The 185,162-nt window shown below is 55.7% G+C and carries 167 protein-coding genes, 3 tRNA genes, 1 pseudogene, 1 riboswitch and 1 other annotated feature; of the genes and pseudogenes, 92 read left to right on the plus strand and 79 right to left on the minus strand.

Annotated elements, in window-relative coordinates; genetic code table 11:
• Window positions 1-167: 167 nt before the first annotated feature.
• From ACOT0L_RS04595 to ACOT0L_RS04605, 3 genes are read left to right on the plus strand one after another with little or no spacing between them, the layout of a single operon-like run.
• The gene (locus tag ACOT0L_RS04595) at window positions 168-638 is read left to right on the plus strand and encodes a MarR family winged helix-turn-helix transcriptional regulator (RefSeq protein WP_022646938.1); all 471 of its coding nucleotides are present in this window, start codon (window positions 168-170) and stop codon (window positions 636-638) included.
• Window positions 635-1,702: an HlyD family secretion protein gene (locus ACOT0L_RS04600; RefSeq protein WP_088581776.1), complete on the plus strand. Its 1,068-nt coding sequence runs from the start codon at window positions 635-637 to the stop codon at window positions 1,700-1,702. Before ACOT0L_RS04595 ends, ACOT0L_RS04600 begins: the two co-directional genes overlap by 4 nt.
• Window positions 1,692-2,768, plus strand: a complete 1,077-nt coding sequence (locus tag ACOT0L_RS04605) for a DUF2955 domain-containing protein (RefSeq protein WP_126502853.1) — start codon at window positions 1,692-1,694, stop codon at window positions 2,766-2,768. The genes ACOT0L_RS04600 and ACOT0L_RS04605 overlap by 11 nt, the downstream gene beginning before the upstream one ends.
• On the opposite strand, the gene ACOT0L_RS04610 is transcribed toward ACOT0L_RS04605, so the two are convergent.
• The 3 genes from ACOT0L_RS04610 to ACOT0L_RS04620 are packed head-to-tail and all read right to left on the minus strand — an operon-like array spanning window position 2,765 to window position 5,485.
• On the minus strand, window positions 2,765-4,036 hold the full coding sequence (locus ACOT0L_RS04610) for a DUF445 domain-containing protein (protein ID WP_022646941.1): 1,272 nt from the start codon (window positions 4,034-4,036) through the stop codon (window positions 2,765-2,767). The genes ACOT0L_RS04605 and ACOT0L_RS04610 overlap by 4 nt on opposite strands.
• A 3-nt stretch (window positions 4,037-4,039) precedes the next feature.
• A complete protein-coding gene (locus tag ACOT0L_RS04615; protein WP_058645753.1) occupies window positions 4,040-4,693 on the minus strand; it encodes a LysE family translocator in 654 nt (217 codons plus the stop codon).
• A gap of 48 nt (window positions 4,694-4,741) precedes the next feature.
• A complete protein-coding gene (locus ACOT0L_RS04620) occupies window positions 4,742-5,485 on the minus strand; it encodes a helix-turn-helix domain-containing protein (RefSeq protein WP_126502852.1) in 744 nt (247 codons plus the stop codon).
• A 150-nt stretch (window positions 5,486-5,635) separates the two neighbouring features.
• Between ACOT0L_RS04620 and ACOT0L_RS04625 the strand changes: the two genes are divergently transcribed.
• On the plus strand, window positions 5,636-7,006 hold the full coding sequence (locus tag ACOT0L_RS04625; protein ID WP_023305391.1) for an NAD-dependent succinate-semialdehyde dehydrogenase: 1,371 nt from the start codon (window positions 5,636-5,638) through the stop codon (window positions 7,004-7,006).
• A 178-nt stretch (window positions 7,007-7,184) separates the two neighbouring features.
• Here ACOT0L_RS04625 and ACOT0L_RS04630 read toward each other — a convergent pair whose 3' ends face one another.
• Window positions 7,185-7,730 (minus strand): YfaZ family outer membrane protein, encoded by a 546-nt coding sequence (locus ACOT0L_RS04630; protein WP_063849722.1) that lies wholly within the window; start codon window positions 7,728-7,730, stop codon window positions 7,185-7,187.
• 409 nt (window positions 7,731-8,139) lie between these two features.
• Between ACOT0L_RS04630 and ACOT0L_RS04635 the strand changes: the two genes are divergently transcribed.
• On the plus strand, window positions 8,140-9,498 hold the full coding sequence (locus tag ACOT0L_RS04635; protein WP_126502851.1) for an esterase-like activity of phytase family protein: 1,359 nt from the start codon (window positions 8,140-8,142) through the stop codon (window positions 9,496-9,498).
• A 60-nt stretch (window positions 9,499-9,558) separates the two neighbouring features.
• Here ACOT0L_RS04635 and yjiA read toward each other — a convergent pair whose 3' ends face one another.
• The 14 genes from yjiA to hpaG all read right to left on the minus strand — a co-directional run bounded on the left by yjiA (window position 9,559) and on the right by hpaG (window position 23,784).
• On the minus strand, window positions 9,559-10,512 hold the full coding sequence (gene yjiA, locus ACOT0L_RS04640) for a GTPase (RefSeq protein ID WP_045621219.1): 954 nt from the start codon (window positions 10,510-10,512) through the stop codon (window positions 9,559-9,561).
• 10 nt (window positions 10,513-10,522) lie between these two features.
• The gene (locus ACOT0L_RS04645) at window positions 10,523-10,726 is read right to left on the minus strand and encodes a YbdD/YjiX family protein (RefSeq protein ID WP_003856610.1); all 204 of its coding nucleotides are present in this window, start codon (window positions 10,724-10,726) and stop codon (window positions 10,523-10,525) included.
• Between the two features lie 96 nt (window positions 10,727-10,822).
• Window positions 10,823-12,976: a carbon starvation CstA family protein gene (locus ACOT0L_RS04650; RefSeq protein WP_126502850.1), complete on the minus strand. Its 2,154-nt coding sequence runs from the start codon at window positions 12,974-12,976 to the stop codon at window positions 10,823-10,825.
• Window positions 12,977-13,195: 219 nt separating this feature from the next.
• A complete protein-coding gene (locus ACOT0L_RS04655; RefSeq protein WP_126502849.1) occupies window positions 13,196-13,453 on the minus strand; it encodes an HTH domain-containing protein in 258 nt (85 codons plus the stop codon).
• A 120-nt stretch (window positions 13,454-13,573) separates the two neighbouring features.
• On the minus strand, window positions 13,574-14,083 hold the full coding sequence (locus ACOT0L_RS04660; RefSeq protein WP_003856606.1) for a 4-hydroxyphenylacetate 3-monooxygenase reductase subunit: 510 nt from the start codon (window positions 14,081-14,083) through the stop codon (window positions 13,574-13,576).
• A 17-nt stretch (window positions 14,084-14,100) separates the two neighbouring features.
• Window positions 14,101-15,663: a 4-hydroxyphenylacetate 3-monooxygenase, oxygenase component gene (gene hpaB, locus ACOT0L_RS04665; RefSeq protein WP_063146387.1), complete on the minus strand. Its 1,563-nt coding sequence runs from the start codon at window positions 15,661-15,663 to the stop codon at window positions 14,101-14,103.
• 195 nt (window positions 15,664-15,858) lie between these two features.
• Window positions 15,859-16,749 (minus strand): 4-hydroxyphenylacetate catabolism regulatory protein HpaA, encoded by an 891-nt coding sequence (gene hpaA / locus ACOT0L_RS04670; protein WP_022646953.1) that lies wholly within the window; start codon window positions 16,747-16,749, stop codon window positions 15,859-15,861.
• Window positions 16,721-18,067, minus strand: a complete 1,347-nt coding sequence (gene hpaX / locus ACOT0L_RS04675; protein ID WP_032625355.1) for a 4-hydroxyphenylacetate permease — start codon at window positions 18,065-18,067, stop codon at window positions 16,721-16,723. Before hpaX ends, hpaA begins: the two co-directional genes overlap by 29 nt.
• A 21-nt stretch (window positions 18,068-18,088) precedes the next feature.
• Window positions 18,089-18,886: a 4-hydroxy-2-oxoheptanedioate aldolase gene (gene hpaI, locus ACOT0L_RS04680; RefSeq protein ID WP_126502848.1), complete on the minus strand. Its 798-nt coding sequence runs from the start codon at window positions 18,884-18,886 to the stop codon at window positions 18,089-18,091.
• A gap of 10 nt (window positions 18,887-18,896) precedes the next feature.
• Complete coding sequence (hpaH, locus tag ACOT0L_RS04685; protein ID WP_126502847.1) at window positions 18,897-19,700, minus strand: 2-oxo-hept-4-ene-1,7-dioate hydratase; 804 nt, start codon at window positions 19,698-19,700, stop codon at window positions 18,897-18,899.
• A 99-nt stretch (window positions 19,701-19,799) separates the two neighbouring features.
• Window positions 19,800-20,180 carry a 5-carboxymethyl-2-hydroxymuconate Delta-isomerase gene (locus ACOT0L_RS04690; RefSeq protein WP_126502846.1) on the minus strand — a complete coding sequence of 127 codons (381 nt, stop codon included), beginning with the start codon at window positions 20,178-20,180 and terminating at the stop codon, window positions 19,800-19,802.
• Between the two features lie 9 nt (window positions 20,181-20,189).
• Window positions 20,190-21,041: a 3,4-dihydroxyphenylacetate 2,3-dioxygenase gene (gene hpaD / locus ACOT0L_RS04695; protein WP_022646958.1), complete on the minus strand. Its 852-nt coding sequence runs from the start codon at window positions 21,039-21,041 to the stop codon at window positions 20,190-20,192.
• Window positions 21,042-21,043: 2 nt separating this feature from the next.
• A complete protein-coding gene (gene hpaE, locus ACOT0L_RS04700) occupies window positions 21,044-22,510 on the minus strand; it encodes a 5-carboxymethyl-2-hydroxymuconate semialdehyde dehydrogenase (RefSeq protein ID WP_022646959.1) in 1,467 nt (488 codons plus the stop codon).
• Entirely contained in the window at window positions 22,507-23,784 is a 1,278-nt protein-coding gene (gene hpaG, locus ACOT0L_RS04705; protein WP_126502845.1) for a 4-hydroxyphenylacetate degradation bifunctional isomerase/decarboxylase, read from the minus strand. Before hpaG ends, hpaE begins: the two co-directional genes overlap by 4 nt.
• 268 nt (window positions 23,785-24,052) lie before the next feature.
• Here hpaG and hpaR point away from each other — a divergent pair, with 268 nt between their 5' ends.
• Together hpaR and tsr are read left to right on the plus strand one after the other, a co-directional pair.
• Window positions 24,053-24,493 (plus strand): homoprotocatechuate degradation operon regulator HpaR, encoded by a 441-nt coding sequence (gene hpaR / locus ACOT0L_RS04710; protein WP_006810239.1) that lies wholly within the window; start codon window positions 24,053-24,055, stop codon window positions 24,491-24,493.
• 83 nt (window positions 24,494-24,576) lie between these two features.
• The gene (tsr, locus tag ACOT0L_RS04715; RefSeq protein WP_023305399.1) at window positions 24,577-26,241 is read left to right on the plus strand and encodes a methyl-accepting chemotaxis protein; all 1,665 of its coding nucleotides are present in this window, start codon (window positions 24,577-24,579) and stop codon (window positions 26,239-26,241) included.
• A 135-nt stretch (window positions 26,242-26,376) separates the two neighbouring features.
• Here the strand turns inward: tsr and ACOT0L_RS04720 are convergent, their stop codons facing one another.
• The 9 genes from ACOT0L_RS04720 to ACOT0L_RS04760 all read right to left on the minus strand — a co-directional run bounded on the left by ACOT0L_RS04720 (window position 26,377) and on the right by ACOT0L_RS04760 (window position 33,670).
• A complete protein-coding gene (locus ACOT0L_RS04720; protein ID WP_126502844.1) occupies window positions 26,377-26,886 on the minus strand; it encodes a GNAT family N-acetyltransferase in 510 nt (169 codons plus the stop codon).
• Window positions 26,886-29,177, minus strand: a complete 2,292-nt coding sequence (gene opgB, locus ACOT0L_RS04725) for a phosphatidylglycerol--membrane-oligosaccharide glycerophosphotransferase (RefSeq protein WP_126502843.1) — start codon at window positions 29,175-29,177, stop codon at window positions 26,886-26,888. Before opgB ends, ACOT0L_RS04720 begins: the two co-directional genes overlap by 1 nt.
• A gap of 271 nt (window positions 29,178-29,448) precedes the next feature.
• Complete coding sequence (locus ACOT0L_RS04730) at window positions 29,449-29,931, minus strand: DUF2501 domain-containing protein (RefSeq protein WP_022646964.1); 483 nt, start codon at window positions 29,929-29,931, stop codon at window positions 29,449-29,451.
• A gap of 84 nt (window positions 29,932-30,015) precedes the next feature.
• The gene (gene dnaC / locus ACOT0L_RS04735) at window positions 30,016-30,753 is read right to left on the minus strand and encodes a DNA replication protein DnaC (protein ID WP_003856580.1); all 738 of its coding nucleotides are present in this window, start codon (window positions 30,751-30,753) and stop codon (window positions 30,016-30,018) included.
• Window positions 30,750-31,295: a primosomal protein DnaT gene (gene dnaT / locus ACOT0L_RS04740; RefSeq protein ID WP_023299265.1), complete on the minus strand. Its 546-nt coding sequence runs from the start codon at window positions 31,293-31,295 to the stop codon at window positions 30,750-30,752. The genes dnaC and dnaT overlap by 4 nt, the downstream gene beginning before the upstream one ends.
• A 124-nt stretch (window positions 31,296-31,419) precedes the next feature.
• Complete coding sequence (locus ACOT0L_RS04745; protein WP_003856578.1) at window positions 31,420-31,848, minus strand: organic hydroperoxide resistance protein; 429 nt, start codon at window positions 31,846-31,848, stop codon at window positions 31,420-31,422.
• Window positions 31,849-31,932: 84 nt separating this feature from the next.
• Window positions 31,933-32,385 carry a MarR family winged helix-turn-helix transcriptional regulator gene (locus tag ACOT0L_RS04750; protein WP_022646966.1) on the minus strand — a complete coding sequence of 151 codons (453 nt, stop codon included), beginning with the start codon at window positions 32,383-32,385 and terminating at the stop codon, window positions 31,933-31,935.
• Window positions 32,386-32,429: 44 nt separating this feature from the next.
• On the minus strand, window positions 32,430-32,903 hold the full coding sequence (locus ACOT0L_RS04755; protein ID WP_032621429.1) for a threonine/serine exporter: 474 nt from the start codon (window positions 32,901-32,903) through the stop codon (window positions 32,430-32,432).
• A complete protein-coding gene (locus ACOT0L_RS04760; RefSeq protein WP_017383842.1) occupies window positions 32,894-33,670 on the minus strand; it encodes a threonine/serine ThrE exporter family protein in 777 nt (258 codons plus the stop codon). Before ACOT0L_RS04760 ends, ACOT0L_RS04755 begins: the two co-directional genes overlap by 10 nt.
• Window positions 33,671-34,059: 389 nt before the next feature.
• Between ACOT0L_RS04760 and ACOT0L_RS04765 the strand changes: the two genes are divergently transcribed.
• Together ACOT0L_RS04765 and bglJ are read left to right on the plus strand one after the other, a co-directional pair.
• On the plus strand, window positions 34,060-34,797 hold the full coding sequence (locus ACOT0L_RS04765; RefSeq protein WP_022646969.1) for a helix-turn-helix transcriptional regulator: 738 nt from the start codon (window positions 34,060-34,062) through the stop codon (window positions 34,795-34,797).
• Window positions 34,794-35,429 carry a DNA-binding transcriptional activator BglJ gene (gene bglJ / locus ACOT0L_RS04770; protein ID WP_126502857.1) on the plus strand — a complete coding sequence of 212 codons (636 nt, stop codon included), beginning with the start codon at window positions 34,794-34,796 and terminating at the stop codon, window positions 35,427-35,429. The genes ACOT0L_RS04765 and bglJ overlap by 4 nt, the downstream gene beginning before the upstream one ends.
• A 37-nt stretch (window positions 35,430-35,466) precedes the next feature.
• Here the strand turns inward: bglJ and ACOT0L_RS04775 are convergent, their stop codons facing one another.
• On the minus strand, window positions 35,467-35,925 hold the full coding sequence (locus tag ACOT0L_RS04775; RefSeq protein WP_022646971.1) for a YbaK/EbsC family protein: 459 nt from the start codon (window positions 35,923-35,925) through the stop codon (window positions 35,467-35,469).
• Between the two features lie 328 nt (window positions 35,926-36,253).
• Between ACOT0L_RS04775 and ACOT0L_RS04780 the strand changes: the two genes are divergently transcribed.
• Entirely contained in the window at window positions 36,254-37,600 is a 1,347-nt protein-coding gene (locus ACOT0L_RS04780; protein WP_006810218.1) for a PTS cellobiose transporter subunit IIC, read from the plus strand.
• 77 nt (window positions 37,601-37,677) lie between these two features.
• Here ACOT0L_RS04780 and fhuF read toward each other — a convergent pair whose 3' ends face one another.
• Both fhuF and ACOT0L_RS04790 read right to left on the minus strand, forming a co-directional pair.
• A complete protein-coding gene (gene fhuF / locus ACOT0L_RS04785) occupies window positions 37,678-38,466 on the minus strand; it encodes a siderophore-iron reductase FhuF (RefSeq protein WP_126502842.1) in 789 nt (262 codons plus the stop codon).
• Between the two features lie 95 nt (window positions 38,467-38,561).
• On the minus strand, window positions 38,562-39,626 hold the full coding sequence (locus ACOT0L_RS04790; RefSeq protein ID WP_126502841.1) for a GGDEF domain-containing protein: 1,065 nt from the start codon (window positions 39,624-39,626) through the stop codon (window positions 38,562-38,564).
• Between the two features lie 216 nt (window positions 39,627-39,842).
• On the opposite strand from ACOT0L_RS04790, the gene ACOT0L_RS04795 reads away from it, so the two are divergent.
• Window positions 39,843-40,112 (plus strand): DUF1435 domain-containing protein, encoded by a 270-nt coding sequence (locus tag ACOT0L_RS04795; RefSeq protein WP_026080652.1) that lies wholly within the window; start codon window positions 39,843-39,845, stop codon window positions 40,110-40,112.
• A gap of 42 nt (window positions 40,113-40,154) precedes the next feature.
• Here ACOT0L_RS04795 and ACOT0L_RS04800 read toward each other — a convergent pair.
• The 4 genes from ACOT0L_RS04800 to rsmC form a co-directional block, all read right to left on the minus strand.
• Window positions 40,155-40,241: transfer RNA gene (locus ACOT0L_RS04800), tRNA-Leu, on the minus strand.
• Window positions 40,242-40,273: 32 nt separating this feature from the next.
• Window positions 40,274-40,359 (minus strand) — tRNA-Leu (locus ACOT0L_RS04805).
• Window positions 40,360-40,387: 28 nt separating this feature from the next.
• Window positions 40,388-40,474 (minus strand) — tRNA-Leu (locus ACOT0L_RS04810).
• A gap of 144 nt (window positions 40,475-40,618) precedes the next feature.
• The gene (gene rsmC, locus ACOT0L_RS04815; RefSeq protein ID WP_058677755.1) at window positions 40,619-41,647 is read right to left on the minus strand and encodes a 16S rRNA (guanine(1207)-N(2))-methyltransferase RsmC; all 1,029 of its coding nucleotides are present in this window, start codon (window positions 41,645-41,647) and stop codon (window positions 40,619-40,621) included.
• A gap of 102 nt (window positions 41,648-41,749) precedes the next feature.
• Here rsmC and ACOT0L_RS04820 point away from each other — a divergent pair, with 102 nt between their 5' ends.
• The 8 genes from ACOT0L_RS04820 to ACOT0L_RS04855 all read left to right on the plus strand — a co-directional run bounded on the left by ACOT0L_RS04820 (window position 41,750) and on the right by ACOT0L_RS04855 (window position 48,117).
• A complete protein-coding gene (locus ACOT0L_RS04820) occupies window positions 41,750-42,163 on the plus strand; it encodes a DNA polymerase III subunit psi (protein WP_022646978.1) in 414 nt (137 codons plus the stop codon).
• Window positions 42,132-42,575 carry a ribosomal protein S18-alanine N-acetyltransferase gene (rimI, locus tag ACOT0L_RS04825; RefSeq protein WP_022646979.1) on the plus strand — a complete coding sequence of 148 codons (444 nt, stop codon included), beginning with the start codon at window positions 42,132-42,134 and terminating at the stop codon, window positions 42,573-42,575. The genes ACOT0L_RS04820 and rimI overlap by 32 nt, the downstream gene beginning before the upstream one ends.
• 19 nt (window positions 42,576-42,594) lie before the next feature.
• Window positions 42,595-43,272 (plus strand): pyrimidine 5'-nucleotidase, encoded by a 678-nt coding sequence (gene yjjG / locus ACOT0L_RS04830; protein WP_022646980.1) that lies wholly within the window; start codon window positions 42,595-42,597, stop codon window positions 43,270-43,272.
• Between the two features lie 92 nt (window positions 43,273-43,364).
• Window positions 43,365-44,954 carry a peptide chain release factor 3 gene (gene prfC, locus ACOT0L_RS04835; RefSeq protein ID WP_046619833.1) on the plus strand — a complete coding sequence of 530 codons (1,590 nt, stop codon included), beginning with the start codon at window positions 43,365-43,367 and terminating at the stop codon, window positions 44,952-44,954.
• A gap of 304 nt (window positions 44,955-45,258) precedes the next feature.
• On the plus strand, window positions 45,259-45,876 hold the full coding sequence (osmY, locus tag ACOT0L_RS04840) for a molecular chaperone OsmY (RefSeq protein WP_022646982.1): 618 nt from the start codon (window positions 45,259-45,261) through the stop codon (window positions 45,874-45,876).
• 125 nt (window positions 45,877-46,001) lie between these two features.
• Window positions 46,002-46,163, plus strand: a complete 162-nt coding sequence (locus ACOT0L_RS04845) for a DUF1328 domain-containing protein (protein ID WP_003856556.1) — start codon at window positions 46,002-46,004, stop codon at window positions 46,161-46,163.
• A gap of 122 nt (window positions 46,164-46,285) precedes the next feature.
• Window positions 46,286-47,338, plus strand: a complete 1,053-nt coding sequence (locus ACOT0L_RS04850; protein WP_023299272.1) for a patatin-like phospholipase family protein — start codon at window positions 46,286-46,288, stop codon at window positions 47,336-47,338.
• Window positions 47,335-48,117, plus strand: a complete 783-nt coding sequence (locus tag ACOT0L_RS04855) for a TatD family hydrolase (RefSeq protein ID WP_126502840.1) — start codon at window positions 47,335-47,337, stop codon at window positions 48,115-48,117. Before ACOT0L_RS04850 ends, ACOT0L_RS04855 begins: the two co-directional genes overlap by 4 nt.
• Here the strand turns inward: ACOT0L_RS04855 and ACOT0L_RS04860 are convergent.
• Both ACOT0L_RS04860 and ACOT0L_RS04865 read right to left on the minus strand, forming a co-directional pair.
• Entirely contained in the window at window positions 48,112-48,972 is an 861-nt protein-coding gene (locus ACOT0L_RS04860; RefSeq protein ID WP_063137953.1) for a YjjW family glycine radical enzyme activase, read from the minus strand. The genes ACOT0L_RS04855 and ACOT0L_RS04860 overlap by 6 nt on opposite strands.
• Window positions 48,947-50,482 carry a YjjI family glycine radical enzyme gene (locus ACOT0L_RS04865; protein WP_126502839.1) on the minus strand — a complete coding sequence of 512 codons (1,536 nt, stop codon included), beginning with the start codon at window positions 50,480-50,482 and terminating at the stop codon, window positions 48,947-48,949. The genes ACOT0L_RS04860 and ACOT0L_RS04865 overlap by 26 nt, the downstream gene beginning before the upstream one ends.
• A gap of 263 nt (window positions 50,483-50,745) precedes the next feature.
• Between ACOT0L_RS04865 and deoC the strand changes: the two genes are divergently transcribed.
• The 4 genes from deoC to deoD all read left to right on the plus strand — a co-directional run bounded on the left by deoC (window position 50,746) and on the right by deoD (window position 55,070).
• On the plus strand, window positions 50,746-51,525 hold the full coding sequence (deoC, locus tag ACOT0L_RS04870) for a deoxyribose-phosphate aldolase (protein WP_022646987.1): 780 nt from the start codon (window positions 50,746-50,748) through the stop codon (window positions 51,523-51,525).
• A gap of 100 nt (window positions 51,526-51,625) precedes the next feature.
• Window positions 51,626-52,948 (plus strand): thymidine phosphorylase, encoded by a 1,323-nt coding sequence (deoA, locus tag ACOT0L_RS04875; protein WP_022646988.1) that lies wholly within the window; start codon window positions 51,626-51,628, stop codon window positions 52,946-52,948.
• Between the two features lie 53 nt (window positions 52,949-53,001).
• Entirely contained in the window at window positions 53,002-54,225 is a 1,224-nt protein-coding gene (gene deoB, locus ACOT0L_RS04880; protein WP_126502838.1) for a phosphopentomutase, read from the plus strand.
• Window positions 54,226-54,350: 125 nt separating this feature from the next.
• The gene (gene deoD, locus ACOT0L_RS04885) at window positions 54,351-55,070 is read left to right on the plus strand and encodes a purine-nucleoside phosphorylase (RefSeq protein WP_003856538.1); all 720 of its coding nucleotides are present in this window, start codon (window positions 54,351-54,353) and stop codon (window positions 55,068-55,070) included.
• An 85-nt stretch (window positions 55,071-55,155) separates the two neighbouring features.
• Here deoD and lplA read toward each other — a convergent pair whose 3' ends face one another.
• Window positions 55,156-56,172 (minus strand): lipoate--protein ligase LplA, encoded by a 1,017-nt coding sequence (gene lplA, locus ACOT0L_RS04890; RefSeq protein WP_126502837.1) that lies wholly within the window; start codon window positions 56,170-56,172, stop codon window positions 55,156-55,158.
• 39 nt (window positions 56,173-56,211) lie between these two features.
• A complete protein-coding gene (locus ACOT0L_RS04895) occupies window positions 56,212-56,856 on the minus strand; it encodes a YtjB family periplasmic protein (RefSeq protein WP_015572615.1) in 645 nt (214 codons plus the stop codon).
• 117 nt (window positions 56,857-56,973) lie between these two features.
• Here ACOT0L_RS04895 and serB point away from each other — a divergent pair, with 117 nt between their 5' ends.
• The 3 genes from serB to nadR all read left to right on the plus strand — a co-directional run bounded on the left by serB (window position 56,974) and on the right by nadR (window position 60,671).
• Entirely contained in the window at window positions 56,974-57,942 is a 969-nt protein-coding gene (serB, locus tag ACOT0L_RS04900) for a phosphoserine phosphatase (RefSeq protein ID WP_003856524.1), read from the plus strand.
• A 75-nt stretch (window positions 57,943-58,017) separates the two neighbouring features.
• The gene (radA, locus tag ACOT0L_RS04905; RefSeq protein ID WP_003856523.1) at window positions 58,018-59,403 is read left to right on the plus strand and encodes a DNA repair protein RadA; all 1,386 of its coding nucleotides are present in this window, start codon (window positions 58,018-58,020) and stop codon (window positions 59,401-59,403) included.
• Window positions 59,404-59,438: 35 nt separating this feature from the next.
• Window positions 59,439-60,671: a multifunctional transcriptional regulator/nicotinamide-nucleotide adenylyltransferase/ribosylnicotinamide kinase NadR gene (nadR, locus tag ACOT0L_RS04910; RefSeq protein ID WP_003856522.1), complete on the plus strand. Its 1,233-nt coding sequence runs from the start codon at window positions 59,439-59,441 to the stop codon at window positions 60,669-60,671.
• 110 nt (window positions 60,672-60,781) lie between these two features.
• On the opposite strand, the gene ACOT0L_RS04915 is transcribed toward nadR, so the two are convergent.
• Window positions 60,782-61,783, minus strand: a complete 1,002-nt coding sequence (locus ACOT0L_RS04915) for a zinc-binding alcohol dehydrogenase family protein (RefSeq protein ID WP_126502836.1) — start codon at window positions 61,781-61,783, stop codon at window positions 60,782-60,784.
• Window positions 61,784-61,890: 107 nt separating this feature from the next.
• On the opposite strand from ACOT0L_RS04915, the gene ACOT0L_RS04920 reads away from it, so the two are divergent.
• Window positions 61,891-62,790 (plus strand): LysR family transcriptional regulator, encoded by a 900-nt coding sequence (locus ACOT0L_RS04920; protein WP_022646992.1) that lies wholly within the window; start codon window positions 61,891-61,893, stop codon window positions 62,788-62,790.
• A 128-nt stretch (window positions 62,791-62,918) separates the two neighbouring features.
• On the opposite strand, the gene ettA is transcribed toward ACOT0L_RS04920, so the two are convergent.
• Complete coding sequence (ettA, locus tag ACOT0L_RS04925) at window positions 62,919-64,586, minus strand: energy-dependent translational throttle protein EttA (RefSeq protein ID WP_014882470.1); 1,668 nt, start codon at window positions 64,584-64,586, stop codon at window positions 62,919-62,921.
• 226 nt (window positions 64,587-64,812) lie between these two features.
• On the opposite strand from ettA, the gene sltY reads away from it, so the two are divergent.
• Together sltY and trpR are read left to right on the plus strand one after the other, a co-directional pair.
• On the plus strand, window positions 64,813-66,750 hold the full coding sequence (gene sltY, locus ACOT0L_RS04930; protein ID WP_126502835.1) for a murein transglycosylase: 1,938 nt from the start codon (window positions 64,813-64,815) through the stop codon (window positions 66,748-66,750).
• A gap of 55 nt (window positions 66,751-66,805) precedes the next feature.
• Window positions 66,806-67,135, plus strand: a complete 330-nt coding sequence (trpR, locus tag ACOT0L_RS04935) for a trp operon repressor (RefSeq protein ID WP_003856511.1) — start codon at window positions 66,806-66,808, stop codon at window positions 67,133-67,135.
• Between the two features lie 27 nt (window positions 67,136-67,162).
• Here trpR and yjjX read toward each other — a convergent pair whose 3' ends face one another.
• A complete protein-coding gene (yjjX, locus tag ACOT0L_RS04940) occupies window positions 67,163-67,678 on the minus strand; it encodes an inosine/xanthosine triphosphatase (RefSeq protein WP_022646994.1) in 516 nt (171 codons plus the stop codon).
• Window positions 67,679-67,726: 48 nt separating this feature from the next.
• Between yjjX and gpmB the strand changes: the two genes are divergently transcribed.
• Window positions 67,727-68,374 carry a 2,3-diphosphoglycerate-dependent phosphoglycerate mutase GpmB gene (gene gpmB / locus ACOT0L_RS04945; RefSeq protein WP_006810187.1) on the plus strand — a complete coding sequence of 216 codons (648 nt, stop codon included), beginning with the start codon at window positions 67,727-67,729 and terminating at the stop codon, window positions 68,372-68,374.
• On the opposite strand, the gene robA is transcribed toward gpmB, so the two are convergent.
• Window positions 68,371-69,240, minus strand: coding sequence for an MDR efflux pump AcrAB transcriptional activator RobA (gene robA / locus ACOT0L_RS04950; RefSeq protein WP_003856504.1), 870 nt, complete (start codon window positions 69,238-69,240; stop codon window positions 68,371-68,373). The two genes, gpmB and robA, sit on opposite strands and share 4 nt — an antisense overlap.
• Before the next feature lie 214 nt (window positions 69,241-69,454).
• Here robA and creA point away from each other — a divergent pair, with 214 nt between their 5' ends.
• Window positions 69,455-69,925 carry a protein CreA gene (gene creA, locus ACOT0L_RS04955; RefSeq protein ID WP_003856503.1) on the plus strand — a complete coding sequence of 157 codons (471 nt, stop codon included), beginning with the start codon at window positions 69,455-69,457 and terminating at the stop codon, window positions 69,923-69,925.
• Window positions 69,926-69,973: 48 nt separating this feature from the next.
• Here the strand turns inward: creA and arcA are convergent, their stop codons facing one another.
• A complete protein-coding gene (gene arcA / locus ACOT0L_RS04960; RefSeq protein ID WP_003856501.1) occupies window positions 69,974-70,690 on the minus strand; it encodes a two-component system response regulator ArcA in 717 nt (238 codons plus the stop codon).
• 95 nt (window positions 70,691-70,785) lie between these two features.
• Between arcA and yjjY the strand changes: the two genes are divergently transcribed.
• The 7 genes from yjjY to ACOT0L_RS04995 all read left to right on the plus strand — a co-directional run bounded on the left by yjjY (window position 70,786) and on the right by ACOT0L_RS04995 (window position 77,592).
• Window positions 70,786-70,926: a protein YjjY gene (gene yjjY, locus ACOT0L_RS04965; protein WP_001541509.1), complete on the plus strand. Its 141-nt coding sequence runs from the start codon at window positions 70,786-70,788 to the stop codon at window positions 70,924-70,926.
• 399 nt (window positions 70,927-71,325) lie between these two features.
• The gene (locus ACOT0L_RS04970; protein ID WP_126502834.1) at window positions 71,326-72,012 is read left to right on the plus strand and encodes a tRNA/rRNA methyltransferase; all 687 of its coding nucleotides are present in this window, start codon (window positions 71,326-71,328) and stop codon (window positions 72,010-72,012) included.
• Window positions 72,013-72,223: 211 nt separating this feature from the next.
• Window positions 72,224-72,292 (plus strand): thr operon leader peptide, encoded by a 69-nt coding sequence (gene thrL, locus ACOT0L_RS04975; protein WP_015572623.1) that lies wholly within the window; start codon window positions 72,224-72,226, stop codon window positions 72,290-72,292.
• Window positions 72,231-72,348, plus strand: a sequence feature (Thr leader region). (Overlaps the previous gene by 62 nt.)
• Before the next feature lie 24 nt (window positions 72,349-72,372).
• Window positions 72,373-74,835, plus strand: coding sequence for a bifunctional aspartate kinase/homoserine dehydrogenase I (thrA, locus tag ACOT0L_RS04980; RefSeq protein ID WP_022646997.1), 2,463 nt, complete (start codon window positions 72,373-72,375; stop codon window positions 74,833-74,835).
• Window position 74,836: 1 nt separating this feature from the next.
• Complete coding sequence (thrB, locus tag ACOT0L_RS04985; RefSeq protein WP_023299286.1) at window positions 74,837-75,766, plus strand: homoserine kinase; 930 nt, start codon at window positions 74,837-74,839, stop codon at window positions 75,764-75,766.
• 3 nt (window positions 75,767-75,769) lie between these two features.
• A complete protein-coding gene (thrC, locus tag ACOT0L_RS04990) occupies window positions 75,770-77,056 on the plus strand; it encodes a threonine synthase (RefSeq protein WP_003856490.1) in 1,287 nt (428 codons plus the stop codon).
• A gap of 248 nt (window positions 77,057-77,304) precedes the next feature.
• A complete protein-coding gene (locus tag ACOT0L_RS04995; RefSeq protein WP_022646999.1) occupies window positions 77,305-77,592 on the plus strand; it encodes a DUF2502 domain-containing protein in 288 nt (95 codons plus the stop codon).
• Between the two features lie 31 nt (window positions 77,593-77,623).
• On the opposite strand, the gene yaaA is transcribed toward ACOT0L_RS04995, so the two are convergent.
• Together yaaA and ACOT0L_RS05005 are read right to left on the minus strand one after the other, a co-directional pair.
• Window positions 77,624-78,397 (minus strand): peroxide stress protein YaaA, encoded by a 774-nt coding sequence (gene yaaA / locus ACOT0L_RS05000; RefSeq protein WP_126502833.1) that lies wholly within the window; start codon window positions 78,395-78,397, stop codon window positions 77,624-77,626.
• A gap of 66 nt (window positions 78,398-78,463) precedes the next feature.
• Window positions 78,464-79,897, minus strand: coding sequence for an alanine/glycine:cation symporter family protein (locus ACOT0L_RS05005; protein ID WP_126502832.1), 1,434 nt, complete (start codon window positions 79,895-79,897; stop codon window positions 78,464-78,466).
• 262 nt (window positions 79,898-80,159) lie between these two features.
• Between ACOT0L_RS05005 and tal the strand changes: the two genes are divergently transcribed.
• The 3 genes from tal to ACOT0L_RS05020 all read left to right on the plus strand — a co-directional run bounded on the left by tal (window position 80,160) and on the right by ACOT0L_RS05020 (window position 83,256).
• Entirely contained in the window at window positions 80,160-81,113 is a 954-nt protein-coding gene (gene tal / locus ACOT0L_RS05010; RefSeq protein ID WP_003856481.1) for a transaldolase, read from the plus strand.
• Window positions 81,114-81,223: 110 nt separating this feature from the next.
• Window positions 81,224-81,811 (plus strand): molybdopterin adenylyltransferase, encoded by a 588-nt coding sequence (gene mog / locus ACOT0L_RS05015; protein ID WP_003856479.1) that lies wholly within the window; start codon window positions 81,224-81,226, stop codon window positions 81,809-81,811.
• Between the two features lie 122 nt (window positions 81,812-81,933).
• Window positions 81,934-83,256: an MFS transporter gene (locus tag ACOT0L_RS05020; RefSeq protein ID WP_048966496.1), complete on the plus strand. Its 1,323-nt coding sequence runs from the start codon at window positions 81,934-81,936 to the stop codon at window positions 83,254-83,256.
• On the opposite strand, the gene satP is transcribed toward ACOT0L_RS05020, so the two are convergent.
• Window positions 83,233-83,799, minus strand: coding sequence for an acetate uptake transporter (satP, locus tag ACOT0L_RS05025; RefSeq protein WP_022647004.1), 567 nt, complete (start codon window positions 83,797-83,799; stop codon window positions 83,233-83,235). The two genes, ACOT0L_RS05020 and satP, sit on opposite strands and share 24 nt — an antisense overlap.
• 296 nt (window positions 83,800-84,095) lie before the next feature.
• Between satP and dnaK the strand changes: the two genes are divergently transcribed.
• From dnaK to nhaR, 4 genes are all read left to right on the plus strand, one after another.
• On the plus strand, window positions 84,096-86,009 hold the full coding sequence (dnaK, locus tag ACOT0L_RS05030) for a molecular chaperone DnaK (RefSeq protein ID WP_126502831.1): 1,914 nt from the start codon (window positions 84,096-84,098) through the stop codon (window positions 86,007-86,009).
• Between the two features lie 87 nt (window positions 86,010-86,096).
• Complete coding sequence (gene dnaJ, locus ACOT0L_RS05035) at window positions 86,097-87,242, plus strand: molecular chaperone DnaJ (protein ID WP_008502040.1); 1,146 nt, start codon at window positions 86,097-86,099, stop codon at window positions 87,240-87,242.
• 173 nt (window positions 87,243-87,415) lie between these two features.
• The gene (nhaA, locus tag ACOT0L_RS05040) at window positions 87,416-88,591 is read left to right on the plus strand and encodes a Na+/H+ antiporter NhaA (protein WP_032625424.1); all 1,176 of its coding nucleotides are present in this window, start codon (window positions 87,416-87,418) and stop codon (window positions 88,589-88,591) included.
• Between the two features lie 58 nt (window positions 88,592-88,649).
• A complete protein-coding gene (gene nhaR / locus ACOT0L_RS05045; protein WP_003856462.1) occupies window positions 88,650-89,549 on the plus strand; it encodes a transcriptional activator NhaR in 900 nt (299 codons plus the stop codon).
• Between the two features lie 58 nt (window positions 89,550-89,607).
• Here nhaR and rpsT read toward each other — a convergent pair whose 3' ends face one another.
• Window positions 89,608-89,871, minus strand: a complete 264-nt coding sequence (gene rpsT, locus ACOT0L_RS05050) for a 30S ribosomal protein S20 (RefSeq protein ID WP_126502830.1) — start codon at window positions 89,869-89,871, stop codon at window positions 89,608-89,610.
• A gap of 101 nt (window positions 89,872-89,972) precedes the next feature.
• On the opposite strand from rpsT, the pseudogene ACOT0L_RS05055 reads away from it, so the two are divergent.
• From ACOT0L_RS05055 to ACOT0L_RS05100, 10 genes and pseudogenes are all read left to right on the plus strand, one after another.
• Window positions 89,973-90,190, plus strand: a pseudogene (locus ACOT0L_RS05055) (DUF2575 domain-containing protein).
• 7 nt (window positions 90,191-90,197) lie between these two features.
• Window positions 90,198-91,124 (plus strand): bifunctional riboflavin kinase/FAD synthetase, encoded by a 927-nt coding sequence (ribF, locus tag ACOT0L_RS05060; RefSeq protein ID WP_126502829.1) that lies wholly within the window; start codon window positions 90,198-90,200, stop codon window positions 91,122-91,124.
• A 45-nt stretch (window positions 91,125-91,169) separates the two neighbouring features.
• The gene (gene ileS / locus ACOT0L_RS05065) at window positions 91,170-93,986 is read left to right on the plus strand and encodes an isoleucine--tRNA ligase (RefSeq protein ID WP_038415308.1); all 2,817 of its coding nucleotides are present in this window, start codon (window positions 91,170-91,172) and stop codon (window positions 93,984-93,986) included.
• Window positions 93,986-94,486 (plus strand): signal peptidase II, encoded by a 501-nt coding sequence (gene lspA / locus ACOT0L_RS05070; RefSeq protein WP_022647008.1) that lies wholly within the window; start codon window positions 93,986-93,988, stop codon window positions 94,484-94,486. The genes ileS and lspA overlap by 1 nt, the downstream gene beginning before the upstream one ends.
• A 116-nt stretch (window positions 94,487-94,602) precedes the next feature.
• Window positions 94,603-95,052, plus strand: coding sequence for an FKBP-type peptidyl-prolyl cis-trans isomerase (fkpB, locus tag ACOT0L_RS05075; protein WP_022647009.1), 450 nt, complete (start codon window positions 94,603-94,605; stop codon window positions 95,050-95,052).
• A 1-nt stretch (window position 95,053) separates the two neighbouring features.
• On the plus strand, window positions 95,054-96,004 hold the full coding sequence (gene ispH, locus ACOT0L_RS05080; RefSeq protein ID WP_022647010.1) for a 4-hydroxy-3-methylbut-2-enyl diphosphate reductase: 951 nt from the start codon (window positions 95,054-95,056) through the stop codon (window positions 96,002-96,004).
• Window positions 96,005-96,209: 205 nt separating this feature from the next.
• A complete protein-coding gene (dapB, locus tag ACOT0L_RS05085; protein WP_022647011.1) occupies window positions 96,210-97,031 on the plus strand; it encodes a 4-hydroxy-tetrahydrodipicolinate reductase in 822 nt (273 codons plus the stop codon).
• Between the two features lie 454 nt (window positions 97,032-97,485).
• The gene (gene carA / locus ACOT0L_RS05090) at window positions 97,486-98,634 is read left to right on the plus strand and encodes a glutamine-hydrolyzing carbamoyl-phosphate synthase small subunit (RefSeq protein WP_023299297.1); all 1,149 of its coding nucleotides are present in this window, start codon (window positions 97,486-97,488) and stop codon (window positions 98,632-98,634) included.
• A gap of 18 nt (window positions 98,635-98,652) precedes the next feature.
• The gene (gene carB, locus ACOT0L_RS05095) at window positions 98,653-101,877 is read left to right on the plus strand and encodes a carbamoyl-phosphate synthase large subunit (protein ID WP_032625437.1); all 3,225 of its coding nucleotides are present in this window, start codon (window positions 98,653-98,655) and stop codon (window positions 101,875-101,877) included.
• Window positions 101,878-102,059: 182 nt separating this feature from the next.
• Window positions 102,060-102,293, plus strand: a complete 234-nt coding sequence (locus ACOT0L_RS05100) for a YgdI/YgdR family lipoprotein (RefSeq protein WP_126502828.1) — start codon at window positions 102,060-102,062, stop codon at window positions 102,291-102,293.
• 49 nt (window positions 102,294-102,342) lie between these two features.
• Here ACOT0L_RS05100 and ACOT0L_RS05105 read toward each other — a convergent pair whose 3' ends face one another.
• Window positions 102,343-105,384, minus strand: a complete 3,042-nt coding sequence (locus ACOT0L_RS05105) for an autotransporter outer membrane beta-barrel domain-containing protein (protein WP_400211714.1) — start codon at window positions 105,382-105,384, stop codon at window positions 102,343-102,345.
• Window positions 105,385-105,746: 362 nt separating this feature from the next.
• Between ACOT0L_RS05105 and kefF the strand changes: the two genes are divergently transcribed.
• The 3 genes from kefF to folA all read left to right on the plus strand — a co-directional run bounded on the left by kefF (window position 105,747) and on the right by folA (window position 108,729).
• On the plus strand, window positions 105,747-106,277 hold the full coding sequence (gene kefF, locus ACOT0L_RS05110; protein WP_022647015.1) for a glutathione-regulated potassium-efflux system oxidoreductase KefF: 531 nt from the start codon (window positions 105,747-105,749) through the stop codon (window positions 106,275-106,277).
• Window positions 106,270-108,135 carry a glutathione-regulated potassium-efflux system protein KefC gene (kefC, locus tag ACOT0L_RS05115; RefSeq protein ID WP_126502826.1) on the plus strand — a complete coding sequence of 622 codons (1,866 nt, stop codon included), beginning with the start codon at window positions 106,270-106,272 and terminating at the stop codon, window positions 108,133-108,135. Before kefF ends, kefC begins: the two co-directional genes overlap by 8 nt.
• 114 nt (window positions 108,136-108,249) lie before the next feature.
• On the plus strand, window positions 108,250-108,729 hold the full coding sequence (folA, locus tag ACOT0L_RS05120; protein ID WP_003856431.1) for a type 3 dihydrofolate reductase: 480 nt from the start codon (window positions 108,250-108,252) through the stop codon (window positions 108,727-108,729).
• Between the two features lie 39 nt (window positions 108,730-108,768).
• Here folA and apaH read toward each other — a convergent pair whose 3' ends face one another.
• The 6 genes from apaH to lptD are packed head-to-tail and all read right to left on the minus strand — an operon-like array spanning window position 108,769 to window position 115,498.
• On the minus strand, window positions 108,769-109,617 hold the full coding sequence (gene apaH, locus ACOT0L_RS05125) for a bis(5'-nucleosyl)-tetraphosphatase (symmetrical) ApaH (protein ID WP_126502825.1): 849 nt from the start codon (window positions 109,615-109,617) through the stop codon (window positions 108,769-108,771).
• A 4-nt stretch (window positions 109,618-109,621) separates the two neighbouring features.
• On the minus strand, window positions 109,622-109,999 hold the full coding sequence (gene apaG, locus ACOT0L_RS05130) for a Co2+/Mg2+ efflux protein ApaG (RefSeq protein WP_003856425.1): 378 nt from the start codon (window positions 109,997-109,999) through the stop codon (window positions 109,622-109,624).
• A 3-nt stretch (window positions 110,000-110,002) separates the two neighbouring features.
• On the minus strand, window positions 110,003-110,824 hold the full coding sequence (rsmA, locus tag ACOT0L_RS05135; RefSeq protein WP_022647018.1) for a 16S rRNA (adenine(1518)-N(6)/adenine(1519)-N(6))-dimethyltransferase RsmA: 822 nt from the start codon (window positions 110,822-110,824) through the stop codon (window positions 110,003-110,005).
• A complete protein-coding gene (pdxA, locus tag ACOT0L_RS05140; RefSeq protein ID WP_022647019.1) occupies window positions 110,821-111,807 on the minus strand; it encodes a 4-hydroxythreonine-4-phosphate dehydrogenase PdxA in 987 nt (328 codons plus the stop codon). The genes rsmA and pdxA overlap by 4 nt, the downstream gene beginning before the upstream one ends.
• Window positions 111,807-113,093 (minus strand): peptidylprolyl isomerase SurA, encoded by a 1,287-nt coding sequence (surA, locus tag ACOT0L_RS05145; protein WP_003856417.1) that lies wholly within the window; start codon window positions 113,091-113,093, stop codon window positions 111,807-111,809. The genes pdxA and surA overlap by 1 nt, the downstream gene beginning before the upstream one ends.
• 53 nt (window positions 113,094-113,146) lie before the next feature.
• Window positions 113,147-115,498 carry an LPS assembly protein LptD gene (gene lptD, locus ACOT0L_RS05150; RefSeq protein ID WP_126502824.1) on the minus strand — a complete coding sequence of 784 codons (2,352 nt, stop codon included), beginning with the start codon at window positions 115,496-115,498 and terminating at the stop codon, window positions 113,147-113,149.
• A gap of 239 nt (window positions 115,499-115,737) precedes the next feature.
• On the opposite strand from lptD, the gene djlA reads away from it, so the two are divergent.
• Window positions 115,738-116,553, plus strand: coding sequence for a co-chaperone DjlA (djlA, locus tag ACOT0L_RS05155; RefSeq protein ID WP_023299305.1), 816 nt, complete (start codon window positions 115,738-115,740; stop codon window positions 116,551-116,553).
• A 31-nt stretch (window positions 116,554-116,584) separates the two neighbouring features.
• On the opposite strand, the gene rluA is transcribed toward djlA, so the two are convergent.
• The 6 genes from rluA to araB form a co-directional block, all read right to left on the minus strand.
• A complete protein-coding gene (rluA, locus tag ACOT0L_RS05160; RefSeq protein ID WP_058677767.1) occupies window positions 116,585-117,244 on the minus strand; it encodes a bifunctional tRNA pseudouridine(32) synthase/23S rRNA pseudouridine(746) synthase RluA in 660 nt (219 codons plus the stop codon).
• 12 nt (window positions 117,245-117,256) lie between these two features.
• A complete protein-coding gene (rapA, locus tag ACOT0L_RS05165) occupies window positions 117,257-120,163 on the minus strand; it encodes an RNA polymerase-associated protein RapA (RefSeq protein ID WP_023299306.1) in 2,907 nt (968 codons plus the stop codon).
• Window positions 120,164-120,290: 127 nt separating this feature from the next.
• The gene (polB, locus tag ACOT0L_RS05170; RefSeq protein ID WP_126502823.1) at window positions 120,291-122,648 is read right to left on the minus strand and encodes a DNA polymerase II; all 2,358 of its coding nucleotides are present in this window, start codon (window positions 122,646-122,648) and stop codon (window positions 120,291-120,293) included.
• A gap of 156 nt (window positions 122,649-122,804) precedes the next feature.
• A complete protein-coding gene (araD, locus tag ACOT0L_RS05175) occupies window positions 122,805-123,500 on the minus strand; it encodes an L-ribulose-5-phosphate 4-epimerase (protein WP_023295910.1) in 696 nt (231 codons plus the stop codon).
• 86 nt (window positions 123,501-123,586) lie between these two features.
• Window positions 123,587-125,089, minus strand: a complete 1,503-nt coding sequence (araA, locus tag ACOT0L_RS05180; RefSeq protein ID WP_015572656.1) for an L-arabinose isomerase — start codon at window positions 125,087-125,089, stop codon at window positions 123,587-123,589.
• A 10-nt stretch (window positions 125,090-125,099) separates the two neighbouring features.
• The gene (gene araB, locus ACOT0L_RS05185; RefSeq protein WP_126502822.1) at window positions 125,100-126,818 is read right to left on the minus strand and encodes a ribulokinase; all 1,719 of its coding nucleotides are present in this window, start codon (window positions 126,816-126,818) and stop codon (window positions 125,100-125,102) included.
• A 335-nt stretch (window positions 126,819-127,153) separates the two neighbouring features.
• On the opposite strand from araB, the gene araC reads away from it, so the two are divergent.
• Window positions 127,154-127,999, plus strand: a complete 846-nt coding sequence (gene araC / locus ACOT0L_RS05190) for an arabinose operon transcriptional regulator AraC (protein ID WP_126502821.1) — start codon at window positions 127,154-127,156, stop codon at window positions 127,997-127,999.
• Window positions 128,000-128,117: 118 nt separating this feature from the next.
• Window positions 128,118-128,885 carry a DedA family protein gene (locus tag ACOT0L_RS05195; protein WP_017383796.1) on the plus strand — a complete coding sequence of 256 codons (768 nt, stop codon included), beginning with the start codon at window positions 128,118-128,120 and terminating at the stop codon, window positions 128,883-128,885.
• 43 nt (window positions 128,886-128,928) lie between these two features.
• On the opposite strand, the gene thiQ is transcribed toward ACOT0L_RS05195, so the two are convergent.
• From thiQ to sgrR, 4 genes are all read right to left on the minus strand, one after another.
• Complete coding sequence (thiQ, locus tag ACOT0L_RS05200) at window positions 128,929-129,630, minus strand: thiamine ABC transporter ATP-binding protein ThiQ (RefSeq protein WP_126502820.1); 702 nt, start codon at window positions 129,628-129,630, stop codon at window positions 128,929-128,931.
• Window positions 129,614-131,224: a thiamine/thiamine pyrophosphate ABC transporter permease ThiP gene (thiP, locus tag ACOT0L_RS05205; protein WP_022647028.1), complete on the minus strand. Its 1,611-nt coding sequence runs from the start codon at window positions 131,222-131,224 to the stop codon at window positions 129,614-129,616. The genes thiQ and thiP overlap by 17 nt, the downstream gene beginning before the upstream one ends.
• Window positions 131,200-132,183 carry a thiamine ABC transporter substrate binding subunit gene (thiB, locus tag ACOT0L_RS05210; RefSeq protein ID WP_022647029.1) on the minus strand — a complete coding sequence of 328 codons (984 nt, stop codon included), beginning with the start codon at window positions 132,181-132,183 and terminating at the stop codon, window positions 131,200-131,202. The genes thiP and thiB overlap by 25 nt, the downstream gene beginning before the upstream one ends.
• Window positions 132,184-132,214: 31 nt before the next feature.
• Window positions 132,215-132,315: riboswitch (TPP riboswitch) on the minus strand.
• 36 nt (window positions 132,316-132,351) lie between these two features.
• Window positions 132,352-134,007 (minus strand): HTH-type transcriptional regulator SgrR, encoded by a 1,656-nt coding sequence (gene sgrR / locus ACOT0L_RS05215; protein WP_023299314.1) that lies wholly within the window; start codon window positions 134,005-134,007, stop codon window positions 132,352-132,354.
• A gap of 88 nt (window positions 134,008-134,095) precedes the next feature.
• On the opposite strand from sgrR, the gene sgrT reads away from it, so the two are divergent.
• The 3 genes from sgrT to ACOT0L_RS05230 all read left to right on the plus strand — a co-directional run bounded on the left by sgrT (window position 134,096) and on the right by ACOT0L_RS05230 (window position 135,916).
• On the plus strand, window positions 134,096-134,248 hold the full coding sequence (gene sgrT, locus ACOT0L_RS05220; protein ID WP_003856388.1) for a glucose uptake inhibitor SgrT: 153 nt from the start codon (window positions 134,096-134,098) through the stop codon (window positions 134,246-134,248).
• 120 nt (window positions 134,249-134,368) lie between these two features.
• On the plus strand, window positions 134,369-135,547 hold the full coding sequence (locus ACOT0L_RS05225; RefSeq protein WP_126502819.1) for a sugar efflux transporter: 1,179 nt from the start codon (window positions 134,369-134,371) through the stop codon (window positions 135,545-135,547).
• A 216-nt stretch (window positions 135,548-135,763) separates the two neighbouring features.
• Window positions 135,764-135,916, plus strand: a complete 153-nt coding sequence (locus ACOT0L_RS05230) for a Hok/Gef family protein (RefSeq protein WP_010427008.1) — start codon at window positions 135,764-135,766, stop codon at window positions 135,914-135,916.
• A 92-nt stretch (window positions 135,917-136,008) separates the two neighbouring features.
• On the opposite strand, the gene leuD is transcribed toward ACOT0L_RS05230, so the two are convergent.
• The 5 genes from leuD to leuL form a co-directional block, all read right to left on the minus strand.
• The gene (gene leuD, locus ACOT0L_RS05235) at window positions 136,009-136,614 is read right to left on the minus strand and encodes a 3-isopropylmalate dehydratase small subunit (RefSeq protein WP_045622483.1); all 606 of its coding nucleotides are present in this window, start codon (window positions 136,612-136,614) and stop codon (window positions 136,009-136,011) included.
• Window positions 136,615-136,624: 10 nt separating this feature from the next.
• Window positions 136,625-138,025 carry a 3-isopropylmalate dehydratase large subunit gene (gene leuC / locus ACOT0L_RS05240; protein WP_038415324.1) on the minus strand — a complete coding sequence of 467 codons (1,401 nt, stop codon included), beginning with the start codon at window positions 138,023-138,025 and terminating at the stop codon, window positions 136,625-136,627.
• Window positions 138,026-138,027: 2 nt separating this feature from the next.
• Window positions 138,028-139,119, minus strand: coding sequence for a 3-isopropylmalate dehydrogenase (leuB, locus tag ACOT0L_RS05245; protein WP_022647034.1), 1,092 nt, complete (start codon window positions 139,117-139,119; stop codon window positions 138,028-138,030).
• On the minus strand, window positions 139,119-140,690 hold the full coding sequence (gene leuA / locus ACOT0L_RS05250; RefSeq protein ID WP_022647035.1) for a 2-isopropylmalate synthase: 1,572 nt from the start codon (window positions 140,688-140,690) through the stop codon (window positions 139,119-139,121). Before leuA ends, leuB begins: the two co-directional genes overlap by 1 nt.
• Window positions 140,691-140,781: 91 nt before the next feature.
• Window positions 140,782-140,868: a leu operon leader peptide gene (gene leuL, locus ACOT0L_RS05255; protein WP_057979999.1), complete on the minus strand. Its 87-nt coding sequence runs from the start codon at window positions 140,866-140,868 to the stop codon at window positions 140,782-140,784.
• A 627-nt stretch (window positions 140,869-141,495) separates the two neighbouring features.
• On the opposite strand from leuL, the gene leuO reads away from it, so the two are divergent.
• The 23 genes from leuO (at window position 141,496) to mutT (ending at window position 168,663) form a co-directional block, all read left to right on the plus strand.
• The gene (gene leuO / locus ACOT0L_RS05260) at window positions 141,496-142,440 is read left to right on the plus strand and encodes a transcriptional regulator LeuO (RefSeq protein ID WP_022647036.1); all 945 of its coding nucleotides are present in this window, start codon (window positions 141,496-141,498) and stop codon (window positions 142,438-142,440) included.
• 376 nt (window positions 142,441-142,816) lie between these two features.
• Window positions 142,817-144,541: an acetolactate synthase 3 large subunit gene (gene ilvI, locus ACOT0L_RS05265; RefSeq protein ID WP_045308063.1), complete on the plus strand. Its 1,725-nt coding sequence runs from the start codon at window positions 142,817-142,819 to the stop codon at window positions 144,539-144,541.
• Window position 144,542: 1 nt separating this feature from the next.
• On the plus strand, window positions 144,543-145,037 hold the full coding sequence (gene ilvN, locus ACOT0L_RS05270; RefSeq protein ID WP_001252742.1) for an acetolactate synthase small subunit: 495 nt from the start codon (window positions 144,543-144,545) through the stop codon (window positions 145,035-145,037).
• 176 nt (window positions 145,038-145,213) lie between these two features.
• Window positions 145,214-146,218, plus strand: a complete 1,005-nt coding sequence (gene cra / locus ACOT0L_RS05275; RefSeq protein ID WP_003856369.1) for a catabolite repressor/activator — start codon at window positions 145,214-145,216, stop codon at window positions 146,216-146,218.
• 592 nt (window positions 146,219-146,810) lie between these two features.
• Window positions 146,811-147,269, plus strand: a complete 459-nt coding sequence (mraZ, locus tag ACOT0L_RS05280) for a division/cell wall cluster transcriptional repressor MraZ (protein WP_014830641.1) — start codon at window positions 146,811-146,813, stop codon at window positions 147,267-147,269.
• A gap of 2 nt (window positions 147,270-147,271) precedes the next feature.
• Window positions 147,272-148,213, plus strand: coding sequence for a 16S rRNA (cytosine(1402)-N(4))-methyltransferase RsmH (gene rsmH / locus ACOT0L_RS05285; protein WP_003856366.1), 942 nt, complete (start codon window positions 147,272-147,274; stop codon window positions 148,211-148,213).
• Window positions 148,210-148,575, plus strand: a complete 366-nt coding sequence (gene ftsL / locus ACOT0L_RS05290) for a cell division protein FtsL (RefSeq protein WP_003856363.1) — start codon at window positions 148,210-148,212, stop codon at window positions 148,573-148,575. Before rsmH ends, ftsL begins: the two co-directional genes overlap by 4 nt.
• Window positions 148,576-148,590: 15 nt before the next feature.
• The gene (ftsI, locus tag ACOT0L_RS05295; protein WP_022647040.1) at window positions 148,591-150,357 is read left to right on the plus strand and encodes a peptidoglycan glycosyltransferase FtsI; all 1,767 of its coding nucleotides are present in this window, start codon (window positions 148,591-148,593) and stop codon (window positions 150,355-150,357) included.
• Window positions 150,344-151,831 (plus strand): UDP-N-acetylmuramoyl-L-alanyl-D-glutamate--2,6-diaminopimelate ligase, encoded by a 1,488-nt coding sequence (murE, locus tag ACOT0L_RS05300; protein ID WP_126502818.1) that lies wholly within the window; start codon window positions 150,344-150,346, stop codon window positions 151,829-151,831. Before ftsI ends, murE begins: the two co-directional genes overlap by 14 nt.
• Complete coding sequence (murF, locus tag ACOT0L_RS05305) at window positions 151,828-153,186, plus strand: UDP-N-acetylmuramoyl-tripeptide--D-alanyl-D-alanine ligase (protein WP_046619895.1); 1,359 nt, start codon at window positions 151,828-151,830, stop codon at window positions 153,184-153,186. Before murE ends, murF begins: the two co-directional genes overlap by 4 nt.
• Window positions 153,180-154,262 (plus strand): phospho-N-acetylmuramoyl-pentapeptide-transferase, encoded by a 1,083-nt coding sequence (gene mraY / locus ACOT0L_RS05310; RefSeq protein ID WP_003856353.1) that lies wholly within the window; start codon window positions 153,180-153,182, stop codon window positions 154,260-154,262. The genes murF and mraY overlap by 7 nt, the downstream gene beginning before the upstream one ends.
• A gap of 2 nt (window positions 154,263-154,264) precedes the next feature.
• Window positions 154,265-155,581, plus strand: coding sequence for a UDP-N-acetylmuramoyl-L-alanine--D-glutamate ligase (gene murD, locus ACOT0L_RS05315; protein WP_023299321.1), 1,317 nt, complete (start codon window positions 154,265-154,267; stop codon window positions 155,579-155,581).
• A complete protein-coding gene (gene ftsW / locus ACOT0L_RS05320) occupies window positions 155,581-156,825 on the plus strand; it encodes a cell division protein FtsW (RefSeq protein WP_022647044.1) in 1,245 nt (414 codons plus the stop codon). The genes murD and ftsW overlap by 1 nt, the downstream gene beginning before the upstream one ends.
• Window positions 156,822-157,886: an undecaprenyldiphospho-muramoylpentapeptide beta-N-acetylglucosaminyltransferase gene (gene murG / locus ACOT0L_RS05325; protein WP_063200352.1), complete on the plus strand. Its 1,065-nt coding sequence runs from the start codon at window positions 156,822-156,824 to the stop codon at window positions 157,884-157,886. Before ftsW ends, murG begins: the two co-directional genes overlap by 4 nt.
• Window positions 157,887-157,945: 59 nt before the next feature.
• Window positions 157,946-159,421 (plus strand): UDP-N-acetylmuramate--L-alanine ligase, encoded by a 1,476-nt coding sequence (murC, locus tag ACOT0L_RS05330; protein WP_126502817.1) that lies wholly within the window; start codon window positions 157,946-157,948, stop codon window positions 159,419-159,421.
• Window positions 159,414-160,334 (plus strand): D-alanine--D-alanine ligase, encoded by a 921-nt coding sequence (locus ACOT0L_RS05335; RefSeq protein ID WP_126502816.1) that lies wholly within the window; start codon window positions 159,414-159,416, stop codon window positions 160,332-160,334. The genes murC and ACOT0L_RS05335 overlap by 8 nt, the downstream gene beginning before the upstream one ends.
• Window position 160,335: 1 nt before the next feature.
• Window positions 160,336-161,178 (plus strand): cell division protein FtsQ, encoded by an 843-nt coding sequence (gene ftsQ, locus ACOT0L_RS05340; protein ID WP_003856342.1) that lies wholly within the window; start codon window positions 160,336-160,338, stop codon window positions 161,176-161,178.
• A complete protein-coding gene (gene ftsA, locus ACOT0L_RS05345) occupies window positions 161,175-162,431 on the plus strand; it encodes a cell division protein FtsA (RefSeq protein ID WP_003856340.1) in 1,257 nt (418 codons plus the stop codon). The genes ftsQ and ftsA overlap by 4 nt, the downstream gene beginning before the upstream one ends.
• A gap of 62 nt (window positions 162,432-162,493) precedes the next feature.
• Window positions 162,494-163,645 (plus strand): cell division protein FtsZ, encoded by a 1,152-nt coding sequence (ftsZ, locus tag ACOT0L_RS05350; RefSeq protein WP_022647048.1) that lies wholly within the window; start codon window positions 162,494-162,496, stop codon window positions 163,643-163,645.
• 101 nt (window positions 163,646-163,746) lie between these two features.
• Window positions 163,747-164,664 (plus strand): UDP-3-O-acyl-N-acetylglucosamine deacetylase, encoded by a 918-nt coding sequence (gene lpxC, locus ACOT0L_RS05355; RefSeq protein ID WP_003856337.1) that lies wholly within the window; start codon window positions 163,747-163,749, stop codon window positions 164,662-164,664.
• 280 nt (window positions 164,665-164,944) lie between these two features.
• Window positions 164,945-165,448 (plus strand): secA translation cis-regulator SecM, encoded by a 504-nt coding sequence (gene secM / locus ACOT0L_RS05360; protein WP_032621757.1) that lies wholly within the window; start codon window positions 164,945-164,947, stop codon window positions 165,446-165,448.
• A gap of 59 nt (window positions 165,449-165,507) precedes the next feature.
• The gene (gene secA, locus ACOT0L_RS05365; RefSeq protein ID WP_022647050.1) at window positions 165,508-168,213 is read left to right on the plus strand and encodes a preprotein translocase subunit SecA; all 2,706 of its coding nucleotides are present in this window, start codon (window positions 165,508-165,510) and stop codon (window positions 168,211-168,213) included.
• A 57-nt stretch (window positions 168,214-168,270) separates the two neighbouring features.
• Complete coding sequence (mutT, locus tag ACOT0L_RS05370) at window positions 168,271-168,663, plus strand: 8-oxo-dGTP diphosphatase MutT (protein WP_032621758.1); 393 nt, start codon at window positions 168,271-168,273, stop codon at window positions 168,661-168,663.
• A 34-nt stretch (window positions 168,664-168,697) separates the two neighbouring features.
• On the opposite strand, the gene yacG is transcribed toward mutT, so the two are convergent.
• The 3 genes from yacG to coaE are packed head-to-tail and all read right to left on the minus strand — an operon-like array spanning window position 168,698 to window position 170,265.
• Window positions 168,698-168,892 carry a DNA gyrase inhibitor YacG gene (gene yacG, locus ACOT0L_RS05375; protein ID WP_003856332.1) on the minus strand — a complete coding sequence of 65 codons (195 nt, stop codon included), beginning with the start codon at window positions 168,890-168,892 and terminating at the stop codon, window positions 168,698-168,700.
• Window positions 168,893-168,901: 9 nt separating this feature from the next.
• The gene (gene zapD, locus ACOT0L_RS05380; protein ID WP_126502815.1) at window positions 168,902-169,645 is read right to left on the minus strand and encodes a cell division protein ZapD; all 744 of its coding nucleotides are present in this window, start codon (window positions 169,643-169,645) and stop codon (window positions 168,902-168,904) included.
• Window positions 169,645-170,265 carry a dephospho-CoA kinase gene (gene coaE / locus ACOT0L_RS05385; RefSeq protein ID WP_038415344.1) on the minus strand — a complete coding sequence of 207 codons (621 nt, stop codon included), beginning with the start codon at window positions 170,263-170,265 and terminating at the stop codon, window positions 169,645-169,647. The genes zapD and coaE overlap by 1 nt, the downstream gene beginning before the upstream one ends.
• A 228-nt stretch (window positions 170,266-170,493) precedes the next feature.
• On the opposite strand from coaE, the gene ACOT0L_RS05390 reads away from it, so the two are divergent.
• Entirely contained in the window at window positions 170,494-171,537 is a 1,044-nt protein-coding gene (locus ACOT0L_RS05390) for a GMP reductase (protein ID WP_022647054.1), read from the plus strand.
• Between the two features lie 33 nt (window positions 171,538-171,570).
• Here ACOT0L_RS05390 and hofC read toward each other — a convergent pair whose 3' ends face one another.
• The 4 genes from hofC to nadC all read right to left on the minus strand — a co-directional run bounded on the left by hofC (window position 171,571) and on the right by nadC (window position 175,642).
• Complete coding sequence (gene hofC, locus ACOT0L_RS05395; RefSeq protein WP_126502814.1) at window positions 171,571-172,755, minus strand: protein transport protein HofC; 1,185 nt, start codon at window positions 172,753-172,755, stop codon at window positions 171,571-171,573.
• Window positions 172,745-174,124 (minus strand): type II secretion system protein GspE, encoded by a 1,380-nt coding sequence (gene gspE, locus ACOT0L_RS05400; RefSeq protein WP_126502813.1) that lies wholly within the window; start codon window positions 174,122-174,124, stop codon window positions 172,745-172,747. The genes hofC and gspE overlap by 11 nt, the downstream gene beginning before the upstream one ends.
• Before the next feature lie 12 nt (window positions 174,125-174,136).
• Complete coding sequence (gene ppdD, locus ACOT0L_RS05405; protein ID WP_023299332.1) at window positions 174,137-174,574, minus strand: prepilin peptidase-dependent pilin; 438 nt, start codon at window positions 174,572-174,574, stop codon at window positions 174,137-174,139.
• A 174-nt stretch (window positions 174,575-174,748) separates the two neighbouring features.
• Complete coding sequence (gene nadC / locus ACOT0L_RS05410) at window positions 174,749-175,642, minus strand: carboxylating nicotinate-nucleotide diphosphorylase (RefSeq protein ID WP_126502812.1); 894 nt, start codon at window positions 175,640-175,642, stop codon at window positions 174,749-174,751.
• Between the two features lie 87 nt (window positions 175,643-175,729).
• Between nadC and ampD the strand changes: the two genes are divergently transcribed.
• The gene (gene ampD, locus ACOT0L_RS05415) at window positions 175,730-176,293 is read left to right on the plus strand and encodes a 1,6-anhydro-N-acetylmuramyl-L-alanine amidase AmpD (protein WP_022647059.1); all 564 of its coding nucleotides are present in this window, start codon (window positions 175,730-175,732) and stop codon (window positions 176,291-176,293) included.
• On the plus strand, window positions 176,290-177,144 hold the full coding sequence (ampE, locus tag ACOT0L_RS05420; protein WP_023299333.1) for a beta-lactamase regulator AmpE: 855 nt from the start codon (window positions 176,290-176,292) through the stop codon (window positions 177,142-177,144). The genes ampD and ampE overlap by 4 nt, the downstream gene beginning before the upstream one ends.
• An 18-nt stretch (window positions 177,145-177,162) precedes the next feature.
• Here ampE and ACOT0L_RS05425 read toward each other — a convergent pair whose 3' ends face one another.
• From ACOT0L_RS05425 to aroP, 3 genes are all read right to left on the minus strand, one after another.
• Entirely contained in the window at window positions 177,163-178,113 is a 951-nt protein-coding gene (locus tag ACOT0L_RS05425) for a family 43 glycosylhydrolase (protein ID WP_038415349.1), read from the minus strand.
• Between the two features lie 10 nt (window positions 178,114-178,123).
• Window positions 178,124-179,521 (minus strand): glycoside-pentoside-hexuronide (GPH):cation symporter, encoded by a 1,398-nt coding sequence (locus tag ACOT0L_RS05430; RefSeq protein WP_022647062.1) that lies wholly within the window; start codon window positions 179,519-179,521, stop codon window positions 178,124-178,126.
• Window positions 179,522-179,685: 164 nt separating this feature from the next.
• Window positions 179,686-181,056 carry an aromatic amino acid transporter AroP gene (gene aroP, locus ACOT0L_RS05435; protein WP_023299335.1) on the minus strand — a complete coding sequence of 457 codons (1,371 nt, stop codon included), beginning with the start codon at window positions 181,054-181,056 and terminating at the stop codon, window positions 179,686-179,688.
• Between the two features lie 537 nt (window positions 181,057-181,593).
• Here aroP and pdhR point away from each other — a divergent pair.
• Window positions 181,594-182,358 (plus strand): pyruvate dehydrogenase complex transcriptional repressor PdhR, encoded by a 765-nt coding sequence (gene pdhR / locus ACOT0L_RS05440; protein ID WP_006173806.1) that lies wholly within the window; start codon window positions 181,594-181,596, stop codon window positions 182,356-182,358.
• A gap of 123 nt (window positions 182,359-182,481) precedes the next feature.
• The gene (aceE, locus tag ACOT0L_RS05445) at window positions 182,482-185,145 is read left to right on the plus strand and encodes a pyruvate dehydrogenase (acetyl-transferring), homodimeric type (protein ID WP_022647064.1); all 2,664 of its coding nucleotides are present in this window, start codon (window positions 182,482-182,484) and stop codon (window positions 185,143-185,145) included.
• The last annotated feature ends 17 nt before the right edge of the window (window positions 185,146-185,162 follow it).

A 185,162-nucleotide genomic window follows, 5' to 3' on the forward strand; every position in this document is an offset into this window, starting at 1 on the left:
CCGGAGGGGCGAGGGGATTGCTCAGTGCTCGCATTAATTTGTGGGGATCCCTCAGCCCACAGGGAGAGGGAGAATCTCATTTCGCAATTCCTGCGCTTTAACTTCTCGTTTCTTGATACTTACCCTGATAACTATTATTGTGACCGCGTGTGACGAGAGGTTTCCCCATGAGTGAAGAAGAACTGTTTAGCCGCAGGCCGATGGGCATGCGGATGGCGATGATCGTGCGCCAGTGGCGTGCCGTCATTGACGACGCCATTCTCGATACCGGGTTAACCCAGTCGAGCTGGACGGTGATGATGCAGCTGCATCAGCTCGGGGATAACGTCTCGGTGAGTGAGCTGGCGGAGGTGCAGGGCATTGAACTGCCGCCGCTAATGCGCACCCTGACACAGCTGGAAAAACAGGGTTACCTGCTGCGCACCGTCTCGCCGTATGACAAGCGCATCCGGCTTCTGACGCTGACGCCTGAGGGAAAAGCTGTACTTAACAGGCTCACCCAGGTAATTGAGACGCTTCAGACGCGCGTATCGCAAAACATCGCGCCTGAACATCTCGACATTTTCAGCGCCACCCTGAATCAAATCGCCTGCAATTTGCGGACAATCCGCGAAGAAGATAACAAGACCGAAAAATAATGACTCCTGAACAAAAGTTTGCCCGCTGGGTAAGGGTAAGTATTGCCTCTTTCCTGCTGATGTTTGTCTACTTTATCGTCGCGGATATCTGGATCCCGTTGACGCCGGATTCCACCGTGATGCGCGTGGTGACGCCGGTGTCTGCCCGTGTCTCCGGCTATGTGGCGGCGGTCCATGTCCACAACAATAGCCAGGTGAAGAAAGGCGATCTGCTGTTTGAGCTCGACGACACCCCGTTTCGCAATAAAGTGGAAGCGGCGCAGATCGCGCTTGAGCAGGCTCGCCTTTCCAACGAACAACTGGACGCGCAGATCGCCGCCGCGCAGGCCAGCCTGAAGACCGCCGTGCTGACCGCGCGTAACGACAAAGTGACTTTCGACCGCTACCAGAAACTGAGCACCCTGCAGAACGTGTCGCAGGCGGATCTGGATAAGGTCCGCACTACCTGGCAGAGCAGCGAGCAGTCCGTCAGCTCGATTCAGGCGAATATTCATAACCTGCGCATTCAGCGCGGCGAGCGGAATGAACACCGTAACGTGACGCTGCAAAAATACCGTAACGCGCTGGATGAAGCGGAGCTGAATCTTGGCTGGACGAAGGTCTACGCCGAGGCGGACGGCACGGTGAGTAATCTGCAATTAAGCCCCGGTTTTTACGCCTCGTCCGGTTCGGCAGCGCTGGCGCTGGTGAATACGCAGACGGATATTGTGGCGGATTTCCGCGAGAAGAGCCTGCGTCATACCCACCAGGGGACCGACGCCGCCGTGGTGTTTGACGCCTTTCCGGGACGGGTTTTCCGCGCCCACGTGACCAGCAGTGACGCGGGGATCCTCGCCGGTCAGGAAGCCGTTAACGGTCAACTTTCTGAACCGGAAACCTCTAACCGCTGGGTGCGCGATGCCCAGCGAATGCGCATTCACGTGGCGCTGGACGAAGCCTTACCGAAGTCGCTGCCGACCGGCGCGCGCGCCACCGTGCAGCTCTACAACAGCGAAGGGCCCTTTGCGCGCTTCTTCTCCGGGATGCAAATCCATCTGGTGAGCCTGCTTCACTATGTCTATTAGCACCCTGGCGCGGGTATTTACCCCGCACGGCAACATCGTCTACACGGCAAACGACTTCCGCCAGACCCTGCGCATTGTCTTTGCCGGGATGATTGCGCTCAGTATTTCGAGCTTCTACAACACCAGCTACGGCGTGTTTTTTGTGGTCTACCCGATCATGCTGCTGTCGCTGGTGCCGGTGTTTAACCGCCACGTGGCGAAGCAGTTTGTCTTCAGCGCATCGCTCAACTGCGTCGAAATGGTGATCATCATCGGCTTTCTGTCGCAATGGCCGGTCATTATGACGCTGGTGGTCTTTGCCCTGTACGTGATGCGCTTTCGTTTTATGAGCAAGGGGCCGCTGTTTCTGTTCGGTTCGATGGGCGTGGTGTGCCAGAGCGTAATGCTCAACTTTATGAGCTACCCCACCACCAACTGGCACACGCTTTTGTTCTCCAACATTGAAGCGAGCGTGATGGCGGTGTGTCTGAGCGCGCTGATGAATTACCTGCTGCCGGACGTGGAGCCACGTAAGCCGCCGCCGCTGATAGAGAAAGACGATGCCCGCGTGCGCCACGAGTCGCTGCTCTCCGGCACCGTGGCGACGCTGATTTTCGTGGTATTTCAGATGAGCGACTTAAGCGATTCGCTCTCGGCACTGATGGCGGGCATTCTGATCCTGTTCCCGATGCACTACCGCGGCGCGGTCATGAGCTCCATCTGGCGCGTGGTCGGCGTGGTGCTGGGCTGTCTCTATATCCTCGTCGTTCAGCTTATTCTGTACGATCACAGCAGCCATATGCTGCTGATGATGCCGCTGATCGGCCTCGGGCTGGCATTTGGCGCGCGCCTGCACGTGATGGAGAAGGTCGGGGCCGGGGTGGGATTTTCCAGCATTACCACCATCGGCATTATGTTCGGGCAAAACATGCATCCGGACAGCGATCTGGTGTTCAGCGATCTGTACCGCATCACCTCCGTTACCTTCGCGCTGGTGGTCACGCTGACGATGGTCTTTCTGGTGCACCTGATCCTGAACCGCTTCGAGGCGACGCGCTACGTTATCGCGCCCCCAAAAGCGGATTAATGCCCCAGCACGGCGGGCAACTGAGAAAGTAAAAACAGGATCAGGCCAATCGTTCCGCCTACCAGGGTACCGTTTACGCGAATGAACTGAAGATCTTTACCGATATTGAGTTCTATCTGGCGTGACATATCTTTGGCGTCCCAGCTTTTCACTGTGTCGCTGATATGGCGCGTCAGGAATGCCGCAAAATCCGGCGCGACGCGGTGCGCGGCCTGCTCCAGATGCTCGTTCAACGACGCACGCAGGCTGGCATCATTCGACAGCGTCTCACCAAACCACAGCCCGGCGTTGGCGATACGTTGCTTCACGCGGGAATCGTCGCTCTGCATGTCATTTTTCAGCCACTGGCGCAGGTCAGCCCACATTTCACCCAGGTAGCGGTTAAATGCTTCATCATTCTTCAGATAGTGCTTGATATTGTCGGCTTTGGCCGTCATCTCCGGGTCGTTTTTCAGGTTGTCGATAAACTTCAGCGTGGCGCGGTCAAATGCCCGACGGATCTGGTGCGTGCGGTCGTGGCTGATATCATCCAGCAGCGTGTTCACCGCGTTCGACACCATCTCTGCGCTCTGATCGCCCAGCCACTCGGTGGGCAGCACCATCGCCTTGCGCGGATGCTCGGTCTTCAGCCAGTGGACGATCTGGTCAGAGATAAATTCCCGCGTGCTCTCGCGCTGAATCAGGGTTATCAGACGGTTGATGATGGCGTCCAGCAGCACCTGGTGACGGTTGTTTTTGGTCATGCTTTCCAGCATGACGGCGCTGGTCTCGGTTAAATCGACCTTGTCGATAGCCTTATGCACCGCGCGTTTGAGCAGGCGCTGAATGCGCCCGTCGTCAGTTAGCTCAAGAAAACCGCTCATCACCTGCATCAGATGCAGCCCGACGCGCTGGGCGTTGTCGGGCTTGCTGAACCAGGCACCAATCATCTGGGCTGGCTCGTAGCGGCGAATTAATGCGACCAGCGACTGGGTATCCAAAAACTTTTCCTGCACGAACTGGCCAAGATTGTCGCCGATGCGGTCCTTATTGCGCGGGATAATCGCCGTATGGCGCGAGATAAAGGGAATTGGCACCCGGCGGAACAGCGCGACAACGGCAAACCAGTCCGCCAGCGCGCCGACCATCGCCGCTTCGGCAATAGCTTTTGCGCCGCGTACCCAGAAGGTTTGCGGCAGGAACAGGGTAGTGATAAAGGCCGCAGCGGCAATCAGCAGCAGCGACAGCGCGAGAAGCTTGGCGCGTTTGAGTTCGGTATGTTTTTCCATGGGTTAAGGATAGAGGGATACGGGGGAAAAGTGCAAAAACCGCCACAGCACCCACCCACCAAACCCCATCAATACCACCCCCGCCGTGCGCTCTATCAGCCAGAGCGAACGGCTGAGCTTTCGCTGAACCGCCGGTAACCCCATCAGCGACACCAGCGCAAAATCCCATACCAGTACTACCATCACCATCCAGACGCCGCAGGTCGCCTGCTGAAGCAGCGTGACGTCCGGCCCGAGTAACGCCGTCATCAGCGCCAGGTAGAACAACGCGTTTTTGGGATTCAACAGCGCCGAACCCAGCCCCAGCAGGATCTGCTTACGCAGCGAGGGGCAGCGCTCATGTGTTTCATTTAGCGTCAGCGTCTGCGGTCGGCTGCGTACAAGATGCGAGCCGATCCAGAGCAAATACAGTGCGCCGGATAATTCAATCAACGTGAACAGCCACGCGAACTGACGCAGCGCGCTCCATCCCATAATGACCAGCAAAATGTAAAGCCCGTTTCCTGCCGCTATCCCGATGCACAATCCGGCGCTGCCGCGCAGTCGGTAGCGGGCGGCGTAGCCCATCAGCAGGAAAAAATCCGGGCCCGGGCTTAACAGGGCAACAAAATGCGCCAGCGCCAGGGCGAGAAAAGCGGAAGGGAAGAACAGTTCCATAGCGACCTCAGAATGCAAAACTGGGGCCAGACTACGAAAACACAGAACCTATTTATTGTCTGATATTGATCGGCCCGTAGCGTACTGGCGCGGTGTGGCGGCGGTGTAGCGCACAAAGGTCTTATGAAAATGGCTCTGGTCGGCAAACCCGCTCTGGTAGCCGACATCGGCGATATCATCCCCGGCACGCAGCCGCGCTTTGGCGTACTCTACGCGGAAGATATTGAGGAAGCTGCCAGGCGTCAGGCCCGTGTCCTTCTTGAAGGTACGGATCAGCGTCTCCTTTCGCAGCGAGAATCGTTGCGCAAGTGCGTCGAGGGAAGGCGGGCTGGAAAGACTGGAAAGAAATGCCTGCTGAACCTGCTGGCTGGTTGATCCAGGCTTTTCTGCCTCATCCATGCAATGGGGAAGGGCAGCAAGCAGCCTGTTCACGGACGCAGGGGACATCCTCTCAACAACTTCCCGGTAATACATAAACAGCGTAGCGTTGCGAATCACCTGAACCGCAAGGGGAAGGTCCGTATCGATATAAAGCATATGATAACTACGCGGCTGCCCGGCAACAGGGTTGCAGCTGTGTGGGACATAAGCCGGGATCACAATCAGGTCCCCGGGCTGGAGGATGTATTCTCTGCCATTACACACGCAGCATGTCTGGCCTTCCACAATTGCGCCGATGGAGAGCTGAGGGTGGCAATGGCGTTTGTACGCCTGCATGCTCTGCCACGTGCTGCGTAGTTCAAGGCCCGAGGCGCGGTGAAAGGTCTGACGGATGTGGCGGGTATCGGTCATAGCAACTCCTTATGAAGGTTTTTTATACCACGCCAGCCACGGTATGGCATCGCTTTACTCAGAACCTTCCGTATATACCCAACTTTACGTCCATAGCCAGTCATGTTGACTACCCTTAATACCCTAAGCGGTAAAACATGGAGATTCGATATGGCTTATCAGACAGTAAATCCTGCCACTAACCAGCTCATCAAAGAATATCCCTCCCACACTGACGCAGATGTTGAAGCGGCGCTGAAGGCAGCCGATGCGCTCTATCACTCCGACTGGGCGAAAGGCGACATAAGCCAGCGCCTGCCGGTACTGCATAAGCTGGCGGACCTGATCGACGAACGCGTGGAGGAGCTGGCTAAAATCGCCAGCCAGGAGATGGGTAAGCTCATCGAACAGAGCCGCGGCGAGGTGAAGCTGTGCGCGCAAATCGCCCGCTACTATGCGGACAACGCGAAGCAGTTCCTGGCCCCGGTGAAGTATGACTCTGAACTCGGGGAAGCATGGGTTGAACATCACCCCATCGGCGTGCTGATGGCCGTCGAACCATGGAACTTCCCATACTATCAGCTGATGCGCGTTCTTGCGCCAAACCTGGCGGCGGGTAACCCTGTCATCGCTAAACACGCCAGCATTGTGCCGCACTGTGCGGAAACCTTCGCCCATCTGGTGCGTGAGGCGGGCGCGCCGGAAGGGGCGTGGACCAACCTGTTTATCTCGTCCGATCAGGTGGCGAACATCATCGCTGACGATCGCGTACAGGGCGCGGCGCTAACCGGTTCAGAAAAAGCGGGCAGCGTGGTAGCGGCCCAGGCGGCGAAGCACATTAAGAAATCCACGCTGGAGCTTGGCGGTAACGACGTATTCGTGGTGCTCGACGATGCGGACCTGGATAAAGCGGTGAAGATCGGCGTTAACGCGCGGCTCAACAACGCCGGGCAGGTCTGTACCGCGGCGAAGCGCTTTATCCTGCATGAAAAGATTGCCGATGCCTTCCTGAGCAAATTCACCGAGGCATTTAAGCAGGTGAAGATTGGCGATCCGCTGGACGAAAGCACCACGCTGGGGCCGCTGTCCTCTAAAGACGCGCTCGACACGTTGACCAAACAGGTTAACGAGGCGGTGAAAAACGGCGCTACGCTGCACTATGGCGGCAAACCTGTGCAGCGAGACGGGAGCTTCTTTGAGCCGACCATCCTGACCAACATCTCACGCGACAACCCGGCGTACTTCGAAGAGTTCTTTGGCCCGGTAGCGCAGATTTACGTGGTGAAAAACGACGACGAGGCGGTCGCGCTGGCGAACGACTCCCACTACGGCCTGGGCGGAGCGGTGTTCAGCCAGGATATTGAGCGCGCGAAGAAGATGGCATCGCGTATTGAGACCGGGATGGTGTACATCAACTGGCTCACCGATACGGCGGCAGAACTGCCGTTCGGCGGCGTAAAACGTTCGGGTTACGGACGCGAGCTGTCGGACCTGGGGATCAAAGAGTTTGTGAACCAGAAGCTGGTGGTCGTTCGCAAGTAATGTCGGACATAAAAAAACCTGCCATCCGGCAGGTTTTTTTTATTAACAGTCTCATCGCCTTTTTTGCCGGGTGGCGCTGCGCTTACCCGGCCTACAAGGTGCAATAATATTCATAAATTGCACCCTTCATTGTAGGCCCGTGCAAGCGTAGCGCCGCCGGGCGAAACGGGCAACAGGCTTAGAAGGACACGCCACCGCCAACATATGCGCCGTCAATCAGCGTGTGGTTAGGACGACCGTCTTTACCATCAACGCTCACGTGACGATAACCCACCTTCAGCGTCACCGGCTTCACTGGCGTCCAGCTTACGCCACCGTTCGCTTCAACGTAGTTTTTCACGCTGTTGTTCAGGCCGTCTGGCGCGACGTAGCCTTCACCGAATACCCTGATGCTGTCGGTCAGGGCAACGTTCACACCGCCGCCGACCGGGAACGCCACGCCGTTATCGCCTTTTTTCGGGCCAACGTAGAGGGCCTTAGCGCCTGCGTTCAGCATCACCGGGCCGATTTCAAAGTTGTAGCCTGCACCTACGCCACCGGTTGTGGTGCCGTCATCGGTGTTTTTCAGCCAGCTACCTTCGGTGTACAGACCGGAGGTTGATTTCCCCATTTCCACATTCAGGTTGGTAAAGTTTTTACCCTGCTCAATGCTGCCGCCCATGGCCAGTGCGGAGCCCGATACGGCAGTCAGAGCGGAAAGAAGGAGAACGTTGAGCTTTTTCATGAGTTTTTCCTCGTCATCAAATTAATCTGAGGGCACCTTAACAAGAGCTGTTTATCTCTGCAAATGCGATGCTTGTCACGTTTTTATGCTGATTTTGTTTGGTTTTTGAATTTTAAATGTTGTTCGAATGTTGACCCGGCAAGGAGTCAATACGTAATGCATTCGCGTTTAGGAAGGGTTCAGGATTCTCATTAAACGTACGCTGAACGGGTCGGAAAAATTAGTTCAGGATGAATTAATTGAGTTTCTAATAATTTCCAAAAATGTTTCAGTTGTCACAGATAAAGACACAGGTTTACATTTCTGGAGGTGGCTATACGCCCCGTCGTGCCGAACCGCTTTCACCATGTCATTTTTCTGACACGTTTCTTCATTACGTTGTTGGCTTCACTTACTGGGTGCTAACACTATGAAAAGAAAAATCATTCCTGTGCTAATTGGTTGTGCGCTCTCTTTCTCTGGCCTGGCGGCACAGCCAACCGCGGAGCGTTACGTCGTCAGTTTTCCCGAAGGCGCGCATGTCAAATACAGCGGTGCGTTTGCCAGCGCGTTTCCGAACGGGCTGCCTGTGGGGATTGGCTCTGGCCTGCTGTTTATGGGCAAGCAGGGCGATGCCTTGACGTTTACGACCGTGACCGATCGCGGTCCTAACGCGGATTCGCCAAAAATGGGGAAAAATGACGCTAAAATTTTTGTTACCCCGGATTTCGCCCCGCTGCTAATGACGATCCGCGTGCAAAACGGTAAAGCGGAGGCCGTGGACGCGCGTCCTTTGCATGACGATAAAGGCGAAATCAACGGTCTGCCGCTGCAAAGTGGCGTGATTGGTTCCACCAATGAAATCGCGCTAAGCGACACCTTAAAAGTGCTGAAAGGCGATAACCGCGGGCTGGATACGGAAGGCATCACGCCGGACGGGAAGGGCGGCTACTGGCTGTGCGATGAGTATGGCCCGTTCCTGATTAATATTGACAGTAAAGGGAAAATCCTCGCGATCCACGGCCCACAGGCGGCGGAAGGGGAGAAATCCATCGCGGGCGGTCTGCCAAATGTTATCAAATGGCGCCAGGCAAACCGGGGATTTGAAGGCCTGACCCGCATGCCGGACGGACGTATTATCGCCGCTGTCCAGAGTACGTTGGATATCGACGGGAAGAGCAAAAAGCAGGCGCTGTTTACGCGACTGGTCAGCTTCGATCCGGCGACCGGAAAAACCGCGATGTACGGCTACCCTGTCGACAGCGCGGCCTACAGCAAAAACAGCGACGCCAAAATCGGCGATATCGTGGCGCTGGATAACCACACTATCCTGCTGATTGAACAGGGCGAAGATAAAAACGACGTAATGCGTAACCTCATCTACAGGGTGGATCTGAGCAAGGCGAGCGATCTGGCCGCCTTCGACAAGCCGGGCGAATACCCGGAATTTGACGATGAGAAAACGCTGGCGCAGCGCGGCATTACACTTGCGGAAAAAACGCAGGTGGTCGATCTGCGTGCGCTGGGCTGGCAGCAGGAAAAGGCCGAAGGGCTGGCGCTGATTGACGACAAAACGCTGGCGGTGGCGAACGATAATGACTTTGGCGTGAAGGTGGCGATGCACAACCCGGCCGAGGGCAAGAAGCTCAAGGATTATCGGGTGAACGCGGAAGGCAAGCTGACGCTGGATGACAAAGCGGTTGAAACTACCCTCAGCGTCAAGCCACTGAAGAAGCCGGATTCCGACAGCGAGCTGTGGATTGTGACGTTGCCGGAGGCGTTGAAATAATATTGGACTTTACCCCTCACCCTGGCCCTCTCCCCACAGGGGAGAGGGGAAGCAAGGCGGTTATTTCTGTAGCCCCGCAAACGCTGCCCGAATTTCCTCTTCCGGCAGCTGTATTCCAATAAACACCATCACGCTGTGCGGCGGTTCATCGCCCCACGGACGATCCCAGTCGGCGCTGTACAGGCGCTGCACGCCCTGGAACAGCAGGCGGTTCGGCTCGCCGTCGATCCACAGCATTCCTTTATAGCGCAGCAGCTTGTCGGCAAACGACAGCAGCAGGTTCTCCATCACACGCGAGACCTCGCTGATGTCCACCGGGTAGTCCAGCTCCACCACAATCGACGCTACGTCGTTTTGCTTGTCTGCCATAAAGTGGAAGCGCGGTTTCGCGGTGACGTTCTCCTCCAGCATAAAGCCGTTGGTGTTGAACAGCTGAGACAGGTCGATATCGCCGTGCGTCACGGTATAAATGGGTGCGCGCGAGTTGATGCGCGTCAGGCGCTCACGCAGTTTTTCGCTTTCACCCGCCACGTCGGTTTTGGTCAGCAGAATGCGGTCGGCGTAGCCAATCTGAGACTGGGCGATGGTGAACTGGTTCATCTGCTCGTCGGCGTGTACCGCATCCACCAGCGCGACGACGCCGTCCAGCAGGTAGCGCTGGCACAGAATATCGTGGGAGAAAAAGGTCTGAATAATCGGGCCGGGATCGGCCATGCCGGTACACTCGATCACCAGACGGTCGAAGACGATGTCACCGCGATCGCGGCTGTCGAGCAGGTCCAGCAGGGCGTCTTCTAATTCACTGGAGCGGGTGCAGCAGATGCAGCCGTTGGTCAGGGTTTTGATCTGCGTGGCGCGGTCGCCAATCAGCTGATCGTCAACGGAGACTTCGCCAAATTCGTTTTCAATGACGGCGATTTTGAAGCCGTGCTGTTCATTCAGGATGTGGCGCAGCAGGGTGGTTTTACCGGCGCCGAGAAAACCGGTCAGCAGTGTAACGGCAATCGGGGTCATGGTTTCTCCTTTAGCAGCAGCGGACGCCGCCTTCTCCACTTCCGCCGTAGCGCGCTTCCTGACGCTCGCGGAAGAATTCAGTGTAGGTCATGTACGGCTTATCCGGATGGTTGGTCTTCATATGCTCAACGTAGTTGTCATAGTCCGGAATGCCAATCAGCATTTTCGCCGCCTGACCGAGGTATTTTTTTGCTTCGCCTAAGTTACCAAACATAACGTGTCCTGATAAGAAAAAGCCCGGTGGCGCTACGCTTACCGGGCCTACAGTAACGTTGTAGGGCGGGTCAGCGCAGCGCCACCCGCCATTTTATTAATGGTGTGAAGACGTCTTCACGCCGCCTTCCGGCACCGGCACGTACGGGGTTTCTTTGTCCGTACGGCCATCGGCATTACGCACTTTTATCCAGGTTTTAATGCCGTAGAAGATAATGCTGTACACCACCACCAGGAACAGAATGCTCAGACCCGCGTTGGTGTAGTTGTTCACCACGATATGGTTCATGTTGGCAATCTGCTGCGCGGTCAGATCCGCGCCGCCTGCGGCAATCTTCTCTTTGTACTGGTTAGCCATGAAGAAGAAGCCTTCCAGCTGCGGGTTGGTGCTGAACAGTTTCAGACCCAGCGCCCAGGTAGTGCAGAGCAGCAGCCACAGCGCAGGCACCACGGTTACCCAGATGTATTTGGTGCGTTTCATCTTCACCAGGACAACGGTGCCCAGCACCAGGGCCACAGCCGCCAGCATCTGGTTAGAGATGCCGAACAGCGGCCACAGGCTCTTCACGCCGCCCAGCGGGTCTACAACGCCCTGATACAGCAGGTAACCCCACAGACCTACGCAGCCCGCAGTACCCAGAACACCTGCTACCAGAGAGTCGGTTTTCTTCAGGAACGGCACGAAGTTACCCAGTAGATCCTGCAACATGAAGCGGCCTGCACGCGTACCGGCATCCAGCGCGGTGAGGATGAACAGCGCTTCAAACAGAATACCGAAGTGGTACCAGAAGCCCATGTCCGCCCACGGCAGCACTTTGTGGAACACGTGTGCGATACCCACCGCCAGCGTCGGTGCGCCACCTGCGCGGTTCAGCACGGATGGTTCGCCGATGTCTTTCGCGGTCTGCATAATCTGCTCAGGCGAAATCACGAAGCCCCAGGAGCTGACGGTCGCCGCCGCGTGTGCGCTGGCGTCTTTCAGCTGCGCCATAATCAGCGCGGTATTTTCGCCGCCCATCTCATGCAGGTTTGGCATGGTGATGCCGAGACCCGCTGGTGGGGTGTTCATCGCGAAGTACAGCCCAGGCTCGATAATCGACGCCGCAACCAGCGCCATGATCGCCACGAAGGATTCCATCAGCATTGCGCCGTAACCGATGAAGCGCGCGTCGGTTTCGTTGGCCATCAGCTTCGGCGTGGTGCCGGAGGCGATCAGTGCGTGGAAGCCAGACACGGCACCGCAGGCAATGGTGATAAACAGGAACGGGAACAGGGCACCTTTCCACAGCGGACCGGTACCGTCAATGTACTGCGTCACCGCCGGCATTTTCAGCTCCGGGTTGATGATCACAATCCCGATTGCCAGCCCGACGATCACGCCGATTTTCAGGAAGGTCGCCAGGTAGTCACGCGGAGCCAGAATCAGCCACACCGGCAGCAGCGCTGAGATGAACGCGTAACCGATCAGCGCGAAGGTGATGGTGGTGTCTTTAAAGGTCAGCGCCGGGCCCCAGTACGGGTCGTGGGCAATCACACCGCCGAAGTAGATAGAGGCGACCAGCAGCACGATACCGATGACCGACACCTCGCCAACGCGGCCAGGGCGCAGGAAGCGCATGTAGATGCCCATGAACAGCGCAATCGGCACGGTAGAGCAGACGGTGAAGACGCCCCACGGACTTTCGGCCAGCGCTTTCACCACGATCAGGGCCAGCACTGCCAGGATGATGATCATGATCAGGAAGCAGCCGAAGAGGGCGATCGTGCCCGGCACGCGGCCCATCTCCTCTTTGATCATCTCGCCCAGCGACGAACCATTACGGCGCGAGGAGATAAACAGCACCATAAAGTCCTGCACCGCTCCCGCCAGCACTACGCCCGCGAGCAGCCAGAGCGTACCCGGCAGGTAGCCCATCTGCGCAGCCAGCACCGGACCGACCAGCGGACCCGCGCCTGCAATGGCGGCGAAGTGGTGACCAAACAGCACGTAACGGTTGGTTGGCACATAGTTCAGGCCGTCATTGTTAATGACCGCCGGGGTGGCGCGCGTCGGGTCGAGCTTCATGACCTTCTGCGCGATGTACAAGCTGTAGTAGCGATAAGCCACAAGATAGACGGAAACCGACGCGACCACGATCCACAGGGCGCTGACGTGCTCGCCCCGGCGTAATGCGACAACCGCCAGACAGAAAGCGCCGATGATCCCGAGGATGGCCCAGGGCACGTGCTTAAGTAGTTTTTTAGTATCCATAGTAAGACCTGGTTTTTTATGTAAAGAAAAAAGGGTCAGGGTTCGTTGTGAGGAGGTATTGATTAATGCTGGAGCGATCGTGCCAGATCCTCGCGCGTGTAAAGCACGGTAAATGGGTGAGTGGTTGAAAGCGATGCGTGAGCGGTCAAAAGCGAGGGTGAGTGGTTAAGGCTCACCCCCGGCGGGAGAAAATATGTGATTGAGATCACTGAGAATAATCTAGCCCTGCGGGGTTTCGTCGTTCGCATCAGGGCATTGCGTGCAGCGGCAGGGCTGATATGCGGGCAGCAGCTGATAGCGTCCTTTGCCGTCGTGTTCGATAATCGGGGAAAGGGCCTTTAGATCGCGGTACACCGTACGTTCGGTAATGCTAAATTTTTGCATCAGATCGCGGCGATTAACGCTTCCGTTGCGGTGCAGAGCAATAATGATGTCAACCAGACGTTCAGCCGAGCGGCTTCGGGGTGAAGAGGCCATAAGACTTTCCAGCGTTAAGGGGGCGGCTGACGACGTCGTCAGCCGCCCCGGAAAATTTATCTTATGGATAGTTAACGGCGCACCTTTGCGGAAACCTTAGCGTTTTTTTGTGCAACGGGATCAAACCGCGGCTTCCATCTCCATCATCACCGGGTGGAAACGGCGTTTGAAGTAGATCAGGCCGTGCCCCTCGCTGCTGAGGATGATGTTCTTAATCTCCACCAGGTAGACCAGATGGGTGCCGATGGTTTGCACCTGGGTTATCTCACCTTCCAGGCTTGCCAGGGCGCCTTTCAGCACCGGCTGCGCCAGCGGTCCTTTCTGCCAGCAGGAGAGAGCAAAGCGCTCCTCCATGGCCATGCCGGTCATCCCGGCAAAGTGGCGGGCCATGATCTCCTGCTCGTGGTTCAGCACGTTGACGCACAGTTTGCCGTTGCCCTGGAAGACCGGGTTCATGGCGCTGTTGGCGTTGATGCAGACCATGACCGAGGGCGGGGTATCCGTGACCGAACAGACGGCGGTAGCAGTAATGCCGCAGCGGCCCGCATCGCCCTCGGTGGTGACCACATTCACCGCCGCCGACAGGCTGGCCATCGCGTCGCGAAAACGCAGGCGTTCTTCAGATTGCATTGAAACCTCCCGCTGCGTTATTTCAGCAGCTTATCCAGCATGTTGATATCAGTGTTGTTGTGCAGGTGCGGTACAGTCCAGCCGTGCTGGTCGTACTCGGACATGCAGCGGTCAACCATCGCCATCATCTTGTCCATGTTGCCGGAGCTTTGCGCCTGACGCAGGCATTGCAGGCGGATCTCATCCTGGCTACCGGAGTAGTTGATTTCGTACAGCTCGTGACGTCCGCCAAACTCGCTACCGATGGCATCCCACATCAGTTTCAGAATCTTGATGCGTTCGACGTGATCCATCCCGTTGGAGCCGCGCACATACTTCGCCAGATACTGGTCGATCTGCGGGTTGTTCAGGTCCCGCGCGCTGGACGGCAGGTAGATCAGCCCGGAGGTCACGTTGCGTTCGATAATGTTCTTGATTTTCGCGTAGGCCATTGGCGCCATCACGCGGTAGGTCTGTAACGCCGCGTGGTCAGGCAGGTACGCGCCGTTTACCCAAGGCGTGGCTTCGGAGCACATGGAGTCGCTCAGCGCCCAGAACATGTTGCGCCACGCCACCACTTCGCCGAGATCCGCCTGCACGCCGCGGAACTCGAGGGTGCCGGTACACTCCAGTGACTTCTTCAGCAGAGCGGTGATGAAGTCGAGCTTCACTGCCAGACGCACGCAGGCCTGAAGCGGGTACATGCGGGCGAAGCCACCTTCCATCGTCCAGCGACGGCAGCGGTCGAAATCGCGGTAGATCAGCACGTTTTCCCACGGGATCAGCACATGATCCATCACCAGAATGGCGTCGTTCTCGTCAAAGCGGCTGGAGAGCGGGTAGTCGTACGGGGAGCCGGTCGCCCCTGCCACCATCTCGTAAGAGGCGCGGGAGATCAGCTTCACCCCTTCGGCATCCATCGGCGCGACGAACATTAGCGCGAAGTCCGGGTTTTCGCCCATCACCTGCGCAGAGCCAAAACCAATCATGTTGTAGTGGGTCAGCGCAGAGTTGGTGGCCACCACTTTCGCGCCGCTGACGATGATCCCGGCGTCGGTCTCTTTCTCCAGCTTGATGTAAACGTCTTTCACCTCGTCCGCCGGTTTATGGCGGTCGATAGGCGGGTTGACGATGGCGTGGTTAAAGTACAGGCCGGTTTCCTGAATACGGGTGTACCAGTTGCGTGCGTTCTGCTCGAACTGACCGTAGAAGGCAGGGTTAGCCCCCAGCGCGCAGCCGAACGCGGCTTTGTAGTCTGGCGTGCGGCCCATCCAGCCGTAGCTCAGGCGCGACCACTCGGCGATGGCGTCGCGCTGCTGGCGCAGATCGTCGGCGCTTTTCGCCACGCGGAAGAATTTATGGGTGTAGCCGCCGCTGCCGGTGTCGGTGCCCCAGCAGAGTGTATCCTGCATGTCTGGCTTGTGCAGGGCATCGTACATCTGGGCGATGGACGCCGCCGCATTGCGAAATGCCGGGTGGGTAGTAACGTCCTTAACGCGCTCGCCGTAGATATAAATCTCACGGCCATCTTGCAGGCTTTTTAAATACTCTTCACCGGTTAACGGACGTTTGGCATTAGCGCGGAAATCTTCAGGCTTCATAGGGACCTCGTATCGGAAGATGGTTGTTAAATTTATGTTTTGTTTTTGTTGTTTAATTGAAGCGTGAGAGGGGCGGAACGTGAAGGGACGATTGGGACAACGGCAGGTACTTTTCGGGTGGGATGTTGTTTTGTGATCTGTGCGGCTTTTCGGCGGGTGGCGCTGCGCTTACCCGCCCTACGAACCGTGATGCGTTCAGGAAACCGGTACTTTCTGCGCCCGGTATGCGCTGGGTGAGCACCCCGTCAGTCGGTTGAAAAAACGGGCGAAATAGGCCGGATCTTTAAACCCCAGTTGCCAGGCAATTTCGCTCACTGTGCTGTCGGAAAACAGCAGCAAGCGCCTGGCTTCCCGCAGCTGGCGGTCGAAGATCAGCCGTTTCGGCGAGCGGTTGGCAAAGCGGCGGCAGATATCGGTCAGGCGGGATTCGGTAAGATGCAGTTCGCTGGCGTATTCCGGCACCGTCCAGTGCTCGTGGTAATGCGCATCTGTCAGCTGGTTAAAGCGCTGAAACAGCTTCAGCTCGCCGCGCATGCCGCCTGAAGCGTGGTCGTCGAGCTTCGCGTTGCGCAGCAGCAGGGTAAATACGGCCTGCGCCAGCAGGACCAGCGTATGCTCACGGCCCGGCAGCTGTTCCGTGGATTCCCGGGCAATGAGCTGCCAGTAATGCTTCAGCGCCGCCAGCTCGTCAGGCCTGTCGGCAAGCGACAGGCAGATCCCCGGCAGGCCGAACGCCTCCCGCGTGCCGGGGTAGAGCACTTCTAGCAACGGCCAGATAAGATCCTCGCGCACCGTCAGCACGTGGCCGTCGCTGTCGGATTCAGTGATAAACGCGTGCGGCACCGACGGCGGTGTCAGAACGAACAGCGGCGCCTGCACCGAGTAGCGGTGGTCGTCGAGCTGCAGCTCAATCTGCCCGGTGTCGAGAAAATGCATCTGAAAATACTGGTCGTGGCGGTGCGCCTGCATGTCGCGGCCAAAAAAGGCCGCCATGCGGGCGAACGACTGGTAGTGCACATCGTCGGTGCCCAGACTTTCGTCGTACTCCTTGCTGATATCAATGTTGGCGATAGGGCTCTGGCACATGATCGTTCCTCTTTTGAACCCGCTGCGTCATCGGAATGCGCGTCAGCACCAGTGCGCCCACCACCAGCAGACCTGCCACGAACCACAGTCCTGAGCTGAAGCTGCCGGTCGCGTCGCGCAGAATACCAATCAGCAATGGGCTGACGGCAGACCCGACGTTGCCGATGGCGTTGATCACCGCCAGCGCCACCGCGCGGGATTGCAGGCTAATCACCTGGTCCGGCGTGGTCCAGAATATCGCCATGGCGGTAAACGATCCGGTTGAGGCCATGATGATGCCAAGCAGCTGGATCAGGCTGTGATCGGTCGCCGAGGCCAGCATCCATCCCGCCGCGGCAAACAGATACGGCAGGATGGTGTGCTTTTTTCGCTCTTTCAGCCTGTCGGAGCGGCGGCTCCACCAGATCATCCCGAGGATGGTGCAAAACTGCGGGATCGCCGCCAGCAGGCCAATCACGATATTGCTGCTGCCGGTGTTGAAGCTTTGCAGGATCTGCGGCGTCCAGATGTTGATCGCGCTCAGCGTATTCGTCAGGCAGAAGTAGGCCAGCGTGTAGAGCAGTACGGCGGGCGTCAGCACCTCGCGCAGCGTCGATCGCGGCGTGGCGACGTGCGCAATGGCCAGTTCCTGCTCGCGGGCGATCATCGTTTTGAGTGCCTGCTTTTCATCATCATCCAGCCAGGTGGCCTGATCCGGGGTGTCGTTAAGGTAGAACCAGGTCACCACGCCGAGCACCACCGACGGCAGCCCCTCCAGCAGGAACAGCCACTGCCAGCCCTTCAGGTTCCACAGCCCGTCCATCGCCAGAATGTACCCGGAGAGGATCGAGCCGAGCATCATGGTCACCGGCATGGCGATCATAAACAACGCGTTGGCGCGGGCGCGGTGATACGCCGGGAACCACCAGGTGAGATAGACCAGGATCCCCGGCAGGAAACCGGCTTCGGCAATGCCCACCAGCATGCGCAGGACGTAGAGCGTTTCCGGGCTGGTGGCGAACATGGTGCAGGTAGAGGCGATGCCCCACACCACCATGATCCCGGCGATCCAGCGCCGCGCGCCGATTTTCGCCAGCATGATGTTGCTGGGGATCCCGCACAGCACGTAGGTGACGTAAAACAGGGTCGCGGCCAGGCCAAACATGGTCGACGTGAGGCCCAGATCTTTGCCCATCGTTAGCCCGGCAAAGCCGATGTTGATGCGATCGAGAAACGAAAAGACAAACAGGATAAAGAGAAACACGATCAAACGACGGAACAGCTTGTTGATAACGCGATGTTCTATAGCTTTCTTATCTTGCAGGGTAGAGGTCGTCATGCTGCGCTCCAGATCTTACGTTTAGTAGACGGATTTAATGTTATTAACTGACGTAACCGGTTGTTCGATAAAACGTGCCGCCAGCGCTTCCGCGCCGCGGGCGAGCAGGGTGGTGTCGACGCCGACGGCGACAAACAGCGCGCCGAGTGCAAGGTAACGTTTCGCCAGTTGCTCGTTCGCCATCAGGATGCCGGGCGCTTTACCGGCGGCGCGTATCTGCGCGATCGCCTGCTCAATGGCGGCCTGCACCTCCGGGTGCTGCGGATTACCGGCAAAGCCCATGTCGGCACTCAGATCCGCCGGGCCGATAAACACGCCGTCGACGCCGTCCACGTCCAGGATCTGCGGCAGGTTTTTTAACGCTCTTAGGGTTTCGATTTGCACCAGCACGCACATGGCGTCGTTAGCCTGATGCAGGTAGTCCGGGATACGGTTCCAGCGCGACGCCCGCGCCAGCGCGCTGCCGACGCCGCGAATGCCGACAGGCGGATAGCGGGTGGCGCTGACCGCCAGCCGCGCTTCGTCGGCGTTTTGCACCATCGGCACCAGCAGGGTTTGCACCCCCACGTCCAGCAGCTGCTTGATCTGCACCGGATCGTTCCACGACGGGCGCACCACCGGCTGGCTGGGATAAGGGGCGATGGCCTGTAGCTGAGTCAGAATGGTCTGCACGCTGTTCGGCGCGTGCTCCCCGTCGATCAGCAGCCAGTCAAAACCGGCCCCGGCCAATAGCTCAGCGCTGTAGCTGCTGGTTAGCCCCAGCCATAACCCGATTTGCGGTCGGCCCGCTTTCAGCGCCGCTTTGAATGCGTTTTGCATGATCATCTCCTTACACAAAGCGGCAGCTGATGGAGCCCATGTTGCCGTAGTCGACGTGGAAGGTGTCGCCTCTGCAGGCGGCAACCGGGCGGGTAAACGAGCCGCCGAGGATGATCTGGCCTGGCTCAAGCTGCACGTCGTATGGCGCGAGTTTGTTCGCCAGCCACGCCACGCCGTTCGCCGGATGATTAAGGACGCCTGCGGCCACGCCGGTCTCTTCGATCACGCCGTTGCGGTAGAGCAGGGCGGAGATCCAGCGCAGATCCAGCTCGTCGGGTTTAATCGGGCGGCCGCCGAGGATCACGCCCGCGTTGGCGGCGTTATCGGAGATAGTGTCGAATACCTTGCGCGGGCGCAGGGTTTCCGGGTCAACGTTATGGCAGCGGGCGTCGATCAGCTCCAGGGCAGGGATGACGTAATCCGTGGCGTTGTAGACGTCGAAGATCGTGCAGTTCGGGCCGCGCAGCGGTTTTGCCAGCACGAAGGCTAGCTCCACTTCGATGCGCGGGACGATAAAGCGATCCACGGGAATGTCGCTGCCGTCGTGGAAGAACATATCGTCCAGCAGCGCGCCGTGGTCTGGCTCGCTGATCTGCGAGCTGGCCTGCATCGCTTTGGAGGTGAGGCCGATCTTGTGGCCTTTCAGCACGCGGCCTTCGGCAATTTTCAGGCTCACCCATTCGCGCTGGACGGCGTAGGCGTCTTCAATGGTGATCTCCGGATACTCAAGCGAGATCGCGCGGATCTGCTCCCGGGATTGTTCCGCCTGATGCAGGCGGTGGGCGATCAGGGTATGGGTGTGTTTGTCGAGCATGGCGATATCCTGTTGTTGCCGGGTGGCGCGTAGCGATCCCGGCCTACGTTCGAGCCGTTGTAGGCCCGGTAAGCGAAGCGCCACCGGGCGAGCAGACGGCTACTTAAACAACGCGTGCACGTTGTTCTGCTTGTGATTGAGCGTCGGGTGCAGCTCGTCGAGCTCGAAAGACAGCGCCAGATAGCGGGCGGTCATCAGCGCTGCAAAATGCGTTTTGATCAGCGCAAACAGCATTTCACCGACCTCTTCCCGGCTCTCCAGACTGCGCCCGGCGCCGATTTTGAGCGTCATATGCACAAAGGCGTAATCGTGCTTGCCGTCGGCCATCTGCCAGGTGTCCAGCCAGTGGGCGCGGCTGCGGATACCGCCGAGCGGGAAAATACCCGTGGCGGCGAGCGCCTCGTTCACTTTGGCAAACAGCCCCGGCAGGTCGGCCTGCTCGCGGATGTTGTCGGTACATTCAGCAATAAAATGCGGCATGGTGGCTCCTTACGCGGGCAGCGGGAAAACGGCGTTTACCTGGCCGGTGCCGGAGCTGGCGAACAGCTCGGTGAGAAACTCCACCTTACCGTCGTAGTTGTCCCAGCCGAGCATCCCCAGCAGCATCACCGTGTCGTGCATGTTGCCTTCGCCGTAGCAGTAGTCGGCGTACTCCGGCAGCATGCTGCAAAACTCTTTGAACTGCCCCTCGCGCCACAGCTTCACTACTCGCTCATCCATCTGGCGGTCAAACTCGCGGGTGTAGCTGTTCATCCCTTCCTCCGCGCGCTGGTCGTCGATAAAGCGGTGCGACAGCGAGCCGCTGGCGAGCACCGCCACGGTGCCGTCGTATTTTTCGATGGCGCTGACGATGGCCTCGCCCAGCCTGCGGCTGTCGGCGAAGTCGTGTACCGTGCAGAACGCCGAGATGGAGACCACTTTGAAGTGCTTATCTGCGTTCATGTAGCGCATCGGCACCAGCGTGCCGTACTCCAGCTTCAGGCTTGGGATGTTGTGCGCCTTGGCGCGCACGCCAAGCTTCACCGCTTCGTCGGCGATCAGCTGGCCGAGTTCCGGGTTGCCGTCGTAGTCGTAGGTCATGTCGCGAATAAAATGCGGCAGCTCGTTGCTGGTGTAGACGCCTGAAAAATGGTCCGCACAGTTGATGTGATACGCGCTGTTCACCAGCCAGTGGGTGTCGAAGACGATAATGGTATCGACGCCCAGCTCGCGGCAGCGCTTGCTGATCTCTTTATGCCCGTCGATGGCTGACTGGCGGCAGCCGTGGTTTTTGCCCGGCAGTTCAGAGAGATACATTGACGGCACGTGGGTGATTTTTGCCGCTAACGCTAATTTTCCCATGATCAAATCCCCCACTTTGGAATCGGATGGTCGCCCATGGAGATACAGACGTTTTTCATCTCCGCGAAGACCTCAAAGCTGTACTCGCCGCCCTCACGCCCGGTGCCGGAGGCCTTCACGCCGCCAAACGGCTGGCGCAGGTCGCGCACGTTCTGGGTGTTAACGAACACCATGCCCGCTTCAATGTTGCGCGCCAGACGCAGCACTTTGCTGACGTCCTGCGTCCAGATGTACGACGCCAGGCCATACTCCACGTCGTTTGCCAGGCGCAGGCCTTCCGCTTCATCCTTAAACGGCAGCAGGCAGGCCACCGGCCCGAAGATCTCTTCCTGCGCCACGCGCATGCGGTTATCGACATCCGCCAGCACGGTCGGGCGCAGGAAATTGCCGCCTTTCAGGTGCGCAGGCAGATCGGTCGGTTTGTCCGGGCCGCCCGCCAGCAGGGTTGCCCCCTCTTCAATGCCGAGGCGGATGTAGCCGGAGACCTTCTCCCAGTGCTGCTTGCTAATCAGCGCGCCAATCTGGGTGTTCGGATCGGTCGGGTCGCCCACGCGCAGGCGGCTGGCGCGCTCGGCAAAGCGTTTGACGAACTCCGGATAGATGCTCTGCTGGATGAAGATGCGCGAGCCGGCGGTGCAGCGTTCGCCGTTGATGGAGAAGATGGTGAACAGGGCGGCGTCCAGCGCGCGCTCGATGTCGGCGTCTTCAAAAATCAGCACCGGAGATTTGCCGCCCAGCTCCATGGAATACTTCTTCAGCCCGGCGTTTTTCATGATGTTACGCCCGGTGGCGGTGCCGCCGGTGAAGGAGACGGCGCGCACGTCATGATGACGCACCAGCGCGTCGCCCGCCGTGGCGCCATAGCCCTGCACTACGTTCAGCACGCCCGCCGGAATGCCCGCCTCCAGCGCCAGCTCGCCCAGACGGTCGGCGGTCAGCGGGGAGAGCTCGGACATCTTCAGCACCGCGGTGTTACCCAGCGCCAGGCACGGCGCGACCTTCCAGGTGGCGGTCATAAACGGCACATTCCACGGCGACACCAGCGCACAAACGCCTACCGGCTGCACGAGGGTGTAGTTGAGCATCTTGTCATCGACCGGGTAGGTTTTGCCGTTCATCTGCTGGCACACCTCGGCGAAGAACTCAAAGTTGTGCGAGGCGCGTGGAATGAGCACGTTTTTGGTCTGGTGGATCGGCAGGCCGGTGTCGGCGGTCTCCATCGCGGCAATGTCCGGCACGTTCTGGTCAATCAGATCCCCCAGGCGACGCATCAGGCGCGCACGCTCCTTCATCGGCAGGTTGGCCCATTTCGGGAACGCCTCTTTGGCGGCGGCAACGGCCTGATGGATTTCGGCTTCGCCGCCGGAGGCCACTTCTGCCAGCACCTCGCCGGAGGCCGGGTTAGTGGTTTGGAAGTACTCACTTCCGGCGACGTTTTTCCCGTTGATCCAGTGGTTAATCTTTTTCATTTTGCAGTCTCCTCACTGACAATTCGGTTTACCAGGCGGCCTACGCCTTCCACTTCCACTACCACCTCATCGCCCGGCACCACGTCGGACAGCCCCTTCGGCGTGCCGGTGGCAATCATGTCGCCCGGTTGCAGGGTCATGAAATCGCTCAGATACGCAATCAGGAATGGGATGCTGAAAATGAGATCGGCGGTGGTGCCTTCCTGACGCAGTTCACCGTTGACGTAGGTGCGAAGACGAAGGTTGTGCGGGTCAGGGATGGCTTCTTTTGGCACTACGTTCGGGCTGATGGGGGTCAGCCCGTCGCGGCTTTTCACCCGCAGGTTCGGGCGATAGTAGTTTTCGAGATAATCGCGGATGGCGTAGTCGTTGCACACCCTGTAGCCCGCAACATAGTCCATCGCCTCGGCTTCGCTGACCTTACGCGCGGTTTTACCGATGACCACCACCAGCTCGGCTTCGTAATGCATGTATTCAATGTTGTTTGGGCGCACCGAGGTCTGGTTGTCGCCGTTAAAGGTGTTCGGCGCTTTGATAAACACCAGCGGCTCGGTGGGCGGTTTGAAGTCCAGCTCGCTGGCGTGATCGGCGTAGTTCAGGCCGAGGGCGAACAGCGTGGCGTGCGGCGGCGTGCGCGAAGCGATGGTAACGTCGCGTTCCTCCACCACCGGGTTTTCCAGCGGCGGAAATCCCTCTGCCAGAATGCGTACCCGATCGCCCGGGCGAATTTCGACGCGGCTTTGCGGTGTACCGAGCAATATCGCATCGCCGGGGTTCAGGGTGGCAAATTCGCTCAGGGCGCTCAGCAGTTCGGCGGCGTTGCGGTGCAGATCGGCCGTGTTCCAGTGGTCCGCTTCGCGACCGTTGATCTCGGTGATGATGGTCAGGTTGTCCACGTTATCAACGGCGACAGGTTCGCCGAGCGGGCAAAATCCATCCCGGCATTTGGCTTTAATAGCCGGGCGGTAGAAGCTCTCTTCCGGCAGGCTGATTTCGTTGGCCAGCGCGTAGCCAGCGATGTACGCCGCCGCCTCTTCAACGCGTACTTTGCTGGCGGTTTTGCCCACCACCAGCGCCACCGTTGCGCCGCTTAACACGGTTTCTCCCTGCGGGAAGGGAATCGGCTCGCCTGCGCGAATAACGGTGTTACGTGGCTTGATAAACCACACCGCCGTTTTTGGCGGCGCGTTATAGGGGGCTTTTTTAAACGCCTCAGCCCAGGCCGCACGCTGGCTTTGGTGGTTTAGCGCTACGGCAAAAACAGTACCTTTCATTCCCATACTCCTCAAACCGGCTGTCCGGTTTTGATTTCATTAATATATTAATGATCTGGTTTTATGCTTTTGCTGTTCGTTTCGCAATCAGAAGTGAATAATTTGTGATATGAATAACAATAAATTTACACCAATGGGTTAATTATCATTTAAATCAATGCATTAAAAAAATGACGTTGTTTCTGTTAGACTTTTTGGGTTACAACGTGTTGTCTATAAAAGCATCTGTTTTAAATTGTTTACTTGTTAATGATGTAAGGGGAAGGTGATGCATGACTCATTAACCATCGCGCTGTTGCAGGCGCGTGAAGCGGCGATGGGCTACTTCCGCCCGATAGTGAAACGGCATAATCTGACCGAACAGCAGTGGCGTATCGTCCGCGTGCTGGCCGAGCATCCCTCCATGGATTTTCATGATCTGGCGTTCCGCACCTGCATTTTGCGCCCAAGCCTGACCGGCATTCTGACGCGGATGGAGCGCGACGGTCTGGTGCTGCGCTTAAAGCCGGTGAATGACCAGCGCAAGCTGTACGTATCGCTGACGAAAGAAGGCAACGCGCTGTACCAGCGTGCTCAGGCTCAGGTGGAAGAGGCGTACCAGCAGATTGAGGCGGAATATACCCCGGAAAAGATGAAGCAGCTCACGGCGCTGCTGGAAGAGTTTATTGAACTCGGAAACCGACATATTGCCGCGCGGGACGAAGAGTAAAAACCCTAAAATCCAGGATGATTTTCGTAAAGTTTTCCCTTTCCAGGCCGAAAATTCTGTATCTGTCTGAGGAAAGAGAAAACATGTTAAATCGTATCAAGATTGTCACCAGCTTACTGCTGGTTTTAGCGATATTTGGCCTTTTACAACTCACATCCGGTGGTCTTTTCTTCAATGCCCTGAAGCATGACAAAGAGAATTTCACCATTCTGCAAACCATTCGCCAGCAACAATCCACCCTGAACGGTAGCTGGGTGGCGCTGCTGCAAACCCGTAACACCCTGAACCGCGCGGGTATCCGCTACATGATGGATCAGAACAATATCGGCAGCGGCTCAACCGTCGCCGAGCTGATGCAGATTGCCTCTGCGTCTCTGAAACAGGCGGAAAAAAACTGGGCGGATTACGAAGCACTTCCGCGTGACCCGCGTCAGAGCGACGCTGCGGCACTGGAAATCAAACGTAATTACGATATCTACCACGGCGCGCTGGCCGAGCTGATCCAGCTGCTGGGGGCGGGCAAGATCAACGAGTTCTTCGACCAGCCGACCCAGAGCTATCAGGATGGCTTTGAGAAGCAGTACGTCAGCTACCTGCAACAAAACGACGCGCTCTATCAGACCGCGGTTGAAGACAGCAACAGCTCTTACCGCCAGGCTATCTGGGTGCTGATTAGCGTGCTGGCTGCGGTGCTGGTGGTGATTGTTGCCGTCTGGCTGGGTATTCGTCAGGCACTGATTTCGCCGCTGAACCGTCTGATTGACAGCATTCGTCATATCGCCAGCGGCGACCTGGTGAAGCGCATCGACGTGGAAGGCTCCAACGAGATGGGTGAACTGGCTGACTCCCTGCGCCATATGCAGGGCGAGCTGGTGCGTACCGTGGGTGACGTGCGTAACGGCGCAAACGCCATTTACAGCGGTGCGAGCGAAATCTCGATGGGCAATAACGATCTCTCATCCCGTACCGAGCAGCAGGCTGCCTCTCTGGAAGAGACCGCCGCCAGCATGGAACAGCTGACCGCCACAGTGAAGCAGAACGCCGAGAATGCCCGTCAGGCGAGCAACCTGGCCCTGAGCGCATCCGAAACCGCGCAGAAAGGCGGGAAAGTGGTGGATAACGTGGTGCAGACCATGCGCGACATCGCCGGCAGTTCGCAGAAAATCGCCGATATTATCAGCGTGATCGACGGGATTGCTTTCCAGACTAATATTCTGGCGCTGAACGCGGCGGTAGAAGCGGCACGTGCGGGCGAGCAGGGCCGCGGCTTTGCGGTGGTTGCAGGTGAAGTACGAAACCTGGCGCAGCGCAGCGCCCAGGCGGCTCGCGAGATCAAGAGCCTGATTGAAGACTCCGTGGGGCGCGTGGAGTTGGGTTCAACGCTGGTAGAAAGCGCCGGTGAAACCATGGGTGAGATCGTGAATGCGGTAACGCGCGTGACGGACATCATGGGCGAAATCGCGTCTGCGTCTGATGAGCAGAGCCGCGGTATCGACCAGGTGGGGCTGGCGGTGGCTGAGATGGATCGAGTGACCCAACAGAACGCCTCGCTGGTGGAAGAGTCTGCGGCGGCCGCGGCGGCACTGGAAGAGCAGGCGAGCCGTCTGACGCAGGCCGTTGCGGTGTTCCGTATTCAGCAGGAACAGATGAAGGCGCGCGAGTTCGCCTCCGCGAAAAGCGTTGCCGCACCGGTAGTGGCGCGTAAACCGGCGACCGCAGATGCGGGCGATAACTGGGAAACGTTCTGACGGTGTGGGTTTTGCCGGGTGGCGGCTACGCCTTACCCGGCCTGCGTATTGTGCAATTTGCCGGGTGGCTTCGCTTTACCCGGCCTGCGGAATTGGGTTTTGTAGGCCCGGTAAGCGCAGCGCCACCGGGCGATTTTACAGAGGCAGGCGCATGGCGCAGCGGGAACCATACGCTAAATCGTGCGCCGTCTCTTCTTCACGTTTCTGGCGCATTTCCGGCGTCAGCGTCGTCATCATTTCAAACCCTAATCGCCTGTAGTAGGGCGCGTTCCACGGGACATCACGAAACGTCGTTAACGTCAGCGAGGTTAGCCCCAGCGTGCGGGCATGCTCTGCGACACGGTTAATCAACCGGCGTCCGAGACCTCGTCCCTGCCAGTCCAGATGAACCGAAAGTTCCACAATAAACAGCGAAGATGGCTGGGCTTCGGCGAGAATAAAGCCCACGGGCCTGCCGTCAGCCAGCGCCAGCCAGCTTAATCCGCGTCCGGCGTAACCGAGGTGATCTTCAACGGAAATAACCTCGCTGTCTGCCAGCCAGGCCAGCTCAGGAACGTCGCGAAATCGCTGCCCCGCCGCGCGTTCAATGGCGGGCAGGGCAGCGACGTCGTCGATGCGCGTCGGGCGAAGGGTGAACGCCGTCATCAGCCAGCGCTGCTCACAATTTTAATCTCCACCATGCCGATCCCCAGCTTGCGCGGAGCGTGACCGAGAATATTCCCTTCGTTAGTGGACTGCGGCTCGGGCGGCACAATGACCAGCGTATTGCTGCGCGTGGGGTTAACGAAATGCAGCGTGCTGGTGGTGACATCATTGCTCAGCGTCAGCATCTGTTCTTTATCGCCGACGCGCACCGGCACAGGACGGTTTGCGTTGGGACCAAATGCCCTGGCGGTGATCACCAGATCGAATTTCTCCGGCAGCGGATGGGTATACTCAATTTTCACCTCATCACCTAACTGCGCGTTAGACCAGCGCCCCCACGATTCGGGACGTGAAATACCGCTGAACTGCTTCACCTCTTCAGGCGCGCCGGCAACGTTAAAGATAAAGCTGTCAGCTTTATAACGAATGTCGTTGTCGACGATTTTCAGCAGGTCTACGTTGCGCTGATAGCGTGCGGTATCAATAACCGTATCTTTAAACGCGGTTTTCCCCTGCCACTGCGTTTTATCAACGTGTTGCACGGTCTGCTCGCCACCGAGTTGCCCCTGAGAGACGCACCAGTCGGTGGACAGTGACAGCTCTTGTGACCAGAGCTGGCCCATTTTGTAGCATTTATCGACCCAGACGAAATTATCGCGCGGGGCGAATTCCGCCAGCTGGAAGCGCAGTGGCGCGGAGTATTCGCTTTCCGGTAGCGGCTCGACGCGGTTATCCGATACGCGCAGCAGCAGAGGCAGGCGGAAATGGCTGCCGGAGAACGCGATCATTTTTTTATCCTGATCGATGGTGAAGTCGTTTATCTCTTTCGGGAAGTTCCACAGGCGAATGATATCCGGCTTCCAGGCGAGGATTTTTTCCTTAATGTTGAGGAAGATTTCCGACAGGGACTGGCCCGACAACGTACTGCGGCCCAGGCCAATGAAGTTATCGCCACCCAGAATATCCAGCACGGTGGCGCCGTTATCCATCGAGTTACGTTTAGCGGCAATGATCTCCTGCTGCGGTTTATCGCCGCGCAGCACAAAGAACAGGTTGCTGCGATCCAGCTTATTCAGCTCATCCCAGGCGCTGTTTTTCATCGCCAGATGGTCAGATGAGACGACGATGACCGTATTTTTGAAATACGGCGACGCTTTGATTTTCTCGATTAACGCCGCGATATGTTCCTGGCTACAGGTCACAGCGCTGAACGACTTGTTGTTTTTACCGTCAATGTCGTAGCCCTGACGTTTACAGGTGCGTGAGACGAAACCATCCGGATGATGCGTGTCGACGGTCAACGCAAACAGCGAGAAGCGTTTACCGGCGCGGGAAAGCTCCTCGAATTTCTTCCAGGTTTCATCCAGAACGGTATCGTCGTAAAAGCCCCAGTCGTTGCGGTAGGCCGGATCGGCGACCGTGGTTTTCAGCTCTTCGGAACCATATAAGTGATCGAAACCGTGGGATCTCAGGAACACATCTTTCCCGGCAAAGCGCAGGTTAGCGCCCTGCATAAAGTAGTTTTCATAGCCTGAGTTTTTCAGGATATCGCCGAGGCAAATGTTCTGCGGGAAGAAGCTCGACATCGAGGCAGAGGCGTTGCCTTCAAACGGGGCGAACAGGGGAATGCCGCACTGGGATGCCACCATCCCGGCGATGGTGTAATCCGTGCCAGGCAGTTGCATGGTGTGGCTGAAGTCGAGGCCCTGGTTTTTCAGCGCGCCGAGCTCTGGCGTCAGGTTCGGGAAAGCATCGTTGTCAAACCAGGTGCGTTCCAGACTTTCGCCGTAGATATAGACCAGGTTGAGTTTGGGGTTATCGATTTTCTTCGAGGGTTCTTTGTAATAGGCCACAAAGTCCGGATCGCCATCGCGCGACTGGGATTTTACCAGCTCGGTAATTTGATGGAAGGCCGGGCTGGCATCCACGGAGGCCAGCGCCAGGCACAGCGCCAGCAGGCTGTAGCCATGATGATGCGGACGGTGACGGCGACGGCGCAGAACCCAGGCCAGCGCGGCGAAGATGCCCACCAGGGCGACCACCAGCCCCAGACCCGGAAGGATGTACTTACCCACACCTGCGCCGGTCAGACTGTTGGTCAATGTGTAGAGCACCGCGTCGTTAATACCGTCGCCGGTAAAGTAATCGCTGGCATATAACGTAATGTTTAAAACAATAAAAATACCGAGCACCACCAGGGTGGCCACAAACCACCAGGTGTGACGACCGGCTTTCCAGGCATAAACGCCGATGGAAGCCAGGAAAAGGACAAGGGACATTAACTCTGACAACAGCAGATCCTCATCATGCCGGACGCTTAGCCGGCTAATTGCTTATTTTTTGGGTAATACAATGTAATTGCGATGTCGCTTAGCTGCAATTTTAGTGTCACGAAAGTGTGCTGTTGTTAGGATTTGGTTTATAAAATCGGATTTTTGAATAAAGTCGCATCGTGGCATACGGAGGCTGAGGTGGTGGCAGGGGGTAAAAAAACGCACTTCACGCCGCGGTATAAGACTAATGTAATAAACGCGGCGTGTTGTGGCAGAAAAAGGGGGACAATCAGGAGAGGAAATTAACGCCTTGTTTCAGCACCAGATCGCAGGCTTTCGTTTTCACCTGTTTCGCCAGAGATGAATTTCCAAGGGTGCTGAGGTTCAGCTGCTGACCATTTTGCGCGTTCAGCAGGCCCTGAATACCGTCCATATAGTTGGTGTCCGCTTTCTGCTCCTGGGTGTCCAGTCCCAGTTTACCCAACACTTGGTTTTTGATGTTTTCGGTATCGGTGACGGAAGCCAGTTTCTGCTTCGCGCAGTATTCCAGAATACCCGCGGCGTTGTTCATCGTTCCGGCACTCAGGCTTTGGGAGCTGTTGCCCAGCAGGCCGGTGAGGGACGAGGCTGACAGCCCGCCCTGGGACGTGCCGCTCTCTTTGGTTAACTCACTTGCTGCGCTGGAGAGCGACTCCTGCCATGATGCGGCCTGCGCTGCGCCAGTCACCAGCAGGGCGCCAGTAAGGATGCTGATAAGAAATTGTTTTTTCATAATGATTTACTCAACAAGGTCCGTTTTGGGCCAGAAGTGGGTTCAGTATATACCTCTGCTCTTCCGGCGCTCCCTGGAAATATCTTAATACTCTTTGCCGGTGACGCGGCTGCGGTAGCTGTCCCAGTCGAAGATGACGTACAGGCTGTTACCCAGCTTCATGCGATCCATCACCCGCTCGCCAAGAAGTCGGGTCATCTCGTCGATATTGTGGTTCGTCAACATACCGGTTGGGCGTTTTGACGACGAACGGCGATCGACAATCTGGTTGATGATCACTTTTTCGTAGCGGGACTCCGTCTGGACACCGATCTCGTCGATGACCAGCAAATCCACGTTACTTAAATCATTTAGCAACTGTTCTTCGCTGGTTTCGCGATTACTGAAGGTGTCTTTCATGGCGGACATAATATCGGCCACGGTGATAATCAGCACTGACTTCCCGCGCAGCAGCAGCTCGTTGCAGATAGCGGCGGCGAGGTGATTTTTCCCGGTGCCGGGTTTTCCGCTAAAGATGAAGCTGGCGATGTTGCCGTCAAATTCATCCACGTACTGGCGCGCCTGGTTAAGGGCGTTCATCTGCCCCTGAGACTCGACCTTATAATTCTCGAAGGAGCAGTTCTGGTGCAGAGGGCGAATGCCCGAGCGGTTAAAGGTGCGCTGCATTTTCATCGCGCGGTTTTCGCGGGCGAGGGCAGCCGCGCGAATTTTACCCTGCTCTTTTTGCCATGCCAGCAGCTCTTCACCGGTGGTGAAGGCGGGCTTCACGTTGGCAGGCATCATCTTCTGCAAACGTTTCATCAGGTCGCCGACGTTTTTCATTTCGCACCTCGGAATCCATCAGGGATTTTTTTGTCCGGTTCTGAAAAAGCATTGATATCACGTTTTGGCTGGCCGTTGTTGCTGGCGCGGTTGATTTGCAGACTGCGCGCGAATTTTTGCTGCCACTGAACATGGTGGAAGACTTTTCCTTCAGCTTGCCAGTATGCGGTAAAGGCTGCCAGCTCTTCCGGTGTTGCGGGCTGCGAGAGGGCTATTCCCCATAAGGCCGCCTGCCGCTGAAAATCGGCGTCCGGCTGCCAACCGGCGTACATGGGAAATTTCCCCATTGGAACGGCCACCGGGGCGCTGGCGGGTTCGTCAAAAAACTGATTATCCAGCATGACATCGCTTGCCGGGCGCGACAGCTTCTCTTCAATTTCCAGAAGCTGCGCCAGACGTTCCGGCGTGACCGCATAAAACGCCGGGGCGTTGTCGGCAAATACCGCGAGCGTGCCGCCTTCGGCGTGCGTCAACACACCGCGAGGATCGCGCATAAAGGCATCAATGCCAGCAATGCTGGTGGTCAGAATTCTGGAGGACATAACACTTTCTCAACTGATTACTACGGGCGTGATTGAGGGTTATGGTAGCACAGAGAGAGGGGAGGAAAGGAGAGGATTTCCCCGGTGGCGTTACGCTTACCGGGGCTAAAATCACAGGGGCTGGTTACGCGATGATGTTCAGCGTCACGTCGATATTGCCGCGCGTCGCGTTAGAGTACGGACAGACGATGTGGGCCGCATCCACCAGTTTTTTGGCTTCCGCTGCGTCCATCCCTTCAACGTGGATGTTAAGCTTCGCTTCGATACCAAAACCGGTTGGCAGCGGGCCAATCCCTACTTCGCCTTCAATAAAGGCGTCTTTTGGCAGAGCGAATTTATCGCGTGCCGCAACGAACTTCATTGCGCCCAGGAAGCAGGCGGAGTAGCCCGCAGCGAACAGCTGTTCAGGGTTGGTTACTTCACCCCCCATGCCGCCCATCTCTTTTGGCACACCCAGTTTGACATCCAGAACGCCATCGGAAGACGTGGCGCGGCCATCACGGCCTCCGGTTGCTTTGGCTTTGGCAGTGTAGACAACTTTTTCTAAAGACATGGCAGGTTCCTCATCTTACGTTTATATGCGCTATTAAATAGCGCGCGATGTTTTAAGTTAAAATTAGACGCGTAAAGTACAGCCTTACGCGCGATGCAGCTGTTGGCGCAAACTTTCGAGCTGTTGCTTGAGCGCCAGCATGGTGTCGGTATCACACTGCGCTGCACAGCCCACGGCGTGGGGTATCGTCACGGCCTGCTGTTGCAGCGCCCGACCCGCGTCGCTCAGGGTGACGGCGACCTGACGCTCATCCTGACGGGAACGCTGGCGGAGGATCAATCCTGCGCTTTCCAGGCGTTTCAGCAGGGGAGTCAGCGTGGCGGAATCCAGGAACAGCCGCTCGCCAATGTCTGACACCGTAATATCATCCTGTTCCCAGAGCACCAGCATCACCAGGTATTGCGGGTAGGTCAGATTAAGCGGCGCCAGCAGTTGCCGGTACAGCTTGTTAAGCGCCAGATTTGCCGAATAGAGGGCAAAACAGAGCTGGTTATCCAGCAGAAGCGCGTTGGTGGTGTCGTTCGTTTTTGCGTCCATGAAATGAATATAGATAGTGCGCGATACAATTGCAAGCGATTTTATTATACGCGTGGACGTTTGCGGTAAAGCCATAAGCCGGGGATCGACAGGCCGATGGAGAGCGCACCCACGATCGACGAGGCTTTAAGGAAGTTGCTCAGGAGCAGGATCATCTGGGGTTCGCTGTAGCCAAAATGGCTGATTTTGACGGCGGAGATCATCGCCGTATAGGCTGAAATGCCCGGGAACATAGGAATCACTGCCGCCACGGTGAATACCTTCGGGTGCGCCAGATACCAGCGGGACCACTGAATACCGATGCTGCCAACCAGCATGGAGGCGATAAACGTCGACCATTCAATATTAAAGCCCGCTGTCATCATGATCATACGAGAGCCGTGGCCAATGGCACCCAGCAGCGCACACCAGGGTAATGCACGCTGTGGGACGTTAAACACCATCGCAAAACCAACGGCGGGAAGGGCAGACAAGAGCATGTCCTGTGCCAGTGCGAGCATAAAATCCATCACGCCCATCCGCGTAACCCCCAGAGTGTCATGGCCATTACCACCCCGATACAGGTCGCCAGCGTCAGCAGGCTGGCTATCGCCCAGCGTGCCAGACCGGTGTTGATATGGCCTTTGAACATATCAGCGACGGCATTAATTAAGGGAAAACCTGGCACCAGCAGCAATACGCTGGCGGCCATCGCAACAGTAGGCGTGCTGGCGAAGTAGGGCTGGCGCAAAAGCAGGCCGGATACGGTTGTCGCCACAAATGCCGTGATGCAGAAGTTAATTTGCGGATGTAGCTGTCTGTGCGTCAACAGCTGGCGGACATACATTGCGATGCTGCTGGCAAAGAAGGTCACGACAGCGCCGTCCCAGCCGCCCGCGTTGAGCTTGCAGAAGCAGGCGCAGGACAGTCCCACCATTAGCACAACCAGCCAGCGCGGATACCGGAGGGGTTTGATTTGATTGAAACGTTTTTCTATCTCCCGGAGATCGAGCAGCTTGTGTTCAGCAAGGATCACGATGTGCTGCACTTCCGTCACGACGTGCATGTTAATGCCGCGGTCATGATTTTTACGGGTGGAGGTCAGGCACTGTCCGTCTTTAATGGTGGTCAGCACAATGGCATTTGACGAGATGGAACTCTCAACGCTGTCCATCCCCAGCGCCAGCCCAAGGCGTGTGGAGAGCTCTTCGACGAGGGCGCTTTCTGCGCCGTGCTGTAAGAGAAAAAGCCCGCACTGAATACATAGCCGCGTGGTGGCACGTTGCGTAGACCGATCTGCCTGCATGAAACGCCCTGAAGAGAAGAGAGATTGCTTACTTTTAACACAAAGTGCAGGGCCCTTTGCGCTGGGCCAGATCAACATTTGTGCGATCAGTGGCGCGATGGGGGCGGAGGAAAGACAGCATTGTTATTTATTTAATGAATGTGAAATTAGGATTTATAAAAACAATATATTAAGTATTTCTAATTTCATATTTTCGATCTTTTCACGCAATTTGAATTAAATTTAAATGGTCTTTATGCGATATTAGGCCTGTATTGGGCGTTTCTTAACCCATGTGATATTTGTTCTATTTTGCGAGTATTAACCCGTTTGTACTTCGGAATGCAAACGTGTTTAACCTTGCAGGGTTAGTTCGTTCTTAAATAAAGAATTCATGACAGGGAGGGTCTATGTTGCCATTGAATGGTAAACACGGAGTGGTGATCAGCAGAGTACCGGTTATGCAAAATGGGTTAGGTGGCGTCATGTCGCGTCATTTTCCCGATTTTGAGATAACGTACTGCCGTTCGATGCAGGAGTTGACGTTATTACAATTGCGTCGCGCTGGGGTCGTTATTGCCGATATTTCGGGTGAGTATCGTAATCCACGCGGCACGCTTGAGCAATATTATGGGTTAATGAATCAGTACCGGGATATTCACTGGATATTCCTCGTTTCGCGCCCCCTTTATCCACTTGCAGTAGAGCTTCTTATGCGTCCGGAAAGCACGCTGCTTTCGGATATGGAACCCATCGAAGGCGTAATTAACGCTATTCGCGCGGGGAGTGAACGTGCCGAGCGAATAAGCCAGACGTTATTGATACCGGAAAATCCTGATATTGAAGAGGAGAGTGAGCAAATGATTGCGCTTACCCACTCTGAACGCAAGGTGTTGCGTTTGTTAGGTAAAGGTTGGGGAATCAACCAAATAGCCACGCTACTTAATAAAAGTAATAAAACGATCAGTGCACAGAAAAACAGTGCAATGCGTCGCTTATCACTTCGCAGTAATGCCGATATGTACGCGTGGATAAGCAGTACCCAGGGAATGCGAGAACTCAGTTTAATGTCGGCTTATGGAGAGTTTGAGGAATGGAAAAGACCACTGCAACAAAACATATCGCCGTCATCGAAAGCTGCTCAATGAGCGCTATGGGGCTGAAGCATCTTTTTGCGATGCCCGCCCTGAGCCATTACCAGGTGCACCTGTTTGCCAGATTTGACAACTTCAAAACGGCGCTCTCGGAAATATCATTCTTTGCCGTAATTTATTCATTGTCCGATGAGCGTGAGGAGCGGCGAAACTGTCTGGCCTGTTTGCGGGATCTCACCTTCACCCACAGCGACGTCAAGCGTATCGTGCTGGCCTCTGATGAAATGGAGGCGAGACTGGTCAGCCATCTTTCGCCTTCTCGCTTACATGGAATTATCAGTAAATCGGTTCCGCTGAAGCAGTTAATGGAGGGGCTGGAGACATTACTCAGCGAAACGCATCACGTGAACGACAACGTGTACAATCACTGGTGTGTGAGCCAGCATCGTATGCTAAGCCCAACTGAAAGGGCGATTCTGCGATATATGTCATCGGGTTTTTCGATCCCTGAAATTGCGGCACAGCTTGAACGCAATATCAAAACCATCCGTGCGCATAAGTTTAACGCAATGGTAAAGCTGGGCGTCAATTCTGATGTGGGATTACTGGATGCGGCAGATATCCTGGCGCATCTCCCGGTCAGGGAAATTCGCCGTTCCGCTCTCACCGTTCCTTCTTTCTCGTAGTGTTAAGTGATGCGCCAGAATTTTTCTGGCGCAACGTTCAAATACAGACATCAACCCATTTTGCTGCGGTCAGTTCCGCCATTCTGTCGGGCGATATACGCACCGCACTGTGGATGGCGCCCGCTGCGGGTAACACTTCGGCGTACTGTTTTAAAGTGATGTCACAGTAAACAGAGAGCGGATTTTCCAGTCCAAAAGGGCAGACGCCGCCAACAGGATGACCCGTCAGGGTTACTACCTCATCGCAGCTGAGCATGCGGGCTTTTGCGCCGAATGTCTCTTTGAGCTTTTTGTTATCCAGACGCGCATCGCCTTTTGCAACCACCAGAATCACATCATTTTTAATTTTCAGTGACAGCGTTTTGGCAATTTGGCCGGGTTCAACGTTGTGCGCGGCAGCAGCAAGGGCAACAGTCGCTGTGCTTTGGTTAAGCTCGATGATTTCTATATCCGGAGCGTGTTCGGCGAAAAACTGCTGTACAGACTGCAAACTCATTGATTCCTCCTGACAAATATCTTCCGTAATCTGTCATAAGAATTTAGTCGCTGTAAATATCCCTTAAGTAACAAATATCCGTCAGGGGCGATTTCTGGATCGCCTTCACATTCACAGAAACCGGTTACAGTAACCGGTTGCAGAGCGTGATGCAGAGATTAATACTGAGTGTGTAACTTCCCCTGTATCTAATAATAAGAGCTAATTATGAAACCATTCCGTTTGAGCAGTACCGCAGGTACACGATCCGGCAAGGTTGTGACGCTGATGTATGGAACAACGTGTGACGTGAGAACGTCCGAAACGAACGTCTGACAGGAGATCTGCTATGTCTGCCAACCATGCTGCATTTAATCTGATTTTCCGCTTCGTTGAAAATTATGTCAGCCCTATTGCCGGGCGCATCTCTTCCCAGCGTCACGTTATGGCGATTCGTGACGGGTTCATCTCGGCAATGCCGTTTATGATTGTCGGGTCGTTTTTATTAGTGTTCGCTTACCCACCTTTTTCGCCAGATACCACCTGGGGCTTTGCCCGCGCCTGGCTGGATATGGCGAAGCAGTTTGAAGGTCAAATTCTGACGCCGTTTGATATGACGATGGGGGTGATGTCCCTCTATATCTGTGCGGCTATCGCCTACAACCTGGGCAAACATTACGTTAAAACCCATCAGCTGGATCCGTTCATGTGCGCGATGCTGTCGCTGATGGCGTTCCTGCTGGTCGCCGCGCCTAAAACCAAAGGCGCCTTACCGGTTGATAGCCTTGGAGGGACCGGGATTTTCACCGCGATCCTGGTGGCGATTTACTGCGTTGAGATGATGCGTTTCCTGAAAGCACACAATATCGGGATCCGCCTGCCAGACCAGGTTCCGCCGATGATCAAAAACTCATTTGACCTGCTGATCCCGGTGCTGGTGGTGGTGCTGACGCTCTATCCGCTGAGTCTGTTGATCCAGTCGCAGTTCGGTATGCTGATCCCACAGGCCATCATGTCGATATTCAAACCGCTGGTCTCTGCGGCGGACTCGCTACCAGCGATCCTGCTGGCGGTGCTGATTGGCCACCTGCTGTGGTTTGCCGGGATCCACGGTGCAGCGATTGTCTCGGGTATGCTGCAAATGTTCTGGCTGACGAACCTGGGGGCGAACCAGACCGCGCTGGCGGCGAGCCTGCCTTTACCACACATCTTTATGGAAGCCTTCTGGACGTTCTTTATTGTGATCGGTGGGTCAGGAGCGACGATGGGGCTGGTGTTCTGTTACCTGCGTAGCCGCTCCGCGCACCTGCGCTCCATTGGACGTCTGAGCGTGGTGCCAAGCATTTTCAATATCAATGAACCGGTGATTTTTGGTACGCCGATTGTGATGAACCCGGTGTTCTTTATTCCTTTCCTGCTGGCGCCGATGGTCAATGCCGTGCTGGCATGGGCAGCGATGAAGTTTGATCTGATTGGCCGCGTGATTTCCGTTGTGCCGTGGACGGCACCGGCTCCGGTTGGTGCCGCCTGGGCGCTGGGCTGGGATTTCCGTGCAGCCATTCTGGTGCTGGTTTTGGCCTGCGTTTCCGCCATTATCTATTTCCCGTTCTTCAAGGTGTACGAGAAACAGTTGCTTCAGCAGGAAGCGGAAGAAGCACAGCGTAATGGGGAAGAGGAAAATCAGCAGGTCGCTTAGGTAAAAGCAAAACGGCAACGCAGGTTGCCGTTTTTAGTGTTTGTTCCCTTTCTCTGCGGGTTTCAGGCAGGGCCAGACTACTTAAGCGTGCAATCGCCGCACTGCTGGACATCCGGCAGACGGTAGCGCTGACAGCAGGTACGACGCACCAGAAGTCCCTCACGCGGAACCACGGTGCGGTAAAGAGGGTTATCCCGCCCATCCGACAGCTGTCTGGCAAAGAAACAGCTCTGACGCAGCGCATCCACTTTCTCGTCGCCGAGCAGCGGCTTCATCTCCGTTAAATACCAGTGGATAAGATACCCGGTATTACTCCAGATCAGTTTGCCGTTGATCTCCCCCGTCGCTTCCAGCGCATCAATGACCGGAACCAGCGCTCTTGTAATCAGTCGTTCCATACGCGCCTGCGCTGACAGGTGACTCGCGCTCGGATCTTCGTGTACATCAATCCAGAAACAGGCGGCGCGTCCGGTCTCATGGAATTCGACGTGGAAATGTTCCGACGAGAGATCGAGCATCGTTTCCTGGGTCAACAGGGCCAGCATGACAGGCGGCACCATCAGCCCGATATACCATTGTGCCCAGAGGGAAAGCAGCGGTTTATTTTCCCGCGCCAGCGTCGGTTGGTTACGATAAATATGGTCGGAATAGGTTGCCAGCAGTGACCGCAGCTCGGCAGGTCGTTGCCACTGAGTCAGCGTCAGAGCATGATGCGGCGGTGCTTCATCCAGTTTGATGAAATCCAGCAGATGGGCGCGTGTTACGGCGATTTTTTCCCGAATGGCATCCGCAAGCGTCGTTTCTCCGGCGGAGAGTGGTGCTCCCCAGAGCTGTGGCTCAACGATGTGTGCGGTACGAGTCGCCATAGTGTGGATTACAAATCTAAATGATAATGATTGCCAATCCTAACTATAGATAAAACCGAGCGCAAGCGTTTTATCCTGGCGCTGTGAAGGCGGTTTCAGGCGATATGAAGCTCGTCGCTCAGCAGAATGCTGTTGCGTCCCATATGCTTGGCTTCATAGAGGGCTTTATCGGCTTTCGCCAGTGCGCCATCAACGTCTTCACCTTCGAACATGGCGATGCCAATGCTGATGGTCACGTTAGTGGCGACGCTTTCGTTAAACATGTGGGGGATTTTGAGATCGTAAACCTTCTGACGTATGCGTTCAGCTGTCTGGCGCGCTTGCTCCAGTGGGATGTTACTTAACAGCACCATAAATTCTTCCCCGCCAAACCGGGCGACAACATCGCGTGAGCGCACGGCGTCGCGGATCGCAGCCGAGACCCTGATCAAGGCCTGATCGCCCATCATATGGCCGTAATGATCGTTGTAGGCTTTGAAATGGTCGATATCCATCAGCAGCACAAAGTGCTCGCCAGCGTCAGGCCTGGGGAGGTTCTCAAGCCGGCTTTGCAGCCCGCGACGGTTATATAGGCCGGTGAGCGGGTCCATCATGCTGAGATCGGTCAGGGTTTCACGCTCTTCGAGCAGTTCGGAAAGCAGCTCCTGGGCGAAACGGTCATTACGCCGCTGAAGAACATGATGGATACCAATGGCGACCACCGGCAGCGCGAAAAAATAGGCCATTCTCAGCCAGTTTTCGGACGGGCTAAGCCACAGGCAGGATATAAAAGCGGGAAATGAATGTAACGTAAAGGCTTTAATATTACTGGCGAAAGCCAGAGACCCTATAAAAAGCACTGTTAATAGCGCCATCATTAAATAGGTTGCGTGATCGTGCGTTATTAACAGAAATTTTGAGACGATCTGCCATGCCCATAAAAACCCAAAAATAGCTGAAACAACAGGGATATTTATTTTTCGCGTGCTGTTTTTCCAGTGCCAGATAAGTAAGCCAGTGCTGACAGTCAGTACGGCAAACAGGGGGACTGATAACACACGAATGGAATAGAGAGGGTTTGTTACCGAGAACAATGCTGATGCAGCGTTCAGAAATAAAAATAAACGTAAAGAAAGCTGATATTTCTTGTTGACTAAGGACAGCCAGGATTGTGATGTCATATGCGTGCGTTTTTATTAAAACTCAATTAAAACAATGAGCAAGATGTTGTTATGCAATATTGGTCGCTACAAAATTGAATTTTTATTATCAGAAAAACGTTATCGGAAGTTAACAGGTGGGCAATTTATCACCTTACACATTCTCTGTCATTATGGGAAAGCAATTGCTGGCGCAATTTCTTACGTCGCATGCTGACAAGTGATAATTACTATCATATGATACTGGTTATCATTATCAGTGCGAGAGGTGAAACCATGTTGAGCAAAGCGCTGGGAAGTGGGTGGGGAATATTGCTGCCTGGTTCCATTATCGGTGGGCTGATGTTTGCCGATCTTCCCATTGATGTCTGGAAAGCAATGATTGTTTCGGGCTTGCTGGTGACATCCGCGATGATCTGGCACAAACAGTTACGGCATTACGTGCTGTTGCCATCATGCGTTGCGCTAATCAGTGGACTGCTGGTGATTCTGATGAGTTTGAAATAAAAGGGAAAAACAAGAGGTACTGCTGAAGGGATGTAAGATAATTGGTGCGAGGGGGGGGACTTGAACCCCCACGTCCGTAAGGACACTAACACCTGAAGCTAGCGCGTCTACCAATTCCGCCACCTTCGCACAGTCATCTTACTGGTTTGATATCGCCTCGTTGGTGCGAGGGGGGGGACTCGAACCCCCACATCCTAAGGACACTAACACCTGAAGCTAGCGCGTCTACCAATTCCGCCACCTTCGCCCAGTGCGAGCAATATCAACGTGATTTATGGTGCGAGGGGGGGGACTTGAACCCCCACGTCCGTAAGGACACTAACACCTGAAGCTAGCGCGTCTACCAATTCCGCCACCTTCGCATACCATCGACACTGTAAAAGTATCGTAACCACGGAGGCGCATTCTAGATGTTTTCAGCTTTACGTCAACAGAAAATTGCGCACGTTGTTTTGATTGCTGCAAAAATGGGCGATGGCAGCGTCAGCCATCGCCGGGCAGGGGAATTACTTTTTCGCCTGGCGCGTCATCACGGTGCGATACACCTTAAAGCGGCCTGTCTGGGCGATCACTTCGTGGAAGCCGAAGGTTTCATCCAGCACTTTCGGATACGCCAGGAAGGCATTCGCCACAATACGTAGCTCACCGCCGCTGTTAAGGTGACGGGTTGCGCCACGGATCAGCGTTTGCGCCGCTTCAAGGCTGGTCTCCATCCCGTCGTGGAACGGCGGGTTAGAGATGATCATGTCAAAGCGACCGGTCACGTCGGAGAAGACGTTGCTGGCGATCACTTCGCCTTCAATGCCGTTCGCAGCAAGCGTGGCGCGGCTGGCTTCTACGGCCGGGGCGCTCACGTCACACAGGGTTAAACGCACTTTTGGTGAGTGGCTGGCGAGAACCGTTGACAGCACGCCCGCGCCACAGCCGACATCCAGCACCTTGCCCTTGGTGTGCGGCGTCAGGGTGGACAGCAGCAGCTTGCTGCCCGTATCAAGCGCGTCACGGCTAAACACACCCGGCAGGGTTTTAATGGTCAGGCCGTCAAGCTGGTACTCGTCCCAGAAGGTGTTGGCATCAAAAATGGTCTGTTTTTCCAGACGGCCATGATACAGGCCGCAGCGTCGGGCGCTGTCGATTTTCGTCAACGGCGCGTAGCCTTCGAGCATCTGCTCTGCGCTTCGCACCCCGCTGCGGTTCTCACCGACGACAAAAATATCGCAGCCGACCGGCAGCAGAGAAAGCAGGTTCATCAGCTGGAACTGGGCTTCCGGTTTGTTCTTCGGCCAGTAGTAAATGAGCGTATCGCAGTCAGCAATATCGCTCTGCTCCGCCACAAGGCTAAAGCGTGCGCGCTCGCCCATCTGGCGGCTCAGCACCTGCCAGTGGTGGTAGTATTGGGTGTGGGCACGGCTTTCAGCACAGTCGAAACGTGCGGGCAGGTCATCCTGCATATCTCCGGCAAACAGAATACGGCTTTCTTCGAAATCATCACTGTGACGCAGCAAGACTTCACTTGCCGGGGTAAATGCAGACATGAATTGTTCCTCAATAAACTCAGGCGGGGATTATAGTAGGTAGATGGCGCAGTTTCGACACATTTGCTATATTTGCGCGCCTGAGAGACAGGAGTTTTCGCTATGACATCCCGACGAGACTGGCAGTTGCAGCAGCTGGGCATCACCCAGTGGGCTTTGCGTCGCCCGACGGCGTTGCGGGGCGAAATAGCCATCTCCATCCCTGCGCATGTCCGCCTGGTGATGGTGGCAGAAGCGCCGCCTGCCCTGAACGAACCCCTGATTGAGGATGTCCTTCGCACCCTGAAGGTGACAAACGATCAGGTATTACAGCTGGCGCCCGAAAGCGTCGCGATGCTTCCCCCTGACAGCCGCTGTAACAGCTGGCGAATCGGGGCGGTGGATGAGCTACCTCTTGAAGGAAGCCAGATCAGCTCGCCAGCGCTGGACGAACTGAAAGCCAACCCAAAAGCGCGTAGCGCGCTATGGCAACAAATTTGCGAATATGAACACGATTTCTTCCCTCACGACGGCTGACCTGGCCACCGCGTTCGCGATTGAAACACGCGCCCATGCCTTTCCGTGGAGCGAAAAGACGTTTGCCAGCAATCAGGGCGAACGCTATTTAAATCTCCGCCTGGACGTTGACGGTGCGATGGCCGCGTTCGCCATCACGCAGGTCGTTCTGGACGAGGCGACGCTGTTTAATATCGCGGTCGATCCCGCTTACCAGCGCCGCGGGCTGGGCAGGGATCTGCTTGAGCACCTCATTCGTGAGCTGGAAACCCGTGACGTTTTCACCCTGTGGCTGGAGGTGCGCGCGTCCAATGTCGCCGCCATCGCGCTCTATGAAAGCTTAGGCTTCAACGAGGCGACTATCCGCCGTAACTACTACCCCACCGCAGAGGGACGTGAAGACGCCATTATCATGGCTCTGCCGATTGGATAACGAAAATAAGGTTGTAACGATGAAATGGGACTGGATTTTCTTTGATGCCGACGAAACGCTGTTTACGTTTGACTCGTTCGGCGGCCTACAGCGGATGTTTCTCGACTATAGCGTGACGTTCACCGCGGAAGATTTTCAGGACTATCAGGCGGTGAACAAGCCGCTGTGGGTGGATTACCAGAACGGTGCCATCACCGCGTTACAGCTTCAGCATCAGCGTTTTGACGTCTGGGCTGAACGGTTAAACATCAGTCCTGGGGTGCTGAACGAGGCCTTCCTGAATGCGATGGCGGATATCTGCGCGCCGCTGCCCGGCGCCGTTTCTCTGCTGGATTCGCTGAAAGGGAAGGTGAAGCTTGGGATCATTACCAACGGCTTTACCGCGCTTCAGCAGATCCGCCTTGAACGCACTGGCTTGCGCGATCATTTCGACGCGCTGGTGATCTCCGAAGAGGTAGGCGTGCCGAAGCCGGATCCGCGTATTTTCGATTATGCGCTGGCGCAAGCGGGCAATCCTGACCGCGATCGCGTGCTGATGGTGGGGGATACGGCAGAATCTGATATTCTGGGAGGTATGAGATCGGGCCTGTCGACCGTCTGGCTGAATGCGCATGGCCGCACGCTGCCGGAAGGCATCGAGCCGACCTGGACCGTAACGTCATTGAACGAACTGGAGCAGCTCCTGTGTAAACAATGATTGCCTGCCCCCTGTTGATGGGTAAAATAGCCGCATTTTTCGTATTCCATGATGCGCGGCCTGCTGCCGCGCTTACCTAAGAAGAATTGATTATGACGTTGTCTCCTTATCTGCAAGAGGTGGCCAAACGCCGCACTTTTGCCATTATCTCGCACCCGGATGCCGGTAAAACGACCATCACCGAGAAGGTGTTGCTGTTCGGACAGGCGATCCAGACCGCGGGTACCGTTAAAGGCCGTGGCTCCAGCCAGCATGCTAAATCCGACTGGATGGAGATGGAAAAGCAGCGTGGTATTTCGATTACCACCTCCGTGATGCAGTTCCCGTATCATGACTGCCTGGTGAACCTGCTGGACACCCCGGGGCACGAAGACTTCTCCGAAGATACCTACCGTACCCTGACGGCGGTGGACTGCTGCCTGATGGTGATCGACGCCGCGAAAGGTGTTGAAGATCGTACCCGCAAGCTGATGGAAGTCACTCGTCTGCGCGATACGCCGATCCTTACCTTTATGAACAAACTCGACCGTGACATCCGTGATCCGATGGAGCTGATGGATGAAGTGGAAAACGAGCTGAAAATCGCCTGCGCGCCAATCACCTGGCCGATTGGCTGCGGCAAGCTGTTCAAAGGGGTTTACCACCTCTATAAAGACGAAACCTACCTGTATCAGACCGGTAAGGGCCACACTATTCAGGAAGTCCGCATCGTGAAAGGGCTGGACAACCCGGAGCTGGACGCCGCTGTCGGTGAAGAGCTGGCCGCGCAACTGCGCGATGAGCTTGAGCTGGTCAAAGGCGCCTCTCACGAGTTCGACAGAGAGCTGTTCCTGAGCGGTGACATTACCCCGGTCTTCTTCGGTACTGCACTCGGCAACTTCGGCGTTGACCATATGCTCGACGGTCTGGTTGAGTGGGCCCCGCAGCCGATGCCGCGTAAAACCGACACCCGCGTAGTAGAAGCGAAGGAAGAGAAGTTCTCCGGCTTCGTCTTTAAAATTCAGGCCAACATGGACCCGAAACACCGCGACCGCGTCGCCTTTATGCGCGTGGTTTCCGGTAAGTACGAAAAGGGCATGAAGCTGCGTCAGGTGCGTATTGGTAAAGACGTAGTGATCTCCGACGCGCTGACCTTCATGGCGGGCGACCGTTCGCACGTGGAAGAAGCCTATCCGGGTGACATCATTGGTTTACACAACCACGGTACCATTCAGATCGGCGATACCTTCACGCAGGGCGAGATGATGAAGTTCACCGGTATCCCGAACTTCGCGCCGGAACTGTTCCGTCGCATTCGCCTGCGCGATCCGCTTAAGCAGAAGCAGCTGCTGAAAGGCCTGGTCCAGCTTTCGGAAGAGGGGGCTGTACAGGTGTTCCGCCCTATCGCCAACAACGATCTGATCGTGGGCGCGGTGGGTGTGCTCCAGTTTGACGTGGTAGTTGCCCGTCTTAAGAGCGAGTACAACGTGGAAGCGATTTACGAATCGGTGAACGTGGCGACCGCGCGCTGGGTTGAATGTTCAGACGTGAAGAAATTCGAAGAGTTTAAGCGTAAGAACGAAGTTCAGCTGGCGCTGGACGGTGGCGATAATCTGACCTATATCGCCCCGACTATGGTTAACCTGAACCTGACGCAGGAACGTTATCCCGACGTTCAGTTCCGCAAAACGCGCGAGCATTAATTCCCTCACAGAGCACGGCAGCCGCCGTGCTCTTCTTTAATTCCAGTGTTATTAAACCCTTGCGGAATGTTCTTAATTCAACGTAATTTTTCGCTATTCGTTCGTTTTTTCCCCAATTCTGAATGCACCCCTCTGATTGTGATCTATATTTAACTCAGTGTTTAGCACCGGGCGTGGATGAATTAACTGTTCAATGCATGTCCACTGGTTCTCCATTTCGCCCGTGTGTTAATTCGCAATATATAAAACCAAGATTTAGGGAAGTATGTCGCCCAAATAACGGGCAAAACACAGGAATAAATCGATGAATATGACAAGACTGAAGATTTCTAAAACTCTGCTGGCTGTAACGTTGGGTAGTGTCCTGGTAAGCGGTTCTGCTCTGGCGGAATCCAGCACCATGGATAAAGCGCAAAATACCGCTAATACCGCAGGGGAAAAAATCGATAGCTCTATGAATAAAGTCGGTAATTTCATGGATGACAGCTCTATCACAGCAAAAGTGAAAGCCGCACTGGTGGATCATGAATCCATTAAGAGCACCGATATTTCTGTTAAAACCGACAACAAGGTTGTCACTCTGAGCGGTTTCGTTGAAAGCCAGACTCAGGCTGAAGAGGCCGTTAAAGTAGCGAAAGGCGTTGAGGGCGTAAGCTCTGTAAGCGACAAACTGCACGTACGTGACAGCAAAGAATCGTCGGTGAAGGGCTATGCCGGAGATGCAGCAACTACCAGCGAAATCAAAGCTAAACTGTTAGCTGACGACATCGTGCCATCCCGTATGGTGAAAGTTGAAACCACCGATGGCGTGGTCCAGCTGTCCGGTACGGTTGAGAACCAGGCACAAAGCGATCGTGCCGAGTCAATTGCGAAAGCTATTGATGGTGTGAAAAGCGTCAAAAACGATCTGAAAACGAAGTAAAGCAGTACCACTCGCCCGTCTGGCTGAAAACCGCGGGCGAAATAAAAACGACTCTGGAAAAGCCGGTGAGTGACCTGAGCGCTCACGTTTAGCGGCCGACATTAACTATGGTAAAGGAGAGGCTTATGTTTCGTTGGGGCATTATATTTCTGGTTATCGCGTTAATTGCCGCCGCATTGGGCTTTGGTGGACTGGCGGGTACCGCGGCATGGGCAGCGAAAATTGTTTTCGTCGTCGGTATTATTCTGTTCCTGGTCAGCCTGTTTACGGGTCGACGTCGCCCGTAGCAAACGCAATAGTTATTAAACAAACTCAAGCCAGTCCTCGTGACTGGCTTTTTCTCGTTTGAGAACCATCGGGAATGTGCGTTACTGTGTCTCATCAAAATAATGAAAACAGGAAGGCAGAGGTGGGGCAACGAATTCCCGTGACGCTCGGCAATATTGCGCCGCTGACGTTAAAACCGTTTCATGCAGGCCAGCTTGCGCTGGTCTGTGAAGGAGGCGGGCAGCGCGGTATTTTCACCGCCGGCGTACTCGACGAATTTATGCGCGCGCAATTCAACCCGTTCGATCTCTATTTCGGTACCTCTGCCGGGGCGCAGAACCTCTCCGCCTATGTCTGCAACCAGCCCGGCTATGCGCGCAAAGTGATTATGCGCTACACCACCTCCAAAGAATTCTTCAATCCGGTACGCTTCGTGCGCGGCGGGAACCTGATCGATCTCGACTGGTTACTGGATGCCACCTCCAGCCAGATGCCGCTGGCCATGGATACCGCGTCACGACTGTTCGATACCGGCAAAGCGTTCTGGATGTGCGCCAGCCGTGGCGATGACTATTCACCGGGTTACTTTTCGCCGCAGAAAGAGAACTGGCTGGATATCATTCGCGCTTCCAGCGCGATCCCGGGTTTCTACCGTACCGGCGCGCTGCTGGAGGGGATAAACTATCTTGACGGCGGTATCAGCGACGCGGTGCCGGTACAGGAGGCCGCGCGGCGCGGGGCGAAAACCATTGTGGTGATCCGCACGGTGCCTTCGCAGATGTATTACACCCCACAGTGGTTTAAGCGGATGGAACGCTGGCTGGGCGACAGCAGCCTGCAACCGCTGGTGAATATCGCGAAGCAGCATGAAACCACCTACGGCGCGATGCAGCGTTTTATTGAAAAACCACCGGGCAAGCTGCGCATCTTTGAAATTTATCCGCCGAAGCCGCTGCTGAGCATGGCGCTGGGCAGTCGGCTGCCTGCGTTGCGTATGGATTACAAAACGGGGCGGCTATGCGGGCGATACTTCCTGGCGACCGTCGGGAAAATGCTGGCCGAGCAACCGCCTCTTCATCGGCATAAAAGCATCATATTGCCACCCGCTAGTGTGGCCAATGACGCGGTGGCGATGCCGCTGGTGGACGCGCCGCAGGCCAACGACGGCATACTCGATAACGAGGACCTGGCGTGACGCACTCTTTTATCGATACCCATTGCCATTTTGATTTCCCGCCGTTTAGCGGGGAGGAAACATCAAGTATTGCGCGTGCGGCTGAGGCCGGTGTGAGAGCCATTATTGTGCCCACTATTGAAGCGGCGAGATTCGAGAAAGTCCTGGCGCTTGCCCAGGGTCACGATGCGCTGTATGCCGCGCTGGGTCTGCATCCGATCGTGATTGAGCACCATCTTGATGACCATCTCGACAGGCTGGATGCCACGCTGCAAAACGCGGATACGAAGCTGGTTGCCATCGGTGAGATCGGCCTCGATCTCTATCGTGAAGATCCGCAGTTTGAACGCCAGCAGACGATCCTGGATGCGCAGCTCCGGCTGGCAAAGCGCCACGATCTGCCGGTGATCCTCCACTCCAGGCGCACCCATGACAAACTGGCGATGCACCTGAAGCGCATCGACGTGCCGCGCAGGGGCGTGGTCCATGGTTTCGCTGGAAGCCTTCAGCAGGCGCAGCGTTTTATCGAGCTGGGCTATAAAATTGGTGTCGGTGGCACTATTACCTATCCGCGAGCCAGCAAAACCCGGGATGTGATGGCGCAACTCCCCCTGTCTTCGCTCCTGCTGGAAACGGATGCCCCTGACATGCCGCTGAATGGTTTTCAGGGCCAGCCCAACCGCCCGGAGCAGGCGGCGCGCGTTTTTGATGTGCTGTGTGAGCTGCGTCAGGAGCCTGAAGATGTGATTGCCAGCGCGCTGCTGGAAAATACTCGCGCAGTCTTCGGCATCACGCTATAGATAAAGGGCCGGGCGGATCACCGTGATCTGCTGTCGTTCCAGGGCCTGCGCCAGCGGCTCGATGTCCTCCGGCGTGGCGCTCCGCCATCGCGCCGCCTCCCCGTAAACCCCATGGGCATGAAACGCGTTGATCCGCACCGGAACGTTCCCCAACGCGTGGATAAAAGCGGTCAGCGATGACAGATGTTGCAGATAATCACACCGATCGGGGATCACCAGCAGGCGCAGCTCCGTCAGGCGATGACGATCGGCCAGCCAGCGGATGCTCTGCTTGATCAGCGTGTTTTCGCGCCCGGTCAGAAAACGGTGATGTTCATTGCCCCAGGCTTTCAGATCCACCATCGCGCCGTCAAACACCGGTAACAGCTTTTGCCAGCCGGTTTCGCTTAACAGGCCGTTGCTGTCCACCAGGCACGTCAGATGGCGCAGGGACGGATCGGCTTTGATCGCGGTGAACAGCGCAACCACAAACGGCAGCTGCGTGGTGGCCTCACCCCCGCTGACGGTCACGCCCTCAATAAACGGCGCGGACGTGCGGATCCGTGAGAGGATCTCCTCGACGCTGTATCGCTGCGCCATCGGCGTCGCCTGCTGCTGACACAGGTGCAGGCAGGTATCGCACTGCTGACAATGATTCTCCTGCCACCAGACGCGCCCGGCCTGAATCGTCAGCGCATCATGAGGACAGTGGGGAACACAGTCGCCGCAGTCGTTGCAGCGCCCGATGGTCCACGGGTTGTGGCAGGTTTTGCAGCGCAGGTTACAGCCCTGGAGGAACAGCGCCAGGCGGCTGCCCGGCCCGTCCACGCAGGAGAAGGGAATAACCTGACTAACTAAAGCGCATCTGCTGTTCATGGCTTATCACGCGTGGCTGACGTTCCAGAATACGGGTATTGCGCGCGGCCTCCTCGCCGAGCCAGGTGGTGTTGGTGCGCGAGCCGGCCTCCCGATATTTCTCCAGGTCGGAGAGCCGCACCATATACCCGGTGACGCGCACCAGGTCGTTTCCGGCCACATTCGCGGTGAACTCACGCATACCGGCGTTGAACGCTCCCAGGCACAGCTGCACCACCGCCTGAGGATTGCGTTTAACCGTCTCATCCAGGGTGAGAATATCGCTGATCCCCGAATGATAGTGTTTATGATGCGGGGCTATGGCCAGCAGGTGGCTGATGGGATCTGGCTCGTCACCGTACGGCAGACGCGCCCCCGGCGTGGTGCCTGAATCAGAACTGATCCCTGACTGCGCGTGCAGCATCGCGCGGTGCTGCCAGCCGTGTTTCACCGGCGTGTTTTCAACGAACGCCGCCAGCTGTTCACTGATGCGGTAACCCAGCGCATTGGCCTGCTCGTTTTTACCGTACCGTCCCGTAATGCCTGCTTTCTCGCACAGCACGTTTACCGCTTCGGCCAGACCGTACATGCCAAACATCGGTACAAAACGATCGGCATCAATCAGCCCCTCTTTCACCAGGAAGCTATTCTCAAAGAAGCCGGATTGTTCATATAAAAAATCGCAGCGCGCATTGATGATCGCGATTTGTTGCTGGCAGTAGTGGGGAAGGGTACGGGTGAAAAAGTCTTCCGGTGAGCGGCTGTGCTCCGCAATCGCTTTCAGGTTAAGGCGCACCAGCGTGCTGCCGCCGCCCGCCAGCGGCAGGGAGTTGTAACAGCTCACCACGCCATAACGACCTTTTGTGAAAATTTTATCATTCACCGGGCCATTGGAAATATGCGGCTTACTGCACCCGCAAATGTTTTTCGCCACGCTCAGCAGCAGATCGTCAGGGGTGACGTCCGGGTCGTAAATAAAGGTCAGGTTCGGCGCGACCTGCTTCAGCTCTGCGTCCGCTCGCAAAATGGCACGCGTGACGGGCGTATCCGCCGGGCCGATATTGGCATGCATAAAGGCATCGGGCAGGGTTCTGTCCAGGTAACGCCAGAAACGTTTTATTCGGCTATCGATTTCATCCTGTGTTAGAATTTTAACATATGGGTTGAGTATCTCATCGAGCTGACCCAGATAGACTGGCATTGATGTGACGGACGGAACATGGTGATAAAGGATAGTGAGCAGTGAGAGGGCATCATCCAGATCTTTCGCCCCTTCCAGCTCCAGCCATTCTGAGCCGTTAGCCAGAAATTTAGCGTAGTCCGGCAGCACGTAGCGCGGTTTGTAAGGCGCATGGCCTTCGAACATGTCGCAGATGTATCCCTCGTCCAGCGCGGCGCGGGCCGCCTCTGGCAGAGCGGGATAGAGCAGATTGTTCTCCGCTTCCAGCGCCAGAAAATGACGTTTTTGTTCTGGGGTTAACACCGGGCTGGTCACAATGTGCTGGCATCGTTGTTGCAGGGCGTCGGGCATGTTCAACTTCCTTGAGGGTTCTGCGGATGGTGAACGAATTGTAAGAAGCCAGCCTGCCGGGGCTTTTGATCCGACAGGGGGTATCGCTGCTTTTGTCGGCGGTTGACGCATGAAAGTTTGAAGAAGATCTCATTACAGTAATGCAAATTTGCACACAGTTTTCATTAACTGTGATGAATGTCGAAGTGTGGATGCGGGTGAATGTTAGAATACTCACAGACCCGCAAGGTAAAATTTATACGGCACTGCCGTTGGAGAATGTTATGACCGATTTAACTGCAAGCAGCCTGCGCGCGTTGAAACTGATGGACCTGACCACCCTGAATGATGACGACACCAATGAAAAAGTCATCGCCCTGTGCCATCAGGCAAAAACGCCAGTGGGTAATACCGCCGCCGTCTGTATCTACCCGCGTTTTATCCCGATTGCCCGCAAAACGCTGAAAGAACAGGGCACGCCGGACGTGCGCATTGCGACCGTGACTAACTTCCCGCACGGTAATGACGACATCGAGATCGCGCTGGCGGAAACCCGCGCGGCGATTGCGTACGGCGCAGACGAAGTTGACGTGGTATTCCCGTACCGCGCGCTGATCGCCGGCAACGAGCAGGTCGGTTTTGACCTGGTGAAAGCCTGTAAAGACGCCTGTGCGGCGGCAAACGTGCTGCTTAAAGTGATCATCGAAACCGGCGAGCTGAAAGAAGAGGCGCTGATTCGTAAAGCGTCTGAAATCGCTATCAAAGCGGGCGCGGATTTCATTAAAACCTCTACCGGTAAAGTGCCGGTCAACGCGACTCCGGAAAGCGCGCGCATCATGATGGAAGTTATCCGTGATATGGGCGTGTCCAAAACCGTTGGCTTCAAACCGGCAGGCGGCGTGCGTACCGCAGAAGACGCGCAGCAGTTCCTGGCGATTGCCGACGAGCTGTTCGGCGCCGACTGGGCGGACTCCCGCCACTACCGCTTTGGCGCGTCCAGCCTGCTGGCCAGCCTGCTGAAAGCGCTGGGTCACGGTGACGGTAAGAGCGCAAGCAGCTACTAAGTTTGAATTGCCGGGTGGCGCTACGCTAACCCGGCCTACAGGATCGTAGGGCGGGTCAACATACCCGCCGCCATTCACCCGATTCCGCATGGAGGTTACCGTGTTTCTCGCACAAGAAATTATTCGTAAAAAACGTGATGGTCATGCATTAAGCGACGAAGAGATCCGCTTCTTTATCAACGGCATTCGTGATAACACCATCTCTGAAGGGCAGATTGCGGCTCTGGCGATGACCATTTTCTTCCACGATATGTCGATGCCTGAGCGCGTGTCCCTGACCATGGCGATGCGAGATTCAGGAACCGTTCTGGACTGGAAAAGCCTCAACCTCAACGGCCCGATTGTGGACAAACACTCCACCGGCGGCGTGGGCGACGTGACCTCCCTGATGCTTGGCCCGATGGTGGCAGCCTGCGGCGGTTACATCCCGATGATTTCCGGGCGCGGCCTGGGTCATACCGGCGGTACGCTCGACAAACTGGAAGCCATTCCGGGCTTCGATATCTTTCCGGATGACAACCGCTTCCGCGACATTATTAAAGACGTTGGCGTGGCGATTATCGGCCAGACCAGCTCTCTTGCGCCAGCAGACAAGCGTTTCTACGCGACGCGTGACATTACCGCGACCGTAGACTCCATCCCGCTGATCACCGCCTCTATCCTCGCCAAAAAGCTGGCGGAAGGGCTGGACGCACTGGTGATGGATGTGAAAGTGGGCAGCGGCGCGTTTATGCCGACCTATGAACTCTCTGAGGCGCTGGCTGAAGCGATCGTTGGCGTTTCCAACGGCGCGGGCGTGCGCACCACCGCACTGCTGACGGACATGAACCAGGTGCTGGCGTCCAGCGCCGGTAACGCCGTTGAAGTCCGCGAGGCCGTGCAGTTCCTCACAGGCGAATACCGTAACCCGCGCCTGTTCGATGTCACCATGGCGCTGTGCGTTGAGATGCTCATCTCCGGCAAGCTGGCCAAAGACGACGCGGAAGCCCGCGCGAAGCTTCAGGCGGTGCTGGACAACGGCAAAGCGGCGGAGATCTTTGGTCGGATGGTGGCGGCGCAGAAAGGCCCGACCGACTTCGTGGAAAACTACGCGAAATACCTGCCCACCGCGATGCTCAGCAAAGCGGTCTATGCGGACAGTGAAGGCTTTGTCTCGGCTATGGATACCCGCGCGCTCGGCATGGCGGTCGTGTCTATGGGCGGCGGTCGTCGTCAGGCATCGGACACCATTGATTACAGCGTCGGCTTTACCGATATGGCCCGTCTGGGCGACAGCGTTGACGGCCAACGTCCGCTGGCGGTGATCCACGCGAAAGACGAAGCCAGCTGGCAGGACGCGGCGAAAGCGGTGAAGGCGGCAATAACTCTTGACGATAAAGCACCGGAAACCACACCGACGGTCTATCGTCGTATCACTGAATAGCGGTATACTGATCTGATCGCATTTTTATGAAGCACTAAGTACGGAGAACAATTATGAAACGTGCATTTATTATGGTGCTGGACTCATTCGGCATCGGCGCAACCGAAGATGCAGAACGTTTTGGTGACGTGGGTTCCGATACCCTGGGTCACATCGCGGAAGCCTGTGCAAAAGGCGAAGCGGACAACGGTCGTAAAGGCCCTCTGAACCTGCCAAACCTGACCCGCCTCGGGCTGGTAAAAGCGCATGAAGGTTCTACCGGTAAAATCGCAGCCGGTATGGACGGAAACGCGGAAGTTGTGGGCGCCTACGCGTGGGCGCACGAGCTCTCTTCCGGCAAAGATACGCCGTCCGGTCACTGGGAAATCGCTGGCGTGCCGGTGCTGTTTGACTGGGGTTACTTCTCCGATCACGAGAACAGCTTCCCGCAGGAGCTGCTCGATAAGCTGGTGAAGCGCGCCAACCTGCCGGGCTACCTCGGCAACTGCCACTCTTCCGGTACCGTGATTCTGGATCAGCTCGGCGAAGAGCACATGAAAACCGGCAAACCGATTTTCTATACCTCTGCTGACTCTGTGTTCCAGATCGCCTGCCACGAAGAGACGTTTGGCCTGGATAAACTGTACGAGCTGTGCGAGATCGCCCGTGAAGAGTTGACCGAAGGCGGCTACAACATTGGCCGTGTTATCGCGCGTCCGTTTATCGGCGACAAAGCGGGTAACTTCCAGCGTACCGGCAACCGTCACGATCTGGCCGTGGAGCCACCGGCGCCGACCGTGCTGCAAAAACTCGTCGACGAGAAAGACGGCCAGGTCGTTTCCGTAGGTAAAATCGCGGACATCTACGCTAACTGCGGCATCACCAAAAAGGTCAAAGCGACCGGTCTGGATGCGCTGTTCGACGCCACCATCAAAGAGATGAAAGAAGCGGGCGACAAGACCATTGTCTTCACCAACTTCGTGGACTTCGACTCCTCCTGGGGTCACCGTCGCGACGTTGCCGGTTATGCCGCGGGTCTGGAGCTGTTTGACCGCCGTCTGCCAGAGCTGATGGAGCTGGTGGGAGAAGATGACATTCTGATCCTGACCGCTGACCATGGCTGTGACCCGACCTGGACCGGTACCGACCACACCCGTGAGCACATTCCGGTGCTGGTGTACGGCCCGAAAGTCAAACCGGGCTCGCTGGGTCATCGTGAAACCTTCGCGGACATCGGCCAGACGATTGCGAAACACTTTGGTACGTCTGACATGGAATATGGCAAGGCTATGTTCTAAACGGATTGGGTGAGGCCTGATGCCCTCACCCCGACCCTCTCCCACAGGGAGAGGGAGAAGAGAATTTAGGCCGGGTAAGGCGCAGCCGCCACCCGGCAAAAACAACAATGTAAAAGGAACTGAAGATGGCAACTCCTCACATTAATGCAGAAATGGGTGATTTCGCTGACGTCGTATTGATGCCGGGCGACCCGCTGCGCGCGAAACACATTGCAGAAACCTTCCTCGAAGACGTGCGTGAAGTGAACAACGTGCGTGGCATGCTGGGCTTCACCGGTACCTATAAAGGCCGCAAAATCTCCGTGATGGGTCACGGCATGGGTATCCCATCCTGCTCTATCTACACCAAAGAGCTGATCACCGATTTCGGTGTGAAGAAAATCATCCGTGTCGGCTCCTGCGGCGCGGTGCGCATGGACGTTAAGCTGCGTGACGTGGTGATCGGCATGGGCGCGTGCACCGACTCTAAAGTCAACCGCATTCGCTTTAAAGATCATGACTTTGCGGCCATCGCTGATTTTGACATGGTGCGTAACGCGGTTGACGCAGCAAAAGCGCTGGGCGTTGACGCGCGCGTGGGCAACCTGTTCTCTGCCGATCTGTTCTACTCGCCAGAAGGCGACATGTTCGACGTGATGGAAAAATACGGCATTCTGGGCGTGGAAATGGAAGCGGCCGGTATCTACGGCGTGGCGGCTGAATTCGGTGCGAAAGCGCTGACCATCTGCACCGTGTCTGACCATATCCGTACTCACGAGCAGACCACCGCTGCCGAGCGTCAGACCACCTTCAACGACATGATCAAAATCGCGCTGGAATCCGTTCTGCTGGGCGATAAAGAGTAAGAGCTGTTGTGCCGGGTGGCGGCCTCGCCTGACCCGGCCTACGGTTTTGTAGGCCCGCTAAGCGCAGCGCCAGCGGGCTTTTTTACTAGCGCACGGCCTGAGCAATCCACGCCGATACATCCCGCAGCTCTTTTTCCTGCTCCGGAAAATCCCCAATTAATGCATCACACTCCTGCTGCAGCATATCCGCCCGATACAGACAGCCCTGTAAACGTGCGGCCAGCGCCTCCAGCGGTGCAGGATTGAGACTATCCGTAAAGACCTGCGTGCGGGTAATATGGCCCTTCTCCACGTCAAAGTGCAGCTCAACGCCGCCCCATGTAAATCGCTCGTCCAGCAGGTGTGAAAACGCCGGTGCCTGACCGAAGTTCCACTCCCAGTTGCTCTGGCGCGCAAAGGTTTCCGCGAAGTTGGGCAGGTCCGGTGTTTTGTCAGGGGAGATCACTTCAGCTTCTACCCGCTCACCGTAATGTTCGAAGAAGGCTTCACGGATCGCATCGCAAATGCGTTCATGAGTAATCCCCGGCAGCAGATCCACCAGATTCGCCACGCGACCGCGCACGGAGGTAATGCCTTTCGCCTGGAGCTTTTTCTTGTCCGGGTTCAGATAGTTTGCCAGACGGCTCAGATCGGCATTCAGCAATAATGTGCCGTGGTGGAATCCGCGATCCATCGTTTCGCGGTAGGCTGAGCCTGACACTTTCCGGTCGCCTTCAGGTGTTTTCACCACCAGATCGTTACGACCCGAGGCTTCAGCCGTCACGCCGAGCGAATTGAGCGCGTTGAGCACAATGGAGGTCGAGATGGTTTTGTCGTATTCCGGCTTGCCCGCCATAAAGGTAAAGCAGGTGTTGCCGAGATCGTGGAACACCGCACCGCCGCCGCTGCTGCGGCGCGCCAGGCGGACGTTGTCCTCTTCCATACGGCGGGTGTTACACTCTTTCCACGGATTTTGCGCGCGGCCAATAACGACCGTATCAGCGTTGCGCCAGAGAAACAGGACGCGCTGGGTGGCGGGCATCTGGCGGAAGATGCACTCTTCCACCGCGAGATTAAACCAGGGATCGTAAGAGTCAGAGATAAGCAGGCGTAACGTCGACATGGCAGAGTTCCTTTTCCGAATCATCCGCCTACTTTATCACTATTCTTTCTTCTCGCTCTCTTCCTCTTCGGGAACCGATTTGCTGGCGGTTAACAGGAACGGCGACTGCTGCCAGCGGGTGCGCTTGCCTTGCAGCAGCGTGCGCGCCAGTACCACGCCAATCGCCAGCGAGAGCAGCAGCATCAGGCGCAAAATATTGGTGGTGTTATCCACCTGTTTGGCTTCGGTTGGCAGGGTGTGGGTGTCGAGTGTCAGACGTAAATAGCCGAGTGGGCCATTCTTGCCCTGAATGGGTTCAACGATTTGTTGATTGAAATAACCGCCAGCTTTTTTGCCGTCCAGCGCCAGCCTGTCGCGCACGTCGACATGCTCACCCGCGCGGGCAATCAGGTCGCCCTGTTCATCGTACACGCCCGCATCCAGAATGCGGCTGTTTTCCGTAAGCTGGCGCAATACCTGCGCTATCCGCTTGTCATCCGGCGTTTCGGTGCGCATAGACGGCGCAACGTTGAGCGTCACCTGGCGCGCCAGCGTACGGGCCAGTTCTTCAAACTGTGGGTTACGCTGTCGTTGGTGATTCTGGCTAAACCAGGATGCCCCCTGCATAAGCGCCACTAATAGTGCGAGACAGATCAGGACAATCACGGCGCGATGAAGCCGGAATTTCAGTTTTGCGCGAGCCATATTCCACCTGCTTAAAATTTACGGCTTAATGTTGCCAGAAGTGATGGTTACAGGGTAGCCTCATGCGTTATTTTCCCTCTGGAACCTTCCGGCGCGAACGAAATTACAGGAGCTTCAATGCCGAACATTACCTGGTGCGACCTGCCAACGGATGTCTCTTTATGGCCAGGATTGCCGCTCTCTTTAAGTGGCGATGAGGTGATGCCTCTCGATTACCACGCTGGCCGTAGCGGCTGGCTGCTGTACGGACGCGGCCTGGATAAGCAACGCCTCACCCAGTATCAAACTAAACTGGGCGCAGCGATGGTCATCGTTGCGGCCTGGTGCGTGGAAGATTATCAGGTTATTCGCCTGGCGGGTTCCCTGACGCAGCGTGCCACGCGTCTGGCGCACGACGCCGGGCTGGACGTTGCTCCGCTCGGCAAAATTCCGCACCTGAAAACGCCTGGCCTGCTGGTGATGGACATGGACTCCACCGCCATTCAGATCGAGTGTATTGACGAGATTGCTAAACTGGCGGGCAGCGGCGAGCTGGTGGCGGAAGTCACCGAGCGCGCGATGCGCGGCGAGCTGGATTTCACCGCCAGCCTGAGACAGCGCGTGGCGACCCTGAAGGGGGCCGATGCTAACATTTTGCGTCAGGTGCGCGATGAACTGCCCCTGATGCCAGGGCTGACGCAGCTGGTGCTCAAGCTGGAGACGCTCGGCTGGAAAGTGGCGATTGCCTCCGGTGGGTTCACCTTCTTTGCCGATTACCTGCGTGACAAGCTGCGTCTGACCACCGTGGTGGCAAACGAGCTGGAGATCATGGACGGCAAACTCACAGGACAAGTGATTGGCGACATCGTGGATGCGCAGTACAAAGCCAATACGCTGACGCGTCTGGCGGAGAAATATGCCATTCCGGTCGAGCAGACCGTCGCCATCGGCGATGGCGCGAACGATCTGCCGATGATCAAAGTTGCCGGACTGGGTATCGCCTACCATGCCAAGCCGAAAGTGAATGAAAAGACGGAAGTCACTATCCGTCATGCTGACCTGATGGGCGTGTTCTGCATTCTCTCCGGCAGCATTAATCAAAAATAGCGGCCTGCTTTTGTAGGCCGGGTAAGCGTCAGCGCTATCCGGCGCGCAGACCGCACAGAAATAACGAGGTAAACCGTGGCGAAAGCTCCAAAACGCGCATTTGTCTGTAATGAATGTGGTGCGGATTATCCGCGCTGGCAGGGGCAATGCAGCGCCTGTCATGCCTGGAACACCATCACCGAAGTGCGTGGTGTGGCGGCTTCGCCGAGCGTGGCCCGCAATGAACGCCTGAGCGGCTATGCGGGCAATGCAGGCGTGTCGAAGGTACAAAAACTTTCGGATATCAGCCTTGAGGCGCTGCCGCGCTTCTCAACCGGATTCAAAGAATTTGACCGCGTGCTCGGCGGTGGCGTAGTGCCGGGCAGCGCTATTCTGATCGGCGGTAACCCGGGCGCGGGTAAATCGACCCTGCTGCTGCAAACGCTCTGCAAGCTCGCCGAACAGATGAAAACCCTGTACGTCACAGGCGAAGAGTCACTCCAGCAGGTGGCGATGCGCGCGCACCGCCTCGGTCTGCCGACCGGCAATCTGAATATGCTCTCGGAAACCAGCATCGAGCAGATCTGCATGATCGCCGAAGAAGAGCAGCCGAAGCTCATGGTGATCGACTCCATCCAGGTGATGCACATGGCGGACATTCAGTCGTCACCGGGGAGCGTGGCGCAGGTGCGTGAAACGGCTGCGTACTTAACGCGCTTTGCCAAAACGCGCGGCGTAGCGATAGTGATGGTGGGCCACGTCACCAAAGACGGCTCGCTGGCCGGCCCGAAAGTGCTTGAGCACTGTATCGACTGCTCGGTGATGCTCGACGGCGATGCGGATTCCCGTTTTCGTACCCTGCGCAGCCATAAAAACCGCTTCGGCGCGGTGAATGAACTGGGCGTGTTTGCCATGACCGAGCAGGGGCTGCGCGAAGTCAGCAACCCGTCGGCCATCTTCCTGAGCCGTGGCGACGAGATTACGTCAGGTAGTTCGGTGATGGTGCTGTGGGAGGGGACGCGTCCGCTGCTGGTTGAAATTCAGGCGCTGGTGGATCACTCGATGATGGGTAATCCGCGGCGCGTGGCGGTCGGTCTGGAACAGAACCGCCTGGCGATCCTGCTGGCGGTGTTGCACCGTCACGGCGGCCTGCAAATGGCGGATCAGGACGTGTTCGTCAACGTGGTTGGTGGGGTGAAGGTTACGGAAACCAGCGCGGATCTGGCGCTGTTGCTGGCGATGGTCTCCAGCCTGCGCGACAGACCGTTGCCGCAGGATCTGGTGGTATTTGGCGAAGTAGGGCTGGCGGGCGAAATTCGCCCGGTGCCGAGCGGTCAGGAGCGTATCTCCGAAGCGGCAAAACATGGCTTCCGCCGCGCAATTGTTCCGGCCGCCAACGTGCCGAAAAAAATCCCGGAAGGGATGCAGGTTTTTGGCGTTAAAAAACTCGCAGATGCGTTAAATGTCTTTGACGACTTATAATTACGTATTCGATTTTGCAGGAGGCACCGTAATTTATGTCATCATTTGACTACATCAAGACCGCTATCCGCCAGAAGGGTTGCACGTTACAGCAGGTAGCGGACGCCAGCGGCATGACCAAGGGCTACCTGAGCCAACTGCTGAACGCCAAAATCAAAAGCCCCAGCGCGCAGAAGCTGGAAGCGCTGCACCGTTTTCTGGGGCTTGAATTTCCGCGGATGCAAAAGAACATTGGCGTGGTGTTCGGTAAGTTCTACCCGCTGCATACCGGGCATATCTATCTGATCCAGCGCGCCTGTAGCCAGGTCGACGAGCTGCATATCATCATGGGTTATGATGAAACCCGCGATCGCCAGCTGTTTGAAGACAGCGCCATGTCGCAGCAGCCCACCGTGCCGGATCGCCTGCGCTGGCTGCTTCAGACCTTTAAGTATCAGAAAAATATTCGTATTCATGCCTTTAACGAAGAGGGCATGGAGCCGTACCCGCACGGCTGGGACGTGTGGAGTAACGGCATCAAAGCGTTTATGGAAGAGAAGGGCATTGCGCCTAACTGGATCTACACCTCTGAAGAGTCCGACGCGCCGCAGTTCCGCGAGCATCTGGGTATCGAAACCGTGCTGATCGATCCTAAACGCACCTTTATGAACATCAGCGGGGCGCAGATCCGCGAGAACCCGTTCCGCTACTGGGACTACATTCCGACCGAGGTGAAGCCGTTCTTCGTGCGTACGGTGGCGATCCTCGGCGGCGAGTCGAGCGGGAAATCGACGCTGGTGAATAAGCTGGCGAATATCTTCAATACCACCAGTGCGTGGGAGTATGGCCGCGATTACGTCTTCTCACACCTCGGTGGTGACGAGATGGCATTACAGTATTCCGACTACGATAAAATCGCGCTTGGTCATGCCCAATACATTGATTTCGCGGTGAAATACGCCAATAAAGTCGCCTTTATTGATACCGATTTCGTCACCACGCAGGCGTTCTGTAAAAAGTACGAAGGACGTGAGCACCCGTTTGTGCAGGCGCTGATTGATGAATACCGCTTTGATCTGGTTATCCTGCTGGAAAACAACACCCCATGGGTAGCCGACGGCATGCGCAGCCTGGGCAGCTCGGTGGACAGGCGTGAGTTCCAGACCATGCTGGTGGAGATGCTTAACGAGAACAACGTTGAGTTTGTGCATGTGGAAGAGTCGGATTACGACACCCGTTTCCTGCGCTGCGTCGAGCTGGTGAAAGAGATGATGGGTGAGCAGGGGTAAAAAACTTACCCCTCACCCTAACCCTCTCCCCAAAGGGGAGAGGGGATCGCACGGAGCTGACTTTACCCTCTCCCCCGTGGGGAGAGGGCAGGGTGAGGGAATCAGTCCACTCAATACTCAACCACCACTTTCCCACGCATATGCCCCTCCAGCACCATGCGGTGCGCTTCGGTAATGCTTTCCACGCTCAGCCCGTGCAGCGTTTCGCTGAGCGAGCTTTCCACCACGCCGTTATCCACCAGCTTCGCCACCTCATTTAAAATCTCGCCCTGGCGCGCCATATCCGCGGTCTGGTACATGCTGCGGGTGTACATAAATTCCCAGTGCAGGGCGGCAGATTTGGACTTCAGCTTGTCCTGGTTTAGCGGATGCGCATTTTCAACGATGGAACAAATGTGTCCCTGAGGGGCAATCAGATCGCTGACCGCATCCCAGTGCCCGTCGGTGTCGTTGAGGATAAAAATGTAATCCACAAAGGTGAGCCCCTGTTTCGCCAGTTCACCCTTCAGGTCGCGGTAATCTACGACAACGTCAGCCCCGCGATCACGACACCATCGGGCGGAATCTTCTCGTGAGGCGGTTGCGACGATCTTCACCTTGCTGTTGTGCTTCGCAAACGGGATCGCCAGCGATCCGACTCCACCCGCGCCGCCAATTATCAGCAGCGTTTTATCTGCGTCGGCATCCTGAATCTTCAGCCGTTCAAACAGGCCTTCCCACGCGGTGAGCGCCGTCAGCGGCAGTGCTGCCGCAGAGGCCCAGCCAAGGTTTGCAGGCTTGTGCCCGACAATGCGCGCATCGATAAGCTGGTGCGTGGTATTGCTGCCCGGTCGGGTGATATCCCCCGCGTACCATATTTCGTCACCCGGTTTGAATCCGGTGACGCCAGCCCCGACGGCTTTGACGATCCCGCTGGCATCCCACCCGAGAATGCGCGGCTCCTTCAACCCGCTTTTAGCAATGCCTGCATGTACCTTGGTGTCCACCGGGTTTACGGAGACGGCTTTCACCTCCACCAGCAGATCGTACTCGCCGGGCTGCGGCATCGGCGGGGTGATTTCAACGAAGGTGGAGGGATTTTCTGGGTTAACGGCAATGGCTTTAACAGACATGGTGTTCTCCTCAATGAATGCGTTGTGTTGAGGCTAGTCTATTAAGTGGTCAGCTGCATGATAAGATGGACAATCAAGAACTCAGCGTTCGTACAGGGTGAACAATCATGTTTAAACAGCTACAGGATATGGCGCTGTTTGCGCTGGTGGCTGAGATGGGCAGCTTTACTGCGGCGGCGCAGAAGGCTGAACTGCCGAAATCCAGCGTCAGCCAACGCATTAGCCAGCTGGAGCAGCAGGTGGGGATCCGCCTGCTTAACCGCACGACGCGCAGAATAAGCCTGACGTTTGCGGGCGAGCACTATCTGGTGCACTGCCGCGAGATGCTGGCGGCCAGCGAGCGCGCGGAGTATGCCATTCAGCGGCTGCGAGAAAACCCCAGCGGACGGCTGAGGATCACCTGTCCGGCAGGGATTGGCGCGACGCTGCTGGCGCATATGAATGCCGAGTTCCAGCTTCGCTACCCTGACGTGTCGCTGGATGTATCAATTTCAGACGATGTGGTGGATCTGGTCGAGTCGGGCTTTGACGTGGCGCTGCGCACCGGCAAACCGCAGGATTCTTCCCTGATTGGCCGCATGATTGGGCACTGTCCGCGCTACATGCTGGCCTCGCCTGACTATCTGGCACGTCGGGCGCCGTTAATCCATCCACGACAGCTGGTGGATCACCGCTGCATTACGCACCGGGCATGGTCGGAGTGGCTTCTGCGAAGCGAGAGTGAGGATTACCGCTACCTGCCGGATAACGCCCACATGACGGATAACCTGGTGTACGCCCGAGAATGCGCCATTGCCGGGGCGGGGATCACGCTGTTACCCGCATTCCTGCTGGAAGATAAAATTGAAAAGGGCGCGCTGGTAAAGGTGCTACCGGAGTGGCGCGTTGAGGGGAACGATCTCTGGCTGGCCTATCCGAGCCGTAAGCTCAATTCGCCTGCGCTGATGAGCTATATCGACTTTGCGATGCAGTTTGATGAGGTGAAGCGGTATTACGTGGGCAAATAAAAAAGCCGGGTGGTGGCTTCGCCTTACCCGGCCTACACACTGTGCGGCCTGATGCCCTCACCCAGGCCCTCTCCCACGCGGAGAGGGAACAAACATAAAAAACGGCAACCGAAGTTGCCGTTTTGCTTTTATTTCGCAATACGCTTGTACTTAATACGCTTCGGCTCCAGCGCGTCTGCGCCCAGCGTGCGTTTCTTGTACTCTTCGTATTCGGTGAAGTTACCTTCGAAGAACTCCACTTTACCTTCGTCCTGGTAGTCCAGAATGTGGGTCGCGATACGGTCAAGGAACCAGCGGTCGTGCGAGATAACCATGGCGCAGCCCGGGAATTCCAGCAGGGCGTTTTCCAGCGCGCGCAGGGTTTCGATGTCCAGGTCGTTGGTAGGTTCATCGAGCAGCAGAACGTTGCCGCCAACCTGAAGCAGCTTCGCCAGGTGCAGACGACCACGCTCACCGCCAGACAGCTCGCCCACGCGTTTGCCCTGGTCGGTGCCCTTGAAGTTAAAGCGGCCAACATAGGCGCGGCTTGGCATCTCGGTGTTGCCGATACGCATGATATCCAGACCGCCGGAGACTTCTTCCCACACGGTTTTGCTGTTGTCCATCGCGTCACGGAACTGGTCAACGGAGGCCAGCTTCACGGTCTCACCCAGGGTGATAGAGCCGCTGTCAGGTTGTTCCTGACCGGACATCATGCGGAACAGGGTGGATTTACCCGCGCCGTTCGGACCGATAATGCCCACAATCGCACCTTTCGGTACGGAGAAGGTCAGATCGTCGATCAGCAGGCGGTCGCCGTATGACTTACGCAGGTTGGTCACTTCAACCACTTTATCCCCCAGACGTGCGCCAGGCGGGATAAACAGTTCGTTGGTTTCGTTACGCTTCTGGTATTCGGTGTTGTTCAGCTCTTCGAAGCGTGCCAGACGGGCTTTGCCCTTGGACTGACGGCCTTTCGCGCCCTGACGCACCCACTCCAGCTCTTTCTCAATAGATTTACGGCGCGCCGCTTCCTGAGACGCTTCCTGCGCCAGACGCTGATCTTTCTGTTCCAGCCAGGAGGAGTAGTTACCTTCCCACGGAATACCTTCGCCGCGGTCCAGCTCCAGGATCCAGCCCGCCACGTTGTCGAGGAAGTAGCGGTCGTGGGTAATTGCCACCACGGTGCCTTCGAAGTCGTGCAGGAAGCGTTCCAGCCACGCCACGGATTCCGCATCCAGGTGGTTGGTTGGTTCGTCGAGCAGCAGCATGTCTGGTTTTTCCAGCAGCAGGCGGCACAGCGCCACGCGGCGGCGTTCACCACCGGAGAGATTCGCGATTTTCGCATCCCAGTCCGGCAGACGCAGGGCATCTGCCGCGCGCTCCAGCTGCACGTTCAGGTTGTGACCGTCGTGCGCCTGGATAATCTCTTCAAATTTGCCCTGCTGAGCGGCCAGTTTGTCGAAGTCCGCATCCGGCTCGGCGTATTTGGCATACACTTCATCCAGACCTTTCAGGGCGTTAACCACTTCGGATACCGCTTCTTCAACGGATTCACGCACGGTGTGTTCCGGGTTCAGCTGAGGTTCCTGCGGCAGGTAGCCGATCTTGATGCCAGGCTGCGGACGGGCTTCACCTTCGATGTCTGTATCGATGCCGGCCATGATGCGCAGCAGGGTGGACTTACCGGCACCGTTGAGACCCAGAACACCGATTTTTGCGCCCGGGAAAAAGCTCAGCGAGATATTTTTAAGAATATGACGTTTCGGCGGGACAACTTTGCCGACACGATGCATGGTATAAACGAATTGAGCCACGTTGGACTTCGCCTCTTTTATCGTGATGAGAATGAATTTCAGCCTCGAAGTGTAGCCTTTTTCACGCCCTAATCCCAGCCAGGAACGTCGGGAGTGTTAAAACGCGCAAGAAAGGTAAAAAAGTGTCCATGACGTGGCGCGTTGTGGGATGCCTGGTTAGCATAAGTTGAGGTAACTTTCACGTGGCAAGACGCTGCAACTGACGAAAAACAATGAGGAAGAGCTTGTGGAAAAAGCCAAACGGGTGGTCTGGCGTCTGCTGGCTGCCAGCGTATGCGTAATGGCGGTAAGCCAGGCGGTGCATGCCGATTCACTGGATGAACAACGTAACCGCTATGCCCAGATTAAGCAGGCATGGGACAACAAGCAGATGGATACCGTGCAGGCGCTGATGCCGACGCTGAAGGATTATCCGCTGTATCCGTATCTGGAGTATCGTCAGATCACTGATGATCTCATGAATCAACCGACCGTCACCGTAAATAACTTCATTCAGGCGAACCCGACACTGCCGCCTGCGCGCACCTTGAAGTCCCGGTTTGTGAACGAGCTGGCCCGTCGCGAAGACTGGCGCGGCCTGCTGGCTTTCAGCCCGGATAAACCGGGCGCGACGGAAGCGCAGTGTAATTACTATTATGCGAAATGGGCGACCGGTCAGCAGGAGGAAGCCTGGACCGGCGCGAAAGAGCTGTGGTTGACGGGCAAAAGCCAGCCAAACGCCTGTGACCCGCTGTTCAGCGCCTGGCGCGCCTCGGGCAAGCAGGATCCGCTCTCTTACCTGGAACGTATTCGCCTGGCGATGAAGGCCGGAAACACCCGGCTGGTTACCGTGCTGGCGGGCCAGATGCCCGCGGATTATCAGACCATTGCCTCTGCCGTTATCAGTCTGGCAAACGATCCCAATACCGTGCTGACGTTTGCGCGTACCACCGGCGCGACCGATTTTACCCGCCAGATGGCGGCGGTGGCCTTTTCCAGCGTGGCGCGTGAGGATGTGGAAAACGCCCGGCTGATGATCCCGCAGCTGGTGCAGGCCCAGCAGCTTAATGACGATCAAACCCAGGAACTGCGCGATATTGTGGCATGGCGACTGATGGGAACAGATGTCACCGACGAACAGGCGCGCTGGCGTGACGACGCGGTAATGCGTTCAAACTCTGTCTCGCTGGTGGAGCGTCGCGTGCGCATGGCGCTGGGAACGGGCGATCGTCGTGGCCTCAATACCTGGCTGGCGCGCCTGCCGATGGATGCTAAAGAGAAAGATGAATGGCGTTACTGGCAGGCGGACCTGCTGCTGGAGCGTGGTCGTGAAGACGAAGCTAAAGCGATCCTCCACTCCCTGATGCAGCAGCGCGGCTTCTACCCGATGGCGGCGGCGCAGCGTCTGGGTGAGGAGTACACCCTGAAGATCGACAAAGCGCCAGCCAACGCGAACCCGGCGCTGACGCAGGGTCCGGAAATGGCGCGCGTGCGCGAGCTGATGTACTGGAATCTGGATAATACCGCGCGCAGCGAATGGGCCAACCTGGTCACCAGCCGTACCACCGACGAGAAGGCGCAGCTTGCCCGCTATGCGTTTGATAATCGCTGGTGGGATCTGAGCGTGCAGGCGACGATCGCCGGCAAGCTGTGGGATCATCTCGAAGAGCGTTTCCCGCTGGCTTATAAGGATCTGTTCGATCGCTACACCAGCGGCAAAGATATTCCGCAAAGCTACGCGATGGCCATTGCCCGTCAGGAAAGCGCCTGGAACCCGAAAGTGCGTTCGCCGGTGGGGGCCAGCGGCCTGATGCAAATTATGCCGGGCACCGCGACGCACACGGTGAAGATGTTTAATATCCCAGGCTACAGCAGCCCGTCCCAGCTGCTGGATCCGGAGACCAACATCAACATCGGTACCAGCTACTTGCAGTACGTCTATCAGCAGTTCGGTAATAACCGCATCTTCGCGTCAGCCGCGTACAACGCCGGGCCAGGCCGCGTGCGGACATGGCTTGGCAACAGCGCAGGGCGGCTCGACGCCGTGGCGTTCGTCGAGAGCATTCCGTTCTCGGAAACGCGCGGATATGTGAAGAACGTGCTGGCGTATGACGCCTACTATCGGCACTTCATGGGGGAGAAAGATGCCCTGATGAGCGATGCCGAGTGGCAGAGAAGTTACTGATCGGCGCGGGTTGTGTTATGCTGTACTCGCTAATGAGTACAAGAGGCAGCATAACATGACCCAGCATTCCCCGTATTCCTCGGCCATGGCCGAACAGCGTCATCAGGAGTGGCTTCGTTTTGTGGAGTTGCTCCGCCAGTCTTACGACAAAGATCTGCATTTACCCTTGCTACAGCTGATGCTGACGCCAGACGAGCGTGAAGCGCTGGGTACACGGGTACGCATTATTGAGGAACTGCTGCGTGGCGAAATGAGCCAGCGTGAACTGAAAAACGAGCTGGGCGCGGGCATCGCGACGATTACCCGGGGTTCAAACAGCCTGAAGTCGGCGCCGGTTGAACTGCGTCAGTGGCTGGAAGCGGTATTGCTTAAAAACGCCGGATGACGGCTTCGCCTAATCCGGCCTACAAACTTAACGATAAATCGCGTTATGGAACGGACTTAACGCCAGAATAACGGCCTGGTGGTAAACGCTCGAACGGGTGAGCTTGCCCGCGGTAAAGACGCCAATCGCCCCCTCTTTACGACCAATCTCATCAATGCCGGTGTAGTGCGACATTACCGGCCCCAGCGCCTCACCCGCGCGGACTTTCTCCAGTATGACCTCCGGCAGCGGCAGCGTGGCTGAACGCGCTTCGCCGCGCTGCTCGCGGCTTTCGATGACAACCCAGCTGAAGGTCGCCCCTTCGTCGATACCTGCTTCAATCGCGACCCAGAAGTCAGCATCTGGCGCGGCGGCTTTTGCATTCGCCACGCGATTTCGTGCGCCAGCGCGTGTTTCCTCGCTGCCAAACGGCTGTTCCGGCACACCGCTCTCGACGCCGACGGCGTCAATATGGCAGGATCCTTCGCCGAAGATCTCTTCAAATGCCCTTAGAATTGCCTGAATTTTGGCAGGATTGGTGGTAGCAGAGACAACATGGTGCATAATTAAGCTCGATTTAAAAAATTCATCGCAGTATAACGGAAAAAAAGCATGTTACAGGTATACCTTGTTCGCCACGGTGAAACGCAGTGGAACGCCGAGCGACGTATTCAAGGCCAGTCAGACAGTCCTCTCACCGACAAAGGTGTGCAGCAAGCGTGGCAGGTGGCGGAGCGCGCCAGAACGCTGGGTATCACTCACGTCATCTCCAGTGATTTAGGCCGCACGCAGCAGACGGCACGCATCATCGCCGATGCCTGTGGCTGCGACGTGACCCTTGAACCGCGCCTGCGCGAGCTGGATATGGGCGTGCTGGAAAAACGCCCTATCGATACGCTGACGGAAACCGAAGAAGGCTGGCGTCGCACGCTGGTGAACGGCACTGAAGATGGTCGCATCCCTGAGGGGGAATCCATGCAGGAGCTGAGCGTGCGCATGCATGCCGCGCTGGCCGAGTGCCTGAAACTCCCGGCAGGTAGCCGACCGCTGCTGGTGAGCCACGGTATCGCGCTGGGTTGCCTGGTGAGTACCATTCTGGGGCTGCCGGCTTACGCCGAGCGCCGTTTGCGTCTGCGCAACTGTTCCATTTCCCGTATCGACTATCAGGAAAGTGCCTGGCTGGCATCGGGGTGGGTGGTTGAGATGGCAGGGGACATTTCGCATCTTGATGCCCCTGCACTGGATGAGTTGCAGCGTTAACGACGTACCGGAATCAGGAATTCCATCCGCAGATTGATAGGGCCTTCTTCCGGTTTTGCATCTTGCGCCGGATAGTAGCGCTCAATGTCCTGACCTTTACGGCGATTCAGATTCAGCATCGGCATGCAGGTCCCGTAAACGGTCAGGATGAACTCCTGAACGCCCGTTCCTAACCCTTCGTATGAGAACATCACATACTCGCCGCCTTCCAGCACGACAGGCTTCGAGCCATGAATGTAACCGTTCGCCATGTCAGGCGTCAGCGCCGTGGTATAGAACACCTCCTGCTCGTCGTCTTTTTCCTGGCTGGGATGCGTTTCGTTCAGGCCATACAGAATCGGCGGGATCGCCGGAGCATGGCTTAAAAATTCGCGCCAGAACTGAACGCGCATCTGATGGCGGAACTCGGAGATCTGCTCCAGGGAACAGGAGTAGCTCTGCGTGGTGCCGACCAGGTGCGTTTCCGGCAGGGTGATGATTTCATATTTTGGCATCGCAAACTCGCCCAGACGCAGCGGCGGACGCATACCAAAGGAGCTCCAGTCCGGCGAGCGGCGATAAAGCGCTGGCGTTAACGAGAACTGTTTTTTAAAGGCGCGAGTGAAGGTTTGCTGTGAATCGAAGCGATATTGCAGGGCAATATCCAGGATTGGTCGCGCGGTCAGGCGCAACGCGACAGCAGACTTTGATAAACGACGTGCGCGAATATAGGCACCGATAGCATGACCGGTGACATCCTTGAACATCCTTTGCAGATGCCACTTGGAATAGCCTGCTTTTGCCGCCACATTATCCAGTGACAAAGGCTGGTCGAGATGACCTTCCAGCCAGGTGAGCAGGTCGCGAATAATTCCAGCCTGATCCATATACTATCCTCATCCTTAAAACTGCCGCAGGTGCCTGTTTACAGGTTAGCGGATAATAGCATTTTTTGACGTTTTAGCATTCAGTGTTTTTTTTGCGCATAAATGCTTTTTGTGGTGATTTAAATGCGGATATATTCTAATCCTGTGATCTTGCTACATTTTTATCTAACCTGTTGAATAATTGCTCAGCGTAATTTTTATGAATGGTAACAATATGAAATACAAGGTTTTAGTCTTTGCAGCACTGGCGCTGATGGCAGGGCGCGTGGCACAGGCGGAGCAAATTGGCTCCGTGGACACCGTGTTTAAAATGTTTGGGCCGGACCACAAAATTGTGGTGGAGGCCTTTGACGATCCGGACGTTAAAAACGTCACCTGCTATGTCAGCCGGGCGAAGACCGGCGGGATTAAAGGCGGCCTGGGGCTGGCTGAAGACACGTCTGACGCGGCCATCTCCTGCCAGCAGGTTGGTCCGGTGGAATTGAGTGACAAAATTAAAAACGGCAAAGCGCAGGGCGACGTTGTATTCCAGAAACGGACCTCGCTGGTGTTCAAAAAGCTACAGGTGGTCCGTTTTTATGACGCGAAGCGCAACACACTGGCTTATCTGGCTTATTCCGACAAAGTCGTGGAAGGCTCACCGAAAAACGCGATTAGCGCGGTGCCGATTATGCCGTGGCATTGATAAAAAAAACGGCGCAAAAGCGCCGTTTTTTACTGCGTGACGGGAGGATTACTCCTGGAGGTCACCGCAGAAACGATAGCCTTCACCATGGATCGTGGCGATGATTTCCGGCGTATCAGGCGTAGATTCGAAATGTTTACGAATACGACGGATGGTTACGTCAACGGTACGATCGTGTGGCTTCAACTCACGACCGGTCATTTTCTTCAGCAGTTCTGCACGGGACTGGATCTTGCCCGGGTTTTCGCAGAAGTGCAGCATCGCGCGGAATTCACTGCGCGGCAGTTTGTACTGCTCACCGTTCGGGCTAATCAGCGAACGGCTATTGATATCAAGTTCCCAGCCGTTGAATTTGTAGCTGTCGACGCTACGACGCTCTTCACTGACCGTACCCAGATTCATGGTGCGGGACAGCAGGTTGCGTGCACGAATGGTTAACTCGCGAGGGTTGAACGGCTTGGTGATGTAGTCATCCGCGCCGATTTCCAGACCAAGAATTTTATCAACCTCGTTGTCACGGCCTGTCAGGAACATCAACGCGACGTTCGCCTGTTCACGCAGTTCGCGCGCCAGAAGAAGCCCGTTTTTGCCCGGCAGATTGATATCCATAATCACCAGGTTGATATCATTTTCAGAAAGGATCTGATGCATCTCTGCGCCATCGGTCGCTTCAAAGACATCGTAGCCTTCTGCTTCGAAAATGCTCTTTAACGTGTTGCGTGTTACCAACTCGTCTTCAACGATAAGAATGTGCGGGGTCTGCATGTTTGCTACCTAAATTGCCAACTAAATCGAAACAGGAAGTACAAAAGTCCCTGACCTGCCTGATGCATGTCGCAAATTAACATGATCGGCTTAACGTGACTAAAGTACGTAATTGCGTTCTTGATGCACTTTCCATCAACGTCAACAACATCATTAGCTTGGTCGTGGGTACTTTCCCTTTGGACCCGACAGTGTCAAAAACGGCTGTCATCCTAACCATTTTAACAGCAACATAACAGGCTAAGTGACACCGGACACCCAATAAAACTACGCTTCGTTGACATATATCAAGTTCAATTGTAGCACGTTAACAGTTTGATGAAATCATCGTAGCTGAATGCTAGCCTTTGTCACAATTTTTCAATAAACCAACTAGTTGCGGACATTGATTGATAAACGGTACGAATCCAATCGGAAAAGAGTATTCATAAGGTCATTATCATTACAAAACATAAGGATAATGGACTTCTGTTAACATTCTAACTGATTGTTCAGCCACAAAATAGTTTAGCTTTTTTTAATTGTTATGAAACGCTATTTCGGTGATTTGTGTTGCAAAATTGTAAATTCGTGCTGCGTAATATGTTGAAGTGAATCACATTTTTACCTGCTAACTGATTAAAAAGAGAGCATAAATGCATCTGTCGATTGTGCTGGTGGCACCAGCAAGAGCTGAAAATATTGGCGCTGCGGCGCGTGCCATGAAGACCATGGGTTTTACCGATTTGCGTATCGTAGACAGCACGTCGCATCTGGAGCCTGCTGCGCGATGGGTGGCGCACGGTTCGGGTGATATTCTCGATAATATAACCACTTACGCTACGCTCGCTGAGGCGCTGCACGATATTTCGTTTACCGTCGCGACGACCGCGCGCAGCCGGGCGAAGTTTCATTATTACGCCACGCCTGCTGAACTGGTGCCACTACTGGAAGAAAAAAGCCAGTGGCTGGAGAAAGCCGCGCTGGTGTTTGGGCGAGAAGATTCCGGGCTGACTAACGAAGAACTGGAACTGGCTGACGTGCTGACGGGCGCGCCGATGGTGGCGGATTATCCGTCACTCAATCTGGGGCAGGCGGTGATGGTGTACTGCTATCAATTAGCATCCTTAATACAAATTTCTCAGCCGCCAGCGTCAGTAACGGATGAAAACCAGCTGGCGGCGCTGCGTATTCGTGCAGATAAGCTTCTCGAGCAACTGGGCGTCGCTGACGATCAAAAAATGGTGGACTGGTTACAGCAGCGCCTGGGGCGTCTTGAACAGCGCGACACGGCAATGCTGCACCGATTGCTTCATGATATTGAAAAAAAATTAGCCGAGTAAAATAGTGTCATAAGTTTTTATTATGGCCGATCCTGCTAATGTCTGGGGTTGCATCTGGGGTATTCCGATGAAAATAAATCTGCACGCAGCGGGACGTGAGAATGTCCCGAATTGTGATCAAATTAAAAATTCATTGACTTAAGGTGTCCGATCCTTTAACCCTAAAAGAATAGAGCACAGACAGATAATAATGACAGAGTACACAACATCCATGAAACGCATCAGCATCACCACCATTACTACAACCATCATCATTACCACAGGTAACGATGCGGGCTGACGCGTACAGGAAAAACAGAAAAAAGCCCGCACCTGAACAGTGCGGGCTTTTTTTTCGGCTAAAGGAAATGAGGTAGAACCATGCGAGTGTTGAAGTTCGGCGGTACATCAGTGGCAAATGCAGAGCGTTTTCTGCGTGTTGCCGATATCCTGGAAAGTAACGCCAGGCAGGGGCAGGTTGCTACCGTGCTCTCTGCCCCGGCAAAAATCACGAACCACCTGGTGGCGATGATTGAAAAAACCATCGGTGGCCAGGATGCACTTCCGAACATCAGCGACGCCGAGCGTATCTTCGCTGAACTGCTTCAGGGGCTGGCAGACGCCCAGCCTGGCTTCCCGCTGGCGCAGCTGAAAACCACCGTTGAACTCGAATTTGCCCAGATTAAACATGTCCTTCACGGTATCAGCCTGCTGGGTCAATGCCCGGACAGCATCAACGCGGCGCTAATTTGCCGGGGTGAAAAACTCTCTATCGCCATCATGGCAGGCGTGCTGGAAGCGCGCGGTCACCACGTGACGGTCATCGATCCGGTTGAAAAACTGCTGGCTGTGGGACACTACCTTGAATCCACCGTCGACATTGCCGAGTCGACACGCCGCATTGCGGCGAGCAAAATCCCGTCTGACCACATGATCCTGATGGCAGGCTTCACCGCCGGTAACGAGAAGGGCGAACTGGTGGTGCTGGGGCGTAACGGCTCTGACTACTCCGCTGCCGTGCTGGCGGCCTGTTTACGTGCAGACTGTTGTGAGATCTGGACTGACGTTGATGGTGTATATACCTGCGACCCGCGCCAGGTGCCGGACGCCAGGCTGTTGAAGTCGATGTCGTACCAGGAAGCGATGGAGCTTTCCTACTTCGGCGCCAAAGTGCTTCACCCACGTACCATCTCCCCGATTGCCCAGTTCCAGATCCCTTGCCTGATTAAAAATACCGGTAATCCGCAGGCGCCGGGTACGCTGATTGGCGCCAGCGCTGATGAAGATGACCTGCCGGTAAAAGGCATTTCGAACCTTAATAACATGGCGATGTTCAGCGTCTCTGGCCCGGGTATGAAAGGTATGGTTGGCATGGCGGCACGCGTGTTTGCGGCCATGTCCCGTAATGGGATCTCCGTGGTGCTGATCACGCAGTCTTCTTCCGAATACAGCATCAGCTTCTGCGTCCCGCAGGGCGATTGCCTGCGCGCCCGTCGCGCGCTGGAAGAAGAGTTCTACCTGGAGCTGAAAGAAGAGCTGCTGGAGCCGCTCTCTATTCAGGAGCGTCTGGCCGTGATCTCCGTGGTAGGCGACGGCATGCGCACCCTGCGCGGAATCTCCGCCAAATTCTTTGCCGCCCTGGCGCGGGCCAATATCAATATCGTGGCGATTGCCCAGGGCTCATCAGAGCGTTCAATTTCCGTTGTCGTGGATAACGATGACGCCACTACCGGCGTGCGCGTGGTGCATCAGATGCTGTTCAACACCGACCAGGTGATTGAGCTGTTCCTGGTGGGCGTCGGCGGCGTCGGCGGCGCGCTGCTGGAGCAGGTAAAGCGCCAGCAGGAGTGGCTTAAGAAGAAACATATCGATTTGCGCGTCTGCGGAATTGCGAACTCGAAAGCGTTGCTGACTAACGTCCACGGTCTGAACCTGGAAAACTGGCAGGCGGAACTGGAAGAGGCGAAAGAGCCGTTCAACCTGGGTCGTCTGATCCGTCTGGTGAAAGAGTATCACCTGCTTAACCCGGTGATCGTCGACTGTACCTCCAGCCAGGCTGTGGCCGATCAGTACGCGGATTTCCTGCGCGAAGGTTTCCATGTGGTGACGCCGAACAAAAAGGCCAACACCTCGTCGATGGATTACTATCACCAGCTGCGTCTGGCGGCGAGCAAGTCGCGCCGCAAGTTTCTGTATGACACCAACGTGGGCGCAGGCCTGCCGGTCATCGAGAACCTGCAAAACCTGCTGAACGCGGGCGACGAACTACAGCGTTTCTCCGGCATCCTCTCCGGCTCCCTGTCGTTTATCTTCGGCAAGCTGGACGAAGGGATGAGCCTGTCGGAAGCCACCCGCGCCGCGCGCGAGCTGGGCTACACCGAGCCGGATCCGCGCGACGACCTCTCCGGTATGGATGTGGCGCGTAAGCTGCTGATCCTGGTGCGCGAAACCGGCCGCGAGCTGGAGCTTTCGGATATCGTGATTGAGCCGGTGCTGCCAGCAGAATTTGATGACAGCGGCGACGTCAGCGCTTTTATGGCCAGGTTGCCGCAGCTTGACGACGCCTTTGCCGCCCGCGTTGCGAAAGCCCGTGATGAAGGTAAGGTATTGCGCTATGTTGGCAATATTGAAGAAGACGGCGTCTGCCGCGTGAAGATTGCCGAAGTGGATGGCAACGATCCGCTGTACAAGGTGAAAAACGGCGAGAACGCCCTGGCGTTCTACAGCCATTATTATCAGCCACTGCCGCTGGTACTTCGCGGCTATGGCGCAGGGAATGATGTGACGGCGGCGGGCGTGTTTGCCGATCTGCTGCGTACCCTGTCATGGAAGTTAGGAGTTTAAGATGGTTAAAGTATATGCCCCGGCTTCCAGCGCCAATATGAGCGTCGGATTTGACGTGCTGGGCGCGGCGGTTACGCCGGTGGATGGTTCGCTGCTGGGCGATACGGTAACGGTTGAGGCGGCAGAGCGCTTCAGCCTGAATAACGTCGGCCGTTTTGCCAGCAAGCTGCCGCCTGAACCGCGTGAGAATATCGTTTATCAGTGCTGGGAACGCTTCTGTCAGGAGATTGGTAAAAACGTGCCGGTCGCCATGACGCTGGAAAAGAGCATGCCGATTGGTTCGGGACTCGGCTCCAGCGCCTGCTCGGTGGTCGCCGCGCTGGTGGCGATGAATGAGCACTGCGGCAAGCCGCTGAACAACAGCCGCTTGCTGGCGCTGATGGGCGAGCTGGAAGGGCGCATCTCCGGCAGCATTCATTATGATAACGTGGCGCCGTGCTTCCTTGGCGGCATGCAGCTGATGATTGAAGAAAATGGCATCATCAGCCAGCAGGTGCCAGGGTTTGATGAGTGGCTGTGGGTGCTTGCCTATCCGGGCATTAAGGTTTCTACCGCCGAAGCGCGTGCGATCCTGCCGGCGCAGTATCGTCGTCAGGACTGTATCGCCCACGGGCGTCATCTGGCGGGCTTTATTCATGCCTGCTATACCCGACAGCCGCAGCTGGCGGCGAAACTGATGAAAGACGTTATTGCCGAGCCGTATCGCACGAAGCTGCTGCCGGGCTTTAACGAAGCGCGACAGGCATCCATGGATATCGGCGCACAGGCGTGCGGCATCTCCGGCTCCGGCCCAACGCTGTTCGCCTTATGCGACAAGCCAGACACCGCGCAGCGCGTGGCGGACTGGCTCTCTAAACACTACCTGCAAAATCAGGAAGGCTTTGTTCATATTTGCCGTCTGGACACGGCTGGCGCACGAGTACTGGGATAACGAATGAAACTCTACAACCTTAAAGATCATAACGAGCAGGTCAGCTTTGCGCAGGCGGTAACGCAGGGTTTGGGCAAAAATCAGGGGCTGTTCTTCCCCCACGACCTGCCGGAATTTCAACTGACTGAAATCGATGAACTGCTTAAGCAGGACTTTGTCACCCGCAGCACCAAAATTCTGTCTGCGTTTATTGGTGACGAAATCCCGCAGGAGCTGCTCGAAGAGCGCGTGCGCGCGGCGTTTGCTTTCCCGGCCCCGGTGAAGCAGGTGGAGCCTGACGTTGGCTGTCTGGAGCTGTTCCACGGCCCGACGCTGGCGTTCAAAGATTTCGGCGGTCGCTTCATGGCGCAGATGCTGACCCACATCAGCGGCGACAAACCGGTGACCATCCTGACCGCGACCTCAGGTGATACCGGTGCGGCGGTGGCTCATGCGTTCTACGGCCTGAAAAACGTCCGCGTGGTGATCCTCTATCCGAAAGGCAAAATCAGCCCGCTTCAGGAAAAACTGTTCTGCACTCTTGGGGGCAACATTGAAACCGTGGCGATCGACGGCGATTTCGATGCCTGCCAGGCGCTGGTGAAGCAGGCCTTTGATGACGAAGAGCTGAAGGCGGCGCTGGGGCTGAACTCTGCCAACTCCATCAACATCAGCCGTCTGCTGGCGCAGATCTGCTACTACTTCGAAGCGGTGGCCCAGCTGCCGCAGGACGCGCGCAATCAGCTGGTAGTTTCTGTGCCAAGCGGGAACTTCGGCGATCTGACGGCGGGCCTGCTGGCGAAATCACTCGGCCTGCCGGTGAAGCGCTTTATCGCCGCTACCAACGCCAACGACACCGTGCCGCGTTTCCTGAAGGACGGAAAATGGGCGCCGAACGCGACGCAGGCCACGCTCTCCAATGCGATGGATGTGTCACAGCCTAACAACTGGCCGCGTGTGGAAGAGCTGTTCCGCCGTAAGGTCTGGCGTCTGGGCGACCTGGGCTACGCAGCGGTGACGGACGAAACCACGAAAGCCACCATGCGCGAGCTGAAAGCGGTGGGCTATACCTCTGAGCCGCACGCGGCGATTGCCTATCGTGCCTTGCGCGATCAGCTTCAACCGGGTGAGTATGGCCTGTTCCTCGGTACCGCCCATCCGGCCAAGTTCAAAGAGAGCGTGGAAGCGATCCTGGGTGAAACGCTGCCGCTGCCAAAAGAGCTGGCCGAGCGCGCCGACCTGCCGTTGCTGTCCCATGAGCTGCCCGCAGACTTTGCCGCACTGCGTAAGCTGATGATGACCCGAGCGTGAGTTTATTGCCCGGTGGCGGCTACGCCTTACCGGGCCTGGAACATTTCAGAAAGTAGGCCGGGTAAGGCGAAGCCGCCACCCGGCTTTTTTATGGAGAAAATAAGGAGAAAAACAGCAGGAAAAAAGCAGAAATTCCCAATAAATGCGGTCACTTAGGGTTTAGGATTGCAGAGAATAACATCCACCGTTCCCATCACGTACTCTCCTTACATCGGCCCACGTTGGGCAAGAAGAATAAGGAGTCACCTATGTCTACACTGAAACCTGCACTTATCGCGCTTTCACTGATGCTGGTCGCTCCCATGGCGGTGCAGGCAGCTGAGATCACCCTCGTCCCTGCGGTAAAACTGCAAATTGGCGATCGGGATAATAACGGACACTACTGGGATGGCGGCCGCTGGCGCGACCATGACTGGTGGAAAGCGCACTATGATTGGCGCGATAACCACTGGCGTCCGCACGATGAACATCGCGATCGTCACGATCATCACCGTCATGACGATCATCGCCCGGGGCCGGACCGGAAGCACCATTAACACAAACCCCGCCAGCTGGCGGGGTTGTCTTTTATTGCTCGTGACGCTTAAACACCAGCTCGTTTTTTCCTGACGATGCCTCGTCGAAGAAATACCCTTCACTGTTAAAGCCAGTGAGCTGCTCTGGCTTCGTCAGGCGGTTTTGAATGATGAAACGGCTCATCAGACCGCGCGCTTTTTTGGCGTAGAAGCTGATCACTTTAAATTTGCCGTTTTTCTCGTCGAGGAACACCGGCTTGATAATGTCCGCATCCAGCTTTTTCGGCTTCACCGATTTGAAGTACTCATCGGAGGCCAGGTTGATCACCACGTTGTCCCCCTGGGCTTGTAGCGCCGCGTTAAGCTTATCGGTAATGACATCGCCCCAGAACTGGTACAAATCTTTGCCTTTGGCGTTTTCCAGGCGGATACCCATCTCCAGACGATATGGCTGCATCAGATCCAGCGGGCGCAGCACCCCGTACAGGCCGGATAACATGCGCAGATGCTGCTGGGCAAAATCGAAATCGGCTTCGCTAAACGTTTCTGCTTCCAGGCCAGTGTAGACGTCACCTTTGAAGGCCAACAGCGCCTGGCGGGCGTTAGCGGGCGTGAAGTCAGGCTGCCACTCGTGAAAACGGGTGGCGTTCAGGTCGGCGAGTTTATCACTGATGCTCATCAGCGAAGCGATTTGCGGAGCCGAAAGCTTACGCGCCTCGTGGATCAGTTGTTGCGAGTAGTCCAGCAATTCCGGCTGGGTATAACGCTCAGTGGCGAGCGGGCTCTGGTAGTCGAGCGTTTTGGCAGGTGAAATCAGAATCAGCATATCCAGTCCTTGCAGGAAATTTAGAGCGACTTTAACAAAAAATCGCCCTGAATTGATCGATAGCTGTTATTGCCGCGGCAAATCATCCCAGGTGCCAGGAGCAATTTGTGATTCGATTTCGGGATAGCGTGAGGCGTCAAAGACGGGCTGTACGCCGAGCTTGCGCTGACGCAGATAATCGCGCGCGATCAGCGCTACAACCGGTGAAAGAAGCAAAATTGCCGTCAAATTGGTGATGGCCATCAGCGCCATAATGACATCCGCCAGTTGCCAGATCATCGGCATGCTGAGCAGGCAACCGACAAATACCATGGCCAGCACACCCGCGCGAAGGATGTTGCGGGCCAGACGCGAGTCAACTTTCAGGAAAATAAGGTTGTTCTCGGCATAGATATAGTTCACCACAATAGAACTGAAGGCAAAAAGCCCCACGACAAGGGCGACAAGGCCTGCGCCCCAACCGCCGACGAGGGAGACCAGCGCCTGTTGTACCCAGTGAATGCCTGCTGTACTGCCGGATGGATGTTCAACGGCGCCGGACAGCAACATTATCATCGCACTGGCGGAGCAGATAACAATGGTGTCTGTGAAGACGCCAATCATCTGTACAATGCCCTGCGCGGCGGGATGCGGGGGCCAGGATGCGGCCGCTGCGGCGGCATTCGGCGTGGAGCCCATTCCCGCCTCGTTGGAGAACATGCCTCGCTGAAAACCCGCAGTGAGAGCCTGGCTAAGGGTGTAACCCAGCGCGCCGGAAGCCGCTTCGCGCCAGCCGAACGCGCTTTGGAAAATGGTGACGATGACGTTCGGCACTTCGTCGATATGTATCGCGCATACCAACAGGCTGGTTGACACCCACAGCAGCGCCATCAGCGGAACCAGCCACTGCATCAGGCGGGCAACCCCTCTCAGCCCGGTCACAATGGTCAGCAGGGTGAGAAGGGCAAGCGCGCTGCCCGTCAGCCACTCCGGACAATTGAAGGCAAAGCGCAGCGCGTGGGCGACGGAATTTGCCTGAACGGTATTGAAAATAAGACCATAGGCTATTAGTAAAAAGATTGAGAACAGGACGCCCATCCAGCGCATTCCCAGTCCGCGAGCCATATACCAGGCGGGACCGCCGCGAAACTGACCGTTGCCGTCTTTTTCTTTGTAGAGCTGCGCAAGCGAGCATTCAGCAAAGGAGGTGGCCATACCGATAATCGCCGTCACCCACATCCAGAATACCGCGCCCGGACCGCCCGCGCCGATTGCCAGCGCGACACCGGCCAGGTTACCGCTGCCGACGCGCGCGGCCAGGCTGGTACAGAGCGCCTGAAACGAGGTCAGGCCGCCCGGCTGTGGTGTGACGCTGTTTTTCAGACTTCTGCCAAATTTGCGAATATAGCGAAACTGAATCAGTCCGCTGCGCCACGTAAACCAGATACCTGCTCCTGAAAGCAGGTATATCATGATAGAACCCCAGAGGACTTCGTTAATAAAGAAAAAGAAATCAGGCACTAACGTCCCTCTTGTTGATGCCAACGTGAATATGTAAGCGCTACCACTGATTGTGCATGCTGTTACTTAGCAGCCTGTTAATATTCTGAGTTTATCATACTCTGCCTAAGCGCACTGTCTGCGGTTGCGCTGCCTCTCACTCGTGTTATCATCAGGGCAGACCGGTTACATCCCCCTAACAAGTAAACCTGTCATTTTTCCGCTGCTGGCAGGCTGTCGGTAGTGTGAATTATCCAGGGAACGTTAAAAGAGAAACACTATCATGACGGATAAATTGACCTCCCTTCGTCAGTTCACCACTGTCGTCGCTGACACCGGAGATATTGCGGCAATGAAGCTGTACCAGCCGCAGGATGCTACTACCAACCCTTCTCTGATCCTTAACGCCGCGCAGATCCCTGAGTATCGCAAACTGATCGACGAGGCGGTGACCTGGGCAAAAGCACAGAGCAATGACCGCGCGCAGCAGGTTGTGGATGCGACTGACAAACTGGCAGTAAACATCGGTCTGGAAATCCTGAAGCTCGTTCCTGGCCGTATCTCTACTGAAGTTGATGCTCGCCTGTCCTACGACACCGAAGCGTCTATTGCCAAAGCAAAACGCCTGATCAAACTGTACAACGATGCGGGCATCAGCAACGACCGAATCCTGATCAAACTGGCCTCTACCTGGCAGGGCATTCGCGCCGCTGAACAGCTGGAAAAAGAAGGGATCAACTGTAACCTGACTCTGCTGTTCTCCTTCGCACAGGCGCGTGCATGTGCCGAAGCTGGCGTATACCTGATTTCTCCGTTTGTGGGCCGTATTCTGGACTGGTACAAAGCCAACACCGACAAGAAAGAGTATGCGGCGTCTGAAGATCCAGGCGTGATTTCCGTGACGGAAATCTACGAATACTACAAACAGCACGGCTATGAGACCGTTGTTATGGGCGCAAGCTTCCGTAACGTCGGTGAAATCATTGAGTTGGCTGGCTGTGACCGCCTGACCATCGCCCCTGCGCTGCTGAAAGAGCTGGCAGAAAGCGAAGGTGCTATCGAGCGTAAACTGTCCTACACCGGTGAAGTGAAAGCGCGCCCAGAGCGCATCACCGAGTCCGAGTTCCTGTGGCAGCACAACCAGGATCCAATGGCCGTAGATAAACTGGCGGACGGTATCCGTAAGTTTGCTATCGACCAGGAAAAACTGGAAAAAATGATCGGCGACCTGCTGTAATCATTCTGCGTGACCGGGTTCCCGGTCACGCCTCTTTCCCCCGCCTCTGTCTGAATTTTCTCTCTGCGTGTATCATTCCCTTTAATCAGTACTTTTTGAATGGAATGGATATGAATACCTTACGCATCGGCTTAGTGTCGATTTCTGACCGCGCCTCCAGCGGTGTTTATCAGGATAAAGGCATCCCTGCTCTGGAAGCGTGGCTGGGCAGCGCGCTCACTACCCCGTTTGAGATCCAGACTCGCCTGATCCCGGACGAGCAGCCGATCATCGAGCAAACCCTGTGTGAGCTGGTGGATGAGATGAGCTGCCACCTTGTGCTGACGACGGGCGGAACCGGCCCCGCGCGCCGCGATGTAACGCCGGACGCGACGCTGGCTATCGCCGATCGTGAAATGCCGGGCTTCGGTGAACAGATGCGCCAGATCAGTCTACACTTTGTCCCGACGGCCATTCTTTCCCGTCAGGTCGGGGTGATCCGCAAACAGGCGCTGATCCTGAACCTGCCGGGGCAGCCGAAGTCGATAAAAGAAACGCTGGAAGGAGTAAAAGCCGAAGACGGGAGCGTTATCGTCCACGGTATCTTTGCAAGTGTACCGTATTGTATACAACTGCTTGACGGTCCGTACGTGGAAACTGACGGCAATGTGGTAGCAGCATTTCGCCCTAAAAGCGCTCGCCGCGAAACAATCTCCTGAAAATGCTTTAAATGTGACATTAGCGCCAGCCGCAGTAGCGTGTAAATGGATTTACGATATAGTAATTTTTTCTTTACGATTGCTGTAAAAAATAATCCACAACACATGCACAATGGTTCGCTATGTCACATAACACCCGACCTCTGAATCGACAGGACTACAAAACCCTCACGCTCGCTGCTCTGGGCGGCGCGCTGGAGTTTTACGACTTCATCATCTTTGTCTTCTTCGCCGCCGTCGTGGGGGCGCTGTTTTTCCCGGCGGATATTCCTGAATGGCTGCGTCAGGTGCAAACCTTCGGCATTTTCGCTGCCGGGTATCTGGCGCGTCCGCTGGGCGGCATTGTTATGGCGCACTTTGGCGATCTGGTTGGGCGCAAGAAGATGTTTACCCTCAGCATCCTGCTGATGGCCGTGCCGACGCTGGCGATTGGCCTTTTGCCTACCTATGACTCGATGGGCATTATCGCCCCGTTATTGCTGCTACTGATGCGTATTCTCCAGGGCGCGGCCATCGGCGGGGAAGTGCCGGGCGCGTGGGTGTTTGTCGCTGAGCACGTCCCGGTGCGCCGCATCGGCATTGCGTGCGGAACGCTGACCGCAGGGCTGACGATTGGGATCCTGCTTGGCTCCGTGGTTGCAACCATCATCAATACCAGCATGACGCAACAGGCCGTTCACGACTGGGGCTGGCGTATCCCGTTCCTGCTGGGCGGGGCGTTTGGGCTAGTGGCAATGTACCTGCGACGCTGGTTGCAGGAGACGCCAGTATTTCTGGAAATGCAGCAGCGGAAGGCGCTGGCGCAAGAATTGCCGGTAAAAACCGTAGTAGTGCGGCATAAAAAAGCGGTAGTCGTGTCGATGCTTCTGACCTGGCTGCTGTCTGCGGGTATCGTGGTGGTCATTTTGATGTCGCCGGTCTGGCTGCAAAAACAGTACGGTTTTGCGCCTGCGGTGACGTTACAGGCGAACAGTATCGCGACAATTATGCTCTGCTTTGGCTGTCTGGCCGCGGGACTGGCGGCGGATCGTTTCGGTGCCAGCGTGACCTTTATTGTCGGCAGCCTGCTGCTGGCCGCGTCGAGCTGGGCATTCTACCATCTTGCGGGCAGCCATCCTGAACAGTTGTTCCTGCTGTACGGCATCGTCGGGCTGTGCGTGGGCGTCGTTGGCGCCGTACCGTACGTAATGGTCCGCGCCTTCCCGCCGGAGGTACGCTTCACCGGCATCTCTTTCTCTTATAACGTCTCGTATGCCATTTTCGGTGGGCTGACCCCGATTGTGGTCACGGTGTTGATGGGGCTGTCACCCCTTGCACCTGCATGGTACGTGCTGGCGTTATCGCTAATGGGGCTGGTATTGGGGATGTGGCTTCGCCAGTCAGAGGGATGTCGTGCCCGCGACGCGGGCACGACAGAGGGATCAGTGTTTTTCACCAATCGGTAATACGGTGCGGCCGAACTGCTCGTTCAGCACTTCACCCATTGCCAGGTAGATAGCGCTTGCGCCGCACACCAGACCGACCCAGCCGGCAACGTGAACGATGCCTTCGTTATCCGCCAGGTGACCCGCGGCAAGCAGAGCGAACAGCACGGTCAGGCTCAGGAAGACGAATTGCAGCGCGCGGTTCGCCTTCAGGGTGCCGAAGAACATGAACAGGGTGAACACGCCCCACAGTCCCAGGTACACGCCCAGGAAATGGGCGTTTGAAGCATCTGCCAGGCCCATTTTAGGCATCAGCAGAATGGCGACCAGCGTCAGCCAGAACGAACCGTAAGAGGTAAAGGCGGTTAAGCCGAAGGTATTGCCTTTCTTATATTCCAGCAGGCCCGCGAAAATTTGCGCGATACCGCCGTAAAAAATGCCCATCGCCAGGATTACGCCGTCCATCGGGAACATCCCGATGTTGTGCAGGTTCAGCAGAATGGTGGTCATGCCAAAACCCATCAGGCCCAGCGGAGCCGGATTAGCCAACTTAGTGTTGCCCATAAGTCCTCAAAAAAATCATCATTAATATGGTGAAATGGTTAAACCCGCGCCAGTTCTCCCTGACGGGGCGCGGCATCATAATGGGCGGCATCGGCGCCGTCTATGATCTCATCGGGGTGAAATTAAAAAATTTTTTATCCTTCCCCCTTGATGGATGCCGTTGTGACCCCATCTTGTAAGCAACCGCAGTGTGTGGACCTGAAAAAAATCAAATCTGGGCAGTTGAAAAAGCACGTTCTGCCCTTATTACAGGTACACAACCACATGTTGACTGAATTTTTAGTGGAGACGTTTAGATGGGTAAAATTATTGGTATCGACCTGGGTACTACCAACTCTTGTGTAGCGATTATGGATGGCACTACTGCACGTGTGCTGGAGAACGCCGAGGGCGATCGCACCACGCCTTCTATCATTGCTTATACCCAGGATGGTGAAACTCTGGTTGGTCAGCCGGCTAAACGTCAGGCAGTGACAAACCCGCAAAACACCCTGTTTGCGATCAAACGCCTGATTGGCCGCCGCTTCCAGGACGAAGAAGTTCAGCGTGACGTTTCCATCATGCCTTACAAAATCATCGCAGCCGATAACGGCGATGCATGGCTTGATGTGAAAGGCACCAAAACTGCACCTCCGCAGATCTCTGCTGAAGTGCTGAAGAAAATGAAGAAAACCGCGGAAGATTACCTGGGTGAACCGGTAACTGAAGCTGTTATCACCGTACCTGCTTACTTCAACGATGCTCAGCGTCAGGCAACCAAAGATGCTGGCCGTATCGCAGGTCTGGAAGTAAAACGTATCATCAACGAACCAACCGCAGCTGCGCTGGCTTACGGTCTGGATAAAGAAGTTGGCAACCGCACTATCGCGGTTTACGACCTGGGTGGTGGTACCTTCGATATCTCTATTATCGAAATCGACGACGTTGACGGCGAAAAAACCTTCGAAGTTCTGGCAACCAATGGTGATACCCACCTGGGTGGTGAAGACTTCGATACCCGTCTGATCAACTACCTCGTTGACGAGTTTAAGAAAGATCAGGGCATTGACCTGCGTAACGACCCGCTGGCCATGCAGCGCCTGAAAGAAGCCGCTGAGAAAGCGAAGATCGAGCTGTCTTCCGCTCAGCAGACCGACGTGAACCTGCCGTACATCACCGCAGACGCGACCGGTCCAAAACACATGAACATCAAAGTGACCCGTGCGAAACTGGAAAGCCTGGTAGAAGACCTGGTGAACCGTTCTATCGAGCCACTGAAAGTTGCATTGCAGGACGCTGGCCTGTCCGTGTCTGATATTCAGGACGTTATCCTGGTAGGTGGTCAGACTCGTATGCCAATGGTTCAGAAGAAAGTTGCTGAATTCTTTGGTAAAGAGCCACGTAAAGACGTGAACCCGGACGAAGCGGTTGCTATCGGTGCTGCGGTTCAGGGTGGTGTTCTGACGGGTGAAGTGAAAGACGTACTGCTGCTGGACGTTACTCCGCTGTCACTGGGTATCGAAACCATGGGTGGCGTGATGACTCCGCTCATCAACAAAAACACTACTATCCCGACGAAACACAGCCAGGTGTTCTCTACCGCTGAAGACAACCAGTCTGCGGTAACCATCCATGTGATTCAGGGTGAGCGTAAGCGTGCGGCGGATAACAAATCTCTGGGTCAGTTCAACCTGGACGGTATTAACCCGGCACCACGCGGCATGCCACAGATCGAAGTCACCTTCGACATCGATGCTGACGGTATCCTGCACGTGTCTGCGAAAGACAAAAACAGCGGTAAAGAGCAGAAGATCACCATCAAGGCATCTTCTGGCCTGAACGAAGCGGAAATCGAAAAAATGGTTCGTGATGCCGAAGCTAACGCGGAATCCGACCGTAAGTTCGAAGAGCTGGTTCAGACCCGTAACCAGGGTGACCATCTGCTGCACAGCACCCGTAAGCAGGTTGAAGAAGCGGGCGATAAACTGCCAGCGGAAGACAAAACTGCGATCGAAACTGCACTGAGCGCGCTGGAAACGTCTCTGAAAGGCGAAGACAAAACGGACATTGAAGCGAAGATGCAGGAGCTGGCACAGGTTTCTCAGAAGCTGATGGAAATCGCTCAGCAGCAGCACGCACAGCAGCAGGCGGGCGCTGATGCTTCCCAGAACAACGCGAAAGACGACGATGTTGTCGACGCTGAGTTCGAAGAAGTGAAAGATAAAAAATAATCGCCCTGATGCAGGGTAATTAATCGGCACGGGCGTAGGAGTATTCTCCACGCCCGTGCTCGCATGTTAAGGGGCTTAAAAAAACCAATGGCAAAGCAAGACTATTACGAGATTTTAGGCGTTCCGAAAACTGCGGAAGAGCGTGAAATCAAAAAGGCATATAAGCGCCTGGCCATGAAATTCCACCCTGACCGTAATCAGGGTGACAAAGAGGCTGAAGCCAAATTTAAAGAGATTAAAGAAGCCTACGAAGTCCTGACCGATGCACAAAAACGTGCGGCTTATGACCAGTATGGTCACGCGGCCTTTGAACAGGGCGGCATGGGCGGCGGTGGATTTGGTGGCGGCGGCTTCGGCGGCGGCGCTGATTTCAGCGACATCTTTGGCGATGTATTTGGCGATATCTTCGGCGGCGGTCGTGGTCGTCAGCGCGCGGCGCGCGGCGCAGATCTGCGCTATAACATGGACCTGACACTGGAAGAAGCGGTTCGTGGCGTAACCAAAGAGATCCGTATCCCGACGCTGGAAGAGTGTGACGTTTGCCACGGCAGCGGCGCGAAAGCGGGGACTCAGCCACAGACCTGTCCAACCTGTCACGGTTCCGGTCAGGTGCAGATGCGCCAGGGCTTCTTCGCGGTGCAGCAGGCCTGTCCGCATTGTCATGGTCGCGGTACGCTGATTAAAGATCCGTGCACCAAATGCCACGGTCACGGTCGCGTGGAGAAAACCAAAACGCTGTCCGTTAAGATCCCGGCAGGCGTAGATACGGGCGACCGCATCCGTCTGGCAGGTGAGGGGGAAGCTGGCGAGCACGGCGCACCGGCAGGGGATCTGTACGTTCAGGTTCAGGTTAAACAGCACGCCATCTTCGAGCGTGAAGGTAACAACCTGTACTGTGAAGTGCCGATCAACTTTGCGATGGCGGCGCTGGGCGGCGAAATCGAAGTGCCGACGCTGGACGGTCGCGTTAACCTGAAAATCCCTGGCGAAACCCAGACCGGGAAGCTGTTCCGCATGCGCGGCAAAGGCGTTAAATCCGTTCGCGGTGGCGCGCAGGGTGACCTGTTATGCCGCGTGGTCGTTGAAACGCCGGTCGGCCTGAACGACAAGCAGAAACAGCTGCTGAAAGAGCTTCAGGAGAGTTTTGGTGGCCCGACGGGTGAGAAAAACAGCCCGCGCTCCAAAAGCTTCTTCGATGGCGTCAAAAAATTCTTCGACGATTTAACCCGCTAACCTGCCAGCTGGTTACTATCCTTTAAAGCCCGGAAGCGATTCCGGGCTTTTTGCTTTATAGCGTTATTCCTCGGTTAAACTGAATCTATAACCAATATTAATCTGTTTTTACCGATCTGTTTGCGCTGATATTATGGTTTTACCGAGGTATTGTTGTAAAAGAGAGCTTAAACGTGAAATTACTACACCGTTTCTTTAGCAGTGAGGCATCCGGCGGCGTCATCCTGATTATTGCTGCTGCAGCCGCCATGCTGCTCGCCAATATGGGCATGACGCGCGATCTCTATCACGCATTTCTGGAAACCCCCGTCGAGCTGAAGGTCGGGGCGCTGGAAATTAACAAGAACATGCTGCTGTGGATCAACGATGCGCTGATGGCGGTGTTCTTCCTGCTGGTAGGCCTGGAGGTCAAACGTGAGCTGGTGATCGGTTCTCTTGCCAGCCGACAGCGCGCGGCGTTTCCGGTGATCGCGGCGATTGGCGGGATGATCGTTCCCGCGTTGCTCTTTCTCGCGTTTGCGTGGCAGGATCCGGTTGCGCGTGACGGCTGGGCGATCCCGGCCGCAACGGATATCGCGTTTGCGCTCGGGGTCTTAGCCTTGCTCGGTAGCCGCGTCCCGGTAGCACTGAAAATTTTCCTGATGGCGCTGGCGATTATCGATGACCTGGGCGCTATCGTGATTATCGCGCTGTTCTACACCAGCGATCTGTCGGTTCTGTCGCTGAGCGTGGCGGCCGTGGCTATTGCGGTGCTGGCGTTGCTGAACGTCTTCAACGTCCGACGCACGGGTATTTATATTCTGGTGGGGATGGTGCTGTGGACGGCGGTGCTGAAGTCTGGCGTGCATGCCACGCTGGCGGGCGTCATCGTTGGCTTCTTTATTCCGCTGAAGGAGCAGGACGGCAAATCGCCTGCCAGACAGCTGGAGCATGTGCTTCATCCGTGGGTGGGCTTTATGATCCTGCCGCTGTTTGCATTTGCCAACGCGGGTGTTTCCCTGGCCGGTGTTACCCTGGACGGACTCACCTCTGTGCTGCCGCTGGGTATCATCGCTGGTTTGTTTATCGGTAAGCCGCTGGGTATCAGCCTGTTCTGCTGGCTGGCGCTGAAGCTGAAGCTGGCGTCATTGCCAAACGGAACCACCTTTAGTCAGATTATGGCCATCGGCGTGCTGTGCGGTATTGGATTCACCATGTCGATCTTTATCTCGACGCTGGCGTTTGGCACCAGCGCGCCTGAGCTTATCGTCTGGGCGAAACTCGGCATTCTTATCGGGTCATTACTGGCCGCGGTTATTGGTTATACCTTGTTGAAGGTGAAGTTGTCCGGACAGGCTGTCCAGGCATAACAGGAAACCGGGAGAAGGGAAGCCTTCTCCCGATAAACTATCAGGGAGTGAAAACGTGATGTCTCATTTGAACTATAACCATCTCTATTACTTCTGGCATGTCTACAAGCAGGGCTCGGTCGTGGGAGCGGCAGAGGCGCTCTACCTGACACCACAAACTATTACCGGGCAAATCAAAGCCCTGGAAGAGCGCTTACAGGGCAAGCTTTTTAAGCGGAAAGGACGTGGCATTGAGCCGAGCGAGCTGGGCGAACTGGTGTTCCGCTATGCGGACAAGATGTTCACCCTGAGCCAGGAGATGCTGGATATCGTTAACTATCGCAAAGAGTCGAACCTGCTCTTTGACGTGGGCGTGGCGGATGCGTTGTCCAAACGGCTGGTAAGCGGTGTGCTGGATGCGGCGGTGGTGGAAGATGAACAGATTCATTTACGCTGCTTTGAGTCCACTCACGAGATGCTGCTGGAACAGCTGAGCCAGCATAAGCTGGATATGATCATTTCGGATTGCCCAATCGACTCCACGCAGCAGGAAGGCTTGTTCTCGGTGAAAATTGGCGAATGCGGCGTCAGTTTCTGGTGCATTAATCCGCCGCCGGAAAAACCGTTTCCTGCTTGCCTGGAAGAGCGCCGCCTGCTGGTGCCGGGTAGGCGGTCTATGCTCGGACGTAAGCTGCTGAACTGGTTTAACTCGCAGGGGCTGAACGTGGAGATCCTCGGTGAGTTCGACGATGCGGCTTTGATGAAGGCTTTTGGCGAGGCGCACAACGCTATCTTCGTTGCCCCGACGCTGTACGCGCACGATCTCTATTCAGACGACAAGATTACCGAGATTGGCAGGGTGGATAACGTGATGGAAGAGTATCACGCCATATTCGCCGAAAGGATGATTCAGCACCCGGCGGTGCAGCGAATCTGCAACCGCGACTACTCGGCGCTGTTTACGCCGCCGGCAATCTGAAGACATAAAAAAACCCGCGTTAAGCGGGTTCTTTCAAACAAGCAACAACAAGTAGCGATTAAGCCAGTTTGTTGATCTGCGCGGTCAGGTTTGCTTTATGACGCGCTGCTTTGTTTTTGTGGATCAGACCTTTAGCAGCCTGACGATCCACGATTGGTTGCATTTCGTTAAATGCGTTCTGCGCTGCAACTTTGTCGCCTGCTTCGATTGCTGCGTATACTTTCTTGATGAAAGTACGCATCATAGAGCGACGGCTTGCGTTGTGCTTACGAGCCTTTTCAGACTGAACGGCACGTTTCTTAGCTGATTTGATATTAGCCAAGTCCAACTCCCAAATATGTTCTATGTGGACAATTCAAAGGCCGAGGAATATGCCCTCTTTGCCTTCTTTTGTCAATGGATTTGTGCAAATAAGCGCCGTTAATGAGCGACGCTACGTTACGTAGTGATGGCGCAGGATTCTACCAGCTTGTCTTTCGTGAATACAGCCTTTCGGGATAAAAATCGCAGTTCTCGGGCAGATTTTTTTGCTGTGAAAGGTCAGCCTGATGAAATCATACGGCTTTCTGTTTCGCGTGAACAATCGCCGGTTAACCTTAACCGCCGTACAAGGTATACTTTGGCGATTTTCACTGTTTTGAGCCAGTCATGAAGCTGATACGCGGCATACATAATCTCAGTCAAGCCCCGCACGGGTGCGTGCTGACCATTGGTAATTTTGACGGCGTGCATCGTGGGCATCAGGCGCTGTTGCAGGGATTGCGTAAAGAAGGGGAGGCGCGTGGCCTGCCCGTTGTGGTGATGATTTTCGAACCGCAGCCGCTGGAGCTGTTTGCCGGCGAGAAATCCCCCGCGCGGCTGACGCGTCTGCGTGAGAAGTTACGCTACTTGGCGGAGTCCGGCGTGGACTACGTCCTGTGCGTACGCTTCGACCGTCGGTTTGCCGCGCTGACCGCACAAAACTTTGTCAGCGATCTGTTGGTCAGGCAGCTTGGCGTGCAGTTTCTCGCCGTGGGCGATGATTTCCGCTTTGGCGCTGGTCGTCAGGGCGATTTCTTGTTATTACAGAAGGCTGGCCTGGAGTACGGGTTTGACGTCACCAGTACGATGACCTTCTGTGAGGGCGGGGTGCGCGTCAGCAGCACGGCGGTACGTCAGGCGCTGGCGAACGATGAACTGGACACGGCAGAAACGCTGCTGGGTCATCCGTTCACAATTTCAGGTCGTGTGGTCCATGGCGATGCGCTGGGCCGCACGATAGGTTTTCCGACGGCGAATATACCGCTGCGTCGTCAGGTCTCCCCGGTTAAAGGGGTCTATGCGGTGGAAGTGGCAGGACTGGGTGAGAAGCCTTTCTACGGTGTTGCCAACATTGGTACACGTCCAACGGTTTCCGGTGTGCGTCATCAGTTAGAAGTACACCTGCTGGACGTTGTAATGGACCTCTACGGTCGCCATATAGATGTGATACTGCGTAAAAAAATACGCAATGAACAGCGATTCGCTTCGCTGGATGAACTTAAGGCGCAAATCGCGCGAGATGAATTAACGGCCCGCGAGTTTTTTGGGCTTTAGAACCGGCTTAACTGCCTACGTGATAAATACGGAACCGAGAATCTGATGAGTGACTATAAATCAACCCTGAATTTGCCGGAAACAGGGTTCCCGATGCGCGGCGATCTCGCCAAGCGCGAACCGGGAATGCTGGCGCGTTGGACTGATGATGACCTGTACGGCATCATTCGTGCAGCCAAAAAAGGCAAAAAAACCTTCATTCTGCATGATGGCCCTCCCTATGCGAATGGCAGCATTCATATTGGTCACTCTGTAAACAAGATTCTGAAAGACATTATCGTGAAGTCCAAAGGACTCGCGGGATATGACTCGCCTTATGTTCCGGGCTGGGACTGCCATGGTCTGCCAATCGAGCTGAAAGTGGAGCAAGAGTACGGTAAGCCAGGTGAGAAGTTCACCGCCGCAGAGTTCCGCGCGAAATGCCGCGAATACGCTGCCACCCAGGTAGACGGTCAGCGCGCTGACTTCATCCGTCTGGGCGTGCTGGGCGACTGGTCGCACCCGTACCTGACCATGGACTTCAAAACCGAAGCCAACATTATCCGTGCGCTGGGTAAAATCATCGGCAACGGTCACCTGCATAAAGGCGCTAAGCCGGTGCACTGGTGCGTGGACTGCCGTTCTGCGCTGGCAGAAGCGGAAGTAGAGTATTACGACAAAACCTCGCCTTCTATCGACGTGGCGTTCGAAGCGGTCGATCAGGATGCGATCAAAGCTAAATTTGGCCTGCCAGGCGTAAGCGGTCCAGTCTCGCTGGTTATCTGGACCACCACCCCGTGGACGTTACCAGCCAACCGTGCCATTTCCCTGTCCGGTGAGTTTGAGTACGCGCTGGTACAAATTGATGGTCGCGCGGTTATCCTGGCAAAAGATCTGGTTGAAAGCGTGCTTAAACGCGCGAACATCACTGATTACAGCGTGCTGGGCACCGTAAAAGGCGACGCGCTGGAACTGATGCGCTTCAAACACCCGTTCCTGGACTTCGACGTTCCGGCGATCCTGGGCGACCACGTCACGCTGGACGCCGGTACCGGTGCGGTGCATACCGCCGGCGGCCACGGTCCTGACGACTACAACATCAGCCTGAAATACGGTCTGGAAATCGCCAACCCGGTCGGTCCGGATGGCTCTTACCTGCCTGGCACCTACCCGGCGCTGGACGGTATCAACGTCTTTAAAGCCAACGACATCATCGTTGACATGCTTCGCACCAGCGGCGCGCTGCTGCACGTTGAGAAAATGCAGCACAGCTATCCGTGCTGCTGGCGCCATAAGACCCCGATTATCTTCCGTGCGACCCCGCAGTGGTTCGTCAGCATGGACCAGAAAGGCCTGCGCGAGCAGTCTCTGAAAGAGATCAAAGGCGTGCAGTGGATCCCGGACTGGGGCCAGGCGCGTATCGAATCCATGGTGGCTAACCGTCCTGACTGGTGTATCTCCCGTCAGCGCACCTGGGGCGTGCCGATGTCGCTGTTCGTGCATAAAGAGACGCAGGAACTGCACCCGAACACCCTGGAACTGATGGAAGAGGTGGCGAAGCGCGTTGAAGTTGACGGCATTCAGGCGTGGTGGGATCTCGATTCCCGTGACATCCTGGGCGCTGACGCGGACAACTACGAGAAAGTGCCGGATACCCTGGACGTGTGGTTCGACTCCGGGTCTACCCACTCCTCCGTGGTTGACGTGCGCCCTGAGTTCGCCGGTCACGCTGCCGACATGTATCTGGAAGGCTCCGACCAACACCGCGGCTGGTTCATGTCATCCCTGATGATCTCCACCGCCATGAAGGGCAAAGCACCTTACCGCCAGGTACTGACCCACGGCTTCACCGTGGATGGTCAGGGCCGTAAGATGTCCAAATCCATCGGTAACACCGTTTCTCCGCAGGACGTGATGAACAAGCTGGGCGCGGATATTCTGCGTCTGTGGGTGGCATCCACCGACTACACGGGCGAAATGGCGGTGTCTGACGAGATCCTGAAACGTGCTGCTGACAGCTATCGTCGTATCCGTAACACCGCGCGCTTCCTGCTGGCGAACCTGAACGGGTTTGATCCGGTAAAAGACATGGTGAAGCCGGAAGAGATGGTGGTGCTCGATCGCTGGGCGGTAGGCTGCGCGAAAGCGGCACAGGAAGATATTCTGAAAGCCTATGAGTCTTACGACTTCCACGAAGTGGTGCAGCGCCTGATGCGCTTCTGCTCCATTGAGATGGGGTCGTTCTATCTCGACATCATCAAAGACCGCCAGTACACCGCGAAAGCGGACAGCGTGGCGCGTCGTAGCTGCCAGACCGCGCTGTTCCACATCGCAGAGGCGCTGGTACGCTGGATGGCGCCGATCATGTCCTTCACCGCAGATGAAATCTGGGGTTACCTGCCGGGCGACCGTGAGAAGTATGTCTTCACCGGCGAGTGGTACGAAGGTCTGTTCGACCTCTCCAGCACTGAAGCAATGAACGACGCCTACTGGGACGAGCTGCTGAAAGTGCGTGGCGAAGTGAACAAGGTTATCGAGCAGGCGCGCGCTGACAAGAAAGTCGGTGGCTCTCTGGAAGCGACGGTGACCCTGTACGCAGAGCCTGAGCTGGCCGCGAAGCTGACCGCGCTGGGCGATGAATTACGATTTGTCCTGTTGACCTCCGGTGCGAAAGTTGCGGATTATGCCGAGGCATCTGCTGATGCTCAGCAGAGCGAACTGCTCAAAGGACTGAAGGTCGCACTGAGCAAAGCCGACGGTGAAAAATGCCCGCGTTGCTGGCATTACACTACCGATGTCGGCCAGGTGGCGGAACACGCAGACATCTGCGGACGCTGTGTAAGCAACGTCGCCGGCGACGGCGAAAAACGTAAGTTTGCCTGATGAGTAAAACTCTCTGTTCAACAGGACTGCGCTGGCTGTGGCTGGTGGTAGTGGTGCTGATTATTGATTTGGGCAGCAAGTTCCTGATCCTCCAGAATTTCGCTCTGGGGGATACGGTCCCGCTGTTCCCGTCGCTTAACCTGCACTACGCCCGCAACTACGGCGCGGCGTTTAGTTTCCTTGCCGACAGCGGTGGCTGGCAGCGTTGGTTCTTCGCAGGTATCGCAATGGGTATCTGCGTCGTGCTCGCGGTGCTGATGTACCGCTCGAAGGCCACGCAAAAGCTGAATAACATCGCCTACGCGCTGATCATTGGTGGCGCACTGGGTAACCTGTTTGACCGCCTGTGGCACGGCTTTGTAGTCGATATGATCGACTTCTACGTCGGCAACTGGCACTTTGCGACCTTTAACCTCGCCGATAGCGCAATATGCGTTGGTGCAGCGTTAATCGTGCTGGAAGGCTTCTTGCCTAAACCGGCCGCGAAAGAGCAGGCGTAACAAAACCAGCCGGGTGACGCGTAGCGATCCCGGCCTACAGAATTTGTGGCCCCCGTAGGCCCGGTAAGCGTAGCGCCACCGGGCAACAGGTGACCCAAAACAAGCGAGCAATTTGCATGTCTAAATCCGTACAGAGCAACAGCGCGGTTCTCGTTCATTTCACGCTGAAGCTGGATGACGGCTCCACGGCCGAGTCCACCCGCAACAATGGCAAACCGGCGCTGTTTCGTCTGGGCGACACCTCCCTGTCTGAAGGCCTCGAACAACAGCTTCTCGGGCTGAAAGAGGGTGAGAAAAAAGCGTTCTCACTGGAGCCGGATGCGGCATTCGGTGTGCCAAGCCCGGATCTGATTCAGTACTTCTCGCGCCGTGAGTTTATGGATGCGGGTGAACCGGAGATCGGGGCGATTATGCTCTTTACCGCTATGGACGGCAGCGAAATGCCTGGCGTGATCCGCGAAATCAACGGGGATTCCATCACCGTTGACTTCAACCATCCGCTTGCCGGGCGTACCGTTCATTTTGATGTAGAAGTGCTGGAGATCGATCCGGCGCTGGAGGACTGAAATGCAGATCCTGTTGGCTAACCCGCGCGGTTTTTGCGCTGGTGTAGACCGCGCTATCAGCATTGTTGAAAATGCGCTGGAGATTTACGGCGCGCCGATTTACGTGCGTCACGAAGTGGTGCACAACCGCTACGTGGTCGACAGCCTGCGCGAGCGCGGTGCGATTTTTATCGAGCAGATCAGCGAAGTGCCGGACGGCGCAATCCTCATCTTCTCCGCGCACGGCGTATCCCAGGCCGTACGTAACGAAGCCAAAAGCCGCGATCTGACCGTATTCGATGCCACCTGTCCGTTAGTGACCAAGGTGCATATGGAAGTGGCGCGTGCAAGCCGTCGTGGTGAAGAGTCGATTCTGATTGGCCATGCCGGTCACCCGGAAGTTGAAGGAACCATGGGTCAGTACAGCAACCCGGAAGGGGGCATGTATCTGGTTGAGTCGCCGGAAGACGTTTTTACGCTGAATGTGAAAAACGAAGCGCGTCTGTCGTTTATGACCCAGACGACGCTTTCCGTGGACGACACCTCAGACGTGATTGACGCCCTGCGCCAGCGCTTCCCAAAAATCGTCGGGCCGCGCAAAGATGATATCTGCTACGCAACCACCAACCGTCAGGAAGCCGTGCGCGCGCTGGCTGAACAGGCGGACGTGGTGCTGGTGGTCGGTTCAAAAAACTCCTCTAACTCTAACCGTCTGGCCGAACTGGCGCAGCGTATGGGGAAAGCGGCGTTTCTGATCGACGACGCAACGGACATTCAGGAAGCGTGGGTGAAAAACGCGGCCTGCGTCGGTGTTACCGCAGGTGCTTCAGCGCCGGATATTCTGGTGCAAAACGTCATTGCCCGCCTGCAAGAGCTGGGTGGTGGCGAAGCGGTGCCGCTGGAAGGCCGTGAAGAGAACATTGTCTTTGAAGTGCCGAAAGAGCTGCGAATCGACGCCCGCGAAGTGGAATAATTTCTTTTCTGATGAAAGGCCAGCACCTTCTGTGCTGGCCTTTTTTTTGCTTCGTATCTTATCGTGACGACAAAATCATGTCTTTTACTGATATCTGAGTCGGTTTCACGTTAAATTCTAATTATTGGTGTTTTCAGTTGGCAGCCTTAGCGAAGGCTGGTTAATCTGAAAACGGTTTACATCATTTTAACGTAAGAGAATAACTATGCATGATGCACAGATCCGTGTCGCCATTGCGGGCGCGGGTGGACGTATGGGTCGCCAGCTGATTCAGGCGGCACTACAGATGGATGGCGTGGCACTTGGCGCGGCGCTGGAGCGTGAAGGTTCATCCCTGCTGGGCTCCGATGCGGGCGAGCTGGCAGGCGCGGGCAAGACAGGCGTTACCGTGCAGAGCAACCTGGAGGCGGTGAAAGAAGACTTTGACGTGTTCATCGACTTTACCCGTCCGGAAGGCACTTTGACTCACCTGGCGTTTTGCCGCCAGCACGGTAAAGGGATGGTGATTGGCACCACCGGTTTCGATGATGCCGGTAAACAGGCCATTCAGGAAGCAGCCGCCGACATTGCAATTGTCTTCGCCGCGAACTTTAGCGTAGGCGTTAACGTTATGCTGAAACTGCTGGAAAAGGCAGCGAAGGTGATGGGCGACTATACCGACATTGAGATTATTGAAGCGCACCACCGCCATAAAGTCGATGCCCCATCTGGCACGGCGCTGGCGATGGGCGAAGCGATTGCTTATGCAATGGATAAAGATTTGAAAGACATCGCGGTCTATTCTCGCGAAGGTCACACTGGCGAGCGCGTGCCTGGCACCATTGGTTTTGCCACCGTTCGCGCGGGTGATATCGTCGGCGAACATACCGCTATGTTCGCCGATATTGGTGAAAGGGTCGAAATCACACATAAAGCATCCAGCCGCATGACCTTTGCAAACGGGGCGGTACGTTCCGCACTGTGGCTAAAAGGTAAGCCAAATGGTCTTTTTGATATGCGAGATGTGCTCGAACTCAACAATTTGTAAGCGTTATTACCCATCGTGATGTGGTTATTGCAGTCGTAACTATTTGATTGCATAGGGCAATATTTTATTGCCCTTTTATTTTGTCTATTTCAAAGGATTATTGCAATTAACTCATTTAAAGTAAGTGTTTTCATGCTATTTTATGTTGCTGCACTGTAAATTTTGACCATATGGTCCACTTTTTATTCCCGCAAGACGATTGTTTCTTTTAAACTGCCTGCGCAAGCGGTTTCCACAGTGATTTAGTTGATCTTTTTGCCGCTTAATTTGAAATCAAGCCATCAGGCCTGCAAAAGAATAAACAAAATCCCCGTTTTAAGTTGACTTTTACATGGCAAATCCCCAGAATGCCGCCGTTTGCCAAAAATCCGCTGGCAACACATTTGCATTGATCCATGACATGGTTATGAATTAATATGCAAATAAAGTGAGTGAATATTCTCTGGAGGGTGTTTTGATTAAGTCAGCGCTATTGGTTCTGGAAGACGGAACCCAGTTTATCGGTCGGGCCATAGGGGCAACGGGTTCGGCGGTTGGGGAAGTCGTTTTCAATACTTCAATGACCGGTTATCAAGAAATCCTCACTGATCCTTCCTATTCTCGCCAAATCGTTACTCTTACTTATCCTCATATCGGCAATGTCGGCACCAATGCGGCTGACGAAGAATCCTCTCAGGTACATGCACAAGGCCTGGTCATTCGCGACCTGCCGCTGATTGCCAGCAACTTCCGCAACACCGAAGACCTCTCTTCTTACCTGAAGCGCCATAACATTGTGGCGATTGCCGATATCGATACCCGTAAGCTGACGCGTCTGCTGCGCGAGAAGGGTGCACAAAATGGCTGCATCATCGCAGGGGACAACCTCGATGCGGCGCTGGCGCTGGAAAAAGCGAAAGCCTTCCCGGGCCTGAACGGGATGGACCTGGCGAAAGAAGTGACTACCACAGAAGCCTACAGCTGGACGCAGGGAAGCTGGACGCTGGAAGGCGACCTGCCGGAAGCGAAACCGGAAAGCGAGCTGCCGTTCCACGTGGTGGCCTACGATTTTGGTGCCAAGCGCAACATCCTGCGTATGCTGGTTGACCGTGGCTGCCGCCTGACGGTCGTCCCGGCACAAACGTCTGCGGAAGATGTTCTGAAGATGAACCCGGACGGCATCTTCCTCTCTAACGGTCCTGGCGACCCGGCGCCGTGTGACTACGCTATCGACGCCATTAAGTCCTTCCTTGAAACCGATATCCCGGTATTCGGCATCTGTCTCGGCCATCAGCTGCTGGCGCTGGCGAGCGGAGCGAACACCGTCAAGATGAAGTTCGGCCACCATGGCGGTAACCACCCGGTGAAAGATATCGACAACAACACGGTAATGATCACCGCGCAGAACCACGGCTTCGCTGTGGATGAAGCGACGATGCCCGCTAACCTGCGTGTGACGCACAAATCACTGTTCGATGGTACCTTGCAGGGTATCCATCGCACCGATAAGCCTGCGTTCAGCTTCCAGGGCCACCCTGAAGCCAGCCCGGGCCCACACGATGCCGCGCCGCTGTTCGATCACTTCATCGAACTTATCGAGCAATACCGTAAGACTGCTAAATAATCAGGAGCTGAGAAGACCATGCCAAAACGTACAGACATAAAAAGCATCCTGATCCTTGGCGCTGGCCCGATCGTGATCGGCCAGGCCTGCGAATTTGACTACTCCGGCGCGCAGGCGTGTAAAGCCCTGCGCGAAGAGGGTTACCGCGTCATCCTGGTCAACTCTAACCCGGCCACCATCATGACCGACCCGGAAATGGCAGATGCGACCTACATTGAGCCGATTCACTGGGAAGTGGTACGCAAAATTATCGAGAAAGAGCGTCCGGATGCGGTGCTGCCGACCATGGGCGGCCAGACGGCGCTGAACTGTGCACTGGAGCTGGAGCGTCAGGGCGTGCTGGAAGAGTTCGGCGTGACCATGATTGGTGCAACCGCCGACGCGATTGATAAAGCAGAAGACCGTCGTCGCTTCGACGTAGCAATGAAAAAAATTGGCCTCGACACCGCGCGTTCCGGTATCGCACACAACATGGAAGAAGCGCTGGCCGTCGCGGCTGACGTGGGCTATCCGTGCATCATCCGTCCATCATTCACCATGGGCGGCACCGGCGGCGGTATCGCCTACAACCGCGAAGAGTTCGAAGAGATTTGCGAACGCGGTCTGGATCTCTCCCCAACCAAAGAGCTGCTGATTGATGAATCGCTGATTGGCTGGAAAGAGTACGAGATGGAAGTGGTGCGTGATAAAAACGACAACTGCATCATCGTCTGCTCCATCGAAAACTTCGACGCGATGGGGATCCACACCGGCGACTCCATCACCGTTGCGCCAGCTCAGACGCTGACCGACAAAGAGTACCAAATCATGCGTAACGCCTCGATGGCGGTACTGCGTGAAATCGGCGTGGAAACCGGCGGCTCGAACGTGCAGTTCTCGGTGAACCCGAAAACCGGCCGTCTGATTGTTATCGAAATGAACCCGCGCGTGTCCCGTTCCTCCGCGCTGGCCTCCAAAGCCACCGGCTTCCCGATTGCGAAAGTGGCGGCGAAACTGGCGGTGGGTTACACCCTTGACGAGCTGATGAACGACATCACCGGTGGCCGCACGCCAGCGTCCTTCGAACCGTCCATCGACTACGTTGTGACCAAAATTCCTCGCTTTAATTTCGAGAAATTCGCCGGCGCGAACGACCGTCTGACTACCCAGATGAAATCCGTTGGTGAAGTCATGGCGATTGGCCGCACGCAGCAGGAATCCCTGCAAAAAGCGCTGCGTGGCCTGGAAGTGGGCGCGACCGGCTTTGACCCGAAAGTCAGCCTGGACGACCCGGAAGCACTGACCAAAATCCGCCGCGAGCTGAAAGACGCGGGCGCAGAGCGTATCTGGTACATCGCCGATGCCTTCCGTGCGGGCCTCTCTGTCGACGGCGTATTTAACCTGACTAACATCGACCGCTGGTTCCTGGTGCAGATTGAAGAGCTGGTGCGTCTGGAAGAGAAAGTGGCAGAGCTGGGCATCAACGGCCTGGACGCAGACTTCCTGCGCATGCTGAAGCGTAAAGGCTTCGCCGATGCGCGTCTGGCTAAACTGGCGGGCGTACGTGAAGCGGAGATCCGCAAGCTGCGCGACCAGTATGACCTGCACCCGGTTTACAAGCGCGTGGACACCTGTGCGGCAGAGTTCTCGACCGATACCGCGTACATGTACTCCACCTATGAAGATGAGTGCGAGGCGAACCCGTCCGTCGACCGCGACAAGATTATGGTGCTGGGCGGCGGTCCAAACCGTATCGGCCAGGGCATTGAGTTCGACTACTGCTGCGTGCATGCCTCGCTGGCGCTGCGCGAAGACGGTTACGAGACCATCATGGTCAACTGTAACCCGGAAACCGTCTCGACCGACTACGACACTTCCGACCGCCTCTACTTCGAGCCGGTTACGCTGGAAGACGTGCTGGAAATCGTGCGCATCGAGAAGCCGAAAGGCGTGATCGTGCAGTATGGCGGCCAGACTCCGCTGAAGCTGGCGCGTGCGCTGGAAGCAGCAGGTGTGCCGGTCATCGGCACCAGCCCGGACGCGATTGACCGTGCGGAAGACCGCGAGCGTTTCCAGCAGGCAGTTGATCGTCTCAAGCTGAAACAGCCGGCGAACGCCACCGTGACCGCGATTGAAATGGCCGTTGAGAAAGCGAAAGAGATTGGTTACCCGCTGGTGGTGCGTCCATCCTACGTACTGGGCGGCCGTGCGATGGAAATCGTCTATGACGAAGCCGACCTGCGTCGCTACTTCCAGACGGCGGTGAGCGTTTCCAACGATGCGCCAGTGCTGCTCGACCGCTTCCTCGACGACGCGGTTGAAGTCGACGTTGACGCTATCTGCGACGGCGAAATGGTGCTGATTGGCGGCATTATGGAGCACATCGAGCAGGCTGGTGTGCACTCCGGTGACTCCGCATGTTCTCTTCCTGCGTACACCCTGAGCCAGGAGATTCAGGATGTGATGCGTCAGCAGGTGCAGAAGCTGGCCTTCGAGCTACAGGTTCGCGGCCTGATGAACGTCCAGTTCGCAGTGAAAGACAACGAAGTTTATCTGATTGAAGTCAACCCGCGTGCGGCACGTACCGTACCGTTCGTCTCTAAAGCGACCGGTATTCCGCTGGCGAAAGTGGCGGCGCGCGTGATGGCTGGCCAGACGCTGGCTCAGCAGGGCGTCACGAAAGAAATCATCCCACCGTACTACTCGGTGAAAGAGGTGGTGCTGCCGTTCAACAAATTCCCGGGCGTTGACCCACTGTTAGGGCCAGAGATGCGCTCTACCGGGGAAGTGATGGGCGTGGGCCGCACCTTCGCAGAAGCGTTTGCCAAGGCACAGCTGGGCAGCAGCTCCACCATGAGAAAATCGGGCCGTGCGCTGCTCTCCGTTCGCGAAGGCGATAAAGAGCGCGTGGTTGACCTGGCCGCCAAGCTGCTTAAACAGGGCTTCGAGCTGGATGCAACCCACGGCACGGCAATTGTGCTGGGTGAAGCTGGGATCAACCCGCGTCTGGTGAACAAGGTGCATGAAGGTCGTCCGCACATTCAGGACCGTATCAAGAATGGTGAGTACACCTACATCATCAACACCACCGCAGGTCGCCAGGCGATTGAAGACTCCAAGCTGATTCGCCGCAGCGCGCTCCAGTATAAAGTGCATTACGACACCACCCTGAACGGCGGTTTCGCGACGGCCATGGCGCTGAATGCGGATGCTACCGAGAAGGTGATTTCGGTGCAGGAAATGCACGCTCAGATTAGCAAGTAATCTGCGTAGGCCCGGCAAGCGTTAGCGCCGCCGGGCAAGTGGCGGGTGGCGCTTCGCTTACCCGCCCTACGGTTTTCTTTACCCATCTTAAGAACCTTCTGGTTTTTCATCCGCTTTCAGTCAGTTAGCCTAAAATGGTTAGGTCGATAACGAAAATTCAACTGAGAGCAGGGGAAAACACCATGCAAAATAAACTACTGATCGCTTCCGTTCTGGCTGCCACTGCAATGTTCACCGTGGCGGGCTGTTCGTCAAATCAGGCCGTAAAAACCACCGATGGTAAAACTATCGTTACTGACGGGAAACCGCAGGTGGATGACGATACCGGTCTGGTATCGTACAAAAACGCCGATACCGGTCAAACTGAACAGATTAACCGTGACCAGGTTAAATCAATGGGTGAGCTGGATAACTAAAAAAAAGCAGTGGCACATGCCACTGCTTTTTTTGCGTCAGAATGATCGATTACCAGCGATGGTTTAACAAAATATGACCGCCGTAAGCGGCATAGCTGTTTTCACCCCACTCACCGCTGGCACGCAGGGAGATCGTTGTGGTTTCGTTCAGGTTGCCGGTTACGCCCAGCTCTAACTGACCACGATCTTCTGGCGTATCGTTGCTGACGGTTTCGTCATTGAATGCCAGATCGTTTTGACCAGCACCTTTCAACCAGTTAACTGCGACGTATGGCTGCCAGGCCTTGACGTCCTTCTGCTGGAAGTAGCTTGCTTTAACGCCAAGACGACCAAAGACGCTGTCATTGTCCAGCGTGGTTACGCGTACGCCGTCGCGATCGGTGTGATTTTCCTGATCGAGATAGCTGTAGATCACCTGCGCCTGTGGCTCGATCTTCCATGTACGTTCATTTTCAGACTGGATAACCCACGCGTGGCCGACTTCAACAGACGCGGCGAAACCTTCGCTATCGTAATCTTCATCGTTACGATTGCTGGTGACTTTGTTGTTGTACCAGCTATAAGCGGCCCAGGTATCAACGTAGCTGCCCAGACGTAATTTCTGATCTTCCTGCCAGGTGGCGTACAGCCCAACATTGAATCCATCAACTTTACCCTGTGCGTCACGCACGTTGTGCTTCGCATCAGAGTGGGTCTTCGCCTGGCCTGCACCGAACATACCACCGGCACGCAGGATGCCGTTATCCATTGGCTTGCTCATGAAATCGCTGCCGACTTGCAGAACGGTGGTGGTGGTGTCGTAGCTGACTTTATCGCCACCCGCATCGTTCTCATGATAGCGACCCTTAACGTACATCCAGGTGTTCAGATCGTCTTCATTGCGGAAAGTGAGCTGGTCGCGATCGTCGCGCTTATGCAGGAACATGCTCTGCGCGGCAAGGTAGTTACCTAAGTAAGCACCCACTTCAGGTGCCATAACTTCCGGGGCACTGTTACCGCCGTTATCGGTGTTGCCGCCGTTATCGGTGTTGCCGCCGTTATCGGTGTTGCCGCCGTTGTCAGTGTTGCCGCCGTTATCGGTGTTGCCACCGTTGTCAGTGTTGCCGCCGTTATCGGTGTTGTCGCCGTTGTCAGTGTTGCCGCCGTTGTCGGTGTTACCACCATCATCGGCGTTACCACCGTCATCTGTGTTACCACCGTCATCGGTGTTACCACCGTCATCGGTGTTGCCACCGCCGTCGGTGTTACCGCCGTCATCATTATTGCCACCGTCATCGGTGTCGTCGGAAGGATCATCAGAAGGCGTCGCCTTTGATTCCAGATACCAGTTTCCGTCACTGTGCTGGTAGAGGTTATATTCCCAGGCGCCTGCGACGACCGGTTTTGCCAGCGTCAGCTGGGCTTCGGAACTGCCGCCAATGCTGACAATTTCCATACCGTTAATGGTTTGCGCGCCTGCGCCGCCAATGTTGGTAATGCTGACGCCGGACTGACCGAAGCTGCTGCCCGTAATGGTGAGGTGGTCAGTTGGTGAGTTATCTTCACCCAGAGTGCTGTTCATCACAATCTGGCTACCGTCAGAGCCGGTGTAGTCGCCATTAATCGTAAAATTATTGCCAACGCTATTATCAGCCGCACTCAGCAACAGCGTGCCGCCATTAGCCACGTTGCCGTTGATGGTATCAACACCGGAAGCGCTGAGCGTGGAGTTACCCTGGACTGCATTCCATGCCGCCAGCGTACCGCCGCTAAGAATCGCGATGTTGTTGTTCACTTCGCCTGCGGTGGCAAAGGTCGCGCCGTTTTCAACGGTAACGGTGGCGTTACTGCCCTTGACGCCGAGCGTTGCTCCGGTGGAGACCAGCGTGGTGCCACCGTGCAGAACCGTATTCCCTGTATAGCTATTTTTGCCTGTCAGGGTCAGCGTGTTGGAATCAACTTTTTCGACGTTACCGCTACCGGTCATGTCGGTGGCGAAAGTGAAATCGCTACCCTGATTAAAAATGACGGTACCATTGTTGGTGAGCCCACCGCTGAGCGTCGCAGTTTTTTCGCCATCGCCCAGTTGCAGCGAGGCGTCTTTGGCCACCCGCGTATTACCGGTATTCGATACCGCACCCGACAGGGTTAACGCGCCAGTCTCTATCAGCAAGGAGTCGCCAGAGCCAATAATGTCGAGATCGCCCGACAGTGCCCAGCTTTCACCCTCCATTTTTACGCTGGCAAAACCGTCGCCTTCATTCAGACCCACGAAGTTACTGTCTTCCGTACCGGTGCCGATCAACGTCAGGGTATTTCCTCTGGAATTTGTGGATATTACGTCACCGATGAGGTTGGAGCCAGTGTCGAGCAGTAGCGTGTTATTTTTATCGCTGGCAAACATAATAGCGTTTGTTTCACCACTAATCGTTCCGCTATTTTTGATATCTAATTTTGCTGTATCTTTTACATTGATTCCGTACTGGGTTCCCTGCACAGTGGCACTGTTAAAAATCTTAGTGTTGCCATCATTTGCCGTAATAGCATCACCGTTTGTACCGATAATTTCGCCACTGTTATTAATGCCAATGCCAACCTGAGTACTAAGACCTGTTTTTCCTTTTATCGTTCCGGTGCTGGTATTGGTAATATTTAATGCGGAGGAGTTTTCACTGACAAAAATGCCATTTTCCGAGCCAGTAATGTTTCCACTGTTATTAAAATCACCGAGTAGTGACTGAATATTCACCGCATTCGCGGTGGTGGAGGAAATGGTTGCGCCGATGTCGTTATTAATTACAATGCGCTGTACACCAGTATTTATATTCAGGCCATTTCCCGTGCCAGAAATATTCCCTTCGTTAGTGACATTGGTGAGAGTAAACCCAGAGACCGATACCGCCGCTTCACTACCAGCGGAGGAGATCGTCACGTTTTTATTAATAATATATTCAGCATCGGCTGAGAAATCTTGAGGAACAGAAGTTGATTGGTCAATCGTTGCAGAAAATGCAACCGCAGGGGTGCATATCAACAAGGCAGGAAATATCTTTCCAAGAGTTTTGGTTGTATGATTTAATCTAAAGAAATTGTTGCTCATGTACACATCCATTTGAGTGAGAAGGAACATTAGATAACGTGCGTAAAACGTATTTAGTCCGTCTTAAAGCGTGAGCTTAAAACAAAAAAGCATAAAATTATTATTTTTTCAATAGGTTATGTACAGGTTGATTTATTAAATAATGACTTAAGTTTCGCTAAAAATATCTGTTGATAATATGAATGGCCATAACTATTTTGTAGGATGAATTTGTCTCGCGTATCGCTCTTCGTGTTTAGCGCCACTGTCGCTGGTAAGGTGGGATGGGTTGCCAATACTTGCGTTTTACTTTTAACCGTTAGATAGCCCCTTTAAGTCGGGGTGGTAACTGTCTACACTCAATGCTACAAGAAAAGTAAAAGACAGGCATATTCATGGTTCTGATAATTTATGCGCATCCCTATCCGCAACATTCGCATGCGAATAAACGGATGCTTGAGCAGGCAAGGACGCTCGAAAACGTTGAGATACGTTCCCTCTATCAACTCTATCCTGATTTCAGTATCGATGTCGCCGCCGAACAGGAGGCGCTCTCTCGTGCCGATCTGATCGTCTGGCAGCATCCGATGCAGTGGTACAGCACACCTCCGCTGCTGAAATTGTGGATCGACAAAGTCTTGTCGCACGGTTGGGCATACGGACACAACGGCAAAGCGCTTCAGGGAAAAAGCCTGATGTGGGCTGTAACCACCGGTGGGGGTGAAAGCCACTTTGAGATTGGCGCTTTCCCCGGATTTGACGTGCTGGCGCAGCCGCTCCAGGCTACCGCCCTTTACTGTGGCCTGAACTGGCTTCCGCCTTTTGCAATGCACTGTACCTTTATCTGCGACGATGAAACCTTGCAGGCGCAGGCTCGTCACTACAAACAACGCTTACTCGAGTGGCAGGAGGGGCACAATGGATAGCCATACGATGATACAGGCGCTGATTTACCTCGGCGCGGCGGCATTAATTGTGCCCGTGGCGGTCCGTCTGGGGCTGGGCTCGGTGCTCGGCTATCTGATTGCCGGGTGTGTGATTGGCCCCTGGGGCTTTCGGCTGGTGACGGATGCCGAGTCAATCCTGCATTTTGCGGAAATCGGCGTGGTGCTGATGCTGTTTGTGATTGGCCTGGAATTGGATCCGCAGCGGCTGTGGAAACTGCGCGCCTCGGTGTTTGGCGGTGGCGCTTTGCAAATGCTGGCCTGCGGTCTGCTGTTGGGCGGGTTCTGCATTTTGCTGGGGATTGAGTGGAAAGTCGCAGAGCTGATTGGCATGACGCTGGCGCTCTCCTCGACGGCGATTGCCATGCAGGCAATGAACGAACGTAACCTGACGGTCTCGCAAATGGGGCGCAGCACCTTCTCCGTACTGCTGTTCCAGGATATTGCCGCCATCCCGCTGGTAGCGATGATCCCGCTGCTGGCAACCAGCGGCGCATCAACGACGCTGGGGGCATTTGCCTTATCTGCGCTGAAGGTTGTCGGTGCGCTGGCGCTGGTAATTCTTCTGGGGCGCTACGTAACGCGTCCGTTGCTGCGCTTTGTGGCTCGCTCTGGCCTGCGCGAAGTATTCAGCGCCGTTGCGTTATTCCTGGTGTTTGGTTTTGGATTGCTGCTTGAAGAGGCTGGGCTGTCGATGGCGATGGGCGCTTTCCTCGCAGGGGTCTTACTGGCAAGCTCCGAATATCGTCACGCGCTGGAAAGCGATATCGAGCCGTTTAAAGGATTGCTGCTTGGGCTGTTTTTCATCGGCGTCGGGATGTCTATCGACTTCGGGACGCTGGTAACCCACCCGCTGCGCATCATCATTCTGCTGGTGGGTTTCCTGGTCATTAAAATGGCGATGCTGTGGCTGATTGCCCGACCGTTAAACGTGCCAAAACCGCAACGCCGCTGGTTTGCTGTGCTGCTGGGGCAGGGGAGTGAGTTTGCTTTCGTGGTCTTTGGCGCAGCGCAAATGGCAAATGTACTCGATCCGGAATGGGCAAAAGCGCTGACCCTGGCGGTCGCGCTGTCGATGGCCGCAACGCCAATTCTGCTAGTGCTGCTGACGCGTCTGGAAAAAACGGGAAGCGAACAGGAGCGAGAAGCCGATGAGATCGACGAGGAGCAGCCTCGCGTGATCATCGCCGGATTTGGCCGCTTCGGGCAGATCGCCGGCCGTTTACTGCTCTCCAGCGGTGTGAAAATGGTTATCCTCGATCACGATCCTGACCATGTTGATACGCTGCGTAAATTCGATATGAAAGTGTTTTATGGTGATGCGACCCGGGCGGACCTGCTGGAATCCGCCGGGGCGGCGAAAGCCGAGGTGCTGATTAACGCCATCGACGATCCTGAGACCAGCATGCAGATGGTTGAGCTGGTTAAAGAGCATTTTCCGCATCTGACCATTATCTCCCGTGCGCGCGATGTGGATCACTACATCCAGCTGCGTCAGGCGGGGGTGGCAGCCCCTGAACGTGAAACCTTCGAAGGGGCGCTCAAATCTGGCCGCATGGCGCTGGAAAGTCTGGGGCTTGGTGCGTATGAAGCGCGTGAACGTGCCGATCTGTTCCGCCGCTTTAACCATGAGATGGTGGAAGAGATGGTGGCGATGGCGAGCAGTACGGCAACCGAACGCGCAGCGGTGTTTAAACGCACCAGCACCATGCTGACGGAAATCATCAACGAGGATCGTAATCACCTGTCGCTGGTTCAGCGCCACGGCTGGCAAGGGACGGAAGAGGGCAAGCATACCGGTGATCCTGCGGATGAACCGGAGAGTAAACCCTCTGCGTGAAGTGGAGTTGCCAGCAATATTAAAAAATTTCTAATTCTTTACCCTGCCGCCAGTCGACGAAAGATTAAGCTTTCCGTATAGTGGCGGCAATTTTTTGCATCCGGGAAATTTTCAATGATCAGTCTGATTGCAGCGCTGGCGGTAGACCGCGTTATCGGCATGGAAAACGCCATGCCGTGGAACCTGCCTGCCGATCTCGCATGGTTTAAACGTACTACGTTAAACAAGCCGGTAGTGATGGGCCGCCTGACCTGGGAGTCGATTGGTCGTCCATTGCCGGGTCGTAAGAATATTGTGATCAGTAGCCAGCCGGGCACTGACGATCGCGTGCAGTGGGTGAAATCCGTTGATGAAGCGATTGCCGCCTGCGGCGATGCCGAAGAGATCATGGTGATCGGTGGTGGTCGCGTGTATGAGCAGTTCCTGCCAAAAGCGCAGAAACTGTATCTGACGCACATTGATGCGGAAGTGGAAGGGGATACCCATTTTCCGGATTACGATCCGGACGAGTGGGAGTCCGTATTCAGTGAGTTTCACGATGCGGATGCGCAGAACTCGCACAGCTACTGCTTCGAAATTCTGGAACGTCGTTAACGTTTTTATCCTCTCCCCAAAGGGAGAGGATAAACATCTTCAGGAGGCGACCGCCTCTCCCTCGCCTAAATCCAGCTGTCGGTTGGATGGCTGGACAAAGTAGGTTTTATCTTCCCAGCGTAAGCAGGTTAAATCCCCGCCCCAGCAGCATCCGGTATCCAGCGCATAGATATTTTCCGGGGTGCCTTTTCCTTCCAGTGATGCCCAGTGCCCAAATACCACGCTAAATTCGTTTGTCACGGGGCCCGGAATCGCAAACCATGGCTTAAGCGGCGCAGGGGCTTTTTCCGGCGTATCTTTGCAATACATATCCAGCTGCCCGTTCGGGAAGCAGTAGCGCATCCGCGTAAAAGCATTGGTGATAAAACGTAGCCGCGCCAGGCCGCTGAGGTCATCACTCCAGTTATTCGGCATGTCGCCGTACATCGCATCGAGGAAGAACGGGTAGGAGTCGCTCGCCAGCACCGCTTCGGCGTCGCGCGCGCAGGTTTTTGCCGTCTCAAGATCCCACTGAGGCGTGATGCCGGCATGAGCCATCACCAGCTTTTTCTCTTCGTCAATCTGTAGCAGTGGCTGGCGACGCAGCCAGTTGAGCAACTCATCGGCATCCGGTGCTTCCAGCAGGGGGGTAATGCGATCTTTCGGCTTATTACGGCTGATCCCGGCGTATACGGCCAGCAGATGCAGATCGTGGTTGCCCAGTACCAGCCGCACGCTGTCGCCCAGAGATTTGACGTAACGCAGGACGTCAAGGGAGCCAGGGCCGCGCGCCACTAAATCGCCTGTAAGCCAGAGCGTGTCCTGCCCGGGAGTAAAATCGACCTGTTTTAATAATGCGATCAGTTCATCGTAGCAACCGTGAACGTCGCCAATCAGATATGTAGACATTAGATTAATGAATAAGTGTAGGTACGGCGAGACGGAACACAGGAATAGCAATGCGGAAAGCATTACCGTCGGCATCGACCATTTCGTAATGGCCTTGCATGGTACCCAGTGGCGTTTCAATGACCGCACCGCTGGTGTACTGATACTCTTCGCCAGGGGCGATATGGGGTTGTTCGCCGACCACACCTTCACCCTGGACTTCAATTTCGCGGCCATTGCCGTTGGTGATAAGCCAGTAGCGCCCGAGCAGTTGCACAGGCATCCGCCCCAGATTGCGAATGGTTACGGTATAAGCAAAGACAAAACGTTCTTCATCCGGTGTGGATTGGGACTCAATGTAGACGCTTTGAACCTGAACACAGACGCGGGGCGAATCAATCATGGCTTAGCTCTCCTTCGGCGGCGCATTGTCGCTGATGTAATTAGCCAGCTTGCAGTAGTGCTCTACGGAAATATTTTCCGCACGCATTGCCGGGTCGATGCCCAACTCAGCTAACACGTCAACGGTAAACAGATTGCCAAGGCTGTTACGAATCGTTTTACGGCGCTGGTTAAAGGCTTCAGTCGTGATACGGCTCAGCACGCGCAGGTCTTTGACCGGATACGGCATCGTTTTATGTGGCACCAGGCGCACAACCGCAGAATCCACTTTTGGTGGTGGCGTGAACGCGGAAGGCGGCACTTCTAATACCGGGATCACGTTGCAGTAATATTGCGCCATCACGCTTAAACGACCATACGCTTTACTGTTCGGCCCTGCAACCAGACGGTTAACGACCTCTTTTTGCAACATGAAGTGCATGTCGGCAATGGCATCAGTATAGCTAAACAGATGGAACATCAGCGGGGTGGAGATGTTGTACGGCAGGTTACCGAACACGCGCAGCGGCTGTCCCATTTTTTCTGACAGTTCGCCAAAGTTCATGGTCATCGCATCCTGCTGATAAATCGTCAGCTTCGGCCCGAGGAAAGGGTGCGTTTGCAGACGCGCGGCCAGATCGCGGTCGAGTTCGATAACGGTCAGTTCGTCAAGGCGTTCGCCTACCGGCTCGGTCAGCGCGGCAAGACCCGGGCCGATTTCGACCATGGCCTGGCCTTTCTGCGGATTAATGGCAGAAACGATACTGTCGATCACAAACTGATCGTTGAGGAAGTTTTGCCCGAAGCGTTTACGGGCTAAGTGGCCCTGATGGACTCGATTAGTCATTGAGTATTAACAATCATTTTGATGGCGAGATTAAGCGCCGTGATAAAACTGCCGACATCCGCTTTTCCCTGGCCTGCCAGATCCAGCGCAGTACCGTGGTCAACGGACGTTCGAATAAAGGGTAAGCCGAGGGTGATATTCACCCCGCGACCAAATCCCTGGTATTTTAGCACGGGCAGACCCTGATCGTGGTACATCGCGAGTACGGCATCGGCTTTATCCAGGTATTTGGGCTGGAAAAGGGTGTCGGCAGGCAGTGGCCCGCTGAGGTTCATCCCCTTCGCCCGCATCTCCTCAAGCACCGGAATGATGGTGTCGATCTCTTCAGTGCCCATATGTCCGCCCTCACCCGCGTGCGGATTCAGGCCGCAAACCAGCACATGCGGCTGCGGAATACCGAATTTGGTTTGCAGATCGTGATGCAAAATGCCAATGATCTCACGCAGGAGTTCAGGCGTAATGGCATCCGGAATGGCTTTGATCGGCAGGTGCGTTGTTACCAGCGCAACGCGCATTGCTTCGGTTGCCAGCATCATCACCACTTTCGGGCTGTGCGAACGCTCTTCGAAAAATTCGGTATGCCCGGTAAACGGAATGCCCGCGTCGTTGATTACGCCTTTATGCACCGGACCGGTGATCAGGGCTGCAAATTCGCCCTGAAGGCAACCGTCACAGGCGCGCGCCAGCGTCTCGACAACGTAGTGGCCGTTTTCGATGTGTAACTCACCGGGGACAACAGGTGCACGGAGCGGAACTGAAAGCAGGGTGAGAGTACCAGCCTGCTGCGGTGCGGGCTGTTGGCCTTCAACGTAAGGGAGGAGCGTTAAAGGCAGACCGAGCAAGGCTGCCCGGTCTTGTAACAGTGTTGCATCTGCGCAAACAACCAACTCTACCGGCCAGCTGCGCTGGGCGAGCTGAACCACAAGGTCAGGCCCAATCCCGGCGGGTTCGCCGGGAGTGATCACAACACGATGCGGTTTCATTAGTTGCTCAACACTTTCACGTAAGCGCTGGCGCGTTGTTCCTGCATCCAGGTTGCGGCTTCTTCAGAGAACTTACGGTTAAACAGCATCCGATACGCACGATCTTTCTGCGCCGCGTCGGTTTTATCCACGTTGCGCGTGTCCATCAGCTGGATCAGATGCCAGCCGAAGGAGGAGTGCACTGGCGCGCTCATCTGACCCTTATTCAGCTTCATTAACGCATCGCGGAAAGCTGGATCGTAAATATCCGCTGCCGCCCAACCCAGGTCACCGCCCTGGTTTGCAGAGCCAGGATCCTGAGAGAACTCTTTTGCCGCTTTATCGAAGGTGGTTTTACCGCTCTTGATGTCTGCGGCGATCTGTTCCAGCTTCGCACGGGCCTGATCGTCAGTCATGATCGGAGACGGTTTGAGCAGGATATGGCGCGCATGCACTTCGGTAACCGAAATGTTCTGGCTCTGACCGCGCAGGTCGTTCACTTTCAGAATGTGGAAGCCCACACCGGAACGGATTGGACCGACGATGTCGCCTTTCTTCGCCGTGCTCAGCGCCTGGGCAAACAGGGATGGCAGCTCCTGAATACGGCCCCAGCCCATCTGGCCGCCTTTCAGCGCCTGCTGGTCAGCAGAGTAGGTGATCGCCAGTTTGCCGAAGTCATCGCCATTACGCGCCTGCTCAACGATAGCGCGCGCCTGACTTTCCGCCTCAGCCGCCTGATCGGAGGTTGGGTTTTCCGGCAGTGGGATCAGGATGTGGCTCAGGTTAAGTTCAGTGCTGGCATCATTCTGATTACCCACCTGTTTCGCCAGGGCATCCACTTCCTGAGGCAGGATGGTGACGCGGCGACGGACTTCATTGTTACGCACTTCTGAAATCAGCATCTCTTTACGGATCTGATTACGGTAGGTGGCATAGCTGATGCCGTCATAGGCCAGGCGGCTACGCATCTGGTCCGGGGTAATGTTGTTCTGCTTTGCAATGTTAGCGATCGCCTGATCGAGCTGCTCGTCAGAGATCTTCACACCCATTTTCTGGCCCATTTGCAGGACAATCTGATCCATGATCAGACGTTCCAGGATCTGGTGGCGCAGCGTAGCGTCATCCGGAAGTTGTTGACCTGCCTGGCCCGAGTTGAGCTTTACAGATTTCATCAAACCGTCAACGTCACTTTCAAGCACGACGCCGTTGTTAACCACAGCCGCGACTTTATCGACAACCTGTGGGGCCGCGAAGCTGGTATTCGCAACCATAGCGACACCGAGTAGCAGCGTTTTCCAGTTCTTCATACTTTTTCCATTTCAATTAACCGCAAAGCGGATTACGTTGTAAATCAAGCACATTACAATGAACTACGATACGGCAGAATGTTCGAGCGCAGCATCTGCTGCGTGCCCAGACCGTAGTTAGAGCTCAGGCCGCGCAACTCGATATTAAAGCCAATCACGTTATCGTATTTGCCCTGACTGTTTTGCGTATCCCAGCCGTTAAGTTTGCGTTCGTAACCGACACGTATTGCGTAACAGCAGGAGTTATATTGCAGACCCAGCATCTGGTCAGCAGGTTTTTGGGCATTCGTGTCATAGTAGTAGGCTCCGACGACTGACCAACGATCGGCGATAGGCCAGCTCGCGGCGGTACCCACCTGTGAAATACCGTCTTTGTATTGGTCTGTATTCGCATAGTTTGGCAATGTCGCCTGGATATACTCCGGGCTGGCGTAACGGTACGTCAACTGCAACATGCGATCTTCATCACGACGATATTCGATGGCAGCGCTGCCCGTCGCGATATTGTCCAGTCGTGTATCGTACTGAACACCACCGCGCAGACCCCAACGATCCGTCATACGCCAGTAGGTGTCGCCCGCCCATACCAGTGAGCCCGTTTTGTTGTCTTTCTCCCAGTTAATGTCGTCATCACCGGTACGAGACTCGGTGAAATAGTAGATTTGACCAACAGAAACGTTAAAACGTTCAACGGCAGCATCATCATAAACGCGCGTTGTGACGCCGGTCGTTAACTGGTTAGCAGACGCAATACGGTCAAGGCCGCCGTAGGTACGATCCCGGAACAGGCCGCTGTAGTCTGATTGCAGGAAGGACGAATCGTAGTTTTGAATTTTGCTCTGATCGCGATAAGGCACGTACAGATACTGCATACGTGGCTCAAGCGTCTGGGTGTATCCATCCGCGAGAAGAGCCATGTCACGTTCGAAAATCAGCTTCCCGTCCATTTTGAATTGCGGAAGCGTACGGTTTACCGACTCTTCAAGATCGGTGCCATAGCGTTTGTTATACCATTCCAGATTTTTCTGCTGATAGTGGGTGGCCATCAGCTTGGCTTCGGTATTCAGGCTTGCCCAGTCGTTTGACCACGGCAGATTGATCGTCGGCTCGATATGCAGACGCGTTGATTCCGGCATATCCGAGTTGGTGTTGACGAAATGGACCGCCTGAGCGTAAACGTGCGTGTCGAAAGGACCCACATCGTTCTGGTACCAGTTCACGTCCAGCTGCGGCTCTGCACCATAGGTACTACGCGATTGCGTATCAAATACCTGGAACTGCTTGGTCGACACCGTCGCGTCAAAATTCTCAATGGCGTAGCCCACGCTGAATTTCTGCGTGGCGTAACCGTCGGTACTGGACCCGTATTTAGAGTCGAAGTCGTTGAAGTAATACGGATCGCTGACTTTGGTGTAGTCGATGTTGAAGCGCCACACCTGATCCAATACCCCGGCGTGCTTCCAGTAGTACATCCAGCGGTGCTTATCACCTTCGCTCGGATGTTCGTCCTGGAACACCTTATCTGATGGCAGATAATCAAACTCCATCAGGCCCGCGCCCGCTTTGGTCAGATAGCGGAATTCGTTCTCCCACATGATGTTACCGCGCTTATGGATGTAGTGCGGCGTGATCGTGGCGTCCATGTTGGGCGCAATGTTCCAGTAGTACGGCAGGTAGAACTCAAAGTAGTTCGACGTGCTGTACTTGGCGTTCGGGATCAGGAAGCCTGAACGACGTTTGTCACCCACAGGCAGTTGCAGGTAAGGACTATAGAAAATGGGCACCGGGCCGAGTTTAAAACGGGCGTTCCAGATCTCTGCAACCTGTTCTTCACGGTCGTGGATCACTTCGCTGCCCACAACGCTCCAGGTATTTGACCCTGGCAAACAGGACGTAAACGAGCCGTTTTCGAGAATGGTGTAGCGGTTCTCGCCGCGCTGCTTCATCAGGTCTGCGGTACCGCGCCCCTGACGACCGACCATCTGATAATCACCTTCCCAGACGTTGGTGTCTTTGGTATTCAGATTCGACCAGGCTTTCGGACCTTTCAGGATGACCTGATTGTCGTCATAGTGCACATTACCCAGCGCATCCACCGTACGGACAGGCGCCTGAGCACCTTCCGGCTGCTTCTGGTGCAATTGCACTTCGTCAGCCAGCAGACGGCTGTTTCCCTGGTTAATATCGACATTGCCCGTAAAGGTTGCATTGTCAGGATAATTACCTTTTGCGCTGTCGGCATTAATGGTGACGGGTAAGTCATTCGTATCGCCTTTCACCAGTGGGCGATTGTAACTTGGGACGCCAAGCATACACTGCGAGGCGAGATCGGCTGCGAGCCCCTGTTGGCTGTACAGGGCGGTGCCAATCATTGTGGCCAGAAGGGTGGGGATACGTTTTTTCATACGTTGTATTTTATTGTTCCGTCATCAGTGGCTACGGCTTACAAACGCTCAGAGACTATCTTACTCATCAGCGCAGTACCAGCGTTAATCCTGCCCGTTTGCGCGCCAGAGTGTTAGGCTCGCTATCGAATGACGAGTATGATAATGCAAATTATAGGCGATGTCCCTCAATTGACCGTGGCGCGACCACTGTAATGATGGCGTTGCGTCGGCCAGGAACATGACCATTCGGGGAGTATATGCAGTATTGGGGTAAAATAATCGGCGTTGCGTTCGCAATTATTATGGGTGCCGGATTCTGGGGTGTTGTTCTTGGCCTCATTATCGGCCATATGTTTGATAAAGCACGCAGCCGCAAAATGGCCTGGTTTGCCAACCAGCGCGAGCGCCAGTCACTCTTTTTCTCCACCACCTTCGAGGTGATGGGGCACTTAACCAAATCAAAAGGGCGCGTAACGGAAGCCGATATTCAGGTTGCCAGCGTCTTTATGGATCGCATGAATCTGCACGGCGAATCCCGCGTCGCGGCGCAGAATGCATTCCGGATTGGTAAAGCGGATAACTACCCGCTGCGTGAAAAAATGCGGCAGTTCCGTAGCATCTGCTTCGGGCGCTTTGATTTAATTCGGATGTTTCTGGAAATTCAAATCCAGGCCGCCTTCGCGGATGGCTCTCTGCATCCGAATGAACGGGACGTCCTGTATGTGATTGCTGAAGAGCTGGGCATTTCCCGCATGCAGTTCGATCAGTTCCTGCGCATGATGCAGGGCGGCGCGCACTTTGGCGGCGGTTATCAACAGCAATCGTCCGGTGGCGGGTGGCAGCAGGCGCAGCGTGGCCCTACGCTTGAAGATGCCTGTAATGTCCTCGGCGTGAAGCCCTCTGACGATGTCACGACCATCAAACGCGCCTATCGTAAGCTGATGAGCGAGCACCATCCGGATAAGCTGGTGGCGAAAGGCCTGCCGCCTGAGATGATGGAGATGGCGAAACAGAAAGCGCAGGAAATCCAGAAAGCCTACGAGCTGATTAAAGAGCAGAAAGGTTTTAAATAAAAAAATGGCCCGACAGTGTCGGGCCATTTTTTCAGAAGTCCACCGGGGCTTTGAACGTCATGGCGTTGCAGAAAGCAGGGTGGGTGATGGTGAGCGTCTGCGCATGCAGTTGCAGGCGCGGCGCTAACGCCAGCGCTTCCGGCGGCGCATAGAATCTGTCACCCAGAATCGGGTGACCCATCGCAAGCATATGCACACGCAGCTGATGGGAGCGCCCGGTAATCGGCTTCAGCAGGACGCGCGCGGTATTATCCGGCGCGTACTCCAGCACTTCATACTCGGTCTGCGCAGCCTTGCCGGTTTCATAACACACCTTCTGCTTTGGCCGGTTCGGCCAGTCGCAAATCAGCGGTAAATCCACCAGCCCTTCCGCCTGCGCCGGATGGCCCCACACGCGGGCGACATACTGCTTCTTCGGCTCGCGCTCGCGGAACTGACGCTTCAGCTCACGTTCTGCCGCCTTATTAAGAGCCACCACAATCACGCCGCTGGTCGCCATATCCAGACGATGGACAGACTCGGCCTGGGGATAATCGCGCTGGATACGCGTCATCACGCTGTCTTTATGCTCTTCCAGACGCCCCGGCACGGACAACAGGCCGCTCGGCTTGTTAACCACCATAATGTGTTCGTCCTGATACAGAATGACCAGCCACGGATCCATCGGGGGATTGTAGGGCTCCATTACCATTTTGCGCTCCGCTTACTGATGCGTCACAACGATAAGACGCAGGGCGTCGAGACGCCATCCGGCCTGATTCAGACTTTCCAGCACCTGCTGGCGGTTGCTCTCAATTGCGGCCAGCTCATCGTCACGAATGTTCGGGTTCACCGCTTTCAACGCTTCCAGACGCGACAGCTCGGCAGAAAGCTTCTCATCGGCTTCGCTGCGCGCCGCATCAATCAGCACTCTGGCCGCTTTTTCGGCCTGGGTTTCACCCAGTTGCAGAATGGCATGCACGTCCTGTTGCACCGCATTCACCAGCTTGCTGCCGGTATGGCGGTTCACCGCGCTCAACTGACGGTTGAAGCTTTCAAACTCCACCTGGCCGGCCAGATTCGTACCGTTTTTATCCAGCAGCAGACGCACCGGCGTTGGCGGGAGGAAGCGGTTAAGCTGAAGCTGTTTCGGCGCCTGCGCTTCCACAACGTAGATCAGCTCCACCAGCAGCGTGCCCACAGGCAAGGCTTTGTTCTTCAACAGGGAAATGGTGCTGCTGCCGGTATCGCCGGAGAGGATCAGATCCAGACCGTTGCGGATCAGCGGGTGCTCCCAGGTAATGAACTGTGCGTCTTCGCGGGACAGCGCCACATCACGCTCAAAGGTGATTGTGCAGCCGTCTTCCGGCAGGCCCGGGAAATCCGGCACCAGCATATGATCGGACGGGGTCAGCACGATCATGTTCTCGCCGCGATCGTCCTGGTTTATACCGACGATGTCGAACAGATTCATGGAGAAGCTGATCAGGCTGGTGTCGTCGTCCTGCTCTTCAATGCTTTCGGCCAGCTGCTGCGCTTTTTCACCGCCGTTGGAGTGGATCTCCAGCAGGCGATCGCGACCCTGCTCCAGCTGCGCTTTCAGTGCGTCGTGCTTCTCACGGCAGGATTTGATCAGCTCATCAAAGCCCTCACTATTTTCAGGCGCGGCCAGGTAACCGATCAGATCGCCATGGACCTGATCGTAAATGGTGCGGCCGGTCGGGCAGGTGTGTTCAAACGCGTCCAGCCCTTCGTGGTACCAGCGCACCAGCACCGACTGGGCGGTTTTCTCCAGATACGGCACGTGGATCTGAATATCGTGCGCCTGCCCGATACGATCCAGACGGCCGATACGCTGCTCCAGCAGATCCGGGTTAAACGGCAGATCGAACATCACCAGATTGCTGGCGAACTGGAAGTTACGGCCTTCAGAACCGATTTCAGAGCACAGCAGAACCTGCGCGCCGCTGTCCTCTTCACCAAACCAGGCTGCTGCACGATCGCGCTCAACTATGGACATGCCTTCGTGGAACACGGCGGCGCGAATGCCTTCGCGCTCACGCAGAACCTGCTCCAGCTGCAATGCGGTAGCGGCTTTGGCGCAGATCACCAGCACTTTCTGGGAACGGTGAGCGGTGAGGTAGCCCATCAACCACTCCACGCGCGGATCGAAATTCCACCAGGTGCCGGTGTCGCCTTCGAATTCCTGATAAATCTGCTCCGGGTAGAGCATGTCGCGCGCGCGATCTTCCGCAGATTTACGGGTACCCATAATGCCGGAGACTTTAATCGCCGTCTGGTACTGGGTCGGCAGCGGCAGTTTGATGGTGTGCAGCTCGCGTTTCGGGAAGCCTTTCACGCCGTTACGGGTGTTACGGAACAGCACGCGGCTGGTACCGTGGCGATCCATCAGCATGTCGATCAGCTCTTTACGCGCGGATCCCGCATTATCGCTGTCGCTGTTCGCGGCCTGAAGCAGCGGCTCAATATCCTGCTCGCCAATCAGATCGCTGAGAGTGTTAAGCTCATCATTAGAGAGACGATTACCGGCCAGCAGCAGCGCGACGGCGTCCGCCACCGGGCGGTAGTTTTTCTGCTCTTCAACAAACTGCTCAAAATCGTGGAAACGGTTGGGATCGAGCAGACGTAGACGGGCGAAGTGGCTCTCAAGACCCAGCTGCTCCGGCGTGGCGGTCAGGAGCAGAACGCCCGGTACGCGCTCGGCAAGCTGCTCAATCGCCATGTATTCACGGCTTGGCGCGTCTTCGCTCCAGACGAGGTGATGCGCTTCGTCGACGACCATCAGATCCCATTCAGCGTCGCACAGATGCTCCAGGCGCTGCTTGCTGCGGCGCACGAAGTCCAGGGAACAAATGACCAGCTGTTCGGTTTCAAACGGGTTGTCCGCGTCGTGCTGGGCTTCGGCATAGCGCTCATCGTCGAACAGGGAGAAGCGCAGGTTAAAGCGGCGCAGCATTTCAACCAGCCACTGGTGTTGCAGCGTTTCCGGCACCACAATCAGCACGCGCTCGGCAGCGCCAGAGAGCAGCTGCTGGTGCAGGATCATGCCTGCTTCGATGGTTTTACCCAGGCCCACTTCGTCAGCCAGCAGCACGCGAGGCGCATGGCGACGGCCCACGTCATGGGCGATATTCAGCTGATGGGGAATAAGGCTGGTACGCTGACCGCGCAGGCCGCTCCACGGCATGCGGTACTGCTCACTCTGGAACTTACGTGCGCGGTAGCGCAGGGAGAAGCGATCCATTCGGTCGATTTGCCCGGCAAACAGACGGTCCTGCGGCTTGCTGAACACCAGTTTGCTGTCGAGCAGCACTTCACGCAGGATGACATTTGTCTCGTCGGTATCAAGACGCGTTCCGATGTAGGCGAGCAGTCCATTCTCTTCTTTTACGTCTTCAACCTTCAGTTGCCAGCCGTCATGGCTGGTCACGGTATCACCCGGATTGAACATTACGCGGGTAACAGGGGAGTCATTGCGAGCGTACAGGCGGTTTTCACCGGTAGCAGGGAAAAGGAGGGTAACCATGCGCGCATCGACGGCAACGACGGTTCCTAATCCAAGTTCGCTTTCTGTATCGCTGATCCAGCGTTGACCAAGTGTAAAAGGCATAGTTGTTCGGCTCTAATCTTTAATTGCAGGCAATAGTTCGACCCCGTCAAAAAAGACGGTCATCGAAAAATGGGTCCGGGAATGGAAAGGGCGCTATGGTACTGGATGGCAACGGTTTCGTCACGCGTCAAAATAGCCCAAGTTGTCCTGTCACTAGTGTAGCAAAGTCGTCGTTGATGAACGGTAAAATTCCCTCCGCAACAGGCTGAAGCTGGCGGGTCAGGTAGTGATCGTAATCGAGCGGAGACTGCTGGTAATCAACGGGTTCTGGTCCGTTCGTTGTCCAGACGTATTTGATCGTTCCCCGGTTCTGATACTGCGGCGCGCGGCCCCGGCGAACGTTCTCTTCATCCGCCAGCCGCGCCGCGCGGACGTGCGGAGGAACATTACGCTGGTACTCCGCCAGCGGGCGGCGCAGGCGCTTGCGATACACCAGCTGCGCGTCAAGTTCGCCCGCCATCAGGCTGGCTATCGTCTCGCGCACGTAGTCCTGATACGGCTCATTGCGGAACACCCGCAGATAAAGCGTTTGCTGAAACTGCTGTGCCAGCGGCGTCCAGTCGGTGCGCACTGTCTCCAGCCCTTTAAACACCATCCGCTGCTTGTCGCCTTCCTGAATCAGTCCGGCGTAGCGCTTCTTGCTGCCCTGGTCGGTTCCGCGAATGGTCGGCATTAAGAAGCGGGCAAAATGGGTTTCAAACTCCAGCTCTAACGCGCTGGTTAACCGCTCTTTTTGCAAATTTTCGCGCCACCAGGCGTTCACGAAGGCGACCAGTTCTTTGCCGATTTGCGCGGCGTCGTCTTCTGAATGGGCCGATTTCAGCCAGACAAAGGTGGAATCGGTGTCGCCATAAATAACGTCATAACCCCGGGATTCAATCAACGCTTTGGTCTGGCGCATAATGTCGTGCCCGCGCATGGTGATGGACGACGCCAGACGCGGATCAAAGAAGCGGCAGGCGCTGGTGCCCAGCACCCCGTAAAAGGCGTTCATAATGATTTTCAGCGCCTGTGAGAGCGGCTTGTTGCCGTGGCGTTTTGCCTCGTCGCGGCCGTGCCAGATGTTTCCCACGATCTCAGGCAGGCAGTGTTTTTCGCGCGAGAAGCGTGCCCCGAGAAAACCTTCAGTACTGTGCGCATCGTCTGGCTGCGCCATCCCCTCGACCAGCCCTACCGGATCAATCAGAAATGTGCGGATAATCGACGGGTACAGACTTTTATAATCCAGCACCAGCACCGAATCATACAGCCCGGGCCGTGAATCCATCACGTAACCGCCGGGACTGGCCTGCGGCGGCACGTCACCGAGGTTAGGGGCCACATAGCCCGCCCGATGCATCCGCGGGAAATAGAGGTGGCTGAAGGCCGCTACCGAGCCGCCGTGCCTGTCGACCGCGAGACCGTTTACCGTTGCGCGTTCCAGCAGGAAGGGCATGATCTCGGTTTTATGGAAAATCTGCGTTACCAGCTCACAGTCTTTCAGGTTATAAGTAGCGAGCGCCGGCTTATCCTCATTAAAGCGCCGGTCGATCTCGTCCATTCGGTCCCAGGGATTGTCGATGGATTTACCTTCACCGAGCAGCGCCTGGGCGACCGCTTCCAGCGAGAAGGAAGAGAAGTTCCAGAAGGCGGATTTCAGCGCCTCGATGCCGTCGATTATCAGGCGACCGTTAGCCTGTGCGAAGAATACGCCGTTCTTAAAACCGTGCTCTCGCCACTCCAGCTCCGTGTTTCCGCGCCCTAACGTCAGGGGAATGCGGTACCGCTCGGCATGTTTTTGCAACACGCGCAGGTCAAACTGCACCACGTTCCAGCCGATCAATACATCCGGGTCGTGCTCGGCAAACCACTGGTTAAGCTTCTCCAGCAGCAGTGGTCGGCTGGTAACGTATTCCAGATGAAAATCCAGCGCGGACGCATCGCCGTTCGGGGGCCCGAGCATATAGACAACCCGCTGCCCGCAGCCTTCAAGGCCGATGCAGTAAAGCTCGCCGTGACGGGTGGTTTCGATATCCAGCGAGACCCACTTCAGCGGCGGGCGATAGTGCGGGTTAGGCTTCAGGCGCGCGTTCACGAGACAACCGTTCTGCTCAGCGCCGTCCACCCAGACGGGGGCGGTGATAAACCGCTCCATCAGAAAACGTTCCGGCGGGCGAATGTCCGCTTCATAGAGCGTCACGCCCGCTTCGCGGAGCAATTTTTCATAGCGCATCAGCTGGCGATGGGCGCGACAGTAGAGGCCATAAACCGGCTGGCGGTGGAAGTCTTTTAGCTCAAGAGGCGTGAGGCGCCAGCCGTTTTCACCGCGCAGCAGCTGCTTTACCTTCTCGACGTGGTGTTCAGGGATAAACGCCACGGACTCCTGAGGCGGCAGGGTAACGTGCAGCGGGCCGTTATCCGTCGCCAGCCAGAACGCAACCTCGGTGCCCTGAGGGGTATCCCGCCAGTGTCGGGTCAGTAAAAAGCCTTCTTGCGCCTGTGCCACGCCGCTATCCCACAAAACAAAACCAGGCCTGATTATAGCCTGGTTGAGGGGTGTTTGCTGGGGTTTTATACAGTGCCTGTTTTGCCGGATGGCGCTACGCTTATCCGGCCAACAGGATCCGTAGGCCCGATAAGCGCAGCGCCACCGGACAATGTTTTACTGCCCGTAGTACGCCTTCGCGCCGTGCTTGCGCAGATAATGCTTATCGAGCAGGGTTTGCTGCATATCCGGCAACTGCGGTGCCAGCTGGCGGCAGAAGATCCCCATGTAGGCGACTTCCTCCAGCACGATCGCGTTGTGCACCGCGTCCTCCGCGTTTTTACCCCAGGCAAACGGACCGTGGGAGTGCACCAGCACGCCGGGCATTTGCGCCGCGTCGATACCCTGTTTTTCGAAGGTTTCGACGATCACGTTCCCGGTTTCCCATTCGTACTCACCGCCGATCTCCGCATCGGTCATCAGACGCGTGCAGGGAATGGTGCCGTAAAAGTAGTCCGCGTGGGTGGTGCCGGTGGCCGGAATTGGCTGGCCCGCCTGCGCCCAGATGGTCGCGTGACGCGAATGGGTATGCACAATCCCACCGATGGTCGGGAAGGCCTGATACAGCAGGCGGTGAGTGGGTGTATCGGAGGAGGGCTTTTTATTGCCTTCAACCACTTCACCCGTTTCGATGCTGACCACCACCATATCTTCCGCGGTCATCACCGTGTAATCCACGCCCGAAGGCTTGATCACGAACACGCCTTTTTCCCGGTCAACGGCGCTGACGTTGCCCCAAGTCAGGGTCACCAGGTTATGTTTTGGCAGCGCCAGGTTGGCTTCGAGTACCTGACGTTTGAGATCTTCTAACATTGTCGTCTCCTGCCGGATGGCGCTGCGCTTATCCGGCCTACAGAACCGTAGGCCCGGTAAACGAAGTGCCACCGGGCATTCAGGGCTTAGCGTTTTGAACCGTAATAGACTTCGTTCCAGCGCAGCGCGTCTTTAAAGGCTGGCAGACGGGTGTCGTTATCAATCACGGTCAGTTCGATGTCGTGCAGCTCGGCAAACTGACGCATATCGTTCAGGTCAAGCGCGTGGCTGAAGACGGTGTGGTGCGCGCCGCCGGCCAGGATCCAGGCTTCCGACGCGGTTGGCAGGTCAGGTTGCGCTTTCCACAGGGCGTTCGCGACCGGCAGTTTCGGCAGAGAATGCGGAGTTTCCACAGCATCGACGCAGTTCACCAGCAGGCGGAAACGGTCGCCGAGGTCGATCAGGCTGGCGTTAATGGCCGGGCCGGTACGGGTGTTGAAGATCAGACGGGCCGGATCCGCTTTGCCGCCAATGCCGAGGTACTGCACATCGAGGATCGGTTTCTCTTCAACGGCGATAGAGGGACACACTTCCAGCATGTGCGAGCCGAGCACCAGATCGTTGCCGTTCTCGAAGTGGTAGGTGTAGTCTTCCATAAAAGAGGTGCCGCCCTGCAGACCGGTTGACATCACCTTCATGATGCGAAGCAGAGCGGCAGTTTTCCAGTCGCCTTCGCCCGCAAAACCGTAGCCCTGCTGCATCAGACGTTGTACCGCCAGACCCGGGAGCTGTTTCAGGCCGTGGAGATCTTCAAAGGTGGTGGTGAAGGCATGGAAGCCGCCCTGTTCCAGGAAGCGCTTCATGCCCAGTTCAATGCGTGCGGCATCCAGCACGTTCTGGCGCTTGTCGCCGTTGACCTGTGCCGCAGGCGTCAGGCGGTAGCTGCTTTCGTACTCGTCCACCAGCGCGTTAACGTCGCCATCGCTGATGTCATTCACCACCTGCACCAGGTCGCCCACTGCCCAGGTATTCACGGAGAAGCCGAACTTGATCTGCGCGGCCACTTTGTCGCCGTCGGTTACGGCAACTTCACGCATGTTGTCGCCGAAACGCACCACTTTAAGGTGACGGGTATCCTGCTTAGAGACCGCCTGACGCATCCAGGAGCCAATGCGTTTTTGTGCCTGGCCGTCCTGCCAGTGGCCGGTCACCACGGCATGTTGTTGACGCATACGTGCGCCGATGAAGCCGAACTCGCGACCGCCGTGCGCGGTCTGATTCAGGTTCATGAAGTCCATGTCGATGCTGTCCCACGGCAGGGAGGCGTTGAACTGAGTGTGGAATTGCAGCAGCGGTTTGTTGAGGATAGCCAGGCCGTTGATCCACATTTTGGCTGGCGAGAAGGTGTGCAGCCACACCACCAGGCCAGCGCATTTGTCATCGTAATTGGCATCGCGGCAGATGTTAGTGATTTCGTCCGGCGTAGTACCCAGCGGCTTCAGCACCAGTTTGCACGGCAGTTTGGCTTCCGCGTTCAGCGCATTCACAACGTGCTCCGCGTGTTTCGTCACCTGCTGCAACGCTTCCGGTCCGTATAAATGCTGGCTGCCAATCACAAACCACACTTCATAATTATTAAAAATGGTCATTATCGTGTCCTTAATGTGTCAGGGTTGCCGTAGTGTCCGCGGTACTTTTGGCCGGGGCGGCGACAGGGAGATAGTGAAGTTCGGCGCTTTTTGCCCATTGCTGGTAGCGCTGATAAAGCTGTTCAAAGCGTTGTGCCTGCTGTGCCTGCTGTGCCTGCGGCTGGAGCGTACTTTCGACGGCGCTCGCCATATGCTGTTGCGCGGTCGGGATATCCGCATGGACGCCTGCGGCCACGGCAGCGAAAATCGCTGCGCCCAGCGCACAGCACTGATCGGAGGCCACAATTTGCAGCGGACGGTTGAGCACGTCGCAGCAGGCCTGCATGATCACCGGGTTTTTACGGGCGATACCGCCCAAAGCCATCACGTTGTTCACGTCAATGCCCTGCCCGGTGAAGCACTCCATGATGGCGCGCGCGCCGAACGCGGTGGCGGCGATCAGGCCGCCAAACAGCGCGGGCGCGTCGGTCGCCAGGTTGAGATCGGTAATCACCCCTTTCAGACGCTGGTTGGCAAACGGCGTACGACGGCCGTTGAACCAGTCCAGCACCACCGGCAGGTGATCGAGAGACGGATTTTTTGCCCAGGCTTCGGTGAGCTGCGGCAGGAGCTGTTTTTTGCTCGCGGTAATCTGGGTTTTCAGTTCAGGATGCGCGGCCGCCAGCTGATCCAGCGGCCAGCCGAGCACCCGGCCAAACCAGGCGTAGATATCGCCAAACGCGGACTGACCCGCTTCGAGGCCGATAAAATCGGGCACCACGCTGCCGTCAACCTGACCGCAGATACCCTTCACCGCGCGGTCGCCAACGGTCGTTTTATCCGCCGTCAGAATGTCGCAGGTGGAGGTGCCAATCACTTTCACCAGCGTGTTAGGCTGCGCACCCGCGCCCACGGCGCCCATATGGCAGTCGAACGCGCCGCCGGAAATGGTCACGTTTTGCGGCAGACCGAGGCGTTTCGCCCACTCTTCGCAGAGCATGCCGACCGGAATATCGGCGGTGAAGGTGTCGGTAAACAGCGGGTATGTCAGGTTTTTGTTGATGATCGGGTCGAGTTCATCGAAGAACGCTGCCGGAGGCAGACCACCCCAGCTTTCATGCCACAGCGATTTATGCCCGGCGCTGCAACGGCCACGGCGAATAGCCTGCGGGCGAGTGGTGCCGGAAAGCAGGGCGGGAACCCAGTCGCACAGCTCAATCCATGACGCCGCTGCCTGTGCGACCGACGCGTCCGCGCGGGTAACGTGCAGGATTTTTGCCCAGAACCATTCGCTGGAGTAGATCCCGCCGATGTAGCGCGAGTAGTCGGTTTTGCCCGGCTGGTGGCATAAGCGGGTGATGGCTTCCGCCTCTTCCACGGCGGTATGGTCTTTCCACAGCACAAACATGGCGTTCGGGTTATCGGCAAACTCCGGGCGAAGCGCCAGTACGCGGCCTTCTGCATCAACCGGGGCCGGCGTTGAACCGGTACTGTCGACGCCAATCCCCACGACGTCGGCCCGCTGGGCGTCCGTCAGCTCCGCCAGCACGGTTTTGATCGCCGCTTCCATTGATTCAATGTAATCACGCGGGTGGTGGCGGAACTGGTTGTTCGGCGCATCGCAGTAGCGCCCCTCTTGCCAGCGCGGATACCACTCAACGCTGGTTGCTATCTCCCGGCCAGTCGTACAGTCCACTGCCAGCGCGCGAACTGAGTCGCTGCCAAAATCGAGGCCAATTGCAATTGCCATGGTGTTGCTCCATCCAAAACAGGTATGGAAGAACATTAGAGACTGGGGACAAAGATCGTCAGGCAGGATCCGCTAATCTTATGGACTAAATTGCTGTTACGATTGAAAGTGTGACGCCGTGCAAATATTCAATGTGGACATTTCTGCCGTACTTATAGACACTTTTGTTACTGCTTATCCGCCCGTGCTGGCGGAGAAATCAGGGGAAAAGGCTGAAACATGGCGGACGTAAAAGAGGCGTGATGCTTTTTGGATCTTTTCGCGGGCCATTTTTATACTGCTTTTATCGATATGGACAATTGGTTTCCTTCAGGACCCTTGGGAGAACTGAATCTATGGCCGAAACGCAAAACGATCCCCTGCTGCCGGGATACTCATTTAACGCCCATCTGGTGGCGGGGCTGACGCCCATTGAGGCCGAGGGGTATCTCGATTTCTACGTCGATCGACCGCTCGGAATGAAAGGGTATATTCTGAACCTGACCGTTCGCGGGGAAGGGGTGATTAAAAACGGCGATCGGCAGTTTATCTGCCGCCCTGGTGATATGCTGCTGTTCCCGCCGGGGGAGATCCACCACTACGGACGCCACCCGGATGCCAAAGAGTGGTATCACCAGTGGGTCTATTTCCGTCCGCGCGCCTACTGGCAGGAGTGGCTCTCGTGGCCGGCCATTTTCGCCCATACCGGTTTATATCGCCCGGATGAGGCGCATCTGGCGCAGTTCCGTGAGCTGTTTGCACAGATTATTGAGGCAGGGCAGGCGGGAGGGCGCTACGCCGAACTGCTGGCCATCAACCTGCTTGAACAGGTGCTGCTGCGCCGCATGGAGGCCATCAACGAGTCGCTTAATCCGCCGCTGGACAACCGCGTCCGCGACGCCTGCCAGTACATCAGCGACCACCTTGCCGACAGCCAGTTTGATATTGCCAGCGTCGCCCAGCATGTGTGCCTGTCGCCGTCACGGCTGTCGCATCTGTTCCGCCAGCAGCTTGGCGTGAGCGTACTCAGCTGGCGCGAGGATCAGCGCATCAGCCAGGCGAAACTGCTGCTCAGCACCACCCGAATGCCTATCGCCACCGTCGGGCGTAACGTCGGCTTTGAAGATCAGCTCTATTTCTCTCGCGTGTTTAAGAAGTGCACCGGTGCCAGCCCGAGCGAATTCCGTGCGGGATGTGAATAATCGGTAAACATTCAGGTGAACTTCAGGCGCATCTTGTAAACTATTCAGACAATTGATGCCTTGACGCGGTGCAGGGCGCTAAGCAGAATCGCTGATTCGTTTTCTGACCGGAATAGTTATGCAGGCATTGCTGGAACATTTTATTACCCAGTCCGTTATGTATTCGCTCATCGCAGTGGCGCTGGTGGCGTTTCTGGAGTCGCTGGCGCTGGTCGGGCTGATCCTGCCCGGCACCGTGATGATGGCGGGGCTTGGGGCGCTTATCGGCAGCGGTGAGGTCAATTTCTGGCAGGCGTGGATGGCCGGTATTATCGGCTGTTTGCTGGGGGACTGGATCTCCTTCTGGCTGGGCTGGCGCTTTAAGAAGCCGCTACACCGCTGGTCGTTCATGAAAAAAAACAAAGCGCTGCTGGATAAAACCGAGCATGCGCTGCACCAGCACAGCATGTTCACCATCCTCGTGGGGCGCTTCGTTGGGCCAACGCGTCCACTGGTGCCGATGGTGGCCGGGATGCTGGATCTGCCCGTCGCGAAGTTTGTGGTGCCGAATATCATCGGCTGCGTCTTCTGGCCGCCGTTCTACTTCCTGCCGGGTATCCTGGCGGGCGCGGCGATTGATATTCCTGACGGTATGCAAAGCGGTGAGTTTAAATGGCTGCTGCTGGGTACGGCGGTGCTGCTGTGGCTGGCGGTTTGGCTCTGCTGGCGCCTGTGGCGCAGCGCGAAAGCGAGCGTCGATCGCCTGACCCGCTATCTCCCGCGCACGCGCCTGCTCTGGCTGGCCCCACTTACGCTCGGCGTGGCGGTGGTAGCGCTGGTGGCGCTGATCCGCCACCCGCTGATGCCGGTGTACGGCGAGATCCTGTTGAAGGTGGTGAGCCGTTAAGGTGTTTTCCCTCTCCCCGTGGGAGAGGGCCAGGGTGAGGGCATCAGACCGCACGAATGCCCAACAATGAAGATGCCCCTGCGTTACCACTCAGAAGTTCTTCTGTTTCTCCATCCCACAAAATACGTCCCTCCGCGATCACCACCGATCGCGGCGCGATGCGTGCGGCATCTTCAATGCTGTGCGAAACCATCAGCATCGTCAGTTGTTCGCGCTCGCACACCTCCTCAACCAGCGAGAGCATCTCCTGGCGCAGGGCCGGGTCGAGCGCCGAAAAGGGTTCGTCGAGCAGCAGCAGCGGCTGCTTGCGCACCAGACAGCGTGCCAGCGCCACGCGCTGGCGCTGGCCGCCGGAAAGCTCCCCCGGAAGTCTGTTGATAAACGCAGACAGGCCCATTTGTTCGGCGATCGCCTCCAGCGTCTGACGCTGCGCAGTACTGAGCTTTAACCCCGGATCCATACCCAGCGCGATGTTCTGCCAGACCGTAAGATGATTGAACAGATTGTTTTCTTGAAACAGCATCGACACCGGGCGCTTAGCCGGCGGAGCGTAGGTAAACTCGCCGTTATCAATGACGATCGACCCGCTGGCAGGCTGCAAAAAACCGGCAATCAGATTGAGCAGGGTACTTTTTCCGGCCCCGCTGGGGCCAAGCACTGCGATTCGCTCTCCCTGACGCACGGAGAGGGTAAAACGCATTGGCAGGTGCTCATAAAGCCAGGTTACATCAGTCAGTTTTAACATCACGCCCCGGAAGTTTTTCGATAACGGTAAATAACGCAAAGCACAGCAGCAACAGGAGCAGCGCCGTGACGGCGCCGTCCTGGCTACGATAGGAGCCGATTTGCTGATAAAGCCAGAACGGCAGCGTGCGGAAATCCTCGTTGCCGAAGAGCGCCACTACGCCAAAATCGCCAATCGACAGCACGCAGGCAAACGCCAGCGCCTGGGCGAGCGGGCGTTTCAGTGCGCGCAATTCTACCACCTTCAGACGCTGCCAGCCCTGCATGCCCAGCGACTGACACAGCAAGCTGTAGCGGCTGTTGACGTCGCGCATCGGGTTTTCCAGTACCTTGAGCGCGTAAGGGATGGCCATCAGTGCGTTGGTAAAAATGACGATGCCGTCGGCGCTTTCCGGCAGGCCGATGGTGCTGTTGAACAGTAAAAAGAATCCGGTCGCCAGCACAATGCCCGGCATCGCCAGGATCAGCATACCCGTCAGTTCCAGCGCGTGTCCGGCTTTACGGGCATGACGCGCGTACAGCTCGCGGCTGCTCCAGAGCAGCATCATGGTCAGGATCACGCACAGTAGCCCGGCTGCCAGCGCAATGCGCAAGGAGGTCCACGTCGCTTGCCACAGGACAGGTTGTTGCAGTACCGACAACACATTGCGATTCAGTCCATCAACGATAACGGCCAGCAGCGGGGGCAGCAAAAGCAGGAGTGCCAGTGCGATCAGCATAAAATCCGCGACGCGGCTATACAGGCTGTCCTGCGGATCGCGCCAGCCTGTCATGTTATTGCTTCCTGCGGGGATCGTTTTGCTTAGCCTCTGGCTGAGTAACACCAGTGCCAGACAGCATACCATCTGCACGATCGCCAGCAGCGCGGCGCGGCCCGGATCGTAGTCGTAACTTAAAGCCTGATAGATCGCCAGCTCAATGGTGGTGGCCTGCGGCCCGCCGCCGAGAGAAAGTACGGTCGCGAAGCTGGCAAAGCAGAGCATAAAGATTAGCGCGGCAACCGGGGCAATCTGGCGTCGCAGCCACGGCCATTCGACAAAGCGGAAGAACGACCAGCCGCGCATGCCAAGCTGGGCGGCAATCTGACGCTGCTCACCGGGAATGTTTTCCAGCGCCTGTAAAAAGAGGCGCGTGGCCATCGGCATATTGAAAAAAATATGCGCCAGCAGAATGCCTTTCAGGCCGTATGGCGAGAAGGTCCATTCCAGACCAAGCAGGTTGAAAAGGAATGCCAGCCATCCCTGCCGACCATAGACGCTCAGAATGCCGAACACCGCCACCAGCACGGGCAGGATCAGCGTCATCGCGCACAGCCGCAGCAGGGCAAGCCTGCCGGGGAAACGTCTGCGATAGAGGGCGCGCGCGAGGAAAATGGCCGGGAGCGTCGACAGCAGCGCGGAGAGAAACGCCTGCCAGAAGGAGAAACGGATGACGTGCCAGAGATAGCTGTCGTGCCAGAGGGCAAGCAGATCGCTCTCTGGCGCGTTAAACCACAGCGCAAGGAATGCACCCAGGCTGACGACCACCATCAGTATAGCGGCGAGCAGCCCGGGAACTAACCAGCCGGGGATCAGCGGCTGACGGCGCGTTGCCATTCACTTATCCATGCGGCGCGCTGGGTGGCAACCTGCTGCGGCGTAAATTCCAGGGAGGTTTGCGGTTTGTTCAGCTGCTCAAAACCTGCCGGCAGCGCAACATCAGTGACCGGGTACATCCAGTTTCCTGTCGGAATAGCATTCTGGAATGCCGGTGAAACCATAAACTTCAGGAATTTCTCGGCGAGCTCCGGCTGTTTGCTCGCGGCGGTGCGGGCGGCCACTTCCACCTGCAAATAATGTCCTTCAGCAAAGTTCGCGGCGGCGTAGTTGTCTTTCTTCTCGGCGATAATGTGGTAGGCCGGAGAAGTCGTGTAGCTCAGCACAAGGTCGCTTTCGCCTTTCAGGAACAGGCCGTAGGCTTCGCTCCAGCCTTTGGTGACGGTAACGGTTTTCGCAGCCAGTTTCTGCCACGCCTCAGGCGTTTTGTCGCCATAGACTTTCTGCATCCACAACAGCAGCCCCAGACCCGGCGTGCTGGTGCGCGGATCTTCATAAATCACGCGCCACTTCTGATCGCTTTCGACCAGCTCTTTCAGGCTTTTGGGCGGATTCTTCAGCTTGTTTTTATCGTAGACAAACGCAAAGTAACCGTAATCAAAGGGAACGAAGGTGTCGTTTTTCCAGCCGCCCGGCACGTTGACGGCATCTGCCGCCACGCCGCTTTTGGCGAACAGTCTGGTTTGAGTGGCGGCTTGCAGCAGGTTGTTATCCAGCCCGAGCACCACGTCGGCTTTGCTGTTTTTGCCTTCCATACGCAGCCGGTTAAGCAGAGAGACACCATCTTCCAGTGCCACGAATTTCAGCTCGCAGTTGCAGTCGGCTTCAAAGGCTTTTTTCACCGCCGGGCCGGGGCCCCAGTCGGCGGAGAAGGAGTCGTAGGTGTAGACCGTCAGGACAGGCTTAGCAAAAACAGGCAGCGCAAACAGCGCCAGCAGAGGAAGAACGTTTTTTAACACTTTGCACCTCAGGGTTGAGTGGCAAAGGATTTTGAGAGACAGCCTCAAATCCCTTCGCCGGCGTTATCCGGATCAGGTTCGACGGGTATTATCTCAGCGCACATCAGTGATGCAGCACCCCGTTGAGAACGGCGCTATTGTAATGATTTGGTGAATATTACGAAAGCGTTATGGCTCCGGCGGCGCAAACCACGCGGATTTAAAATCAAACCAGCCCAGGGTATTCATTCGCAGGCCGCGCATGCTGCGCTGACCCTGGATCAGCAGCCAGTGGTGAATCAACGGTACGATCGTCTGCCCGGCCAGGAGCTCCTGACACCAGGCGGCCAGATCCATTTCTCCTGCCCGCCACCGTGCGGCGTCCCGCTGCCAGTCCCGATTGATACAGTGCTGAATCAGGGGCACTTCATACAGGTGAGAGAAGAGCGAAAAATCAAGCGGCAGCGTGAAGTTCGCACTGTTGAGCCAGATATCGCTGATAACATCTCCACGGTGCCATTCATCATAGTCCACTTCCTGTATCGCCAGCGTCACGCCCTCGGCTGCCAGCAGCTTACTCATGATCCTTGCGATAAACCGGTGCTCAATGTGATCGCGATAGTAGCTGAGGGTGATGGTCTCCAGTCCGGCAGGTTTTTCACTGCGTACTGGCTGCGCATGGTGCCAGCGCGGAAGCAGGCCATAGGCCGGGAACCACCAGGTCTGGTATTGCTCCTCTGCGTGATAAATCAGGTTAGCGGGCGCCAGAACATGGCTGATCCACCTGCGTACGTCGTGATTCGCCCCGCGATGGCTGCGGCTATCGAAGAGCAGGTAGTAGCAGCCCTCCTCCAGGCGGCTTTCGAACGCCTTTTCACCGGCTGTTGGCCCTTCCAGCGTCAGGCCTGCGCTCAGCTCTTCGTTGAGATCCGGCAGTACCCAGACGTTGACTTCGTCGATCAGTGCCCTATAGCCAAAGTAATCATCAAAGGCGCGGATCTTCAGCTGATTACTGTTGTTCCGTGAAACGGAGTAGGGGCCCGTACCAATCGGCTGGCTGGAAAAATTGTTCAGGGATCGCCACTCGGCAGGCAGGATCATCGAGGGCACGTAGCCCAGAAGCCACGGAAGCCATTTGTCCGGATGCGATAGCTCAATATCCAGGGTCCAGGCCGTGGGGGAGTGGATCCGCGCGATATGCGAATAGAGCGGCAGCGTGCGGGCGCGCTCTAAGGAATCGATAACGTCGCGCATCTCCAGCTCGCGTCCATGGTGGAAATGAATGCCGGGACGTAAAAAGAAGCGCCAGTGCAACGGAGACACCTGTTGCCAGTGATGGGCAATATCCGCTTCCAGTTCCCCGTTTTCCTCATTTATCCGCGTCAGACCGCTAAAAATCTGCCGGGCCATGTGGGTTTCAGAGCGACGTAACGCCGTACCGGGCAACAGATTTTTCATTGGGCGATAGTAAAGCACTCGCAGAATGTGGCGTCCCTGACGAAAGCTGCGTCCCAGATGCGAGACCAGCATCTGGCGCACGGCGGCTTTGTCGCCCACCAGCTGGACCAGCTGATCGATGCGGTCCTGCTCCAGCAGATCCTCTGCCCGCTGTTGCTGTAGCGCCAGGCCGGTATAAAGGAAAGTCAGGCGCGAGCGCTTGCCGCGTCCGGCTTCAGCCTCCCAGTTTAGCCAGCCCTGCTGCTGCATGGTGTTGAGGAGGGTACGCATATGACGCCGGGAGCAGTTGAGGAGCTCGGCCAGCTCGTTCAGCGTGGTCTCCTGCGATTGCCCCTCGCAGCACTGCCAGAGGCGGATAAATTGTTGTTGCAGACGACCAGAAGGCATAAAAGAGGAACTCCTGACAAAAAATCAGCAATTTATTAATCCCTATATTAAGCCAATAATCCTTATCGATGAAGCGAGGAGGTAAATTATGAAGAGGTCTACCGCACGTCAGTTTTATCAGCACTATTTTTCAGCGACAAAGGGAGTGTCCTGGCTGGCCCGCCAGTGCGCAGAGCAGCGGCTGAGAATACTGGAAGATCTGATGCAGTGGGACGTTACGAAACCGACCTCTTCTCGCTAACTCGCCTCGATCATGTGTGACTGAGTATTGGTGCTAAACACCCGCCAGCAAAATGTTTTTGCTGGCTTTTTTCGTTTACTATTTCACCCAATTTCGATTCGCTTTCATAAGGACTTGCGCATGCTCTGGTTGATGACGATGGGGCGACGCCTGAACGGCGTGTACGCCGCTTTTATGCTGGTGGCCTTCATGATGGGCGTGGCCGGTGCGCTACAGGCGCCGACGCTGAGCCTGTTTCTCAGCCGTGAGGTTGGGGCGCAGCCATTTTGGGTAGGCCTGTTCTACACCGTCAACGCCATTGCCGGGATCCTCGTCAGCCTGTGGCTGGCGAAACGATCCGACAGCCAGGGCGATCGCCGCAAGCTGATCCTCTTTTGTTGCGCCATGGCCGTGGGCAACGCGTTGCTGTTTGCCTTTAATCGTCACTACCTGACGCTTATCACCTGTGGCGTGCTGTTGGCCTCTCTGGCGAACACCGCCATGCCGCAGCTCTTCGCTCTGGCCCGGGAGTACGCCGACAACTCGGCGCGGGAAGTGGTGATGTTCAGCTCGGTGATGCGTGCGCAGCTCTCTCTCGCATGGGTCATCGGCCCCCCGCTGGCGTTCATGCTGGCGCTGAACTACGGTTTCACCGTCATGTTCACCATCGCCGCGGGAATTTTTGCCATCAGCCTGGCGCTGATAGCCTTTGTGCTGCCATCGGTGGCGCGCGTAGAGCAGGTGACGGACAAGCCCATCACCCAGGTAAGCGGCTGGCAGGATAAAAACGTCCGCATGTTGTTTATCGCCTCCACGCTGATGTGGACCTGCAACACCATGTACATTATCGATATGCCGCTGTGGATCAGCAGCGATCTGGGACTGCCCGACAAGCTCGCGGGGATCCTGATGGGCACCGCTGCCGGGCTGGAGATCCCGGCGATGATTCTGGCGGGTTACTACGTAAAACGTTTCGGAAAGCGTCGGATGATGGTCGTCGCCGTGGCGGCTGGGATGGTGTTCTACGCGGGGTTAATCCTTTTCCATTCGCGGGAAGCTTTGCTGGCGTTACAGCTATTTAACGCGGTATTTATCGGAATCGTTGCCGGGATCGGCATGCTCTGGTTCCAGGATTTAATGCCGGGGCGAGCAGGCTCCGCGACCACGCTGTTTACAAACAGTATCTCTACCGGCGTGATTCTGGCAGGGGTAATTCAGGGGGCGCTGTCGCAAAGCTATGGACATGCATCCGTGTACTGGGTGATCGCAGCGATTTCGGTCATCACGCTTGTGTTAACGTGCCGGGTTAAAGACGTTTGATTCTGGAAGGCGGCTTCACGAAATGAAACGATTTTCTGACAGGAGCAGAGAAGGCGCATAGAGTGCGTGACGGGTGCTTGAGGCTGTTTGCCTCAGGCTTTCGCAAGAGGCAAACAGTGGAGAGTCCCACATCAAAAAAATGATGGGGAGACCAACTTCACAACCAACATTGCGAGGTTAGTCTCTTCATTGCCGAAAAGCAATAAGGAGGCTGGAATGCCAAAACGTACTCTGCTGTTAGGTTTGTTTCTGATCTGTACGACGTTGTTGATCTTCACCTGGATGGTGCGTGACTCGCTGTGTGAGCTGCACTTCAGACAGGAGAAAACAGAGCTGGCGGCAGTGTTGGCTTACGAAGCAAAACGTTAGCGGTATTGGCGGGGAAAGTTTCCCCGCCTCTCCAGAGTGGTTACGCCTCAACGCACCCTTATCAATGGCCCGCGCCCTGCGGGCCATTGCCTTTAGCCCATAAACGCAGGCTGTTTTTTCTCGTAGGCGGAGATAGCCTCTTCGTGTTGCAGCGTCAGGCCAATGCTATCCAGACCGTTCAGCATGCAGTGGCGACGGAACGCATCAATGCTAAAGCTGTAGGTCTTGTCACCGGCTTTCACCACTTCTGCTTCCAGATCCACTTCAAACGACATCCCCGGATTTGCCTGCACCAGCGCAAACAGTTCATCGACCTGTTCGTCACTCAGCGTCACCGGCAGCAGCTGGTTGTTGAAGCTGTTGCCGTAGAAGATATCCGCGAAGCTTGGGGCGATAACCACTTTAAAACCGTAGTCGGTCAATGCCCATGGCGCGTGTTCACGCGACGATCCGCAGCCAAAGTTTTCCCGCGCCAGCAGAATGGAGGCGCCTTTGTATTGCGGAAAGTTCAGGACGAACTCCGGGTTCGGCACTTCGCCTTTATCGTCGAGGAAGCGCCAGTCGTTGAACAGATGCGCCCCAAAACCCGTGCGCGTCACTTTCTGCAAAAACTGTTTAGGAATGATCGCGTCAGTATCGACGTTAGCGGCGTCCAGCGGGACAACACGGCCCGTATGTTGGGTAAATTTCTCTGCCATGATTGTCTCCTTATTTCAGGCTGCGAATATCGGCGAAATGACCGGTGACTGCCGCAGCGGCGGCCATTGCCGGGCTGACCAGGTGGGTGCGCCCACCGCGGCCCTGACGGCCTTCAAAGTTACGGTTGCTGGTGGAGGCACAGCGCTCGCCCGGATTCAGGCGGTCGTTGTTCATCGCCAGACACATGGAGCAGCCGGGCAGGCGCCACTCGAAGCCTGCTTCGATAAAGATCTTATCCAGACCTTCCGCTTCCGCCTGGGCTTTCACCGGACCGGAGCCCGGCACAACCAGCGCCTGCACGCCCGGTGCCACTTTGCGGCCTTTTGCAATTTCTGCCGCAGCGCGTAAATCTTCGATACGGGAGTTAGTGCAGGAGCCGATGAACACTTTATCAATGCTCACGTCGGTCAGCGGTACGCCGGGTTTCAACCCCATGTAAGCCAGCGCCTTTTCCGCACTCGCGCGCTCGACCGGATCGGCGAAGGAAGCCGGGTCAGGAATGCTGTCGTTGACGGAAATGACCTGGCCCGGGTTGGTGCCCCAGGTGACTTGCGGGGCGATCTCTTCCGCCTGCAACGTCACAACGGTATCAAAAATTGCCCCCTCGTCCGTTTTCAGGGTTTTCCAGTACGCTACCGCGTCGTCAAAATTCTGTCCTTTCGGCGCATGAAGACGCCCCTTCACATAGTTGAAGGTGGTGTCGTCTGGGGCCACCAGGCCTGCTTTGGCACCCATCTCAATGGCCATGTTGCACAGGGTCATACGACCTTCCATGCTCAGCGCCTGGATAGCGTCGCCGCAGAACTCAACGACGTGACCGGTACCGCCTGCACTACCGGTTTTGCCGATAATCGCCAGCACGATATCTTTCGCGGTGATACCCGGCGCGGCTTTCCCCTTCACTTCAATCTTCATGGTTTTGGCGCGGCCCTGCTTCAGGGTCTGCGTCGCCAGAACGTGTTCCACTTCAGAGGTGCCAATCCCGAACGCCAGGGCGCCAAATGCGCCGTGCGTCGCGGTGTGGGAGTCGCCGCAGACAATGGTCATGCCCGGCAGAGTAATACCCTGTTCAGGCCCCATTACGTGGACGATGCCCTGATAGGGGTGGTTCAGATCGTACAGCTCCACGCCAAACTCGTTACAGTTCTTAATCAACTCCTGCATCTGGATACGCGCCATCTCGCCAGATGCATTAATGTCTTTGGTCTGGGTGGAAACGTTGTGATCCATCGTGGCAAAGGTTTTACCCGGCTGACGCACCGGGCGCTTGTGCGCACGCAGGCCGTCAAATGCCTGAGGAGACGTCACTTCGTGTACCAGATGACGGTCGATGTACAACAGTGGGGTTTCGTCTGGCGTCTCGTAAACAACGTGCGCATCAAACAACTTCTCATATAACGTCTTAGCCATGATTACACCCCTTCAGCGACATAGCGGGCAATGATGTCGCCCATTTCATCGGTACTGACTGCCGCCGTGCCGCGTGCTAAATCACCGGTACGGACGCCTTCTTCTAACGCCCGGTTAATGGCGTTTTCAATTGCGGTTGCTGCATCGCCTGCATCCAGGCTGTAGCGCAGCAGCAGAGCCAGGGAGAGGATCTGCGCAATCGGGTTGGCGATGTTTTTGCCTGCGATATCCGGCGCGGAGCCCCCCGCCGGTTCGTACAGGCCAAAGCCTTCTTCGTTCAGGCTGGCCGAGGGCAGCATGCCCATGGAGCCAGTGATCATGGCGCATTCATCCGAGAGAATATCGCCGAACAGGTTGGAGCACAGCAGCACGTCAAACTGAGACGGATCTTTGATCAGCTGCATCGTTGCGTTGTCGATATACATATGCGACAGCGCAACGTCCGGGTACTGCTTAGCGACTTCACTGACGATTTCGCGCCACAAAATGGAAGACTGGAGCACGTTCGCTTTATCAATAGAGGTCACTTTACGGCGGCGTTTGCGCGCTGACTCAAACGCGATATGGGCGATACGTTCAATTTCAAAACGGTGATAGACCTCGGTATCAAACGCTTTCTCATGCTGACCGCTGCCTTCGCGACCTTTTGGCTGACCGAAGTAGATGCCGCCGGTCAGCTCACGCACGCAGAGAATGTCGAAACCGTTGGCCGCGATATCCGCGCGCAGCGGGCAAAACTCTTCCAGCCCCGGGTACAGCTTCGCCGGACGCAGGTTGCTGAACAGTTTGAAATGTTTACGCAGCGGCAGCAGCGCACCGCGCTCCGGCTGCTCTGCTGGCGGCAAATGTTCCCACTTAGGGCCGCCCACGGAGCCAAACAGCACGGCATCGGCATTTTCACAGCCTTCCACAGTGGCTTTCGGCAATGGCGTACCGTGGTTATCAATCGCAATACCGCCCACATCGTAGTGGCTGGTGGTAATTTTCATCGCAAAACGCGAACGAACGGCTTCCAGTACTTTCAGCGCCTGTGCCATCACTTCCGGGCCAATACCGTCACCCGGCAACACAGCAATATGGTAATTCTTCGACATCACACGGTTTCCTTGTTGTTCTCTTTATTCTGAGCTTTGCGTTGCAACTCTTTTTCGACTTCGGCGGCGCGCCAGATGTTGTTCAGGACATGCACCATCGCTTTCGCGGAGGATTCGACGATATCTGTCGCCAGACCCACACCGTGGAAGCGGCGACCGTTATAATTGACGACGATATCCACCTGACCCAGGGCGTCTTTACCGTGCCCTTTAGCCGTCAGGTCGTATTTCACCAGCTCTACGTCGTACTCAGTGACGCGGTTAATCGCCTGGTAAATGGCATCCACAGGGCCGTTGCCGTTGGCGGCTTCCGCTTTAATTTCATCCCCGCAGGCCAGCTTAACGGAGGCGGTGGCGATGTCGCTTGAGCCGGACTGGACGTTGAAGTAGTCCAGACGGAAGTGCTCTGGCTCTTCCTGCTGTTTGTTGATGAATGCCAGCGCTTCCAGATCGTAATCGAACACCTGGCCCTTCTTGTCCGCCAGCTTCAGGAAGGCGTCGTACAGCTGATCCATGTTGTAATCGCTGTCCTTGTAGCCCATCTCTTCCATACGGTGCTTCACTGCCGCGCGACCAGAGCGTGAGGTCAGGTTCAACTGAACCTGGTTCAGACCGATGGATTCCGGAGTCATGATTTCGTAGTTTTCACGGTTCTTCAGCACCCCATCCTGGTGGATACCGGAAGAGTGAGCGAACGCGCCCGTACCGACAATCGCTTTGTTGGCCGGGATCGGCATGTTGCAAATCTGGCTGACGGTCTGGCTGGTGCGCCAGATTTCGTTGTGATTGATGCGTGTGTGCACGTCCATGATGTCTTTGCGCACTTTGATCGCCATGATCACTTCTTCCAGCGAACAGTTGCCTGCGCGTTCGCCGATGCCGTTCATCGCGCCTTCTACCTGACGCGCGCCGGCGTGCACCGCCGCGATAGCATTGCCAACGGCCAGACCCAGGTCATCGTGGGTGTGTACAGAGATAATGGCTTTATCAATATTTGGTACGCGGTCATACAGACCGGTAATGATGTTGGCAAACTCAAACGGCATGGTGTAGCCGACGGTATCCGGGATGTTGATGGTTCTGGCTCCGGCATTAATAGCGGCTTCCACAACACGGGCCAAATCGTCAATCGGCGTGCGGCCTGCATCTTCACAGGAAAATTCCACGTCGTCAGTGTAGTTACGCGCCCGTTTAACCATATACACCGCACGTTCGATCACTTCATCCAGCGTGCTGCGCAACTTGGTTGCAATGTGCATGGGGGAGGTGGCAATAAAAGTATGGATACGGAAAGCTTCTGCAACTTTCAGGGATTCCGCGGCCACATCGATATCTTTCTCAACGCAGCGAGCCAGAGCGCACACGCGGCTGTTTTTGATGGTGCGGGCGATGGTCTGCACTGACTCAAAATCACCCGGCGAGGAGACAGGAAAACCGACCTCCATTACGTCTACACCCATGCGTTCCAGGGCCAGCGCAATTTGCAGTTTTTCTTTAACACTCAGGCTCGCCTGTAATGCCTGTTCACCGTCACGTAAAGTAGTATCGAAAATAACGACTTGCTGGCTCATGGGTTAGGTCCTTGTCAGTCTTAGGGCGCCTTGCTACGAGCATAAAAAAACCCGCGCAGTGGCGCGGGTTTTTAGTTTTACTGAAGACGATTCAACGCTGAATTTCGCCCGCCAGTCTACCGCGCACAGTGGATGCGTTTAGTAGTAGTAGACCGGTGAAACGAAGGGTGCGAATCATGAATCCTGCTCCAGGTGAATGCGATATGCTTTTAGTGGTACTGGATACGCCGACTCATGTCAACCCCTCCCAGACAAAACCAGGACCCAACGCAGGGAGAATACATTAGCTAATTGTGCTGGTTTTTGCGTGGCTAACCGATTTTATTGTCTATTATTGGACTGGGGATTCATCTCTGGAATAATTTGAATATAATTGGTAGCAATTGAACATACTATTTTCACCAACATGCTATGAAATGGAATGTGTTTCATATCATTGATTTATAGACTTCATGAATGATTTACGGGTAAGTAAGTTATCAAAATTGATATCAATTTGTTAATGAATATGCGTTGTATACTATTAATGGTTTAATAACGCTTAAGTCATTATTAATGAGAGCGTTGATTGTGTATTTGTCTGGTTTATGGTTTCATGCTCACAATAAAGTTTGAGATATCTTTTGAACGATTTTTAACTCTTCATTTATGGGGTGCGTAAAGCCGCTCGGTGAATGGGGCTCTTTATATATTCCGAATTTTAAATAATTTCCTTTCGCTTGTTGTATATGCATGGTAAATCATATTTTTCGAAGTTATTACTGTACCTGGGCAAAGGGAATTTAGCGTGACGGTGGAGTCAGAAATGCCAGAAAATAATATTAACCAACCACAGACTTATGATGGGGTTAAGCCTCAGTTACGCACAGTGGATCTTAACTTGTTAACTGTATTCGATGCAGTGATGCAGGAGCAGAATATTACGCGAGCAGCGCAATCTCTGGGAATGTCTCAGCCTGCCGTGAGTAATGCCGTAGCCAGACTTAAGGTGATGTTTAACGACGAGTTATTCGTTCGTTATGGGAGGGGCATTCAGCCCACAGCGCGTGCATTCCAGCTATTCGGTTCGATTCGTCAGGCGCTTCAGCTGGTTCAAAATGAACTTCCCGGTTCGGGCTTTGAACCCTTAAGCAGTGAGCGGGTTTTCCATCTCTGTGTTTGCAGTCCGTTAGATAATTATTTGACGTCTGTTATATATAATAAAGTTGAACAGATCGCCCCAAATATTCATCTCGTTTTTAAATCATCATTAAATCAAAACACTGAACACCAGCTTCGTTATCAGGAAACAGAGTTTGTTCTGGGATACGAAGAGTTCCGCCGTCCAGAGTTTGCCTGTGTTCCGTTGTTCAAAGACGAAATGGTGTTAGTCGCCAGTAAAAAACATCCTCGTATGAATTCGCCGCTGCGTGAAAGCGATGTTTACAGTGAGCAACACGCCGTTGTTGCTCTTGACAGATATGCCTCATTCAGTCAGCCGTGGTATGACACCGCCGATAAACAAGCCAGCGTGGCTTATCAGGGAATGGCCATGGTCAGTGTATTAAATGTCGTTTCTCAGACGCAGTTAGTCGCTATTGCGCCGCGCTGGCTTGCTGAAGAGTTCTCCGATTCACTGAATCTGCAAATTTTACCTCTGCCGCTCAAGCTTAATAGCCGTACCTGTTATCTTTCCTGGCATGAGGCTGCGGGTCGGGATAAAGGGCATCAGTGGATGGAAGAGCTGCTGATCAATATTTGCCGTCGCTAGGTTCTGGTGAATAAACCGCATGGCATCATGCGGTTTATTCTGCGGTTTTTAAAACTGGCGATATTATGTTCTGTGTTCATTTTTTCAGTTACTTATGCATGCTCAAAAATAGATGATTTCCTGATCCATCCTCTTTTTAAGAGATGAATTATTATTGTCTCCACTCATACCAGACGAATTCACCATATTCATGTCTGTCAGCTGTTTTTTCTGCTTTTATTGCTCATTCCCGCATCCCGTTTGCTAATTGCCTGCCTCATAACGAGCGGTTAAGGTATCCATCACTCTGCACATTATAAGATGGGTTTACCCTGTCAGAAGACGGCGCGGAAATGAATTCTGTAGACCGTCTATAACAAAAGCCTGGAGGCAAAGCATGGAGATGTTGTCTGGCGCGGAAATGGTCGTCCGATCGCTTATCGATCAGGGCGTGAAACAAGTGTTCGGCTATCCCGGAGGCGCGGTTCTCGATATTTACGACGCGCTGCACACGGTAGGCGGTATTGATCATGTTTTGGTTCGTCATGAACAGGCTGCTGTGCATATGGCTGACGGCCTGGCCCGCGCCACGGGCGAAGTGGGTGTTGTGCTGGTCACTTCCGGGCCGGGGGCGACCAATGCCATTACCGGCATAGCGACTGCGTATATGGACTCTATTCCACTGGTCATTCTTTCCGGACAGGTGGCGACGTCGCTGATTGGCTATGATGCGTTTCAGGAGTGCGACATGGTGGGGATCTCACGCCCCGTGGTGAAGCACAGCTTTCTGGTTAAACAAACTGAAGATATCCCGGGCGTACTGAAAAAAGCCTTCTGGCTGGCCGCCAGCGGTCGTCCTGGGCCAGTGGTTGTCGATCTGCCAAAAGATATTCTCAATCCGGGGAATAAACTGCCTTACCTTTGGCCTGAGTCGGTGAGCATGCGTTCGTATAATCCGACCACGCAAGGGCACAAAGGACAGATTAAACGTGCGCTGCAAACGCTGCTGTCTGCGAAAAAACCGGTGGTCTATGTGGGGGGCGGCGCCGTCAATGCAGCCTGCGAAACGCAACTACGCGAACTGATCGAGAAGCTCAATCTTCCTGTTGCGTCATCACTGATGGGGCTGGGGGCATTCCCTGCCACGCATCGGCAGGCGCTGGGCATGCTGGGTATGCACGGCACCTACGAAGCCAATATGACGATGCACAATTCTGACGTGATTTTCGCCGTCGGTGTGCGTTTTGACGATCGCACCACGAACAACCTGGCGAAATACTGCCCGAATGCGACGGTGCTGCACATTGATATCGATCCTACTTCTATCTCTAAAACGGTGCCGGCGGATGTGCCGATCGTGGGAGACGCACGACAGGTGCTGGATCAAATGTTGGATCTGCTGGCGCAGGAGACCGCCTCTCAACCGCTGGACGAGATCCGCGACTGGTGGCAACAAATCGAGCAATGGCGTGGCCGTCAGTGCCTTAAATACGACACGCAAAGTGAGAACATCAAACCGCAGGCGGTGATCGAGACGATCTGGCGTCTGACTAATGGCGATGCGTATGTCACTTCTGACGTGGGCCAGCATCAGATGTTTGCTGCGCTGTATTACCCGTTTGATAAACCGCGTCGCTGGATCAACTCAGGCGGGCTCGGCACGATGGGCTTTGGTTTGCCCGCCGCGCTGGGGGTAAAGCTGGCGTTGCCAAACGAAACGGTTATTTGCGTAACGGGTGACGGCAGTATACAGATGAATATTCAGGAACTTTCCACTGCGCTGCAATATGAACTGCCAGTGCTGGTGCTGAACCTGAATAACGGTTACCTCGGCATGGTAAAACAGTGGCAGGATATGATTTATTCGGGCCGTCACTCTCAGTCCTATATGAAATCACTTCCGGACTTTGTCCGTCTGGCTGAAGCCTATGGTCATATTGGCATGCGGGTAACCGATCCGTCAGAGCTGGAAGCGAAGCTCGGCGAAGCGCTTGAGCACGTTAAAAACAATCGCCTCGTCTTCATGGACGTTATCGTCGATGGCACAGAGCACGTTTATCCGATGCATATTCGTGGCGGTGGTATGGATGAAATGTGGTTAAGCAAAACGGAGAGAACCTGATATGCGCCGGATATTATCTGTATTACTGGAAAATGAGTCGGGCGCACTGTCGCGGGTTATTGGGCTTTTTGCCCAGCGCGGCTATAACATTGAAAGCCTGACCGTGGCACCGACCGATGATCCTACGCTCTCGCGCATGACGATCCAGACTGTCGGCGATGCGAAAGTGCTTGAGCAGATCGAAAAGCAATTACACAAGCTGGTTGACGTACTGCGCGTCAGCGAGCTGGGGCAGGGGGCTTACGTCGAGCGTGAAGTGATGCTGGTGAAAATTCAGGCCAGCGGTTACGGCCGTGAAGAGGTCAAGCGCAACACGGATATTTTCCGTGGGCAGATTATTGACGTCACGCCTTCTATATATACTGTCCAGCTTGCCGGAACGAGCGATAAGCTGGACGCTTTCCTGGCCTCTGTCAGGGATGTGGCAAAAATTGTTGAAGTTGCGCGCTCTGGCGTTGTTGGCCTCTCGCGCGGCGATAAAATCATGCGTGAGTAGCGCAATAGGTTCGCCTCTTTCAGCCCGGTAGCCAAAGCCGGGCTTTTTTTTGCGTAATCCGCCGACAACGCAGACAAAAGCGGTTGCCGTGAAGGCTATTCTGCGTTTAGATGTTAAAATATTTAACCATAACCTTGACAGGGCCATGGACTCTTTTCTTTTTTTGAGGGGCAATTGTGAAACTGGATGAAATCGCCCGGCTCGCCGGCGTGTCGAGAACCACGGCCAGCTATGTGATTAACGGTAAAGCAAAGCAGTATCGTGTCAGCGATAAGACCGTTGAGAAAGTGATGGCAGTCGTTCGTGAGCATAATTACCATCCGAATGCTGTCGCCGCAGGTTTACGTGCCGGGCGCACCCGCTCTATTGGCCTGGTGATCCCGGACCTGGAAAACACCAGCTATACCCGCATCGCCAACTATCTGGAACGTCAGGCTCGTCAGCGGGGCTATCAGCTGTTGATTGCCTGCTCCGAGGATCAGCCCGACAACGAGATGCGCTGCATTGAGCATCTGCTGCAACGTCAGGTTGATGCCATCATCGTGTCGACCTCTTTACCACCCGAGCATCCGTTCTATCAGCGCTGGGCGAACGATCCGTTCCCGATAGTGGCGCTGGATCGTGCGCTCGATCGTGAACATTTCACCAGCGTCGTGGGTGCCGATCAGGACGATGCAGAAATGCTGGCTGCCGAGCTGCGTACCTTCCCGGCTGAAACGGTGCTCTATCTTGGCGCTTTGCCTGAACTTTCGGTAAGCTTCCTGCGTGAACAAGGGTTCCGTACGGCATGGAAAGACGATCCGCGTGACGTTCATTATCTCTATGCCAACAGTTATGAGCGCGAAGCGGCTGCCCAGCTGTTCGAGAAATGGCTGGAAACGCACCCGATGCCGCAGGCGTTGTTTACCACCTCGTTTGCTCTGTTGCAGGGAGTGATGGACGTGACGTTACGTCGCGATGGCAAGCTGCCATCCGATCTGGCGATTGCTACCTTCGGTGATAACGAACTGCTCGACTTCCTGCAATGCCCAGTGCTGGCCGTGGCTCAGCGTCACCGCGACGTCGCCGAGCGCGTGCTGGAGATTGTTCTGGCAAGCCTGGATGAACCCCGCAAGCCGAAACCCGGGCTTACGCGTATCAAACGTAATCTCTATCGGCGTGGAATTTTGAGCCGCCATTAATATTTCCACAGGGGCGGTATAACTGCCCCCTTTTGCGGCGAATTTATTGCGATAAATAATTCCCGGATAAAAATTAGGATTTATCTCTAAGATTCATAGCCTGCTATTTTTCTGAATCCATTTTGGTGTTAAAAAGCACAATTATAAATTTTTGACTGACATTTCTTTGTATTGTTTTGTTACAAACAGGCGCCAGCCGATGAATATTCAGCCATTTTTCACTCTCCCTCCAGGCCTCAATGCACACGAACGAATCCATATTGCCTCGGGATTAAACTGGTGCTGTTATCCCCCGGCGATATGCCTTAAAATGCTGCCCGCGTCGCAAACTGACACTTTATATTTCCCTGCGATGATATTGAGTGAGTCTTAACGCTCGTGTGCATATTCGGTTTTTTTCTTACAAATATTCATAACGTTAATTTTGCCTCGCCAGTTGTTTAGTTATTAGCCAGGTCACTCTTGCTCTGTAAATAGGATGCTTTCGGGTCCGTACAGAGAGAGTCCTGGCTTGACAAGCTTTTCCCTCGCTCCGTAAACTCCTTCAGGTGGGAATTTGTGGGTTAAAGTGGTGAGGAGGGGTGAGGCTGGCATGTTCCGTGGAGCAACGTTAGTCAATCTCGACAGCAAAGGGCGTTTATCGGTACCAACCCGATACCGTGACCAGCTGATTGAGAACGCTTCGGGTCAACTGGTTTGCACCATTGACATCAACTCCCCCTGCCTGCTGCTTTATCCTTTGCCTGAATGGGAAATCATTGAGCAAAAGCTGTCGCGACTGTCGAGCATGAACCCGCAGGAACGCCGCGTACAGCGGTTGTTATTGGGACATGCCAGTGAATGTCAGATGGATAGCGCCGGGCGATTATTGATTGCGCCTGTGTTGCGGCAACATGCCGGTCTGACTAAAGAAGTGATGCTGGTCGGGCAGTTCAACAAGTTTGAACTGTGGGACGAAACGACCTGGTATCAACAGGTCAAGGAAGATATCGACGCTGAGCAGTCTGATTCCGCAACATTATCGGAACGGCTGCAGGACTTGTCTCTATAAATATGATGGAAAATTATAAACATACAACGGTGCTGCTGGATGAGGCCGTTAACGGCCTGAATATTCGTCCAGATGGCATCTATATTGATGGCACTTTTGGTCGCGGTGGCCACTCGCGTTTGATCCTCTCTCAGCTTGGAGCGGAAGGGCGCCTGCTGGCAATTGACCGCGATCCGCAGGCGATTGCCGTTGCGCAAACCATCGATGACCCTCGCTTTTCCATCGTGCATGGACCTTTCTCTGCGCTTGCGGATTATGTCGCCGAGCGCGGCCTGACCGGCAAAATCGACGGGATCCTCCTCGATCTTGGCGTCTCTTCACCACAGCTTGATGATGCAGAACGCGGCTTCTCCTTTATGCGCGACGGTCCGCTGGATATGCGTATGGACCCCACCCGCGGCCAGTCTGCCGCCGAGTGGTTACAAACTGCTGACGAAGCGGATATTGCCTGGGTGATCAAAACCTTCGGCGAAGAACGCTTTGGCAAACGTATTGCGCGCGCCATCGTGGAGCGCAACCGCGTTGAGCCAATGACCCGTACCAAAGAGCTGGCAGAAGTCATCGCGGCGGCAACGCCAGTGAAGGACAAGCACAAACATCCTGCGACCCGTACCTTCCAGGCGGTTCGTATCTGGGTAAACAGTGAACTGGAGGAAATAGAGCTGGCGCTAAAAAGCTCGCTCGACGTGCTGGCCCCGGGTGGGCGGTTATCCATCATCAGCTTCCATTCGCTGGAAGATCGCATCGTTAAGCGCTTTATGCGTGAACAGAGCCGCGGTCCGCAGGTTCCAGCTGGGCTGCCGATGACGGAAGAACAACTCAGAAAGCTGGGAGGCCGTCAGTTGCGAGCATTAGGCAAGTTGATGCCGGGCGAAGAAGAGGTGGCAGAGAATCCACGTGCCCGTAGTTCAGTGCTGCGTATTGCAGAGAGGACGAACGCATGATCAGCAGAGTGACAGAGACCCTAAGCAAAGTTAAGGGATCGTTAGGAAGCAACGAGCGCCATGCCTTGCCTGGCGTGATCGGCGACGATCTTTTGCGGTTTGGGAAGCTGCCACTCTGCTTGTTCATTTGCATCATTGTGACGGCAGTCATGGTGGTAACCACCGCTCACCATACCCGTTTATTAACTGCGCAGCGCGAACAGATGGTACTGGAACGCGATGCGCTGGATATTGAATGGCGAAATCTGATCCTTGAAGAAAACGCGCTCGGCGATCACAGCCGGGTTGAACGGATCGCAACGGAAAAACTGCAATTACAGCATGTTGATCCTTCGCAGGAAAATATCGTAGTACAAAAATAAGGGAAAACGCGACGCATGAAAGCAGCGGCAAAAACGCTAAAACCAAAACGCCAGGAAGAACAGGCCAACTTTATCAGTTGGCGTTTTGCGTTGCTTTGCGGCTGCATTTTACTGGCGCTGGGTTTCCTGCTGGGACGCGTGGCGTGGCTACAAATCATCGCGCCTGACATGCTGGTGCGTCAGGGGGATATGCGTTCTCTGCGCGTGCAGGAAGTTTCTACTTCTCGTGGGATGATCACCGACCGCTCCGGCCGCCCGCTGGCGGTGAGCGTACCGGTGAAGGCGATCTGGGCCGATCCTAAAGAGCTGCATGACGCAGGCGGGATCACCCTTGATAACCGCTGGAAGGCGCTCTCAGACGCGTTGAAAATGCCGCTGGATCAGCTGGCGTCACGCGTTAACGCCAACCCGAAAGGGCGCTTCATCTATCTTGCCCGTCAGGTGAACCCTGATATGGCTGACTACATTAAAAAACTCAAGCTGCCCGGCATTCATCTGCGGGAAGAATCCCGCCGTTATTATCCTTCCGGCGAAGTCACCGCGCACCTGATTGGCTTCACCAACGTGGATAGCCAGGGGATTGAAGGCGTTGAAAAAAGCTTCGACAAGTGGCTTACCGGCCAGCCTGGCGAGCGAATCGTGCGTAAAGACCGCTATGGTCGCGTCATTGAAGATATTTCCTCGACAGACAGCCAGGCCGCGCACAACCTGGCCCTGAGTATTGATGAGCGCTTGCAGGCGCTAGTCTATCGTGAGCTGAACAACGCCGTCGCGTTTAACAAGGCGGAATCGGGCAGTGCCGTGCTGGTGGATGTGGCGACAGGTGAAGTGCTGGCGATGGCCAGTAGTCCCTCATACAACCCGAATAATTTTGCCGGTACAGCAAAAGATGCGATGCGTAACCGCTCCATCACCGATGTGTTTGAACCCGGTTCAACCGTAAAACCTATGGTGGTGATGACGGCTCTACAGCGAGGCATCGTCAACGAAAATACCGTTCTGAATACGATCCCTTATCGAATTAACGGCCACGAAATAAAAGACGTGGCACGTTACAGCGAACTGACCCTGACCGGGGTCTTACAGAAGTCGAGTAACGTCGGTGTGTCAAAACTGGCGTTAGCGATGCCGTCCTCAGCGTTAGTAGATACTTACTCACGTTTTGGGCTGGGAAAGGCGACCAATTTGGGGTTGGTCGGAGAACGCAGTGGCTTATATCCTCAAAAACAACGGTGGTCTGACATAGAGAGGGCCACCTTCTCTTTCGGCTACGGGCTAATGGTAACTCCCTTACAGTTAGCGCGAGTCTACGCAACGATTGGCAGCTATGGCATTTATCGCCCGCTGTCGATCACCAAAGTTGATCCACCGGTTCCGGGGGAACGTGTTTTCCCGGAATCTATCGTTCGTACCGTCGTACATATGATGGAAAGCGTCGCGCTGCCCGGTGGTGGTGGCGTGAAGGCTGCGATTAAGGGCTATCGTATCGCCATCAAAACCGGTACAGCGAAAAAAGTGGGGCCGGACGGCCGCTATATCAACAAATACATTGCCTATACCGCAGGCGTAGCGCCTGCAAGCAATCCGCGTTTTGCGCTGGTGGTCGTCATCAACGATCCGCAGGCGGGTAAATACTACGGCGGCGCCGTCTCCGCGCCTGTGTTCGGGGCTATTATGGGCGGCGTGTTGCGCACCATGAACATTGAACCGGATGCGCTGGCGACGGGCGAAAAAAGTGAATTTGTAATTAATCAAGGCGAGGGAACAGGTGGCAGATCGTAATTTGCGCGACCTTCTTGCTCCGTGGGTGCCTATGCTACCTGCGCGAGCACTGCGAGAGATGGTACTGGACAGCCGCGTAGCGGCTTCTGGCGATCTTTTTGTGGCAGTGGTAGGTCATCAGGCGGACGGGCGTCGTTATATCCCGCAGGCGATTGCGCAAGGTGTTGCTGCCATTATTGCTGAGGCCAAAGATGAGGCAACAGACGGTGAGATCCGTGAAATGCACGGCGTGCCGGTCATCTATCTCAGCCAGCTGAATGAGCGTCTCTCCGCGCTGGCAGGACGTTTTTACAACGAACCTTCCGACCAGTTAAAGCTTGTTGGCGTGACAGGAACCAACGGAAAAACCACCACCACTCAGCTGATGGCGCAATGGGCTCAGCTGCTGGGTGAAACCGGTGCCGTCATGGGCACGGTGGGGAACGGTATTCTGGGCAAAGTAAGCCCGACGGAAAACACTACAGGCTCGGCGGTTGACGTGCAGCGTGTGCTGGCAGGCCTTGCAGAGCAGGGGGCGACCTTCGCGGCGATGGAAGTCTCCTCCCATGGTCTGGTACAACATCGCGTGGCGGCACTGAAATTTGCCGCCTCTGTCTTTACTAACCTGAGCCGCGATCACCTTGATTATCATGGTGATATGGAGCACTACGAAGCGGCGAAATGGCTGCTTTATTCCACTCACCACCACGGGCAGGCGATCATTAACGCCGACGACGAAGTCGGTCGCCGCTGGCTGGAAAAACTGCCAGATGCGGTGGCGGTGTCGATGGGAGATCGCATTAATCCGAACTGTCGTGGCCGCTGGCTGAAGGCAGTCGAAGTGAACTACCACGATAGCGGGGCGACGATCCGCTTTGCTTCCACCTGGGGCGAAGGTGAAATTGAAAGCCGCCTGATGGGGGCTTTCAACGTCAGTAACCTGCTGCTGGCGCTGGCGACGCTGCTGGCGCTGGGTTACCCGATGGTGGATCTGCTGAAAACGGCTGAGCGTTTGCAACCGGTCTGTGGCCGCATGGAAGTGTTCAGTGCGCCGGGCAAGCCGACGGTGGTCGTGGATTACGCCCATACGCCGGATGCGCTGGAAAAAGCGCTGGAAGCGGCGCGTCTGCACTGCGCAGGCAAGCTCTGGTGCGTGTTTGGCTGCGGTGGCGATCGCGACAAGGGTAAACGTCCGCTGATGGGCGCCATCGCTGAGCAGTTCGCGGATATTCCCGTGGTGACCGATGACAACCCGCGTACCGAAGAGCCGAGGGCCATTATCAACGACATTCTGGCGGGCATGCTGGATGCGGGTCGTGCGCGCGTGGTCGAAGGCCGTGCGGAGGCCGTGACTAACGCCATTATGCAGGCGCAGGAGAATGATGTGGTTCTGCTGGCCGGTAAAGGTCATGAAGATTATCAGATCGTCGGCAATCGTCGTCTGGATTACTCCGACCGCGTGACGGCAGCGCGTCTGCTGGGAGTGGTGGCATGATTAGCATTACGTTAAGCCAGGCCGCTGCGGTATTGCAGGGGATGCTGCATGGTCAGGATCTGACCATCGAGGCTGTGACCACCGACACCCGTAAGGTGACGGCGGGCTGCCTGTTTGTGGCGCTGAAGGGGGAACGTTTTGACGCCCACGATTTTGCGCAACAGGCTAAAGATAACGGCGCGGGTGCGCTGCTGGTCAACCGTAAGCTCGATATCGATTTGCCGCAGATTGTGGTGAAAGATACGCGCCTGGCCTTTGGTGAGCTGGCGGCATGGGTTCGCCAGCAGGTGCCAACACGCGTCGTGGCGCTGACGGGCTCGTCGGGCAAAACCTCCGTTAAAGAGATGACGGCGGCGATCCTTAGCCAGTGCGGAAACACGCTTTATACGGCGGGCAACCTTAATAATGACATCGGTGTACCGATGACGCTGCTGCGCCTGACCCACGAGCATGAATATGCGGTGATTGAGTTAGGGGCTAACCATCAAGGCGAAATCGCCTGGACCGTGAGCCTGACGCGTCCGGAAGCGGCGCTGGTGAATAACCTGGCGGCGGCACATCTTGAAGGTTTTGGTTCGCTGGCCGGTGTGGCGAAAGCGAAAGGTGAAATTTATACCGGCCTGCCGGATGACGGCATTGCCATTATGAATGCCGATAACAATGACTGGCTGAACTGGCAGAGCATCATTGGTTCACGCAAAACCTGGCGCTTCTCCCCGAATGCGGCAAACAGTGATTTTTCGGCGACCAACATTCATGTGACGTCCCACGGCACCGAGTTCACCCTCACGACCCCAACGGGCGACATCGACGTGCTGCTGCCGTTGCCGGGTCGTCATAACATCGCCAATGCGCTTGCTGCGGCAGCGCTCTCAATGGCGGTAGGGGCCTCACACGCTGCGATAAAAACTGGTCTGGCGAATTTAAAAGCCGTGCCGGGGCGTCTGTTCCCAATCCAGCTGGCTGAAAACAAACTCCTGCTGGATGACTCCTACAACGCTAACGTCGGCTCCATGACGGCGGCCGTGCAGGTCTTGTCTGAGATGCCGGGCTATCGCGTGATGGTTGTTGGCGATATGGCCGAGCTGGGTGATGAAAGCGAAGCCTGCCACGTACAGGTTGGCGAAGCGGCGAAAGCTGCCGGGCTTGACCGCGTACTGAGCGCAGGCACGCTGAGCAAGGCCATTTCCGATGCCAGTGAAGTTGGCGAACATTTTGCCGATAAATCTGCACTGATCGAACGCCTGAAGGCATTGATTACAGAAAAACAGATTGTGACTGTTTTAGTTAAAGGTTCACGTAGTGCCGCCATGGAAGAGGTTGTGCACGCATTACAGGAGAACGGGACATGTTAGTTTGGCTGGCCGAACATTTGGTCAAATATTATTCAGGCTTTAACGTCTTTTCCTATCTGACGTTTCGCGCCATCGTCAGCCTGCTGACTGCGCTGTTCATCTCGTTGTGGATGGGCCCGCGCATGATTGCCCGTCTGCAAAAACTCTCTTTCGGCCAGGTCGTGCGTAACGACGGCCCGGAATCGCATTTCAGCAAGCGCGGTACGCCGACCATGGGCGGGATCATGATCCTGACCGCGATTGTGGTGTCCGTTCTGCTGTGGGCTTATCCGTCTAACCCCTACGTCTGGTGCGTGCTGACCGTTCTGGTTGGCTACGGGATCATCGGTTTTGTTGATGACTACCGCAAAGTCGTACGCAAAGACACCAAAGGTTTGATCGCCCGCTGGAAGTATTTCTGGATGTCGGTAATTGCGCTGGGTGTGGCCTTCGCGCTTTACCTGGCAGGAAAAGACACCCCGGCCACCGAGCTGGTGGTGCCGTTCTTCAAAGACGTGATGCCGCAGCTGGGGCTGTTCTACATTCTGCTGGCTTACTTTGTGATCGTCGGCACCGGCAACGCCGTCAACCTGACCGATGGTCTGGACGGCCTGGCCATCATGCCAACCGTGTTTGTCGCGGGCGGTTTCGCGCTGGTGGCGTGGGCGACCGGTAACATGAACTTTGCAAACTACCTGCACATCCCGTACCTGCGACACGCTGGTGAGCTGGTGATCGTCTGTACGGCGATAGTCGGCGCGGGGCTGGGCTTCCTGTGGTTCAACACCTATCCGGCGCAGGTCTTTATGGGCGACGTCGGTTCACTGGCACTGGGCGGCGCGCTGGGCATTATCGCCGTGCTGCTGCGTCAGGAGTTCCTGCTGGTGATTATGGGCGGTGTGTTTGTGGTTGAGACCCTGTCGGTGATTTTGCAGGTCGGTTCCTTCAAGCTGCGCGGCCAGCGCATCTTCCGTATGGCACCGATTCACCACCACTATGAACTGAAAGGCTGGCCGGAGCCGCGCGTCATTGTGCGCTTCTGGATTATTTCGCTGATGCTGGTGCTGATTGGCCTGGCAACGCTGAAGGTACGTTAATCATGGCAGATTACCAGGGCAAAAAAGTCGTTATCATCGGGTTGGGCCTTACCGGCCTCTCCTGCGTGGACTTTTTCCTTGCGCGTGGCGTGACGCCGCGCGTGATGGATACGCGCGTCTCTCCGCCGGGTCTGGACAAGCTGCCGGAGCAGGTTGAACGCCACCTGGGTGGTCTGAATGATGAGTGGCTGCTGGTCGCCGATCTGATTGTTGCCAGCCCGGGCATGGCGCTGGCGCATCCTTCGCTGAGTGCCGCGGCGGATGCAGGCGTTGAGATTGTTGGCGATATCGAACTGTTCTGCCGGGAGGCGCAGGCCCCGATCGTTGCCATTACCGGTTCAAACGGTAAAAGCACCGTCACCACCCTGGTGGGTGAGATGGCGAAAGCGGCGGGCAAAAATGTCGGCGTGGGCGGTAATATTGGCCTGCCCGCGTTGATGCTGCTCGATAAAGGGTGTGAGCTGTTTGTACTTGAGCTTTCCAGCTTCCAGCTGGAAACCACTTCAAGCCTGCATGCGGCGGCAGCGACGATCCTTAATGTCACCGAAGATCATATGGACAGATACCCGTTCGGCTTGCAGCAGTACCGCGCGGCCAAGCTGCGTGTCTATGAAAATGCCAAAGTCTGCGTGGTGAATGCCGATGATGCACTCACCATGCCGGTGCGTGGCGCAGACGATCGCTGCATTAGCTTCGGTATTAACATGGGTGACTATCACCTTAACCGCCAGCAGGGCGAAACCTGGCTGCGGGTGAAAGGTGAGAAGGTGCTGAACGTGAAAGAGATGATGCTCTCCGGCCAGCATAACTACACCAACGCGCTGGCGGCGCTGGCGCTAGCGGATGCCGTTGGCCTGCCGCGATCTTCAAGCCTGAAGGCGCTGACCACCTTTACCGGCCTGGCTCACCGTTTTCAGCTGGCGCTGGAACACAACGGCGTACGCTGGATTAACGATTCCAAAGCGACCAATGTGGGTAGCACCGAGGCGGCATTGAACGGTCTGCACGTTGAAGGCACACTGCATCTGCTGCTGGGCGGCGACGGTAAATCAGCCGATTTCTCCTCGCTGAAGCAGTACCTCAACGGTGATAACGTGCGCCTTTATTGCTTTGGCCGCGATGGCAGCGAGCTTGCGGCGTTGCGTCCTGAGGTCGCCGAACAAACCGAGACCATGGAACAGGCGATGCGCCTTATCGCCCCCCGCGTGAAGCCCGGCGATATGGTGCTGCTCTCGCCAGCCTGTGCCAGCCTCGATCAATTTAAGAATTTCGAACAGCGGGGCGATGTCTTTACCCGCCTGGCGAAGGAGTTAGGCTGATGCGTTTATCTCTCCCTCGCCTGAAAATGCCGCGTCTGCCAGGGTTTGGTATCCTGGTATGGCTGTTTACGGCGCTGAAAGGCTGGGTGATGGCTTCACGGGATAAAGATTCCGACAGCCTGATTATGTACGACCGCACGCTGTTCTGGCTCACGCTGGGGCTGGCTGCGACCGGCTTTATTATGGTCACCTCGGCGTCGATGCCTGTCGGACAGCGTCTGGCAAACGATCCGTTCCTGTTTGCCAAGCGTGACGGGCTGTACATCATTCTCGCGTTCTGCCTGGCGATGATCACCTTACGCCTGCCGATGTCGTTCTGGCAGCGGCACAGTACGGCCATGCTTATCGCCTCAATCATCATGCTGTTGATCGTTCTGGTCGTCGGGAGCTCCGTTAACGGGGCATCACGCTGGATCGCCTTTGGTCCGCTGCGTATTCAGCCTGCAGAGTTCACCAAGCTTTCGTTGTTCTGCTACCTGGCAAACTACCTGGTGCGTAAAGTCGACGAAGTTCGTAACAACCTGCGCGGCTTCTTAAAACCGATGGGCGTGATTCTGGTGCTTGCGATCCTGCTGCTGGCGCAGCCCGACCTCGGTACGGTAGTCGTACTGTTTGTCACTACGCTGGCGATGCTGTTCCTGGCGGGAGCAAAACTGTGGCAGTTCATTGCCATCATCGGGATGGGGATTTCGGCGGTGGTGCTGCTGATCCTCGCCGAACCATACCGTATCCGCCGTGTGACCTCGTTCTGGAACCCATGGGAAGATCCGTTCGGCAGCGGTTATCAGCTGACACAGTCGCTGATGGCGTTTGGCCGCGGCGAAGTCTGGGGCCAAGGCCTGGGCAACTCGGTGCAAAAACTGGAGTATTTACCGGAGGCGCATACCGACTTTATCTTCTCCATTATTGGGGAAGAACTGGGTTATATCGGTGTGGTATTGGCGCTATTAATGGTATTCTTCGTCGCTTTCCGCGCCATGTCGATTGGCCGTAAAGCGCTGGAGATCGATCACCGCTTCTCCGGTTTCCTGGCCTGCTCAATTGGTATCTGGTTTAGCTTCCAGGCACTGGTAAACGTTGGGGCCGCAGCGGGTATGCTGCCGACCAAAGGTCTGACGTTGCCGTTGATCAGTTATGGTGGTTCGAGTCTGTTGATCATGTCGACGGCCATCATGTTTTTGTTACGCATAGATTATGAAACGCGTCTGGAGAAAGCTCAGGCGTTTACACGAGGTTCACGATGAATCAACCGAAGCGGTTAATGGTGATGGCAGGCGGGACCGGCGGACACGTGTTCCCGGGACTGGCGGTTGCGCACCATTTAATGGAACAAGGCTGGCAGGTACGCTGGCTGGGAACCGCAGACCGCATGGAAGCCGACCTTGTACCTAAACACGGTATCGAGATCGACTTTATTCGTATTTCTGGCCTTCGTGGCAAAGGGAGCAAGGCGCTGCTGCTGGCGCCGGTGCGCATTTTCAATGCCTGGCGTCAGGCGCGCGACATTATGAAGCGCTTTAAGCCTGACGTCGTTCTGGGCATGGGCGGCTACGTTTCCGGTCCTGGCGGACTGGCGGCGTGGTCACTGGGCATCCCTGTTGTTCTGCATGAACAGAACGGTATTGCCGGGTTGACCAACAAATGGCTGGCAAAAATCGCCACCAAAGTTATGCAGGCCTTCCCCGGGGCATTCCCGAAAGCGGATGTCGTAGGGAATCCGGTGCGTGTGGACGTGCTGGCGCTGCCGCTGCCAGATACGCGTCTGGCGGGTCGCGAAGGGCCGGTGCGCGTGCTGGTTGTCGGCGGTTCCCAGGGCGCACGTATTTTAAACCAGACGATGCCACAGGTTGCGGCAAAACTGGGTGATGCGGTGACAATCTGGCACCAGAGCGGGAAGGGCGCTCAGCAGAGCGTTGAGCAGGCTTACGCGCAGGAAGGTCAGCCGCAGCATAAAGTGACTGAATTTATTGATGATATGGCCGCAGCCTATGCCTGGGCCGATGTCGTGGTCTGTCGCTCGGGCGCGCTGACGGTGAGCGAAATCGCCGCCGCCGGTTTGCCGGCGCTGTTTGTGCCGTTCCAGCACAAAGACCGACAGCAGTACTGGAATGCGCTGCCGCTTGAGAAAGCGGGTGCCGCGAAGATTTTTGAGCAGCCACAATTTACCGCTGATGCGGTCGCCACTACCCTGGCGGGCTGGAACCGGGATGTATTACTGGAGATGGCGCAACGCGCACGCGCGACCGCTATCCCGGATGCAACGGAACGGGTGGCAAAAGAAGTGAGCCTGGCAGCCCAGGCATAATTCTCGCAGCGCGTGTTGCGCTGCACGATTTTTTTGAAGTAGTCGATGGCGTTTAGAGAATGAATACACAACAACTGGCAAAACTGCGTTCTATCGTGCCCGAGATGCGTCGCGTCCGGCACATTCACTTTGTCGGCATCGGTGGTGCTGGCATGGGCGGTATTGCCGAAGTGTTAGCTAACGAAGGCTATCAGATCAGCGGGTCTGACCTGGCGCCAAACCCTGTTACGCAGCAGCTGGCGTCGCTGGGGGCGACTATCTATTTCAATCATCGCCCGGAAAACGTGAGCGATGCGAGCGTGGTTGTAGTGTCCAGCGCGATCTCCGCGGATAACCCGGAAATCGTTGCGGCGCATGAGGCGCGCATTCCGGTGATCCGTCGCGCGGAAATGCTGGCGGAACTGATGCGTTTCCGTCACGGCATTGCGGTGGCCGGTACGCACGGTAAAACCACAACAACAGCGATGGTCTCCAGCATTTATGCGGAAGCGGGTCTCGACCCAACGTTCGTTAACGGTGGTCTGGTGAAAGCCGCTGGCGTGCATGCGCGTCTGGGCCACAGCCGTTATCTGATTGCGGAAGCGGATGAAAGCGACGCGTCGTTCCTGCATTTGCAGCCGATGGTGGCTATCGTCACCAATATCGAAGCTGACCATATGGATACCTACCAGGGCGACTTCGAGAACTTAAAGCAGAACTTTATTAATTTCCTGCACAACCTGCCGTTCTATGGCCGTGCGGTGATGTGCGTGGACGACCCGGTGATCCGCGAGCTGCTGCCGCGCGTCGGGCGTCAAATTACCACCTACGGCTTCAGCGAAGACGCTGATGTACGCGTGGAAGATTATAAGCAGATTGGTGCGCAGGGGCATTTCACCCTGGCACGCCAGGATAAAGAGCTCCTGCATGTCACCCTGAACGCGCCGGGACGTCACAATGCCCTGAATGCGGCGGCGGCGGTGGCTGTTGCAACGGAAGAAGGCATTGATGATGAGGCGATCCTGCGCGCGCTGGAAAGCTTCCAGGGAACGGGCCGTCGCTTCGACTTCCTGGGTGAGTTCCCACTGGAGCCAGTAAACGGTAAGCCAGGTTCTGCGATGCTGGTCGATGACTACGGTCACCATCCGACGGAGGTGGACGCAACCATCAAAGCGGCACGCGCGGGTTGGCCGGAAAAGAATCTGGTCATGATCTTCCAGCCGCACCGTTACACACGTACCCGCGATCTGTATGACGATTTTGCCAACGTCCTTTCGCAGGTCGATACCCTGCTGATGCTGGATGTTTATGCCGCGGGCGAAGCGCCGATTCCGGGCGCGGACAGTCGGTCTTTATGTCGTACCATCCGCGGACGCGGTAAAGTGGACCCTATCCTGGTCCCCGACCCGGTGCAGGTAGCTGAAATGCTTGCCCCGGTCCTGACGGGTAACGATCTGATCCTGATTCAGGGTGCGGGAAATATCGGCAAAATCGCCCGTACCTTAGCTGAAATCAAACTGAAGCCGCAAACTCAGGAGGACGAGCGTCATGGCTGATAAGATTGCTGTCCTGTTTGGCGGCACTTCCGCCGAACGCGAGGTTTCTCTGAATTCGGGCGCTGCCGTGCTGGCGGGCCTGCGTGAAGGTGGCGTGGACGCGCATCCGGTTGATCCGAAAGAGGTGGACGTTACGCAGCTGAAAGCGATGGGCTTCGATAAAGCCTTTATCGCGTTGCATGGCCGCGGCGGTGAAGACGGCACGTTGCAGGGGCTGCTGGAGCTGATCGGTATGCCGTACACCGGCAGTGGCGTGATGGCATCCGCTATCTCCATGGATAAACTGCGCAGTAAACTGCTGTGGCAGGGGGCGGGTCTGCCCGTTGCGCCATGGGTTGCACTGACGCGCCGTGAATTTGAATTGGGCTTGTCGGACAGCGTTAATACACGCATTGCGGCACTGGGCTTACCGGTTATTGTGAAGCCTGGCCGTGAAGGGTCGAGCGTGGGAATGTCCAAAGTTGATAAAGCTGTAGATTTGGCTGACGCTTTAGCTCTGGCATTTCAACATGATGAAGAAGTTCTGATTGAAAAATGGCTTAGCGGGCCGGAATTTACCGTCGCGATGCTTGGTGAAGAAATTTTACCGTCAATTCGCATCCAACCCGCCGGAGTCTTCTATGATTATGAGGCGAAGTATCTCTCTGATGAGACGCAATATTTCTGCCCAGCTGGTCTTGAAGCACAACGTGAAGCGGAATTACAGTCTCTGGTGCTTAAAGCCTGGAATGTTTTGGGATGCCGAGGCTGGGGACGAATTGATGTGATGCTTGACGGTGACGGGCAATTTTATCTGCTGGAAGCAAACACGTCTCCGGGTATGACCAGCCATAGCCTTGTGCCGATGGCGGCGCGTCAGGCGGGAATGAGCTTCTCGCAATTAGTCGTACGTATTCTGGACCAGGCGGGCTGATATGTCTCAGGCTGCGTTGAACACGCGCAACCGCGATGACGAAGAAGAATATTCTTCTTCGCGCCGGAGTAATGGAACGCGTCTTGCAGGGATTATCTTCCTGCTCGGGGTGCTGTGCACCGTGTTTATCAGCGGCTGGATGGTGCTGGGCTGGATGGAAGACGCACAGCGGTTGCCGCTGTCGAAGCTGGTAGTGACCGGAGAGCGTCACTACACGCGTAACGATGACATTCGCCAGTCAATTCTGGCGCTGGGGTCGCCTGGCACCTTTATGACGCAGGACGTCAACATTATCCAGAGCCAGATTGAACGTCTGCCGTGGATAAAACAGGCGAGTGTCAGAAAGCAATGGCCTGATGAATTGAAGATTCATCTGGTTGAATATGTGCCGATTGCGCGTTGGAATGATCAGCATATGGTTGACGTAGACGGAAATTCGTTCAGCGTCCCGAGCGATCGTGTCAACAAGCAGAATTTACCGATGTTGTATGGCCCGGAAGGCAGCGAAAACGAAGTATTGCAGGGTTTTCGTGAGATGGGGCAGGTGCTGGCTAAGGATCGCTTTACGTTAAAAGATGCTGCGATGACGGCGCGCCGTTCCTGGCAGCTGACCTTAACGAATGGCATTAAGCTCAATCTTGGCCGCGGCGACACAATGAAACGTCTGGCGCGTTTTGTAGAACTTTACCCGGTTTTACAGCAGCAGGCGCAGACGGATGGCAAACGGATAAGCTACGTTGATTTGCGCTATGACTCAGGCGCAGCAGTCGGTTGGGAGCCGGCTCCGGTCGAGGAACCTAATCAGCAACAAAATCAGGCACAGGTACAGGCAGAACAACAATGATCAAGTCGACGGACAGAAAATTGGTAGTAGGACTGGAGATTGGCACCGCGAAGGTTGCCGCTTTGGTAGGGGAAGTTCTGCCCGACGGTATGGTCAATATCATTGGCGTGGGCAGCTGCCCTTCCCGTGGTATGGATAAAGGTGGGGTAAACGACCTTGAGTCGGTGGTGAAATGCGTTCAGCGCGCCATCGACCAGGCTGAATTGATGGCAGATTGCCAGATTTCCTCTGTCTATCTGGCTCTTTCTGGTAAGCACATCAGCTGCCAGAATGAAATCGGTATGGTGCCGATTTCTGAAGAAGAAGTGACGCAGGAAGACGTTGAGAACGTTGTCCACACGGCGAAATCCGTGCGTGTTCGCGACGAGCACCGTGTGCTGCATGTGATCCCGCAAGAATACGCGATCGACTACCAGGAAGGTATCAAGAATCCGGTCGGTCTGTCGGGCGTACGTATGCAGGCAAAAGTGCACCTGATCACATGTCACAACGATATGGCGAAGAACATTGTAAAAGCCGTTGAACGTTGTGGCCTGAAAGTTGACCAACTAATTTTCGCCGGACTTGCCGCGAGCTATTCCGTGCTGACCGAAGACGAACGTGAACTGGGCGTCTGTGTGGTCGATATTGGTGGTGGTACAATGGACATGGCTGTCTATACCGGCGGTGCGTTGCGCCACACCAAAGTGATCCCGTACGCCGGGAATGTGGTGACCAGCGATATCGCTTACGCCTTTGGTACGCCACCGAGCGATGCAGAGGCGATTAAAGTGCGCCACGGTTGCGCGCTGGGCTCTATCGTCGGCAAAGACGAGAGCGTTGAAGTGCCGAGCGTAGGCGGTCGACCGCCGCGCAGCCTGCAACGCCAGACGCTGGCAGAGGTAATTGAGCCGCGTTATACCGAGCTGCTCAACCTGGTCAACGAAGAGATTTTGCAGTTACAGGAACAGCTTCGCCAGCAGGGTGTGAAACATCATCTCGCAGCGGGGATTGTATTAACCGGCGGGGCAGCGCAAATTGAAGGTCTTGCGGCCTGCGCTCAGCGCGTGTTCCATACGCAGGTGCGTATTGGTGCGCCGCTGAATATCACCGGTTTAACGGATTATGCTCAGGAGCCGTACTATTCAACGGCGGTGGGCCTGCTGCACTACGGGAAAGAATCCCATTTAAGTGGTGAGGCAGAGGTGGAAAAACGCGTCTCGGTGGGGTCGTGGGTCAAACGACTTAACACCTGGTTGCGAAAAGAATTTTAATTTTTTAAGAGACCGGAGAGAATTAGCGGTCTCGGGCGACAGGCACAACGGAGAGAGAGATTATGTTTGAACCTATGGAATTAACCAACGACGCGGTGATTAAAGTCATCGGCGTCGGTGGCGGCGGCGGTAACGCCGTAGAGCACATGGTGCGCGAGCGCATCGAAGGTGTTGAATTCTTCGCGGTGAACACCGATGCGCAGGCGCTGCGTAAAACGGCTGTTGGCCAGACGATTCAGATCGGTGGTGGCATCACCAAAGGTCTGGGAGCAGGGGCTAACCCGGAAGTGGGCCGCAACGCGGCTGAAGAAGATCGTGAAGCGCTGCGCGCTGCACTGGACGGTGCAGACATGGTCTTCATCGCAGCGGGTATGGGCGGCGGTACAGGTACCGGTGCAGCACCCGTTGTAGCGGAAGTCGCTAAAGATTTAGGTATTCTGACCGTTGCTGTCGTGACCAAGCCTTTCAACTTCGAAGGTAAGAAGCGTATGGCTTTCGCGGAGCAGGGTATCACCGAGCTGTCCAAGCACGTGGACTCTCTGATTACCATCCCGAACGACAAGCTGCTGAAAGTGCTGGGTCGCGGTATCTCTCTGCTGGACGCCTTTGGCGCGGCAAACGACGTGCTGAAAGGCGCGGTTCAGGGTATTGCTGAACTGATTACCCGTCCTGGCCTGATGAACGTTGACTTTGCAGACGTTCGCACCGTGATGTCCGAGATGGGCTACGCGATGATGGGCTCTGGCGTGGCGAGCGGTGAAGACCGTGCGGAAGAAGCCGCTGAAATGGCGATCTCTTCTCCACTGCTGGAAGATATCGATCTGTCTGGCGCGCGCGGCGTGCTGGTCAACATTACCGCTGGCTTTGACCTGCGTCTGGATGAGTTCGAAACCGTGGGTAACACCATCCGTGCATTCGCCTCTGACAACGCGACCGTTGTTATCGGTACGTCCCTTGACCCGGAAATGAACGACGAACTGCGTGTGACTGTTGTGGCCACCGGTATCGGTATGGACAAGCGTCCTGAGATCACCCTCGTGACCAACAAACAGACTCAGCAGCCGGTGATGGATCGTTACCAGCAGCACGGTATGTCGCCTCTGACTCAGGAGCAAAAACCGGCTGCGAAAGTGGTGAACGACCCGACTCCACAAACGGCAAAAGAGCCAGATTATCTGGATATCCCGGCGTTCCTGCGTAAGCAAGCTGACTAAGAATTGGCTGGAATTTGGGGATTTGCGCTCTTTGTGCTAAACTGGCCCACCGTTAGTGATATACACTCTCGGTTGGATAGTTAATTTGGCGAGATTATACGATGATCAAACAAAGGACACTTAAACGTATCGTTCAGGCGACGGGTGTCGGTTTACATACCGGCAAGAAAGTCACACTGACGTTACGCCCTGCGCCGGCCAATACCGGGGTCATCTATCGTCGCACCGACTTGAATCCACCGGTAGATTTTCCGGCCGATGCCAAATCTGTGCGTGATACTATGCTCTGTACTTGTCTGGTGAACGAGCATGACGTGCGGATTTCTACCGTAGAGCACCTGAACGCCGCCCTGGCGGGTCTGGGTATCGACAACATTATGGTTGAAGTCGATGCGCCAGAAATCCCGATCATGGACGGGAGTGCTGCTCCGTTCGTTTATTTGTTGCTGGATGCCGGCATCGAAGAACTGAACTGCGCGAAGAAATTTGTTCGCATTAAAGAGACCGTTCGCGTCGAAGATGGCGACAAATGGGCTGAATTCAAACCGTACAATGGTTTCTCGTTGGACTTCACCATCGATTTTAACCATCCGGCGATTGACTCCAGCACCCAGCGCTATGCGATGAACTTCTCTGCGGATGCGTTCATGCGTCAGATCAGCCGAGCACGTACCTTCGGCTTTATGCGTGATATCGAATATCTGCAATCCCGCGGCCTGTGCCTGGGCGGCAGCTTCGATTGTGCCATCGTTGTTGACGATTATCGCGTACTGAACGAAGATGGCCTGCGTTTTGAAGATGAATTTGTCCGTCACAAAATGCTGGACGCGATCGGCGACCTCTTCATGTGTGGTCACAACATCATTGGTGCCTTTACCGCGTTTAAATCCGGTCATGCACTGAACAACAAACTGTTGCAGGCCGTCCTGGCAAAACAGGAAGCCTGGGAATATGTGACCTTCGAAGACGAAGCTGAACTGCCGCTGGCGTTCAAAGCCCCGACTATGGTCCTGGCGTAACGGTTAAAGCCGTTTCGTAAGAAAAGCGACTGGTTCACCTGGTACTCTCTCCGACCAGGGAAGCCAGTCGTTTTTATTTCTGCCCTTTCTGGATTTGTCTCTCTCACCCCTGGCCTGTGTTGGGTGCCAAATAACTGTGTGTTCGCTGCATTAATGACCGTTTTTACCTGCTGCAAGGTGTCATTCCTGCTGTCGTGTATTGGCTTTAGTGGTAATATCTGGGCGCTAAAAAAGAATAACTGAACTCAGCCTGCACTGGCGGGCGAACGTGGTGGAGCAAGTGAGCGGAATACTGACGCGCTGGCGACAATTTGGCAGACGTTACTTCTGGCCGCATCTCTTATTGGGGATGGTCGCGGCGAGTCTCGGCTTGCCTGTGCTCAGCAACAGCGCAGACGCGGCAACCCCAGCACGTTCCACGACGACCAAACACGATCTCACCACGCGGGTTAACTTCACTAATCTCGCATGGCTTGAAGCCAACCGTCGTCCCAATTTCTCCGTTGATTACTGGCAGCAACACGCGATTCGCACGGTTATTCGCCATCTGTCGTTCGCGATGGCGCCGCAGACGATGCCTGTTGCTGAAGAAACGCTGCCGGTCCAGGCTCAGCACCTTGCTCTGCTCGATACGCTCAATGCGCTTCTGACGCAGGACAACCAGCCGCCTGTGACCGTGAGTCAGACGGCGCAAACTGCTTTTGTTTCCCCCGCATCCTTCTCTGTTTCGACCTGGATTAGCCAGGTTCACGGCATCCGTGCCGGGCCTCAACGCCTCAGCTAAATTAACCCTTTTTCAATACCTTAATTTATCTGCCCGACTGGGGCGTTTGAGAATTTATTATGCTAATCAAATTGTTAACCAAAGTTTTTGGTAGTCGTAACGATCGTACCCTGCGCCGCATGCGCAAAGCTGTGAACGTCATCAACGGTATGGAACCGGCGATGGAGAAGCTCTCTGATGATGAACTGAAAGCAAAAACCGCGGAGTTCCGTGCGCGTCTGGAGAAAGGCGAAACCTTAGAAAGCCTGATCCCGGAAGCCTTTGCCGTAGTACGTGAGGCCAGTAAACGCGTGTTCGGCATGCGTCACTTCGACGTGCAGCTGCTGGGCGGGATGGTGCTCAACGAGCGCTGCATCGCGGAAATGCGTACCGGTGAAGGTAAAACCCTGACTGCAACGCTGCCGGCTTACCTGAATGCGCTGACGGGTAAGGGCGTTCACGTTGTTACCGTCAACGACTATCTGGCGCAACGCGACGCCGAAAATAACCGTCCACTGTTCGAATTCCTCGGCATGACCGTGGGCATTAACATGTCCGGCCTGCCGGCACCTGCGAAGCGTGAAGCGTATAACGCGGACATCACCTACGGCACCAACAACGAATACGGCTTCGACTACCTGCGTGACAACATGGCGTTCAGCCCTGAAGAGCGCGTCCAGCGTAAACTGCACTATGCGCTGGTGGATGAGGTTGACTCCATTCTGATCGATGAAGCGCGTACCCCGCTGATCATCTCCGGCCCGGCCGAAGACAGCTCCGAGATGTACCGTAAAGTCGACAAAATCATTCCACACCTGCTGCGTCAGGAGAAAGAAGACTCCGATACTTTCCAGGGTGAAGGTCACTTCTCCGTGGATGAAAAAGCGCGTCAGGTCAACCTGACCGAACGCGGCCTGGTGAAAATCGAAGAGCTGCTGGTGGCTGAAGGCATTATGGAAGAGGGCGAGTCTCTGTACTCCCCGAGCAACATCATGCTGATGCACCACGTAACGGCTGCACTGCGCGCGCACGCCCTGTTCACCCGCGACGTTGACTATATCGTTAAAGACGGTGAAGTCATCATCGTCGATGAACACACCGGTCGTACCATGCAGGGACGTCGCTGGTCCGATGGTCTGCACCAGGCCGTGGAAGCGAAAGAAGGCGTGGATATTCAGAACGAAAACCAGACGCTGGCGTCTATCACCTTCCAGAACTACTTCCGTCTGTACGAGAAGCTGGCGGGGATGACCGGTACCGCAGATACCGAAGCGTTTGAGTTTAGCTCCATCTATAAGCTGGATACCGTGGTAGTACCAACCAACCGTCCAATGATCCGTAAGGATATGCCGGACCTGGTGTACATGACCGAAGCGGAAAAAATCCAGGCGATCATCGAAGATATTCGCGATCGTACCGCGAAGGGCCAGCCGGTTCTGGTGGGGACCATCTCCATCGAGAAATCTGAAGTGGTGTCTAACGAGCTGACCAAGGCGGGCATCAAGCACAACGTGCTGAACGCCAAGTTCCACGCTAAAGAAGCAGATATCGTTGCGCAGGCGGGTTACCCGGCTGCCGTAACCATCGCTACCAACATGGCGGGTCGTGGTACCGATATTATGCTCGGCGGTAGCTGGCAGGCCGAAGTGGCCGAGCTGGAAAACCCAACCCCGGAGCAAATCGCGCAGATCAAAGCCGACTGGCAGGTGCGTCACGACGCGGTGCTGGCATCCGGTGGTCTGCACATCATTGGTACCGAGCGTCATGAATCTCGTCGTATCGATAACCAGCTGCGCGGTCGTGCGGGCCGTCAGGGTGATGCCGGTTCTTCCCGTTTCTATCTGTCTATGGAAGATGCGCTGATGCGTATTTTCGCCTCTGACCGTGTGTCCGGCATGATGCGTAAACTGGGCATGAAACCAGGCGAAGCGATCGAGCACCCGTGGGTTACCAAAGCGATTGCCAACGCCCAGCGTAAAGTAGAAAGCCGCAACTTCGATATTCGTAAGCAGCTGCTGGAATATGATGACGTTGCCAACGACCAGCGTCGTGCAATCTATACCCAGCGTAACGAACTGCTGGACGTGTCCGACGTGAGCGAAACCATCAACAGCATTCGCGAAGATGTGTTCAAAGCCACTATCGACGCGCACATTCCACCGCAGTCTCTGGAAGAGATGTGGGATATCGAAGGCCTGCAGGAACGTCTGAAAAACGACTTCGACCTCGAACTGCCAATCAAAGAGTGGCTGGACAAAGAGCCTGAGCTGCACGAAGAGACCCTGCGCGAGCGTATCTACGAAACCGCGCTGGACGTCTATAAGCGTAAGGAAGAAGTGGTTGGCGCTGAGATGATGCGTCACTTCGAGAAAGGCGTAATGTTGCAGACCCTGGACTCCCTGTGGAAAGAGCACCTGGCGGCGATGGACTACCTGCGTCAGGGTATCCACCTGCGTGGTTATGCGCAGAAAGATCCGAAGCAGGAGTACAAGCGTGAATCCTTCTCCATGTTTGCTGCCATGCTGGAGTCGCTGAAGTATGAAGTCATCAGTACCCTGAGCAAAGTTCAGGTGCGTATGCCGGAAGAAGTGGAAGCGATGGAGCAGCAGCGTCGTGAAGAAGCTGAGCGTCTGGCACAGATGCAGCAGCTGAGCCATCAGACCGATGAGAGCGAAGCCGCAGCGGCAATCGCAGCGCAGACGGGCGATCGTAAAGTCGGTCGTAACGATCCGTGCCCATGCGGTTCCGGCAAAAAATACAAGGCGTGCCACGGCCGCCTGAGCTAAGAACATAACAAACCGAAAAGGCGCAGATATCTGCGCCTTTTTTATGGACGTGACATGATGAAAACACTGCAAATTGCTGTCGGGATCATTCGCAACCCGCAAAATCAGATCTTCATTACCCAACGTGCCGCCGATGCGCATATGGCCAACAAATGGGAATTCCCCGGCGGAAAAATCGAATCAGGTGAAACGCCGGAGCAGGCGCTGGTGCGTGAGCTTCAGGAAGAGGTGGGGATCACCCCGCTTGACGCAACGCTGTTCGATAAGCTGGAGTACCAGTTTCCGGACAGGCACATCACGCTGTGGTTCTGGCTGGTGGAAAACTGGGAAGGTGAGCCATGGGGAAAAGAGGGGCAGCCGGGTAACTGGATTGAGCTTCAGGCCAGCGATGCGGAAAAATTCCCGCCTGCCAATGAGCCTGTGATCCTCCGGCTGGTCGCACAACCGTAGGCCTGCTAAGCGAAGCGCCAGCAGGCTTTAAATGTTACTGCTGGTTTTCGCTCCAGTCATCGCTATCCGAGAGATCGCCTTCGCTCGGAATGCGTTTCTCTTCCGCCGCCCATTCGCCCAGGTCTATAAGTTGACAGCGTTTGCAGCAGAATGGGCGAAATGGACTCACTTCTCCCCAGACGACAGTTTTCCCACAGGTTGGGCAGTTTACGGTGGTTACGTCAGACATCGGCACTCCTTAACAACAGGCCAGTTCAAAATCGAGGCGTTCCGGCACGGTGCCATGCTCACTGTCCAGCGGCATAAAGCGGATCGCGAAACGGCTTTTATGTCCGGAAATTTGCGGGTAAAGCTGCTCGCCAAGAGAGAGATTCAAACGCAGAAGATCGGCGTCGTCGCCGTTATCCTGATAAAAACCGTTGAGACTGGTCTGATTGCGGAACGGGGCAGAGTTACGCACAAGATCGAGGATCAGGGATAACGTTTGATTCATCGGCTCCAGACTGCCCATCCAGCTGTTTACCTGGCGATCGCGCTGTTCCTGCGGCATGTGCAGCCACATATGCAGCGTTGGCAGGTCAAAGCTACAGCAACCGCCCGGTATGCTCAGACGCTGACGCACCAGCGCAATCAGACGGTCCTCGCGTAAAAATTGTCCAACGCGCGGCGCGGCCATCAGCGTCGCGCTGCTGTTTTTTAGCTGCTGGCGTAAAGCGTCAATTCGACTTTTATCTACGCCCGGTACTTCGGCCCAGGCCTGTAATTTACGCTGCTGGCGCTCCAGCTCTTTCAACAGCTCAGTGCGGACATCGCCGCGTTCAATCACATCCAGCAGATCGCCCACGTTGCGGAAAAAATGCAGCGCGGTGGCGTGATCGTTGACGGGCAGATGTTGTGAAAGTTGTTGAATAAGAAATTCTATGCGTAGCCAGGTACGCATTTTTTCGTTAAGCGGATGCTCAAAAAGGATATGAGTCGACATTATGGTTTTTCCTGTGCAACGGCCTGCGCGGCGAAGGTCAGATACTTCGCGTGCAGACGAGCAACATCCGATGCAATGGCATCTGGTGCGCCGTTATTATCAATAACATCATCCGCAACGGCGAGGCGCGCTTCGCGCGTGGCCTGTGCGGCAAGAATTTGTTCAGCATGCTCGCGTGAAACATGGTCACGCGCCATGGTTCTCTGGATTTGCGTTTCGCGGGAAACGTCAATCACCAGCGTTCTGTCCGCCTTATTCTGTAGCTGATTTTCCACCAGTAACGGGATCACCCACAACACATAGGGCGAACTGGCTGCGGCAATCTGACGCTGAGTTTCATGGTGGATAATGGGGTGGAGCAGGGCATTAAGCCAGGCTTTTTCCGCCGGATCGGAAAATATGCACTCACGCAGCTGCCGACGATTCAGGGTGCCGTCAGCCTGTATCACACGGCGACCAAAATGCGCTTCGATGGCGTTTAAGGCGGGTGTATTGGGTTCTACCACCTGACGGGCAATGATATCGGCGTCGATAATCGTGATGCCGAGACGAGCAAACGCGTGCGCAACGGTGCTTTTACCACTACCGATGCCGCCGGTTAATGCGACGATATACCCCATTAAATCAGATCCTGGGAATTATTCAGTTTTAAAATCAGTTGCTTAAAATTCAAACTTACAACAGCCAATGTTTAGCTCTCTTTACCCGCTTTTTACCAGGTAAATTTATAGGATTGTAGCGTAAAAAAAGAGAATTTCGCAGTCTTGCGGAGCAGGTATTAGTGCGTATGATAGCGTCACTGGAGTTGTGCTTTTAATATATTTGCCTCTAACCCCAGGAATCCGCACATGCGTATTGAAGAAGATCTGAAGTTAGGTTTCAAAGACGTTCTTATCCGCCCTAAACGCTCTACACTGAAAAGTCGCTCAGACGTTGAACTCGAACGTCAATTCACCTTTAAGCATTCCGGTCAGACGTGGTCTGGCGTGCCGATTATCGCGGCCAATATGGACACCGTCGGGACCTTCGAGATGGCGACCGCGCTGGCGCAATTCGACATCCTTACTGCGGTACATAAACACTACAGCCCTGAGGAGTGGAATGCGTTTGTCGCCTCCGCCTCGGCTGACGTGGTGAAGCATGTGATGGTCTCGACCGGTACGTCTGATGCAGATTTCGAGAAAACCAAACAGATCCTGAACGCCAATCCGGCGCTGAATTTTGTCTGCATTGACGTGGCAAATGGTTATTCCGAGCATTTCGTCCAGTTCGTCAGCAAGGCGCGTGAAGCCTGGCCAACCAAAACCATCATCGCGGGCAACGTGGTGACCGGTGAAATGTGTGAAGAGCTGATCCTCTCCGGGGCCGACATTGTGAAAGTAGGCATTGGCCCGGGGTCCGTTTGCACCACGCGCGTGAAAACCGGTGTGGGTTATCCGCAGCTGTCTGCGGTAATTGAATGCGCTGACGCCGCGCATGGTCTGGGCGGCCAGATCATCAGCGACGGTGGCTGCACCATGCCAGGCGATGTGGCGAAAGCCTTCGGCGGCGGCGCGGACTTCGTGATGCTCGGCGGCATGCTGGCCGGCCACGAAGAGAGCGGCGGTACCGTGGTGGAAGAGAACGGTGAGAAATTCATGCTGTTCTACGGAATGAGCTCTGAATCTGCGATGACCCGTCACGTGGGTGGTGTCGCGAAATACCGTGCGGCGGAAGGCAAAACCGTTAAGCTGCCACTGCGCGGCCCGGTCGAAAACACGGCGCGCGATATCCTCGGCGGTCTGCGTTCTGCCTGCACCTACGTGGGGGCTTCCCGCCTGAAAGAGCTGACTAAACGCACGACGTTTATCCGCGTTCAGGAGCAGGAAAACCGCGTATTTAATAGCCTCTGACGGCTACGGCTGGCGCGCGTCCGTGCGCCAGCATTACCCCGCGCTCATTGCATCCCCCAGATGGAAAATCGGCAGATACATTGCCACCACCAGCGTGCCAATAATCAGACCTGTCACGACCAGTAGCAAAGGCTCAAGAAGCGCCGCCAGATTGTCTGCCTGCTGAAATGTCTGTTCCGTATGATGGCGGGCCAGATTCATCAGCATCACATCCAGTGAACCCGATACTTCTCCGGTGCGAATGAGCTGAATACACAGTGGTGTAAAAACAGAGGCCTTCTGGAAGGAGGACCACACGGGCATCCCCTGTTCGATATCGCTGCGTATCTCACGGAGTTTCTCCTGCCAGTAGCCACTCTCAACGGTTTCCTCCACACTCTCCAGTCCTTGTAAAAAGGCAATCCCGGCCTGCTGGGTTAATGACAGCACTGTAAAAATTTGCCCCAGTTTTTGCCCACGCATCAGCGTGCCCATCACCGGTACATGTAACAGGACGTACTGCCAGCGCGGATGCCGCCGCAGCTTACAGGCGATGACAACCATTGCCACGAGCAGGGCCAAAAGGGTGAGCATATGCGCCTGAACCAGGGCCGCCAGCCTCATGACTGCCTGCGTGAGCAAAGGGAGCGGGGTGTTGAACGTTTTGTAGATTGCAGCAAACTCAGGCAACACCAGCGTGACCATCGCCAGCACCACGAAAACGGCCAGCGTCAGGATGATCAGCGGATAGCGCAGCGCTTTCTTCACCTTTGCACTGAGCTGCTGCTGGGATTTTTGTTGCTGCGCAAGCTGACGGCAGCAGGCTTCGAGCTTACCCGTCAGCTCACCCGTCTTCACCATCGAGACATAAAGGGGGCTAAACACCTCTGGCCATTTCTTCATGGCCTCTGACAGGGCGCAACCTTCGCTCAGGTCATCAGCAAGACTGTGCAGCAGCGCCTGCCAGTGCTTCAAAGGATGCTGTTCCGCCAGCATGTGCAGGCTTTGGGACAGCGTGAGTCCGGCCTGTAGCAGCGTGGCGAGCTGGCGAAAAATATCGTAGCAGTGTTGCACCTGCCATCGGTGTCGCTGCTGGCAGCGTTTTAGCGCCAGCGGGTGCAGCTGTTTAAGCACCAGAGCCGTGTAAGCTGCGTTACGGTCGATGGCCCAGAGGGTGCCGGTTTGCACCTCCCCCTCGGTGGTCAGGGCACGCCAGCGCCACAGCGAATTAGCAGCCATCGGGCATTCCCAGGACGCGCAACAGCTCTTCGAGCGTGGTCAGCCCTTGCTCTACGGCCATGCAGCCGTGCTCAAACAAAGAGGTCATTCCCGCCTGACGTGCGCTGGATCCAATCACCTCCGTGCTTGCTCCGCTGGCGATGGCCTGCCGCAGCGTGTCGTCGATGACGAGCACTTCAAAAATGGCTACGCGACCATAAAAACCGTGGTAGCAGCGCTCGCAACCGGTGGGTTGCCAGCGAGGAAGCGGCCGGGGCCACAGCGTGCGAGGTAATTCGGTGTGGCGGCTGGCTTCCTGTCGGCAGTACGGGCATAAACGACGCACCAGCCGCTGGGCAATCACCATCGAGAGCGCCGAAGAGATCATCCAGCGCGCGACGCCCATCTGTTGCAGCCGTACCAGCGTTTCAGTCGTCGAATTAGTATGGAGGGTGGACAGCACCAGATGCCCGGTTTGCGCCGCCTTAATGGCAATTTCTGCCGTTTCGCCGTCACGAATTTCACCCACCATAATGATGTCAGGATCCTGCCTGAGCAGGGCACGCAGCACGCTCTGGAAGGTCAGCCCCGCGCGCGGATTAATCTGCGTCTGGTTTAAGCCTGCAAGCGGGATTTCAACGGGATCTTCCACGCTGCAAATATTAACGTCAGGGGTATTTCGCGCCTGTAACGCGCTGTACAGCGTCACCGTTTTCCCGCTACCGGTCGTGCCGGTGACCAGAATCAACCCCTGAGGGCTGTTAAGCGCCCCGGCAAAACGGGCCTGCTGGTCTGCACTCATCCCCAGCAGTTCAAGCTCCAGTGCCTGCTGTACCTGGTGAAGCAGACGAAGCACGATTTTTTCTCCACCGCTACAGGGAAGGGTTGCGATACGAAAAGAGACGGGGACGCTTGCCAGCTCCACCGTAAACTGACCGTCCTGCGGCAGGCGGCGCTCCGCAATATCCAGTTGGCCCAGCACCTTCAGGCGTGCGGCAAGCGTCGTACCGAGGGCGGCGGAAACCGGCGGTTGCGGGTAGAGAACACCGTCGATTCGCAAACGGATCTGGTAGCCGTGCTCCGTCGGTTCAATATGGATGTCAGAAGCCCGCTGGTTCACTGCCTGCTGCAACGTTGTACTGAGCACGTCAGCGGCTGAGTTTGGCACTATTCCCGGCAGGTGTGATGATGAGAGGGACTGAAGCCGTTTTTCCATCCGTTCGGCCGTCCAGCACTCAATATCAATACGTTTCTGCGTGGCGAAGCGTAACGCTTCCATCAGCTCAGAGGCAGGATTACCCACCACCGCAATGCTGATCATCTCGGTGTCGCTTGCGAGTAGCAGTGCGTGATGGCGCTGACAGAGCGTCATAAGCTGTTCGGTGTTCATTGTCCACTCCTGTCAGTTGTTGTCGAAGCGGAAAACATCTTCACAGGCTTGTCTGAGCGCCGTGTCGGACGCAATGTTGCAGGCACGCGTCCAGCCCGTCATACCGTTACCGTCGCTCCAGATCGGTGTCATGAGCACTTCAAGTCCGTTAAGGCTTTCCTGCCCTGTTAACGATACGACCCCCTTCGCCACGCTCATCGCTGAAACGTAACGCGTGGTAGTCGGGGAGGGGATGCCATTGGTTCCTGCGTCGCAGCGATCCACACCACCACGATCCAGGGCGCAAAGCTCAATAGCGGTGCGGTAGGGAATGAACGTTTGCAGCATATCGGTGAGCGCTGCTTTTCGCAGGTAGTTCTGATAGGCCGGGATGCCAATCGCGCTCAGGATGGCAATAATGCCAATGACCACCATTAGCTCAATCAGGGTAAATCCTTGTTGTCTGTTCATATCTGCTCCTTACGTTAAGTGGCGCTACTGTGGCAGTACCGGCGCGCAGAAACGAGGGGCAAAAGCGCGAACGTGAAAGGACTTTCAGGGAAATGATTCAGTGTTGCAGAGAAGGACAGCGTAATTGCGAGCGGTTTCGTATTTCCCCTCTCCGGGCGGAGAGGGGAAGATCAGTTATTTGAAGCGCATCGAGAGGTCCAGGGCACGTACGTGCTTGGTCAGGGCGCCAACGGAGATATAATCGACGCCGGTTTCAGCAAATTCGCGGAGGGTGTCGAACGTCACGTTGCCGGACACCTCAAGTTGCGCCTGGCCGTTTGTGCGTTTGACCGCTTCACGCATCTGCTCCGTGTCGAAGTTATCGAGCATGATGATGTCAGCCCCCGCTTTAATGGCCTCGTCCAGCTCATCCAGCGTTTCCACTTCCACTTCGACCGGCACATCCGGATGCAGCCAGAAGGCTTTTTCCACGGCCTGACGTACCGAGCCAGAGGCAATAATGTGGTTCTCTTTGATCAGGAAGGCATCGGATAGCCCCAGACGATGGTTGGCGCCACCGCCGCAGAGCACGGCGTATTTCAGCGCGGTGCGCAGGCCCGGCAGGGTTTTACGGGTATCCAGCAGCTGCGTGCGGGTGCCTGCCAGCAGGTCAACGTAGCGGCGTACTTCACTGGCAACGCCAGAGAGCGTTTGCACAAAATTGAGCGCGGTGCGTTCACCGGTCAGCAAGACGCGGGACGGGCCGTCCAGCTCGAACAGTGGCTGATTTGCCGTGACCGTATTACCGTCCTCAACGTGCCATGTTACCTGCACCTCGTTGCCCGCCAGCTGGGTAAAGACCTCCTCAACCCAGCGTTTGCCGCAGAAAACCCCCGCTTCGCGGGTGATGACTACCGCGTGCGACCGTGTCTCTTTTGGCAACAATTGGGCGGTAATATCGTTATCGGCGCTGACGTCACCGCCGAGGTCTTCTCTCAGGGCATGGGCAACGCTTGCCGGGATATCACTATTAATACGTTCCAGAAGCGCGTCACGTCGGTGGTCGGGGTTATAGCGGCGAGGCGGCATGATAAAACTCCAAATTGGTAACGAATCATAATATTGAAACATGCTACTCTGAACCGAGTAACAGCACCATAGATAAGGAGTTCCAGCATGTTGTTAGAAAACGGATGGCTGGTGGACGCGCGACATGTACCGTCGCCGCACCACGATTGCCGCCCGGAGGATGAAAAGCCCACACTGCTGGTGGTTCACAACATAAGTCTCCCGCCAGGTGAGTTTGGCGGTCCGTGGATCGACGCGTTATTCACGGGAACGATAGATCCCGATGCTCATCCTTACTTTGCTGAGATTGCGCATTTGCGCGTATCGGCGCACTGCCTGATCCGCCGTGATGGCGAAGTGGTTCAGTATGTTCCTTTTGATAAGCGAGCCTGGCATGCCGGCGTGTCGATGTATCAGGGGCGCGAGCGGTGCAATGATTTCTCCATTGGAATTGAACTGGAAGGAACGGACACCACGCCTTACACCGATGCGCAATATCAGAAACTGGTTGCTGTGACGCAAACTTTAGTGGGGCTTTATCCCGCCATTGCAGACAATATTACGGGGCACAGCGACATCGCCCCCGAAAGAAAAACCGACCCCGGCCCGGCGTTTGACTGGTCCCGGTTTCACGCCATGCTTACCACGTCGTCAGATAAGGAGATAACATGACGTTGTTTACCATGCTGCTGGTTATGATCGCCGAACGCCTGTTTAAGCTCGGCGAGCACTGGCATCTGGATCATCGGCTGGAAGTGTTATTCCGCCGGATCAGGCATTTTTCCATGCTACGCACGCTGCTTATGACGGCAGGTGTGATGGTGATTACGTTCCTGTTGCTACGCTCACTTTACGGCCTCTTTTTCAACGTGCCGCTGCTGGTGGTATGGATACTGCTGGGCGTGTTGTGTATTGGCGCGGGCAAGGTGCGTTTGCACTATCACGCGTATCTGAAAGCTGCTTCCCGGGATGATGTCCACGCGCGCGGCGCGATGGCGAGCGAGCTGACGATGATCCACGGCGTACCGCCGGACTGCGATGAACGCGAATTTCTGCGCGAGCTACAAAACGCGCTGCTGTGGATTAACTTCCGTTACTACCTGGCGCCGCTGTTCTGGTTTGTGGTGGGCGGTCCATGGGGACCAGTACTGCTGATGGGCTATGCTTTTCTGCGCGCCTGGCAGACCTGGCTTGCCCGCTACCTTACGCCGCATGAACGTCTCCAGTCCGGCATTGATGCCATTCTGCACGTGCTCGACTGGCTTCCGGTGCGACTGGTCGGCGTGGTCTATGCCCTCATCGGTCACGGTGAAAAGGCGTTGCCAGCGTGGTTTGCCTCCCTTGCAGACCGCCATACCGCGCAGTATCAGGTCTTAACCCGACTGGCTCAATTCTCGCTGGCTCGCGAGCCGCACACGAACAAAGTCGAAACGCCTAAAGCTGCCGTCTCGATGGCGAAAAAAACGTCGTTTGTGGTGGTGGTGATTGTGGCGTTGCTGACGATTTACGGCACGCTGGTCTGACCCAGCGCGCCGAAGCCGTTACAGCGTATCCGCAGGCGGGATGCCGAAATCAGGCATCCCGTTGTCGTCCCAGCGGACGAGCTTCAGGCGAGTGTGGCGATTCGGATCGTAAAGCGGATCGCCTTCAATTTCAGTGTAGTTTCGCGCGTGGTAGACCAGCACATCGTCGCCTTCCGGCGTCTGCGTAAAGCTGTTATGGCCTGGTCCATACTGACGGTTTTCGTAGCTGGTGACGAACACCGGGCGCGGGGATTTATGCCAGTTAGCCGGGTTTTGCGGATCGGCATCTACGTCTATCCACAGTAATCCCATGCAGTAATTCTCGTCGGTGGCGCTGGCGGAATAGCTGATAAATAGCTTATCGCCATGGAACAGCACCGCCGGGCCTTCGTTGACCCAGAATCCGCGGCACTCCCAGTCATATTCCGGTTTACTGAGCATCACCGGCTCGCCTTTCAGCGTCCACGGATTTTCCATTTCACACAGGTAAAGATTGGAGTTACCGGAAATGTCCGGGGCTTTTTGCGCCCACAGATACCAGCGTTTGCCCTGATGCACAAAGGTAGTGGCATCCAGCGCGAAGGTGTCAAACGGGGTTTTGATTTGCCCTTTTTCCACCCATGTACCGGTGAGCGGATCGCGATCTGCGCATTCAATGGCGAACATGCGATGCTGGAACATCCCGAGTTCGTCGAGCGCCTGGGTATGTGTGGCGGCAAAGTAGATGTACCACTTGCCGTCGATATGATGCAGTTCCGGTGCCCAGATCAGCTGGCTCATCGGGCCGGTGTCGGGCTTGCGCCAGACAACTACCTCTTCGGCATTGCCTAAATCTTCCAGCGAGTCCGCGCGGCGGATCGCCAGCCGGTCATACTCCGGCACGGAGGCGATAAAGTAATATTGCCCATCGTGACGCAGGATATACGGGTCGGCGCGTTGTTCAATAAACGGGTTTGGCCAGGTTTGCATTCGGCTTTCCTTATTTAGTCTCAGCGGCTTTAAATTCCTGATAGTCGCTCAGTTCACGATAGTTGGTGCGACGCTTCTCCAGATCGGACTGGATTTGCTTCATGGTCTCACGGTCCACTTTCAGCAGACGTACAACGCCCGCGGTAATTAAATATCCAATGCCAGGAATGACGGTAAAGAGCAGCACAATGCCGTTGATGGCATCCGCGCTCTGCGCTTTTGCGCCCGCGTCATAACCGTACCAGGAGAGCAGGAAGCCAACCATCGCCCCGGCAATCGCCAGACCCAGCTTCAGGAAGAAGATGTTGCCGGAGAAGCTGATCCCGGTGATACGTTTCCCGGTTTTCCATTCACCGTAGTCGTCCACGTCGGCCATCAGTGACCAGTGCAGAGGGGATGGGATCTGGTGCAGGATATTCAGCAGGACGTAAAGCACAACAATGGTTGTCGTCGCTTTCGGGTCGAAGAAGTAGAAGGCGCAGGAGAAAATCGCCAGCGCGATGTTGGTCCAGAAGAAGACCTTCAGCTTGCACCAGCGGTCGGTCAGCACTTTCGCCAGCATACTGCCGAACATCATGCCGACAACGCCCAGGCTGATAAACAGCGTGGCGAAATGGGTGCTTTGCCCCATTACCCAGGTGACGTAATACATGGTGGCCGCCATGCGGATAAAGCCCGGGCAGACGTTGCAGAGCGTCAGAAGCAGAATGCGCACCCACTGGTCATTCTTCCACACATCCTTCAGGTCGTTTTTCAGTTCGTCGTGGGTTTGTACAGCCGGGCGAACGCGCTCGCGCACCGTGGCGAAGCAGAACAGGAACATGCAGGTACCAATCAGCGCCAGCACGGTCATCGCCATCTGGTAGCCTTTGGCTTTGTTATCCCCACCGAACCAGTCAGCCATTGGCAGGAGCGTAAGCGACAGCAGCAGCGTGGCGATACCGACCATAACAAAACGATAGGACTGGCAGGCTACGCGCTCTTTTGGGTCGTTGGTGATCACGCCACCGAGCGAGCAGTACGGAATGTTGATGGCGGTATAGGTCAGCGACAGCAGGAAGTAGGTGACAAATGCATAGATAACTTTGCTGTTATAGCTCCACTCTGGGGTGGTGAACATCAGGATGCTGAACAGCGCATAGGGGAAGGCAATCCACAGTAGCCATGGACGAAATCGGCCATATTTGCTGCGGGTACGGTCGGCAATCGCGCCCATGATTGGGTCCGTTACGGCGTCAATCACGCGAACGGACAGCAGCAGTACCCCAACCAGCGCAGGCGCCAGACCAAAAATATCCGTATAAAAATAGTTAACAAATAACATGATGGCGCCAAAGATAATGTTGCATCCGGCGTCACCCATGCCATAGCCGATCTTTTCTTTTACTGACAGTTTGTTGTTATCCATCGACAGATCTCCGGGTTTCGGTATGGAGAGAATTATTCGCTGGCAAACGGATATATGCGTTGCAATATAAGGGCGGTGATATGGAGGATTTTGCTGTTGGCGTGAATTTGTGAGGAAGGTAACAAGACGCTGTACCCGCAACCGCGGGTACAGCGAGAAAACACTTAGTGCGCTTTCACCGTTTTGGCATTTTTCTGTTTCACCATATAGCCCACGCCGAGGATCGCAATCCACACCGGGATGAGGTAGACGGAAATCGCCATGCCTGGCGTGATGAGCATGATGACCAGCACGGCCGCCATGAACAGCAGGCAAACCCAGTTCCCCAGCGGATAGAGCAGGGCAGGGAAGCGCGTGGTTACGCCCTGCTGCTGCTTGGCGCGGCGGAACTTGATGTGCGCGAGGCTAATCATCGCCCAGTTGATCACCAGCGCGGAAACCACCAACGCCATCAGCAGGCCGAAGGCCGATTCCGGTGCCAGGTAGTTAATCAGAACGCAAAGCGCCGTCACGACCGCCGACACGATAATGGTGTTAACCGGTACGCCACGTTTATCAACGGTAAGCAGCGCTTTCGGTGCGTTGCCCTGTTGCGCCAGGCCGAACAGCATACGGCTGTTGCAGTAAACGCAGCTGTTATAAACAGAGAGCGCGGCGGTCAGCACTACGACGTTGAGCGCGTTCGCCACGAAGGTGTCGCCCAGCTCGTGGAAGATCAGCACAAACGGGCTGGTATCCGCCGTGACGCGTGTCCATGGCAGCAGGGAGAGCAGGACCGCCAGGGAGCCCACGTAGAAGATCAGAATACGGTAGATAACCTGATTTGTGGCTTTCGGGATGCTCTGCTCCGGGTTGTCGGCTTCCGCGGCGGTGATGCCCACCAGCTCCAGACCGCCGAAGGAGAACATAATGATCGCCATCATCATTACCAGGCCGGTCATGCCGTGCGGCAGGAACCCGCCCTGTTCCCAGAGGTTGCGTACGGTTGCCTGCGGGCCACCGTTGCCGCTGAAGAGCAACCAGCCGCCAAAAATGATCATCGCTACAACGGCAATTACTTTGATAATGGCGAACCAGAACTCCATTTCCCCAAACACTTTCACGTTGGTCAGATTAATGGCGTTGATCAGCACGAAGAAGACTGCCGCAGACGCCCAGGTGGGGATCTCCGGGTACCAGAATTGAATGTATTTACCGACGGCGGTGAGTTCCGCCATAGCAACCAGCACGTAAAGAACCCAGTAGTTCCATCCAGAGGCGAAGCCCGCAAAGCTGCCCCAGTATTTATAGGCAAAGTGGCTAAAAGAGCCTGCAACCGGCTCCTCAACGACCATTTCCCCTAACTGGCGCATAATCAAAAACGCAATGAAACCTGCAATCGCGTAACCCAGAATGATGCCCGGACCGGCCGACTGGATAACGGACGCACTGCCCAGAAACAGGCCAGTACCAATAGCACCGCCCAGGGCGATGAGCTGAATATGGCGGTTTTTAAGACCGCGCTTTAGCTGATCGCCATGCTGTTGAGCTTCCATTTGAAACCTCGTGTGTGGTTGTTATGTTCACGCTGTGCGTGTGTAATTATGAAAGTCCATATTCTGTATTTATTTCTTTACGGTTAACGATACCGAAAAAAGCGGAGATGGCTTCCGTTAGCGCCAGAATAGTGGTAAGTGCCAGCGAATGCACCTGCTTTATGAAGGGATGATGACGACTTGAATAAAAAGAAACCAATTGTAAATCGGTACGTTAACCCCTCATACCCCAACCTATAGAATAGAAATGCGTCATAAGTGGGCGAATTTTCATATTTTGCCTTGTTGAATCGCTTCAGATTGCAAAAGCCCTCGTTTAAATATGGTTAAAACTGCCCCTTTGGGAGTAACCATTTCATTTGTGCAAAGTTACATTCCTGAAACGTTAGTTCTGTAAGGTTGTTAAAATGTGCCGGGTTTCCTGATTTCAATCAAAACCAATATGGACAGAAGGTGAATACTTTGTTACTTTAGCGATACGAACATGAAATTGGTAAGACCAATTGACTCCGGGCAAAAAGGCGTAAGACAGGGAATATGGCCTACAGCAAAATTCGCCAACCAAAACTTTCCGATGTGATTGAGCAGCAGCTGGAGTTTTTGATTCTCGAAGGGACACTGCGCCCGGGCGAGAAACTCCCGCCAGAACGCGAGCTGGCAAAACAGTTCGACGTTTCACGCCCCTCTCTGCGTGAGGCGATTCAACGTCTCGAAGCAAAGGGCCTGTTGCTCCGTCGTCAGGGTGGCGGAACCTTTGTGCAAAACAGCCTGTGGCAGAGCTTCAGCGACCCGCTTGTAGAACTTCTCTCTGACCACCCAGAATCCCAGTTTGATCTGCTTGAGACCCGTCACGCGCTGGAAGGTATCGCGGCCTATTACGCCGCCCTTCGCAGCACTGATGAAGACCGCGTACGTATTCGCGAGCTGCATCAGGCCATTGAACGGGCACAGCAGTCCGGCGACTTAGACGCCGAATCCAGCGCCGTTGTCCAGTATCAAATTGCCGTCACCGAAGCAGCGCACAACGTGGTGCTCCTCCATCTGCTACGCTGCATGGAGCCCATGCTGGCCCAGAACGTTCGTCAGAATTTTGAATTGTTGTATGCCCGTCGGGAGATGCTCCCGCTGGTAAGCAACCATCGCACCCGAGTATTCGAGGCGATAATGGCCGGGGAACCGGAGCAGGCGCGTGAAGCGTCGCACCGCCATCTGGCTTTCATTGAGGAAATCTTGCTGGACCGCAGCCGTGAACAATCGCGTCGCGAGCGTTCATTGCGCCGCATACAGCAACGAAAGGATTAAGCGCCAGGTACTTTTAGAGCGCGGCAACTAAACGCAGAACCTGTCTTATTGTGTTCTTAACCGAGAGCACAATGGGACAGGTTCCAGACAAATCAACGTATTAGATAGATAAGGAATACCCCCATGTCAGAACGTCTCCAAAATGACGTGGATCCGATCGAAACTCGCGACTGGCTACAGGCGATCGAATCGGTCATCCGTGAAGAAGGTGTTGAGCGTGCTCAGTATCTGATTGATCAGCTGCTTTCAGAAGCGCGCAAAGGCGGCGTGAAAGTGGCTTCAGGTGCAGGGGCTAGCAACTACGTAAACACGATTGCCGTCGAAGACGAACCGGAATACCCGGGCAATCTGGATCTGGAACGCCGTATCCGTTCTGCTATCCGCTGGAACGCTATCATGACCGTTCTGCGCGCATCCAAGAAAGATCTGGAACTGGGTGGCCACATGGCGTCCTTCCAGTCCTCTGCGACCGTTTACGAAGTGTGCTTCAACCACTTCTTCCGTGCAGCCAACGAGAAAGACGGCGGCGATCTGGTGTACTTCCAGGGCCACATCTCTCCGGGCATCTATGCACGTGCCTTCCTGGAAGGTCGTCTGACTGAAGAGCAGATGAACAACTTCCGTCAGGAAGTTCACGGTAAGGGTCTGTCTTCTTATCCGCATCCTAAACTGATGCCTGAGTTCTGGCAGTTCCCGACCGTATCTATGGGTCTGGGTCCAATTGGTGCAATCTATCAGGCTAAATTCCTGAAGTACCTGGAACACCGTGGTCTGAAAGACACCTCTGAGCAGACCGTTTACGCCTTCCTGGGCGACGGTGAAATGGATGAGCCAGAATCTAAAGGCGCGATCACCATCGCGACCCGTGAGAAGCTGGACAACCTGTGCTTCATCATCAACTGTAACCTGCAACGTCTGGATGGTCCGGTAACCGGTAACGGCAAGATCATTAACGAACTGGAAGGCATCTTCGCGGGTGCAGGCTGGAACGTGATCAAAGTCATGTGGGGCGGTCGTTGGGATGAGCTGCTGCGTAAAGACACCAGCGGTAAACTGATCCAGCTGATGAACGAAACCGTTGACGGCGACTACCAGACCTTCAAATCCAAAGACGGTGCCTACGTTCGTGAGCACTTCTTCGGCAAATATCCTGAAACCGCAGCCCTGGTTGCAGACTGGACTGACGAGCAGATCTGGGCACTGAACCGCGGTGGTCACGATCCGAAGAAAGTTTACGCTGCACTGAAAAAAGCGCAGGAAACCAAAGGTAAAGCGACTGTGATCCTGGCCCACACCATCAAAGGTTACGGCATGGGTGATACCGCAGAAGGTAAAAACATCGCTCACCAGGTTAAGAAAATGAACATGGACGGCGTGCGTTATATCCGCGACCGTTTCAACGTTCCAGTGACCGATGAGCAGGTAGAAAACCTGTCTTACATCACCTTCCCGGAAGGGTCTGAAGAGCACAAGTACCTGCACGAACGTCGTCAGGCGCTGAAAGGCTACCTGCCTGCTCGTCAGCCTAACTTCACCGAGAAGCTGGAACTGCCAGCCCTGGAAGACTTCTCTCAGCTGCTGGAAGAGCAGAACAAAGAGATCTCTACCACTATCGCTTTCGTTCGTGCCCTGAACGTGATGCTGAAGAACAAGTCAATCAAAGATCGTCTGGTTCCAATCATCGCCGACGAAGCGCGTACTTTCGGTATGGAAGGTCTGTTCCGTCAGATCGGTATCTACAGCCCGAACGGCCAGCAGTACACCCCGCAGGACCGTGAGCAGGTTGCATACTACAAAGAAGACGAGAAAGGTCAGATCCTGCAGGAAGGTATCAACGAGCTGGGCGCAGGCGCATCCTGGCTGGCTGCTGCGACCTCTTACAGCACCAACAACCTGCCGATGATCCCGTTCTACATCTACTACTCCATGTTCGGGTTCCAGCGTATCGGTGATCTGTGCTGGCAGGCCGGCGACCAGCAGGCTCGCGGCTTCCTGATCGGTGGTACTTCTGGTCGTACGACCCTGAACGGTGAAGGTCTGCAGCACGAAGATGGTCACAGCCACATTCAGTCTCTGACTATCCCTAACTGTATCTCTTACGACCCGTCTTACGCGTACGAAGTGGCAGTCATCATGCATGACGGTCTGCAGCGCATGTACGGTGAAGCGCAAGAGAACGTTTACTACTACATCACCACCCTGAACGAAAACTACCACATGCCGGCAATGCCAGCAGGTGCCGAGGAAGGTATCCGTAAAGGTATCTACAAACTCGAAACCATCGAAGGTAGCAAAGGTAAAGTTCAGCTGCTGGGCTCCGGTTCTATCCTGCGTCACGTTCGTGAAGCAGCGCAGATCCTGGCGAAAGACTACGGTGTGGGTTCCGATGTGTACTCTGTGACCTCCTTCACTGAACTGGCGCGTGATGGCCAGGATTGTGAGCGCTGGAACATGCTGCACCCAATGGAAACCCCACGCGTTCCGTACATCGCTCAGGTGATGAACGACGCGCCAGCGGTGGCGTCTACTGACTATATGAAACTGTTCGCTGAGCAGGTTCGTACTTACGTTCCAGCTGATGATTATCGCGTACTGGGTACTGACGGCTTCGGTCGTTCTGACAGCCGCGAAAACCTGCGTCACCACTTCGAAGTTGATGCTTCCTACGTGGTAGTAGCAGCACTGGGCGAACTGGCTAAACGTGGCGAAATCGATAAGAAAGTGGTTGCAGACGCAATCACCAAATTCAACATCGATGCAGATAAAGTTAACCCGCGTCTGGCGTAAGAGGTAAAAGAATAATG

It is taken from the genome of Enterobacter cloacae complex sp. XAL002 (assembly GCF_049236805.1).
Lineage (GTDB): Bacteria > Pseudomonadota > Gammaproteobacteria > Enterobacterales > Enterobacteriaceae > Enterobacter > Enterobacter intestinihominis.

Coding starts and splice junctions, on each gene's coding strand:
- ACOT0L_RS04595 (WP_022646938.1), top strand. CDS start 168: ATGAGTGAAGAAGAACTGTTTAGCCGCAGGCCGATGGGCATGCGGATG.
- ACOT0L_RS04605 (WP_126502853.1), top strand. CDS start 1,692: ATGTCTATTAGCACCCTGGCGCGGGTATTTACCCCGCACGGCAACATC.
- ACOT0L_RS04610 (WP_022646941.1), bottom strand. CDS start 4,036: ATGGAAAAACATACCGAACTCAAACGCGCCAAGCTTCTCGCGCTGTCG.
- ACOT0L_RS04615 (WP_058645753.1), bottom strand. CDS start 4,693: ATGGAACTGTTCTTCCCTTCCGCTTTTCTCGCCCTGGCGCTGGCGCAT.
- ACOT0L_RS04620 (WP_126502852.1), bottom strand. CDS start 5,485: ATGACCGATACCCGCCACATCCGTCAGACCTTTCACCGCGCCTCGGGC.
- ACOT0L_RS04625 (WP_023305391.1), top strand. CDS start 5,636: ATGGCTTATCAGACAGTAAATCCTGCCACTAACCAGCTCATCAAAGAA.
- ACOT0L_RS04630 (WP_063849722.1), bottom strand. CDS start 7,730: ATGAAAAAGCTCAACGTTCTCCTTCTTTCCGCTCTGACTGCCGTATCG.
- ACOT0L_RS04635 (WP_126502851.1), top strand. CDS start 8,140: ATGAAAAGAAAAATCATTCCTGTGCTAATTGGTTGTGCGCTCTCTTTC.
- yjiA (WP_045621219.1), bottom strand. CDS start 10,512: ATGACCCCGATTGCCGTTACACTGCTGACCGGTTTTCTCGGCGCCGGT.
- ACOT0L_RS04645 (WP_003856610.1), bottom strand. CDS start 10,726: ATGTTTGGTAACTTAGGCGAAGCAAAAAAATACCTCGGTCAGGCGGCG.
- ACOT0L_RS04650 (WP_126502850.1), bottom strand. CDS start 12,976: ATGGATACTAAAAAACTACTTAAGCACGTGCCCTGGGCCATCCTCGGG.
- ACOT0L_RS04655 (WP_126502849.1), bottom strand. CDS start 13,453: ATGGCCTCTTCACCCCGAAGCCGCTCGGCTGAACGTCTGGTTGACATC.
- ACOT0L_RS04660 (WP_003856606.1), bottom strand. CDS start 14,083: ATGCAATCTGAAGAACGCCTGCGTTTTCGCGACGCGATGGCCAGCCTG.
- hpaB (WP_063146387.1), bottom strand. CDS start 15,663: ATGAAGCCTGAAGATTTCCGCGCTAATGCCAAACGTCCGTTAACCGGT.
- hpaA (WP_022646953.1), bottom strand. CDS start 16,749: ATGTGCCAGAGCCCTATCGCCAACATTGATATCAGCAAGGAGTACGAC.
- hpaX (WP_032625355.1), bottom strand. CDS start 18,067: ATGACGACCTCTACCCTGCAAGATAAGAAAGCTATAGAACATCGCGTT.
- hpaI (WP_126502848.1), bottom strand. CDS start 18,886: ATGCAAAACGCATTCAAAGCGGCGCTGAAAGCGGGCCGACCGCAAATC.
- hpaH (WP_126502847.1), bottom strand. CDS start 19,700: ATGCTCGACAAACACACCCATACCCTGATCGCCCACCGCCTGCATCAG.
- ACOT0L_RS04690 (WP_126502846.1), bottom strand. CDS start 20,180: ATGCCGCATTTTATTGCTGAATGTACCGACAACATCCGCGAGCAGGCC.
- hpaD (WP_022646958.1), bottom strand. CDS start 21,041: ATGGGAAAATTAGCGTTAGCGGCAAAAATCACCCACGTGCCGTCAATG.
- hpaE (WP_022646959.1), bottom strand. CDS start 22,510: ATGAAAAAGATTAACCACTGGATCAACGGGAAAAACGTCGCCGGAAGT.
- hpaG (WP_126502845.1), bottom strand. CDS start 23,784: ATGAAAGGTACTGTTTTTGCCGTAGCGCTAAACCACCAAAGCCAGCGT.
- hpaR (WP_006810239.1), top strand. CDS start 24,053: ATGCATGACTCATTAACCATCGCGCTGTTGCAGGCGCGTGAAGCGGCG.
- tsr (WP_023305399.1), top strand. CDS start 24,577: ATGTTAAATCGTATCAAGATTGTCACCAGCTTACTGCTGGTTTTAGCG.
- ACOT0L_RS04720 (WP_126502844.1), bottom strand. CDS start 26,886: ATGACGGCGTTCACCCTTCGCCCGACGCGCATCGACGACGTCGCTGCC.
- ACOT0L_RS04730 (WP_022646964.1), bottom strand. CDS start 29,931: ATGAAAAAACAATTTCTTATCAGCATCCTTACTGGCGCCCTGCTGGTG.
- dnaC (WP_003856580.1), bottom strand. CDS start 30,753: ATGAAAAACGTCGGCGACCTGATGAAACGTTTGCAGAAGATGATGCCT.
- dnaT (WP_023299265.1), bottom strand. CDS start 31,295: ATGTCCTCCAGAATTCTGACCACCAGCATTGCTGGCATTGATGCCTTT.
- ACOT0L_RS04745 (WP_003856578.1), bottom strand. CDS start 31,848: ATGTCTTTAGAAAAAGTTGTCTACACTGCCAAAGCCAAAGCAACCGGA.
- ACOT0L_RS04750 (WP_022646966.1), bottom strand. CDS start 32,385: ATGGACGCAAAAACGAACGACACCACCAACGCGCTTCTGCTGGATAAC.
- ACOT0L_RS04755 (WP_032621429.1), bottom strand. CDS start 32,903: ATGGGCGTGATGGATTTTATGCTCGCACTGGCACAGGACATGCTCTTG.
- ACOT0L_RS04760 (WP_017383842.1), bottom strand. CDS start 33,670: ATGCAGGCAGATCGGTCTACGCAACGTGCCACCACGCGGCTATGTATT.
- ACOT0L_RS04765 (WP_022646969.1), top strand. CDS start 34,060: ATGTTGCCATTGAATGGTAAACACGGAGTGGTGATCAGCAGAGTACCG.
- bglJ (WP_126502857.1), top strand. CDS start 34,794: ATGAGCGCTATGGGGCTGAAGCATCTTTTTGCGATGCCCGCCCTGAGC.
- ACOT0L_RS04775 (WP_022646971.1), bottom strand. CDS start 35,925: ATGAGTTTGCAGTCTGTACAGCAGTTTTTCGCCGAACACGCTCCGGAT.
- ACOT0L_RS04780 (WP_006810218.1), top strand. CDS start 36,254: ATGTCTGCCAACCATGCTGCATTTAATCTGATTTTCCGCTTCGTTGAA.
- fhuF (WP_126502842.1), bottom strand. CDS start 38,466: ATGGCGACTCGTACCGCACACATCGTTGAGCCACAGCTCTGGGGAGCA.
- ACOT0L_RS04790 (WP_126502841.1), bottom strand. CDS start 39,626: ATGACATCACAATCCTGGCTGTCCTTAGTCAACAAGAAATATCAGCTT.
- ACOT0L_RS04795 (WP_026080652.1), top strand. CDS start 39,843: ATGATACTGGTTATCATTATCAGTGCGAGAGGTGAAACCATGTTGAGC.
- rsmC (WP_058677755.1), bottom strand. CDS start 41,647: ATGTCTGCATTTACCCCGGCAAGTGAAGTCTTGCTGCGTCACAGTGAT.
- ACOT0L_RS04820 (WP_022646978.1), top strand. CDS start 41,750: ATGACATCCCGACGAGACTGGCAGTTGCAGCAGCTGGGCATCACCCAG.
- rimI (WP_022646979.1), top strand. CDS start 42,132: ATGAACACGATTTCTTCCCTCACGACGGCTGACCTGGCCACCGCGTTC.
- yjjG (WP_022646980.1), top strand. CDS start 42,595: ATGAAATGGGACTGGATTTTCTTTGATGCCGACGAAACGCTGTTTACG.
- prfC (WP_046619833.1), top strand. CDS start 43,365: ATGACGTTGTCTCCTTATCTGCAAGAGGTGGCCAAACGCCGCACTTTT.
- osmY (WP_022646982.1), top strand. CDS start 45,259: ATGAATATGACAAGACTGAAGATTTCTAAAACTCTGCTGGCTGTAACG.
- ACOT0L_RS04845 (WP_003856556.1), top strand. CDS start 46,002: ATGTTTCGTTGGGGCATTATATTTCTGGTTATCGCGTTAATTGCCGCC.
- ACOT0L_RS04860 (WP_063137953.1), bottom strand. CDS start 48,972: ATGAACAGCAGATGCGCTTTAGTTAGTCAGGTTATTCCCTTCTCCTGC.
- ACOT0L_RS04865 (WP_126502839.1), bottom strand. CDS start 50,482: ATGCCCGACGCCCTGCAACAACGATGCCAGCACATTGTGACCAGCCCG.
- deoC (WP_022646987.1), top strand. CDS start 50,746: ATGACCGATTTAACTGCAAGCAGCCTGCGCGCGTTGAAACTGATGGAC.
- deoB (WP_126502838.1), top strand. CDS start 53,002: ATGAAACGTGCATTTATTATGGTGCTGGACTCATTCGGCATCGGCGCA.
- deoD (WP_003856538.1), top strand. CDS start 54,351: ATGGCAACTCCTCACATTAATGCAGAAATGGGTGATTTCGCTGACGTC.
- lplA (WP_126502837.1), bottom strand. CDS start 56,172: ATGTCGACGTTACGCCTGCTTATCTCTGACTCTTACGATCCCTGGTTT.
- ACOT0L_RS04895 (WP_015572615.1), bottom strand. CDS start 56,856: ATGGCTCGCGCAAAACTGAAATTCCGGCTTCATCGCGCCGTGATTGTC.
- serB (WP_003856524.1), top strand. CDS start 56,974: ATGCCGAACATTACCTGGTGCGACCTGCCAACGGATGTCTCTTTATGG.
- nadR (WP_003856522.1), top strand. CDS start 59,439: ATGTCATCATTTGACTACATCAAGACCGCTATCCGCCAGAAGGGTTGC.
- ACOT0L_RS04915 (WP_126502836.1), bottom strand. CDS start 61,783: ATGTCTGTTAAAGCCATTGCCGTTAACCCAGAAAATCCCTCCACCTTC.
- ACOT0L_RS04920 (WP_022646992.1), top strand. CDS start 61,891: ATGTTTAAACAGCTACAGGATATGGCGCTGTTTGCGCTGGTGGCTGAG.
- trpR (WP_003856511.1), top strand. CDS start 66,806: ATGACCCAGCATTCCCCGTATTCCTCGGCCATGGCCGAACAGCGTCAT.
- yjjX (WP_022646994.1), bottom strand. CDS start 67,678: ATGCACCATGTTGTCTCTGCTACCACCAATCCTGCCAAAATTCAGGCA.
- gpmB (WP_006810187.1), top strand. CDS start 67,727: ATGTTACAGGTATACCTTGTTCGCCACGGTGAAACGCAGTGGAACGCC.
- robA (WP_003856504.1), bottom strand. CDS start 69,240: ATGGATCAGGCTGGAATTATTCGCGACCTGCTCACCTGGCTGGAAGGT.
- creA (WP_003856503.1), top strand. CDS start 69,455: ATGAAATACAAGGTTTTAGTCTTTGCAGCACTGGCGCTGATGGCAGGG.
- arcA (WP_003856501.1), bottom strand. CDS start 70,690: ATGCAGACCCCGCACATTCTTATCGTTGAAGACGAGTTGGTAACACGC.
- ACOT0L_RS04970 (WP_126502834.1), top strand. CDS start 71,326: ATGCATCTGTCGATTGTGCTGGTGGCACCAGCAAGAGCTGAAAATATT.
- thrA (WP_022646997.1), top strand. CDS start 72,373: ATGCGAGTGTTGAAGTTCGGCGGTACATCAGTGGCAAATGCAGAGCGT.
- thrB (WP_023299286.1), top strand. CDS start 74,837: ATGGTTAAAGTATATGCCCCGGCTTCCAGCGCCAATATGAGCGTCGGA.
- thrC (WP_003856490.1), top strand. CDS start 75,770: ATGAAACTCTACAACCTTAAAGATCATAACGAGCAGGTCAGCTTTGCG.
- ACOT0L_RS04995 (WP_022646999.1), top strand. CDS start 77,305: ATGTCTACACTGAAACCTGCACTTATCGCGCTTTCACTGATGCTGGTC.
- yaaA (WP_126502833.1), bottom strand. CDS start 78,397: ATGCTGATTCTGATTTCACCTGCCAAAACGCTCGACTACCAGAGCCCG.
- tal (WP_003856481.1), top strand. CDS start 80,160: ATGACGGATAAATTGACCTCCCTTCGTCAGTTCACCACTGTCGTCGCT.
- mog (WP_003856479.1), top strand. CDS start 81,224: ATGAATACCTTACGCATCGGCTTAGTGTCGATTTCTGACCGCGCCTCC.
- ACOT0L_RS05020 (WP_048966496.1), top strand. CDS start 81,934: ATGTCACATAACACCCGACCTCTGAATCGACAGGACTACAAAACCCTC.
- satP (WP_022647004.1), bottom strand. CDS start 83,799: ATGGGCAACACTAAGTTGGCTAATCCGGCTCCGCTGGGCCTGATGGGT.
- dnaK (WP_126502831.1), top strand. CDS start 84,096: ATGGGTAAAATTATTGGTATCGACCTGGGTACTACCAACTCTTGTGTA.
- dnaJ (WP_008502040.1), top strand. CDS start 86,097: ATGGCAAAGCAAGACTATTACGAGATTTTAGGCGTTCCGAAAACTGCG.
- nhaR (WP_003856462.1), top strand. CDS start 88,650: ATGTCTCATTTGAACTATAACCATCTCTATTACTTCTGGCATGTCTAC.
- ribF (WP_126502829.1), top strand. CDS start 90,198: ATGAAGCTGATACGCGGCATACATAATCTCAGTCAAGCCCCGCACGGG.
- ileS (WP_038415308.1), top strand. CDS start 91,170: ATGAGTGACTATAAATCAACCCTGAATTTGCCGGAAACAGGGTTCCCG.
- lspA (WP_022647008.1), top strand. CDS start 93,986: ATGAGTAAAACTCTCTGTTCAACAGGACTGCGCTGGCTGTGGCTGGTG.
- fkpB (WP_022647009.1), top strand. CDS start 94,603: ATGTCTAAATCCGTACAGAGCAACAGCGCGGTTCTCGTTCATTTCACG.
- ispH (WP_022647010.1), top strand. CDS start 95,054: ATGCAGATCCTGTTGGCTAACCCGCGCGGTTTTTGCGCTGGTGTAGAC.
- dapB (WP_022647011.1), top strand. CDS start 96,210: ATGCATGATGCACAGATCCGTGTCGCCATTGCGGGCGCGGGTGGACGT.
- carB (WP_032625437.1), top strand. CDS start 98,653: ATGCCAAAACGTACAGACATAAAAAGCATCCTGATCCTTGGCGCTGGC.
- ACOT0L_RS05100 (WP_126502828.1), top strand. CDS start 102,060: ATGCAAAATAAACTACTGATCGCTTCCGTTCTGGCTGCCACTGCAATG.
- ACOT0L_RS05105 (WP_400211714.1), bottom strand. CDS start 105,384: ATGGATGTGTACATGAGCAACAATTTCTTTAGATTAAATCATACAACC.
- kefF (WP_022647015.1), top strand. CDS start 105,747: ATGGTTCTGATAATTTATGCGCATCCCTATCCGCAACATTCGCATGCG.
- kefC (WP_126502826.1), top strand. CDS start 106,270: ATGGATAGCCATACGATGATACAGGCGCTGATTTACCTCGGCGCGGCG.
- folA (WP_003856431.1), top strand. CDS start 108,250: ATGATCAGTCTGATTGCAGCGCTGGCGGTAGACCGCGTTATCGGCATG.
- apaH (WP_126502825.1), bottom strand. CDS start 109,617: ATGTCTACATATCTGATTGGCGACGTTCACGGTTGCTACGATGAACTG.
- apaG (WP_003856425.1), bottom strand. CDS start 109,999: ATGATTGATTCGCCCCGCGTCTGTGTTCAGGTTCAAAGCGTCTACATT.
- rsmA (WP_022647018.1), bottom strand. CDS start 110,824: ATGACTAATCGAGTCCATCAGGGCCACTTAGCCCGTAAACGCTTCGGG.
- pdxA (WP_022647019.1), bottom strand. CDS start 111,807: ATGAAACCGCATCGTGTTGTGATCACTCCCGGCGAACCCGCCGGGATT.
- surA (WP_003856417.1), bottom strand. CDS start 113,093: ATGAAGAACTGGAAAACGCTGCTACTCGGTGTCGCTATGGTTGCGAAT.
- lptD (WP_126502824.1), bottom strand. CDS start 115,498: ATGAAAAAACGTATCCCCACCCTTCTGGCCACAATGATTGGCACCGCC.
- djlA (WP_023299305.1), top strand. CDS start 115,738: ATGCAGTATTGGGGTAAAATAATCGGCGTTGCGTTCGCAATTATTATG.
- rluA (WP_058677767.1), bottom strand. CDS start 117,244: ATGGTAATGGAGCCCTACAATCCCCCGATGGATCCGTGGCTGGTCATT.
- rapA (WP_023299306.1), bottom strand. CDS start 120,163: ATGCCTTTTACACTTGGTCAACGCTGGATCAGCGATACAGAAAGCGAA.
- araD (WP_023295910.1), bottom strand. CDS start 123,500: ATGTTAGAAGATCTCAAACGTCAGGTACTCGAAGCCAACCTGGCGCTG.
- araA (WP_015572656.1), bottom strand. CDS start 125,089: ATGACCATTTTTAATAATTATGAAGTGTGGTTTGTGATTGGCAGCCAG.
- araB (WP_126502822.1), bottom strand. CDS start 126,818: ATGGCAATTGCAATTGGCCTCGATTTTGGCAGCGACTCAGTTCGCGCG.
- araC (WP_126502821.1), top strand. CDS start 127,154: ATGGCCGAAACGCAAAACGATCCCCTGCTGCCGGGATACTCATTTAAC.
- ACOT0L_RS05195 (WP_017383796.1), top strand. CDS start 128,118: ATGCAGGCATTGCTGGAACATTTTATTACCCAGTCCGTTATGTATTCG.
- thiQ (WP_126502820.1), bottom strand. CDS start 129,630: ATGTTAAAACTGACTGATGTAACCTGGCTTTATGAGCACCTGCCAATG.
- thiP (WP_022647028.1), bottom strand. CDS start 131,224: ATGGCAACGCGCCGTCAGCCGCTGATCCCCGGCTGGTTAGTTCCCGGG.
- sgrR (WP_023299314.1), bottom strand. CDS start 134,007: ATGCCTTCTGGTCGTCTGCAACAACAATTTATCCGCCTCTGGCAGTGC.
- sgrT (WP_003856388.1), top strand. CDS start 134,096: ATGAAGAGGTCTACCGCACGTCAGTTTTATCAGCACTATTTTTCAGCG.
- ACOT0L_RS05225 (WP_126502819.1), top strand. CDS start 134,369: ATGCTCTGGTTGATGACGATGGGGCGACGCCTGAACGGCGTGTACGCC.
- ACOT0L_RS05230 (WP_010427008.1), top strand. CDS start 135,764: ATGCCAAAACGTACTCTGCTGTTAGGTTTGTTTCTGATCTGTACGACG.
- leuD (WP_045622483.1), bottom strand. CDS start 136,614: ATGGCAGAGAAATTTACCCAACATACGGGCCGTGTTGTCCCGCTGGAC.
- leuC (WP_038415324.1), bottom strand. CDS start 138,025: ATGGCTAAGACGTTATATGAGAAGTTGTTTGATGCGCACGTTGTTTAC.
- leuB (WP_022647034.1), bottom strand. CDS start 139,119: ATGTCGAAGAATTACCATATTGCTGTGTTGCCGGGTGACGGTATTGGC.
- leuA (WP_022647035.1), bottom strand. CDS start 140,690: ATGAGCCAGCAAGTCGTTATTTTCGATACTACTTTACGTGACGGTGAA.
- leuL (WP_057979999.1), bottom strand. CDS start 140,868: ATGATTCGCACCCTTCGTTTCACCGGTCTACTACTACTAAACGCATCC.
- leuO (WP_022647036.1), top strand. CDS start 141,496: ATGCCAGAAAATAATATTAACCAACCACAGACTTATGATGGGGTTAAG.
- ilvI (WP_045308063.1), top strand. CDS start 142,817: ATGGAGATGTTGTCTGGCGCGGAAATGGTCGTCCGATCGCTTATCGAT.
- ilvN (WP_001252742.1), top strand. CDS start 144,543: ATGCGCCGGATATTATCTGTATTACTGGAAAATGAGTCGGGCGCACTG.
- mraZ (WP_014830641.1), top strand. CDS start 146,811: ATGTTCCGTGGAGCAACGTTAGTCAATCTCGACAGCAAAGGGCGTTTA.
- rsmH (WP_003856366.1), top strand. CDS start 147,272: ATGATGGAAAATTATAAACATACAACGGTGCTGCTGGATGAGGCCGTT.
- ftsL (WP_003856363.1), top strand. CDS start 148,210: ATGATCAGCAGAGTGACAGAGACCCTAAGCAAAGTTAAGGGATCGTTA.
- ftsI (WP_022647040.1), top strand. CDS start 148,591: ATGAAAGCAGCGGCAAAAACGCTAAAACCAAAACGCCAGGAAGAACAG.
- murF (WP_046619895.1), top strand. CDS start 151,828: ATGATTAGCATTACGTTAAGCCAGGCCGCTGCGGTATTGCAGGGGATG.
- mraY (WP_003856353.1), top strand. CDS start 153,180: ATGTTAGTTTGGCTGGCCGAACATTTGGTCAAATATTATTCAGGCTTT.
- murD (WP_023299321.1), top strand. CDS start 154,265: ATGGCAGATTACCAGGGCAAAAAAGTCGTTATCATCGGGTTGGGCCTT.
- ftsW (WP_022647044.1), top strand. CDS start 155,581: ATGCGTTTATCTCTCCCTCGCCTGAAAATGCCGCGTCTGCCAGGGTTT.
- murG (WP_063200352.1), top strand. CDS start 156,822: ATGAATCAACCGAAGCGGTTAATGGTGATGGCAGGCGGGACCGGCGGA.
- murC (WP_126502817.1), top strand. CDS start 157,946: ATGAATACACAACAACTGGCAAAACTGCGTTCTATCGTGCCCGAGATG.
- ACOT0L_RS05335 (WP_126502816.1), top strand. CDS start 159,414: ATGGCTGATAAGATTGCTGTCCTGTTTGGCGGCACTTCCGCCGAACGC.
- ftsQ (WP_003856342.1), top strand. CDS start 160,336: ATGTCTCAGGCTGCGTTGAACACGCGCAACCGCGATGACGAAGAAGAA.
- ftsA (WP_003856340.1), top strand. CDS start 161,175: ATGATCAAGTCGACGGACAGAAAATTGGTAGTAGGACTGGAGATTGGC.
- ftsZ (WP_022647048.1), top strand. CDS start 162,494: ATGTTTGAACCTATGGAATTAACCAACGACGCGGTGATTAAAGTCATC.
- lpxC (WP_003856337.1), top strand. CDS start 163,747: ATGATCAAACAAAGGACACTTAAACGTATCGTTCAGGCGACGGGTGTC.
- secA (WP_022647050.1), top strand. CDS start 165,508: ATGCTAATCAAATTGTTAACCAAAGTTTTTGGTAGTCGTAACGATCGT.
- mutT (WP_032621758.1), top strand. CDS start 168,271: ATGAAAACACTGCAAATTGCTGTCGGGATCATTCGCAACCCGCAAAAT.
- yacG (WP_003856332.1), bottom strand. CDS start 168,892: ATGTCTGACGTAACCACCGTAAACTGCCCAACCTGTGGGAAAACTGTC.
- zapD (WP_126502815.1), bottom strand. CDS start 169,645: ATGTCGACTCATATCCTTTTTGAGCATCCGCTTAACGAAAAAATGCGT.
- coaE (WP_038415344.1), bottom strand. CDS start 170,265: ATGGGGTATATCGTCGCATTAACCGGCGGCATCGGTAGTGGTAAAAGC.
- ACOT0L_RS05390 (WP_022647054.1), top strand. CDS start 170,494: ATGCGTATTGAAGAAGATCTGAAGTTAGGTTTCAAAGACGTTCTTATC.
- hofC (WP_126502814.1), bottom strand. CDS start 172,755: ATGGCTGCTAATTCGCTGTGGCGCTGGCGTGCCCTGACCACCGAGGGG.
- gspE (WP_126502813.1), bottom strand. CDS start 174,124: ATGAACACCGAACAGCTTATGACGCTCTGTCAGCGCCATCACGCACTG.
- ppdD (WP_023299332.1), bottom strand. CDS start 174,574: ATGAACAGACAACAAGGATTTACCCTGATTGAGCTAATGGTGGTCATT.
- nadC (WP_126502812.1), bottom strand. CDS start 175,642: ATGCCGCCTCGCCGCTATAACCCCGACCACCGACGTGACGCGCTTCTG.
- ampD (WP_022647059.1), top strand. CDS start 175,730: ATGTTGTTAGAAAACGGATGGCTGGTGGACGCGCGACATGTACCGTCG.
- ampE (WP_023299333.1), top strand. CDS start 176,290: ATGACGTTGTTTACCATGCTGCTGGTTATGATCGCCGAACGCCTGTTT.
- ACOT0L_RS05425 (WP_038415349.1), bottom strand. CDS start 178,113: ATGCAAACCTGGCCAAACCCGTTTATTGAACAACGCGCCGACCCGTAT.
- ACOT0L_RS05430 (WP_022647062.1), bottom strand. CDS start 179,521: ATGGATAACAACAAACTGTCAGTAAAAGAAAAGATCGGCTATGGCATG.
- aroP (WP_023299335.1), bottom strand. CDS start 181,056: ATGGAAGCTCAACAGCATGGCGATCAGCTAAAGCGCGGTCTTAAAAAC.
- pdhR (WP_006173806.1), top strand. CDS start 181,594: ATGGCCTACAGCAAAATTCGCCAACCAAAACTTTCCGATGTGATTGAG.
- aceE (WP_022647064.1), top strand. CDS start 182,482: ATGTCAGAACGTCTCCAAAATGACGTGGATCCGATCGAAACTCGCGAC.